We start from the raw sequence: 230,686 nt of genomic DNA on the forward strand, positions 1-230,686 counted from the left end.
CTCGATCATGTAGGCGATGCGCGAGGTCAGCACCCGGGTCTTCCCCGAGCCCGCACCCGCAATGATGAGCGACGGAGAGTCGTAATTCTCCACGGCCGCACGCTGCGCCGGGTTCAGGCCCTGCAATATCGGTGATTCGTTGGATTCCATGTCCGCAAAGGTAATAAGAAATCGACGAAAAATCCCGCACGCACCCCTATTTTCTCCCGGGTGATCCCGCACGCCGGAGGGGTCCCGCCCGACGATTCCCCACCCGTCCGAAAAGGGGGAATCCGGCGGCAAAAAAGGCCCTGTACCGGAATCCGACCCCGAAAAGCAGATATTTTTTCAAAGAAAATAATATCTTTGCATTCGAATCGTTAAAAATGTAGCGACAACACCCGCCATCCCGATCGAACCCCCGGCTCCCTGTCCGCCCGAGGCTTCGTGTCCGTGCTCCTTGTCCCGCCCCCGGGAAACCCGTCGGAAAGGGCACGAACGTTGCGGACCCAAAATGGAGAGACGGTTCACCGCCGGGATGCTGCAGATGATCCGAAACAAACTTAACATAGACAAATGAGCGAAGTCATCAACATCAAGGAACTCAATGAGCGAATCGAACGCGAATCGGTCTTCGTCGATACGCTCCGTACCGAAATGGGCAAGGTCATCGTGGGCCAGAGCCATCTGGTCGACACGCTGCTGATCGGCCTGCTCTCCAACGGGCACATCCTCCTCGAAGGAGTCCCCGGACTGGCCAAAACCCTGGCCATCACCACGCTGGCCAAGGCTGTCGACGCCGGATTCTCCCGCATCCAGTTCACCCCCGACCTGCTGCCCGCCGACCTCATCGGTACGCTCATCTACTCGCAGAAAAGCGAGGATTTCGTCGTCCGCAAAGGCCCCATCTTCGCCAATTTCGTCCTCGCCGACGAGATCAACCGTTCGCCGGCCAAGGTGCAGTCGGCCCTGCTCGAAGCCATGCAGGAGCGCCAGGTGACCATCGGAGACAACACCTATCCGCTGCCGCAGCCCTTCCTGGTGCTCGCCACCCAGAACCCCCTCGAACAGGAGGGTACCTATCCCCTGCCCGAAGCCCAGGTCGACCGTTTCATGCTCAAGGCCAAGATCTCCTACCCCAAGAAACAGGAGGAGCGCGACATCGTGCGCATGAACCTCTCGGGAGCCGGAATGCCCCAGGTCAACAAGGTCATCACCCCCGAGGACATCGTCAAGGCCCGCAAGGTCGTCGAGGACGTATACATGGACGAGAAGATCGAAAAGTACATCGTCGACATCATCTTCGCCACCCGCGAACCCGCCGAGTACAACCTCCAGAAACTCCAGAACCTGATCGCCTACGGAGGCTCGCCCCGTGCGTCAATCTCCCTGGCCAAGGCCGCCCGCGCCTACGCCTTCATCCGCCGCCGCGGATACGTCATCCCCGAGGATGTGCGCGCCGTCTGCCACGACGTCCTCCGCCACCGTATCGGGCTGACCTATGAGGCCGAAGCCGAGAACATCACCACCGAGGAGATCATCACCGATATTCTGAACAACGTAATCGTACCCTAACGATGCAGGAGACCGAGAACGATATTCTCAAGCGCGTCCGCAAGATCGAGATCAAGACCCGCGGTCTGTCGAACGAGATCTTCGCCGGAAAGTACCATACGGCTTTCCGCGGACGAGGCATGTCGTTTTCCGAGGTCCGCGAATACCGCGCCGGCGACGACGTGCGCGACATCGACTGGAATGTCACCGCCCGGTCGCGCAAACCACACATCAAGGTCTACGAGGAGGAGCGCGAACTCACGATGATGCTCCTCGTGGACGTCTCCGCCTCGCGCCTGTTCGGCTCGACGGACCGCCTGAAGAAGAACATCATCACCGAAATCGCCGCCGTGCTGGCCTTCTCCGCCGCACAGAACAACGACAAGGTGGGCTGCATCTTCTTCTCGGACCGTGTCGAGAAGTTCATACCCCCGAAGAAGGGCCGCAGCCATATCCTGATGATCATCCGCGAACTGATCGGATTCCGTCCCGAATCCGCGGGGACGAAGCTCTCCGAGCCGATCCGCTTCCTCACGAACGTCAACAAGAAGCACTGCACGACCTTCATCCTCTCGGACTTCATGGACTCCTCGGGCGACCGCGACGCCCTGGACGATGCCCTGAAGATCGCCGGAAGCAAGCACGACCTGGTCGGCATCCGCGTCTACGACCCCCGCGAAACGGAACTCCCCGACGTGGGCATCGTCGAACTGCGCGACGCCGAAAGCGGCCGCAAGGTCTGGGTCGACACCTCCTCGCGCGCCGTGCGCGACCACTATGCCGAAACCTGGCGACAACTCAGCGACGAGATCGACTCGACACTCAAACACAACCGTATCGACACGGCGACGATCTCCACCGACGGCGATTACGTGGCCGAACTGATGAAACTGTTCAAACAACGATGAAACGACGCTTTGCTACAACCCTGTCCGGGATGCTGCTCCTCGCGGCCTTCACGGCCCTCCCCGCCCGGGCGCAGGAGACCCCCGTGGTAACGGCCCGCATCGAGCCCGACAGCATCATGATCGGCGACCGATTCGACTACGTGATCGACGTCGAAAAGGATCTCGTGCAGGTGGTCGACTTCCCGGTCTTCGAGCCCCGCGACGGAAAGATCGAACTCGTCGAAAGCTGCCCCGTGGATACGCTCGAACGCGACGGAAGGCACCTCAAACTCCGCAAGCGCTACCGCCTGGCCGCCTTCGACGAGGGCAAGTACAACCTCGGGGTCGCACAGGTCCTCTACGCCGACAAGAACATCCTCGATACGCTCCATAGCCGCGACTCGCTCTACCTCGAAGTCGCCACCTTCCAGATCGACTCCACCTCACAGTCGATCTACGACCTCAAGGCCCAGAAGACGCTGCCCTTCCAGCTCCGCGAGATCCAGGGATACATCACCTGGGGGATTTTCGCACTGCTGCTCCTCGCCGCCGCAGCCTACGGACTCCACCGCTGGCTGGCCAAACGCGGAAAGGGTTTCGGAGACCTCTTCAAGTCCGCCCCGCCCCTGCCTCCGCACGTCGCAGCCATCCAGGCCCTCGAAACGCTCCACAACCAGAAACTCTGGCAGAACAACCGCCACAAGCAATACTATTCGGGGCTGACGGACATCCTGCGAACCTATATCGCCGCACGCTGGGGCATCGGCGCCATGGAGATGACCTCCGACGAGATCATCGAGGCGATGCGCGGCGAGGAGCTTCCGGACAAGGCTCGGATGGACCTCACGGCAATCCTGCGCGATGCCGACCTGGTGAAGTTCGCCAAGGCAATGCCCGAAGCCGAACAGAACGAATCGGACTACCTGAAGGCCTACTACTTCGTCGAGGAGACCAAACTCGTCGAGGAGACCGAAAGCCCCGCGGAGCCCGATCCGATGTCGAACCAAATGTAACTACGATGCACAGGATACTTTCAATCACGCTCCTGTTCCTGTTTGCCGCCGCCGGGGTTCAGGCCCAGCGGCTGCCCGAACGCTCGCTCGTCCGCAAGGGGAACCGGCAGTACAACAAGGGGGAGTACGAAGCGTCGATCGGCCGCTACGAGGAGGCCCTGAAGGCCGCCCCGGGACAGTTCGAGGCGACCTACAACCTCGGGAACGCGCTCTACAAGGCCGAACGCTTCGACCGCGCCGAACAGACCATGGTGCAGGCCGCGGCCGATTCGCTGCGCTCCGATGCCGAGCGTGCCGAAGCCTTCTACAACCTCGGGAACGCCCAGTTCAAGCAGCAGAAGTACAAGGAGGCCCTCGAAAGTTACAAGCAGTCGCTGCGCCTCAACCCCGCGGACATGGAGGCCAAGTACAACTACGCCTACACCAAGCGGCTGCTGGATCAGGATCAGAACGGTGGCGGCGGGAACGACCAGCAAAACCAGAACCAGGATCAGAACCAGCAGGACCAGCAGAACCAACAGCAGCAAAACCAGGGTCAGAACCAGAATCAGGACCAAAAACAGGATCAGCAGGACCAGGACCAGCAGAATCAGGGCCAGAACCCGCAGGATCAAAACGGGAAACCCGATCAACAGGAACAGGGCGAGGGTCAACCGACCCCTTCGGGCATCTCCCCGCAAGAGCAGGAGCAGATGCTCGACGCCATCCAGGCCCAGGAGGACAAGACCCAGGAGAAACTCAAGGAGAAGGCCAAGGGCGTCGTGGTCCGCGGCAAGAAAAACTGGTAAAAAGTCGTAAACCATGCATTTCGCTTCACCCTATTATCTGTGGCTGCTCGTACTCATCGCCCCGATGATCGGCTACTACGTGTGGCGGACCCTGCAGGGAGGTGCCGCCATCCAGATTTCGAGCATCCGCGGCGTGGCGAACGCCCCGCGCACGGTGCGCTACTACCTGCGCCATCTGCCCTTTGCTCTCCGCACGGCAGCCTTCGCCCTGCTCGTCGTCGCACTGGCGCGCCCGCAGGACGTCGAACAGAACACCTCGACCAACACCGAGGGCATCGACATCATGCTGGCCATCGACGTCTCGGCCTCGATGCTGGCCCGGGACTTCCAGCCCGACCGCATCACGGCCGCCAAGGAGGTCGCCGGATCTTTCATCGCAGACCGTTACGGCGACCGCATCGGACTGGTGGCCTTCGCCGCCGAGGCCTTCACGCAAAGCCCCCTGACGACCGACCAGAGCACGCTCCAGACCCTGCTGTCGCGGATCCGCAGCGGACTGATCGACGACAGCGGTACGGCCATCGGAAACGGGCTCGCCACGGCCATCAACCGCCTGCGCGAAAGCGACGCCAAGTCGAAGGTCGTGATCCTGCTCACCGACGGCGTGAACAACCGCGGCGAGATCACCCCCCTGACCGCCGCCGAGATCGCCAAGGCCCAGAACATCCGCGTCTATACGATCGGCGTGGGAACGAGGGGCATGGCCCCCTACCCGGCCGTGGACATGTTCGGAAACATCACCTACGTCAAGCAGAAGGTCGAAATCGACGAGAAAACCCTCACGGCCATGGCCGAAATGACCGGCGGAAAATACTTCCGAGCCACGGACAACGCCAAGCTCAAGGCCATCTACGACGAAATCAACCAACTCGAAAAGAGCAAGGTCGAGGTCTTCGAACACATCTCCTACCACGAGTTGTTCCTCCACTGGGTGCTCGCGGCCATAGGGCTTCTCGCCCTGGAGTTCCTCCTCTCGAACCTCGTTCTGAAACGCATCCCGTAAAAACCGCTCCGTCATGTTCCGATTCGCAAACCCGCAATATCTCTGGCTTCTCGTGGTGCTGCCGCTCTTCGCGGCGCTCTTCTGGCTCGCCGCGCACCGGCGCCGCAAAAGACTCGAACGGTTCGGGCATCCGGCCATCCTGAAGGAGTTGACGCCCGAAGTCTCGACCGGGCGCGTAACCCTCCGCTTCATTCTCTTCAGCCTCGCCCTCCTGTGCCTGATCCTCGCCGCGGCACGCCCCCAGTTCGGGTCGAAACTCCGCGAGGAGAAGACCCGGGGAATCGAAATGATGCTCACGGTGGACGTCTCGAACTCGATGCTCGCCGAGGATTTCGAACCCAACCGCCTCGAACGGACCAAATACGCCATCGGCAAACTCTTCGAGGGCTTGCAGCAGGATCGGGTCGGACTGGTCGTCTTCGCCGGAGAACCCAAGGTGCAACTGCCCATCACGTCGGACTACCGCATGGCAAGGGCCTTCGCCCGGAAGATCGACCCCTCGCTGGTCGCGGTGCAGGGCACGGCCATCGGAAAGGCCCTGGAACAGGCACTGCTGGCCTTCTCCAGCAACACGGAGCAGAGCCACGGAAGGGTCATCATCCTCATCACCGACGGTGAAAACCACGAGGACGACGCCATCGCCGTCGCCGAACGCGCCGCCCAACAGGGCGTGCGGATCTTCACGATCGGAATCGGAACCCCCGAGGGCGCCCCGATTCAGATCGGAGGAGAGTTCATCAAGGATGAAAACGGCGAGATGGTCGTCTCGAAACTCAACGAGGAGATGCTCGCCCAAATCGCCGACATCACCGGCGGAGCCTACGTGCGCGCCACGAAGCAGTCGATCGGGCTGGACGAGATCGTCAAGGCCATCAACGAGATGGAGCAGACCGAACTCTCGACGATCCGCTTCGAGGAGTTCAACGAACAATATCAGTATCTGCTGATCGCCGCGCTGGTGCTGCTGCTGGCGGAGTTCCTGATCCTCGACCGCCGGAACCCGGTGCTGGCGCACCTGAACATTTTTCGTGAAAAACAGGACTCTGGAAACCCGTTATGACCCGGATTAAGGATAAATGCGTGTTGATCACCGGTGCCGGTTCGGGCATCGGGCGCATCATGGGACGGCTGGCCCTCGAAAAAGGGGCGCGCAAGGTGGTCGTCTGGGACCTCAACGAACAGAACATCGCCGCCTCGCTCGCCGCATACGGCGCCCCGGAGCGTACGGCCGGATACCGCGTCGACGTCTCCGATCCGCAGCAGGTGGCCGACACCTTCACGCGGACCTGCCGCGAATGCGGCGAGGTCGGCATCCTGATCAACTGCGCCGGCATCATCACCGGCAACAAGACCTTCGAGCAGCAGAGCGTCGCGGAGATCGAACGCACGATGGCCGTCAACGCCTCGGCCCCGATGCTCCTCGCCCGGGAGGTGCTCCCGGGCATGATCGCCCGCAACGAGGGGCACGTCTGCAACATCGCCTCGGCCGCAGGCATGATCTCGAACCCCCGCATGTCGGTCTATGCCGCCAGCAAATGGGCCGTCATCGGATGGTCCGACTCCCTGCGCATCGAGCTGCAGGAGGCCCGCAGCGGCGTACACGTCACGACCGTCGCCCCCTACTACATCGACACGGGCTTGTTCCGCGGCGTGCGTTCGCGCCTCGTGCCGATCCTCGACCCCGAGAAGACCGCCCGGAAGATCATCCGCGCCATCGAACGCAACCGCGATTTCCGCGGAATCCCCTGGGGATTCCACCTGATCCGCCTGGCGCAGGGGGTACTGCCGACCTCGTGGTTCGACTGCATCATCGGCCACTGGGCGGGCATCTACCACACGATGGACCACTTTACCGGACGAAAATAACCGCTTACACACATGGCAACTCTCGAAAATACCCCCTCCGAACGCATTACGGCACTCGCAGCGGCCCAGAAAGCCTACTTCCGACAGGGAGCGACGCTTCCCGAAGCATTCCGCCGCACGATGCTCCGGCGGTTCGACGCCGCGATGGTCAACTGGGAGAAGCGTCTCTGTGATGCCTTGTGGCAGGACTTGCACAAATCACCCGAGGAGGCTTACCTTACGGAAATCAGCATCGTGCGCGGCGAAATCCGCAACCACCTGCGCCACCTCAAGGCGTGGATGCGACCCGAACGGAGGCCGACGCCGATGAAACTCCTGCCGTCGAAGAGCCGTATCCTCTCGGAACCCCTCGGGCAGGCGCTGATCGTCGCACCGTGGAACTATCCCGTGCAGCTGTTGCTCAATCCCCTGGTCGGTGCCATCTCGGCCGGGTGTACCGCCCTGCTGAAGCCCTCGCCCTACACGCCGACCGTCGCCCGGACGATCGAGGCGATGATCCGGGAGATTTTCGACGAGGAGTATGTCGTCGTCGTGCAGGGCAACCGCGTGGTGAACCGCCAGTTGTTCGACATGCGTTGGGATGTGATCTTCTTCACCGGAAGCCCTGACCTCGGACGGCAGGTCATGGAAGCCGCAGCGCGTACGTTGACGCCCGTCGTGCTGGAACTGGGCGGCAAGAGCCCCTGCATCGTCGACCGCGGAGCCGATATCACCGTCGCCGCCCGCCGCATCGCCTGGGGCAAGACCCTCAACGCCGGACAAACCTGCATCGCCCCCGACTACCTGCTGCTCCACCGTTCGCTGCAGGAGCCTTTCCGCAAAGCCTATGCCCAGGCGCTGCGCGAACTCCACGGCGACGATGCCCGGAAAAGCCCCTATTTCGTACGCATTGTCAACGCCCGGGCCTTCGAACGAGTCTCGGGATACCTCTCACAAGGTCGTATCACGATCGGAGGAGACACCGACGCTGCAGAACGCTATATCGAACCGACGCTCCTCGAAGAGGTCGACCCCGCATCGCCGGTCATGCAGGAGGAGATTTTCGGTCCCGTGCTGCCCGAGTTGCTCTTCGACGAGACACAGGAGGCCATTGACTTTATTACTGCGCGCGAGAAACCGCTGGCGCTCTATTACTTCGGACCCGAAAAGCAGGGGGAGCGCGTGTTGCTCCACACCTCGTCGGGCGGAGCATGCCTCAACGACACGATCATGCACATCGCCAACGACCAGCTGCCCTTCGGCGGCGTGGGAAACTCCGGGATGGGCCGCTACCACGGACGTGAGAGTTTCGACGCCTTTTCCCACCGCCGGGCCCTCGTCTGCGCCCCGCAAAAGTTCGACCTCCCGTTCCGTTACCCGCCTTATAAGGGATTCCGGTGGGTAAAGAAGATTTTATAGCGAACGCGGGCTGCGAAGGCGTACCCATCCGTCGCCGCAGCTCTCCAACGACAGATTCCCAGAACGGGAAGCACAAACTTTTCCGAAAATTCCCTATCTTTGCCCCGCAGGCCCGCTCTGTCGCTGCCGGCCGCTGGCCGGGAGAGGAAAGTCCGGGCAACACAGAGCGCCACGCAAGCTAACGGCTTGATGGCCGTAAGGTCATGGGAGCGTAACAGAAAACAACCGCCGGTAAAGGCGTCCGGGTGGGGCCGACAGGCCGAAAGGCGTGCGGCACCGAAACCTGGAATTTCCGATCGGCAAGGGTGAAAAGGCGGGGTAAGAGCCCACCGCGGAGGCAGTGATGTCATCCGGCCGTACGTCCCGTGGGTTGCAAGACCATGTATACCGGCAATGAAGGGTTGCTCGCCCGATGCCGGGGGGTAGGTTGCTGGAGGCGGCAGGTGACTGCCGTCGTAGATAAATGACAGGGGCCCGAAGTCCGCTTCGGGAACAGAACCCGGCTTACAGGGCCTGCACGTTACCAAGGGCGTCCTTCCGCATGGCAAGGGCGCCCTTTTTCAATCGAACGCACCGCCCCTCACGCAACCTCCCGCCGGGACAATCCCCGCTTCCCGAAAGTTCCTCCCAAAGAAATCCGCCGCTCCGGCCATCCTCCCGCCGCACAACCTCCGCCGGGACAATCGCCCGCCACCTAGAAGTCCTTTCCGAAACAATTTGCCTGCCGGTTCATCGGCCTGCTCCGCCATTCAGTTATCCCGAACTTCCCGCTTCGGAAGGTATCCCGATATACGCCCTTCATCAAAACGGCACATTTCAATATCGTTTCAACACGATTTCAATCATATTTCGATATGAAATATGAAAAGCCCCGTATAAACCCAATCCGTCGACAAAAAAAACTTTCAAAGAGGATTTTCCTGCCCAAACACAAGTCCATACGTCTATATAACGACCGGGAATATATAGACACAAGGCACTGATTATAAATGCATAATAAGATGAATTGATCTATATTATCAGGTATTGCACTTTCCCGCCTTTCATAAAATAGATAATTTTGCAAAGCAATGAGCCCGACTTACGATTTGTAATTTTTTTAACATTTCTCAATCCATATCACAAACCAAAACTTGCCAACCTATGAAGAAAACATTTTTACGCATGTTGCTTCCTGCGCTCCTCATCGGTCTGCTTGCATCCTCCTGCATCGAGGACAAGGCAAAAGATGCGGCTGCCAGGCTCATCGTGAGCAAGGTCAGCGTGGAGGTCATCCAGACCGGAACGCTGAGTACCGGATCAAAGGCCACGTTGGACATCCTGGCCAACCGCGGCTATACCATCACCTCCTCAGCCGACTGGCTATCGGTCGACAAACCCGTCGGGAAAGGCCGGGTGACGGTCGTACTCGATGTCGAATCCAACGATACCGGAAAACCCCGCACCGCCTACCTCTCGGTGACGAGCGAAGAGCTGACTGAAACCGTAACCGTAACCCAGACGCTCGACCCCGACACCGACGACGGGCTGGAGATCGGCCATGTCTACCTCGAGGACGACTTCGCATGGTGCGAACAGTTCGGAGGCGAAGACCAGGTACAGTTCCCCGACCAGGGCTCCACAAAACCTGTCCGCAACGAGGCCGAAGCCGTGGCCAAGTTTGAAGAGATGGGCTACAGCGAGTACAACTACGCCGGCAATGCCTTCTACATGGCCAAGCACTACTTCAAGATGGGCAAGAACAACCAGCAGAACGGACTGGCCATCGACATGGGCAAGTACATCGAGAAGGAGAAATCCTCGACCGTCACGCTGACCTTCGATGCTGCTCCGGTCGTCTCGATCGACGGCTCGGGATCCGACATCACGCTCCGCGGCATCGACGACACATCGGTGACCGTCGAGGTCTACGAAGGCCCGGGAACCGTCGACGGCCCCACCTCCAAGACCAGCGATGCGCTCACCATGTCGAGCGTCACCTCCTGGAACCAGTGGGTAAGCATGAAGGTTACGCTCTACGGCGTCTCCGACCGTTCGCAAATCGTCATACGCTCCACTCAATTCGGACAATCGGGATACCACCGCTGGTACCTCGACAACATCAAGATGGTCAAGGCGCCCCGCAACTAAACTGGGTCAACAATCATAAACCGAAACACCATGAATTTCAAACATATGTTATTCAGGGCAACGTCCGCCCTGCTGTTCATGTCGGGAATCGGGCTGGCAGGATGCAACGAAACCGAACCCGATGCATTTCTCACGGTCACCCAGCAGGAGATCGAGGTCGAATATACCGGACTTACCGTTGAGGGAGAGATGGTGAATTTCGAACTGGGGACCAACCGTTCGTGGCAGGCCACCTACGTCGAAGAGTGGATTCACCTCACCCATAGTGAGGGAGACCGCGGCCGTGTACGCATCTTCCTCGACATTGACGAGAACAATACCGGCAAGGACCGCACCGGATTCATTATCTTCGAAGGCGAAGGCGGAACACGCCGCACCATCGCCGTCACGCAGAAACTCAAGGTCGACGCGCTTTCCGTCTCCCCGACGGAGATCACTGTCGTGAAGTCGGGACTGCTCGAAACGGGCGAAAAGGCCGAAATATACCTCTCGACCAACAGCGACTGGACAATCACGGTTGCCGACGACAGCAAGTGGATCACTCCGGCCGCCACCTCCGGGGAGGCCGGCGACATGAGCATCGAACTGACCGTCGAGCAGAACAAAACCGGCGGCGAACGCACGGGATCGTTCGTCATCAACGCCGGGTCGAAGAGCGAGACCGTCACCGTCATCCAGAATCTCGAGGGATTAAAACTCTCCGCCGACAATTTCCGTGTGAACAAATTCGGATTCTCCGACGAGGCCCAGACCCCGCTGACCTTCACGATCACATCCGCCGAAGCGTGGACATCGACCTGCGACGACTGGCTGTCGATCGAACCCGCCTCGGGAGAGGCAGGGGAGACGGAGGTAACGCTTCTCGTCTACGAAAACACTTCGGGAGCACCCCGCGAGGGAGCGGTGAAGATCACCACCTCGCTCAACGGACTGGAAGCCGCCGTCCGGATCGATCAAAATGCGAAGAATTCGCTTTACGACGATGACGGCGAGGCAGTCGGATACGTCTACTACAACGAGCCGTTCGACTGGGCCATCCCGTTCGGCATGGACGACCAGGTCGGGCTCGACGGCGCCAAATGGACGCGGCTCGGCGTGCAGGCAAACGCCGAGATCAAAGCCGCCTGGGCGGCATGCGGGCTCGAGGACCTCAATCCGAGTGCAAACTGCCTCTACATCGCCTCCGACTACCTCCACATGGGCGGCAAGAACAAGCAGACGGGAGTCATCCTTCCGGCCATCGACGTTCCTGCAGGGCAGTGCACCGATGTGAAACTTGCGTTCGAGACCTGCGCCAATATTGGCGGATCGGGAAATCCCGATGCCATTACCGTCACGGTCGAGATTCTCGAAGGCCCCGGCACGGTAAACGGCGACTCGGAGAAGTTGAGCGCCCCCATGACCCCCGATCCGGTCTGGGGATGGACGTCCATGAGCGTGACGTGCTACGGCATCACCGCCGACACCCGGATCGTCATCCGCTCCACACAACAGGATGCAAGCGGCTATTTCCGCTGGTTCCTCGACGACATCAAGATGACGAAAACCGCAGTAGAATAATTTAACGGGACCCAAACATGAAAAACATACTGTCAGATATGAACAAGAGATTTGCAGCGACGGGGAGATCCCTTGGGGGCTATCTTCTGCGCATCGTATGCTGCCTGCTGCTGACGACAGCCGCGCTGTCCCTGCAGGCCCAGAACCGCAATCAGGTGAGCGGCCGGGTGACCGACGCGGCCGGCGAGCCGCTCGTCGGCGCCACCGTCGTGGTCGTCGGCACGACAACCGGAACGACGACCGACATCGACGGAAACTATGCGATCAATGCCCCGACCGCCGGGCAGCTGAAGTTCTCGTACATCGGATATGCCGAACAGACGGTGGAGATCGGCACGCAATCAGTCATCAATATCACCCTGCAGGACGACAGCCAGGTACTCAAGGATGTCGTGGTCATCGGATACGGCACGATGGAAAAGAAGTCGGTGACCTCATCCATCACCTCGATCAAGAGCGACGACCTGACCGCCGGCATGGGCGGGTCGACAATCGCCACGGTACTTCAGGGCAAGGTTCCCGGACTGACTATTTCGGGCAGCTCCAGCCCCAACAGCAGCAACGGATTCCAGTTGCGCGGCGTGGCATCGATCAATGCCAGCCAGAGCCCTCTCGTCGTGATCGATGGCATCCCCGGCGGCGACATGCGCGCCCTCATCCAGGAAGACATCGAGTCGATCGACGTACTGAAGGATGCCTCGGCAGGTGCCATCTACGGCACACGCGCGGCCGGCGGCGTGATCCTCATCACGACCAAACGGGCCAAACAGGGGCGCGTAAGCGTAAACTATACGGGAGAATTCTCGATCGAAAGCATCCGCAAATACCCCGACCTGCTCTCCTCGAGCGAGTATGTCGAATACGGGCTCGGCGAGGATTACGGATCGGATACCGACTGGTTCAAGGAGCTGACCAACGAGCTGCCATTCTCGCAGCGCCATACGGTGAGCCTCTCGGGAGGTACTGAGGCCGCCCAGGTCTATACCTCGTTCATGGCCCAGGACCAGAAAGGTATCGTTATCGGCGACAATCGCAAGGACTATTCGGGACGTATCAATGCACGTTTCAACCTCTTCGACGGACTGGTCGAGGTACGCGCCAACGCCCAGTTCCGCGAGGCGGAGCGCGACAACCGCAACTCGTCGGGAATCTTCAAGATGGCGTTCGGGCTCAACCCCACCATCCCGCTCTACGACCCCGAGAATCCCTCGGACTACAACGTCGTGGGGAACGGCATCTCCGGCACGAGCTTCAACCCTGTTGCCGACATCATGCTGCGCACGAAAAACGGCAAGGACCAATGGCTGCTGGCCGATGCCACGGTGAAAATCAACCTGATGAAGGGGCTTTCGCTGCAAGGGACCGTAGGCATCGACAAGCGCCAGTACCAGGAGTACACCTACGTCTCGCATGACCACAAGGAGTCGATCGACAACAGCCGCCGCGGAGGTGCCTCGCACAAGTTCAGCAAGGATAACCGCGTTTCGGTCGAGGCATACGCCAACTACCACCGCACCTTCGCCGAGGACCATACGCTCGACGTCGTGGCCGGATACAGCTTCTGGCAGGCCGGAGGCGAGAGCTTCAGCATGTCGAACTACGACTTCCCGGTCGACGGAGTCGGCCCGTGGGACATGGGCGTCGGTTCGTACCTCACGGACGGCCGCGCCTCGATGGATTCGAGCAAGGACCCGCGCGAACGGCTGCTGTCGCTCTTTGGGCGTGCCAACTACTCGTACAAGGACCGCTACATGGCAACGGTAAGCTTCCGCCGCGAAGGTTCCTCAAAATTCGGCCCGAACAACCGATGGGGTAATTTCTGGGCCGTCTCGGGAGGCTGGCGCCTCTCGAACGAGGCCTTCATGCGCGACATCCGCTGGATCGACGACCTCAAGATCCGCCTCGGATACGGCGTAACGGGTAACAACGGTTTCGGAAACGGCTACACGACCCGCATGTACACGGCCAACGACATGTGGCCCACCAACGGGATCTGGCAGCCCGGATACGGCTCGGTCCGCAACATCAACCCCGATCTGAAATGGGAGGAGAAGTCCGAGTTGAACGTCGGGTTCGATTTCGCGCTCTTCGACAACCGCCTCTGGGGAAAATTCGACCTCTATTACCGTCAGGTCAACGACATGCTCTACAACGTCAACGCCCCGATGCCCCCGATGGTGCACGACACGGTGATGAAGAACATCGGCAGCCTCGAGAACAGAGGCTGGGAGTTCGAGCTCGGCGGGGACATCGTACGCAGCAAGAACTTCCGCTATACGTCGTCGGTACGCCTGTCGCACAACAAGACTCGCATCAACCGGTTGGGAGACGACGGGTTCTTCCTCGACGAGGTGACGTTCCCCTCGCCGGGCAACCCGGGAACGGCCGTGCGCCTGCAGAACGGACTTGAGCTGGGACAGTTCTTCATCTACAAATACGCCGGGCTCGACGAGAATGGCAAGTGGCTGATCTACGACAAGAACAACGAAATCGTACCGGCCATCGACGGCAGCACCTCGAACCTCATCGCCGAGAACAAGCATTTCGTCGGCAACGCGATTCCGAAGGTCATTCTGTCGTGGGACCACACCTTCAAGTACAAGAACTGGGACCTGTCGGTCTACCTGCGCAGCTGGCTCGACTACGACGTCTTCAGCCAGGTGAACATGTACTACGGACTGGCCAACGACTCGCAGCTCAACGTCCTCAAGTCGGCCTACACGCGCAACCGCAATATCAAGGACGAAAAGATCCTCTGCGACTACTGGCTCGACGACGGATCGTTCCTCAAGATCGACGCCATCAACCTCGGATATACGCTCGACCTGAGAAAATGGACGCGCTACATTCAGTCCGCGAAACTCTACCTGACGATCCGCGACCTGGCCGTCTTCACCAACTACAACGGGCTCAACCCCGAAATCGACATCAACGGACTCTATCCCGGATTCGAGTACGTCAACGACACCGCATCGATGTATCCGCAGACGACCCGCTTTACGCTGGGTGTGCAGATAACCTTCTAATCCAAAATCGAAAATCGTTATGATCAAGAAACATATAATTGCCGTACTGGCCGGGGTCGCCGCCATCTCCGCACCCTCCTGCGACCTCGACGAGAAATTCTACTCGGAAGTCACCCCCGACACCTTCATCACCTCGCCCGAAAGCACCTACGCCGTGCTGTGCAGGCCCTTCACCCACTGGAAATGGTACATCGGGGCCGACAGGTGGTACCTCCAGGAACTGACCACCGACGAGATGGTATGTCCCAAACGTGGCAGCGACTGGTACAACGGCGGAGAATACTATCGCCTGCACTACCACACCTGGTCGCCCGACGACCGGTTCATCGTCAATACCTACGACGGCACCACCGGGGGCATCTCGCGCGCCCTGGAGGCCAAAGCCGACCTCCAGGCCGTAGACTACAACGCCATCGGGCTCGACGACAAGGTCAAGGCCGACCACATCAACCAGCTGAACGCCATCACGGCCTACTTCTACATGCGCGGGCTCGACTACTTCGGAGGCATGCCCATCTACTATTCGGTCAACGACGACCTCCGGGGCCGCAGTACGGCCCGCGAGACCTTCGAGCATGTCGAGACCCTGCTCAAGGAGGCGATCCCGACCCTCACGAAGAAGACGACGCTCGGGGCATCCGAAGACGGCTACATCAAGCAGGCGGCTGCCGCAGCGATGCTGGCCCAGCTCTACTTCAATGCCGTCGCCTACATCGGCGAGGAGCGTTTCGAGGAGTGTGCCAAGCTCTGCCGCGACATCATCGGAGGCGTCTATGGCACCTACGATCTCGATGACACCTGGTACGGCCCTCACAGTTTCGACAACAACACCTCGCCGGAGGTGATCTGGACGGTGCCCTCTGAAAATGCCAAACTCGAATGGAACTGGTATTTCAAATACTTCTACCACTATTCGGCCTATGAGTACTTCGGGAGCGAGACGGCCGGATACAACGGATTCATGCTGACCCCCTCGCTCGACCCCCAGGGCCGCTACTATACCCAATGGAAACTGGGCAACCCCTACCGGAAATTCCACGACAAGGACCTGCGCAAGAAGCCCTATCGCTACCTCGGCAACGGACAATACGAGGGTATGTTCCTCATCGGTGAGCAGACCAACCCCAACGACCCGTCGAAACAGTGCCTCGGGCAGAAGGAGTACAGCGGCAAGGTGATCAACCTGGTCGACCAGGTCGCCCGTTTCTCGGAGGTCGGCAGCAAGTACAATTCGGTCGCCGATCTGACCTCGACGATGGCCGACGGCGAGGAGAACTCAGGCGTCCGCCTGGTAAAGTCCCCGCAACCCGACCTTGACGACATCCAGTTGCGATGGAATCCCGATTGCCCGGTCATCCGGCTGACGGAGATCTACTACATGCTGGCCGAATGCGAGATGCGGGCAGGGCAGAAGGGAACGGCCGCCGAGCTGATCAACCGGGTACGTGCGCGCAACTTCGAGAACAGGGAGGACCCCGACCCCGTGACGGCCGACAACCTCGATGAATACCGCATGCTCGACGAATGGATGATCGAGTTCCTGGGCGAGGGGCGCCGCCGTACCGACCTGATCCGCTGGAACAAGTTCACGACCGACGCATGGTGGGACCACACGCCGCTCGGAGACGAAGAACAGGCCAGGAATCTGAACCTGTTCCCGATTCCCAACTCGGCCATCTCGGCCAACAACCTGATCAAACAGAATCCCGGGTATACGGGCTATAACCCGCAATAGCGCCCGCGGGCACCGGATTCAAGAGTGTTGAACATTAAAAACCGAAAAAATGATCAAATACATCAAATATTATCTGTTGGCCTTTCTGCTGGTCACCGGTTCGGTCGCCTGCAGCGAGGACGAAGGCGCCCAGATTCTCGGAGCACTTCACGAAAAGGTGGACATCGAGCCCGAACCCGGCATGAACCTCGTAGGGCGCGTTACCGACGGCAAGAATCCGATCGAAGGTGTCGTTGTCAGCGACGGCTTCACGGTGACCACCACCGATGCCCGGGGCATTTACCAGATGCGCGTCAAACGGACGACTCCGTTCGTCTTTGTCTCCGTGCCCGCGGAGTATGAGATCCCGATGGAAAACGGGCATCCGAAGATATACAAGAAGATCGCTTTGGGCGACAACGACGTCGTGCAGCGCAGCTTCAAGCTCGAACGGGCCGCCAAAAAGGAGCGTTTCACCCTTCTGGCACTGGCCGACGTGCAGATCGGCCGCGAAGACGAGGTGACGATGCTCGACGAAGAGGTGCTTCCGTTCCTGATCCCCTACGTACAGGAGGAGCTGCAGGCTCCCGTCTACGGCATCTCGCTGGGCGACCTGGTATGGGACAACATGCCCTACCACACGATCTACAAGGAGCGAATCCAAAAGATCGGCGTCCCCGTATTCCAGGTCATCGGAAACCACGACCACGACAAGGCTGTCTCCGACGATACGGAGGCCGACGCCAGCTTCGAGTCGGCATTCGGCCCCACGTATTACTCCTACAACATCGGGGACTGCCACTTCATCGTCCTCGACGATGTCCTCTACGCGGGCTCGTCCTCCTATACGGCCGACATCACCGACGAGCAGATGGCCTGGCTGGAGCAGGACCTGCAATACGTTCCCGAAGACAAGCTCATCATCCTGGGCGTGCACATCCCGACGTCGCGCCGCAACCGTCCCTCGACCCAAGTCGAGAACTGCGAGGAACTCTATGCTCGGCTCAAGGGCTACCAGGTGCGCATCCTCTCGGGACACTCGCACAACAACTACACGACCACCATCTCCGAATCGATCGAGGAGAACACGCTCGGGTCCGTCATGGGGGCCTACTGGAACGGGAAAGAGCTGTGCAACGACGGCAGTCCCCGCGGTTATGCGGTCTACGAAATCGAAGGGAACCGGATCAAGAACTGGTACTACAAGGGTACGGCCTATCCGCGCGAATACCAGATGTACCTCTACGGCCCGGGTGAGGCCGTCTCGGAGCAGTACCGCGACGGACTGATCTTCAACATCTTCAACTGGCACACCACCTGGACGGTCGAGGTGCAGGAGGACAATTCCGACTGGGTGACGCTCCGCTCGGACTCGAACCTCAAGTACGAAATGGACCGCCGTGCATACGACTTCATGTTCGGCGAAACCGTCCCCGAACACCGTCCGACGGCCGAACCCGAGGATAAGAACGACCACATGTTCTACTACAAGCCCGTTTCAGACTCCTGGGAGAAGGTCACGGTGAAGGCTACCGACCCCTACGGGAACGTATACACCGAAAGCATCCAGAACGAATAGTCCACGGTCTCAACAATCCTCCGTGCCCTCCTGCGGGAGGCACGGAGGGTCTCAACCATGTCTCTGCCCATGAAAAAAACAATTCTCGCACTCCTGATCGCCATGTGCTGCGGGCTCTCCGCCCGGGCGCAGGACTTCGAAAACCCCCTTGTCTTCGGTGAGAACCGCCTGACGCTCATCACCCCGACCCTGTTCCGGCTGGAGTTCGCCCATGACGGGAAATTCATCGACGCCCCGACCTACTTCGCCTACGACAGAAGCAACCTGCTCCCCGCCACCGAGTTCAAGGTCCGCGCGTTGGGCGACAACCGCTACGAGATCACGACCTCGGCCCTGCGCATCGTCTACGAACACGACGGATTTCCTTTCGGGCTCCACAACTTCGCAGCCTACTATACCCTCAACGGCAAAGAGAAGAAATTCACCAACCGCTGCATCTTCCGCAACAACCTCGGAGGCCCGATCGAGACCCTCGACCGCGTCACCGGGGAGATTCCCATGCACGACGGGCTGCTGAGCCGCGACGGCTGGTACGTGATCGACGACGAACGTTCCGACCTGCTGATCGACGGATGGCTCGCCCCGCGCGACACGAAAAGCCACGTACAGGACCAGTACTGCTTCGTCTACGGCAACGACTACCGGGCCGCCCTCGCCGACCTGGGGGCCATCAGCGGGCACGTGCCCATGACCCGCAAATACATCCACGGCGTCTGGTACTGCCGCTACTGGGACTATACCTCCGAAGAGTTCCTCTCGATCATCGACGGATACGAAGAGAACGACTTCCCGCTCGACAACCTCGTCTTCGACATGGGGTGGCACACCTACGACGCACAAATCGGGACCGGACACGCCGGCAGCCGCAGCTGGACGGGCTACACGTGGGACCGCACGCGTATCCCCGACCCCGGAGCACTGATCGCCGAGGTGCACCGCCGCGGCGTCACCGTATCGCTCAACGACCATCCGCACGACGGAATCCGTCCCCACGAGGAGATGTACGCAGACTTTATGGCCGACATGGGCGCCGACCCCTCCAAACCGCTGCTCTTCGACGTTGGGGACCGAAAATACATGGAGACCTTTTTCAAACATGCCCACCATTCGACCGAAGATCTGGGAATCGACTTCTGGTGGCTTGACTGGCAACAGAACTACCTCTATCCCGAGGTGCGCGGTTACCGCTCCACGACACTGCAATGGATCAACGAGCTCTACTACCGCGAAACCGAGCGGAAAGGGCTGCGCGGCGCCGGATACAGCCGCTGGGCCGGCTGGGGCGACCATCGCCACCCGATCCAGTTTTCGGGCGACGCCCAGGCCAACTGGGAGCTGCTCGCCTTCGAGGTGAAGCTCACCGCCGCCAGCGGCAACGCGGGCTGCTATTACTGGGCGCACGACATCGGCGGATTCCGCGGTGACCCGAATCCCGAACTGACGGTACGGTGGACACAATTCGGAGCGCTTTCAGCCGCCCTGCGGGTCCACTCCACGAAGGATGCGCGCCTCGACCGCCGCCCGTGGCTCAGCGGAGAACGCGAAACCGTCGCCATGCGCCGCATGTACCACATGCGTTCGGAGTTGATGCCCTACATCTACAGCAGCGTCTGGCAGACCCACTCGACGATGGTGCCCCTCAACCGCCCGATGTATATCGACTACGGGCATGAAAAACCCGCCTACGAAAATCCCCAGGAGTTCCTCTTCGGGGACAACCTGCTCGCCGCGCCGATCACCTCGCCGGGAGAGGGCGAAGAGAGAATCGCCTCACAACAGGTGTGGTTTCCCGCAGGGGACGTATGGTACGACTTCTTCACCCACGAACGTGTCGACGGAGGCCAGGTGCGCCGCATCGCCAAACCGCTCGACGAATTCCCGCTCTACGTCCGCGGCGGCTGGGTGCTGCCCATGCAACCCTACACGCCCCGTCCCGCATCGACACCGCTCACCACGCTCGTCATGCGCGTCTATCCCGCATCGGGCGATGCCAACAACACCTATACGCTCTACGAGGACGACGGATTGACCCGCGATTACGAACGCGGCCTGTACGCCACCACGGAACTCAACTACCGTCGCCAGGGAGAGGTGACGACCATCACCATCCGCCCCGCGTCGGGCAGCTACGAAGGGCAGGTCCCCCAACGGGCCTACAGACTCCAGCTCCCCGCCATGGGAGAAATCCGCCGCGTCAAGGTCAACGGCCGCACCGCAAGGATTTCGTACGATACGCAATTGGAGTGCCCGACCGTAGAGGTCCCGGCAACGGACATCCGCAAGGAAATAAGGATAGAGATCTTCGGATAACCTTTCCGGAAACGACCCGCACGAAAAGTGAATCCCGCGCCATGGAAATGATGCGGGATTCGCTTTTTTTTATAAATTTGTCCTCAAACGACCGCTGCCGATGAGAAAACCGTCCCTTTCCGCCATCCTCGGTGTCGCGACCTGTCTCGTTCTCTTCTGTGCCTGCCGCAAAGACGGCAACGAACAGGTATTCGACGAACTGGATCGGGTCATCAGTCAGAAATCCTGCTACGCAGAGCGTTTCAACCGACAGGCCGATTCGCTGCGCCGGAGACTCGGCGCTGCACCCGACGACACGTCAAGATGGCAAATGGCCCACCACCTGTTCAACGCCTACATCACCTACGACATCGACTCCGCCGCCCGTTACTCCGAACTGATGTACCGTTATGCCGCCGCAACCGGCGACCGGGAGATGCAGTTCCTCTCGACAACCTGCGATGCCGGGGTGCAGATCGCCCGCAACAATGTCGGAAGAGCCTACAAACTGATCCTCTCGCTCGATACGGTCGGCATCAACAAACGCATGCGGGCGAATTACTATACACAGCAGATGGCGATTTTCGGACGGCTCGCCGCCTCGGAAGGCCCCGAAGAGCAGCAGGCAAAATATACCGATTCTCTCGTCCGGCTGCGCCACACGCGCATCGGCTTCGACGGACACTCGTACGTCACCCGCCAACGACTCCGGGCCCTCGAACTCATGGACATGCACCGCTATGACGAGGCGCTGGAGATTCTGCTGCCGCTCTACGACCCCGAAAAGTACAACAACCGCACGCTCGCCCGCATCGCCTACAACATCGCCAACGCCTATGAGGCGCTCGGCGATCGGGAGCAGAACAAGTTATGGCTCGCCACAACGGCGATTTCGGACCTCCAGACCCCGGTCCGCGAGTACCTCTCGCTGTACAACCTGGCGCTGCTGATGTTCGAGGAGAAAGATATGGAGCGCGCGGCGCGTTATATCCAGTGCACGATGTCCGACATGCTGGAGTGCAACTACAACACCCGCATCCTCCATTCCAGCCAGGCCGAGATGATCATCAACCAGGCCGTCGTCTACAGCATCAACTCTCGCAGCCGCATCCTGACCGTCATGATATACATCTTCATGGCACTGTGCGCCATCATCCTGCTGTTGCTCATGTATACCCTGCAGCAGCACCGGAAGCTGCAGCAGACCAACAGGCAGCTCAACGAGTGGAACGAGCAGATCCGCCAGCTGAACGACAGCCTGCGCGACGCCAACAGGATCAAGAACAACTACGTGTTCCGCTACATGCACCTGGCCACACAGTACATCGGCCGGGTCGATCAATATCGGGACGAATTGCGGAAAACGGCAAAAAAAGAGGGGCCCGAGGCCCTGATGCGCAAGTTGCGGTCGCCGTCGGATGTCGACCGCGACTACCGGGACTTCTACCGGATTTTCGACGAGACGTTCCTCGGCATCTTCCCCGATTTCATCGAGCAGGTCAACGCCCTGCTCGAAGAGTCGGCCCGTTTCCCCGTACGTGCCGACAAGACGCTGCCCACCGAACTGCGGATCCTGGCCGTCATGCGGCTCGGAATTACCGACAGCGGACATATCGCCAGCTTCCTCAACTGCGCTTCGACGACCGTCTACACCTACCGCACCAGATTGCGCAACTCGGCGCTCGGGGCGCGCAACGAATTCGAAAAACAGGTGCGGCTCATCGGCTTCTGACCGGCAACCCGGAGGGGAGGGCGAAAGTACACGCCGTGCTCCGATACACCGTCGCAGCCGCTACATCAGCCCCATGCGCTTGCGGGCGAAGGGCATGACCCACGCCGGGGACTGCTGCTTCGACAGCAGGTCACGCATGTATTCCATATAGGGCTCCGTATGGCGGAAGTAGGCCTTCAGCCCCTCGCAGAGCGAATTCTTGCGGCAGCCGTCCGAACCCGTCTCGAAGCGATGCTTCGGGCATTCGCCCCGGCAGGCGAAGTAGTATTTGCAACGCAGGCATTCGGCCGGCAGGGCGTTACGCTTCGCCAGGCCGAAGTCGCGGCGCTTCTTCGAACGGTAGATCTCCGCCAACGGTGTCTCGCGGATGTTGCCCAGCAGGTATTCCGGATAGACGAAGTGGTCGCACGAGTAGACATCGCCGTTGTGCTCGACGACCAGCGCATCGCCGCACGTCTCACCCATCGAGCAGACGCCCGGCTGCACCCCGCACCACTGAGCCAGCGTAGCATCGAACATCTGCACGAAAGTGCGGCCCACATCGCTCACGACCCACTCGTCGAAAATGTCGCACAGAAAGCGGCCGTAACCCGCGGCCGTGACCGACCACTCGGCCAGCCGCGCCCCCTCGCGCTCCGGGGAGACGATCAGCGGGCGGTGGAAACCCGCCACGTCGACGACATGTTCGACGGCAGGCAGGAACTGCATGTATTTGCTGTGCACCGTGTCGCGGAAGAAGCGGTAGATCTCCGCGCCGCGTCCTTCGCAGAGGCGGTTCACGACGCTCAGCGTGTTGTACTCCACGCCGCCGTGCCGGAACATCGAGATCGTCTGCATCACCCGTTCGAAGGTCGGCCGACCGCCCTTCGTCACGCGGAACGAATCGTGGATGTCCTGCGGGCCGTCGAGCGAAATCCCCACCAGGAAATTATTTCCTGCGAAAAGATCGCACCACGCCTCATCGACAAGCGTGCCGTTGGTCTGCAGCGTGTTCTCGATCCGTTTGCCGTCGGCATATTTCTGCTGCAACTCCATCGCCTTGCGGTAAAACTCGATTCCCAGCAGCAGCGGCTCGCCGCCATGCCAGCAGAACTGAACCGTATCCACCTGGTTGGCCTCGATGTATTGCCGGATGTAGAGTTCCAGCAGCTCGTCGCTCATCACCGCCTGCCGGCCGCCGTACTGGACGGCCTTGTCCAGGTAGTAGCAGTAATGGCAGTCGAGGTTGCAGGTCGAGCCCGCGGGTTTGAGCATCGTCGAAAAGGCCACCGGACCTACCTGCTTCTCGGCGTCCCGGAAGGTGAAAATGTCCTTGTTTTTCATCGGAAAATCGCTTTTGGCTGGTTGCAAAGACAAAGATAGGAAAAGTCGGGCACAAAAAACCACCTCCGCACAGGGTTTTGTCAAGACGCACCGCCTGTTTTACAGGAAAAGAACATTTGTTCGCCAAAATAAAACAGAGAAAACCCTCTGACCCCATAAAAAGCACTATCTTTATCACCCGAAACCACTCTCCATACGATGAACCTGCGAAAAACGGCTATTTTAGGCGTCTGGGGGCTGCTCTTCGTCTCGGGAATCAAAGCCCAGACGGGCGGTGTGCGCTTCCGCGTGGCCGACCGCGCCACACGCGAGGCCGTCATCGGGGCCGTCGCCGAACTGCGCAGCCGCACCGATTCGCTTGCCGCACCGCTCTACACCGCCTCGGGAACAAACGGAAAGGGGGAGTTTCAACGGGTCCCGGCGGGCAGCTACCGGCTGACCCTCACATCATTGGGATACGACTCGCTGCGCCGCGACCTGAAGGTCGGAGAGAATCTCGTCACGCTCGATTCGCTGTGGCTGACGCCCCGCGCCGAGGCCATCGACGACGTGGTGATCGAAACTCCCGCACTGCGCTCCTCGGTCCACGGAGACACGCTCTCCTACCACGCCGCAGCCTACAAGGTCGCATTCGGGACCGATGCCGGGACGCTCCTCTCGAAGATGCCCGGACTGGAGGTCGACGACAGCGGAATCGCCGCCCAGGGGCGATCCATCCAGCGGGTCTATGTCGACGGACGCGAATTCTTCGGAAACGACGTCATGTCGGCCGTGCGCAACATCCCCGCCGACATGATCGAGAGCATCGAAATCTACAACTCCCAGGGCGACCAGGCGGAATTCACGGGGGTGGATACCGGCGAAGGATTCACCGCCCTGAACATCGTCACACGACCCGACAAGCGCCGCGGAACCTTCGGACGCATCTACGGCGCCTACGGAGTCCCCGACAAATACATCGGCGGCGGAAATGCCAACATCTTCGACAACGACCGCCGTGTTACCATTATCGGCCTGGCGAACAATGTCAGCCGCCAGAACTTCTCCTTCGAGGATATTCTCGGAACCACCGAAGAGAAGAACGGCGCCGCCGCAAACAAGAACTTCATGGTCAAACCCCTGGCCGGAATCTCCACGGTCCAGGCCGTGGGGGTCAACTACAGCGACGACTGGGGCGCAAAGGCAAAAATCACGGCCAGCTACTTCTTCAACCGCACCGACAACCACAACCTCAGCCAGACCGAAAAGCAGAGTTTCACCTCGACCGACAAACTGGTCCTCTACGACGATGAAAACACGTCGCAGGCCCTGAACCTCAACCACCGGTTCAATTCGCGCATCGACTACAAGATGAACCCGTCCCATTCGCTGATGATGCGCACGTCGTTCAGTTTCCAGGACAACGACAACCAGAGCGAACTCCTCAGCCGGACGGACAACCGGTTCTCCGAAGAGGACATCCGCTTCGTCTACCGCCGTCACAACTTCAACGACAACGACAGCCGGGGATTCAACCTCTCGAACCAGCTGACCTACCGCTACCGCCTGCCGGGCAGGATGTCGCAGAATCTCTCCTTCGGGGCCGGAGGCAGCTACCGCGGCTACGAACAGTTGAACCGGCCCCGGCAGTACACCTTCCGGGACCCGGACGACACGGCGTGCGATACGACCCGCTACTCCTCGCGCAACATCACACGCACGGACCGCGACCAGCCCAGTTACCAGGTCTACGGATCGGTCAACTACTCGCGGCTGGTGGCCAAACACGTGCGCGTGAATCTCGAATACCGCTGCACGTATGCCGCCAACAGCGTCGATCGCAACACCTACGTGCTGACCGCCGGGAACACCTTCCCCGCGGAGCGCAATCCCAAACAGTCGTCCGAATACGACTATTCGTACCTGACCCACCGCGTGGGGGCGACCGGCCAGTACCGGTTCCGGAGTACCAAGGTCGCCGCAACGCTCTACTACCAGCACGCCGGATTCTCGGGAGACTATGCCTTCCCCTATCCGGCCCGGACCGAAGCGGCATTCGACAACCTGACCTACAACACCGTGGCGGAAATTGCCGTCAATCGGAACAATACGCTGAAGTTCAATGCTTCGGGGCGCACGTCGAATCCCCGGGCCACCGATCTGCAGAACATCGTCAACACGACGAACCGACAGAACGTCGTCGCCGGAAACCCGGACCTCGTACCCGTCTACACCCACCGTTTTTCGGGGCAGTATATCCGCACCAACCCCGAACGGGGCCGGACCTTCACCCTCTCGGCGGAGTTCGCCGCCAGCCCCAACACCGTTGCCGATTCATTGGTGATCGACACGCCGGATTTCGTCATCGACGACGAGGGGACCCTGCTGGGCGAAGGCAACCAGTTCGTGCGTCCGGTCAACCTCGCGGGCTACCGCAGCCTCCGGGCGCAGATCAACTACGGATTTCCGGTGCGCTGGCTGCGCTCGAACCTCAACCTGCGGGCCGGGATCTCAACGGGACGCCTGCCCAGCATCATCAACGGCGTGCAGAACCAACTCACAAACAACGCCTACAACCTCGGCGCCGTACTCGGCAGCAACATCTCCGAGGCGGTCGATTTCCGACTCAGCTACACCGGAAGCTATCAGGAGAGCCGCAGCTCCTCGCAGGTGCGCTCGATCGACAACACCTATTTCAGCCAGCATGCCCGGGCCGAAACGACCTTCGTGATCCGCAACCGGTTCGTCATCCGCGCCAACGCCGACTACAACAACTACCGCGGGATTACCGACCCGTTTCTCGAAGAGCGGCTGATCTGCAACGTCCTGCTGGGCGTAAAGCTCTTCCGCAACCGGCTCGGGGAGATCAGCGTCGGGGTCAACGACCTGTTCGACCAGAACAGCTCCACGTTCCAGCGCTCCGTGACGGGCACGACGCTCCGCTACGTCACGAATCTCGCCGTGGGACGATACGTCGCCTTCCAATTCACCTACAACCTCCGGATCTACAAGCGGACCGGAATCCCGGAACGCTCCGCACCCTGACCGGAAACCGGCCCCGCATCGCCCACCTTGACCGACGATTTCACTGAGCAGCAGGTCGCGAAAACCATGAATACCGCGATCCGGGCACCTGTTGGCCGGATTAAATTCCCAGTATTCTTAATCTCTTGAATCCGAGGTATCCGAGGTATCAAGCAACCTCTTAGCGAAAACCAATCCCTGCGCTCAAGAAACTATGCTTGCTTTTTATAGGTTACGGCGGCGAGCGTGTTGAACAGAATGGCGAAAATACCCAATGCAAGATAGTTGCTCCATAATTCGGCGAGGGCCGCGCCTTTCAGATAGACCGACCGCAGGATCTCGACGAAGTAGCGGGGCGGCAGCACAACCGTGATTTTCCGTGCCCACGCAGGCATTGAATCAATCGGGGTCAGCAGACCGCTCATCAGCATGAAGATCATGACGAAGAAGAACATCACAAACATCGTCTGCTGCATGGTCTCGGAAAAATTGGCAATGGTCAGGCTGAACCCCGATATGGTGAGAATGAACAGAATGGCTCCCAGATAAATGGAGCCGACCGACCCCTCCGGCGTAAGACCGTAGACGGCCCATGCCAAACACATGGCCACAGTCAGGACAAACAGACCGATCAACCAATACGGCAGCAGCTTGGCAAGGGTGAAGGTAAGCCGGCTGACGGGAGTGACATTGATCTGCTCGATGGTTCCGCTCTCCTTTTCGCCCACGATACTAAGCGCCGGAAGGAATCCGCAGATGAGCATAAAAAGGATAATCATCAATGCGGGAATCATATAATGACGATAGTTCAACGTGGGGTTGAAGCGATTCTGCACCGTAATCAGTTCCGAGGCTCCGACAGGGCTATTTTCGGCCTTCAACTCCGAAAGGGTACGCGAGATCGTCTGCACGAGATACTGCATCCCCATCGAACCTTTGGTCGCATTGACGGCATTGGCGGTGATGCTGATGCGCTCGGGCCGGGCGACAGCCATGTCGCGTTCGAAATCGGATGGAATCTCTATGATGGCATCTACCGTCCCCTCTTCCAGATGTTTCATGGCAAGCTGGAAATCGGAGGTCGCCACCGTAAACGAGAGATACTCCGAAGCCCCTACATGCGAAGCGATGCGGCGTGAAGTGGCGGAACGGTCAAGATCCACGATGGCGACATTGACGTTGCGGACATCCATCGTCATAATCAGCGGCATAATCAGCATCACGAGAACCGGGAACGCGACAATCAGCCGCGGAAGGAATGAATTGCGGCGGATCTGCAGGAACTCTTTGCGTAATAAGACCTTGAATGTTCTCATGGACTATTCCAGTTTGTCGTTGAATTTTTTGAGCGAGACGCCGAGCAGCAGGAGGGTCATGCAGAACAGGATGGCACAATCCTGCCAGACCTCGACGACCGATGCCCCCTGGATCATCATCTTGCGTACGGCATCGATATACCAGCGTGCCGGGATGAGGAGCGAAACCGCCTGAAAGAATTTCGGCAGATTCTCGATTGGAAACAGCATTCCCGATAGCATCAAAATGGGGATCATCATCACCATGGCCGAGATGAGCAGCGCCGCAACCTGCGTGCGGGCAATGGTCGATACGAGCAGCCCGAGCGACAAAGAGAGAACCAGGTAAAGGAGCGACAACGAGAAAATGCCGGCCACACCGCCGCTCATAGGCACCCCCAACAGGTAGCGTGCGAGCAGGAGAATCAGGATCAATACGCTGCACGAGATGGCGAAATACGGAATCATCTTGGCGAAGATGATTTTGAACGGACGTACAGGCGAGACGAGCAACACCTCCATCGTGCCCGCCTCCTTTTCACGGACGATCGACACGGAGGTCATCATGGCGCATACGAGGATGAATATCAGCCCCATGATTCCCGGGACGAAGTTGAATGCACTCTTCATTTGCGGATTGAACAGCATGCGGGTTTCGAACAGCGACTGCTGCGTCTCCGCACCCAGCAACACGCCCTGCAGATAGGCCGTCGCAGCGCCTGCCGTATTGACGTTTGAGGCATCCAGAACCAACTGAATGGCCGGGGTCGACGGCAGGCCCGATGCCGCCAACTGCATACGACGGTCAAAGTCCGCCGCGAATACCACGACGGCATCGGCCTTGCCCGAGCGAAGCAGCCCATCGATGGATCTGTTGTCCGTACAGCCGCAGAAGGTGAAATAATCGTTCCGAGCCAGCCGTTCGACGGCATCCCGCACGCCATCCGTCCGGTCGGGGGCAACCGCCGCAACCTTGATATTGTTTACCTCCGTCGATATGGCGAAGCCGAACAGCACCATGAGCACGACGGGGATCAACACCACGATGAGCATCGTCCGCCTGTCGCGCAGGATGTGCAACGACTCCTTTTTTACGAATGAAAGAAAATTATTTTTCATAACAGGTTACTCTCCACGTTGGGCGCCCCGGGCCAGGATGCGGAAAACCTCATCCATCGAACCGGCGGCAAACTGTTGTTTCAGACGGGCGGGCGTATCCAGCGCACGCACCTCGCCGTCGACCATGATCGACACGCGCGAGCAGTACTCCGCCTCATCCATATAGTGGGTCGTAACGAATATCGTCGTACCCGCGTCTGCAGCCTCGTAGATCATCTCCCAGAACTGGCGGCGCGTCACGGGATCGACGCCACCGGTAGGTTCGTCCAGAAAAACCACCTCGGGGCGATGGATGGTGGCGATGGCGAACGACAGCTTCTGCTTCCAGCCCAGCGGCAAGGCCCCCACGAGGGTGTCGCGCTCCGAGGCGAAATCAAGTTTAGCAAGCAGTTCTGCGGCGCGTTCAGCCGTCTCCTTTTTCGACAGCCCGTAGATCCCGGCAAAAAGATCCATGTTTTCCCAAACACTCAGGTCGTTGTACAGCGAAAAGCGCTGGCTCATATACCCGATATGGCGTTTGATCCGCTCGCCTTCGCATCTCACGTCGCAACCGGCGACCGACCCGTCGCCCGACGTGGGGAAACTCAATCCGCAAAGCATCCGCATGGCGGTGGTCTTTCCCGCACCGTTTGCTCCGAGGAAGCCGAAGATCTCCCCCCGATACACATCGAACGAGATATGGTCGACGGCTACAAAGCCGCCGAAACACTTCGTCAGATTACGCACCGATATGACTATGTCGTTCATCGTTTCATCCATTTTATGAATATGTCCTCGATGGTCGGTGCGACCGGTTCGATGGAGAGGCCGTCCAGTTCACTCAGCTGCCCCAGGAACCGCCCGGTGTCGAAACCCCGCTCTGTCACCAGATGATGCACCTCTCCGAAGGGGTAGCACTCCACAACGCCTTCGATCCTCCGGGCCGCCGAGAGCAGTGCGTACATGTTCGAGGCCCGTACCGCATAGAGCGGCGCATCGAACCGGCGGACGATGCCGTTTGGCGTGTCGATCCCCAGAATACGTCCTTCGTTGCAGAGCGCAATGCGGTCGCAGCGCGATGCCTCATCCATGTATGGGGTCGAGACGAGGATGGTAATGCCCTTTTGCTGCAGAGAGGCGAGCATATCCCAGAACTCGCCGCGCGACACGGCATCGACACCCGTTGTAGGCTCGTCGAGAAAAAGCACGCTCGGGCGGTGGATCAATGCGCACGAAAGCGCAAGTTTCTGCTTCATTCCGCCCGAAAGTTTCCCGGCGCGGCGCGTGCGGAACGGTTCGATCTGCTTGTAAATCGGAGCGACGAGGTCGTATGACTCCCGGGCCTTAACACCGAACAGGGCGGCGAAAAATTCGAGATTCTCCTCGACCGTCAGGTCCGGATAAAGCGAAAACCGGCCGGGCATGTAGCCCACGCGCGAGCGGATCGAAAGATAGTCGTTCACGATGTCGAACCCATCGACCACGGCCGTACCGCTGTCGGGGGTGAGCAGCGTGGTGAGCAGGCGGAACAGCGTCGTTTTGCCCGCACCGTCGGGGCCGATCAGCCCGAACAGCTCGCCTTTCCCGACGGAAAACGACACCGCATCGAGTGCCTGTACCCGCCCGAAACGCTTTGAGAGGCTCCGTATGTCTATGGCTTTCATAACAGGACGTCTCCCGCAAGACCGATTTTCAGCCGCCCGTCGTTTTTAACCGCAATTTTCACGGCATAGACCAGATTGGCCCGGGAATCTTTCGTCTGGATGGTTTTCGGGGTAAATTCGCTTTCGGATGAAATCCACATGATACGCCCCTCGTAGTCGTAACGCTCGTCACCGCCGAAGTCTGCCACCACGCGCACCCGGTCTCCGAGGCCGAACCGCCCGAGCTGGTCGGAGGTGAAGTAGGCGCGCAGATAGATATGGTCCAGATCGGCGATTTTCATCAGAGGCTTGCCCACGGATGCGAGCTCGCCCGTTTCGGCATATTTCACCAGCACCGTGCCGGCAACGGGCGACTGGATGCGGCACTTGGCGATGCGGTCGTCGAGTGCGGCGATCTGCGCCTCCAGGGCCGCCGCATTGTCGTTGATGGAGGCCGTATTTTTGCCGAGGGTCGAAAGCGTCGCCGTGAGCTGGCTCTCCAATACACGGATCTGCGCTTCGATGTCATCGAGCTGTTTCTGCGTCGCAGCCCCGTCGCGCAGCAGGTTCTTGACCCGGTTGCATTCGGTCTGCTGCGTGGCGATCTGTTCGCGCAGCGACGCTGCCTGCGCCTCGATGTCGGGACGGCTGCCTGTGAGGGCCGAGAGCTGTGCCGAAAGTTGCTTGCGCTGTAGATGGAGCTGTATGCTGTCAATCTCGCCGACCACCGCACCGGCTGTTACGGGCATACCTTCCTCGACATTGAAATAGAGGATGCGCCCCGTCGCTTCGGAGGAAACGACCACTTCGGTAGCCTCGAAGGTGCCTTGTGCATCGTATGGGGTCCTGGAGCCGCACGATACGGCAAGCATCGCCAGGACGATAGATGAAATCCGTTTCATGGCATCTATTGATTTAATGTGTGTTTCAATCTGTATACGGCCTGCAGCAGCTCTATTTCGTGGATGCTGCGGCTCAGCATGGCGGAAGTCTCGTCGGTAATCTTTTGGAGCAGGTCCGTTGCGTCGATCACTCCGTTTTCGAGTTTTGACTCCGCGGCCATGCGCACCGAGCGCCGCAGTTCCACGATTCGGGTATCTTCCGTTACGGCCTTGCGCAAACGGGCAATCTCCCCGTCGTCCTGAGCCGTCTGCACCCGTGTATTAAAGAGGAATATGTCGCGTTGCACGTCAATCTGCCGCTGTGCCGCGTCAATCTTCCCAAGATGGTTCCGTTTGGTGTAGAATGCTCCGATATTCCATGACATTCTCACTCCGACAATGGCATTTAACTGCCAATCCGCCGATACCATGCTTTTGAACATGTCCAACCCCGGGTAGCCATAAAGCCCTTGTGCAAAAGCGCTGAACCGGGGCGTCAACGAGCTCCTGACCGCATCGCGCCGGGCCTCCAGTTTTTCATGTTGGGCATCGAACCATGCGATCCGGGGATGTGCGGAAAAATGGCTTTTCACTTCGCGCAGGGCAGGTCTTTCCAACACGCGGTCTTTCAACCGACATCCTATAAACAGTTCCAGCATGCGGCGATAACTCGCACGTGAAGCCGCTATCTGGCCGAGGGACTGCCGGGCTGCAAGCAACTCCGCCTCGACGGCATCCACGTCAGCCTGCATGGCGATTCCATTTTTGCGGTACACTCGCATCCGCGACAGGTTGCTCTCCAGCAGCCCGATCTTCGCCTCGATTTGTGCAACCTGCTCGTCCAAAAGCAGAATCCCGAAATAGAGCCCGTCCACCCTCGACTGCAAATCGTACAGGTTTACATCCAGACGGCTGCGTTGTTCGGCGGCATCCGCTTCAGCAATCGTCCGGTCGGCTTTGGATTGCCCTCCGTCCCAGATAGTTTGGGAGATGTCGAGTGCCACCTTGTATTGATCCTTGCGCATGCCCGGGATGTGCAACCCTTGCTGCGCCAGCATCCCGGAAAAGGCTTCGGGAAAATTTACGGCCGCATTCTGCCACATCGCTTGTCCCGAGAGGCCAATTTGCGGAATCCAGGCCCTTGCGGCATTCGAAAGATCATACTGCTCGGTTTGCGAAATCAGGTCGTACTGCCGAATCTCGGGATAGTGCTCCCGCGCCAAACGCCGGCACTCTTCAAGCGACTGGGCGGCAAGCCTCGTTGCCGGTATGGCGAGCAGCAGACATAAGACAAATCGTTTCATGGGCTATTGTTTTTTGATTCTTCGCATGATCATTTCGATGTTCTCCGCCTTGCGCATGGCAAGATATTTCTCCCGGTCGGCCATCATGCCACCCAGCAGTTCGTTCGATACGGGCTCTATGAATGCATAGGCGATGAACGGAAATACGTTGAGCGACAAGAGACTGATGAGGAGCATCCGTATATCCACCTGCTCAATCTCTCCGCGTCCGGAGGCTTCGTCCACATCTTTCTGCAGGGTCGCGAGTTTTCCGCTCACCTCTTTTATCCGTTCATACATAATGTGGTAATGTTCGGGACGCGACAGGACCTCGTTGAGAAAGAACCGCGGCAACTGCGGATTGGCGGCAATGAGATCAAAATGCGCGGCAATACCTGATTTCAGCCGCTCCACAATCGGCAAATCGGAATTACCCATAGCCGCCGTAATCGTCTGCGCCAAGAGCGAAATGTTTTTTGCGACGATGCGTTCGAACAGATATTCCTTTTTACGAAAATAGTAGTGCAGCATGGCATGTGTTACACCCGCTTTCTCGGCGATCACAGCCGTGCGCGCTCCACCGAATCCCTTGGCGAAAAACTCCTGTTCGGCAGCCTCCAGAATCAACTGTTCCGTGTTGTTTTTTTCTTGGTCATGCATTTCAGGCTTCGTGTTAACAATATTATCTAACAAAATTGTTAACACAAAGCTATAAAAAAGATCTGGCGAAACCAAACAAAACAGTAATTACCTCTATTCTTTCCCCCAACCTGCGCACAATAATATGATGTCTATAGAATCTGTTCTGTTACCCAAAACCCAAAGAACAAGCCTTACAGGATGAATCCAATGATAGAATTAAAGATTCAACTAATACCGTATGACAAAACGGGAACCGCGTTGCAGGCCATTCAGGAGAAGTACGACAACCGGCTGCCGAGAAGCTACGAGCAGAAGTGAACCACCTCATCAAGGAGATTGCGCGCGAGGCGGGCATCACGGAGAAGGTCGAGGTCTCCTACATCGAGAATGGTGAAAAGAAGAGCCGGCTGGTCGAGAAGTGCGACCTGGTGAAGACCCACACGGCACGCCGCAGCGGCGCGACGAACATGTATCTGGCGGGGATCCCGACCACGCCATCATGAAGGTTACGGGCCACAAGACCGAACGGGAGTTCATGAAATACATCAAGATCACCGAGGAGCAGACCGCCCTGGAGCTGATGAGCCACCCCTATTTTTCGGGGGCAAGCAACACAACACGATAATCTTAAAGAGTGTTGTCCGGGAATTTTCTTAACTTTGTTCAAACAGACTGATGCAATGAAAGACGATACGCAGGAATTAACACTGTTCGACAACTACGATTTTATAGAAAAAATCGAATCTCTGATGGCCGACTGTGAATCGGCCGAGGTGGAGTTCAAATCCGCCAGGGGAGGGTTTCCGGGCAGCTTGTGGGAAACCTACTCCGCTTTCGCCAATACGCAAGGTGGAGTCATCGTATTGGGCGTCAAAGAGAAGGACGGGAAATTCACACTTGACGGCATCACACTGGAGCAGGCGCGCAAATACAAAAAAGAGTTTTGGGACAACGTAAACAACAAGGCTCATTGCAGCGCAAACGTCCTGCAGGAGAAAGACGTGCAGGATGGCGAATACAACGGGAGCTATGTCCTGGTGTTCAATGTGCCACGGGCTCCCCGCAACAAGATACCCGTATATCTGCATAACAACCCCGAGAATACATTCAAGCGGAATTACGAAGGAGACTATCGGTGCGATGCAAGTGAAATCAAGCGTATGTTCGCCGATGCCGATAGCACGGAACATCCCCGCGATTACAAAATTCTGCCCGAATTTACCATCGAGCAGGATATTGACAAGGCAACTCTTGAGCAATACCGCCGGCTGGTCGCAACCAAAAGCCCCGATCATCCGTGGCTGCTACTGGACGACAAACATTTCCTGATGAGATTGAAAGGTTATCAGATCGATCGACGAAAGAAAATCGAGGGACTGACGCTTGCCGGTCTATTGATGTTCGGCAAAACGGACAGCATCACCGACGCCTACGGATGCCCGCAATACTTTCCCGATTACCGCGAATATTTCAGTTCCAACCCCGACGACCGCTGGACAGACCGCATCTGCCCGGACGGCACCTGGGAGGCGAATCTGTTCCAATTCTACTACCGGGTCTATCCCAAGCTGGCCGCAGCCCTGCCCAAGCCTTTCGCCCTGAAGGACGGCATCAGAGAGGACGAAACACCGACACATACGGCTCTACGCGAAGCGTTTATCAATGCACTGGTTCATTGCGACTATTCGGTCGACTCGAACATTACGATCGAACTACACAAGGATTGTTACATATTCTCCAATCCAGGTTCCCTGCTGCTCTCCATTGCCCAATATTATCAGGGAGGCAACAGCGTATGCCGCAACAAGGCCCTGCAAACGATGTTCATGCTGATCGGCTCAGCGGAAAAGGCCGGAAGCGGTGCCGACAAGATCATGCAAGGTTGGAAAAAGGCAAATTACCGCAATCCACGAATCGAGGAGATCACTCACCCCGACAAAGTCGTATTGACATTGCCCCTTGTCAGCTTGTTGTCCGATGAGGTCATCTCCTATCTGAAATCCCTGTTCGGTGAGGACATAACGTCCATAGAACACAACAAGTTGATGACCCTGGCGACCTGTTGCAGCGAGGGCGAGGTCACCAACTATCGGATGCAATTGGTATTGGACAAGCACAGTGCCGATATCACAAAGCTGCTCAAAGAGTTATGCAACGACCGATACCTTATTCCCGAGGGAATCGGCCGCGGCACGCACTACAGAATCAATAAAAAATTCCGGGAGGGGGGACTCCCCGGGAATGTTGCTAGTAATGTTGCTAGTAATGTTGCTAGTAATGTTGCTAGTAATGTTGCTAGCTCTCCAGATAAGGAAAGGCGCAGAAGATTATCTTCCAGCGAATTACACACAGCTATTCTGCACGCGTGTGTTGATTTTGAATCACTGGAAACCATAGCTAACAAAGTAGGGAAAAGTCTGCGATACCTGAAAAACAGAGCCATCCCTATCATGGTTGCCGAAGGGTTGTTGGAACGTGAATATCCCAATATGCCGAAACATCCTCACCAACGATACCGTGCAAAAAAGAGATAGCCAGCCATGCCGCGCCGCCGAAAAATAACGATCCGGGCCTCCGAGCTGGAGTGCTTCGAGACGCTCGTCCGGGAGCTGCAACAGCGGCCGGAGTTTGCCGGATTCGATCCGTCGAGCCTGCACGTCTGGGCTTACGAACGGTATGAGCCGAAGCTGAAGGATGCCGACGCGATTCTCCGTCGCTTCGACTATTGGCTGGGCGTGCACAAGAGCGAGCGCTATCTGATGGTAAACGGCAGCCGGCTCTTCAACAAAAAGGAGCTGGCCGAGGCGCTGGGCGTCGCACGTCCGACACTCGACCGGTGGATTACGAACGGATGGCTGGAGCCGTGCCGCGTACAGATCTCAAGTAGCGGCGACACCCTCTTTGCGGCCAATGCCGTTCGTGAGGTATTGGAACGGTTCCGATAGGCTCGAAAACCACATCACCAAAGAGGACGGCATCCGCCGCCCTCGTTTTTTTGTCCCGAGCAGAATCCGATTACACGGCAGTGCCAACCGAAGCAAACGAATGCCAAAGTCCGGAAACGGACGGCGGCATGTCTTCGGCATGGCACCGGTTGGCGTCGGTTGGCGCTGATCTGTAACGCTATTCGCCGTTTTCGGGAGGGGTTCGGAAAGCCTTTCTTTGCGTCATCAACCAAATTCGAATCGTTATGACCAAGGAAATCTTTCTGAGCGGCATGACCGCCAACCAGCTCTCGGAGATGATTCGCGAATCGCTGCGCGACGAGTTGCGGCAGCTCCACCCCGAACCCTCCGCCGAGACACCGAACTATCTGACCCGCCGCGAGACGGCCCGCCGCCTGCGCATCTCGCTCGTGACGCTCAACGACTGGGTGAACCGCGGGCGGATCCGTGCCCACAAGATTGGTGGGCGCGTCCTCTTCCGCGACAGCGATGTCGAGGCAGCACTGCACCGGATCGTCCCCATCAAAAGCCGATAGCCATGAAGACAACAACAGATTGCATCGGCATCCGGGAGTATCTCCTCCGCCGAGGGCTGCAGCCCCACCACGAAACCGCCACCCACGGCATGTTCCTCTCGCCGCTGCGCGAGGAGCGTACCCCCAGCTTCAGCGTCCGCTACGACAAGGGGCTTTGGTACGACTTCGGGCTGGGCGAAGGGGGCACGCTTCTTCAGTTGGTCATGCGCCTCGAAGGGTGCGGCATGGCAGAAGCCATCCGACACCTGCGCAAAGGGACCGCAGACGAAGTCTCCTTCCAGCCCCTCCCGACCGCCTCGCCGCGCGAAGACTCCCCGCTACGGATTCTCAGCGTCGGGGAGATTCGCCACCCGGCGCTGATCGGCTATCTGCGCGAACGCGGCATCGACCCCGCCGTGGCCGGAGCGCTGTGCCGCGAGATACACTACGCCGTCGGCGAGCGGCGCTTCTTCGCCATCGGCTTCCGCAACGATGCCGGAGGCTGGGAGCTGCGCAGCCCGCAGTTCAAGGGGAGCAGCGCTCCGAAATCCATCACGACCTTCGACCGGCACGGCGACACGGCGCTGCTCTTCGAAGGCTTCTTCGACCTACTCTCCTACCTGACACTGCAACACGAGCCGGAGCCAACCGTCGATACTGCCGTGCTCAACTCCGTGGTGAACCTACCCCGCGCCCTTCCGTTTCTCACACGCCATGCCACGATCCACGCCTTCCTCGATAACGACGAGGCGGGACGCCTCACCCTCGAACGGCTGCGCAGCGCCCTGCCCGGTGCGACCGTCATCGACCGCGCGGAGAGCTACCACGCCCACAAGGATCTGAACGAATCGCTCCAATCGTCCGCGAAGGTTTCCCGCACGCCGCGTCGTCGCGGCCGCAAGTTGTAACGTCGCCCGGAATGACGCCGGAACCGTCGCCCACCCATCGGCCGCTTCGCGACCGCGGCTTTTCCCCCGAGGAAAAAGCCATAGCCTATTAGGGCTTTTTCCGACGCATCGGCCCGCCGACGCTGAAAAAGCCCCAATAGGCCAAAGGGTCAAGCCCCTCTGGACACCCCCTGTCGTGCTGCGCACGCCGACCGCCGAGGCGGTCCCCTCTTCAACCACACAACCCTCCGAAAAATGACCGTACCATGGAATATGCCGTCCTGCATCTTGACAAAGCCCCGGGCAACGAGGCGGCCATGACCGCCCACATCGCCCGCACGAAGATACCTACCAACGCTTCACCCGAACGCACCTGCCTCAACGAGGAGCTCGTCGAGTTTCCCGAAGAGGTGGCCGACCGCACAGAGGCGATCAACTACCGCCTCGAACACGCCGGCCTCACACGCAAGATCGGGACGAACCAGGTGCGGGTGATCCGCGTCATGCTGACCGGTTCGCATGACGCGATGAAACGCATCGAGGAGGAGGGGCGGCTTCCGGAGTGGTGCGCCGACAACCTCGCCTGGCTGCGCGAGACCTTCGGAGCGGAGAACGTCGTCTCGGCCGTCGTGCACCGCGACGAATCGACCCCGCATATCCACGCCGCCGTGGTGCCGATCGTCACGGGCGAGCGCCGCAAGGCCCGCACCGTCCCATCCGAAACACCCGGCAAACGGCACTACCGCCCGAAATCCGCCGCCCGGCCCCGCCTCTGCGCCGACGACGTCATGTCGCGCGTCCGGCTCAAGCAGTATCAGGACAGCTATGCCACAGCGATGTCCAAATACGGGCTGGAGCGCGGCATCGACGGCTCGGAGGCGCGCCACGTCACCACGCAGGAGTTCTACCGCCAGGCCATCGCCCAGCAGCAGGATCTGCAGGAGAACATCGACGCGCTGCTCCGTCTCGAAGAGCAGAAGCGGAAGGCCGTCGAGCTGCTCAAACAACAGGAGCGGCAGGTGCGCACCGAATACGAACAGACCGCCACGCTCCAGGCGCAGAAGAGCGCCGAGCTGAACCGCTCCGAGGCCGAGTTGAAGAGCGTGAAGGGCGAACTGAAGGGTGCCCGATTGAAAAACGCCGCGGCGGAGGTCGGGTCGAATATCGTCGAGGGGATCGGGGCGATGATCGGCACCTCACGTGTCAAGCGGCAGCAGCAGGAGATCGACCGCCTCAACGCAGAGAACGCCACCCTGCACGAGCAGATCGGGACGCTGAACCGTGCCAACCGCGAGGAGAAGGCCCGACATGAGCAGGCCGAACAGCAGCTGCAGGCGAAACTCGACCGCATCGAACAGTGGCTGCCCGACACGCAGACGCTCATCAGCTGGGGCGAATACTGCCGCGACATGGGGATCTCGGAGTCGGGCGCCCGCGAGATTATCGCCATGAAGCCCCTTTACGTCTCGGGCGAACTCCGCGCTCCGGAGTATTCGCGCCGCTTCGACGTCTCGAATACCGAGATCCGTCTGCAACGCGACCCGAACGGTCCCGGAGGCTTCCAGCTGCTCATCGACCACCAACCCGCACACGCCTGGTTCCGCCAACGGTATGTGGAGCTCATGACCCGCCTGGGCTACCCCGTCCGTCCCGAACGTCCCGTCATCCGACGCCACACCATCAAGCGGTAGCACCCCGCCGCCGCACCGTTTTTGTATGAAAAATTGCACGGACTTTCCCGAAAAACCGCTATCTTTACTTGAAATATTCTTTTCCAATTACCTATGGCAACCATGAATACGGCCGATATCGGCTTCGAGAAGGAGATTTGGCGGGCAGCAGACAAGATGCGCGGCAATATCGACGCGTCGGAATACAAGTCCGTCGTGCTGGGGCTGATCTTCCTGAAATACATTTCCGACAAGTTCGAGACCAAATACCGCCAGCTCGTCGACGAGGGCGAGGGCTTCGAGGAGGACAAGGACGAATACACCGCCGAGAACATCTTCTACGTCCCGGCCGAGGCACGCTGGGAGACCATCGCCGCACAGGCCCACACCCCCGAGATCGGCACCGCCATCGACAACGCCATGCGGGCCATCGAGCGCGAAAACCGGCGTCTGAAGGACATCCTGCCGAAGAACTTCGCGCGGCCCGAGCTCGACAAACGACGCCTGGGCGAGGTCGTCGACCTCTTCACCAACATCCGCATGCACCAGCACGGCGACTCGAAGGACATCCTCGGCCGCACCTACGAATACTGCCTCTCGCGCTTCGCCGAGGCCGAGGGCAAACTGGCGGGCGAATTCTACACCCCGGCGTGCGTCGTCAAGACCCTCGTGCAGGTGCTGCAACCCTTCCGGGGGCGTGTCTACGACCCTTGCTGCGGTTCGGGCGGGATGTTCGTGCAGTCGGCACGCTTCATCGAGAGCCACGCGGGTAATATCAATAATATCTCGGTCTACGGTCAGGATTCGAACCCCACGACGTGGAAGATGGCGCAGATGAACCTCGCCATCCGGGGCATCGAGGCCGACCTGGGGCAGTACAACGCCGACACCTTCTTCCACGACTGCCACCCGACGCTCAAGGCCGACTTCGTGCTGGCCAATCCGCCCTTCAACCTCAGCGACTGGGGCGCCGACCGCCTCGCGGACGACGTGCGCTGGAAGTATGGAACCCCGCCGAACGGCAACGCCAACTTCGCGTGGATCCAGCACATCATCCACCACCTCGCCCCGACGGGGCGTGCGGGCGTCGTGCTGGCCAACGGCTCGCTGTCGAGCCAGAGCGGCGGCGAGGGCGACATCCGGCGGCGGCTGGTCGAGGCCGACCTGGTGGACTGCATCGTGGCCATGCCTCCGCAGCTCTTTTATACGACGCAGATTCCCGTCTCGATCTGGTTCTTCAACAAGGCCAAGACGCAGCCGGGCCATACGCTCTTCATCGACGCGCGCAACCTCGGGACGATGGTCACGCGCAAGCTGCGCGAGCTGACCGACTGCGAGTCGAAGGATCCGGCCCGCCGGGGCGACATCCAGCGCATCGCCGACACCTATTGGGCCTATGCCGAGGGGCGTCTGGAGGCGGAGCAGGGCTTCTGCGCCGTGGCGACGACCGGGGAGATTGCGGCGCAGGACTTTATTCTGACGCCGGGGCGGTATGTGGGCATCGCGGCGCAGGCGGAGGATTCGGAACCCTTCGCGGCGAAGATGGAGCGGCTGACGGGTGAGCTTTCGGCCCTTTTCGCGCAGTCGCACGATCTGGAGGCAGAGATCCGCCGGCAGTTGGAAAGTATCGGGTATAAAATGGAGTAGATATGTGTTTTATCGAATTTCTCAATGAATATACCGGAGCCTTTACGGTTCTATTGACACTTATTCTCGTCATCATCAATATCTATATGGGATGGCAGAATTATGTACTGCGGAAAGATTCAATAAGACCAAAGGTATTGGCTGAGGTATATAGAGATAAATTGGAATGTATTGTTCATTATAAATTCATCAACTATGGAGCCTCTTCTGCTGTCAATCTACGAATCAAAATCGACCCATATTTAATTGAGAAGGCTCATCAATCTGTCCCATTGAGTCGAAATATGAAACAGATAGAAAACGGTTTTTTCTCATTGTCGCCCGGAGAGGAATTTGGACTTTCCACAGAAACCAGATGGGCAGAAACGCGTAATCGTAAGATTTCTTTATCATATACTTATGAAGATCTTTCCGGAAATTCATATTCCGAAAAATATCTTTTCGATTTATCGACACTCTATCTTAAATTAACCCCAAACAAGGCTGAAAAATGGGCGAGTGGAAAACATACCGGCTGGGGGAGATCTGCGATGTTCGAGATGGGACACATGATTCTCCCAAACAAAGTTTAACAGGGAAACCATTAGTAACGTCTAAAAACATCAAAGGTGGGATAATTAATCTATCATCAACTTATTTAATTTCTAACGAAGACTATCAGTCTATAAATAAAAGAAGTTGCGTACATCAATGGGATATATTATTTTCTATGATAGGCACTGTTGGTGAATTGGCTATTGTCAAAAATGAACCACAGTTTGCTATCAAGAATATTGGTCTTTTCAAAATGAATGGAGACCAATTATTATCTTATTGGATATATTACTATCTACATTCTGATAATGCACAAGAAAACATACTCAAAAATATAAAAGGTTCTACTCAACAGTATATTGCATTAAAAGATTTACGACTGTTACCAATAGGACTACCTCCGATTGAAATTAGACAACGGATTGTTGAGATATTGAAATCCTTCGATGATAAAATCGAATTGAATCGGCGGATCAATGCGAATTTGGAGGCGCAGGCGCAGGCCCTCTTCCGGTCGTGGTTTGTGGATTTCGAACCCTTCCGCGACGGCCCCTTTGTCGATTCCGAATTAGGCAAAATCCCTCAAGGCTGGAAGGTCGCCGAATTAGGAGATGTTACCAAACAACAAACGGAAAAAGTTGGACCACAAAAAACGGTAAAGGTATTGTCTCCAATTACCACAGGGGAACTTGTCCTATCGGAAGAATATTTCACCAAGCAGGTTTTCAGCGAAAGCATTGCAAAATACATCATCGTAAAGCCCGACCAGTTCGCATACAATCCGGCGCGTATCAACATCGGTTCTATTGGTCGGAATACCTTCGAATTCGACGGTTGCGTAAGCCCCGTTTATGTCGTTTTTGAATGCGAAAAAGGATATCATTACTTTTTTGACTTCTTCAGAAAGACCGACGCATTCAAGCAAGAAGTGATATCCCGTGCAATCGGAGGAGTTCGTCAGACTTTGGGATATAAGGATTTTGCTTTGATTAAGGTCATATATCCTCCTCAAAATGTCGTATTGGAATTTAACAGAATATATACTAATTTATTAAATTTACAGAATCATAATATTTTGGAAATAAAGACCCTTTCCGCCTTGCGCGACACCCTGCTGCCCAAATTGATGGCCGGAGAAATAAATGTAGAATAAAAACCTAAAATACTATCATTATGAATCAACTACTTACTCCTTGCGTAATCCAAGCATTTTTTATTTGCATTACAGTAATAATATCACTCTATATCCTCCGTTCATTTTATAAGATATATTGCTCCAGGCCGCAGGCACATATAGGAAACGGAGAAAATTCCAGAAATAATCAAAGTTTACCTTATCTATTTTGGTCAAGTGTAATATTACTTATTGGTATTGCTATTTTTTCTTATGGATTCCACCAAAATAGAACAGTTCTTGATTTTATCTCTTTAGCCTCCGCTCTGATTTCAATTATTCTGGCAATCATCACGATAATATATTCATTCTATACCAACGGCCGCTCTGTTGGACAAGCCGAGAAATTACAGGAAGCGGCAGAAGAAGTACAAAAAGCGACCAAAGCGTATTCCGAATCAGCGGGAAGCTTGCAGCTCAATATTCAAAAGATTCTGAGCAAGATAGATCATGTCGAAGCGAATACCAATGCAATATACAACAATATTTACAATGTTTCAGACGAAAAGGGAAATCATTCCGGATCAAAAACAGAACAATTGGTTAGGCAATCTTCCGCATTAGGAACAATGGCTTTGTACGCAGCAAGTTTATCGAAAGAGCATAACAAAAATTTTCCTCTTGCAATTCTTGGAGAACTTCAAAACGCATCATATTGTTCTGGATTTCTAATTGCAGTTTCTTGTATAGATCTTATTGAGGTTCAATTAATTATTGAGAATAATTCTATTTTCATTTCTGTTGATAAATATGATACCAACCTTAAAGATAGTGTCATTAAGAAAATAAATTATTACATAGAAGATGCTGACGTCGACACAGATAATAAAGATTTTTTTACAAAAACAAAAGAGAAAATAGATCAATACTTCTGCAACAATCCAAGTAAATAAATCATAAAAGAATACGGTCCAACTTATGCCCTTCACCGAAGCCCATTTCGAAAACGCCATCCTCGAAATCTTCCGAGACCTGCTCGGTTACGAGTACCTCTACGGCCCCAATGTCGTGAGGGACTTCGCTGAGCCCCTCTGCATGGAGATTCTCGACGAGGCCCTCGTCCGCATAAACCCCTCGCTCCCCCGCGCCGCCATCGACGAGGCCATCGCCCGCATCCGAAACATCGAAAGCGGTTCGCTCGCCCGCAAAAACGCCCGGTTCACCGACATGCTCCAGAACGGCGTGGCGGTCAACTACTTCGACGGCAGCGAACAGCGTGCCGGGCTGGTGCGGCTGGTGGATTACGACCTCCCGATGCGCAACCGGTTCACGGTCGCGAACCAGTGGACGGTCGAGGAGCGTTCGGTGCGAAGGGCCGACATCGTGGTGTTTGTCAACGGGTTGCCGCTGGTGGTCGTCGAGCTGAAATCCCCCTCGCGCGAGGCAACCGACGTCTCGGAGGCCTACGCCCAGCTGCGAAACTACATGCAGGAGATTCCCTCGCTGTTCGTCTACAACGCCTTCTGCGTGATGAGCGACCTGGCTACGACCAAGGCCGGGACCATCACGGCGGGCGAGGACCGATTCATGGAGTGGAAGACCGTGGACGGCAAGCTGGAGGACGCGCGCTACGCCAATTTCGACGTCCTCTTCCGCGGGATGTTCGAGAAGAGCCGCTTCATCGAGCTGCTCGGCGGCTTCATCTGCTGCGCGGAGAAGGACGGGCAAGACATCAAGATATTGAGCGCCTACCATCAGTTCTACGCCGTGCGCAAGGCCGTCGATTCGACGCTCTGCGCCGCCGAGACGGACGGTCGCGGCGGGGTATTCTGGCACACGCAGGGAAGCGGCAAGTCGCTGTCGATGGTCTTCTTCGCCAAGCGGTTGCAGCGGGCGATGGCCTCACCGACGATTGTCGTGCTGACCGACCGCAACGACCTCGACGGGCAGCTGTACGGTCAGTTTGCGCAGTGCAGCGATTTTTTGCGGCAGGTGCCCGTGCAGGCCTCGAGCCGCGCCCATCTGCGCGAGCTGCTGGCCGGGCGCGAGGCAAACGGCATTTTCTTCTCGACGATGCAGAAGTTCGAGGAGGGAGACGGACCCCTCTCTGAGCGCCGCAACATCGTGGTGATGGTCGACGAGGCGCACCGCAGCCAGTACGGGCTGGAGGAGCACATCGACGCGCGCACGGGGCGCGTGCGCACAGGTGCGGCGCGGCTGGTACGCAACGCCCTGCCGAATGCCACCTACATCGGCTTCACGGGGACCCCGATTGCGCAGAAGGACCGCTCGACGCGCGAGGTCTTCGGCGACTACATCGACGTCTACGACATGACGCAGGCCGTCGAGGACGGCGCCACGCGCCCGGTCTTCTACGAGAGCCGCGTCGTTAATCTCCATCTCGATGAAGAGACGCTACGCCGCATCGATGCCGAGTACGACGCGATGGCCGAGGAGGCCGAGGAGTACGCCGTCGAGAAGAGCAAGCGCGAGTTGGGACGCATCGACTCGATTCTGGGGGCCGATGCAACGGTGGCGTCGCTGTGCGAGGACATCGTGAAGCACTACGAGGAGTTCCGCCAGTGGGAACAGACCGGAAAGGCGATGATTGTGGCCTACTCGCGGCCGATTGCGATGAAGATTTACCATCGGATTCTGGAGATGCGCCCCGAGTGGAGCGAGAAGCTGGCCGTGGTGATGACTTCGAGCAACAAGGACCCCGAGGAGTGGCGGGCCGTGATCGGCAACGACGCCCACAAGAAGGAGCTGGAGCGGCGGTTCAAGGACAATGCCGGGCCGCTGAAGATTGTCATCGTGGTGGACATGTGGCTGACGGGGTTCGATGTTCCCTCGCTGGCGACGATGTATGTCTACAAGCCGATGGCAGGACACAACCTCATGCAGGCCATTGCGCGCGTGAACCGCGTCTTCGGCGACAAGCAGGGCGGATTGGTGGTCGATTACGTCGGCATCGCCTCGGCCCTGAAGCAGGCGATGAACGACTACACGTTGCGCGACCGCCGCAACTACGGCGACCCCGACATCGCCAAGACGGCCTATCCGGAGTTTCGGAAGAAGCTGGAGGTGTGCCGCGACCTGCTGCACGGTTACGACTACGCGGGATTCCGGGGCAATTCGGACCTCGAACGTGCCCGGGCCATCAGCGGCGGCGCCGACTTCCTGCAGGCTCCGGAGCGGGCGAAGGTCAAGGAGGATTACATCCGCGAGGCGCTGCTGCTGCGGCAGGCGCTGTCGCTATGTCAGAGTATGCCCGACCGCGAAGAGCGGCTCGAAGCGGCCTATTTCGAGGCCGTGCGCACCTTGTTGACGCGCGTCGAGGGCAAGGGCAAAATCTCGTTCCGCGAAATCAACGAGCGCATCAACGAGCTGCTCCGGCAGAGCATTCAGAGCGAAGGGGTCATCAACCTCTTTTCGGACGTGCAGGAGGAGTTTTCGCTCTTCGACCCGAAGTTCCTCGAGGAGATCGGCCGCATGAAGGAGAAGAATCTGGCCGTGGAGCTGTTGCGCAAGTTGATTGCCGAGCAGGTGCAGCTCTACCGTCGGACCAACACGGTGCGGGCCGCGAAGTTCTCGGAGATTCTTGCCCAGGCGATGAGCAACTACCTGAAGGGGATGCTGACCAACGAGGAGGTAATCGAGGAGCTGTTGAAGACGGCCCGCGAGATCATCGACGGCGAAAAGGCGGGCCAGGCGCTGCACCTCACGACCGAGGAGCTGGCCTTCTACGATGCGCTGACCAAGCCCGAGGCCGTGCGGGACTTCTACACGAACGACCAGCTGCTGGCCATCACGCACGAACTGACCGATGCACTGCGCAAGAACAAGACGATCGACTGGAATCTGAAGGAGAGCGCCCGAGCCGGCATGCGTCGGCTGGTCAAACGACTGCTCAAGAAGTACAAATATCCGCCCGAGGGACAGGAGGACGCACTGAACACCATCATGGAGCAGTGCGAAATGTGGTCGGAAAACAGTTGAGCCAAACGGCAAACCGGCCCTCTGCCGTACAAATGCCGTACAAATTCAAACGAAAACCGCGTTGTAGACATCTACAACGCGGTTTCTGCGAGGTCTGAAGCGGACTCGAACCGCTGTACAAGGTTTTGCAGACCTTTGCCTAGCCACTCGGCCATCAGACCATTTCATATACACCGTCCCTAAACAATCCCTCCAACCCCTCTCTACAACAATCCGGGAAAAACCAGGGCCACTCCTCGTCACCCCCCCTCCGAATCGCAAAACTGGCTGGAATCCAATAACCATGCCGATGTATCGGAGTGCAAATATACAAACTTTTCCGTTTCTACCAAAACTTAACGACATCTTTCATCCATTTTTACCGCAAAACGCTCCGTATTCCCCCAAAAATAGCTACCTTTATTCCCGGATTTTCAAAGCGACCGTATGACCATCGAGGATATTGCCCTGCAGATGACCCCCGGAATCGGTGTGAAAGGGGCCGTGCACCTGCTCGAAACCTTCGGCGACGCACGGCGCATCTTCGCGGCATCCGAGGACGAACTCGTCGGAAAAGCCCGGCTCCGACCCGAAACCGCCCGACAACTCCTCCGACGTCAGGGATTCAACCCCGCTGCCCGCGAAATCGAGTACTGCCGCCGGAACAACATCCGGATCATCGCGTCCACGGATTCAGAATATCCACCCCTGTTGCGCGAAATGCCCGACTATCCCCATGTCATCTATCTCATGGGGAACCCTCAGGTGCTGAAAACCCGTTGCATCTCCATGGTCGGAACCCGGCAGGCTACACCCTACGGGCAATCCATGTGCAACCGGCTCGTCGAAGGCCTCGCCGAAAGGATCCCCGGACTCTGCATCGTCAGCGGACTGGCCTTCGGAATCGATGTCGCCGCACACCGTGCCGCCCTCGCCGCCGAAGTCCCCACCATCGCCGTGCTGGCCAACGCTCTCCCGGGGATCACTCCCGTCCAACACGCCGGAGTCGCACGCGACATCCTCGCGCACGGAGGCGCCCTCGTCTCGGAACTCCATTCGCAATCCAAGCAGAACGGAAACTTCTACCTCGCCCGAAACCGAATCATCGCCGGACTAAGCGCCGGATGCATCATCGTCGAATCCCCCGACAGCGGCGGTTCGCTCGTCACCGCCCATTGCGCCGATGCCTACAACCGAACGGTCATGGCCGTTCCGGGGCGCGTTACCGACCGTTCATCGGCAGGTACGAACCACTTGATCCGCAACCGAAAGGCGCAACTGGTCATGAGTGCCGACGACATCATCCGCGAACTGATGTGGGACCTGGACGAGGACCCCGCAGCATTCCAACCCCAGGCCCCGACTCCGGAACTGACACCCGATGAGCAACGGCTGCTCGAATGCTTCCCGTCCAGCGATCCGCTGCCGCTCGAAACCCTCGCCCAACAGTGCGGAATGAATCCCGGAGAACTCGCCGCCCTGCTCATCGGTCTCGAACTCTCGGGAGCCATCCGGCAACTCCCCGGAAATCGATACATGAAGCTATGAATCTGATCGATACACATTCCCATCTCTACGACGAAGCATTCGACCCGGACCGTGAGGAGGCTTTCGAAAGGGCCCGAAACGAGGGGGTCAGGCGGCTCCTGCTTCCGGCCATCGACTCCGAGAGTCACGAACGGCTCTTCGACCTTTGCCGTCGGCATCCCGACCGCTGTACGCCCATGATGGGGCTGCACCCCACCTCGGTCAACGAAAATCCCCGCTGGCGTGAGGAGCTGAATCTCGTGGAGCATTATCTGCAGAGCCCGCCCGAAGGAATTCCGCCCTTCTGCGCCGTGGGCGAAATCGGGCTTGACCTCTACTGGAGCCGGGAGTTCCGCGAGGAGCAGATCGAGGCGTTCCGCCGCCAAATCGAACTCGCCCTGCAATACCGCCTTCCGATCGCCGTCCACACGCGCGACGCCTGGCCCGAAACGGTCGAAATCATCCGCGAATACCGCGGGCGCGGCCTCCGGGGCGTCTTCCACGCCTTCTCGGACGGCATCGAAACCTATCGCGGACTGAGAACCTGCGGCGAATTCCTCTTCGGGATCGGAGGCGTCGTCACCTTTAAGAAAAGCCGCCTTGCGGAGGTCGTGCGCGAAATGGAGCTGCGGGACCTCGTGCTCGAAACCGACTGCCCCTATTTGACACCGGTTCCCCACCGCGGCGAACGCAACGAGTCCTCCTACGTCCGCTTCGTCTGCGAAAAGGTCGCCGAACTGAAGGGGCTTACCCCCGAAGAGGTGGCCGAAGCCACCACGGCCAACGCCGAGGCCATGTTCGGAGGAATGTCTCCCGCAAAGACCGCCTGAAAACAGCTGTTCCGAACCATGAAACGCATCCGCATCACCGTTATCCGCAAGGTCTGCCACCAGGACCTGATCGCACGCTACGAAAACCCGATCGAACACGCCTGCGACATGCAGGAGGGGCAGGTTTTCGTCTGCGAGGGCTGGCAGCGGCCCGAAGGGTTGTGCGAAAGCGCCTGGCAGACCCTCTCGCCCTTCGTCATGGCCCTGGCCCACGGTGCCACGGACTTCTACGACGGATGGATGAAGAACCCCGCCTCGGCGATGCTTTCGTGCAACGACGGGTTCCGGCCCGTCAGCTTTCTCGTCGAGGCGCTCGACGGAACGGCTGCGGACAAAGCGCGCCCCGAAATCCCCGAAGCACCTGAAGTCCCCGAAACATTCTGAAAAAGAATACCATGAACGACATGCGATCCTCCATTCTGATCATCTACACCGGCGGGACCATCGGCATGAAGACCGATGCCGTCACCGGCGCTCTCGTCCCGTTCGATTTCAGCGGCATCTACGAGGAGTTCCCTTCGCTGAAGCGCCTCAATGTCGACATCGACGTCCACACCGTCGACCCGGTAATCGACTCCTCGAATGTCGAGCCCTCGAACTGGATCGCCCTGGCCGAGTTGATCCGCGACAATTACGCCCGTTACGACGGATTCGTCGTCCTGCACGGCACCGACACCATGTCCTACACCGCCTCGGCCCTGAGTTTCCTGCTCGAAAACCTCGCCAAACCCGTGGTCTTCACCGGCAGCCAGATCCCCATCGGCGTGCTGCGCACCGACGGCCGCGAGAACCTTATCACGGCCATCGAGATCGCCGGAGCCCGTATCGACGGCCGACCCGTTGTCCCCGAAGTGTCGCTCTACTTCCAGAACCGCCTGTTCCGCGCCAACCGAACCACCAAACGCAGCGCCGAGGCGCTGAACGCATTCCAGTCCTACAACTACCCGCCGCTTGCCGAAGTCGGCGTCAACATCGCCTACAACCATCCCGCCATCCTGCAACCCGCGGAATACTCCGGCGAACTGCGCATCGCCACCCGCCTCTCCGGAGGAATCGAACTCGTCAAACTGTTCCCGGGGCTCGGCGAAGAGATCCTTCAGGCCATGTTCCGGGCCCCGGGACTGCGGGCCGTGGTGCTCGAAACCTACGGCGCGGGGAACGCTCCCACGTCGGAACGTTTCATCCATGTCGTCAAAGAGGCCGTCGACCGCGGGATCATCCTGCTCAACATCACACAGTGCGGCGGAGGCCGCGTCGCCATGGAACTTTACGAGACCGGGCTCATGCTCCAGAAAACCGGAGTGCTCTGCGGCTACGACATGACGGCCGAAGCTGCCGTCACCAAACTCATGTACGTCCTCGGGCTCGGACTCCCCGATGAGGAAACCCGAGCCCTGTTGCGCAGGCCCCTGCGCGGAGAATTTACCACCTAAGACGTTGCACGGAACGATTTTTTTTCCTATATTTCGCACTGCTAATATGCCCGTACTGCTGGGTACATTCCGCGGACGGGGGTGGCAGAGCCAAGTGAAACGACTGGCAAACAAACAATTAAGCGAATCCGAGAGAAGCTATTCGGGATTTGGAGATGCGTATGGGAATCACGTACAATTCCCTTGCGGATGTCTGAAACGGATTTAGAAACTCCCGGGGACCGAAAAAAAATAAATTTTTAGTAAAATTTTAAACCACAAAAATTCGGCCAAAGCAGGGGGGGGGGAAGAAGAAACCGAGGAGGTCCGAAAGGGACTAAAAAAAGAGAGACGGAAACTCCCCGAGAAACCGAGAAGGCCCGGAAAGAACTAAAAAAGAAGAGAGCCGGAAGGTACCCAAAAAACAAGGAGGCCCGGAAGGAACTAAAAAAGAGAGACGGAAATTCCCCGAAAACCGAGGAGGTCCGAAAGGGACTAAAAACCGAAAAAACTTGAAAAAGACCGAAAGCACCCAGGAAAACCTCAAAAAAAAATCAACTACAAATAAAATCAACTAATCAAATTCAATTTTATCCAACACAACTATGAAAAAACTCTTTTTGATTTCGTCGGTTGCCCTTTCCGTACTGGGTACCGTTAGTGCTTTTGCGCAGGATGCCGCAGCCGCAGCCGAAACGGTTGTCGCCGAAACCCAAATGGCTGGTGACAGCCTGCACCACGTCATGATGCAAAAGTTCCTCGAAGGCGGTTGGCAATGGATGCTTCCGATTTTGGTATTCCTCGTACTCGGTTTGGCTGTAGCCATCGAACGTATCCTTTACCTGTCGCTCTCGACGATCAACTCGAAGAAATTCATCGCCAAGGTCGAAGAGACCCTGCAAAATGGCGGCATCGAGGCTGCCAAAGAGATTTGCCGCAACACCCGTGGCCCGATCGCTTCGATCTACTATCAGGGCCTCGACCGCTACGACCAGGGTCTCGACTCGGTTGAAAAAGCCGTCGTTTCCTACGGATCCGTACAGACCGGCCAGATGGAGTCGGGACTGACATGGATCGGCCTGTTCATCGCCCTCAGCCCGATGCTCGGATTTATGGGTACCGTCGTCGGTATGGTCGACGCATTCGACGCCATCCAGGCTGCCGGCGATATCAGCCCGACGCTCGTTGCAGGCGGTATCAAGGTCGCCCTTCTGACGACCCTCATGGGTCTTATCGCTGCGGTTATTCTTCAGCTGTGCTACAACTACATCGTTTCGAAGATCGACTCCCTCGTCAACACAATGGAGGATTCCTCCATCACCCTGATGGATATCCTGACGGCTTACAACAAGAAATAATCGAACTCTGTAAAAGTCTTTAGCAATCATGAAAAAAATAATGAACATATTGCTGGGAGTTCTGATGGTAATCACCGTGGTCCTTCTGGTCTACGCGATCGCCACCGGGGGCTCGGAAGCCGCGATCAGCGTAAACCTCATATGGTGCTACGTCCTCATCGTAGCCGCCATCGCTGCCGCTCTCTTCTGCGCCGTCTTCGGAATGACCCAGAACCCGGCAGGCATCAAGGGAACCTTATTGTCCTTTGTGCTGATAGTCGCCATAGTCGGCATAGCATACTTTATTTCCGCCAGCCACTCGGTTCAAATTCCCGACCTCGCAAACAACAGTGTATTCGACCGTGGTGCAACCGTGCTGACTGAAACCAGCATCCTGGTGACGTACGTAGCCATAGTTGCTGCAATCGTAACGACCGTAGTTACCGAAATCTGGGGAGCACTTAAATAATAAAATGAGCGGTTATGGCAAGAAACGCAAGAAAAACACCGGAAGTAAGAGCTGACTCCCAAGCCGACATCGCCTTCCTGCTGCTCATTTTCTTCCTGGTCGCCACGACCATGAATACCGATGCGGGTATCGCGCGCGTGCTTCCCCCGATGCCTCCTGAGGACCAACAGCAGGAGGAGATCAAGGTGAAGGAGCGCAACCTCTTCCTCGTATTCATCAACGGGCGAGGCGACATCATGGCGGGAGCATCCGGCAAACAGGAGCCCATCGTCCTCAGCCAGCTCAAGGAGCGGGCCAAGGAGTTCATCGTGAACCCGATGGACGACCCCAATCTGCCCGAGCGGATCGACAAGGAGATCGAGCTTGCCAACGGCGGCAAATGGGTATTTCCCGTCAGCGAAGGCGTGATCTCGTTGCAAACAACCCGCGATACGAACTATCAGTCCTATATCATGGTGCAGAACGAACTCACCCGCGCCTTCAACGAGGTGCGCGATGAGGTCGCTATCCGCAAGTTCGGATCCAAATATAGCGAACTCACCGAGGACGAGCGCAATGCGGTAGCAAAAGCTGTGCCCTTGAAGATTTCGGAAGCAGAACCACGTAATATTAAAAGGTAAGTAAGCCATGGCAGTAATGAAAAAGACGGGAGACAAAAAAGAAGTCCCCGCTATCTCGACCGCTTCGCTTCCTGACGTGATCTTCATGATCCTCTTCTTCTTCATGGTCTCCACGACCATGCGTGATCAGGAACTGCTCGTAAGATACAAGCTCCCGGAGGCTACCGAAATCCAGAAGCTGGAGAAGAAATCTCTCGTCAGCTACATCCACATCGGTCCCCCCTCCCTGTCGATGCAGGCCAAGTTCGGTACCGCGCCCCGCATCCAGTTGAACGACTCCTACAAATCCACCCGGGACATCCTGGACTTCGTCGCTGCAGAACGCGACAAGCTCAGCGAAGCGGACCGTGCCTCGATGACCATCTGCCTCAAGGCCGACCAGGCTACGAAGATGGGTATCGTGACCGATGTCAAGCAGGAACTCCGGCGTGCTAACGCGCTGAAGATCTCCTATGCGGCTTCGAAATCGCTGGGATACCAGTTCCAGTAACAGCCCGAAGGATATTCTGAAAAGCAGACCTCTTTCGAGGTCTGCTTTTTTATTCAAGAGAGGGGGGGGCAAAAGCCCCGGAACGAAAAGGGATCAAAAAGGAAACTCCAACTGGTCGATCTCGTGATTGAACGTCAGCCGATGATGGGGAGTCAACCCGTACTTGCGAATCGCCAGCCGATGCTCCCGCGTGGGATAGCCCTTGTTCTTCAACCAACCGTATTGCGGATACGCCTCGGCCAGACGGCGCATATACTCATCCCGGTGCGTCTTGGCAAGCACCGACGCCGCAGCAATATCCGCATACTTCCCGTCCCCCTTGACAATGCACTTCCACGGAATCTCCAACCGCGTCCGGAACCGGTTGCCGTCGATCGCCAGAAATTCCGGAGCCGGATCGAGCCGCGCCGCCGCCAGCGACATCCCCTCGAACGACGCATTCAGAATGTTGATTTCGTCGATCCGGGCCGCCGAAACCGCCTCCACGGCCCAGGCAAGCGCCTCCCGTTCGATGATTGACCGGAGTTTGTCGCGGTTCCGCTCGGTCATCTGCTTCGAATCGTTCAGCAACGGATCGTGAAAATCCCGCGGGAGAATCACCGCAGCCGCAAAGACCGGACCGGCCAGACATCCCCGACCGGCCTCATCGCAACCGGCTTCCAACAGTTCGTATTGATACTGATTCTCCAACATGGCATTCCAATCGCAAAAACAAGAAGCCGACGCCATCGGCATTTCGCACCTCACCCGCGGAACCTCTCCGGAGAAAAGCTCCGCCAAGGCCGACAAACGATTATGACAAAGTTAGGCAATATTCCGCTTTTTCGTTAATTTTGCCTTCGAAAAAAAGATTCCGGCCATGAAGTTCAACATCGCACGGCAAACCCTTGTCCCGGCTTTCCTGACGCTTGTCGCACTTGCGGCCTTTGCGATGTGGAGCGCCGGATCGCCCGCCGGAGATCTCCCCGTCGGGAATCCGTCCCCGACTGGCGGAGAGCTGGCCCTATCAACCCCCGCGGAACTGCTTGCCCGATTCCAGGCAGCCTGCCCCGGATGGTCACGTTGGATCGGAGGGTTCCTGATCCTCTTCGTCGGCATGAGCCTCGGACGCCTGACAGTACGTTACAACCTCTACTCCGTCGGAACCTGCCTGGCCATTCCGCTCTACGGCGCAATCACCGCGGGCCTGCTCGACAAAGAGAGTTTCCTGACCACACTCACGGCCGCAACACTCCTGGCCCTCGCCTCCAGGAACTACGCCCGTTCGTTCTGCAACGGATACGGATTCGACGCCTTGTTCCGAGCCTCGCTCTACCTCGGAATCCTGATGCTCATTGTCCCGGCAGCCCTGCCGTTCGTGCTGATCCTGCCACTGGCCGTCGCTCTCTTCCGGCGGACCCTGCGCGAAACCGTCGTCGCAATCGCCGGACTCCTCCTCCCGATCCTCACGTTCTGCTATCTCAACTGGGGCGCCGGAGGTGATTTCATCGACCCGCTCCTCCGGGGATACGGGCTCATTACAACCGGCGCCCCCCTTGCGACAGTCCTCGCAATCCCCGGCCGGGAACTCTTCCTGCTCGGCGGGATCCTCCTGCTCGATCTGACAGCCCTCTTCTATTTCCTCTCGGACATCTACGCCGTGGGAACCAGATCACGAGCCATCTTCATCTTCTTCACCTGTCTGCTGCTCCTGAATATTCCGGCAGCCTGCAACCCCGCGGCGAATCCCGCCATCACTCAACTCACAGCCATCCCCTCCGCCGTTCTCCTGCCCTTCCTTTTCGTCCGGATTCACCGGACCCTGTCGTTGACCGTCTACATCCTGTTGCTCACCGCGACGGTCGCAATCGTTATATTACAATAACATATTTAGTCTAAATCATAACATAAATAGTCATATTTTACTATTTATGTCCAAATATGCTATTCAATATAGTAGATTGGAAAGTTTTAATTGTATATTTGAAAACGAACAAAAGTGACGCAACGCTTTGTTCCAAAAAACCTAATATACAATTAACATGAAGAATTCAATGAATTCGTCGTCGGTTCAACAACCGATGATCGTGAAGTACGTAGAGTCGCTTCACAACGGAATCCGAACCCAGGTCCTGTCCCGGTACGCCATCGGCTACATCCTCCGCGGAACCAAGTACATCTACGACGGAGACAAACGCCAGACCCTCACCCGCGGAGACGTCTTCTACCTCGGAATCGGTCACCACTACATCGAAAACTGCCCCGAAGGCGGCCAACCCTTCGAACAGGTGCTCTTCTACTATACGCCCGAAGACCTCCAGCGCATCCTCATGCACCTGAACATCACCTACGGACTGAACATTTCGAACGAACATTCGTGCGAAAACTGCCGGAACCGCAGCCAGGTCCACATGCCCGCCTGGAACGCCCTGCGCAACTTTTTCATCAATACGAACAACTACCTGCGCGACGAGGAGTTCCGACACGACGAAACGGCCGAGAATATCAAGATGACCGAATTGATCTATCTGATCGCCTCACACGAAGACTGCTGCATCAAAAGCAAACTGCTGAGCAATGTCGACAGCGCCAGGGAGAATTTCGAACAGACCGTCTACGACCATATCTTCAAGGACATTTCGATCGAGGAGCTCGCCAAACTCACCAACCGTTCGCTGACCTCTTTCAAGAAAGAGTTCCGCCGCCATTTCCAGATGCCGCCACACAAGTGGTACATCCGGCAGCGGCTGATGCATTCGCGCCTGCTGCTCATTTCGACGTCGAAATCCATCTCCGAAATCGGCAATGAATGCACCTTTCCCAACACGTCGCACTTCATCAAACTCTTCAAGAAGGAGTACCAGATGACCCCGGCAACCTACCGCCACCGACACCTTACAGCCCTTCCCTCCGAGGCGCAGGCCCCGCTGGGAGAGGCCGCGGAAGAAGAGGCATTGCAGCACATCCTTTAATCAAAAACTTACAAAATCGCAATAAATTAAAAATTTTTTAATTACAATCTGTCCAATTAAAGTTCCCGGATTAAGAAAAATATTAGAAAATATTTGGTTTTTCCTCAAATTCGGATTATTTTTGTATATTAAACGTGGGGTTCTCCCACTCTCATTGACCTAACTAACCTAACCAGAGCGACCCGATACCGTTGGTATCGGGTCGCTTCTTTTTGCCCGGAGAGGTGGCAAAAAAAGGGATGGGAGGAGACAAGGTTCAGGGCCGGAAAAGGGAAAGGCCTGAAGCCCCGCAGAGAAAGGAGACGGGGCTGGTTCAGGCTCGGAACGGGAGGCGGGAGCCGGTTCGGGCTGAGCGAAATTCCGGCCCCAACGGTAAGGCAAGCTCAAGACAGAGAGGATTCAGACCCGGGATTCAGAGGTATCGGCCCCCGAGTCGCCGGGCTTCGGAAACAAGCTCCGGATCGGCCGCAAATGCCCGAAGCCGCGGCTCCGCAGCCAGGCAACTCCCGAGGCGGTCGAGCAGACAATAAAACCGGATCCGGAGAAACCGCGCCGGAAGCGACTCCTCCCCGTGATCGTACTCCTCACCCGAAAGGGCCGCCAAAGCCGCAGCCCGAAAAGCCCGGAATGCGGCTGTCCCGAAACCGTTCCGGAGGTAAAACGCCCCGAGGCGTTCGAGAGACACACTCCAGGCAAAAGCCTGCCGGTCGGCTTCGACCCCGCATCGGGATTTTCCGAAGCCGAAACCGGATTCGGATTCCTCACCGCCGGAGCCCCGGGCAACATCACGCAGCAACTCCGCAACGAGTTCGCGTCGCAGATCGGGCGCAAAAAAGAGGCGTTCACCCCGTATGCGCGCAACAAGATGACAGGCGCACAAGCGCAATCGTGGATTTTTCACAGGCACAAAATTTCAAAAAACGACACTTCGAAAACTCCCGGCCGCAAGCCGTCGCGTCAGAGCATGGAAAGTCCCCGAACACGGTCGGCAAAGACCGGAATTTTCGAATGCACAACCTGCGGGTGCCTATGAAAGATGCTTGAAATAAATCACATAACGTGAAGCGTCGCAAAAAGGGCGAAACCCCGACAAAAAGGGTATACCGCTGCAAAGATAGATCAAAAAAAGGCTCCCTCCAAAAATTCGGAGGGCTTTTTCGAGGGGATATTCCCACCGGGAACGGCGCAATCATTGGGAAATCTCAATTATTTTTCCTATTTTTGCATCAATTGGAAAATAATGAACTTAAATGCCGAAGTTTCATGACAAGGTAGATGTTCTCAAAAAACCCGGATGGTTGAAGATCCGACTCCACCGCACAGGCGAATGGGCCGAAGTGCGGCAAATCGTCGAAAAACACAACCTGCACACGATTTGCAGCAGCGGCCGATGCCCCAACCAGGCCGAATGCTGGAGCCGAAGGACCGCAACCTTCATGATCCTGGGAGACATCTGCACCCGCGGCTGCCGCTTCTGCGCTACAAAAACGGGACATCCTCTGCCACCCGATCCCGAGGAACCCCGCCAGGTCGCCGAAAGCGTCTCGCTGATGAAACTCAGGTATGTCGTCGTCACTTCCGTGACCCGCGACGACCTCCCAGACGGAGGTGCCGCCCATTGGGCCGCAACCGTGGAGGCCATCCGGGCTCAGAACCCAGACGCCGTAATTGAGCTCCTTATTCCCGATCTCGACGCAAAACCCGACCTGCTGGATACGGTCATCGCGTCGAAGCCCGATATTATCGGGCACAACATCGAAACCGTCGAGCGACTGACCCCTCTGGTCCGGTCCCGGGCCAGGTACCGGACGAGTCTGGAGACCCTGCGCTACCTCAGCAGCCGGGGCGTCGTGACGAAAAGCGGACTGATGGTCGGACTCGGCGAAGAAGATGGTGAAGTTTTACAGACCCTGCACGACCTGCGCGAAGCGGGCGTCAGGATCGTAACGCTTGGTCAGTACCTTCGGCCGACTCTGGAGCACTACCCCGTTGCGGCGTATATCACTCCCGAAAAATTCGAATGGTACAGACTTCAAGCGCTGGAAATGGGTTTCAGCTACTGCGCGAGCGCCCCGCTGGTCCGCTCGTCGTACATGGCCGAAGAAGCCCTGCGTAGCGTAAAGAGTTTGTAGCGATGAAAGCCCTCTGCCGGGATCTCGGAACCATGGAGTACGAAACCTGCTGGAAACTCCAGCAGGAACTCTTCGATGCCCTCCTGGCCAGCAAGCGGAGGTGCGCACCGACCGATCCCCGCTCCGAGAGTGGCGGCCCGAACCCGGCCGGAGCCCCCGAAACCGAAACGGATCCTGCCGCAGACGTCGCAGGAACGGTGCTGCTGGTCGAGCATCCGCCGGTCTACACCCTCGGAAAGAGCGGGCACGCCGAAAACCTGCTCGTCAGCCGCGAAGCCCTCGAAGCTGCAGGCGCACGGTTCTTTCACATCGACCGCGGCGGAGACATCACCTTCCATGGTCCCGGACAGTTGGTCTGCTATCCGATCCTCGACCTCGAACGCATCGGAATCGGATTGCGCGACTACATCGACGCACTGGAGGAGGCCGTCATCCGAACCGTCGCCCAATACGGCATCACCGCAGGCCGCATCCCCGGCGCTTCGGGCGTCTGGATCGAACCCGAAAGCCGCCGTCCGCGCAAAATCTGCGCAATAGGCGTGCGTTCGTCGCGTTATGTTACCATGCACGGGTTCGCCCTGAACGTCACGACCGACCTCGGGTGGTTCTCGCGCATCAACCCCTGCGGATTCACCGACCGCGGCGTGGCATCGATCCTCTCCGAAACCGGACGCAAGGTCCCCATGGAGGAGGTCAAAAAACTGGTTGTAAAATTTTTAAGTGAGAAATTAAATGTTGAAATATATAAATAACAATTCGTATGCCCATAGAAAAACGCTGGGTAGTGAAGCCCCAGGGCGACCCCGCGACGGTAGCTTCGTTGGCTGCCGCTCTGCGGATCTCGCCCGTGCTGGCCAATCTGCTCGTACAAAGAGGCATAGACACCGTAGAAAAGGCTGACAAGTTCTTTAAACCGAGCCTCGCCGATCTGCACGACCCCTTCCTGATGAAGGATATGGACCGCGCGGTCGAACGGGTCGAACGGGCCGTCGCAAACCATGAGAAGATCATGGTCTACGGCGACTACGACGTCGACGGCTGTACGGCCGTGGCGCTGGTTTACAAGTTCCTCCGCCAGATCGGGCACAAAAACCTGATGTTCTACATCCCCGACCGCTACACCGAAGGGTACGGGATTTCGGTCAAGGGTATCGACCTCGCGGCCCGCAAGGGCGTGGGGCTGATCATCGCCCTCGACTGCGGTATCAAAGCCACCGAAAAGGTGCTCTATGCAAAGACGAAAGGCGTGGATTTCATCATCTGCGACCATCACCTCCCGGCCGAGGAGATCCCTCAGGCCGTAGCCGTTCTCGACCCCAAACGGGTCGACTGCTCCTATCCGTTCGACGAACTCTCGGGTTGCGGCGTGGGTTTCAAACTCGTGCAGGCCTATGCCCAGAAGAACCGGATCCCGTTCGAACAGATCCTCGATCTGCTCGACCTGCTCGTCGTATCGATCGCTTCGGACATCGTGCCCCTGACGGGCGAGAACCGCATCCTGGCCTATTTCGGGCTGAAGAACCTCAACCGAGAACCCTCGAAGGGGCTGCTGTCGATCATCAAGATCTGCGGGCTGGACAAACACAACATCACCATCGACGACATCGTCTTCAAGATCGGTCCGCGAATCAACGCCGCCGGGCGGATGCGGATGGATGAAAACGACGAAAATGCCTCGCCTTCGGGCGGTCACGCCGCCGTGGAGCTCCTGATTGAAGGCAACGAGAGCGTCGCCGCGGAGTTCGGAAACGTCATCGACTCCTACAACCAGGACCGCAAGTCGATCGACCGCCACGTCACGCAGGAGGCTCACGAATACATCGAACAGAACCCCGAACTGAAAGCCCTGAAAAGCACGGTGATCTACAACCCGCGCTGGATGAAGGGAATCGTCGGGATCGTGGCCTCGCGGCTGATCGAGACCTACTACCGGCCGACGGTGGTGCTGACGATGAGCAACGGCTTCGTCACGGGATCGGCACGTTCGGTGCCGGGATTCGACCTCTACCAGGCCGTCGAGTCGTGCTCGGACCTGTTGGAAAACTTCGGAGGGCACATGTATGCCGCCGGTCTGACGATGCGACCGGAGAATGTCGAGGAGTTCACGCGGCGTTTCAACGCCTTCGTGGAGGAGAACATCGACCCGCAGATGCTCATCCCGCAGGTCGACATCGACAGCGAACTGCTCTTCTCCGACATCACCCCGGCCTTCCGCAAGGACCTGAACCGCTTCCAGCCCTTCGGGCCCGGGAATACGGCCCCGGTCTTCGTGACCTACGGCGTGAGCAACCACGGGGAGGCCCGGCTCGTCGGCATGGAGAGCGAACACCTCCGCATGGACCTCATGCAGCGGCAGAAACCCAACACGAAACTCCAGGCCATCGCTTTCCAGCAGCCAACGCACTACGAATGGGTGCGGGCCGGAAAGCCGATCGACGTCTGCTACCAGATCGTCGAGAACCACTACCGCGGCACGGTCTCCACGCAGTTGCGCGTGAAGGATATCAAACCGGTGCACAACCGTTGAGAACCCGGATTTGGGGGCCGGATTTTGAGGGGCCGGGAGCCGATTCCGAAAAAAAGGATGCCGCTGCAAGGCGGCATCCTTTTTCCGATTTTCCGACAAGAGTGAACCGGCGGACAGGGCCGGCTACGGCAGCCGGACGATACGCGCCTCGTCGTCGCAGGGCGGCAGCGGGGCGGGGGTGAAGTCCGAATAACCGATCGCAATGGCGCAGAGCGGCTCGCATTCCGCGGGAATCGGCAGGAAACCACGCAGGTAATCGGCCGCCTTCTCACCCGCGGGATCCTCCTTGCGGCGCGGACGGCCGTGGATGTGCACCCAGCAGGAGGCGAGCCCCTCGTCGACGCAGGCCAGTTGGAGCACGGTGGCCGAAATCGCGGCATTCTCCCGCCACAGGTCACTCGCCGTCGTATCACCCAGGATGACGATTGCCAGCGGGGCATTCTTCAAAAATCCCGATCCGTAATCGCGCATGTCGGCCATGCGTGCCACGAGAGCCGGATCGTCGACCACCAGAAAACGGGTCGTGCGCGTATTGCGGGCCGAAGGGGCCGTCAGGGCCTCCGCGAGCAGACGGTCCACGACCTCGCGGGGCACCGTCCGATCCGTAAACTTGCGGATCGAACGTCGTTTGGCTATCAATTCCTTGAATTCCATAATCGTCACGTTTCTTGCATACAAAAATAGGGAAAAAACATTATCTTTGAAAATCCAAAATTTCCGAACACCATGGATTACCGTTTCACCATAGCCCTGATCTACGATTTCGACGGTACACTCGCACCGGGGAACATGCAGGAGTACGACTTCATCCCGGCCGTCGGAAAAAGCAACAAGGAGTTCTGGACCGAAGCCAACACGCTGGCCGAAGAGCAGGATGCAGACATGGTCCTCACCTACATGGCCCGGATGATCCAGGAGGCGAAATCCAAGGGGCTGTCGCTGCGCCGCGAAGCCTTCCAGGAGTCCGGCCGCCGCGTCACGCTCTTCAACGGCGTCCGGGAGTGGTTTTCGAGGATAAACCGTTACGGCGAGGAGCGCGAAATCCGCATCCTCCACTACATCAACTCCTCGGGCCTCAAGGAGATCATCGAAGGAACGGAGATCGCCCACGAATTCCGCAAGATCTACGCCTGCTCGTTCCTCTACGACGTCGACGGAATCGCCTACTGGCCCGCCGTGGCGGTCAACTACACCAACAAGACGCAGTTCATCTTCAAGATCAACAAGGGTGTCGAATCGGTCTTCGACTCGAAACTCGTAAACCGCTATATCCCCGAAAACGAGCGTCCCGTGCCTTTCCGCCGCATGATCTACGTCGGCGACGGAACCACCGACATCCCCTGCATGCGGCTGGTGAAGAGTTCCGGAGGCCACTCCATCGCCGTCTACAACCCCGCCCAGAAGGGCGCGCGGAAAGAGTTGGCGTCGCTTATCCACGACAACCGCGTGAGCCATGTCTGCCCGGCCGACTACTCCGAAGGCTCGGAGATGGACATCCTCGTGAAGACCATCATCGACAAGATCGACCTCGACGACCGGTTGGAAAAACTCGAAGTCGTCCGCTGAACACCATGACATCCACTCCCGGAAAAAGAATCTATGCCCGACGCTGGATCCGCCCCGAACGGCTCGGAGGATCCCCCGAGTGGACCGCCGGACTCAGGCGTCACCCCGCAGCCCTGTGGATCACCGTGGGGTTGCTGACCCTCTGCACCCTGCTGCCCGTCGCGGGATTCCCGGGTCTCTATGTCGCGGCCGTGGCCTGCGGCGCCTTTTACCTCGACGACGAACCCCTGGAACTGCTGCGGCTCCCGGGACTGAGTGCCGGCCGGCTCCTCGTCCGCAAGGTCCTTACCGCCTGGAGGAACTACTTCCTGCTGACGCTGCCCTTCACCCTGCTGGCCATCCTCGCACACCCCCGCACGGCCTGGATCGCCGCCGCCTGGGTCCCGCTGGCAGCCCTGGCCCTGCTCTACGCCGTTGTGGCGAAATACGCACACTACGCCCCCGAAAAACCCCGCCGGCAGCCCCTGGCCGCACGTTTCGGAAGCGCTGGATTCCTCTTCCCCGTATTGCTGCCCCTGAGCCTCATCCTCACGGTCAGCTACGCCCTGCGGGCCGAACGAAACCTCAACCGCTACCTCCATGATTACGATTGATTCACTCCGGGTCCGCGAAGGCAGGCGGATCCTGCTCGACGGCGTGACGATGCACCTGCCCGGAAATGCCGTCCACGGAATCACCGGCGAGGGGAGGAGTCTCCTGCTGCGGACCGTCTGCGGGCTCGTAACGCCCGAAACGGGTTCGGTATCCGAATCCGGACATCCACTGCAACGGCGCGAAATGGCGTTCTTAGAGGCCGACCCGCACTTCTGGCCCGGGCTCACGGCCCGCGACTGCATCGGACTGGTGCGGTACAACGACCGGACGGAGTATCCCGAAGCGCTGATCCGCCGCTTCCCCGTACCGCTCGACGCGGAGGCCCGGGCCCTGCCGTCCCGGGAACGCAAACACCTCGGCATCATCCTTACGCTGATGCGCGGCAAACGCATCCTGCTGCTCGACGAACCCTTCCGGGAGTTGGAGCCCGAACGGCTCTTCGTCATGCAACAGCTCCTCCTCCACCTCGGAACCGAAGGGCGGACCGTGCTGCTCGCCTCCGGGAAGATCACACCCCTCGAAGGGGTTTGCGACGACCTCTACCTGCTGGGCGGAGGCCGTGTCCTCGCCCGTTACGAACACTACGAACTGGGGCGTGTGGCCGGGATTCCGGATTCCGGCTCGGAAATCCCGAAAAATTGAGTATCTTCGCAGTAAAATCCGCGTACGGAAAACGATCATGAAAATTCTTTTCGCCACCAACAATGCCCACAAGCTCAGCGAGGTACAGGCCGTGCTGGGCGATGGTTACACGCTTGTGACGCCCCGCGAATGCGGCGTCACCGAAGAGATTCCCGAAGAGCAGGAGACCCTCGAAGGAAATGCCTCGCAGAAGGCTCACTACCTCCATGACCGTACCGGTCTGGACTGCTTCGCCGACGACACCGGGCTCGAAGTCGAGGCGCTGGGCGGGGCCCCCGGCGTGCACTCGGCCCGCTACGCCACCGACGGACACGACTTTGCGGCCAACAACCGCCTGCTGCTGAAGAATCTCCAGGGCGTCGGGAACCGCCGGGCCCGCTTCCGCACAGTCATTGCATTGATCCTCAACGGTGAGGAACACCTCTTCGAAGGGGTAGTCGAGGGACGCATCATAGACCATGAAACCGGACACGAAGGATTCGGGTTCGATCCGCTGTTCGTCCCCGACGGTTGCGAACGCACCTTTGCCGAAATGAGCGCCGCGGAGAAAAACGCTATCTCACACCGCGGACGCGCTGTACGCAAACTGGCCGAATACCTCCACGCACACGAAAAATAGAAGTGGCCGGAATGAAACCGAAAGAGATCATCCGATGGGGGATTCTGGGGTGCGGTGACGTCTGCGAACGCAAGAGCGGTCCGCCGATGTACCTCACGGAGCACTCGGCACTCGTGGCCGTCATGCGGCGCGACGCGGAGAAGGCCGCCGATTTCGCACGCCGCCACGGCGTCGCCCGCTTCTACACCGATGCCGGGGCGCTGATCGCCGATCCCGAGGTCGACATCGTCTACGTCGCCACGCCGCACGCCTCGCACAAGGAGCTGACGATCCGCGCCCTGGAGGCCGGGAAACCCGTCTATGTCGAGAAGCCCATGGCGATGAACCATGCCGAGTGCCGGGAGATGCTCGCCGCGGCGGAACGCTGCAGACAGAAACTCTTCGTGGCCTATTACCGGCGGTCGCTGCCCTATTTCCGGAAAGTCCGGGATCTGCTGGAGGAGGGGAGGATCGGGACCCCGCAGCAGGTCGAGGTCCGTTACCTGCGTCCGGCAGGCCCCGAAGACCGCGATCCGGCCCGGCTGCCGTGGCGCCTGCGCCGCGAGGTGGGCGGTGACGGCTACTTCTACGACATGGCTCCGCACACGCTCGACATCCTCGACTTCCTGCTCGGGGAGATCTCGGAGGCCCAAGGGGTGAAGAGCAACCTCGGAGGGCTGTACGAGGTGGCCGATACGGTCTCGGCCGCACTCCGGTTCCGCTCGGGCGTCGTCGGGAAAGGACTCTGGAGTTTCGTCGCACCGCCCGAAGAGACCGAAGATTCGGTCCTCATCGTCGGCAGCCGGGGCTCGATCCGCTTCAGCACCTTCGCCTTTACGCCCGTCGAACTGTCGGCTCCCGAAGGTACGGAGCGCTTCGCCATCGAACCTCCGAAACATATTCAGGGCCCGATGATCGCTTCGATCGTCGCCGAACTCCGCGGTGAGGGACGCTGCCCTTCGACCGGCATATCGGCCGCCCGGACTTCGCGGGTCATGGATGAAATCATGAAGGAATAAATCGCTATCTTTGCCCCCGCTATGGAGACGAAAAACTACGACAAGGAGGAGCGGTTCGACCCCGCAACGGTCGAAGCCCTCAAAGGACACTATACGGAGATTCTGCGCCTGCTGGGCGAAGACCCCTCGCGCGAAGGATTGCTGAGAACCCCCGAACGGGTCGCCAAGGCGATGTCGTTCCTCACGAAAGGGTACGACGAAAACCCGCTCGAAATCATCCGCTCGGCAACGTTCCGCGAGGAGTACAAGCAGATGGTGCTGGTCAAGGACATCGAGCTCTACTCGATGTGCGAGCACCACATGCTGCCCTTCTACGGCAAGGCGCACGTCGCCTACATCCCCAACGGATACATCACCGGGTTGTCGAAGATCGCCCGCGTGGTGGAGTGTTTCGCCCGGCGGCTGCAGGTTCAGGAGCGGCTGACGGTCCAGATCCGCAACTGCATCCAGGAGGCCCTCAGCCCCATGGGTGTCGCCGTGGTGATCGAGGCCAGCCACATGTGCATGCAGATGCGCGGCATCGAGAAACAGCAGTCCGCCACCACCACATCGGCCTTTACGGGCGTCTTCCTCTCGGATCACCGCACCCGCGAGGAGTTCATGACCCTCATCTCGCACAAGTATCGGTAAAGCCCGAATTCCAGGCCCTTTCCTGCAACCGGAAATCCCTTGTTGGGGATTTCCGGTTTTTTCATGTCCCGTTCGGACCCGGACGCCGCAAACCACCCGAACAGGGAACGAAATTTGAGACACGAGAGGAGACAGCAAACCAAAAATCAAAACATCATGAACGTCAAACAACTCCGTTACATTGCGTTCGCGCTCGTTGCAGCCGCGTTCTGCTCGTGCCAGAAAGACCCCTCGACGTCGGATCTCCACAGGGATTATCTGGTCTACACCGCCCACGATTCCGGGACCGACTTCTCGGCAATCGCAACCTACTACCTCCCGGACAGCATCCTGGTGATCGGAAACAGCGATCAGACCGAATACTGGAAGGATGAGGATGCCCTGACGATCATCGGCGCCATAGCGGGCGGCATGAACGATGCAGGCTACACGCGCTCCGACGACAAAACCGCGGCCAACGTAGGGCTCCAGCTCAGCTACGTGCGGCAGGAAACCTATTTCGTCGGCTATGACAACCCCTACTGGTGGTGGTACTATCCCTACTACTGGGCTCCCGGGTACTGGGGCAACTGGATCGGATGGCACTATCCCTACAGCGTCTATTACGCCTACACCGCAGGCTCGCTGCTCGTGGAGATGCTCGACCTCCAGGCCGACCAGGAGAGCGGCAAGAAACTCCCCGTCATCTGGGACACCTTCATCGGCGGCCTGCTGACCTCCGATGCCGAACTCAACCTCCAGCGCACCGTCGAGGGCGTGGAGCAGGCTTTCGCACAGTCGCCCTATCTGGAAAAATAGTTTAACGCAAAATCTGTCCGATCATGAAAACATCGAAATACTTCAAAACCCTTGCATTCTGCGTCGTCATGCTGGCCACCACGCTGCCGGGCAAAGCGCAGGTCTTCCCCAACACCTACATCAATATCGATTGGCAGATGGCTGTGCCCCTCGGAGACGACTTCGCCGACAAAACATCGGGTTGGGGCATGAACTTCGAAGGCGGATACTTCGTCTCACCGGCCATCACCGTGGGGCCCTTCATCTCCTACCAGACCAACCTGCAGGACATCGACCGCCAGACCCTCGACCTGGGGGACGGCGCCGCCATGACCACCAATCAGAAACACGCCCTGTTCCAACTGCCGTTCGGTGTCACGAGCCGATACAACTGGCTTACCGACAGCCTCTTCCAACCCTATGTCGGCATGAAGATAGGAGCCTGCTACGCCGAGATGTCCTCCTATTACTACGTCGTCAGACAATACTCCGAGACCTGGGGATTCTATATGTCGCCGGAAATCGGCGTGTCGATCTTCCCGCGCCCCGACTACCGGCTGGGATTCCATGTGGCTCTCTACTACAGCTACGCCACCAACAGCGGCGAAGTGCTGGTTTACAAAATCAACAACATCAACAACTTCGGCATCCGCGTCGGCATCTCGTTCTGACGCTCGCGCCGGGCCGCAACGAAAAGCCGGACCTTGCAACAAGGTCCGGCTTTTTCCGGAAACCGGTTTTCCGACATCCCTTCCCGAACAGAGACCGGACTTCCGCCTCTCCCGGAGCCCCTCCCCTTCAACGGCAGGGCGCCCCTCTCCGGCGGGCGTCCCCGGTTTCACTCAATGCGCTTCAAGCCAGTTGCGGCCCACCCCGGCATCGGCTATGAGCCGCACCTTCAGTTTCGCGGCCGACTCCATGCTCTCGGTGACGATCCGCACGACCTGCTCCTGCTCCTCTCGCAGCATGTCGACCACCAGTTCGTCGTGCACCTGCAGGATCACCCGCGAGCGGATCCCTTCGGCCGCAAAACGGCGGTGGACGTCGATCATGGCGATCTTCATGATGTCGGCCGCCGAACCCTGGATCGGAGCATTCACGGCGTTGCGCTCGGCCAAGCCGCGCGCCACGGCATTGTGCGAATTGATGTCGTTGAGGTAGCGCCGCCGCCCGAAAATCGTCGAGACAAAGCCCTCCTCCCTGGCCCGCTCCACCACGCGGTCCATGTACTCCTTGACCCTGGGATAGGAAGCGAAATAGCCGTCGATGATCTCCCGGGCCTCCTTGCGCGGGATCTCCAGCCGCTGGCTCAGCCCGAAGGCCGAAATGCCGTAGATAATGCCGAAATTGGCCGTCTTGGCCCGCCGCCGCTCCTCGGGTGTCACCTCCGAAATCGGTTTGTTGAAGAGCCGCGCCGCCGTCGAGGCGTGGACATCCTCCCCATGCTCGAAGGCCGCGATCAGCGACTCGTCGCCCGAAAGGTGGGCCATCAGCCGCAACTCCACCTGGCTGTAATCCGCCGACAAGAGCAGATGGTCGTCGTCCGACGGAATGAAGGCCTTGCGGATGCGGCGGCCCATCTCCTCGCGCACGGGAATGTTCTGCAGGTTGGGGTTCGTCGACGAAAGGCGCCCGGTGGCCGTCACCGCCTGGTTGAACGACGTATGGATCCGTCCCGTGCGGCGGTTGACCAGTTGCGGCAGCGCCTCGACATAGGTCGACAAGAGTTTCTTCACCCCGCGGTATTCGAGGATCAGGTCGACGATCCGGTGTTTGTGCGCAAACGACTGAAGGTACTCCTCGTCGGTACAGAACTGTTTGGTTTTCGTCATCTTGGGCTTCTCGGCAATGCGCATCTTCGCAAAAAGCACCTCGCCCAGCTGCCGTGTCGAGTTGATGTTCAGATTCGGCTCCCCGGCCTCGGCCCGCACCGCAGCCTCCAGTTCCGCCAGCTTGCGGTTCAGCTCCACGGCATAGGTGGCCAGCGCCTCCGTGTCGATCCGCACACCTGCCATCTCGATGTCGGCCAGCACGGTGATCATCGGCGCCTCGACCTCGAAATAGAGGTGCTGCAGTCCGATCTGCTCGACCAGCGGGAAGAGCACCCGCTTGAGCCGGAGCGTGACGTCGGCATCCTCCGCGGCGTACTCCTTCACGCGCTCGACGTTCACCAGGTCCATCGTCAGCTGCTTGGCACCCTTGCCGATCAGCGTCTCGATCTCGATCGGCCGGTAGTTCAGGTACTTTTCGGCCAGGATGTTCATGTTGTGGCGCGATTCGGGATCCAGCAGGTAGTGGAGGATCATCGTATCGTAGAAGCGGCCCCGGACCTCAACGCCCAACTGCCGCAGCACCATCAGGTCGAACTTGATGTTTTGGCCGATCTTGGCGATGCGTTCGTTCTCGAACAGCGGGCGGATGATCTCCGCATATTCACGTGCGGTCTCCTCCCTGAAGGGCACGTACCACGCCTTGAAGGGCTCCACGGCCAGCGAAAGGCCCACGATCCGGTCGTTGAAGACGTCGAGTCCCGTCGTCTCGGTATCGAAGCAGAACTCCTCGTAACGGCCCACCGCGGCAATCACCTCCCGCAGATGGTCGGCACTCTCCACGAGCGTATATTCGTGGGGCGTGGTCTGCGCCGTCTCGAACTGCATCGCCTCGGCTTCAGCCTGCAGGTCGGCCGCCGGAACCGGCGCCGCCGCCATCGGAACCACGGGCTCACCGAAGAGGTTTCCCTGTCCGGCCAACGCCGCCTTCTTTGCCGCGGCTGACTTGGCCCGCGCCATCTCCGCCAACTGGGTCTGCGCCTCCTGACGGGGGCCGTCCGAGACCGGTTCGGGAGGAGCCAGATTGGCCAAATCGTTCAGGAACGCCTTGAAATCGAGCTCCGCAAAGAGCGCCCGCAAATCATCGAGATGCGGTTCGCAGACCGTCAGATCCTCTTCGCGCAATTCGATCGGAACGTCGAGGCAGATGGTCGTCAGCCGTTTGGCCAGCCGCAGGTTGTCGGCCCAGGCAGCGATCTTCCCGCCCTGTTTTCCGGGGATACGGTCGACATTCGCCAGGATATTCTCCACCGTACCCCATTCGCGGACCAGTTTGCAGGCACTCTTCTCGCCGATCCCCGGGACGCCCGGAATGTTGTCCGAAGCATCCCCCCACAGGGCCAGAATATCCCGCACCAGCTGCGGATCGTCGATGCCGTACTTCTCACGGATCTCCTCGCGCCCCACGATCTCGATACTCCCGTCGGCTCCCCGCTGCTTGTAGATGCGGCAGCGGTCGCGAACCAACTGTCCGTAATCCTTGTCGGGCGTCACCATATAGACGTCGTAACCCGCCTCGGCGCCCTTTTGCGAAAGGGTGCCGATCACGTCGTCGGCCTCATAACCCTCGACTTCGAGGATCGGGATGCACATCGCCTCCAGCACCCGTTTCACGTAGGGAACCGACAGCAGAATATCTTCGGGCGTCTCCGTGCGATTGGCCTTGTACTCCGGAAAAATCTCCCGCCGGAAACTCCCGCCCGGGGGATCGAAGGCAACCCCCAGCAGATCGGGGCGTTCGCGCTTCTGGATGTCGCGCAGGAACTTCACGAAGCCGAACACCACCGAGGTGTTCATCCCCGTCCGGTTGCGCATGGGACGCCCCAGAAAGGCATAGTAATACTTGAATATCAACGCATAGGCGTCGACCAGAAAGAGTTTTTTCATAGCTGTGTATTGCGTCGTTTTGTCGAAAGGGGAGGGGTCAGGCATTGTCTTCGGCGAACCATTCGGCGAACGACGTAGCGGTCTCGTGGAGCCGCAGCGAATGGAGCGTCACACCCTCGGGCAACCGCGCAGCGATCCGTGCGGCAAAGTCCCCCAGCATGTTCTCGCACGTCGGCTGGTAATCCACCGTCACGACATTCCCGAAACGGGCCGACAAGACCCTGAAAAACTCCGACCCGGGCTCCGGGCGCTTCAGGACCAGGGCATGGTCGAAGCGCGAAACGATCTCCTCGTTTACGATGCGTTTCAAGACGCCGAAATCCATCACCATACCGTATTTGGGGTTCTCCGGGTCCTGGAGCGGGGAGCCCTTCACCGTCACGAAAAGCCGGTAGGAGTGCCCGTGAATCTCGCGGCACGGGCCGTCATAACCGTCGAGGGCATGCGCCGCCTCGAACGAAAATTCCTTGGTCAATCTGATTACTGCCATATTATCAAGATCATGGAGCGGACGTGCAAAACAGGAAAGCCAGCCTCACCCTTTGCCGAACCGCATCCTGCATTTCACAAAGATAATGGAAATCGAAAACAAAACCGCCCTCCCGACACGAATCATTCCAAAAAAAGCGTCCCCCACAGCGGAGGACGCCTTTCTGAAAATGGCCAAAGCCATCTATTTCCGTTCGGGAACTCCTCCCAGACGTTTTAGCAACTCCAGACACATCCGCCCGTTATGATAGGGGCATTTCCAGATCCCGGCCTTGTCGTCGTCGAGATTCACCCCTCCGTCGGCGCGAATACTCCAGAACCATTCGCCCGATTCACGGTCGATTAGGTGGTTTTTGATATAATTCCACGTATCGAGCAGCATGGCTGCAGCCCGCTCCTCGCCGTGGAAGGCCAATAGGTAGTATAACCCGACCATCGTTTCGGCCTGAACCCACCAGTGACGCTCCCGGTCGATGATCCCATCCGCATTGCCCTCGTAGGCCATACTTCCGTCCGACATATAGCCCTCCAGGGCCGCACGACCCAAAGCCGCAGTCCGCGACAATACCTCCTGCATCAATACCGGATCCCCAATCACCTCCGCCGCCTCGAACAAAAGCCACGAAGCCTCGATATCATGACCGTACGAATAGATTCCCTCACTGCGATCCTCCCAGCGCTCGCCGAAAAAGAGCCCCAGATGGTTCGTGAACGGAGAGAGCAACCGCCGTAGGAAGAGCCGGAGCAGGTTCGCAAGCTGCCGCCGCAAATCCGGATCCGGCCAAACCCGGTAGAGGTTCGTATAGGACTCCAGGATATGCAGATGGGTATTCATCGTCTTCTTTTCGTTAGCATCTTTGTCGCTCAGGCGCATGTCGTCCAACAGGTTCCAAGTCCGGTCCGACGCCTCGAAATAACCATCATACTGTGGGTCGAAGGCATGGTGTTCGATCTCCCCATATAGTCGGACGGCAGCATCCAAAGCCTCCCGGTCCCCCGTAGCCCGATAGTATTCACTCAAGCCGTAGATGGCGAAACTCAAGCCGTAAAACTGCTTCTTCGTCTCCAGCGGCCGGCCGTCGGCGGAAATCGTCCAGTAAACCCCGCCATACTCCTGGTCGCAGAAGTTCCCGAGCAGGCTTGCCTTGGCTGCCTCAGCTGCCGCCTGATAGGCCGGATCCCCGAAAAGACGGCAAGCTACCGAAAAGGTCCACAAAATCCGGGCGTGCATGACAACCCCCTTCGGGGCATCGGGATGCAACACGCCCGTCCCATCCACACGTCCAAAAAAACCGCCCCGGGCCCGGTCTTCCAACCCGATCCAGAAGGGAAGAATGTCGTTTCTCAGCGTATCAGTCAACTCCGGGATCAAACTTTTCAAGGATTCCATCATCTGTATCAATGCTGTAATTCGTTACGCTGTTGTTGCAATTTGCGTGAGATGATCTGAACCCGCCGTTCGCTCAGCGGGTAGAGCCAGATCAGCACCACGGAAAGGAAAGCCCCGACGGCCGGCAGATAGCTCAACATCATCCGAATGCCGCGGATCGCATCCTCGCTCTGCGCCGCATTGGCCTGGAAACCGTAATAACCGAGCAGCCAGCCCGTCACGGCTCCGCCGAGTGTCCAGCCCAGCTTCTGAGACATCGAGGAGGATGAGAAAATCAATCCCGTAGCACGCCGTCCGGTCTTCCACTCCGAGAAGTCCGCAATATCGGCGTACATCGACCACATAAGCGGGAAGATACATCCGGCACAGATACTGATCAGAGCCTGGAAGAGAAAAATCCCAAGCAGCTGATCGGGCGAAAAGACGTAGAATATCAGACTCAGGACACAAGCCACGACCATCGCTCCCATATAGGTGGTTCTCTTGCCAAAACGATTGGACAGAGGCGAGGCCAGGACCACTCCCACCATGTTGGACAACTGCCCCAACATCAGGTAGAGCGCCGAGAGCGAGAACAAGCCGTCGCCGAAGCCCGAAATACCGTCATCCAGCACATAATACTTGAAGTAGTAGATCGTGGCGCCGTCCCGAATCGAGTTGAAGATCAGCGCCGCAATTCCCGCCCCCAGCAGGATCCACCAGGGGCGGTTCACCAACAGATCCCGGAAGTCCTTTCCGACCGAGGTGTTCTTCGGCGCGCAAAGCGTAACCCGCTCCCGGGTCCACTTGAAGCAGAGCACGAAAAGTCCGGCACAGACCGCCCCGAAAACCATCATCGTATACTGCCACCCGTTGGCCTCCGAATCACCCCCTCCCAGATCGGAGAAGAGACCCACCAGCGGCTCGGCCAACCCCACCGCAATGAAACTGCCCAGATAGGCGAAAAACATCCGGTAGGAGGAGAGGATGTTGCGCTCCACGGGATCCGACGAGATCACACCCAGCAACGAGGCATACGGAACGTTGACCATGGTGTAGACCATCATGAGCAGCGTGTAGGTCGCATAGGCGTAGACTAGTTTCCACCCCGGCGTGAGGTCCGGCGTGGAGAAGGCCAGCACACCGATCACCGCAAAGGGAACCGCGCCCCACAACAGGTAAGGCCGAAAACGCCCCCAGCGCGTATGGGTCCGATCAGCAATCATTCCCATGATCGGGTCGTTGACCGCATCCCAGATCCGCGTCAGCAGGAACATCGTGCCGACGGCAGCCGGAGCCAGCCCAAAAACATCCGTATAGAAGAACAACATGTACATGCCTATGATCTTCCAGAACATGGAAGAAGACATGTCCCCGAACCCATAGGCAATCTTTTCCCGGAACTTGATCATCGCAGACTCTTTCATGCGGGTTTCACGGTTATCTCGGGTATCCCGAAACGATGTTCCGGTCGATCAGTTCGTTGATCGTCCGAACCGACAGCCCCGTTCTCAGGCCGTCGGCCGGCGTGTTCAGACAGTAGTCCAGCAGACGATCCACACTCGATACGGCCACGTGCATACGCGTGTCGCTCGACGCATAGTAGATGTAAACCGTACCATCCGGCGCGACAATCCATCCGTTCGAGAAGAGGACGTTGGAGACATCTCCGACCCGCTCCTCCCCCTCAGGGGCCATGAAATAACCCGCCGGTTCGGCAATCAGCCTCCACGGACGCTCCAAATCCGTCAGATAGAGATAGAGCACATAGCGCAACCCCGCGGCACAGCCCCGAACGCCATGGGCCAGATGCAGCCACCCTTTCGGTGTCTTGATCGGATGCGGACCCTCACCGTTCTTTAGCTCCTTGATCGTATGGTAATAGCGGAAATTGATGATCTTCTCGTCGCAGACCTCGGCTTGGGTGATGTCATCGACCAGCGACCAGCCGATTCCGCCCTGTCCGGTCTCAATGAAGCCGTTCTGAGGCCGCGTATAGAACGCATACTTCCCGTCGACGAACTCCGGATGAAGCACCACATTGCGCTGCTGGCTCTTGCAGCGCAGATCCGGGAGTCGCTCCCAGTTGACCAGATCGTGCGTACGGGCAATACCGGCCGAAGCAACCGCTGAAGAGAGATCTCCCGGCTGTGCGTTCGGATCTTTCCGCTCGACGCAGAAGACACCGTAGATCCATCCGTCCTCATGTACCGTGAGGCGCATGTCGTACACATTGACAGCCTCCTCATCCGATTCGTCGAGTTGAATCGGACGGTCCCAGAACCGGAAGTTGTCGATTCCGTTTTCGCTCTGCGCCACGGCGAAGTAGGACTTGCGGTCCGCACCCTCCACGCGGGCAACCAGCGTATAAAGACCGTTGAACAGAATAGCACCCGCGTTGAGGACGGCATTCACGCCGATCCGCTCCTGCAAAAACGGATTCCGCTCCTGCGAAAAATCATACCGCCAGGTCAACGGGACATGCGCTGCGGTCAAAACCGGATTCCTGTAACGCCGGAAAATACCGTTGCCGCCATCCTGCGGAGCATTGGGCTCTCTCAACAACGCCTCGTGTCTGCGATACAACGCGGCGATTCTCTCTTGGTAATTGTCCATGGGTATATAGCTATTGATTCTCGTACATAGACGGCAGATCACCGTTGAACAGGATCGACGGTTTCTCCTTGAACTTCACAAAATCGGCCGCCGAAGCATGGCCCGGATACGGTGCATAGAAATGGTTCTCGATACGGCTGGAATTCCGCCATACAAGGACGTAGGCCGGTTTGTACTTCGCGACCAGCGGATAGAGCACCTCGCTGAACCAGTTATCCATGGTGATCGACTCCAGTCCCGTCTCCGTAAAGGCAAACAGCTTCCCTTCTCGGCACGCCACACGCTGCAGTACGTTCAGCGAACGGTCGGCACACGTCCGGTATTCGTCAAGCCCCTCCTCTCCCTTGAAGTGGTAGAGGTCCAGCCCCAACAGGTCGACATACTCCCCGCCGGGATAACGCTCCAGATAATCGGCTTCGGTGCGGACCCGATCCGGAGAGTAACAGTATATCACGTTCTTCAAGCCCTTGACATCGCGCAGGTAGGTAACGATCTGGCGCCACAAGGCCACATATTCGTCGGCCGAGCAGAAGTCCCGGCCCCACCAGAACCAACTCCCCGTATGCTCGTGCAGCGGTCGGAAAATCACCGGTATCGGCTCGCCCTTCGGACCCTTGAGCGAAGCGAGGAATTCGGCAACCCGATCGAGCCAGCGGCAGAATTCGGCATGGTGGGCACCTCCGGGCAGGAGCGTCGCCACGACGTTGCCGCCGGTCAGATCCCACGTATTCCCACCCGTAACGAGGTTGTCGGCGTGCCAACTGATCGTATTGACTCCGCCCCGATCGTAGGCCTCGCGGATCAAACGCTTCATACGGTCGAAATTCACCTTGTCCAGATTCCCGTGCCGCACATGCTCGATCCCGCCGATCTCCCATCCGTAAACCGCCGGATAGTCTCCGCAGACTGCACGCACGTCGCTGCCGCCAGGCGTCTTCTCCCATTGGACCCCGTAGGCCGTATCGTCCTGATGCCCGAACATCGTACTGCTCCCGACCATCCGGTTCAGATTCTCATAAAGCGCCTCCGTCTGCGGGGTGCTGCCCGGGGTGGAGAGTTTCGAAACCGTGCCAGGCCCGGGAATCAGGTGTGGCGTAATGATCCGGGCCCACTCCCGGAAGGCCTTCGGCGTAACATGCAGGCTGTCCCCGTGGAACATGTCCGCCCGATAGCCGTGCCCGTCCTTCAGCGGCGCGGTGATGTCCAGATACTTCACATGCTCTTTTTCTGCGGCATAAGCTTCCATCAGTTCATTGGCTTTCAGGTATTTCTCCTCCACATGGCGGCGCGACGGCGACGGCTTGACCGACAGGAGGATGATTTCGGTCCCGGGGCTGTGCAACTCCACAAGCCGCACGAACGTCTTCACGTCGTCCAGAAAACGCTCGGGCGTGAACCCGTCCTTGAGGTCGTTGTCCCCTTCGTAGAGGACGATCTGACGCGGCCTGTAGGGGAACACGATCCGGTCGGAAAAATAGATGATGTCTTCGAGGTGGCTGCCGCCCACTCCCCGCCGGACAATATCGTATCCCGGGAAATACTGTTCGATATTTTTCCAGGTCCTGATCGAAGAGCTCCCCACGAAGAGGATCTTCCCGACTCCGGGAAAATCAATACTGTCCTGTTTGACAAAGCGCTCGATTTCCGGCAGCCACATCTTTTCCCGGGGATTCTTGCCCGGCAGCATGGCCGAAGTCGTCCATACGGTCAGAACCGCAAGGAGCGGAAACAAGACTTTCATAAGCCGAGTGGTTGTTCTCATGTGATTCGGTCTATTGTTCGCGTGAAACCTTCGATTTGATAAACGTCTGCTTCTTGACCCACTGCTCGGGGTAGTTCCAGTGTCCCGTATCAGGATATACGACCAGTTGCTTGGGCGCCGTCACCGCATTGTAGGCCGCATACATCGACGTGGGAGGGCATACCTCGTCCTTGTATCCCCAGGAGAAGAATCCCGGAACCGAGACCTTGCGGGCAAAGTTCACCACATCGAAATAGGCACTCACGGCAGCCTTCTGCGCAACCACGCTGGTCGTCTTGTCCGCCTCGTAACGGAACATTGCAGGCCATCCGGCCGCACGCCCGTTCAAATACCCGGTCAGATCGCACAACGCCGGGTAGAACGCCGAATAACAACGCACCCGCTTGTCGAGAGCCGCCGCCACGATCGAAAGGGCTCCTCCCTGGCTGCCGCCGCACACCGCCACGAAATCACCGTCGAACCGGGGCAGCGTATAGATGAAATCGATGGAACGGACCAGCCCGAGATAGACCCGCCGATAATAAAAATCCCTGCGGTTGTCCAGCCCCTGCAGCCAATAGCGGTCCAGAGCCCCTGCAGCCAGCGATGCGTAGACTTCGTCATCCAGCGTGACCGGAAGGCCATGGATACCGATCGTCAGCGAGATGAAACCGTCGTCGGCCAGGTAGGTATCCCCCTGATAGGCTCTCACTCCCGCCCCAGGGACATTCAGAATCGCAGGATAACGCCCCGGAGCCTTCGGAACCGAGAGGATGCCGTAGATCCGCGACCCCTGCCGCTCGTTCTGGAAACTGACGTGGTAGACATCCGAACGGGCCGTACAGCGTTCCGGCAACAGGGTCATCCGGGCATCGAGCGGAATCCGCTTCAACGCCGCAATCTCCCCTTCCCAGAAGCGGTCGAAATCCTCCGGCATCTCGGCCACCGCCTCGATGTGTTCGGGGTCCACGCCGACTTTGGCCAGGTCGGAGTACTCCTTCCCTTCTACCTCGACTTCCGCGCGGCACGTCACAAAACCCGGAATCTCCGAACGCCCGGCATCGACGGTCAATTCACCACCCTTGTAGAGCACCTCTTCACTCCGGGTTGCAGGCATCTTCTCCGGGCCGTATTCATACCGAAGGGTCAGGTTCTCCAGATAGTGCCCGTCCTTCACCACCGAGATCCGGAACCGGATCCGTTCTCCCCGATCGACACACCAGTCGGCATGTTCGGGAACGACACGCACCTCAACCGGCTGACGCGACGGCTGCCCCGTCACCGTCCCGACCCACAGCACAAGGAACAATATCAAACTCGAAAGTCTCATAACATCACTATTTATTATCGATCAACAAGGGTTCTATCTTCTCTGCCCACAACCGGTAGGCCTCCGGAGTCATGTGCAGTTTGTCGTCGCGGTAGAGTTCGGGGCGGAGGGCTCCCTGCGCATCGAACATCAATGACGCCACATCCACATAGGTGACCTGTTTTCTCTCCCGGCACAAGGCTTCCAGCATCCGGTTGGTCTCGCGCTGCTTCTCCAGGATACGGCTGCTGAAGGGCGACGGCTTGACCGACAGCACCACAACCGGAACCCCCGGCAAAAAGATCTCCGCAAGGCGGAGGAAACACCGGACATCCTCAACCACCGCAGCCGGCGATACTCCGTTGGCCAGGTCGTTTTCTCCGGCATACAGGACGATCTGAGCCGGATCATAGGCGATTACCAGGCGCTGCATGTGGTAGAGCACATCGCTGATCCACGCCCCGCCAAAACCGCGGGAGAGGGCCCGATGCTCCGGGAAATAACTCTCCAGATCCTTCCACATCCGGATCGACGAACTCCCCACGAAAAGAATCGAACCCGCTTCGGGGAAGTGCTGCCGGTCCTCTTCGTAATAAGCCTCGATCTGTCCGCGCCACTCATTCGCACGGAAGTAGGTGGAGTCTTGTGCCCGCAAGAGAAGCGGGCACAAGATACTCACCAGAACTGCAATACAAGTTATCCTCTTCATTTTTTCTATTCCCAGTTGATCGGCTGGAGCCGTACATTGTCGATGCAGAAATCGTAGGAATTGCCCGAAGGATGGCTTCCCACCCACATACGCATGTTTTTCGTACCACCCTTGTTCTTCCAGGTGTCCATCGGGATGGTAAAGGTCTGCCATTCGCCGTCGGTCGAGATCATCTGCGACGGATCCGTCGTGAGCGACGAAGGCCCGAAGGCATACCAGTTCGTACTCTGATTCAAGGCGATGGCCAAACGGTAAGCAATCGGCTTGATCGTACACAATTCGAATTTCAGCACGTAATTGTCCGCATCGGTCGTAAAATAGGACTCCGGAATCACAAGGTTGTAATTGCCGATCATGTTCACCAAACCGGTTTTTCCGACTTCGGTGACGATCCGCGTATACTGGCTGCCTTCGGTCGGAGCCGGATCAAGCGGAGCGGGGTAGTCGTCGTTCGGAACCACCCAGTCCGGATAGCGGGTCGTACTCTTATTTTCGAGATTCTCGATGATAAAGGTGTCGTCCCGATACCGGACCGGACACTTCACCCCTTCCGACGCATCGTCGGCCAGGAACGTGATCACCGTCTTGTTCCCGACACCTTCGGGAACGACCGCCTTCACGTAGGTCTCCGACGCCTCGGTCACCAGAGCCGCCTTGTCGCCGAACATCAGCTTCGAAACACCTACCTTGGCGTAGAGATCCATGCTTTCGCCGAGCAGTTTGAGTTCCTGTCCGGGCGGAGTCCACTCGTTGAAGATTCCCGTGATCTGGAACGGTGGGAATCCGATCGAAAGAGAGACCTCCGTCGACCCGAAATCGTTTTCGAGGGTCATGACATAGCTCTCGCTGCGCGTCAAACGCGGAATAGTCAGATAGAGGGAGTTGGTAAGCCGCGTCGTCGAACCGATGGCGACCTCCACGCCGTTGATCGATATCTTATGAACCGAACCGAGGTTGTCGCCGACAAACTGTACGGCCTGACCGACGGTTACAACATCCAGACGGGTCATCGCTACCGGATCAATCGCATAATCGATCTTCGGAGCTCCCTTGTCTCCGTAATCGTAATTCTCATCCGCACAACCCGTCGCTGCGAACAAGAGAATCGAAATCCACAAATAGATTGCTTTCATGAGTTTCGGATTTTTTTGAATTTAAGCTTAATAACCGCTGTTGTTGGGACCGAACAGTCTGTTGTTGTTGATCTCGTTGAGCGGAACGGCATACAAGATGCTGCGCGGCTGACGCACCTTCGAGATCGACAACCCCGTACCCTGGATGCGAACCGACTGCGTCTTGTTCATGACATCCAGATAGAGCCCCCAGCGCAGCAAATCGAACTTGCGGTTGAACTCCTGCATGAATTCCATGGCGCGTTCCTGCAGAATGAGGCTACGAATCTCCGTCTTGTCGCTCGTCGTTCCCGACAACAGGTCCGCCTTGGCACGTGCCCGCACCACATCCAGATCGTCCAGAGCCTTGGCCGGGAAATCGAGTTCGTTGTATGCCTCGGCGCGAAGCAGATATAGTTCGATGAAACGGATCAGAATAACGTCCTGCTCCTTCAGCGCATAACCCGGCTCGGTCGTATTCGGTATTGGGTTGTCCACCGTACCATCACCCGTATACCACTTGGTAATGAAGTAAGTGCGGAAATAATCAGCGTTGCTGCGGGCCGGTTTTCCATCGGGACCCGTGGGATATTTCTCCGGGTTGTCCGGCATCCTGACATAATTCGACGTATTGTTCCACGTCTGTTTGATGTAGTGGAAGATTCCATGCTCCCCACGCTCGTCGTTCCCCGTATACAAACTGTAGGCGTGTTCGGTAATTCCGGCCCAGCCCCGGCCATAGTAGGTCGGCGCCGTATAGTAATACCCGAGGTGCTCCGTCGTAAAGTCATTCAAGGCATTCCCGGCAACTCCCCACACGAACTCCTTGTTGCGGAAATTGGGCGCTCCCCAGATCTTGTTGAAGGCCGGCATGTAATCATAATCGATCCCTTTGCGGGCAATCACCTCGTCGCAAATCTCAACCACCTTCTCGTAGCACTCCTTCGCATCCACGCCCTCAAATCCGGCTACAGTCACCGTATTGAAATTCTGCAGCGAACCCTTGATGTCAACTTTCATCTCGACGCTGCCCGCCAAGGCCGCAGAGCCCATCGTGGCATAGACCCGCGCCAGAAGAATCTTGGCTGCCGTCTTGTTGGCATGTCCCCAGTTTCCGGACGACGTGCCCCATTCGGTCATCAGCGTGCAGGCATCGTCCAAGTCGTCGGTAATCCGCTGGTAAACCTCCTGCACCGAAGAGCGGGCTTTATCGCCCAGATCGTCGTACTTGAGTCGCAACGGCACCGGACCGTACATGCGCACCAGATGGAAGTAGGAGAAGGCTCGCAGGAAATAGGCCTCTCCGAGATACTGGTTCCGCAAAGTCTCGTCGATGGGCGATTCGGCAACCTTCTCGATCACGTAGTTGGCCCGGTTGATCAGGGCATAAAAGGCATAGAAGGGGTCCGACGAGGTGTTGTAAGACCAGTGGTTTGTCATGTTCCCCTCACCGGCTCCGGACATCACCCACGACGGGGCGGCGGAGTGGTCATGATCCATATCAATACACTCCATGTAGGATTTCTTCATCAGCGACGTGCTCCAGAAGGTGTTGTACATCGCCGTCACGGCCAGAGCCGCACCCTCCTCGGTCTGTGTCATCGAATCGTTGATGGTGTAGGGCCTCTCCTCCATGTCGCAGGCCGAAAGCATCAACGACAGGCCCAAAACAAAAGGCAATATGTTTTTCATCGTTCGTGTCGTTTACAGCGTTAAATTAATTCCGAACAGATACTCCTTGGACTGGGGATAACCACCGGCATCCACACCTCGGCGCGACGGATTCGTCCCGAAGGCGTTGACCTCTGGATCGTAACCGGTGTAGTCCGTAATCGTCCAAAGGTTGTTCAACGATACGTACAGCCGCAGGGAACCGATTCCCTTAACCGGATTCTTGAACGTATAGCCGAACGAGATATTCCGCAGTTTCAGGTACGAGCCATCCTCAACGTAACGGCGGGTGAAATAGAGATCTCGGCTGGTCGTGGTGTAAATCTTGGGACTCTTGCCGCTGCCGCCCGGAACCCATGCATCACCCAGAATGCTCTTGGGAATATTGCGGGTCTGGCCCAGGTTGTAATTGCGAAGGCTCGGCATGTTGATGATGTCGTTGCCATTGACTCCGTTGAACAGAATCGAAAAGTCGAAATTCTTGTACGAGAAGTCCACATTGAACGCATAGATGAATTTCGGATTCACATCCCCGATGTAATCTTGGTCGGCATCATTGATCTCCCCGTTGCCGTCCTTGTCATGGATTTTGACTTCTCCCAACCACTTCTGTTTGATAAGCAGCTCGGTCGCTTCATCATTGTCGCTGACCGTATAGCCGGGATACTGGGTCTGGAACTGTTTGCTGTTGATCACCTCCTCGCGTGTATTCCAGATACCCTCCTCCTTGTATCCATACAGTTGCCCGATCGAGTGCCCCTCTTCGAGAATATACGGACGCAGGTCATTCCACAGATTGTTCGGGAAAATCCGCAAGTCATTCAGATTCGTAATCTTATTCTTATTGAAAGAGATGTTTCCGCCGATGTTCAGGCTCAGATCCTTCTTGTTTAGAATCCGTGCATTCGCCGTGATCTCCATACCCTTGTTGTTCACCTCACCGACATTCATCAGCACGCTCTTCATACCGGTGCTCGGACTCAAATCCTTGTTCTGAATCAGATCCTTGGTCGTCTTGTCGTAAAAATCAACCTCCAGGTCCAAAACATTGAACAGGCTCAACTCGATACCCAAATCGTGCTGATAGGTCGTCTCCCACTTCAGATTCGGATTTCCGGGGTTGGTCCCTTCAATGGCGTAGCCCGGCGAAACACTAGCCCCGAAGGGGTAGTTCGCACTGCCGAACAGCAGCAATGATCCGTAAGGACCGATACCGGCATTACCCGAAAGACCGTAGCTGTAACGCAGCTTAAGGTTCGTAACGGCCTTGCTCTCCCGCAGGAATTTTTCCCGGCTTGCCGTCCAAGCCACTCCGATTGAGGGGAAATAGGCCGCCTTGTTGTTCTTGGCAAACTTGCTCGATTCGTCACGGCGGAACGTCGCCGTGACGTAATAACGGTTGTCATAGGTATAGGCCGCACGGGCGATGACGGAGAAGAGCGTGGCATCCTGCTTGACGGACTGGGGAGTCTGAGGCGCCGTACCGTCCTCCAGAATCCAGCCGTTGTTGCCGTCGTAGCCGAAGCCCTGAGTCGTCACCTGCTTACTGTAGTAGCTGTAATCCTCCCAGCTGACACCCAAGGTTGCGCTGACGTTGTGCCGGCTCTTGAACGTGCGGTTGAACATCAAGAAGTTGTCCCACAAATACCGCTGGCTCTGAATATCTCCGGCCAACGACTTGCCGCCAACCGAACGCCCTTCGTAGAGATTTTTGGGGAAATAACGGTTGTTGAAGTTCATGGAAGCCTTGTAAGAGAACACCGTGCGGAAAATCAAACCTTTCGTCAAAGTTGCATTGGCATAATTAGAGCTATAAATCGTATAATTCTTGTTCTTGTTCATGGCCGCCGTATAGTCCAGCGGGTTGGATACGAGCTGGTACTCCTCGTATCCCGGCTGCTCCTCGATTTTGTAGAGCGGCGGGTAATAGAGCGCCGAACGGATCACACCTTCATCACCGTTGTTCTGGTTGCTTGTTGCCGTCTTGATCATGTCGGAGTTCGCCATCGAAAAGTTGGTCGACGTACCGATCTTCAGCCACGGTTTGATGGTCTGGTTCAGCTTCAGGTTCACATTCAGACGGTCGTAACCCGAATTAACCACCGTACCCGTCTGGTCGAGGTAGGAAAGACCCACCGCGTAGTCGCCCTTGTCGGTGGCTCCCGAGTAGTTCAGCGAGTAGTTCTGGGAAATGGCCGTGCGGAAAATCGCATCCTGCCAGTAGTAGGGATCGTTGTCATAATCCTTGGGGCCCTTCACGTAGGTTCCCAGCGGTCCTATATCTCCCAAATGGGGCAACCCTTGCGGATTGAACGTTCCCGTATTGATATACTGGGTGTTGATATAGGCTTGGTTGCGGTACTCGGCATATTCAGCTCCGGTCAGCATCCGGAGTTTGTTCGAAACCTGGCTGATGCTCAGGGTAGCATTGAAGGTCAATCGGTTCGACCCTTTCCGCCCGCTCTTCGTAGTGATCATCACCACGCCGTTGGATCCGCGCGATCCGTACAACGCCACAGCCGATGCATCCTTCAGAATCTCGATCGATTCGATGTTTTCCGGGTCCAGGAACGACAGTACGTTGCGGCTGGCGACCTCATTTTCGTCGAAGGTCATCGACTCGTCGTCGTTGGAGGCCGTGAACGGAACTCCATCGATGACATACAGCGGTTCCGTACTGCCCATGAACGAGTTGGAACCGCGGATCTGCACGCTGATTCCGCCTCCGGGAGCACCGTCGTTGCGAACGACGTTGACACCGGCAATCCGGCCCTGCAGACCCTGTTCAAAACTTGCAGGGCGGCTCTTCATCAGCTCTTCGGAGCTTACGTTCTGGACACTGCCCGTCAGGTCACTCTTCTTCATCAGCGAATATCCGACTACCACCACTTCGTCGATACCTTCCGATACGGAACTCATCTCAACGTCAATCCTTGAAGCATTGCCGACAACCTTCATCACCGGTTTCATACCGATAAACCGAAAGTCCAGCGTATCCCCCTTCATCGCTCCGATCGAATAGCGTCCCTGATAATCGGTAGTCGTTCCTTTGTTCGTGTTTCGGATAATTACCGATACGCCGGGAAGGGGATTCCCGTCATCTGTCCATTTGACCGTACCCGAAACCGATGGCGTCTGGGCCGACAAATGCAGAACCGACATGACGCCTGAAAACAGCGTCACTGTCGCAATCCGTTTTAGGTTCATAATAATGATTTTAAGTTTAGGTCTTACGGCTTTCCGATTCCAAAGTCGGATTCACCACTAAATTCGACAGCAAATTTAGTGCACTATATTATCATATATTGATACTTTCTTAGCAAAGAATTACACTTAGCCCTCCCAGAAAAGGAAAAAGACCAATCCCGTACGACATTTTTCCGGACCGAAGCAGGATATCCCCACCGAAAAGTTGACAAAAAAACTCGGAGATAAGGCGTCAGCAGACCGAACCAACCCCTCACCTCCACCAAAAAGGATATACAAGCCCCCTCAGCGTTATATGATCTTCTTAACCCGCTGGTAATTACTGCGGAACTCTTTGGGCGAACACCCCTTTTTGCGCTTGAAAATACGGTTGAAGTTCGAGATGTTATTGAAGCCGCACTCGAAACAGATTTCGGAAACCGACTGGGTCGTATTGACCAGCATACGCACCGCATGGCCCAAACGGATCTCAATCAGGTAGTCGGAGAGGTTTTTCCCCGTTCGCTGACTGAAAAAACGGCTGAATGCCGTCGGGCTCATCCCCACGAGTTCGGCCAACTGCGCAAGGCGGATCTCCTTGTTATAATTGCGGTTGATATAGGCGTAAATCTTCTGCACGCGGCGGCTGTCCGCCGAATCGCTGATGCAGGCGAACGAACTGCTCGACAGGGGGCGCGACTCGCACAGCGACAATTCGTAGAGAATGGTCAGAAACTTGAGAACCGCATAAAAGCCCTGTTCCGATGCCAACCGGTCGAGCAGCGAGTAGACCTTCAGGATAGCGCTCATGGGAAAGGAGCACCCCACACGCGCCTTTTCAAGCATGTGGAGGATGGAATTGAACTGGTTTTTGGAGAGCAGACTTTCAAAAAACAGATCCGAAGAGAATTGGATCGTAATCTCCCGGATCTTTTTCGAGGTACACTTATGCTGTTTCCAGGCGTGTTTCAGTTCCTTGCCCGCAATCAGGGTCAGGTCGTAATCACCGATCTCCTCGATGGAATCTCCCACAATACGTTGGATTCCCCGTCCGTTCTCCACAAAATTGAACTCGTATTCAGCGTGGGAGTGGAGCGGGAACGTAAATTCCGACTTGTAGCGCTCGATGATATAGAAACAATCCTTTTCCGACAGCGGCGTAATCTCGTAGATCGCATCTTCGTACTGCTTTTCCATACGCGTGAAATGATATGCTGTTACAAGATACGATACTTTTTTAACATATCCTTCTTTTCTTTTGTATTTTATTCCAAAAAGACTGTGATTCGGGCCCGAATGCTGTGGAGGCCTTCCCTTCGGGAAGGCCTCCACAGCATATAAAAACCGCCTTAACGCAACTCCACGCGATAGGGCGAATACATTACGATTCCCTGCTGGCTCAGCGCTTCACGGACCGTCTCGTACTCCTTCATCATGTCGCCCAATTCCGAACGTGTGAAGGACGCACGCACACTCCGGCTCAACGAAGCCAGCACCGCCGCCAGACCCGTCGGCTGCTCCGTTACCTCGACAACCCGGTAGTTTTCACCCAGTTCGGCCTTGTCAACAGCCAGCGCAATGGCCGTCTTCAAACCGCCGCAGGCATCCACCAGTCCGATTCCCAAAGCCTCTTCTCCCGACCAGACCCGGCCGCCGGCAATCTCCAGAACCCGTTCAATCGGCAGGTTGCGACCCTCGGACACGTCGTTCGTAAAGGTCGTGTAGACCCGGTCCACCCCGCGCATGATCATCGCACGCTGCACGGGCGTCAGCGGTCCCTTGCCCAGAAAATCCGACGACCTGTTGCTCTGGACCCCGTCGATGGTGATCCCGAGCTTGTTCTTCAGCGCATCGCGCGGATCGAGGATCATCCCGAAGACGCCGATCGAACCGGTCAGCGTCAGCCGGTCGGCCACAATGACGTCGGCCGGGCAGGAGATGTAGTATCCACCGCTGGCCGCATAGGAGCCCATCGAGACAATCACGGGTTTCTCGGCCCGCAGAAGCTCCATTTCACGCCAGATCACATCCGAAGCCAACGCACTGCCGCCCGGCGAGTTGACCCGCACGACGACCGCCTTGACCTGGTCGTCACGACGCACATCGGCCAGTTTCGCGGCCAGCGTATTGCCGTAGATCTCCCTGCCGTAACCCTCGCCGTCGACAATCTGGCCGTCGGCATAGACGATGGCCACCCGGTCCGCCGAAATGTTCTTCAGATCGGCCCCCACCTGCGCGGCGTATTCCCCAAGGGTCACGAAACGGTAATCCCCGCCGTCGGACTCCACACCCAGACTGTCGAAAACATCGTTCATCTGGTCCTCATAAAGCAATTCGTCGACAAATCCGTACTTGAGCGCCTCGTCGGCAAGCGTCACTTCGAGGTTGTCCGTAATGCGGCGCATCTCCACGGAATCGATGCCGCGCGCGGCGCAGACGGCATCCGAAATGGTTCCCCACATCGAATTGACCAGCGCCTGCATCTGCTCGCGGTTGGACGGTGACATCTTCTCCAGGATAAACGGCTCCACGGCACTCTTGTACCTGCAGGCCGTCGGGCGGAAAATCTCCACGTTGAGGTCGAGTTTATCCAGCAACCCCTTGTAGAAGGTGACGTTCGAGGCCAGTCCCGACCAGTCCATTCCCCCTTCGGGCTGCAGGTAGATCCGGTCGGCCACCGAAGCGAGATAATACTGCCCCTGGGAGTAGGTCTCGTTATAGGCCACCACGAACTTGCCGCTCTGCTTGAACTCTTCGAGGGCCTCCCGCAACTCTTCGAGCAGGGCCGTACCGGCAATCCCGCCCGTACCGTTCATCCGCAGGTAAATACCCTTGATCCGATCGTCGGCAGCGGCCGCTTCGAGGGCCCGGAGCGCCTTGAACAGCGAGAGTTGCGGCATGGACTGAAGCGTCGTGACATCGATCCCCGCCAGCGGGTCGGACGACGGAGCATCGGTCAGCATCTCCGAAAAATCGATCTTCAGGATCGATTCGGGGTAGACCGCCACGCTCTTCTCCATCGAACCGGCAATCCCCAACAGCAGGAAAATCCACAGGAAAAATACGAGGAACATTCCTACGACAACCGCAAGAAGTCCCGCCAGAAAAGTTTTCACAAAATTCATAATTTCCGATTTGTTATAATAATTTATCTATTCCAATTCGAAGTGCGGAACTGAAACAAACCACACTGCAACACGTTCGATCGCCCCCCTCAGTTTCCTTTCTCCCCGTATCGGGAAAATATCTCCCGAGGTCATTTCAAAAACGGAAATGTCACCGATACACGGTTCCATTTCGTTTCAATGGAACCCCTGTTCTGAAAAATTCCCTGTTATTCCCATGCAAATATAGTGATATTTTACGAAAAACAAATAAAATTTATCGTTTCCCGATAAAATAAATTACCTTCCTGTATTTAATCCTGAAAATATGCGTTATCTTTGCAGAAAATGTCATATTCTGCTGTTATGGAAGACAAAATAAAGGAACTGCTCGCCTCGATCGTCCATCCCGAAACGGGAAAGGACATCGTCACGAGCGGATTCATCGAACACCTCGCTACGGCCGACGGCAAAGTGACCGTCGTGCTGCGTTTCGCCAAGGCCCGCGACCCCTTCGCCGTGAAGATCAAGAACCAGGCGGAGAGTCTGCTGCACGAGGCATTCCCGGGCTCCGAGGTCCTTGTCGTCATCAAGGAGGGAGGTGCGGCACCGCGTCCGGAACCGAAACTCTCGACCACGACGGGCGGAATCGCCAAGGTGATCTCCATCGCCTCGGGAAAGGGCGGGGTAGGCAAGTCCACCGTGACGGCCAACCTGGCCATCGCCCTGCGGAACATGGGATTCCGGGTCGGCATACTCGATGCCGACATCTACGGGCCCTCGCAGCCCAAGATGTTCGGCGTCGAAGGTTACCTGCCGGAAGCCGTCATCGAGGAGGGCAGGGAGCACATCATCCCCGCCGAGTCGATGGATATCCGGCTGATGTCTATCGGTTTCTTCATCAAACCCACCGATGCGCTGCTATGGCGCGGCGCCATGGCCGTGAGCGCCCTGAAACAGATGATCCACCAGACACGCTGGGGAACGCTGGACTTCCTGCTCGCAGACCTGCCCCCCGGCACGGGAGACGTACACCTGTCGATCATCGGGGAGCTGAAGATCGACGCCGCAGTGATCGTCTCGACGCCGCAGCAGGTGGCCGTGGCAGACGTGGTGCGCGGTGTGGAGATGTTCCGCAACGAAAATGTCCACATTCCGGTTGCGGGGATCATCGAGAACATGGCGTGGTTCACCCCCGCAGAGCTTCCCCAGAACCGTTACTACCTCTTCGGACGAGGCGGAGCCAGGACCTATGCCGAGCAGAACGGCGTGGATTTCCTGGGTGAAATTCCGATCGTTCAGTCGATTATGGAGGGTTCGGAAGAGGGTCGTCCGGCCACGTCGACCCATCCCGAGGTGGAGGAGCGCTACCGCGCCATCGCCGAAAAGATTGTCGGCAAAGTGATGAAAAACGGTTGACAAGTTGTCGATAACCCGTTCAACAACGGATGAAAAATAAGGATAACTTGACGGGGCGAAAACTTGGATTTCGGAAAGCGATGCGGATATATACGGAAATTCTCCGAAACCAAATTTTTTTATAAAAAGTTATGCCGCCCGGAACTGGTCGGAAAAGGAAATCCGATGTTGATAAAATAAGGCTGTCGAAATGTGGAAAACTGAGATGAACAATTGTTGATTATTTTTGATATCTCACTAAAAACCAATATTTTAAATAAAAAATAAATCAAAAAGAAAAAGGAAAAATGTTGATAGGAAAATAACAGTCGAAGTTGTCAACAGTATCAACAGCTATTTTACTTATTCTTCTTTTTTATTTATTTAAATTAAATTTAAAAGGAATAAAAACAAAAAGCGATGAACGTCGAAAACTCCGCCGAACTCCGCCGCCGCATCGAGGCGCTCAAACGCGAGAAAAACGCCATCATCCTGGCCCATTACTATACGAAGCCCGAAGTGCAGGCCGTGGCCGATTTCCTGGGCGATTCGCTCGCCCTCTCGGTCCGGGCCCAACAGGTCGAGGCTCGGATCATCCTCTTCGCCGGGGTGCACTTCATGGCCGAGACCGCCAAGGTCCTCTGCCCCGACAAGAAGGTGCTCATTCCGTGCCCCGAGGCGGGTTGCTCGCTGGCCGAGTCGTGCGACGCAAAGGAGTTCGCCGCCTTCAAGGCGAAATACCCCGGATACAAGGTCGTGTCGTATGTCAATACGACGGTCGGGGTCAAGGCCCTGACGGATGTCTGCTGCACGTCGTCCAATGCGCTGAAGGTCGTCGAGTCGCTGCCTGCCGACCAGCCGCTGATCTTCGCCCCGGACCGCAACCTGGGATCCTATATTCAGAAGTTGACCGGACGGAAGAACATGGTGCTGTGGGACGGTGCCTGCCATGTCCACGAGGAGTTTTCGCTGGAAAAGATCCTGCAGCTCAAACGCGAACACCCCGAAGCGAAAGTGGTCGTACACCCCGAGTGCCGGGCCTATATCGTTGAGGTGGCCGACTACGTGGGTTCGACGGCCGGGATCCTCGACTACTGCGACCGCAGCGAAGCCCGGGAGTTCATCGTCGTGACCGAGGCCGGCATCCTTGCGGAGATGCGGAAACGCTGTCCGGAGAAGGTCTTCATCCCGGCACCGCCCGATGACGAAACGTGTGCCTGCAACAACTGCAAGTACATGAAGATGGTGACGCTGGAGAATATCTGCTCGTGCCTGGAGAACGAGGCGCCGGAGATCGTGCTCGACGAGGAGACCCGCCGGGCTGCCGAACGCTCGATCCGAAACATGATTGCCATCCGTTAAAAGGCCGATGCGGGGACTCGATTCCGGCGAGCGGATGGATGCCCTGCGTCTGCTGCTGGAAAAGCGTGCGCCCGAGGATTGTGAGACGGGGATGCGTTATGCCGTGAAGTCGTTTCATCGGACCGAGATTCTCCGTCTGGAGATCCTGGCGGGGAGTGGGACGGCGAGGGTGATTCGGGAATGAGATCGCAGGATGGGTGTAGTTGCTGTATGGCGGATTGAAATAGATTCTTCTTTTTTTCTTCTTTTTTATTTTTATTTTTTATTAAAAGAAATTTTATCTAAAAAAATAAAAAAATAAAAAAATAAAAAAATAAAAAAAATACTAAAAACGACCCATGAAGAAAATCTTTTCTTTGCTGGCGGCAGTGTGCGTGACGCTCTCTGCGGCAGCCGATGAAGGCATGTGGCTCCTGCCCTACCTTCAGAAAATGAACATTAGGAACATGAAGGAGCGGGGCTGCAAACTCTCCGCCGAGGAGATCTACAGCGTGAACAAGTCGTCGCTCAAGGATGCCGTCGTCATTTTCGGCGGAGGATGTACCGGTGAGATCGTATCGCCCGAAGGCCTGCTCTTTACGAACCACCATTGCGGCTACGGTTCGATCCAGCAGCTTTCGAGCGTCGAGCACGATTATCTGAAGTATGGCTTCTGGGCCATGTCGCAGGCCGAAGAGCTGCCCGCTCCGGGACTCGAAGTGCGTTTCATCCGTCAGATCGCCGACGTCACGCCCGAGGTGATGGGCAACGTCCCCTCGATCGCCTCTCAGCAGGAGTACGAGCGCATCACGGAGGAAAACATCGCGGGAATCGAAAAACGCCTCCGGGAGGAGAATCCGGGCATGGAGATCTCGGTCAAGCCGTTCTTCGGCGGCAACCAGTTCTTCGCCTTCGTGATGGAGGTCTACAAGGACGTGCGCCTGGTGGGTGCGCCCCCCTCGTCGATCGGCAAGTTCGGCGGCGATACCGACAACTGGATGTGGCCGCGCCATACGGGCGATTTCTCGATCTTCCGCGTCTATGCCGGACCGGACAACCGCCCGGCCGAGTATTCGCCCGAAAACCGCCCCTACAAGGCTGAAAAGTTTTTGAAAATTTCCCTCCAGGGCGTCGACGAGAACGACTTTGCGATGATTATGGGATTTCCCGGCTCGACCGAGCGCTATGCCACGTCGTATGAGATCGACGATCTGCTGAAGGTCGATAATCCCCAGCGGATCTTTATCCGCGGCGAGCGTCAGGAGATCCTTTGGAAAGACATGATTGCCGACGATGCCATTCGGATCCAGTACGCCTCGAAATACGCCCGTTCGTCGAATTACTGGAAGAATTCGATCGGCATGTCGCGCGGCATCGAGAAACTCGACGTAAAGGCCCGCAAGGAGGCACAGGAGGCTTCGTTCCAGGCTTGGGCCGAGAAGAACACCCTGCCCGAGGAGGGCTATGTCGGTGCCCTGGCGAAGATCCGCGAGGCTGTCGGCGAGATGTCGCCGCTGGGCGCATCGCGTCAGTATCTGGCCGAAGCGTTCCTGTCGGCCGTTGAGCTGCTGGCGCCCGCGCGTTCGTTCATCGACATGCAGCAGATGGAGGTGAAGGCGGAGATCAAGGATCCCGCCGCGGCCCGGGAGCGGTTCGCCGCATGGTACAAGGATTACAGCCCTGCAACCGACCGCAAGGTGGCCAAACGGATGCTCACGATCGCACGGGAGAACATGAAGGAGTTGCCGTCGTTCTATGCCGAGGTGGTCGACAAGAGGTTCGGAGGCGATATCGACGCCTGTGTCGATGATCTCTACGACCATTCGATTTTCACCTCCGGGGAGAAGGTCATGTCCCTGCTGGATGACTATGCTCCGGAAAAGATCGCTTCGGATCCTGCCGTTGTGCTGGCCAAGTCGGTTATGGAGCAGTACAAACGGCTTTCCGAGGCCCTCAAAGAGCCTATGAAGCGTTACGACGAAGGGCATCGCAAGTACATTGCCGGACTGATGCTGCAGCAGCCCAAAAAGGCCTGGGCTTCGGATGCCAACTTTACGATCCGTCTGACCTACGGCCGTGTGCTCCCCTATTCACCGGCCGACGGCATCGAGTACAACTACTATACGACGCTGAAGGGGGTTATGGAGAAGGAGGATTCCGAGAATCCGCAGGAGTTCTTCGTACCCGAAAAGTTGAAGGAGCTCTACGCGGCGAAGGATTTCGGGCGTTATGCCAATGCGAAGGGCGAGCTGCCGACCTGCTTCCTGGCCGACTGCGACATCACGGGCGGCAACTCAGGATCGCCGGTGTTGAACGGCTCCGGAGCGCTGATCGGGCTGGCCTTCGACGGTAACTGGGAGGCCATGTCGGGGGATATAGCCTTCGAGCCCGACCTGCAGCGCACGATTGCCGTGGATATACGGTACGTGTTGTTTATCGTCGACAAGTTTGCCGGGGCCGGCTGGCTCTTGGACGAGTTGCAGTTCGAGTAGAGACTGTTTCCATACACATATGAAAAGGGATTTGCCTCCGTGGGGGCGAATCCTTTTTTTTAGGTTGTGGTCCGGGAACGGTTGGCGGAAAATCGCTTTTTCACGCCGCGGATGACAAAATTCCCCTTTTCGTTCCGGAATCCCTTAAAATTTCGTACTTTTGACGGAAAATCAGCAATTCCTATTCTGTTTATGGCAAAAGAGTTCAAACGCTATCTTGTGACATCTGCACTCCCCTATGCCAACGGTCCCGTGCATATCGGCCACCTGGCGGGAGTCTACATACCTTCGGATATTTATACCCGTTATCTGCGGCTCAAGGGCTGCGACGTGATTTCGGTCTGCGGATCCGACGAACACGGTGTGCCCATCACCATCAAGGCCCGCAAGGAGGGCGTTTCGCCCCAGCAGATCGTCGACCGCTACCATGAACTCATCAAGAAGTCGTTCGAGGGGCTCGGCATGTCGTTCGACATCTATTCGCGCACCTCGTCGAAAACTCATGCCGAGACTGCTTCGGCCTTCTTCCGGAAACTCTATGACGAGGGCAAGTTCATCGAAAAGACCTCCATGCAGTATTACGACGAGGAGGCGCAGACCTTCCTGGCCGACCGCTATATCGTCGGAACCTGCCCCAAGTGCGGCAATGACCGGGCTTATGGCGACCAGTGCGAAAAGTGCGGTTCGACCCTCTCGCCCGACGAGCTGATCGAACCCCACAGCGCCGTGTCCGGTTCGGTGCCCGTCAAGCGCGAAACAAAGCATTGGTACCTTCCGTTGGATCAGTACGAAGGATTCCTCCGCGAGTGGATTCTCGAAGGGCACAAGGAGTGGAAATCGAATGTCTACGGGCAGTGCAAGAGCTGGCTGGACGGCGGTCTGCAGCCGCGTGCCGTGAGCCGCGACCTCGACTGGGGCATTCCCGTGCCGGTCGAAGGAGCCGAGGGTAAGGTCCTCTATGTGTGGTTCGATGCTCCGATTGGATATATATCTGCTACAAAGGACCTTACGCCCGATTGGGAGAAGTATTGGAAGTCGGAGGACACCAAGATGGTCCACTTCATCGGCAAGGACAATATCGTCTTCCACTGCATCGTCTTCCCCTCGATGTTGAAGGCCCACGGCGGTTACATCCTGCCCGAAAACGTTCCGGCAAACGAGTTCCTGAACCTCGAAGGCGACAAGATCTCCACGTCGCGCAACTGGGCCGTCTGGCTCCACGAATACCTCGAAGAGTTCCCCGGCAAGGAGGATGTCCTGCGCTACGTACTTTGCGCCAATGCCCCCGAAACCAAGGACAACGACTTCACGTGGAAGGATTTCCAGGCCCGCAACAACAATGAACTCGTGGCGGTTCTCGGCAACTTCGTCAACCGTGCGCTGGTGCTGACCAAAAAGTATTTCGACGGCCGGGTTCCGGCCTGCGGCGAGCTGACCGATTATGACCGCGAGACGATTGCGGAGGTTGCTGCCGTGAAGGCATCGCTCGAAGCCAATATCGAACATTACCGCTTCCGCGAGGCGTTGAAAGATGCCATGAACATCTCGCGCATCGGCAACAAATATCTGGCCGATACCGAGCCCTGGAAGGTTGTCAAGACAGACCTCGAACGGGTAAAGACCATTCTGAACATCGCCTTGCAGATTACGGCCAATACGGCCATCGCCATCGAGCCCTTCATGCCCTTCTCGGCGGCCAAAATCCTGAAGATGCTGGCTGTCGGCAAGTTCGGTTGGGAGCGTTTGGGTGCCATGGACCTGATCACGGCCGGACACGAGATCGGCGAGCCTGTGCTGCTCTTCGAAAAGATCGAGGACGATGTGATCCAGCAGCAATTGGACAAGCTTGCCGCCACAAAAGTGGCCAATCAGGCTGCTGAAGTTGCTCAACATATTGAACCTCAGAAAGATACGATACAATTCGACGATTTCCAGAAGATGGATATCCGCGTTTCGACCATTTTGGCGGCCGAAAAGGTGGCAAAAACAAAAAAATTGTTGAAACTGACCGTCGATACGGGGATCGACAAGCGGGAAATCGTATCGGGAATCGCCGAATACTTCACACCCGAGGAGCTGGTCGGCAAACAGGTGCTTGTCCTGGTTAACCTCGCTCCGCGCGAATTGAAGGGTATTTTGTCGAAAGGCATGATTCTGATGGCCGAAGATGCTTCCGGAAAATTACGATTGCTGCAGCCCGGCGATACGACCAACAATGGAGCCGTGGTCGGATAAGCCCGGGATTTTTCGATTTATTTTTGGAGTAAAAAATTCTTAAAACAGAAAGATATGGAAAATACGGATTGGAGTGCGCTCGGTTTTGACTATCGTAAAACGGATTTCAACATCCGTTACTCCTATACGGATGGCAAATGGAGCGACATGGTGGTGACCGATGACGAGTACATTCACATGCACATGTCGGCTTCGTGCCTGCATTACGGTATTGAACTTTTCGAGGGTCTGAAGGCTTTCCGGGGTGCCGACGGGAAAGTGCGTCTGTTCCGTGTTGCGGACAATGCACGTCGGATGCAGTCCTCGGCCAAGCGGCTTTGTCTGCCGGTTCCTTCGGAAGAGATGATCGTAAATGCCTGCATCGAGGTGGTGAAACGCAACGAACGTTTCGTTCCTCCCTACGGGACTGGTGCTTCGCTGTATCTGCGTCCGGTGATGTTCGGCACGACGGTCGGTCTGGGGGTCAAGCCTTCGAAGGATGCCCTGTTGATTGTCTACTGTTCGCCTGTGGGTGCCTACTTCAAGTCGGGGATTGCGCCGATCCGTGTTGCCATTGACCGGGAGCAGGACCGCGCTGCTCCACGTGGAACAGGCGACGTGAAGGTCGGCGGTAACTATGCTGCAAGTCTTCTTTCGGGTGAAAAAGGTCATGATTTGGGCTATTCGAATATCATGTACCTCGATGCTGCCGAGCATAAGTATATCGAAGAGTGCGGTGCTGCAAACTTCTTCGGTATCAAGGAGGGTAAATATATCACGCCGAAATCGCCTTCGGTGCTGCCTTCGATCACCAATATGAGTCTCCGTCAATTGGCGGCCGATATGGGTCTTGAAGTGGAGCAGCGACATATTCCCGTCGAGGAGTTGTCGACCTTTGAGGAGTGTGGCGCCTGCGGAACCGCTGCCGTGATCTCCCCCATCGGTTACATCTACGACATGCAGACCGGCGAGTCCTACAATTACGGCGACCAGGTTGGCAAAAACTGTCTGGAACTCTACACCCGTTTGCAGGATATTCAATACGGTCGTGCCGAGGATAAATACGGCTGGTGTACGGTTGTCTTATAATCAATCCATTTCGGGTTGAAGAATAGGGCGATCTGAAAAGATCGCCCTATTTTGTTCCACGTGGAACATACTTAAAAAAACTATCGGCCGAACTTAACCAGCAGAACGTTGACATCCGCAGGCGAAACTCCCGGAATGCGTGAGGCTTGCCCGATCGTCTTCGGACGAATCCGGTTCAACTTCTGACGGGCCTCGATAGTCAGTGAATTCATTGAAAAAAAGTCAAAATCTTCCGGGATACGGATATTTTCCAGCCTCCGGAGTTTGTCAGCAATGAATTTTTCGCGCTCAATGTAGCCTTTGTACTTGATTTGAATCTCCGCCTCCTCGATGACCTCAGTGTCGATCTCCTGCTTTTCGATGAACCGCTGCAGCTTAGGAAGGATCTTTTGCAGCGATTCGAAAGTCACGTTGTTCCGCATCAGAATGTCGTACAGCTTCCGACCCTGGCTCAAAGGCTCCTGTCCGACCGATTTCAAATAGTCGTTGATTTCGGCTGCTTTGACACTCTGCTCACGCGCAAAGGCTACAAGCGATTCTACAAGCGAATTTTTTCGGACGAAATGGGCATATCTTTTTTCGGAAATCAACCCGATTTTATAGCCTAACGGGGTCAGTCGGAGATCGGCATTGTCCTGCCGGAGCAGGATCCGATACTCGGCCCGGGAGGTGAACATCCGGTAAGGTTCGTCGACGCCCTTGGTCACGAGGTCGTCGATCAGTACGCCGATGTAGGCTTCGTCGCGTTTCAAAACGATCGGCTCCTCCCCTTTCAGGGCCCGGTGGGCATTGATCCCCGCCATCAGACCCTGGGCTGCCGCCTCTTCGTAGCCGGTCGTCCCGTTGACCTGACCGGCGAAATAGAGCCCCGAGACGAGTTTGGTTTCGAGTGAATGGTAGAGCTGCGTGGGTGGAAAATAGTCGTATTCGATGGCGTATCCGGGTCGGAAAATGTGCAGGTCCTCCAATCCTTCGATCCTGTGCAGCGCCTGCCACTGTACCTCCCACGGCAGCGACGACGAGAAGCCGTTCAGGTAGTATTCGTTGGTCGAACGTCCTTCGGGTTCGAGGAACAACTGGTGTTGATCCTTGTCGGCAAAGGTCCGCAACTTGTCCTCGATCGAGGGGCAATAACGGGGTCCGATGCCGTGAATCGTGCCGTTGAAGAGCGGTGAACGGTCGAATCCCGTGCGCAAAATGGCGTGCACTTCGGGCGACGTGTAGACCAGGAAACAGGGCATTTGATCCTTGACCGGCTCGGTTTCGGGCGAAAAGGAGAATTTTCCCGGATTTTCGTCGCCGTATTGGGGTTCGAGGAGCTCGAAATTGATCGTCCGGGCATCGAGGCGGGCCGGGGTTCCGGTCTTCATGCGACCGGTCTCGAAACCCATGGCCCGGAGGCTTTCGGTGATCCCATGCGAAGCGGCATCTCCGGCCCGGCCCCCTTCGGCGTGTGCGGCGCCGCAGTGCATCATGCCGTCGAGGAAGGTCCCGGCCGTGAGGATGACGGCCCGGCATGAAAACTCCACCCCCATGCGGGTTCGGACGCCACGGATCGAGGGGCGTTTCCCGTTTCCCTTCTCCGGATTGTTTGCATGCGTGCCGTCGGGATTCGTTTCCCGGGCGGAGGAGGCTGTCGGGGCGTCGAAGAGCAGCTCCGTGGCGGCATCCTGCCAGATGTAGAGGTTCCAGATGTTCTCCAGCGTGTGCCGCCACTCCTCCGAGAAGCGCGTTTTGTCGCACTGGGCCCGCGGGCTCCACATCGCCGCACCTTTTGACTTGTTCAGCATCCGGAACTGCACTGCCGTGCGGTCCGTAATGCGTCCCATCTCTCCGCCCAAAGCGTCTATCTCTCTGACTATCTGTCCTTTGGCTACGCCGCCGACGGCCGGATTGCAGGACATCGAAGCCATTTTCGTCATGTCCATCGTCAGTAGCAGGGTCCGCGAACCCAGTCGGGCGGCGGCAGCGGCGGCTTCGCAACCGGCATGTCCGCCTCCGATGACGATGATATCGTAATCGAGAGTCATTGTTTCTCCCAGAATTTCAGGTATTTATCCTCTTTTCGGTGCATCTGTGCGTTGGTGCGGGGGGTCTTGTCTCCCTGTCCGCAGAGGTGCAGCACGCCGTGGACCACCACGCGGCGCATCTCCTGCAGCGCCGTGGCTCCGTATTGCCGGGCGTTGTCCGCCACGGTCTCCACGTCGATGAAGATGTCGCCCGAGACCACCCGTGCACCCTTTCGGTCGCTGTAGTCGAACGTAATGACGTCGGTGAAGTAGTCGTGTCCGAGATACTGCCGGTTCATCTCCAGCAGCCGCTGCGCCGAGCAGAAGATATAGCAGACATCCCCCAGCGTATAGCCTTCGGCGGCGGCCACCTCCTGCAGCCAGCGGGCCGTAAGCCGTTTCTGCGGGTAGCGGTACGTACAGTCGTCGGTATAGTATTTTACAGCCATTTTTTCCTGGATATTTTCGATCGGTTCGGTCCGGTATCCTTTTTCAGGCAGGGAGAGATCGGATGTTTCAGCCTCTTTTCCGGGACTTTTCGGGCTCCTTTGCAGCCGCGGTCCCCGCTCTTTCCTCCCGGGCCTATTTCTTGAAACAGTTTTCGGCCTGCATCTTCTGGTTCGGGTCCGGCGGGTAGATGCCGAAGACGAGTTTGTACTCCGTTTCCATGGTCATGACGTCCACGGCCGAACCGATGGTTCCCAACGGCTGGTTCCGGGCCACTTTCTGGCCCTTTTCCACGCTGATCGTCCCCAGGTTGGCATAGGAGGTCAGGTACTCGCCGTGGGCCACGTAAACGTCGTATTTGTTCGTAATGCGGTTGCGCTTGATGTCGATCACCTTGCCTTCGTAGATCGAGATCACCCGGGCTCCCCGCGGCCCCGTCACTTCGGCCATGTTTTCCCGGTAGCGCTTCACCCGCCCGCCGACCACCGGAAGCCGCAGCCCCGAGGTCTTCGACGAGAACGACGCTCCCTCCTTGTTGCCCTTGGTGAGTTTGCGCAGTTCGTTGATTGCCACGTCGAGTTTCTGCTCCTGGGCCAGCTTGCGCTGCAGGGCCGACTTCTCCTTCTGCGACATCGTGCGTATCGTCGCCCGGGCATTCCGCGAGTCGCGTTCGAGCTTCTCCCGCTGGGTCGCAAGCTGCAGCAGGACCGAATCGAGCGAACGGTTGCGGCGGTCGAGCTCCTCCTTCTCCGTGCGGACCTGTTCGGAGAGCTGTTCGATGTCGCGCATCTTGCGCTCGCGCAGCGAAGCCACCTCCCGCAATATCGTGATCTTGCGGGCCACGTCGGCGAAATCCCGCGACGAAAAGAGGAATGTCAGGTAGTTGTTGTGGCGGTAGTTGCGATAGGCTTCACGCACCATCTCGGCATACTCGCTCCGGTTGCGTTCGAGCGTCGAGGCCAGGTCCCCGGCCACGCTGTCCTTGCGGGCGATCTCCTCGCGCAGCAGCGAAGCCTGCTTTTCGGTCTCGTCAAGCAGCTGGTTCCGCGAGTCGATCTGCCGGGCCAGGCGCCGCACCCGCTCCTCGGTCGCCGCACGACCCTTCTGGAGCTTCGAAATCTCCCGCTCCTCGCTGGCAATGCGCTTTTCGAGGTCGGCAATGACCTTTTTCTGCTTCTCGATGCGGCTGTCGGTCTGGGCCGTGGCGCTGAGGGCGAAGAGCAGGAAAACAAGGAAAAGAGGCGAAAAACGGATCATTCTCATATCGGCGGACTATTCGGCGGATGGGGTTTTGGCCGGCTGTTTCAGCCGCTCTTCGATCTGGCGGGCGTCGTAACCCTTCTCCAGGGCCTGCCGCCAGTAGACTTCGGCCATGAACTGTTCGCCCAGTTCGTGGAGGATGTCCCCGTAGTGGACCATCAGTTCGGGGCTTTTCTGTCCGTCGAGCGCTACGGCCTTCTGCAGGATCTTCCGGGCCTCCTCCGTGCATCCCATCTTGTAGAGCACCCACGCCTGGGTATCCAGATAGGTGGGGTTGTTGTCTGTGAGCGCCACGACGCGGCTCGACATCACGAGCGCCCGGTCCAGATCCCGCTCCTCCAGCGAGAGGAAGTAGGCGTAGTTGTTCAGTACCAGCGCATTGTCCGGCCAGTAGTCCAGACTCTTCTCATAGGACTTGTAGCACTCCTTCATAGCGCGGCGGTCGATCCCCTTTTTGCCCTTTTTCGCCTGGGCGAAGAGCAGCTCTTCGGGAATGGAGTCGTTGCCGAGCGCCTTCTGGTGCCAGGTATCGCCGATCATCCCCCAGATGACACTGCGCAGCGAGTCCGTATCGGCGAAGCGGAGCGATTCGCGGTAGGCGCGGATTGCCTGGTCGTGCTGTTTCGAGTAGCTCATCACGTGGCCCTTCGAGATGTGGAAATCGACCTTTTCGGGGAAGAGCTCCAGGGCCCGGGTGACGTAGCGGTCGACGGAATCCGGACGCTGGAGGTAACTCTCGATGTCGATCACCATGCGGTAGTAATCCTCTACGGGAGGCTCGTCGCCGAGGTGGTTCTTGTAGAGGGCGAGGGCCTGCTTCAACTCTCCCGAAGCGATCAGGTGCCGGGCGTAGAGCTCCACGACGCGTGCATCGTCCGGATAACGGATGGCCAGCGTCGAGGCCAGGTCGTTGAGCTGGAAGTAATACTCCCGGTAGAAGCGCGTATCGGTAGTGAAATCTTCGAACCGTTTGATCTTCAGTTCAATCGGGAAATCGTCCGAGAGGAAGAGACGACGTGTCGTGGCCAGCAGCGAACGGTAGTCCTGACGCCCGGCATAGAAGTCGCTCAGCGACATGAGCGTCTGCACGTTCGTGGAGTCGATCGCCAGGGCGGTCCGGTATTCGGCCAGCGCCAGCGAATCCTTCCTGTCCGCCGCGTAGAGGTCGGCCAGCACGACATGGTGTTCGGCTTCGTAGGGGTACTCCTCGACCATCGCACGGGCTTCGTCGAGCGCCTTGTCGATCTGGTTTGTGGCAACGAGAAGGCGCCGCTTCATGCTGCTCAGCAGCGGAATGCGCCCGAAACGCAACTCTGCGGAATCAAGCGTCACCAGGGCCTGAAACGGACTCTTGCGCTGTTCGTAGAGTGCCGCCACGATGCGGTAGTTGTCCGGGTCCTTCGGGTTCTCCTCCATCAGGCGGCGGAAGACCTTCAATGCCTCGCCGTAACGGTCGGTCATCAGCAGCGCCTGTCCGTAGAACTGCTGGTACCACTGATTTGTCGAGTCCAGTTGCCAGGCGCGGTGGGCCGCATCGATGGCTTCGTCGGGTGCGCTGGGCAGGAGAATGCCGGCCAGTTCATACCACGCCGGGGCGTAGGCCGAGTCGCGGCGGATCGCTTCCTGAAGGAGTTGTCGGGCCCGGGCCGTATCGCCCGCAATGGTGCGCTGCTTGATCCCTTCGGTGTAGAACCAGACGCTCTGCAGCGAATCGGGACGGTCGGGCGCCGACGGGCTCCCCTTTCCGGAGACGAATGCCGTGGAAAAGAGAACGAGACTGAGGACCGTTGTCACTGTCAGGCGTTTCATGGGCAACCGGATTTAGAGCGCTTCGTCGAACTGGTGGAGGAAGCGCACGTCGTTTTCGAAATAGAGGCGCAGATCCTTCACGCCGTATTTGAGCATGGCGACGCGTTCAATACCCATGCCGAATGCGAATCCGGAATACTTTTCGGGGTCGATGTCGTTCGCCTTCAGGACATTGGGGTCGACCATGCCGCACCCCATGATTTCGAGCCAGCCCGTTCCCTTGCAGACCTGACATCCCTTGCCGCCGCAGAGGTTGCACGAGACGTCGACCTCGGCCGAAGGTTCCGTGAAGGGGAAGTACGACGGGCGCATCCGGATGGCGGCCTGCTCGCCGAAAATCTCCTTGGCGAAGTACAACAGCGACTGCTTCATGTCGGCGAACGAAACCCCCTCGTCGATGTAGAGACCCTCGATCTGGTGGAAGATGCAGTGGGCTCGGTAGGAGATGGCCTCGTTGCGGAAGACCCGCCCCGGACAGATGACGCGGATGGGCGGTTTCTGGCGCTCCATCGTGCGGACCTGGATCGACGAGGTGTGCGTGCGCAGCAGGATGTCGGGGTCCTTCTCGATGAAGAACGTGTCCTGCATGTCGCGTGCCGGGTGTTCGGGCGGGAAGTTCAGCGCCGAGAAGACATGCCAGTCGTCCTCGATCTCGGGGCCGTCGGCCACGGTATAGCCCAGCCGCGAAAAGACCTCGACGATCTGGTTGCGGACCAGCGAAATCGGGTGGCGCGAGCCGAGGTGTTCGGCCGAGCCGGGGCGCGTCAGGTCGCCCGACGAGGCCACCTGGTCGGCTGCGGCGTTCTGCAGCTCCTCGCGCAGTGCGGCGATCCGCTCCGTGGCGGCACTCTTCAGGCGGTTGAGCTGCTGGCCCAGTTCGCGCTTGAGCTCCGGAGCCACCGTCTTGAACTCTTCCATCAATGCGTTCAGTTCGCCTTTCTTGCCCAGAATCCGGATCCGGAACTCTTCGAGTTCGTTCGCTGCCTTGGGTTTGAACTCCTCGACCCGTCGCAGAAGTTCGTTGATTTTGTCGGTCATATTTTGTGCGTATTTCTTTTTTACCTACTTTTGGAGGTCGTCCTTTAACATGCAAAGGTATAAAAAAATTGAGATATGTTGCGTAAAATCGGCTCATTTGTGGGGATGTTGCTGCTTCTGTCGCTGCCGGCCGAGGCCGGGACGGTAGGGGTCGTACTGAGCGGAGGCGGGGCAAAGGGTCTCTATCACATCGGAGTGCTGGAGGCTCTGGAGCAGAACGGGATTCCGATCGACTGCGTGGCCGGAACCTCCATGGGGTCGATCATCGCTGCGATGTACGCCGCCGGATACTCCCCGGCCGAAATGCGGACTATCGTCAGCTCCGGCGTGGTCAAGGAGTGGGTCTCGGGGCGCATCGACCCCAACCGATACATGGACTACTATCGCCAGTTGGGCGGCACTCCCTCGTTCCTGAGCGTGCGCGTGAATCTTGGAAATCCGGCCGGCGAACGTGTCCAGTTCCCGACAAACCTGATCTCCTCGACGCAGGTCGACCTGGCACTGACCGAACTCTTCGCTCCGGCCACGGCGGCTTCGGACGGCGATTTCAACCGCCTGATGGTCCCGTTCCTCTGCGTGGCCAGCGACATGAACCACCGCCGTCCGGTGGTCATGCGCAGCGGGAATTTGAGCGAAGCGGTCCGCTCGTCAATGTCCATCCCTCTGGTTTTCAAACCGATGGCAATCGATTCGATGCTGCTGTACGACGGCGGGATTTTCGACAACTTCCCCTGGAAACCGCTCGATGCCGAATTCCGCCCCGACCTGATTGTCGGGTCGATCTGCACCGCCGGAAACACCCCGCCCAGCGAGAACAGCAACATCATGGATCAGGCCTTCATGCTCGCCATGCAGGATACCGACTACACGCTTCCTGCCGAGCGGAGCGTCACGATCCGCCGGGCCGTAGGGGTCGGTATGCTCGATTTCGACCAGGCCGGGGCCATTATGGATGCCGGTTACGAGGATGCCATGGCTGTGATGCCGCAACTGCTGGAGAAGATCGGCGGGGAACGACGTGATTCGACCTGGTTTGCCGAGCGCCGCCGGGCGTTCCGCGAGAAATGTCCGACGCTGATCTTCAACGACTACCGTATCGACGGCCTGAAACGGGACCAGCGGGAATTTATCCGCGATTTCCTCCACATGGACCGCCGCACTCCGGGGCGTCAGCGTCCGATGCGCTTCGCCGAACTGCGCGACAACCTCTTCAACGTGCTGGCGGGTGGCGATTTCACGATGGATTTCCCGAAGGTCCGTTACGATTCGCTCTCGAACGCCTACTCTTTCGAAGCCCGCTTCGGGAACCGTCCCAATTTCAAGATCACAGTCGGGGGCAACATCTCCTCCACGGCCTTCAACCAGGCCTATGTCGGCATCAGCTATCGGAGGGTCGGCCGCGTATCGCAGCAACTCGGCGCCGACCTCTATCTCGGACCGCTCTATACGTGGGGCGTGCTGGGTGGCAGGACCGATTTCTACGCCATCGAACCGCTCTTCATCGACTACTCCTACAACTTCTCGGTGAGCAATTTCCGCCACGGCTATTTCGGCAACGTCGCCCGCATCACCAATGCCGAACAGGTCAAGAGCAGCGAGAGTTTCGCCTCGCTGGGTATCGGAATGCCGCTCACGCACCGCAGCGTTTTCGTCCTGCGGGCCAACGGCGGGCATGTCAACTACCGTTACGACTCCGACGACCTCTTCGCCGACGACACCGACCATTCGCGCTTCTCGTTCTTCGGGCTCCGGGCCGGGCTCGCACGCAATACGCTCGACAAGTTCCTCTATCCGCGGCGCGGTTCGGAACTCTACCTCTCGGCCATCTACATCGACGGGCGGGACAAGTACGAACCCTACAACGCGGAGGATTTCATCTCCCGGGAGCGGAGGCAGTGGTTCGGAGGGCGCTTTACGTGGAACAAGTTCTTCGACATGCCGCAGTGCGACTGGTTTTCGTTCGGGCTCAATGTCGATGCGGTCTACACGAACCACCCTTCGTTCAGCACCCGGACCGCCACGCTGATGTCGATGCCCGAGTACGCCCCGATTCAGCACGCACGGATGGTCTTCATGCCCGATTACCGGGCCGACCGCTTCGTGGCGGGAGGCGTCATGCCGACCTTCGACCTGATGCCCGACTTCTTCTTCCGGACGGGTTTCTACACCCTGTTCCGCAACAAGCGGGACTTCAATCCCCTGGGGGTTCCCGACGAGCGCTGGCACTACATCGCCGAGGCCTCGCTCGTCTACCACACGCCGATCGGGCCGGTGAGCCTGTCGCTGACGAAGTACGATCTGAAGGATTGGAAAAACATGTATCTGACCTTCAACTTCGGATACGCCATCTTCGCCCCCAAAGGGACTTTTTATTGATTCCCGATTTTCAGGGGCGGGTGCTGCGGCGCACTCTCCGAAAGGATACCGGATCGTTCGGTATCCTTTTCTTTTTGTCGCGTGCGGATCACCCCCCCCTTCGGACAGCCTGCCCCGTGCGGAGTCCTCCCACCTTCCGGTTCCGAGTTGTGTTTTTTAGGACGCGAAAATCGTACAAAAAAGCACAAAAATCGTGCACGAATGTATCCTGTGTTGCTCTGTGGACGATTATCCGGACCGCAGGCCGTAAATTCGTTTAACGGCGGCCGGGGCTCCGGACCCCCCCCTCGCCGCCCCAACCCATCAACCTATTTTACTAACTTAAAACTTCGTCGTGTATGAGTTTTTCTACCAACCGTTTTCTCAAGAAGATCCTCTTGACGGTGGCGGCAGCAGTTTCCGTGTCATTGCTATGGGCACAGAGTTCCGACCTCTCCGGAGTCGTGCTTGACGAAAAAGGAGCACCCGTAATCGGAGCGACGGTCATGATCAAAGGTACCACAATCGCGACGGCGACCAATGTCGACGGCCGGTTCATACTCAAGAACGCCGGTCATAATGCCATACTGGTCGTGTCGTACGTGGGTTACGAGACTCAGCAGGTGCCCTCGAGGGGAGAATCTTCGGTGACCATCACGCTGAATCCTGAGGCGATCGGCGTGGAGAGTGTCGAGGTCGTGGCCGTAGGCTACGGCACCCAGAAGAAGGAGTCCGTCGTCGGAGCCATCTCAACGATCAAACCCACCGACCTGCAGGTTCCCGTGCGTTCGCTGAGCCAGATGCTGGCCGGAAACCTGGCCGGTATCGTTGCCCTCCAGACCTCCGGCGAGCCCGGTAAGGACGATGCGCAATTCTGGATCCGCGGTATCGCCACCTTTACTGGCGACCCCGACCCGCTGATCCTGGTCGACGGCGTGGAGCGTCCGCTCAATGACGTCGACCCGCTGGAAATCGAGTCGTTCAGCGTCCTGAAGGATGCCTCGGCAACGGCGGTCTATGGCGTACGCGGCGCCAACGGTGTCATCCTGGTCAACACCCGGCGCGGTTTCGACGGCCCGGCGCGCATCGACATGCGTTATGAGCAGGGCTTCTCGTTTGCCAGCAAGCGGCTGTCGTTCGTCGACGCCGCGACGCGTTCGCTGATGTTCAACGAGGCGATCGACGCCACCGACGGCGCTTCGCAGGCCATGAAATACCGCCCCGAGGAGATCGAGGCCATGCGCACGCAGTCCGACCCGGAACTCTATCCCGACGTCGACTGGCAGAAGCTGCTGATGAACAAGGTCTCCCTCTCGGAGAAGGTGAGCGCCAACATCTCGGGCGGCGGTAAGTTCGCCCGCTACTTTACGGCGCTGTCGTTCTACAACCAAGAGGGCCAGTACGCCGTGCACCCCGGGAAGTATTCGTGGGTGAGCGACAAGATCGGCCAGTTTGGTGAGAACGTCAACTACAAGCGTTACAACTTCCGTACGAACGTCGACATGGACATCACCAAAACGACGGTCGTGAACCTCGGTCTGCAGGGCAACGTTACCGAGAACACCGAGCCGGTCAACGGTTCGTCGGCCATTTACCGCGATATCATCAATGCCGCCCCGAACGCCTTCCCCGTGCGGTTCAAGGATGGGGAACTGGCCGGCCGCGACGGTCTGAACAACCCCTACAACATGCTGACCCAGATGGGTTGGAGCAAGAACACCGGCAATACCCTCCGGGCCAACCTGTCGATCAACCAGGATTTCTCGTTCATAACCCCCGGCCTGTCGGCGAAGATTACCTACGCCTACGATGCCGAGAACTTCACCAACGAGGTGCGGCAGCGCGGCATCAACTTCTTCGAGGCGACGGGCCGCGACGTGAGCGGCAACCTGATCCGTACCGAATGGCAGGCCGACCAGAAGCAGGACTACCTGGGTTATTCGCAGTCGAGCAACGGTACGCGCACGCAGTATGTCGAGGCGTCGGTGACCTACAACCGCATATTCGCCGAAAAGCATGAGGTCGGCGGTCTGGTGATGGGATTCGCCAAGGACTACCGCACGCAGAACAACGGTCTTTCCTACATCGATGCCCTGCCCCGCCGTACGATCGGTTTGGCAGGACGTGTGACCTATTCATACGACAAGCGCTACCTGTTTGAGGCGAACATCGGTTTCAACGGCTCCGAGAACTTCGCCAAGGGCAAGCGCATGGGTATCTTCCCGGCCGTGGCCGTGGGATGGGTGGCTTCCGAGGAGGCTTTCCTGCGCAACAACGACGTGCTGACGTGGCTCAAGATCCGCGGGTCGGTCGGTCAGGTGGGTAACGACCAGATTCCCTATACGCGCTTCATCTATATGGCCACGATCAACGACAGCGCAAGCGGCGCGAACAACATGGGTCTCAATTTCAACCAGGGCCTGAGCGGTATTGGCGAGGGCCGTATGGCCAATGCGGACGTGACGTGGGAGGTCTCGACCAAGTACAACCTCGGTATCGAGACGGGATTCTTCAACTCCCTGCGCCTGAATGCCGACATCTTCTACGAGAAGCGCGAGAACATCTTCCTCTCGCCGCAGACCTCCGAGATCGCCGGTATCCCTACTGGACAGACCCTCTATGCCAACATGGGTGTGATGGAGAACAAGGGCTTCGAGATCACCGGGGAGTATGTCAAGCAGATCAACAAGGACCTTTACATCTCCGTACGCGGCAACTTCACCTATGCCCGCAACAAGGTGCTCGACGACGGCAAGTATTACGCCTATCCGTGGCAGGACCTGCGCGGCGTGCGCTACGGTTTGACGTTGGGTTACAAGGCCATGCACCTCTTCTCGCAGGAGGAGCTGGACAACATGCCCGACTACTACACGCAGTTCGGTCTGGACAAGACACAGCTGCGTGCCGGCGACATCCGCTATGAGGATCTCAACGACGACGGCAAGATCACCGAGGCCGACATGACATGGATCGGCAACCCTTCGATGCCGGAGATTGTCTACGGATTCGGCGCCTCGTTGAACTACAAGGGACTCGATTTTTCGGTGCTCTTCCAGGGCGGTGCCAACCGCTCGTCGTACCTCAGCGGCGGCTGGTACTTCTACCCGTTCCAGGCCGAGCGCGGCCCGAAGTTCATGGGCAACGTGATGACGATGTTTCAGGACCGCTGGACGGAGGACAACCCCAACCCGCACGCCTTCTCGCCCCGCCTGACCTACGGTACCGACTCGAACAACTACAAGACGTCGACCTGGTGGCAGCGCGACAGCGACTACCTGCGTCTGAAGAATGTCGAGATCGGTTACACGCTTCCCGGTGCCTGGGCCAACAAACTGCGCTGCAGCTCCCTGCGTATCTATGCCATGGGTGTCAATCTCGTGACGTTCAGCAAGTTTATCTCCGATTACTGGGATCCCGAGACCGGCGCCGATTCCTATCCCATGCAGCGTCAGGTCTACGTAGGTGTGAATTTAACCTTCTAACCAAGTCCAAGATACACTATGAAAAAGAATATCATCTATTTTCTGCTTACGTCGTTGCTGCTGTTGCCCGGGTGTGCCGATTATCTGGACCAGGACCCCGAACAGCTCAACTCGATGGACAAGATCTTCTCGTCGGACATCGAAACCCGCAAGTGGTACAATCGTATCTACAGCAGCGATTTCATGGTTACCGAGATGCATTACAGCGGCCAGATCCCCTATTTCTGGTGTACCGACGAATCGGCCTACACCATGGAGTCGAACGTGCGCAACATCTCTGAGGGCAAGATGAGCCCCGACAACTACTACGGTTACACCGGCTACAACCTCTACTTCTTCGTGCGCTACTATCAGGCCATCCGCCACTGCAACCTCTTCCTTGAGAATGTCGATCGCTGTCTCAGTCTGGGTGAAGTGGAGCGTCGCTCGATGAAGGCCGAAGCGCGTTTCATGCGAGCCTTCTACCATTTCCAGTTGCTGCGTCTCTACGGCCCGATTCCCATTGTCGACCACAGCCGTTCGGCTTCGGAAATCAGCATGAACCAGGCTCGCAATACGCTTGAGGAGTGTGTAGCGTGGATCAACAACGAGATCGACGAAGCTTGCGAGAACGGTATGCCCACCGAGCGCAACGAATCGCTCGAACTGGGCCTCCCGACCGTGGGTGCCGCCCGCGCCATCCAGTCGCGTATGGCGCTGATGGTCGCCAGCCCGCTGTTCAACGGCAATACCGTCTACAAGAGCTGGACGAACAAGGACGGCACGGTGCTCATGCCGCAGACCTACGACAAGGAGCTGTGGAAGAAGGCTGCCGATGCTGCCAAGGTGGTCATCGACATGCCGGAGTACGAGTTGCACCGCGCTCCCGAAGGTGCTTCGTTCGACGAGATCGTCGACAACTTCCGCGAGATCACCACGACCTGGGGCGCCGACAAGAACAAAGAGATGATCTGGGGCTATCCCAACTCCCTGCAGTGGTATGCGATGTGCGCGCTTCCGGCACGGTGGTATGGCTGGAACGGCCGTTATTCGCTGGCCATCGGCATGGTCAACGACTTCTTCATGGCTGACGGCAGTGTGAGTCGTCCGCTTGAGGAGTGGTTCGCTGACAAGCAGTTCTCCACCGAGGACGGGAACGGCACCATCGCCAATACGTTCTGGATGTTCGTGGGCCGCGAGCCGCGTTTCTACGCGTCGATCCACTTCCCCAACCAGCGTCTGTCGTACGCCTATCCCAATGAGTCGGACAGCTACCAGGACGAGGACGGTTACGGTATCGTGGACTTCTGGTACACGGGCCTGAGCGGCAACGGCAACACCCCGGGCGACAAGAACACCTCGGGATTCTCCGTGCGCAAGAATATTTCGTTGGACTATTGCAGCAACAAGCAGCAGAGCACGGCCACCCGCATGCTGAACGTACCCTTCCCGGTGATCCGTTTGGGCGAGGTCTACCTGAACTATGCCGAGGCGATGAACGAATACTACGGCGAGGCGGAGCAGAAGGAGGTTCTCTACTATCTCAATCAGATCCGTACGCGCGCCGGCATCCCGCCCTACGAGGGCAAGTACACGCAGGACGAGATGCGTGAGATGATCCGCCACGAGCGCAAGGTCGAGCTGGCCTGGGAGTGCAACCGTTACTTCGACGTGAAGCGCTGGTTCATTGCCCATGGTCCTGACGGGGCGTTCAACCACGACGAATACGGGCTGGACATGTCGCGCGGCGAAAGCGCCACCGACCCGGCCTTCTTCACCCTGACGAAGGTGGCCAACAAGCGTTTCGACATCCAGCACTACTTCCTGCCGATCAAGTCGTCGGAGGTGATGCTCAACACGCAGCTGGTCCAGGCGCCGTTCTATTGATGCGTCCGGCCTGCACCCATGACGAATGTAGTATAATCCACAAATTTGAGAATATAGCATGAAACGACTGTATAAAATATTGATGATGATGGCGTTGCCGCTTGCCGTTGGCAGCTGCGACGTGGAATACGATCCGATTGTCATCTATCCGGACGTCACGCTGGAGAACTCGGGTCTTACGAATGTCCAGACGATCTCCATCTACCAGAACGACGCCTATGCCGTGACGCTGACCCGTACCGAGGGGCTGAGCCGTGCGGCCGAATTCGACATCGTGCTTGACCAGGGTATTCTTGACGAGTACAATGAACTCAACGGGGCTTCCTATACCATGATGCCCACCTCCGGATACACGATCGGGGTCTCGGAGATCGTCTTCCCGGAGAAGAGCAAGACGGCAAGCTTCACCGTGCAGTTCAAGCCCGAGGAGCTGATCCGTACGGCCGGGTCGATCGAAGCCGCTCAGAACTATGCGATTCCGATCGTTTGCATTCCCCGTACGACGGTGAACTCCAGCGAGCAGTATCTCAATACCATTGTTCGGATTACGTTCGACACCCCTAAGGTCACTGTCGAGGCTCCGATGGCACCGCAGGCTCTGACCTTCATTTCGGGTGTTCCCGTGTCCCGGAAGCTGGAACTGACCGGCACGTCGAATTTCACGACGCTGGACATCTCCGGACTCACGTTTGCCGCGACGCAGGAGATGGTCGACGAGTACAATGCCGCACAGCAGACCGATTACGAGCTGCTGCCCGCTTCGGCCTACTCCATCGACCAGGGAACCTTCGACAGCGAGGCGCTCTCCTTCCTGTTCAACATTACGGTCGACGCCTCGACGCTGGATCCGGACTTTGTCTACCTGCTGCCGCTCAAGGTGCTGAGCAACGAGTACACCGTGGTGCAGGATGCCATCTACTATGTGAAGGTTTCCGTTCAGGAGATTCAGGTCACGCTTGAGAATACCGACCGCTATGAAGCGGCCACGACGCTCACCCACACGATCGAACTCGACCTGGGCCTCAACGGTGCGCTCGATGCGGACTTCCCCGTTGAATTCATCTACGATCCGTCGCTGATCGCAACCTACAACCAGGAAAAGGGCAAGGAGTACAAGACGTTCGACGCCTCGCGGATCAGCGTGGAGAATACCACGATGGAGGCCGGTCGGATGAAGGCCACGGCGACGGTGAGCGTCGACATGACCGACATCGGCTTCGACACCGGAGACGAATATGTCCTGCCGTTTGCCCTCGATAAGAGCAAATTGCCGCAGGGATACATCATGCAGACCGATGATGTGGTCTACGTGCGCCTCAAGCGGACGTTCTACGGCACCTGGAGCAACCGTACCAATGACAACTACGTGACGGGTACCTCGGGTTGGACGAAGAACAACTACATGAGGGCCACGACGCTGGTCAGCGATACGAAGGTCAACGGACAGGCCTACCCCTACAAGAACTGCTATTACAGCTGGTCGACCGGTTACCACTGGTACGTCGGGGAGGAGCTCTACAACGGGGATGCGAAGAAGCGCGTGGTGCATGTCTTCTCGAAGGTGACCTCCGGCTATACCGAGTCGCAGCAGGTTTCGCAGACCATGAACAACAACAGCTACTTCGACATGGAGACGGGTACCGTCTATTTCGACTTCCAGTATTACTGGAACGACGATGACAAGGCGAAGGACAACAAGCAGACGATCCATTGCTATCTGCAGAGTCCGCTGACGCCCGATGAATTCTGATCGGAAGTGAAAAACTCGTTTGCCGGGCCCGTCGGGTGCTTTTCTGCCCGCCCGACGGGCCCCGGCAGGCGTATGCCGGGAAAGAGTCCCGGTATCGAACGAACAATATGTGACAGCATATGAAGAGAAAGAAAAGTATCCTTGTCAGAGCGATGCTCTGTTTCGGCGCGGTGCTGCTGTGTGCCTGCGGCAATGACGACAATGGCGACAACGGCGGAGGCGGCGGGAATCCCGAGCCTCCGGTGGAGAATCCCAATGCCGTCGAGGTGATCAACGCCTCGTTCGAGGAGGGTCTCGAGGGGTGGACGCGCGTCGACTTCTACAACGGTGGCAAGGTGACCGTCGAGGTGGTCGAGGGCGCCGGGGTCGACGGCAGCCGCTGCATCAAGATCCAGCAGTTCCCCGAGAACGGGAAGTGCGGCGTAGGCATCAAGCAGAAACTTACCGGCCTGGAGCCCGACCAGATGTACCGCATCTACGCCCGGGTGAAATACTCCGACATCCCGACGGATCAGGGCCGCGGGGCAGTGGTCTTCGACATGTCGACCAAGCAGTATTGGAACGCTTCGAAGTTCCTCTACGGCACCGAACTCCGGAACTGGACCTCGGTCTATGCCGATTTCATGTCTCAGGACGACGGTACGGCGGAGATTGTCTGCTCGCTGGGCTTCCGTCTCGGAGGCACGACCAACGGCGGCTATTCGACCGGTACGGCCTATTTCGACAACATCTCGGTGGTCAAGGTCACCGACGAGCTCTACATGCAGGAGGGTGAGCACATCCGCCTGTTCCTCGAGCCGTCGCAGGTCTCGGTGTCTCCCGCGCTGCTGACGGAGTGGGTGGAGAACCTCGACCGCATGTATGAGTCCTATGAGGATCTGGTAGGCCAGACGCCGCACCAAGGGCGCAAGCTGGCGATCCTGACCACGCGGGGCATCGAGAGCGGTTACTGGGCGCTGGCCGGCTATCCCATCCTGTGGAGCTCGAACTATTCGGCCGTGACCGATACGATGGACGAGCTTTACGAACACGGGACGTGGTGCTTCGGACTGATGCACGAGCTGGGCCACGTCTTCAACATCGGGAATTCGAGCTGGAACTGGAACGACGAGATGTTCGCCAACTTCCGCATGCAGTACGGCCTGGAGCAGAACGACGGCAAGGTGTGGATGGACAACCGGGTCTATACCGGGCGTGAGATCCTCGACATGTACAAGAAGGATTACAACAATACGGTCATTGCCCAGGTCAACGACAACGGCATCCACTACATGCTCGGGCGGCTGACCGACCCCTCCTGCATCGGTTGGGAGCCCTTCAAGATGGCGTTCCGCGAGCTGACGACCCAGGGCGGCGGCGGATCGGGCAAATACGAGAAGTTCGAATACCTGCTGTCGCTGCTGTCGAAGTATGCGAGCGACCTGCAGGGGCGCGATGTCGATGTCGAGGCCGAGTTCTTCACCCCGGAGGAGCTGGCGTCGATCCGCAAGCAGTTGCAGTGACCGGGGAGATTCCCCGACGGTTCAACCTTTAATCTGTCGTATCATCATGAAAAGAATAATCATAGTGATTGTTGTTGTCGTTGCGGTTTGCGGAGTCGGCCTGGGGGCATTCAACCGGAAGGAGGTACTCTTTGCCTCCGATTTCAACACCCCCGAGGCGTTCGCCCGCGACTGGCAGTTCGACAAGGAGGTGCCCGGTGCCGTCGAATACCTTCCTTCGGGAGGTTTCGACGATACGGGGTGCGTGAAGATCTCCAGTACGGAGAAAACCGCTCAGGCGGTGAAACACAAACTGACGGGCCTCGACCGCGGACGGCTGTACCGCTTCAGCGCCCGGATGAAGCGTGAAGGCGTCGAGGATGGGCGTGGGGCGGTACTTTATCTTGGTCCCGAGGGGATGGACCAGCCCTGGAATGCTTCGGAGTTCGCTTACGGCTCCGAGGGGTGGACTGAAGTCTACGTGGATTTCGTTCCCGACGATGCCGGCGAAGCGGTGGCCTGCTGCGGCCTGGGATTCCCCTGGGGAACCTACAACGGCGGGAAGGCCTCCGGGACGGTCTGGTTCGATGACGTTCGGGTAGATCCTGTTCCCGACGATGCGATTTATTACGCCGAAAGTAAATACATCGTCCTGAATCTCGACCGGGACAAAGTGACTATTTCCGATGCGGAGGTTAGAAGATGGATGGCCAGTCTCGATCGGGTGTACGAGGCCTACCGGGATTTGGTCGGAGGCGAACCTTTCGACGGCAACAAGATAATGATTCTCAATACTCCCGGTATCGAACCCGGATATTGGGCCCTGGCCGGCAATCCGATTCTGTGGAATAGCCACGTCGCCGTGTCGAAGCTCCTGGAGCGCACCGTGGAGTTCGACGACTGGGGCTTCGGCATCATCCACGAGATCGGCCACGTCTTCAATGTCGGCAACTCGGCGTGGAACTGGAACGACGAGATCTTCGCCAACTTCCGCATGTCGTATGCCCTGGAGGTGTGCGACGGGACCATGTCGCAGCGCGACATCTGCTACCGGGGCGCCGACGTGATCAACTACTACAAGATCTTCTACGACGAGACGCTCGGCGCCGGGATTCCGAAGATGAACGGCGACGCGCTGCACTATACGTTCCTGCGCATCAAGGACCGCTACGGATGGGGCGTTTTCAAGCGTGTGTTCCGGGAGCTGAACACCATGGACCCCGCCGCGATGCCCGAGTTGCGCACGCCGTACGACAAGTTCCTGTTTTTCCTGTCCCGGGTTTCCGAAGCCGCAGGAGCCGATGTCCTGGAAGAAACCTACACCCCGGAGGAACTGAAGGTGATTGAACAGGCGTTTGCCGACGCTTGAGTTTCCGGTCCGGCGGGCGGCCGTTAAGCCGCCCGCCGGGGCTCCTCCCCACCCGACGACGCGGGAACGCGGCAGACGGATCGTCCGACAGGGGGGCCGCCCGAATCGAACTCCCGTTTGGAAAATAATCGCTAATTTAGGCTGAAATTTTCAAAAAACTAACCCATGATCAAACAACTCCTTTTGCCGGTCGTTCTGTCGCTTGCCTGTGGCACTGCCACCGCCCAGCGCTGGGCGATTGCTCCCGGTGAACATCGAATTGTCTGGACTCCCGATGCCGCGTCGATCCCTCACAGCGACCATATTGAAATGAGCGGTGAGCAGATGGCCTTCGTCCTCCGCTGGGGAATCCGTGACGACGGCTCGTTCCGCGAGGAGCGTTCGCTCGTTTTCCCCATGCTGCGCACGGTGCCCAACAATACCCACGCAAGCCTGATGTACCGCATGGCCACCGATATCCCGTCGATGCTGGGCGTCAACGGAATGGTGTTGCAGGAGGAGTGCGTTGACTCGCTCTCGATCGACGGGGCGCTGACGGTCCGCAGCCGCTGGGCTGTCGGGCTGATGAATATCGGTGCAGCGCGTGACCGCCGTCCGACGCCCTGCATCGAGATGACGCGCCGGATCTTCCCCTCGCAGAGCCTCCCGCTGATGTGCGAGCGCTACACGTTGCGCAACATCGGCTCGTCGACGCTCTGTGTTTCGGTGCCGGAGTTTTCGCAGGTGGTGACGACCGACCCCGCGAAGGGTGTCGACGGCGCCTATATTATCCGTTGTGACCTCGCGGGTGCCGGGACCCGTAACCTTGTCCCGGCCGATTCGCTCTGCTTCGATGTCGTTTTTCAGGCCTACCGTTCCGGGGAGGAGCCGCAGCACCCCGATGTGGCTGCGGAGTACGCCGACCGTATGGACTTCGTGCGGAACATCATCGACGCGAACCTGATCCTTGAGACGCCCGATGAGGTGCTCGATACGGAGTTCCGCTACGCCAAACTGCGTGCCTCGGAGAGCATCTTCAAGACCCGCGGCGGCTACATGCACGCTCCGGGTGGCGAATCCTACTACGCGGCGATCTGGTGCAACGACCAGGCCGAATATGTTAATCCATTCTTCCCGTTCCTCGGGTATGACATCGGCAATGCGTCGGCGATCAACACCTACCGGCACTTCGCCCGCTTCATGAACGACGAGTACAAGCCCATCCCCAGCTCGATCATCGCCGAAGGGCTCGACTCCTTCGGTGTAGCCGGGGACCGCGGCGATGCGGCGATGGTGGCCTACGGCGCGGCCCGCTACGCCCTGGCGCGTGGCGATGCGTCCGAAGCCCGGGAGCTGTGGCCGCTGATCGAGTGGTGCCTGGAGTACTGCCGGCGCCAGCTGACGCCCGAGGGTGTCGTGGCTTCGGACTCCGACGAGCTCGAAGGTCGCTTCCCGTCGGGCAATGCCAACCTCTGCACCTCGACGCTCTACTACGACGCGCTGCGTTCGGCCGCGCTGCTGGGCCGCGATCTCGGCATCGCTCCCTCGCGCACGCGCCGCTATACGCGTCAGGCCGACGCCCTGGCGCGGGCCATCGACCGCTACTTCGCCGCCAATGTCAGCGGCTACAAGACCTATCGCTACTACGATGGCAATACGGTGCTCCGCTCGTGGATCTGCATGCCGCTGATCGTGGGCCTTTACGACCGTGCCGAGGGGACCGTTGCCGCGCTGCTCGGCCCCGAGCTGCGCACCGAGGACGGGCTGCTGACCGAGCAGGGCAGCACGACCTTCTGGGACCGTGCGACGCTCTACGCCCTGCGCGGCGTCTTCCAGGCGGGCTACACCGAGGAGGCGCTCGACTGGTTGCAGCACTATTCGGCGCGCCGTTTGCTGGGCGACCACGTGCCCTATCCGATCGAGGCGTGGCCTGAGGGCTCGCAGCGTCACCTCTCGGCCGAGAGCGGTCTCTATTGCCGCATCATGACCGAGGGCATGTTCGGCATCCGTCCCACGGGACTGCGGTCGTTCGACATGACGCCCCGCCTGCCGGCCGAATGGCCGCGGATGGCGCTGCGCCGCGTTCAGGCCTTCGGCACGACGTTTGATCTTGAGGTCGAACGCCTTGATGACGGACGCCTTTCGGTGACGGTTGGCTATGACGGACGCAACGTCAAGCGGGTCATTGCCCCGGGCAAGACCCTTTCCGTGCAACTCTCCTGAGTTTTCCGGGAATCTCCCCGCATGTCTTCCCTTCCCGTGGAAAATTTCCGGAACCCCGAACCCTTTTATTGAAAACCCTCTTCCTGAAAACCCTTTGAACCCAAACATCCCATGAAAAGATTCCGGACAACGGTCAGCGCGCTTATTGCAGCCTGTATGATGATGGCCTGTGCGTCAAGCGAAACCGACAAAATTGTCTACCTGCAGGATTTCCTCACTCCCGAGGCCGCCCAGACCGACGCTGTACCCGCGCTGCGTGCGGCGTTGGAGCGCTGTGCCGAGGTGGGTGCCACATCGCTCGTGCTTCCGGGCAGCACGCTGCATATGCGTCCCGACCTGGCGGTCGAAAAGTACCAGTTCATCAGCAACAACGACGAGAGCCTCAAGCGCATCGCCTTCGACCTTTGCGGCCTGCACGACCTCACGATCGAGGGCAACGGCACGGAGCTGCTCTTCACGGGCTTCATCTCGCCGTTCAACCTTGAGGGATGCCGTAACGTGACGATCCGCGACCTGTCGATCGACTTCACCCGCACGTTCAACTCCGAGGGCGTGGTCGTCGGCAAGGGCAAGGGGTGGCTCGACATCCGCTTCCCCGAGGAGTACCGCTTCCGGACGGTCAACGGCTGCCTGCAGTTCTACGACGAGCAAGGCACGGTTTACCCCTTCTCCAACCTGCTGGAGTTCGACGCCGTGAAGCGCGAGCCGGCGTTCCAGGTCCACGACTACTGGCTCTCGGGCTCGACGATTCCCGCCGAGCTCAGGTCCGACGGTACGGTGCGCATCCTGCGCGAGGACCTCACCGCCACGGTCGGCAACGTGATGGTCTTCGGCGCCGCCGCGCGCTACAACCCGGCCTTCACCCTTTCCGACTGCTCGGGCGTGACGCTCCGCGACGTCAACATCTACCACTGCGGCGGCATGGGCGTCATCGCACAGCGTAGCCGCGACATCGAACTCAACCGCGTGTCGGTCGTTCCGGCCCCGGGCAAGGGCCGCATGATCAGCATCACGGCCGATGCCACGCACTATGTCAACTGTGCGGGCTACATACGCATGCTCGACTGCGTGTTCGAGAACCAGAAGGACGATGCGACGAACATCCACGGACTCTACATGGTCGTCGACAGCGTGATGGCCCCCGACCGGCTGCTGCTGCGTTGGCGCAACTCGGGGCAGTACGGCGTGGACTTCATCGTCCCGGGCATGACGCTGGAGTTCGTCGACAACGAGAACATCGAGACCTACGCCCGGCGTACGGTGCGCGCCGTGAAGCGCCTGAACAAGGTCTATTCCGAGGTGACCTTCACCGAACCCCTGCCCGCGGAGGTCCGGCCGCCGCATGTGGTGGCGGCCGACGACGAGTATCCCGACGTGCTCATCAAGGGGTGCCGGATGCGCGGCAACCGTGCTCGGGGCCTGCTGCTGGGCTCCCGGGGCCGGACGGTCATTGAAGATAACTACTTCCACATCGCGGGGGCGGCGATCCTTTTCGAGGGCGACGCGAACTACTGGTACGAGCAATCGGGCGTGCGCGACGTGCTGATCCGCAACAACGTCTTCGAGAACGGCAACTACGGATGCAGATCCTGGGGCTCGGCCTGCATCGCCGGTGGCAGCGGCATTCCCCAGCGAGGCGAGAGCCGCTACCACCGCAACGTCCGCGTCGAGGGCAACACCTTCCGCGTCTTCGACCCGCGCATCATCAACGTCTATTGTGTGGACGGATTCTCCTTCACGGCCGACAACCGGGTCGAGTTCACCCGCGACTACCCCTATACGAGAGGGGAGACGCGTTGCATCATCACCGATGACTGCGACCATGTGAACGTCGAAAAAGAGGTCGTCTACGAACCCTGAAACAATATGGAACAGCTATGAAACGTCTGATTCTGGCGGTCCTGGCGCTGATGGCCGCCGCACGGCTTTCGGCCGAAATCCGCCTTCCGGCGGTACTGGGGAGCAACATGGTGCTGCAGCGCAACACCGAAGTGAACTTCTGGGGCGAGGCGTCGCCGCACAGCAAGGTGCGCGTCACCACCTCGTGGAACGGCCGTAGCTACGAGGCCCGCTCCGACGCTGCGGGCAAATGGTCGCTGAAGATTGCCACGGGCGAGGCCGGCGGCCCCTACACGATCCGCGTGAGCGACGGAGAGGTGCTTCTCCTTGAGAATGTCCTGCTGGGCGAGGTGTGGATCTGCTCCGGGCAGTCGAACATGGAGATGCCCGTCTGCGGCTTCATGTACCAGCCCGTGGAGGGGAGTGTCGAGGCGATCCTCGGGGCGTGCGACTACCCCGAGATCCGGATGTTCACCGTCCCGAAGGTCTCGTCGGAGACTCCCCGCGAGGACTGCGAGGCCGCCTGGGAGTGCTCGACCCCGGCGGCGGTCAGTGCCTTCAGTGCCGTGGGCTACTTCTTCGGGCAGACGCTCAACCGGATTCTCGGCATCCCCATCGGCCTGATTACCCCGAACTGGGGCGGCTCGACGATCGAGGCCTGGATGACCGAGGAGTCGATCGACGCCACGCCCGGCATCGACTACGAGGTGGCGAAATCGGGCATCTACGACAACAGCATTCCCCAGCGTCTCTACAACGGCATGATTCTCCCCGTGTGCCGTTATACGGCCAAAGGATTTATCTGGTACCAGGGCGAGTCGAATCGCAGGAACTGGTACGACTACTGTGCGTTGCAGGTCTCGCTCGTCAAGCTGTGGCGCGAGACGTGGGGCAATGACGACATGCCGTTCTATTTTACGCAGCTGGCCCCCTACCGTTACGAGGGCGACAATTTGCGCTCGCTGCCGCTGGTGATTGAGGCGCAGTACCGTGCCATGTCTCAGATTCCCCGTTCGGGCATCGCCGCAACGACCGACCTTGGCAACCCGGTCTGCATCCATCCCAAACGGAAACGCGAGGTCGGCATGCGCCTGGCTTTCCTCGCTCTGGCCAACGATTATAGCATCGAGGGGCTGCCGGCCCCGGCGCCGACCTACAAGTCGATGGAACGCAGTGAAGACAAACTGGTTTTGAGTTTTAATAATCTGTCGGCCCGTAATACATGGAACCAGCCTGACAGCTTTGTGGGATACTCGGAGACCGGGGCGTTTCGACCCGAAGGGTTCGAGATCGCCGGTGAGGACCGGGTTTTTTATCCGGCGCAGGCCAGTCTCGTCTGGTGGGAGAACAAGATCGAGGTACGTTCCGACAAGGTGCCTGAACCGGTTGCCGTTCGGTATGCCTTCCGGAACTACTGTCTCGAGGCCAATGTGGTGACGACGATGGGGCAGCCGCTGGTCCCGTTCCGGACGGACTCCTGGCCGGTGGACGACATCGGGGAGATCCGCTGACGGACCGCCGCATGCTCCGGCGACAGGCGCCGCACGGGAAGCTCCCGTGCGGCGCTTCGTTTCCCGGCCTTCCGGACCTTTTCCCCGCAGCGTCGTAGCGCCGCAACGTCGTGCGATCCGGGGTCCGGGGTCCGAAATTTGCATTTTTGAACGAAAGGATTTATCTTTGATACTTGTCCCCGGAAGCGGTGGCCCGTTGCCGCCGTCTTTCATCCTCCCGGGGCCGAAAGAGACGCTATGAAACTCGGAATTTTGCGGGCGGTGTGGTTGTGCGGTTTATGCCTGGCATGCCGCACGGGAGTGGGTATGGAGTGCAAATTCCGCTATTATACCGACAACGACGGCCTCTCTTCGAATACGATCCATTGCTTCTATCAGGACGACAAGGGCTACGTCTGGGTTGGGACCTCCGACGGACTTGACCGCTTCAACTCCTGCGACTTCACCAACTACCGTTCCGACTACCGGATTCCCGACTGCCTGGGAACCAACTGCATCTATAGCCTCTGCGGGGAGAACTTCATGAACAGCGACCGGATTTGGGTCGGAACCTCCGATGGCGTCTACATCTACGATCCGAAGGACGAGTCCTTCGTCCCGGTGCCGATCGAGCGCAACGGGGTCGTGCTGCGCAACCTGCAGGTCTACACGCTCGTCTCGGACCGCGTGGGCAACATCTGGATCGGGACCATCGGCGACGGGCTGTTCCGCTACAGCCTGCGCACGGGGAGTGTCGAGCGCTACGATAGCGAGACGTGCCCCGAGACCTTTACGTCGGATGTGATCGTGAAGATCCTGCTCACCGCCGGAAATCAGCTGTGGGTCGCCTCGGGCGGCGGTCCCATGCTGAGCCGATACAATCCCGAGACCAACAAGTTCACCACCTACCGGGTCGAGGACACGCTGACGCACAAGCCCATCGGCCGGATCTGCTCCCTGTGCCAGGACTCCTTCGGGGATATCTGGATCGGCGGCGGCGAGGGCGAGCTTTACAAGTTCGAACTATCGAGGCAGACCTTCACGGGTAACTATCCGCCTTCCGGGACGTCGTACGGGCGTGTGCGCGAACTGATCGAGTATGTCCCGGGCGAACTGATGATGGGCACGGAGTGCGGACTGGTCTCGTTCGACGCCAAGGACCGCAGCTTTGTGCAGCTCGACGCCGGGACGAGCAACCGCAACGGACGGCTGAACGACAAGTTCATCCATTCGATGCTCAAGGACCGTGAGGGCGGCATCTGGATCGGGACCTGGTTCGGCGGCATCAACTACATCTCGCCCCTCGGGCCGCTCTTCGAGACGATCGAGCCCGGGCCCGGCTGCGGCCGCGTCATCAGTAAGCTCTGCGAGGATCCCCGGGGCAACATTTGGATCGGGAGCGACGACGGCGGGTTGAGCCTCTACGACCCCCGCGAGGAGAGCTACGTGCCGGTGGTCGTCGATCCGGCGAATCCGTCGCTGAACATCCATGCCGTGGCCGTCGACGGGCCGTGGCTGTGGATCGGGACCTTCGGGAACGGCCTCTACCGGATGGACCGGGAAAGCCGCGACGTGAAACATTTCGCATGGACCGAGGACGGGACCGACGATCTCGATGTCTACTCCGTGATGCGCGACTCGCGCGGCACGCTCTGGATAGGGACCAAGGAGGGCATCTGCCGCTATGAGGACGACACGCAGCGGATCGAGTCCCTGCTGCCCCTCGGCCACAACAGCGATGTGGTGGACATTTGCGAGGACCGCTACGGGCAGGTGTGGTTCGCTTCGCAGAGCCGCGGGCTGATCCGTTACTCGGTCGACGGCGGGGAGTTCGCCTTCTTCTCGGGGGACGCCCGTTACGGATTGGCGGATTTCGTGAGTTGCCTGGCTGTGGAGAACGATCACCTCTGGATCGGAACCCACGGTCACGGCCTCTGCCGGTATGACATCGCCGAAGACCGCCTGGCAAGGGTCTTCGACGACACGACCTACGGTAACTGCGCGGTCTTCCAGATCATCCAGGACGGCGGCGACCTGTGGCTGTCGACCAACCGGGGACTGCTGAAGTTCAGCTGCCGCGACGCGCAGAAAAAGATCTACAAATATACCTCCGAGGACGGACTGCTGGCCAACATCTTCAACACCAACTCCGGCATCAAGTCCTCCACGGGCCACATCTACGTCGGCTGCAACACCGGCATCAACCGCTTCTATCCCTACGATTTCACGCGTCGCGAAAACTCCGCGCGCCTGACCGTCGTCTTCCCCGACTTCAAACTCTTCAACCAGCGGGTGCCGCTCGACGGGAAGGTCCTCTCCTCGACGATCGACTGCCAGCGCAGCGTGCGTTTCCGTAGCCGCAAGGGGTCGTTCAGCCTCGATTTCATCGCCCTGAATTTCTCGTCGCCGCTGCGGACCGTATACCGCTACCGGCTGGAGAATTTCGACCGGGAGTGGCTCGTTTCCGATCCCGAGGAGACGTCGGGCGTGCAGCACGTCTCTTATACGAATCTTCCCTCGGGCTCCTACCGCTTTGTCGTCAGCGCGTCGAACAACGGTGAGCAGTTCGGCGAGGAGGCCGAGGTGCTTGTCGGGATTCTGCCTCCGTGGTGGCTGGGAAAGGGCATGGTGGGACTCTACGTGCTCTTGGGACTCTCGGCCCTCGGCTTCGGAGGCTACCTTCTGCGCCGGAAGATTGTCCGTGCCCACCGCGAGCAGATCGCCTCCATCGCCCGCAAGAACAAACTCGACCTGCTGGAGGCCAAGGTCGCCTTCTTCGACGAGGTCGCCCGGAATATCCAGACGCCCGTGGCCATGATCTCCGCCCCCGTCGAGGCCATCGCCCAGCAGGTTTCCGACCCCGAACGCATCCGTGAGGATCTGGGTATTGTCCGCAAGAACTGCGACCGTCTGCTGCAAATTGTCAAGCAAATTTCGAACCTGAAGTATTCCGAGATCGAGGGCGCGCGGGCCGCGCTGTCGCGCAGAGCTGCGGAGCCGGCTTCCGCGAACGTTGCGGCCGATTCCAACGCTTCCGGGACGCACGGGTCCCCCCCCCTTCATCCGAGGATTCTTTTTGTTGTGAATGAGCGCGATAGCGCCGACTTCCTGTTGCGCCACCTTTCGGACGACTATTCGATCCGATGCGTGACCCGGGCGCGCGAAGCCCTCGACGAGTTGCGCACGCACAGCTTCTCGGCCGTCGTCGCTGAGGTGCGGCTCGCCGGCGAGCCCGACGGCATCGGGCTCTGCGAGGCGATACGTGCCGACAATGGACTGAACCACCTCCCGGTCATTTTGCTGGAGGTGGGCGGGTCGGACGCCGAAAAGATTCGCGGCATCCGGGCCGGTGCCGATGTCTTCTTTGAGAACCCCGAGTCGGCGAACTGCCTGGGAGAGCAGATCCGCGCGCTCATCGAACTGCGCCGACAGCTGCGGCTGAAGTATTCGAAGATGCCCTACATGCCCTTCGAGGAGCAGTCGCTGCCCGGCGGTTCGCGCTTCATGGAGCAGGTAAACCGTTACATCACCGACAACATCTCGAATGCCGGCATGACCGTCGAGGATATCGCCGATGCGGTGAACGTGAGCCGCACGCTGCTCTTCTCGCGGATCAAGGCCCTGGCCGGGACCACGCCCAACGAACTGCTACGTACGATCCGCTTGAAGATGGCCGCCGAGCTGCTCGCAGCGCCGAACAACCTCCGCGTGACGGAGATCTGCTACATGGTGGGTTTCACCTCGACCTCCTATTTCGCCAAGTGCTTCAAGACGCAGTACGGCATCCTCCCGACCGAATGGATGGAGCGCTACCGCAAGGAGTAGCGGTGTGGTGTCGGACCGTAAAACGGAAGTAGCGAAACCCGTGTGGGTTCCGCTGCTTCGTGTTTGAAGGAAGGCTGTGTCCTACCAGATGATCACGCGCTCCTCCTCGGGCAGGAACATCTCACCGTCGGTGATCCCGAAGGCGTCGTAGAAGTCCTGCAGGTTGCGCAGCGTGGCATTCACACGCCATTTGCCCAGCGAGTGTACGTCGAGCTTCGTCAGACGCGCGATCTCCTCGTCGCGGATGTTCTGGGCCCAGAGCGTGGCGTAGGCCAGGTAGAAGCGCTGGGCATCGGTGAAGCCGTCGATCGGGGCCGGGGCCTCCTTGCCTGCGAGCGAATTCCGGTAGGCCGTATAGGCCACCCGCAAACCGCCCTGATCGGCAATGTTCTCACCCAGACACAGCGCTCCGTTGGCGTGCAGCGCCGGCTGGTCGCCCTTGGCCGGGAGCACCTCGATGGCATCGAACTGCTTGACCAGGATCTCCGTCTTGGCCTGGAAGGCGGCGGCATCCTCCTCGGTCCACCAGTTGTTCATGTTGCCGTCCTTGTCGAACTGGCGCCCCTGATCGTCGAATCCGTGGGTCATCTCGTGGCCGATCACCACGCCGATGGCGCCATAGTTCACCGCATCGTCGGCATCCGGGTTGTAGAATGGAGGCTGCAGAATCGCGGCCGGGAAGCAGATCTCGTTCGTCGTCGGGTTGTAGTAGGCGTTTACCGTCTGCGGAGTCATCCCCCACTCGGCCCGGTCGACCGGTTTGCCGTACTTTTCGAGGTTATCCTTCGTGGCCCAGATCCCGGCGTTTCGCAGGTTTTCGTAATAGCTCTTCGTCGGATCGATCTCAAGTGTCGAATAATCCTTCCACTTGTCCGGGTAGCCGATCTTCACGGTAAACGAGTTCAGTTTCTCCTGCGCCTTGGCCTTCGTGGCATCCGACATCCAGTCGAGGTCGGCGATATGCTGCGAGAGCGACGTCTGCAGGTTCTTCACCAGCTCCGTCATGCGCTGCTTGTCCTTCTCGGGGAAGTATTTCGCCACGTACATCTCACCCACGGCCTCGCCCAGCAGTCCGTTGGGCACCGACATGGCACGTTTCCAGCGGGGTTTCTGCTCCTGCTGGCCCGACATCGTGCGGCCGTAGAACTCGAACGACGCGGTTTGGAAATCGTCGCTCAGCGACGAAGCCCCGCCGTCGATGATCTGGGCGGCCAGGTAGTGGCGGATCTTCTCCAGCGGGAGGGTCTTGAAGAGCGTATTGACGCGCTCCATGACGCGCTTCTGCTGTACGATCATGCGGTCGGCGTCGGCCAGACCCATCCCTTCGAAGTAGACATCCCAGTCGATGGCGTCGTAGGCTTTGGCGAATTCCGCGCGCGTCATCGGGTTGTACTGCGCGGGGATGTCGCGCTGCTCGACGTTCGAGAAGAAGACCTCGGCCAGCGAGTCCTCTACTTCGAGGGCGTCGGCGGCGGCCTGTGCGGCGGCTTCGGCATCATACCCGCAGAGGGTGAAGAGCTGCACGAGGTAGTTTTTGTAGGCCTCCTTGATCGAGGCGTTCTCCGGGTCGACATAGTAGTCGCGGTCGCCCATCGAGAGGCCCGACTGGGCCACGTAGAGCGTGTTGACGTTGCTGTCCATCAAGTCGGCCATCACGCCGATGCCGAAGAAGGGATTGGCCAGCGCCATGTGGATCCGGGCAAGCACCTCCGGGAGCTGCTTGCGGTCGGTCAGCCCCTCGACGAGCTGCAGGTCGGCAGCCAGCGGTGCGGCGCCCTCGGCATTCAGGCGTGTGGAGTCGAGCCCCATCTTGTAGAGGTCCGCGATCTTCTGCTCGACGCTTCCCGGGGCGGTTTCGAGTTTGGCCATCTCCTGGAAGAGCCGGTTGATGCGCTTTTCGTTGTTTTCGCGCAGGACGTCGAAGGAGCCGTAGCGCGAGAATTCGGGCTTCAGCGGGTTGTTCTTTTGCCAGCCGCCCGTGGCATACTGGTAGAAGTCGGCGTTCGGGGCTACCGACAGGTCGAAATTCGTGAGGTCGATGGCCGGGGTTTTCGTATTGTTGTTCTGACAGGCTGCCATACAGACTGCGGTTGCTGCTAAAAGGATGATACGTTTCATGCGTTGTTCGGGTTTTTGATGAGAAGCGGAGATTTCCGGAGCTCCGGAAATCTCCGCTTCGGGATAATTGCTTGTTCCGATTCCGGGCCTCCTATTCGCGGATGGCCTCTACGCCGGGCAGCGTGCCGAACTCGATATATTCGAGCAGGGCGCCGCCGCCGGTCGAGATGTAGGATACCTGGTCGGCCAGTCCGAACTTGTTGATGCAGGCCACCGAGTCGCCGCCGCCGATGAGCGAGTAGGCGCCCTTCTTCGTGGCCTCGGCGATGGCCAGCGCCACCTCCTTCGAGCCGGTTGCGAACTTGTCGATCTCGAAGACGCCTACCGGGCCGTTCCACAGGATCGTCTTGCAGCCGAGGATGTGCTCGCGGAAGATCTTCTTGCCCTCATCGGCGATGTCGACACCCTCCCAGTTGTCGGGGATGTTGTCGGCCGGAGCCGTCGAGGTGTTGGCGTCGGCCGAGAAGGCGTCGGCGATCAGCGCGTCGGGCGACATCACCAGCTGAACACCCTTCTGCTTGGCCAGTTCGAGGATCTCCAGGGCTACGGGGAACATGTCGGGCTCGCAGATCGAGTTGCCGACCTTGCCGCCCTGGGCTGCGGCAAAGGTGTAGGTCATGCCGCCGCCGATGACGATCGAATCGACCTTCTCGATCAGGGCCTTGATCACGCCGATCTTCGTCGAGACCTTCGAGCCGCCGATGATGGCGCAGAACGGGTGCTGCGGGGCCTCCATGAGCGACGAGATCGCCTTGACCTCCTTCTCCATCAGGTAGCCGAACATCTTGTCGTTGGGGAAGTGCTTGGCGATCAGATAGGTTGAAGCGTGCTTGCGGTGAGCCGTGCCGAAGGCGTCGTTGATGTAGCAGTCGGCATACGAAGCGAGTTTCTTGACGAACTCCTTCTGCGGACCCTCCTTCAGGGCCTTTTTGGCGGCATCCTTCTCCTCCTTGGTGGCGTCCTCGGCCAGACCGCGGGGTTTGCCCTCCTCCTCGGCGTAGAAACGCAGGTTTTCGAGCAGCAGCACTTCGCCCGGCTTGAGGGCCTTGGCCATTTCGGCAGCCTTCTCGCCCATGCAGTCACCGGCGAAGAGGACCTTCGTGCCGAGGTTCTTCTCGATGGCCGGGATGATCTGCTCAAGCGAGTATTTCGGATCGGGGTTCTTCTTCGGACGGCCCATGTGCGACATGAGGATCACCGAACCGCCCTCGGAGAGCACCTTCTTGACGGTGGGCATGGCGGCGCGGATGCGCGTGTCGTCGGTTACTTCGCCCTTCTCGTTCAGGGGCACGTTGAAATCCACGCGGATGATCGCGCGTTTGCCTTTGAAATCGTAGTTGTCGATCGAAATCATAGCTCTTTGAGATTTAAGTATTTTGTAGAAATTTTTTCCGTGAATCCCGTATCGGCGACAAAGTTACGAAAAATTTTCAGTAAATCTGTTATTCCGATAACAGAAAAAACAAACGCCCGGTAAAAACAAATCTTCCGGAGCGGCAAATCCGCCCCGGAAGACCGGTGTCAATATTTGTACCGCACCCACTTGAAGAGCTCCTTCAGGGTGGGTTTCTTGCCGTACATGAAGATGCCCACGCGGTAGATCTTGGCCGCGAACCAGACCATCGCCACGAACGAGCCGTAGAGCACCGCGAGCGAGAGGAGGATCTCCCACAGCGGGATGTCGTAGGGGATGCGGGCCATCATCACCACGGGCGACGTGAAGGGGATGATCGAGAACCAGAAGGCCATCGGGGAGTTGGGGTCCTTGATGACGGCCAGCATCATCAGCAGGGCGAGGATGATCGGCAGCGTGATGGGCATCTGCAGCTGCGAGGCGTCCTGAATGTTGTCGACTGCCGAACCCACGGCGGCGAACATCGCCGAATAGAGCAGGTAGCCCCCGAAGACGAACAGCAGCAGACAGCCGAAGATCTTGAGGATGTAACCCAGGTCGGTCATGGCGGCCAGGGCCTGCATCGCCTCGGGGTCCATGCCGCTCATCGCGGCGGCGTCGGGAACGCCCTGCTGCATGGCCTGGACACCGGCCATCGCCTCGGCGGGCATCAGGTGGGGCAGCACGAAGCCCCCTGCGGCGACGATCAGCACGCCCCAGATGAGGATCTGCACCACGGCGACGGCCGCCACGCCGAGGATCTTCCCGAGCATCAGGTCGAAGGGCCTCACGGACGAGACCATCACCTCCAGGACGCGGTTGTTCTTCTCCTCGATCACGGACTGCATGACCATCGAACCGTAGATCAGCAGGAACATGTAGAGGACGAACCCGAGGATGTAGCCGAGTACCGTGGCCACGGTCGACGACTGCGCCTGGGTGTCCTCCTCCTGCGACTTGTCGTTACGGAAGGTCTGCAACGTGACCGTGGTCTTCACCTCGTCGAGGATCTGCTGCAGGTTTTCGATGTCGTAGGCCTTGAGCTTCTCGGCTTCGAGCACCTTCTCGATCTGGTCCGTGATGCTGCTCTCGACGGAGAGCGACGACGACGAATTGGCGTAGAGCCGCACGTTCGAGGGGTTTTCGAGGATGTCCTGCCCGATGTAGAGTATGCCGAAGCGGTCGGTCAACTCCCTGCGGGCCTCGTCGGTCGAGAGGTCGGTGGACTCGAAACGGATCTCTTCGTCGCTTTCGAGCCGTGGGGCCACCAGCCCGCTCTCGTCGATCACGGCGATCGTCTTCTGTTCGCCGCGCGAATACTCCATGATGAGTGCCGGGGCGGCCATCAGGGCGATCATCAGGACGGGCATCAGGATCGTGCTGATGATAAAGGATTTTTTGCGCACGCGCTCGTTGAACTCGCGCTGGATAATGATGGGTATGTTGGACATGGCGTCTGTTTTTTTCAATTCTCTTTCTCTTCTGTTTTCCGGTCTCCCCGGGTGCGGAGCAGCAGCAGGATGCCGCAGCACAGCGTGATGGACGAGAGGATGAGCCGGAATGTGCTCTCCTCCGTTCTCAGGCCGTGGACCACTCCGTACATGCCGAATCCCAGACACAGGCCTGCGAGCGTCCCTGCGGCGGCTTTCGTAAGGCGTTTCGGGTTCCGTTGTCCGGTCTCTCCGTTCTGCTTTTCCATGGTGCTCCGGTCTATAACTGTCCGTTTACGGCTCTTATGAAGATGTCGTTCATCGAGGGGATGATCTCGCGGAACGAACGCAGCTCGACCGCCTCGTTCACGGCCGCGATGACGGCACGGACCTCGTCGTCGCTGGCCACGTGGAGCTTAAGGGTCCGGTAGACCGACTCTTCGGCCGCCCCTTCGAGGATCTCGCAGCGACCCGCGACGGCACGCCGCAGGGCGGCTTCGTCGCCGCGGTAGGCCACCTCGAAGATGTTGGCGCCGTGGCGGCGGCGGATGTCGTCGACACGCCCCGAAAGGATGTTCCGCGACTTGTTGATCAGCGTGATATGGTCGCAGATCTCCTCCACCGACGACATGTTGTGCGTCGAGAAGATCACCGTGGCACCCTTGTCGCGCAGGGCCAGAATCTCCTCCTTCAGGAGGTTGGCATTGATGGGATCGAATCCCGAAAAGGGTTCGTCGAAGATCAGCAGGCGCGGTTCGTGCAGCACCGTGACGATGAACTGCACCTTCTGGGCCATGCCCTTCGAGAGTTCCTCGACCTTCTTGTCCCACCAGCTCTGGATGCCGAACTTCTCGAACCACTTCTTCAGCCGCTGGGTGGCGTCGCGCCGCGAAAGCCCCTTCAGCCGGGCGAAGAAGAGGGCCTGCTCGCCGACCTTCATCTTCTTGTAGAGGCCGCGCTCTTCGGGCAGGTAGCCGATGCGGTAGACATCCTCGGGGGCGATTTCGTGGCCGTCGAAGAGCACGCGGCCGCTGTCGGGGGCCGTGATGCGGTTGATGATGCGGATCAGAGTGGTTTTCCCGGCTCCGTTGGGTCCGAGCAGCCCGTAGACCGACCCTTCGGGAATGGCGAGCGAAACGTCGTTGAGCGCCGTGTGGGCGGCATATTGTTTGGTGACGTGCTCCACCGTGAGTAAATCCTTCATGTCGAATGTTTGTTTTCGGATCGTTGCGACCGCAAATATAGAAACAAATTTTGAATATCAAAAAATATTTATCGTTTATCGATGGTAATTTGTCCCTTTCGCCCCTCTCCTCCTGGCGCTCGGGGCGACGGGGGCGGCCGGGATGACGCAGGAGGGGGGGTTGCCCGTCTGCGTAACTTTCCGTATCTTTGACGCCGTGAAGGAGTCCAAATTTGTCAAAACGAAGATCGTGGCGGGATATGTGCTGCTCGCTGTCGTGAGTATCCTGGCCATCGCCTATGTCTACCGGGCTTTGGTGCGCCTCTCGGCGCCCGACAGCGACTCCATCCTGCTCCACACCAAGCGGACGGCCGTCAACCGCACGCTTTACCACCTGTACCAGGCCGAGAGCTACGGACAGTTGATGATTGCCGGATACCTCTCCTATGAAAACCGTTATCGGAGCGAGTTGCGGACCGTGCGGGGGTGTATCGATTCGCTGCGGGCGCTCACCGTCGGTGACGACTCTTTGCAGACCATGCGCCTGGACAGCATTACGCGCCTGCTCAACGACAAGGAGCGGCGCACGATGAGCCTGCGGCAGACGATCCGCGCCGGATCGACGGCCGGACTCCTCGACAAGAGCATCCGCGAACTGATCGGTCCCCAGACAAGCATTGCGGGCGATACGGTTCCGTTCCGCCGGATCGTGCGGCAGGATACAATCGTCGAACCCCGGGGCAAACGGCGTTTTCTGCAGCGTGTGGCTGATCTGTTTGCTCCTCAGGAGGATTCCAGCATGGTGATTTCGCGCCGCGAGGTGGTCGGGCCCATGTTGCCTGTCGGAATGGTGAAGGATACCATCGAACTGGTGCTCCGGGCGCTGCAGGACAGTGTGGCGAGCAGTCGGCAGACGATTTACGACCGGGTCTGGCAGGAGGGCCTGCGGCTCAGCTACAGCAACGACCTGGTGAACATGAAGATCTACAGCCTGATTCTCGACTTCGAGGCCGAGGATACGGCGTTGCTGCTGCGGCGGATCCGCCGCAACGAGGCGATTCGCCGCAGCACGTCGCACATCCTCGGCGGCGTGACCCTCGGATCGGTGGTGCTGATGCTCTTCTTCGTGGGGATCCTCTGGCGCGACATCAACCGCGGGAACCGCTACCGCCGCGAACTGGAGCGCACCAACCGCGAGAAGGAGTCGCTGTTGGCCGCCCGCGAGCAGCTGATGCTGGCCATTACGCACGACATCAAGGCTCCGCTGGGGTCGGTGATGGGGTATATCGACCTGCTCTCGCGCCTGACCGACGACCGGCGGCAGGAACTCTACCTGCGCAACATGAAGGATTCGTCGGATCACCTGCTGGCGCTGGTCAACAGCCTGCTGGACTTCTACCGCCTGGACATCAACAAGATCGAGGTGAACTGCGTGGCATTCAATCCGGCACAGCTCTTCGAGACCATCCGGGCGGGATTCGCCGCAGCGGCGGCGGCCAAGGGGCTTGACCTGCGGTTGGAGACCGGCGGCGGGGCAACCCGGATCGTCGAGGGGGATGCCTTCCACATCCGGCAGATTGCCGACAATCTGCTCTCCAATGCGCTGAAATTCACCGATTCCGGATGGGTGAAACTCCGGGTCGACGTCGTGGGGGGCGACCTGGTCTTCTCCGTGCGCGATACGGGACGCGGAATCGGCCGTGGGGAGCGGGAGCGGATCTTCGCCGAATTTGTCCGGTTGAGTTCGGCCCGCGGGGTCGACGGCTTCGGCCTGGGGCTCTCGATCGTCGACCGGCTGGTGAAACTCCTCGACGGGAAGATCTCGCTCGAAAGCCGTCTCGGGGAGGGCAGCCGTTTCATCGTGACGCTTCCGGTCCGTGAAACCGGGGAGGTGGGAACCTTTTCCGGGAGCGCATCCGGTCCCGAATCCGCTGCGGAGGCTCCGGCAGCTCCGGCGGAGCCTGCGGCCGGGCAGCGGGAATGGCGGGTCCTGCTGGTCGATGACGATCCGCTGCAGCTGGAGATGACTGCCGCGATGTGCCGCCGGGCCGATATTGCCGCCGAGAGCTGCCCCTATCCGGAATATGTGGGAAAACTCGTCGGTGAGGGGCGTTTCGACCTGGTGCTGACTGATATACAAATGCCGACGGCCGACGGGTTCACCGTTCTGAAGACCGTGCACGAGGTCGATCCGACGCTGCCCGTGGTGGCGGTTTCGGCCCGCGGGGAACTCGATGCGGCGGATTTTCGGGGAAAAGGGTTTGCGGGATGTCTGCGCAAACCCTTCACGTCGGGCGAACTGTTGGGGGCGATCCGTGCGGCCTGCGGTGAAGGGCCGGATTCCGGAGAGCCCGGTCGTCCCGAAGGCCTCGGAGCGGCCGATGCTCCGCAGACGGACCGGGCCGATTTTTCGGCCCTGACGGCCTATGCGGGCGACGATGCCGAGGCGGCCCGAAGTATCCTGCACTCCTTTGCCGAACAGACCGCGGCCAATTGCAATGACCTTGAAAAGGCCCTCGATGCGGGAGATGAAGCCGCGGTGAAGGCACTGGCCCACAAGATGATACCGATCTTCACGATGCTCGGGGTACGGGAGGTGGCCGAAGTCCTGCGGCGGGCCGAAAACCGCGATGAAGCGGCCGTCGGAGTGCAGACCGCTGCCTTGCGGACGGTGATCGGAAAAATCCGTGCGATCGTTGCGGAAGCGGGAAAAAAGCTAACTTTGTAGTGTTATGGAACGGATTCTGATTGTAGACGATGATATTACGTTTGCGCTGATGCTGCGCACGTGGCTCTCGAAACGCGGCTTCGACGTGGAGACCGCGTCGACGGTCGCAGCTGCACGCACGGCCCTCGGCGGCGGCGGTTTTTCGTTGGTGTTGAGTGATATGCGCCTGCCCGACCAGGACGGGATCGCCCTGCTGCAGTGGATGTCGGGTGCGGGGATCGAAACCCCGGTGATCGTTATGACGAGCTATGCCGAGATTCAGAACGCGGTGCGCTGCATGAAACTCGGGGCCCGTGACTACGTGGCCAAGCCGGTGAATCCCGACGAACTGCTCAAAAAGATCCGCGAAGCGCTGGAGAAGCCCGTTGAGGCCCCTGTGGAGGCGAAAAACGCCCGGCGGGGCGCGGCGAAGGCGGCCCCGGCCCCCGCGCCGCTCGACTATATCGAAGGGCGGAGCGATGCCTCGCGCCGACTCTACGAATACATTCGACTGGTGGCTCCGACCAACATGTCGGTCCTGGTAAACGGGGCCAGCGGAACGGGCAAGGAGCATGTGGCGCAACTCATCCACCGGAACAGCAAACGGGCCGGAAAACCCTTTGTGGCGGTCGATTGCGGGGCCATTCCGCGCGAGCTGGCGGCTTCGGAGTTCTTCGGCCACGTCAAGGGTTCGTTCACCGGGGCGGTGGGCGACAAGAAGGGGGCTTTCGAGGCCGCCGACGGTGGAACGCTCTTTCTGGACGAGGTGGGCAACCTCACCTATGAAACCCAGGTCCAGTTGCTGCGGGCCCTGCAGGAGCGGCGGATCCGTCCCGTGGGCGGGAACCGCGAAATCCCGGTCGATATTCGCCTGGTGGCCGCCACGAACGAGGACCTCGAAGCCGCCATTGCCCGGGGGACCTTCCGGGCCGACCTCTACCATCGGATCAACTCCTTCTCGCTGCGGGTCCCCAGCCTGCGGGAACGGCGTGAGGACATTCCGCTCTTCGCCGACTTCTTCCTCGACCAGGCCAATCGGGAACTCGACAAACGGATCGTCGGGTTCGAGGCGAAGGCCGTCAAGGCGCTTGCGGGATACGAGTGGCCGGGGAATCTGCGGCAATTGAAGAATACGGTGATGTCGGCGACCCTGCTCGCCGCGGGGGAGTACATTACGCTCGGGGACCTTCCGCACGAAATCACCGAACCCTCGGCGTCCGGAACGTCGTTCTCGCTGCACGACCCCGTGTCGGAGGAGGAGCAGATCCGCCGGGCCCTGGCCGCTGCCGGGGGCAACAAGTCGCAGGCCGCCAAACTCCTCGGCATCGACCGCAAGACGCTCTACAACAAAATGCACCTCTACGGCATCGAGTAATCGTTCGATGCCAAAGAGGGGGGGGGCATTCGGGCCCGGAGTGTGGAATTATTCTACATTCCGGGTCTTTTTTCCACACGCTGTTTCCCGAATCCTGTTTTTGCGTTTTTTATTTATTGCACTGATATTCAGTGTATGGATGTTTTGTTTCCCGGTTTGGCACCGTACTTGAACTGCTGAGAGGCAGAACGCGGATGATACCTCGTTCCTGGAAGTTTAATGTTAAACAAGGAAGCGATGAAAAAGGCAACGGTGATGTTGGCAGCGATGATGCTGGTGTGTGGAGGTTGGGCCGTAGCTCAGGAGCCCGAAAAGCAGGAGCCTCCGAAGAAAGAGAGTCCGGTTCCTGACGAACTGCCCGCTCCGGAGGAGAAACCGGTCCCGGAGGGGCAGCCCGAACCGGCAAATCCGGATCAGACTTCCGAAGACTCCGAATTGCAACTGATTGTAAGATAACCGAAACGGGTGGGAGCAGCAGGGGTTTTCGGTGTGGAGAGTGAAATTATAAATCCTTGCTGACTTTCATCCTCAAAAGTTCATTTTTAATCTTTTAATTCTTTTATTTTATTAATCTTTTTAGTTAAACGATTGTTTGCCTGGTTCCCTGCCTTCGGGCAGGGATTTTTTGTGTCCGGACCGTTCCATGGTCCGGCTCCATCTTTGCGATACTTGCCTGCGTATCAGGAAAATAACAGCAGGACCCATATCCCGAACCGATCCTTGAGTTTCTGGATCGCAATCTTTTTCTGTTTTTTGACCGTTTCGACCGAAAGTCCGAGTTCTTCGGCAATCTGCGAGGGCTTTTTCCCGGCCAGCGTCATGCGGCAGATCTCCCGGCAGCGTTCCGGGAGTTCGTCTACCGCCTCGACCACCCGGCACCAGAGCTCATGCTCCTGGATGGCATCCTGTAACAGGTTGTCATCCTGCGCCTGGTGCTGCGAGAGCACCGCCATGCCGCTTTCGCAGACCCGGCGGTGGCGTTTGACGTTGTAGACGCCGTGGATCGTGGCGCGGTAGAGGTAGTTGCGCATTTTCAACTCGTTCTCGAAATGCACCCGGCCGTTCCACATCGCCACGAAGATGTTCTGTACAATATCCTCGGCCTCTTCCGGATCGTGCGCGTAGCGGCATGCGAAATTGACCAACGAACCGTAATAGGTTTCGAAGAGGCGGCGGTAATAGTGTTCGTATGCGAGGTGTTCGATCACGATTCCGGAGTTCCCGATGTGTCGGGTGGGGACAAAATTAGAAAAAATAATAAAGACGTTTCCTGTTTTGCCCCTGAAAAATCTGCCCAATCGCCTTTCTTCCTATTTAAATCGCTGTTTTAATGATTCTTATGTTTTTTGATCCGTTGCTTACGAATAGGCACATTTTTTATTTTTAGGGCGTTTCGAGGCCCCTTGGCCGGTCGTTTTGGCGGCGATTCCCGCCTCGGAGTGTAAAAAAAATGACGAATCGTTACCCCTTTTTCCGGACAGCGGTGTAATAATAATAAAAAGTCGGATATTTGCCATGAAAGATTACGACGACATTTCCGATCTCATCGTCCGCTTCCTGAACGGCGATGCGGATCGCCGGCAGATCGAACGCCTGGAGCAGTGGCTCGATGCCTCGGAACGAAACAGGAATATTTTCCATCGGTTGTGCCGTGACCTGGAATCCGGACACCGCTACGTGCGGGTGGATACGCAGCGCGCCCTGCGGATCGTCGAACGGCGGAATGCCCGCAACCGGCTGTCGCGGCGGATCCGCTATGCGGCGGCCGCGGCCGTCCTGCTCTTCGTGGCGGGGGCCGGTTTTCTGCTGCTGCGGGAGAATTCCGCACCGGAACCCCTTCGGGACTGGTCCGAAGTGGCTGCCGAGGTGGTACTGACCCTTCCCGACGGTTCGAGCCGTGCCATCGAGGGTGTCTTTGCCGCCGATACGCTCGGCGTGAGCCGCGACAGTTCCGGACTGCTGCGGGTCGGGACTTCGGAACCCATCCGGGAGGCGGAACCCGAATACTGCGAAATCACCGTCGGAACCGGACCCGAACAGACCCTCGAATTCAGCGACGGAACCCGCGTCTGGCTCGGCAACTACTCGCGGTTGCGCTTCCCGCTCTGTTTCGAGAGCGACCATCGTCGGGTCGAAGCCTCGGGAGAGATCTATTTCGATGTGGCTCCCGATCCCGACAGACCCTTTGTCGTCGCTTTCGAAAACGCATCGATCCGGGTGCTCGGCACCGAATTCCTCATCCAGCAGCAGCAGGGACGCTCCGTGGCGACGCTCGTCGAGGGTGAGGTCTCCTTCACGACCGCTGCCGGGCAGTCGGTCGTCATGCACCCCGGCAACCAGGCCGAGACCGCCGGAGCGGAAATCGAACTCCGTGAGGTCGACACCCGACTCTATACGGCACTGCGCGACGGATTCCTGCTCTTCGACCGCATGACGCTGGGCGAAATCGCCCGGCGCCTCGAAACCCGTTACGAATGCCGGATCCGGTTCGGCAACGAGACGGCGGCGCAGGAGATCATCTCGGCCCGCATCCAACGCTATCCGACCTTGCGGCCCATTCTCGACCTGCTGGCCAAGGTCGGCCATTTCCGATATAAAGAGGAAGGAGGTGAGATCGTCATTGAATAGGCATCGTACCACCCCCTTTCAGCCTCTGCCCGCCCCGGCGGGCCTCCGATAAGCCAAGCCTTCGGGCTCTGTACCTCAAAAAACCTCGTTGACATGAAAAAAATCTACTACAACCCATTCCGGAAGCTGCGCCTGCTCCTGACGGCCGGCTGTCTGCTGTTGACGACGCTCGTCGTGGCGCAGGATCAGCCCATCACGCTCAGTATGCCGGCCTCGCCTCTTTCGAAAATCTTCGCCGAACTGCAACAGCAGAGCGGTCTGTCGTTCGTCTACAATGCGGGCGAAATCGCCCGGGTCCCGAATCGTTCGGTGCAGGTCGTGAATGCTCCGTTGAGCAAGGTCCTCGACGAAGTGCTCCGCGGGACATCGCTGACCTACGAATTCAATGACCGTCATGTGGTCATTGTGCGGGCCCAGACCCGTTCTTCGGCGCCATCCGCTACCCCCCCCCTTCGCCCCGAGGAGCGCGAACTCACCGGTACGGTATGCGATGAAAAGGGCCTTCCGATGGCCGGTGTCACCATCGCCATCGTCGGGACCGATCGCGGTACGACCACCGATGCGCAGGGTGCCTACCGCCTTGGGGGCGTGGCCGACGGATTGACCATTGTCTACTCCTTCGTGGGTTACACCCCGCAGCGCTTCCTGCTCCATATGGAGACCACGCACGATGTCCGCCTTCAGCCTGCCGCCGTCGATGTCGAGAACATTGTCGTGACGGGTATCTTCACCCGCAAGGCCGAGAGCTTCACCGGTTCGTCGGTCACCGTTAACCGCCAGGAGCTGATGAGCCGCGGCAACCAGAACCTGATTCAGAGTCTGAAGAACATCGATCCGTCGTTCAACATGATCGACAACCTGTCGATGGGTTCCGACCCCAACAACCTCCCGACGATCGAGATGCGCGGTTCGTCGTCGTTCCCCGACCTGAAGGGGCAGTACACGCAGGATCCCAACCAGCCGCTGTTCATCCTCGACGGTTTCGAAACCACGCTCCAGAAGGTCCTCGACCTCGACATGAACCGTATCGAGAGCGTCACGCTGCTGAAGGACGCCTCGGCCAAGGCCATCTACGGTTCGAAGGCCGCCAACGGCGTGGTGGTCATCGAGACCGTGAAGCTGACGGCCGGGGAGGTCCGTGTGAACTACACCGGAAGCCTTTCGCTCGAAATCCCCGACCTGTCGAGCTACAACATGTGCAGTGCCGAGGAGAAACTCGAACTGGAGCGTCTGCTGGGCTTCTATGACGCGGATCAACCGCAGAATGACATCGACAAGAAGGACCTCTATTATAAGAACCTGGAGGCCGTGCGCAGCGGCGTGAATACCGACTGGCTCGCACAGCCCACGCGCGTCGGGGTCGGCCACAAGCACTCCGTGCGGCTGGAGGTGGGTGCCGAGGACCTGCGCGCCGGATTCGATTTCGGATACAACGACGTGCAGGGTGTAATGAAGGGCTCGTTCCGCAACACGCTCTCCGGAGGCGCCGATGTCAGCTACCGCTGGAAGAAGTTCCTCTTCCGCAACCTGATCACCCTCACGGGCACCAAGTCGGAGGATTCGCCCTACGGCTCCTTCTCGGACTACGTGGCGCTGAACCCCTACTGGCGCATCCGCGACGACAACGGCAACCTGCTCGAAGAGCTGGGCTACGGACCGGTTACCTCGTCGATGGTCTACAACCCGATGACCGACGCCTCGAACGGAACATGTTACGGCTCGAACTACTTCGACGTGACGAACAACACCTATCTCGAATACCAGTTCAATGACCGCCTGAAGGTCGTCGGGCGCTTCTCCTTCACGCAGCAGACTACCGGAACGGAGGAGTTCCTGCCCGCCTCGCACTCGTCGTTCCGGAATATCCTCGCCTCGTCGACCGACGAATACCTCAAACGCGGCTCCTACACCTCGGGGCACGGGAAGTACGCCTCGGTGAGCGGCGACCTGAACCTGCAGTACAACCAGACCTGGGGACGCCATGCGCTCTTTGCCAATGCCGGAGTGAACATCGAGCAGAACAAGAGTGAAAACTACATCTATTCGGCCGTGGGATTCCCCAATGCGCAGATGGACAACATCATATTCGCCAAGCAGTATGCCGAGAACAGCACGCCTACGGGCAGCGAGTCGCTCAACAGGGCCGTCGGTGCGCTCTTCTCGGGCAACTACTCCTACGACAACCGCTACCTGGCCGACATGACCCTGCGCGGGAATGCCTCCTCGCAGTTCGGGGCGAACAGCCGCTGGGGTCTCTTCTGGTCGGCGGGCCTGGGATGGAATATCCACAACGAACCCTTCCTGCGCGACGTGCGGTGGCTCCGGCAGCTCAAGATCCGCGGGTCGGTCGGTACGACGGGTTCGCAGTCCTTCAACTCCTACCAGGCACAGCTGCTCTACAACTACTACACCGACCGCAACTACCAGGGCATGTCGGGCGTCTACCTCGAAGCCCTGGCCAACGAGGACCTGAAGTGGCAGCAGAAGTTCGATGCCAACATCGGCTTCGACATGGACCTCTGGGGGCGTCTGAAACTGCGCTTCGACTACTACCGGGCCGTGACCAAGGACTTCCTGACCGATATCAACATCCCGCCCTCGCTCGGCTTTACGACCTACAAGGCCAATCTGGGCGAGATCCTCAACCAGGGTATCGAGTTCAACCTCAGCGCCAATGTCTTCTCGCGCCCCGAGGACCGCACCTCGCTCATTTTCTTCGTCAACGGTACGCACAATACCAACAGGATCCGCCGGATCTCCAACTCGCTGCGTTCGGTGAACGCCGAGCAGGACGAATTGTCGAAAACCGACAACCGCCCGCTGGTCCGCTTCGAGGAGGGTGAGTCGCTGAGTGCCATCTGGGCGGTCCGTTCGCTGGGGATCGATCCGGCGTCGGGCCAGGAGATCTTCCTGACGCGCGACGGGCAGATGACCGACACGTGGGACGTGGCCGACAAGGTCATCTGCGGCGATACCGAGGACAAGATGCGCGGTTTGTTCGGATTCAACCTCGAATACAAGGGTCTCTCCGTGGCGGTGTCGTGCAGCTACCGCTGGGGCGCCCAGATCTACAACACGACGCTCATCGACAAGGTCGAGAACGCCCAGATGAACGGCAATGTCGACCGACGGGCCTACTACGCCACCTGGAAGCAGCCGGGCGACCACGTGCTGTTCCGCAACGTCGGCGACTGGCAGCAGCCTACGCTGGCCACCTCGCGTTTCGTACAGGACTACAACCGGCTGGACATCTCCTCGATCTCGATCGGCTATGACTTCTACCGTTGGAAATTCCTCAAGAAACTCCGTATCGAGCGGCTGCAGCTCTTCGTGAACATGAACGACGTGGCTTCGTTTTCGAGCGTGAAGATTGAGCGCGGAACTACCTATCCGTTCGCCCGCACGGGCTCCTGCACCCTGATCGTTAATTTCTAAACCCTCCGCACCATGAAAAAAGCATTTTCATACGCAATATTGCTGCTGGCAACCCTCCTGTTTGCGGGTTGCGAAGAGTGGCTCGACGTCCGCCTCAAGAGCAAGGTGAAATCCGATGATCTGCTCTCCTCGGAGCAGGGCTTCGAAGATGCGCTGGTGGGTGTCTACTCGAAACTCATCGGCGAAGAGCTCTACGGGCGCCAGTTGACCTACGGATTTTTCGAAACACTCGTGGGAAACTACGATTTGAACGCTTCGAACAGTACGGTCTATGCCGATGTGGCCAAGGGAAGCCTTTCCGCAACCAATGTCCGCAGCGTGACGGACGGATTCTGGAACGGCCTCTACAATGCGATCGCCAATCTGAATAACATCCTCGATCAGATCGACGGGCACCGGAACCTCTTTTCCGGAAACCGCTATGCCCTCATCAAGGGGGAAGCGCTCGGCCTGCGGGCCTTCCTGCACCTGGAGCTCTTCAAGATCTTCGGTGATTTTTCCGATCTCGACGCTGCGGCCATCCCCTATGTGGCGACGCTGACGAAGAATCCCGTTCCCGATTCGTCGGGCCGCGAGGTGATCGCCCGTGCCATCGAGGATCTGGAGCAGGCCGAGGCGTTGCTTCGTGATGCCGATCCGGTTTGCGAGGGGACCTTCTCGGTGGAGGGTGACGTCTTTCTCGGCGACCGCCATCTGCGCATGAACTATTATGCCGTGCGGGCTCTCCAGGCTCGGGCGCTGCTCTGGAGCGGCGACAAGCAGACGGCCTACACCGCCGCAACGCAGCTTATCGCCGACTGCTCGGAGACCTTCCCGTGGATCGCGTCGGAGAACCTCTCCGGCACCGACGAACGGCAGTGCGACTACTCCTTCTCGACCGAACATCTCTTTGCACTCAATGTTTTCAATCTGGAAAACCTCTATGAAAATTGGCTCTCGGAGAATGCCGTAGCCGTTCAGGTCCTGAGCAAGGGCAGCTACTTCTTTGAACAGTGGTACGAGGCCGGCAATGTCGGGGCTACGGACTACCGCAAACTGTACATTACCGAGAAGGTGACGATCGGGTATTCGCAGAACTACATCGTCAAGCGCTTCTACCAGCCCGAAGGATACAACAGCGACTATGCGGCCCGTATTCCGCTGTTCCGGCTTTCGGAGCTCTACTACATCGCCGCCGAATGCATGGTCGGAACCGATAACGGCGAAGCCTGCTCGCTGCTGAATACTGTCCGTCAGCACCGTGGCATTACGGTGGATCTCGATGCCGGGAGTCTCGACGATGCGGGGGTGATGAGCGCCCTGCGCAACGAATACCTCAAGGAGTTCTGGGGTGAGGGGCACTTCTACTTCCTCTGCAAACGCCACACCTGGATCCCAGACGGGACGATGTACCGTTATCTGTCATATTCGTTGTCCAGTGTCTTTGCCATCGAGCGGCCCGATCTGGAGACCGAGTATAACCAATAATCCCATATGACTATGAAAAAGAGCGCTTTATATCTTTTGGGAACAGGCCTGCTGGCTGTAGCCGTTGCCGGATGCTCCGAGAAAGACATCATGATCTACGAGGACGAGACGCCGGCCGTCTATTTCGAGATGCTGGCCGCCGACGGAACGAGTTTGCGCGATTCGCTGGTCTTCTCGTTCCCCATCACCGAAGAGCCCACGCACCAACTCGATCTGCGGGTCCGGATCATCGGATTTGCCGCCGATCGGGAGCGTACGATCAATGTGGGGGTCAATGCCGCCGAGAGTACGGCCGAGGCGGGAACCCATTATGACCTGCCCGGATCGGTGACGATCCCGGCCGGAGCCTATGAGACGACGATCCCCGTCACGCTCCGCCGTGAAGGTCTCAAGGACAAGGAGGTCCGCCTGGTTGTGGCCCTGCAGCCCAATGCGGATTTTTCGCTGGGATTTACCCGCGGGCACGAGGCCATTCTGCGCTGGGGCGACAAGTACATCAAGCCCGACAACTGGGACTCGACCGTCTACAGGACCTGTTGGGGTGAATTTACCGAGAAGAAGTACAGCATCATCCTCTCTGTTTGCGGGATCGAGGAGCTGCCGCTTCCGTCGGACATCTCCACGTTGGGTTATTACAACCGCAAGGTCCGGGAGTATCTCTCCGAAAATCCGCAATACGAGCCCGACGGAACGCCGATCTCGATTCCGGTATACAACGGTGGCTCGGGCGGTCTGGGTTGATTCTTGCGTCGAAAATCACGAAAACGTAACATGAAAAAAGAGCTGACAATGATACGCAAATATATCTGGTATATCTGGCTGGCAGCCGCAGCCGTTATGTTGTCCCTGTCGGGCTGTGTGAAGGACAACGGAAATTACGATTATCGCACACTCACGCCGATCGAAATCGACATGGGGTTGAACTCCTCGACGGTGGTGGCCCGCCAGTTGGAGCGACTGAAGATCGAACCGAAGGTCAGTCAGGGCGGAAGCGACGAGAATCTGACCTACCGCTGGCAGCTTAAGGACAACTTGTGGGTTCCGGATCCCGCATTGGGCTATTTCATCGATTCGCTGCTCTCCACCGACCGGGTGCTCGACATCACGGTGGACCTTCCGGCCCGGGACTACCATCTGATCCTCTACGTCACGGACCGTACGAACGGAGTGACGGTGAACGAAAAACTCAGCCTGCGGGTCGAGACCATCGCGCCTCAGGGGCTGATGGTGCTGCACGAGGATCGTGAGGGCAAGGGCGATGTGAGCATGGTGATGAATCCCGAGGTCAATGCCGGCATCGAGGGTTATTCCGATGACTACGTGACGCACGCCATCTTTTCGGGGAACAACGAAGGGCTGCATCCCGAGGAGGGTGCCATGATCGTGGCTCCGCGGAACGGAGGCAATCACATCTATCTCTTCCAGACGGGGGAAAAGGGCGGTTATCGCCTTTCGGTTGCCGATATGAAAATCGTTGGGACCTACCAGGATTGCTTCCGCGAGGGGATCGAGGATCCCGGCTTCGAGGGTTTCGCCCTGTGGAATGGCAGCAAGGAGTATCTGGTCAACAAGGGCTCGATCTACTTCAGCGACAGTAACACGTCTGGGATCTACTCGCAATACGATGTGCGCTGTTTCGGCGAACCCTATGATGCGGCACCCTATATCGGCGGCAATGTGACGGCAGGGGCCTCTTCGGGAGTGCGGTGCTGCTTCTTCGACAAGCTGAGCAATCGCTTCCTCTACATCGACTATCAGCCGACGGTAAAGGCCTTCACCAATTCGGGAACGGCCTTCGATCCGAAAGAACCGCTGGAAAACGAAACCGAGATGGTCTATGCCCAGATGGGTTATCCGAGCAACTTTTACCTTGCTCTCATGCAGCAGCCCGGGGATCCGTCCGTACGGAAGCTCTATGCCATCGACATGAATGCCAACTGGTATGATACGGGGGCCAATGCGGGGGCCGGCCTTTACGACCTGTCGGCCGCTCCGGAGATGGCTCAGGCTTCGCGGTTCGCCTTCGGGACGCGCGGCCCGGTGATCTTCTACGAAACCTCGCAGAAGATCTACCGTTGTCTCTATGAAAATGCCTCGGCGGCCGAACTCCTTCTCGACGTGTCGCAGGAGTATCCGGGTTACGAGGTCTCGCTGCTGTGGATGTTCAACGACAACCTGTCGAATGCGACGCTTTACGGCAAACTCCTCTATGTGGGGATTTGGAACCCGACGACGGGCGACGGAAAACTCCTGCAGTATGTGGTCAGCGAGACCAGCGGTGTGATCGAATCGGGCCCGAAGGTTTACGACGGGTTCGGACGGATCGTCTCGTTGGGTTACAAATGGAAATAGACACTTTTTATTGATTTTGCAGATATGGAATGGAGATTTGGAAAGCGGTCGGTTGTGGCCGCAGCGGTCGGAATGTTGTTTGCCGCGTCGTGTGCCGACACGGGTTGCCGGGTTGAGGGGCATATCGGGAGCCTGGACAAGGAGGTCCCGGTATATGTGCTTGCCAAGGTAGGTGAATACGACCGCGATACGGTCGCTTCGGCGATGGTTACGAACGGGGATTTCACCCTGCAGTTGCCCGACAGCCTGGTCGACCGGGTTTACGTATTGGTGGTGGACGGTAATCGGAGCGGAACCCAGTTCGTTTCGGAACGGGGCACGGTGCGCATCGAGGGCGATCTCGACAACTTCTATCTTGCCCGGGTTTCGGGCGGCAAGGAGAATGCCCGGATCAACCTCATGCACGACTTCAACCGCGATCTCAACAAGCGGCGTCATCAGGCCTTTGCCGCAAAGAGCGACCGAAGCGTCATGGCGGCCCTCAACGCTGAGTACGACCGTTTCCTCGATTCGATGACCTATGCCGATCCGACCTCCGTCCATGCGCTCTATACGGTGCTCGGGCCCGTCACGATGTACAAGATCGGGAAACTCGATTCGCTGCTGGCATTTTTCGCGCCCCTGGCCGGTCACCCCTATTACAACGAACTGAAGGCCCGGGCCGACATCGTGCGTTCGGTGTCGCCCGGCGCCATTGCTCCCGATTTCACGGCCCGGACGCCCGATGGCAAGACCATTCGCCTGTCGGACCTGCGGGGCAAGTATGTCCTGCTCGACTTCTGGGCTTCGTGGTGCGTGCCGTGCCGCGCCGAGACCGTGCATACCCGGAAACTCTACGAGGCGTTCCACAAGTCGGGTCTTGAGGTGCTCTCCTTCTCGCTGGACAGCAAGGCCGAAGATTGGAAACGCGCCATCGAGGAGGACGGTATGGTGTGGCTCAACGCCAGCGACCTGGTCGGCGGAAAACGCTCGCCCGTGGCTCAGGCCTACGGTATCGACGGAATTCCGGCCATCTGGCTGATCGATCCCGACGGCCGGATCATTGCCGAGGGACTGCGCGGCGAAAAACTCTATGAGCGATGCAGCGAACTGTTCGGAAAATGAGCCGGTCCCTGCTGATCCTTTCGCTGTGCCTGGCGGTGCAGAGCCTTCGGGCTGACGAAGGGATGTGGCTCCCGACGCAGTACGAGAGCCGCGAGGCCGTCATGCGGGAACTCGGGATGCAGGCCGATGCTGCGGCTTTCGAGTGTGCGACGCGCGCCGTGGTGCGCTTCGGACAGGGGTGTACGGCGTCGTTCGTCTCCGGAAAGGGATTGCTGCTGACCAACTATCACTGTGCCTATCAGGCCGTGGCGCAGCACTCCTCGCCCGAACGGAATATCGTCGAGGAGGGCTATTGGGCCGTCGGCGGGGTCCCCGAATTGCCGGTCAAGGGGCTGAGCGTGACGATCGACCGGGTCGTGCGCGACGTGACCGACGAGGTGCGGCGGATCGCCGCGGGCGGAGCATCGCTGTACGAGGCGATGCGGAAGGTCACGGCGAATTACGCCGCACGGACGCCACGTTACCGCTGGACGGTGCGCGATTACCAGGCCGCCACGCGCTTCGTGCTCTACGGCAGCGAGGTCTTCGACGACGTGCGGCTCGTGGGGGTGTTGCCCCAGAGCGTGGCGAAGTTCGGCGGAGAGACCGACAACTACATGTGGCCGCGTCACAACCCCGATTTCGCACTCTTCCGGGTCTATGCCGCGCCGGACGGAACCCCGGCACCCTATGCCGCGGAGAATGTGCCCTATGCCACCGCGGATTTCCTTCACGTCTCCCGGGAGGGGTACGATGAGGGGGATTTCGCCCTGAGCCTCGGCTATCCGATGCGGACGGCGCGGAGTGCTACCTCTTCCGAGATCTGGCGGACGAGGCATGTGATCAATGAACCGATCGTCTCCATCCGCGGGCGGATGCTCGAAGCCCTCCAGCAACGGATGCGGGCCGACCGCGCGGTGAACCTGGCCTACTACGAGGAGTTCAATGCCCAGGCCAACGAGTACAAGAACCTCCTGGGGATGAACGAGTGGATCGACCGGCAGGGCCTTGTCGCCCGCAAACGGGACTTTGAACGGCAACTGGTCGAATGGACCCGTCGGGAGGGTCGCTACCCCGGTGTGGCGCGTTACCTGACGGAACAGGTGCTTGCACAGGCCGATTCGGTGGAATCCCGGGCCGTCGGCTGCCTGCTCGAAGGCTTTCACCGCGGCAGCCGGATGCTCAACTTCGTGATGGCCTTCGGCCCCGGACTGGAGACGCTGCGGAAGGGCGGTGTGAATACCGGCATGTCGCGGAAGGATTACCTGAACAATGTCGCCTATTACTACGGGCGGATGGTCCCCGAGGTGGACCGCGAAATGACCGCTCTGGGCATGGAGCTCGTCCGGCAGCAGGTCCCGGTGGCGTTCCTGCCGTCGTTCTATGCCGACGAGGTCGATCGGTTGTACGGGGGCGATCTCCGGCGTTTTGTCGATACGCTCTATGCGCGGTCGATCTTTGCCGATTCGGCACGCATCCGCCGCTGGCTGGATGCTCCGTGGTGCTCCTACGATGAGGATCCGGCCGTGAAGGTCGAGCATTCGGTCGACGAGATGCTCCACCGCCTCCGGACTGCGGCGAAGAGCCGCAAGCCCGACCGGCAGGCGCTGCAGGATTATCAGGCGGCGCGGATCGCCTGTCTCGGCGGGGCCTATTACCCGGATGCCGACCGGACGCTGCGCTTCTCCTACGGACGGGTCCGCGGGCTGGATACGCGTGGATTCCAGACCCGCTTCTCGGAGATCGCCGCCAAGGATGACGGCGTGAATCCCGACTACCGCCGCACGGACCGCCTCCGGGAACTCGATGCGGAGTGCCGCGAAGGAGCGCTGGCCGATACGCCGCTCTGCTTCATCACCGACGGCGATGTGACGGGCGGGAATTCCGGGAGCCCGATGCTCGATGCCCGGCTGCGGCTGATCGGACTGGTCTGCGACTGCAACTGGGAGTCGATGACGCGCGACTACGGCTATGATCCCGACCTGCACCGGGTCATTACCGTCGATGTGCGGAGCATCCTGATGCTCATCGACCGTTACGGCGGGGCCGGGGAGCTCGTGGCGGAGATGACCGCGGCGCAGTGAACCTCCGGGCATTGGGATGTGATCGGGATGCGGGGGTAAGCCGCAACGAAAAAACGGAACGTTCAAGCGTTCCGTTTTTTCGTGTTTTTGGTGATGCGGCCGAGGTGTTGGAGGAGCTGTTCGCTGAACTCCTCGCGCCGGTGTTTGAGGTTGGCCCGCCACCCCTGCCAGCGCGTGTAGCGCAGCCGCTTTTCGGGGTAGATGTCCCGGATCGTCACCAGGATCCCCGTCTCCTCGACCCCTCCGAAATCGGGGTTCGAAACCGTGTCGAAAACCCGCATCGTCGGCGAAAGATTCATGTAGGCGTTGATCAGCGGCGGGATGTTCTCGTTGAACTCACGCACCTTCTGGATCAGGATCCGGTAATTCTCCATGTAGGTTTCGCCCGAGAAGAGCTCCTCGTAGTAGGGGTCGTCCAGGTCGAGCTGGATCGGATGGATCCCCTCGACCAGCCCTTCGCGGTCGGGGAAGTAGCGGCGCAGGAACCAGATCAGCGCATTGCGCGCCACGGCCTTGTAGGTGGTGTACATGGTGACCTTGCCGAAGAGGTATTTCGCCTTGGGATTCAGTACGATCAGCGCCCCAAGCCCGTCCCAGAGATTGTCCAGGGCATAGATGCTCTTCGAGTTGCCGCGGGCCTGGTAGGCGGGCTGGATGAACGAACGCCCGAGTTCGATGGTCCGGGGCAGGTATTTTTTGCGGAACCGCTCGCTGAAACGGAAGTAGTGCTCCGTGGAGAGGTGGCGCGGATAGGGCGTGGTGCAGATGATGAAGCGGTAGCCTCCGATGATCTCCCGGGCGGCGGGGTCCCAGACGATCAGCTGGTAGTATCCGTCGGGCGCGAGGTCCTCTTCATCGATGTCGACCTCGTGGCCCGTACCGCCTCCGGCGCCGCGGAAAGCCACTTCGCGCAGACGTCCGATTTCGCGCATCAGCGACGGGCACTCCAAAGCCGGGAAGATATAGATTTCGTTGCCGGCCTTGTGGGTATCGCGGACCTTGCGGGCAGGGGTGAGTTCCGCAAGCAGCAACTCCCGGTCGACGGGTTCGATGATGGGTTCCATGTCTTTCTGTTGCATGACACCGCAAAAGTACCAATAATTAGTGGTATTTTGTCGGTTCGTCGAGCGTTTTTTCCAATGAATAGACCTTTTTGCGAACCTCTTCGACCTGCTCGCGAAGGGATCCGCACGGCTGGAGCTCCGCAACGGAGATCGGATCGCCCACAACGATCCGGAAGTGGCGGCCCTTCTGGGAGAACATCTCGTCGGGGAGCCACAGCATCTCGATGTTGAACTTCACGCCCAGGGCCTTGCGCAGGTGGTAGACCCGGTAGAAGAAGTTCGACAGGCGCCCCTCGACGAAGACCGGTACGATTTTCCGTTGCGAGGCGTAGGCTTTTTTCAGAAAGCTGATTTTCCATTCGGGGTCGGTGACCCGACCATTGAAGGTGCGCGAGCAGAGCCCCGCGGGGAAGGTCAGGATCGGACGGTCGCCGAAGAACTCCTCGTCGAATTTCCGGGCATAGGCCGAGCTTTGCGAGCCGTGTTTGTTGACGGGAATCCAGAGCGGACGCAGCGGTTCGAGGTGCATCAGCAGGTCGTTGACCACCACGCGGGCGTCGCCGAAGTGTTCGATCAGCTTGTCGGCGAGCATCATGCCGTCCATGCCGCCGAAGGGGTGGTTCGAGACGAAGAGGTAACGCTCCTTCGGATCGAGGCGGTCGAGCCCCTCTGCCGAGTAGGAGACCTGCCATTCGCGGAAAGCCGCGCGGATGAACTCCTGGGGCGGCAGTGACCAGTAGTTGGCGAGGATGTGGTTGATCTCCCGTTCGTGGATCGTGCGCCGCAGCCACGTGACCACCGGACGGGGAATCCAGCGGGCCGCGCGCGGGGCTTTCTCCCTGATTACGGCACCGATATCTATTTGAGGCATGGGGTCTTCGAAAATTTAATACCACAAATATACGGATTCTTTTTCGGAAAAACACTAACTTTACACCCAAATAGACCTTTGTCGACCGCAACCATGCCGCTCTATCATACACCCGTGCTTCTGGAAGAGTCTGTGGGCCTGCTCGGTATCGTGCCGGAGGGAACCTACGCCGACCTCACGTTCGGCGGAGGCGGACATTCGCGCCGCATCCTTGCCGATCTGGGGCCCGAAGGGCGCCTCTACGCCTTCGACCAGGACCGCGATACCCGGGCGAACTGCCCCGACGATCCGCGTTTCCACTACGTCGAAAGCAACTTCCGCTTCCTGCGCGGGGCGCTGCGTTTGCGCGGGGTTACCGAGGCCGACGGCATTCTGGCCGATCTGGGGGTCTCGTCCCACCATTTCGACGCTCTCGAACGGGGCTTTTCGTTCCGCGGCGCCGCGCCGCTCGACATGCGCATGAACCAGCGCGGACGCCTCACGGCGGCCGATGTCGTGAACGGCTTTCCGGCCGAGGAGCTGACCCGCATTCTGGGCGACTGGGGCGAACTGGAGACCCCGTGGAAGGTGGCCAACTGTCTGGTGAAGGCCCGTGCGGCGGCGCCCGTGACCACGACGGCGCAGCTGGTCGAGGCGGTGAAACCCTGCACCCCGGCCAAGGATGCCGCAAAGTTCCTCACGAAACTCTTCCAGGCGCTGCGCATCGAGGTCAACGGCGAGATGGAGGCGCTGAAAATGGCCCTGGAACAGAGCTTGAAGGTGCTGAAACCCGGCGGACGGCTGGTGGTGATCTCCTACCATTCGCTCGAAGACCGCCTGGTGAAGAATTTCCTGCGCAGCGGGAACTTCTCGGGTGAGGCCGAAAAGGACTTTTTCGGGCGTTCGCTGGCCCCCTTTGAGTTGTTGACCCGCAAGGCGGTGGTGCCCTCCGCCGAGGAGCTGGCCCGCAATCCCCGCTCGCGTTCGGCGAAACTCCGGGCGGCCGTAAAACGCTGATGACATGTACCGCGATCACGAATTCGATCCCATCACCCCCGAAGAGGAGGCTCGCCGCCGTGAGGAGGCGGAGTTTGCCCGGCGTGTGCGCCGCGAGGTGCGCCGCATGGAGCGCGGGGAGGCCGATGAGGAGATTCGCGCCGACGAGGAGCGCGAAGCCGCGGAGCAGGCCGAAGCCCGGGCCCGCGAGGCCCGCGAACGGCGCCGTCGGTCGAGTACCTTCTGGCAGATCTTTTCGGGTTCGATCCTCGTGCGGAAGGGCGTCTCGCAGTATTATCCCTACCTGTTGACCATTGCCGGGACCTTCTTCCTGAGCATCGTGGTGATGTTCTGGTCCCTGCACCTCGACATGCGTTATACGCGCCTTTCGCGCGACGTGCAGAAACTCCGCGAACGTTCGATCCGCCTGCAGGAGCAGCGCTTCCAGCGGACGACACATTCGGCCATCATCGAGGAGCTCCACGCGCGCGGCATCGACCTCTACGACCCGCTCGCCCCGGGCGAAATCATCGAAAACTGACCGGCGATGAAGCAGGAACGATCGAAAGTCAAGAGCGATATTCTGTTGCGGGTGAGGTTGTTGTACGTGTTGTTCATCCTCGCGGGGGTTGTTGTGCTCGCACGTCTCGTCTGGGTGCAACTCTTCAGTTCGGAGGTGGCCTACAACGCCGACCGGCTGGCCAGCCGCATCTTCACCCGGGAGGAGATCCCGGCCCAGCGCGGCAGCATCCTGTCGCGCGACGGAGAACCCCTCGCCACATCGATTTTCCGCTATCAGGCCGCCTTCGACTTCGCATCCCCGGGGCTCGACTCGCTCGATACCTTCCGCGAACAGGCCGATTCGCTGGCCAAACTCCTGGCGGCCTTCTTCAAGGACAAGTCCGCCTCGGCCTATGCCCGGATGTTCCGTGAAGAGCACGCCCGGCGTTACCGGCTGGTGCGGCCCCGGGATACGACCTACCTGCGCTCGAAGGGGGCTATCGCCCGCTTTTTCGACCGGCTCCGGGGCGAGGAGTACATTACGCACCGCATCTACGACACGCTACGCGACCATACGCCCGTGAACATCTTTCCCCGTGAGGTGGATTATGCCGAGTGGGAGGTGCTGCGGCGCTATCCGCTGCTGAACTGGAACATGGGCATGGTCTACAACCTTGTCGAGCGTGACGAACGCATCTACCCGCAGGGCGAGCTGGCCCGGCGGACGATCGGCCTGACGGGCGACCGCGGCAACTACGGCATCGAGGAGGCCTACCGCGAAGAGCTGGCCGGGAAGCCCGGCAAGGCGCTGCGGCAAAGGATCGCCCGGGGTTTCTACGGCCGGGTGGCGGGCGGCGACCACGAGGATCCGGTCGACGGGTACGACGTGGTGACGACGCTCGACGTCGATCTGCAGGATGTCGCCGACAAGGCCCTGCGGCAGCAGCTGGAGCGCCAGAACGCCCTGTGGGGCACGACGATCGTCATGGAGGTCCGCACGGGCGAGATCCTGGCTCTGGCCAACCTCGGGCGTGATCCCGGCGGCGGTTACTCCGAACGCGAGAACTATGCCCTGAGCCGTTCGATGGAGCCGGGATCGACCTTCAAGCTGGCCACGATGCTCACGCTGCTGGACGATGCCCGGATGTCGCCCGCGACGGTCTACGATGCCCACAACGGCGATCCGGTGACGGTGGGTCCGGCGCGGAACATCCGCGACTCGCACCGCGGCGACCATGAGATCGACTTCCGGCGTGCCGTGGCCTCGTCGTCGAACGTCTACTTCGCCGAGGCGGTATGGGACCACTATGGCATTACGGGCAAAAAGTTCGATTACAGCAAGTATCTCCACGAGACGCTGCACCTGGGCGAGACCGTCGGGCTGGAGCGCCTCGGCGAGCGGAAGCCCTCGATCACGACCGACTGGAAGGTCCCTGATCCGGGGGTGATGCTCGTCAAGATGGCCTACGGATACCGCGTGCGGCTGGCGCCGATCCAGATGATCACCTTCTACAACGCCATTGCCAACGGCGGAAAGATGATCTCTCCGGTGCTGGTCCGCGAACTGCGGCGCGGCGACCGGGTGGAGGAGCGCTTCGAAAGCCGCACGATCGCCTCGTCGATCGCCTCGCGTTCGACCCTGCACGAGGTGCAGCAATGCCTGCAGGCCGTCTGTACGGAGGGTACGGCCAGCAACTTCTTCCGTGATACGACGCGCGTCAGGGTGGCGGCCAAGACCGGTACGGCGCAGATCACCTCCCCGACCGAGGGCGGACGTCCCTACCTGGGTTCGATGATCGCCTACTTCCCGGCCGATGCCCCGCGCTATACGGTGCTGACGACGATCGAGACCCGGGCCCAGCCCGGCAAGGCCTACTACGGAGGCCCGCTGGCGGGTCCCGTGGTGAAGCGCATGGTCGACTACATCTACAACCGCGGCCACGACTGGTACGGAAGGGTCGGGTCCGACGGCCCGCGCCGCTATCCGGAGCGGATCAAGGGGGGCGACATCGCCCAGATCCGCCGTGTGGCGGGGAGGTTCTCGCCCCGCACGGAGTTCGAAGACCGTACGGGCTGGGGAAGGACCCGGGTGGACAGCCTTGCCCGGGTGGTCGTTACGACCCTTCCCGACACCCCGGGCGTCATGCCCGACGTGCGCGGCATGGGGCTGAAGGATGCGCTGTTCCTGCTCGAAAGCCGCGGGCTGAAGGTCCGCTTCTCGGGGCAGGGGAGCGTTGTGCAGCAAACGATTCCCGCCGGGGCCCGCATTACGCCGGGTGCGGCGGTAACCATAACGTTGAAATGAAATGAAAAAAATTGGGGAAATACTGCGTTACACGCCTGTCGGGGCGGTGCACGGCGATCCTGAAACCGAAATCGGGGGACTGACCTACGATTCGCGGAACGTCCGGCCCGGCGACTGCTTCTTCGCCATTCGCGGGACGCAGAGCGACGGGCACGACTATATTCCGATGGCGGTCGGAAAGGGTGCCGCGGCGGTGGTTTGCGAGCAGCTGCCCGCCGAGCCCGCCGAAGGGGTGGTCTACGTCGTGGTCCCGGATTCGGCCGGGGCGATGGCCGACCTGGCCGCGGCCTTCTACGGCTTCCCGAGCCGGGAGCTGAAGCTTGTGGGCATTACGGGTACGAACGGCAAGACGACGACCGTGACGCTGCTGTACGACCTGGTGCGGGGCCTGGGCTATCGCGCCGGATTGATCTCCACGGTGGTCTACAAGGTTGACGGCTGCGAGATCGAGGCCACGCACACCACGCCCGACCCGATCCGGCTGAACGCCATGATGCGCGAAATGGCCGATGCGGGGTGCGAATTCTGCTTCATGGAGTGCTCGTCGCACGCCATCGTGCAGGAGCGGACCCGCGGGCTCGATTTCGCCGGGGGGATCTTCTCGAACATCACCCACGACCACCTCGACTACCACAAGACCTTCGCCGAGTATATCCGGGCCAAGAAGCGCTTCTTCGACGGACTGCCCAAGGGGGCCTTTGCGCTGACGAACGCCGACGACCGCAACGGGATGGTGATGGTGCAGAACACTGCCGCGGCGGTGAGCACCTATTCGTTGCGGGGAATGGCCGATTTCCGCTGCAGGATCATCGAGATGCACCTCGACGGGATGCTGCTGCGCATCGACGGACAGGAGCTCTGGACGGGGCTCCTGGGACGCTTCAACGCCTACAATCTTGTGGCCGTCTACGGTGCCGCGGTGCTGCTGGGACTCGACCGCGGGGAGGTGCTGCGCGTGCTGTCGACACTGCACCCCGTGAGCGGGCGTTTCGAGATCATCCGAGCCGAGAACGGGACCGTGGCCGTGGTCGACTACGCCCATACGCCCGATGCGCTGGAGAACGTGCTGCGCACGATCGAGGAGATCCGTACGCCCGCGCAGCAGCTGATCGTGGTGTGCGGCTGCGGCGGCGACCGCGACCGCACGAAGCGCCCCGAAATGGCTGCCATAGCGGTGAAGTACGCCTCGACGGCGATCTTCACGTCGGACAACCCGCGGCATGAGTCTCCCGAGGCGATCCTCGACGAAATGGTCGCCGGACTCCAGCCCGGGACGCGTTACGTGCGCATCACGGACCGCGTGGAGGCGATCCGCACGGCGGTGCTGCTCTCGCATCCCGGGGACATCCTGCTCGTGGCCGGAAAGGGGCACGAAACCTACCAGATCCTGGGCGACGTGAAACACCATTTCGATGACCGCGAGGAGGTCCGCAAGGCCTTCGGGCTCCTCGCCGCGACGCAAAAAAACTGACAATCGATTCCTAATATCCATACGCAGACATGCTTTACCATCTTTTCAAGTATCTGGACGAAGCCTACGACCTGCCCGGTTCGGGCATGTTCCAGTACATTTCGTTCCGCGCGGCGGCGGCGATCATCCTCTCGCTGCTGATCGTCATCATCTTCGGGCGGCGGATCATCGATTTCCTGCGCCGCAAGCAGATCGGCGAGGAGATCCGCGACCTCGGACTCCAGGGCCAGCTCCAGAAAAAGGGCACCCCGACGATGGGCGGAGTGATCATCCTCGTGGCCATTCTGGTCCCGATGCTGCTCGTCGGGAAACTCGACAACATCTACGTTCAGCTGATGCTGGTTTCGACCATCTGGCTGGGATTCATCGGCGGGCTCGACGACTACATCAAGGTCTTCCGTCACCGCAAGGAGGGGCTCAAGGGCCGTTTCAAGGTCGTGGGACAGGTCGGGCTGGGCATCATCGTCGGGACGACCATGTGGCTCTCGCCCGACATCGTGGTCCGCGAGAAGACGACGCAGCCCGTGCAGACGGTCTATACGGATGCGGACGGCACGGTGATCGGAAGCGTGCAGCGCAACGTGGTGCTCAGCTCCGAGAGCCGCAAGACCACCCAGACGACCATCCCCTTCGTCAAGAACAACGAATTCGACTACGGCTGGCTTACGGGTGGCAGCGAAACGGCTACCTGGCTGCTCTACGTGCTGGTGGCGATCTTCGTCGTCACGGCCGTCTCGAACAGCGCGAATCTTACGGACGGGCTCGACGGCCTGGCTACGGGCGTCTCGGTGCCGATTGTGGCGGTACTGGGCGTGCTGGCCTACCTCTCCGGGCACATCGTCTACGCCGACTATCTCAACATCATGTACATCCCCGACAGCGGCGAACTGGTGGTCTTCGCCGCGGCACTCGTGGGTGCGCTGGTCGGATTCCTCTGGTACAACTCCTTCCCGGCGCAGATCTTCATGGGCGATACCGGTTCGCTCTCGATCGGCGGCGTGATTGCCGTCTTCGCCCTCTGCATCCGCAAGGAGCTGCTGCTGCCGATTCTCTGCGGGGTCTTTCTCGTCGAGAGCTTCTCGGTGATGATGCAGGTCGGCTGGTTCAAGTACACCAAACGCAAGTACGGCGAGGGACGCCGCATCCTGCTCATGTCGCCGATCCACCACCACTACCAGAAAAAGGGGATTTTCGAAACGAAGATCGTCATCCGTTTCTGGATCATTTCGCTGCTGCTGGCTGCCATTACGTTGGTTACGTTGAAGATTCGATAACATGAAGAAAAACATCGTCGTACTCGGCGGCGGCATCAGCGGCTACGGCTCCGCGATCCTCGCCAAAAAGAAGGGTTTCGGGGTCTTTCTCTCCGATGCCGGTAAGATAGCCGAACGGTTCAAGGCCAAACTCGACGAGTGGCAGGTCCCCTACGAGGAAGGCGGCCATACCGAGGAGCGGATCCTTGCCGCCACGGAGGTCGTCAAGTCGCCGGGGATTCCCGACACGGCGCCCATCGTGCGGAAGGTCCGCGAGGAGGGTATTCCGGTGATCTCCGAGATCGAGTTCGCGGGCCGCTACATGGGCCGTGCGAAGTGCATCTGCATCACGGGCTCGAACGGCAAGACCACCACGACGTCGCTCATCTACAAGATCCTGCGCGATGCGGGTTACAACGTGGCCCTCGGCGGCAACATCGGCGAGAGCTTCGCCTACTCCGTGGCTACGGGCGACTACGACTGGTATGTCCTGGAACTGAGCTCGTTCCAGCTGGACGGCATGTACCGGTTCCGCGCCCATATCGGCGTTCTGACGAACATTACGCCCGACCACCTCGACCGCTATGACCACTGCTTCCAGAACTATGTCGACGCCAAGATGCGCATCACGCAGAACATGACTTCGCGCGACTGGTTCGTCTATTCGGGCGACGATGGGGTGATCCGCGGGCAACTGCCGAAATACGACCTGCGGATGCGCCAGCTCCCGTTCATGGCCCACAGTGCCGTGGCGAGCGGGGCCGGGGATGCGTTCCTCTGCGACGGGAAGTTCACCGCCACGGCTGGGAAGGCCTCCGTGGAGATCGATACCGCGAAGCTGCAGATCAAGGGGCTGCACAACGCCTACAATGCGATGGCTGCCGCGTTGGCCGCACTGGCGGCCGGGGTTGCTCCGGCGAAAGTCCGCCGCTCGCTCTACGACTTCTCGCCCGTGGAGCACCGCCTCGAGCCCGTGCTGGAGAAGGACGGCGTGCTGTGGATCAACGACTCGAAGGCCACGAACGTCGATTCGGTCTACTATGCGCTGGAGAGCATGACGCGACCCGTGGTGTGGATCGCCGGAGGAACCGACAAGGGCAACGATTACGGACCGCTGAAGGAGTTCGCACGGGCGAAGGTCCATACGCTGGTCTGCATGGGGCTGGACAACGAAAAACTCCTCCGGGAGTTCACGGGCGTGGTCCCGCAGATCGTCTCGACGGCGTCGCTCGACGCCGCAATGACGGCCTGCAAAGCTGCGGCACGCCCGGGTGACGTCGTGCTTCTGTCGCCGGCCTGCGCCAGCTTCGACCTCTTCAAGAATTACGAAAACCGCGGCGAACTCTTCAAGGAGTGGGTCCGGGAACACGCATAGAAAACAGAACCGGTTATGGAGCGCGAAGGGTACGGATACGATGAACGGGCCGCGGCCGAATGGGCCCGCGATGCCGCGCCGCGCCGCGGTCGCCATACGGAGTGCGGTGAGGCCTCCGAACCTGCGGACGGTGCCTCCGGAGGTCCGGATCCGACGCCTCGGGCCGCGCGTGCCGGAGCGGCTGCCGCGGAGCCCGGGAAACCGCGGTTCAGGATCTTTACCGGTGATCGGGTCCTTTGGATCATCATCGCAGCCCTGGCCGTGATTTCGGTGCTGGTGGTCTACTCCTCGACGGCCAAGATGGCCTATGACGCCCACACGGCCCGTTCGACGGCCCATTTTCTACGTCAGCAGCTGATGATTTTGGGCTTCAGCCTCGTCATCATGATCGCCGTGCAGAAGATCAACTGCCGCATCTACAACCTCTTTTCCCGGCCGGTCTACTTCCTTTCGGTGGCCCTGACCCTGGTCGTCTACTTTATCGGTGCGACAACCAACGGGGCCGCACGCTGGATTCCGCTGGGACCCTTCCAGTTCCAGCCTTCCGAGGCCTTGAAGGTCGCTACGGTGCTTTTCCTGGCCCGGCAGCTGGCCGGCCGCCAGTCGAAAATCGACCGGATTCGGATCGTCCCGACCTGGAAATTCTGGACCTGGCACTCCTCGGCCCTCCAGCGGAAGATCTGGCGCGAAGGAACCTGGCCCATCCTGATGCCCGTTCTGGTATCGTGTCTGGTGATCTTCCCCGCGCACACCTCGTCGGCTGTGCTGGTCTTCCTGGCCTCCTGGGTGATGATGCTTATCGGACGGGTGCGCTTCAGCGAACTGATGAAACTCGTGGGGTGGGCCGTTGTCGGGGTCGTGCTCATTATGACGCTCAACCTCGGGCGCAGTGAAACGGCCGAAGGCCGTGTCTCGACCTGGATCCACCTCTGGACGCAGCCCCAGACCGAAAAACCCATCGAACACCTCACCGATACCGAACGTTCGATGATCGCCATCCACAACGGCGGGATCTTCGGCGAAGGGGCCGGTCAGAGCGCCATGCGCGTGGAGATGATCCACCCCGAGAGCGACTACGCCTACGCCTTTTTCGTCGAGGAGTACGGCATCATTCTGGCCGTGTTGCTGCTAATGCTCTACCTGTGGATCTTCTTCCGGGCGATCGAGATTTTCCGCCGTTGCGGAACGGCTTTTCCGGGGCTGCTGGTCCTGGGATTGGCCCTGTTGATCACGTGTCAGGCCCTGCTGCACATCATGGTGACGGTGAATCTCATTCCCGAGACGGGCCAGACCCTGCCGCTTATCTCGCGCGGCGGCTCGTCGGTGCTCTTTACGACCATCGCGCTGGGGATGATCCTGAGCGTGAGCCGCCAGAACGACGAGCAGTCGCACGACCGCCCCAAGAGCGAGGAGCTGCGGATCAACGAATAGAATGGAGAATTGAAAATTGAAAATTAAGGAATAACGGCGGTCAGAAGGCTTTGGCTGTCCATTTTCCGGGAAAGGCTTCCACATAAAGCCCCTGCCTGAGGCGGGGGTTTGGGGGTGGGTCAGATTTGGATACGCGGCCACAAGCCGCGAACAACGGCCTCCGGAAACACTCCGGCGGTCGGTAGATGATCAGTAAAAGGAATAATCCTATATATACCATGGAAGATATTCGTTTGGACAAATACCTGTGGGCCGTGCGGGTCTTCAAGACCCGCAGCGATGCCGCCGATGCCATCCGTACGAACAAGGTGACGGTGAACGGCTCCTATGCCAAACCGTCGCGCGAGGTGAAACTCGGCGACGTGATCGCCGTGCGGAAACAGCAGGTGACCTATTCCTACAAGGTCCTCGATCTGGTGTCGAGCCGCCAGCCGGCCAAGAATGTCCCCGCCTACTGCCTCAACATTACGCCGCAGGAGGAGTTGGACAAACTCAACGTCCCGCGCGAGACGATCTTCGTTTTCCGCGACCGCGGGACGGGACGCCCCACCAAGAAGGAGCGGCGCGAACTCGACACGCTCATGGACGACCTCTATTACGACGACGGGGAGTGACCTGCCCCCCCCCTCCCGTTTCTCTTCCTCTCAGCCTTTCACGAAAATACGAAGGCCGCCTCCATTCGTGAAGGCGGCCTTCGCGTTTGCATGTGCGGGCTATTTCTTGTTGAAAAAGTTCATCGTCATGGCGCAGCCCTGGGTGACAAACGATCGGATGGCGTCGACAAAGACTTTCAACCGTTCGGGCATCGCCTGCCGCTCCTCGTCGGTCCACTCGCCCAGCACGTAGTCGACCTGGTGCCCTTTCGGGAAATCGCCGCCCACGCCGAAACGCATTCGGGCATACTCTTCGGTACCCAGCAGTTCGGCGATGTTTTTCAGACCGTTGTGGCCTCCGGCACTCCCTTTGGGGCGCAGGCGCAGGGCCCCGAACGGCAGTGCGATGTCGTCCGAAATGACCAGCAGGTTTTCCCGGTCGATCTTTTCGGCATCCAGCCAGTAGCGCACGGCCTTTCCCGAGAGATTCATGTAGGTCGAGGGCTTCAACAGGAGGAGCGTGCGGCCCTTGTAGCGGACTTCGGCCACATCGCCGTAGCGTGCCGTGGTAAAAACAGCGTTGGACGCCTCTGCGAGGGCGTCCAACACTTTGAAACCGATGTTGTGGCGGGTTCCGGCATACTCGGCGCCGATGTTCCCGAGCCCAACAATGAGGTATTTCATGCCGGTTCAGCGACTATTTGCCGGCTGCCTCGGCACCGCGCGATGCACGGGTTACGCGAACGGCGCAGACGGCTGTCGTAGCCGGGGTCACGAACTTCAGGTTCTCGAACTGCAGGTCGCCGACGAAGATCGTCTTGCCTACGCCGAGCGTCGTCACGTCGACGACGATCTCGTCGGGGAGGTTCTCGACCAGGGCGCTCACGGTCAGCTTGCGGGCCGACAGCACGAGCTTGCCGCCGACCTTCACACCCTCGGCGTTGCCGGTTAGGCGTACCGGAATGGCGATCGAAACGGGTTTCCCGGCAGCGATACGGTAGAAATCCATGTGGAGGATCTCCTCACGAACGGGGTGGAACTGAGCTTCGCGCAGTACGGCAAGCTCCTTCTTGCCCTCGACGTCGAACTCGACGATGTAGGAGTTGGGGGTGTAGATCAGGGGTTTGATCTCGCGCGGGTCTACGGAGAACATCTCCGTTTCACCGTTTCCGCACAGTACGCAGGGTATCAGGCCCTCGCGGCGTACGGCTTTGGCGGCCTTCTTGCCGAATTCGGCACGTTTGGTGGCCTTTACCGAAATGGTTTTCATAATGTTTTGGTTTTAAAAGTGTTACCTGCGGCGGTTCTCAATGCGGCCTCGGCGGGTCGCATCCCATTTCCGCCTGTTCGGGGTGCAAAGATAAGCATTTGGATTGAAAAAAGAAACTTCGCGATCCGAAAAACGCCCGGAATCACCCTTTTACACGAAAAAACGGGGAAGCGGCGACGCCTCTCCCCCGTTTTTCGCTTCGGAAACGCTATTTGATACCCCGGAGGTGCTTCTCCCAGGCCCAGGCGGCAGCCAGCGTCTCGTCGAGCGTGCGCTCGGCCTTCCAGCCCAGTTCGGTGTTGGCCAGCGTCGGGTCGGCCCAGATGGCGATGATGTCGCCCTCGCGGCGCGGAGCGATCTTGTAGTTGAGCTTCAGGTGGTTGACCTCCTCGAATTTGCGGACCAGCTCCAGCACTGAAACGCCGCGGCCCGTTCCGACGTTGAAGATCTCATAGGGAGTCTTGTTCTTGTCCTCGATCATGCGGCGGATGGCGGCCACGTGGGCGCGGGCCAGGTCCACGACGTCGATGTAGTCGCGGATGCACGAACCGTCGGGCGTCGGGTAGTCGTCTCCGAACACCGAGAGGCATTCACGGATGCCGGCGGCCGTCTGCGTGATGTAGGGCACGAGGTTCTGCGGCACGCCGCGCGGCAGTTCGCCGATCAAGGCCGACGGGTGGGCGCCGATGGGGTTGAAGTAGCGCAGGGCGATACCCTTCAGCCCGGGATAGGCGGCCAGCGAGTCGCGCAGGATGTCTTCGCACATCTGCTTCGTGTTGCCGTAGGGCGAGGTAGCCGGTTTGCGGGGCGTCTGCTCCGTGACGGGCTGCTTCTCGGGTTCGCCGTAGACGGTGCACGACGACGAGAAGACGATGTTCTGGCGTCCGAACTCGCGCATCAGCGAGATGACGTTCATGAACGACGTGAGGTTGTTGCCGTAGTACTCGAGGGGTTTCTGAACCGACTCGCCGACGGCCTTCGAGGCGGCGAAGTGGATCACCGAATCGAATTCATACTGTTCGAAGACCTTGCGGAAGGCCTCGCGGTCGCAGCAGTCGACCTGGACGAAGGGAATATCCACGCCGGTGATCTTGCGCACGCCCTCGACAGCTCCCATGTCGCTGTTGGAGAAGTTGTCGACGATGACGACGTCGTAACCGGCAGTGATAAGTTCCACGGTGGTGTGCGAACCGATGTAACCGGCTCCGCCGCTCACCAAGACACACGATTTTTTCATAAGTCGCAAAGATTGATTGAGTAACAAAGATACTCATTTTTTCGAAACAAGCGTGTAGGAGAGGAGAAAATTTGCCACCCCGGTTCCTAACCGGGCCCTTTCTTAAGGGAGGGCTGACAAATCGTAACTCCGGGTGCGAAAAATAAATGCCGCCGGGTGTCTGTTTTCGGAAAATTGTCGTATATTTGTAACAGATTGATAGCCCGATAACTGGAATTTCATCAAAACATTAACGCGATATGTACGGAAAAATCAAGGAACATCTGCAACATGAACTCGCCGAAATCGAGGCTGCAGGGCTCTACAAGCACGAACGGATCATCTCGTCGCCTCAGCGTGCCGAGATCGAGGTTGCAGGTCGGAAGGTTCTGAACTTCTGCGCCAACAACTACCTCGGACTTTCGGACAATCCCCGCCTCATCGAAGCCGCCAAACGCGCCATGGATGCCCGCGGCTACGGCATGTCCTCCGTGCGCTTCATCTGCGGCTGCCAGGACATCCACAAGGAGCTCGAAAAGGCCATCTCCGACTACTTCGGAACCGAGGATACGATCCTCTATGCCGCCTGCTTCGATGCCAACGGAGGCGTCTTCGAACCCCTCTTCACCGAGGAGGACGCCATCATCTCCGACGCCCTGAACCACGCCTCGATCATCGACGGCGTGCGCCTTTGCAAGGCCGTGCGCTATCGCTATGCCAATGCCGACATGGCCGACCTGGAGGAGTGCCTCAAAAAGGCCCGGGCGCAGCGTTTCCGCATCATCTGCACCGACGGCGTCTTCTCGATGGACGGCAATGCCGCGCCGCTGGACAGGATCTGTGCCCTGGCCGAGAAGTACGACGCCCTGGTGATGGTCGACGAGTGCCACTCGGCCGGCGTGCTCGGTGCAACGGGACGCGGCATCACCGAACTCTACAACCTCCGCGGGCAGGTCGATATTCTGACCGGCACCCTCGGCAAGGCCTTCGGCGGCGCCGTGGGCGGATTCACCACCGGCCGCAAGGAGATCATCGACATGTTGCGCCAGCGTTCGCGGCCCTACCTCTTCTCGAATTCGCTGCCGCCCGCCGTCGTGGGGGCCGGGATCGAGATGTTCAGGATGCTGGCCGAAAGCAACGAACTGCACGACCGTCTGGTGGCCAATGTCGAGCACTTCCGGGCCGGGATGATGGTCGCCGGGTTCGACATCAAACCCACGCAGTCGGCGATCTGTGCCGTGATGCTCTACGACGCCAAATTGTCGCAGGACTTCGCCGCGAAACTGCAGGACGAGGGTATTTTCGTCACGGGATTCTACTATCCGGTCGTCCCGAAGGGCCAGGCCCGCATCCGGGTTCAGGTCTCCGCAGGCCACACCTTCGAACAGCTCGACCGCTGCATTGCCGCCTTCACGAAGATCGGCAAGGAGTTGAACGTTCTCAAATAAAATAACTTGGAAACATGGCTAAAACCGCATTGGATGCGATCGACCGCAAGATCCTCAAGTACCTCATCAAGAATGCACGTATGCCGTTCCTGGAGATCGCACGGGAGTGCGGCATTTCGGGTGCGGCCATCCACCAGCGCATCCGCAAGCTCGACGAAGCGGGCATCATCCTGGGCAGCCGCCTGATCGTGGACCCCAAGGTGATGGGTTTCGACGTCTGTGCCTACATCAGCATCATGCTCAAGGACCCGCAGCTGCAGGCCCGGACGGTCGAGGAGTTGAAGAAGGTCGACGAAATCGTCGAGTGCCACTATATCACGGGCAAGGGCAATATCCTCGTGAAACTCTATTGCGTGGACAACGAGCACCTGATGCACACGATCTTCGACGGGATCCTGCGCATTCAGGGCATCTCCACCACCGAGACGAACATCTCGCTGCAGGAGGTTTTCCAGCGCGAGGTCAACATCGATTTCATCGAGGAGTAGCGCCTCGCACGGCGGGATTCCCGGACGGATCGGAGCGGCGGTTTTCCACCGCTCCTTTTTTCGTGGGTGCCTTTCGGGGGCGCGTTTGTTGGCGTCTTTCGGGGGACGCGACGGGCGCGGCGGGTGCGGCGGCAGGGGTGGCGGTCAGTGTTTCGGGCTGAAGATCTCGCGGCGATACTCCGAGGGGGTGATGCCGCGCAACTGCTTGAAGGTCCGCGAGAGGTTCTTGATGTCGGAGAAGCCCAGTTCGATGGCCGCTTCGGAGACGCTCTTGCCGTCGCACAGCAACTGCGCGACCTTCTCGATGCGGATCTGGAGGATGTAGTCGTAGATCGACGTCCCCATGCTCTTTTTGAACCGGGTCTCAAGCAGCCGCCGCGAGAGGGGCACCAGCTGGACCAGTTCGTCGACGGAGAGCTTCCGGCTGATATGCTCGTGGATGTATTTCAGGACCTTGGCGATATGCTGGTCGTTGTTGGCGTAGATGTCTGTTGACTGGCGGGTGATGATGTGCGTCGGCAGCACCTCAACATCCTCGCGGGGAGTGGCCGGGTCGTGGAGGATGCGGTCGATGAGCTGGGCGACGTCGTAGCCGCCCTGTTCGATGTTCTGGTTGAGCGACGAGAGGTTGGGGGTCGAGAGCCGGCAGATGGTCTCGTCGTTGTCCACGCCGAGGACCGCGATGCGGTCCGGGATGCGGAGGTCGCCGCCGCTGCCACCCCCCCCCTCGCTCTGCTGGCAGGCTTCGGTGATGTGGTAGGCGTGGTTGTCGTCGCAGGCCATGATGGCGACGGGTTTCGGAAGCGACTGGAGCCATGTCACCAGCTGGTGCGAGTCGTAGTCCCAGAGGGCGTTCTCGGCGGTCTTGCAGAGTGCCGAGAAGGTGTAGTCCGCGTCGGCCTGGCGGATGGTGTCGCGGAAGCCCTGCAGGCGTTCGTCGGACCAGACGACGTCGCGCGTGCCGTAGAAGGCGAAGTGGCGGAATCCCTTCTTGATGAAGTACTCCGCGCCCATCTTCCCGGCCAGGGTGTGCGGGCCGGTGATGTTGAGGATGGTCGTGAAGCGGGTCTTGAAGTCCTGGGCGATGGTGATGATGCCCTCGCGGGCGAAGAGCTCGACGTTGTCCGTGTTGTAAAACTGGCCGATGACGGCGTCGGCGCGCGTCTTCCGGGCGAGGTCGAGGACGGCCTTGATGCCGAACTTGTCGCGGATCGACAGCGGCAGCCGGCAAAGGCTCCAGGCCTGCCCGACGGTGTGTGCGTAGCGGGCGATGCCGAGCAGCAGGTTGCGGGCATAGGCTTCCGAAAAGTCGGTCAGAAAGAGGATGCGTGCCATTTCGGGAGGGCTTTGTCGAGATAAAGGTAACTCTTTTTTCGGTAAAAACGGCTCGTTCCGGACAATTTTCCCCGCTCTTTTTGTCGCATGGTCCGGTCCCGGGCTGCGATGCAGGGGTGTGATCTGCGTGATTTGAGGAGCTAAAGACGCAAATCGCCACGGCTCTCCGGAGCATCTTTATTATTTTTGTAAAACTTGAAACCAACCGATCTTGTCCATAATGAAGCGAACCTTGGCTTTTGTCCTGCTGGCCGCTGCCGGCGTAGCCTGTGCGGAGAGTCCCGATCCGCTTGCGTATGTCGATCCTTTTGTCGGAACGGGATTCCACGGGCACACCTATCCCGGGGCTACAACCCCCTACGGCATGGTGCAGCTCAGCCCCGACACCCGGTCGGGCGACTGGGACGCCTGTGCCGGCTATTACTACGAGGATACGACCCTCGACGGCTTCTCGCATACCCACCTCAGCGGGACGGGGTGCGCCGACCTGGCTGATGTGCTTTTCCGCCCGACGATGCGCCGGGCGGTGACCGGCGAGGGGGTGTATGCTCCCGAGCCGTATCGTTTTTCCCACGACCGGGAGCATGCGTCGTGTGGCTACTATGCGGTGACGCTGCCCGACGAGGGGATCGACGTCGAATTGACGGCTACACCCCGCACGGGAGTCCACCGCTACCGCTTCCACGGCGAAGGGGAGCGCCGCGTGGAGATCGACCTGACCCATATGGTGGGCGAGGAGCGGATCGACCGCAGCGAACTGACTCCCTGCAGCCCGACGGAGCTCTGCGGCATGCGTCTGACGCAGGGCTGGACGCCGGATCATCATGTCTTCTTCTCGGCGGAGTTCTCCGCCCCGTATGCCGACGCCGAGGTGCTCGACGGCCGGGTGGCCGTGCTGACCTTCTCGCCGGAGGTCGATACGCTGACCGTGGCCGTGGGCCTTTCGTCGGTGAGTTGTGAGAATGCCCGCGAGAATCGCCTCGCGGAGGTGCCGGAGCTCGATTTCGATGCCGTCCGGGCCCGGGCCGAGGCGCTGTGGCGCGAGGCGCTGGGCGGAGTGACGGTCACGGGCGGCAGCCGCGACGAACGCACGAACTTCTATACGGCACTCTACCATACGAAACTGACCCCCAACCTGATGAGCGACGTCAACGGGGAGTATCGGCGTCAGGACCAGACGATCGGACGCCTCCAGGCCGGCCGGCGCTACTATTCGACCCTTTCGCTGTGGGACACCTTCCGGGCCTGGCATCCGCTGCAGACGCTCGTCGACACCTGTCTGGTCAACGACCTGGTACGCAGCATGCTCGACATGTACGACTGCACGGGCGAGCTGCCGATCTGGCCCCTGGCCTCGGGCGAGACGCGGACGATGATCGGCTACCATGCCGTTTCGGTCATTGCCGATGCCTGGCTGAAGGGGATCCGCGGTTACGACGGCAGGAAGGCGCTTGAGGCGATGGTCCGCTCGTCGGAGGTCAACGCCAAGGGGGCGGACCTCTATGCGGCGCGGGGCTATATCCCCTCGGAACTGCGCAACGAGTCGGTCTCCTGCACGCTGGAGTACGCCTATGATGATTGGACCATCGCCCGCATGGCCGAGGCGCTGGGCAACGACGACGTGGCCCGCACCTACCGGGAACGGGCCATGAACTACGTGAACCTCTTCGACGGCTCGACGGGCTTCTTCCGCGGGCGCCGCAACGACGGCGGCTGGACCGTGCCGTTCGAGCCCTTCGCCACGGGGCGCGACTATACCGAGGCGACGCCGTGGCACTACCGCTTCTTCGTGCCGCATGATGTGAACGGGCTCATCCAGCTGCTGGGCGGCCGCGAGGAGTTCCTCCGGCAACTCGACCGACTCTTCACGCTCGAATCGGAGGAGATGCGCCTCGATGTCTCCGACGTGACGGGGCTCATGGGGCAGTATGCCCACGGCAATGAGCCGAGCCACCATATGGCCTATCTCTATAGCTATGCCGGCCAGCCGTGGAAGACCCAGGAGCTGACCCGCCGCCTGCTTGACGAGATGTATGCCCCGACGCCCGGCGGCATCATCGGCAACGAGGACTGCGGGCAGATGTCGGCCTGGTACCTGCTCTCGTCGCTGGGTCTCTATGCCGTCTGCCCGGGCTCGAACGAGTTCGTGCTGACCACGCCGCTCTTCGAGCGGGCCGAGGTCCGGCTGGCCAACGGTCGTGTGCTGACCGTGACGGCCAACGACCCGGCGCGCAACCGCTACATCCGCTCGGTGACGCTCAACGGCGAGCCCGTTGCGGAGAACTTCATCCCCTACGACCGCCTGATGGAGGGCGGGGTGCTCTCGTTCGAACTGACGCGGAGACCCGATCCGGCACGGGGTACGGAACCCGGCACGGAGCCCTACTCGCTCACCCGCGGAGAACGGGTCTCGATCCCCTATACGATGTGCGACGTCTATCTCTTCCCCGAGACGGTCGATGTGGACCTGGCCACGACGACCCCCGGGGCCCGGATCCACTATACGCTCGACGGTTCGGACCCGACCGAATCCTCGCCGCTCTATACGGAGCCGGTGCGGGTGGACCGTTCGCTGACGCTGCGCGCCCGGGGGTTCCGTGACGGCACCGAGCCGAGCCGCGAACTGGTGCTCCGTGCCGTGAAGGCCGCCTTCCGGCCGGGGCTGCAGGTGGCCGGGACCCGCCCCGGCGTCGCATACCGCTACTACGAGGGGACCTTCTCGCGGGTAGCCGACCTTGGGGGGCAGCCGGCGGTCGAACGGGGAATCCTCCCGGAGGTGACGATCGGCGGGGCCCGGCAGCGCGACCACTTCGGATACTGCTTCGAGGGGTTGATCCGCGTCCCGGAACGGGGCGTCTGGGAGTTCCGCCTGCAGAGCGACGACGGCAGCGTGCTGGAGATCGGCGGCGAGCGGGTTGTCGACAACGACGGTTCGCATGCGGCCGTGGCGGCCACCGGGCGGGTGGCGCTGGATGCCGGCCTGCACCCCTTCCGGCTGCTCTATTTCGAGGATTACGAGGGAGAGGAGCTCTCGTGGAGCTGGCGCCCCTCCGCAGAGGCGGAGTTCGTGCCCGTCCCGGGCGGGAACCTCCTCGTGGCTGATCCCGACTGAATACGAATCATGAACCGAAAACACTGAAGACCATGAGAATGAATCGGATCTGGTGTGCCGTCTCGGCCGCGCTGCTCTTCCTGTCGGCGTGCGCCCCCGAACCGGCCCCCGAGTTGAACGTGATGACGTTCAACATGCGTTATGACAATCCTGAAGACGGGGAGAACAACTGGCGTTTCCGCCGCGAACGGGTGGCCCGGGCCATCGAGATGAACCGCGCCGATGTGTTCGGCGCCCAGGAACTGCTCCTCAACCAGCTCAACGACCTGAAGGGGCTCCTGCCCGGCTATGCCGAGGTGGGGGTTGGCCGCGAGGACGGTGCCGGAGCGGGCGAGTTCAACCCGGTCTTCTACCGCACGGACCGTTTCGAACTGCTCGACTGGGGGACCTTCTGGCTGAGCGAGACCCCCGAGAAGGCCGGCTCGAAGGGGTGGGACGGCGCCTGCGAGCGGCTGGCCACCTGGACCGTGCTGCGTGACCGCGCCGGGCGCGAGATCTTCTTCATCAACACGCACCTCGACCATGTGGGCGAGGTGGCCCGCCGCGAAGGGGTTACGCTGCTGCTCCGGCGCATCGACTCGCTTTGCGGGGGGCGTCCCGTGGTGCTGACCGGCGATTTCAACGCCGAGCCCGAGTCGGAGGTCATCTCCCGTGTCGTCGGGAGCGGCCGTCTGCGCCACACCCGCGAGGCGGCTGCCGAGCGCTCCGGGGCGGCGTGGAGCTTCTCCGGCTTCGGGCAGATCCCCGAGGGCGAACGGCAGCTGATCGACTATGTTTTCGTGGACGGCGGGTTCGACGTCCGTTCGTACCGGGTGCTGCCCGATACGCTCGACGGTGGATTCCTCTCGGACCACGCCCCCGTCCTTGTCAAACTGCAATATAACGATACGAAACGATGAGACTCCGAATGTGGAAATACGCCCTGCTGCTCCTGCTGGCGGCGGGCGCGGCGACTGCCCGGGCCGAACGGCCGATCCTGATCCATTCGCACAACGACTACGCGCGCTGTGTCCCCTTCTATCAGGCTTATGCCCAGCATGCGGCCTCGATCGAGGTCGACCTCTTCCTCCGCGACGGGCAGCTGCTCGTCGGCCACGACGAGGAGGAGCTCTCGGCCGGCCTGTCGTTCGAGAAGCTCTATGTCGAGCCGCTGGTCGGGCTCTTCGCCCGCAACGGCGGCCGCGCCTGGCGTGACAGCGACGAGACGCTGCAGCTGATGATCGAACTCAAGTCGGAGACCGACCCGACGCTGCGGGCTGTGACGGCGCTGCTCGACCGCTGGCCCGAGGTCTTCGATGTGGCCCGCAACCCGCAGGCCGTGCGCATCGCCGTGACGGGGCGTGTCCCGGCCCCGGAGCATTTCTGCGACTACGCCCCCTACGTGCGTTTCGACGGCGCCTGGGATGCCGACTATACGCCCGACCAGCTGGAGCGCGTGGCGCTGGTGAGCGCCAACTTCCGGGACTTCTCGCAGTGGAACGGCAAGGGCTCGATCATCCCGTCGGAGCTGGCCCGCCTCTGCGAGGTGATCGACCGGGCCCACGCCTGGGGAAAACCCGTCCGCTTCTGGAACGCCCCCGAGGGGACGACAACCTACTATACGTTCTACAACCTGGGGATCGACTACATCAATACTGACCGTCCGGAGAGCTGCGCAGCCTTCTTTTCCGATTTCGGCAACAAGAACTTCCGCATCGGCGACCGTCGCGCCGCCGAGGGAGGTGTCACCGGGACGAAGCGGCTCGACAAGACTACGCGCGACTTCGGCGGTTTCCAGAACGACAAGCTCCAGCTGTCGGAGGGAATCGATGTCTACGTGCCGACCTACCGCAACGACGGCGGCCGCGGGCGGGTCCGCAACGTGATCTTCCTGATCGGTGACGGCATGGGCCTCTCGCAGATCCTCGCCGCGGCCTATGCCAACCGGGGGCTGACGACCCTGCAGATGAAGCACATCGGGCTGCAGTTCAACAATGCGCTGGATGCCTTCACGACCGATTCGGCGGCCGGCGGCAGCGCCCTGGCCACGGGCGAACGCCACGCCAACCGCCACATTGCGATGAGCGTCGACGGGATCCCCTGCCCCTCGCTGAGCGACTATTTCCACGAGCAGGGGTGTGCGGTAGGGGTGCTCACCCTCGGCAACGTGGCAGATGCCACCCCGACGGCCTTTTACGGCCATTCGGTCGAGCGGGACAACTCCGACGAGCTGACCCGGGCCCTGCTCGACGGCCGGATCGACCTGCTGTGCGGCAGCGGGATCCGCCAGTTCGAGGAGCGCCAGGACGGGATCGACCTGGTGGGCGAGTTGTCGAAGCGCTACGCCTTCGTCCGTTCGGTCGACGCGATCGGCGGTGACGGCCGCCCGGTCATCTGCATCGACGAGCGTATGGACGAGGCTGCCGAGGAGACCAACCTCTCGCTGCTGGCCGACGCCACGCGCGCCTCGATTGAGAAGCTGCAGCAGCGCAGCCGGAAGGGCTTCTTCCTGATGGTCGAGGGGGCCAAGATCGACTATGCCGGCCATTCGTGCTGCCTGCCCGGCTCGGTGATCGAGATGCTGAGCTTCGACCTGGCCGTGGCCGAGGCGCTGAAGTTCGCCGATGCGAACGGCGAGACGCTGGTCGTCGTGACGGCCGACCACGAAACCGGCGGACTCGTGCTGCTCGACGGAGACGAGCAGTCGGGCCGCATCCTGGGCATCTACACGAGCGACGACCATACGCCCGCCATGCTTCCCGTCTTCGCCTACGGGCCCGGTGCCGACCGCTTCTGCGGCACCTATCTCAATACGGAGATCGCCCGCCGGATCCGTGAACTGACCCGCTGAACCATGAAAAGAACCGAGATGAAACGAAGGACAATTGCGGCGGCGCTGGCCTGTCTGGCCCTGCCGGCCGCAGCCCAGGGGCTGAAATCGGGCCCCTACGAGCTTCCCTACAAGAATACCTATGTCAAGGAGGTCTTCGTCGCCGAGAACGAGTTCCGCACGGCCGAGCCCGTGACGCGCACGCCGGGGTCATTCGACGAGGCCCGACAGGTACTCCCCGAACCCTACTGGGAGGGGCACGATGCGGAGATCGAGATGTACTGGCACGCCTGGCGCATCGCCGTGGGGAACATCCGCCAGCCGCAGGAGGGCTCGGGGTTCGTGGCCCCGTACCTCGACATCGCCTACAACGGCAACATCTTCATGTGGGACATGTCGTTCATGATGATGTTCGCGCGCTATGGCTACCGGTTCTTCCCGTTCCAGTCGTCGCTCGACAACTTCTACGCCAAACAGCACCCCGACGGCTTCATCTGCCGCGAGATCCGGGCCGACGGGTCGGACTGCTTCGAGCGTTACGACCCCACGTCGACGGGCCCCAACCTGCTGCCTTGGGTCGAACTGGCCTACTACCGGCAGTTCGGGGACCTCGACCGCCTGCACCGGGTCTTTCCGGTGCTGTGCGCCTATGCGAAGTGGTGGCGGCTGAACCGCACGTGGCCCGACGGCTCCTACTGGTCGAGCGGCTGGGGCACGGGTATGGACAACATGCCGCGCGTGAAGGAGGAGTACAACCCGATCTACTCGCACGGCCACATGTCGTGGCTCGACACGAACCTGCAGCAATACCTGGTCGACGCCTCGCTGCTGCAGATCGGTTTCTACATCGAGCGGTGGCAGGAGATCGAGGAACTGGAGGACGAGATGAAGTTCCTGAAGGGCTACCTCAACGAACGGATGTGGGATGACAGGCGGGGCTTCCTCTGTGACCGATATGCCGACGGGACTCTGTGTTCGACGCTCGGGATCGGAGCCTACTGGGCGCTGCAGACCGATGTGCTCGACAGCGTGCGCCTCGCGCGCCTGGTTTCGCACCTGCGCGATACGGCGGAGTTCAACCGCCCGCACCGGGTTCCGTCGCTGGCTGCCGACCACCCGAAATACAACCCCAACGGGCGCTACTGGCAGGGCGGCGTGTGGCCCGGGACGAACTACATGCTCATCGACGGGCTCCGGCAGCAGGGTTATGGAGAGCTGGCGCACGAGATTGCAGAAAACCACTACCGTGCGGTCTTCGAGGTGTGGAAGAAGACCGGGACCTTCTGGGAGTACTACGCCCCGGAGCGGATCGAACCGGGCTTCATGGCGCGCAAGGATTTCGTCGGATGGACGGGGCTTCCGCCCATCGCGGTCTTCATCGAATACATCCTGGGCATCCGCTCGGACTATTCGGAACGTTCCATCGAATGGGACCTCACGAAGACCGAGGCGCACGGTATCTCGCGCTATCCCTTCGGGCCCGAGGGGGTTGTCAGCCTGCGCGTCGGGCGCCGGAAGAGCGTCACGGAGCGCCCCGTGATCCGGGTCGAGTGCGAGGAGCCCTTCGACCTGACGGTCCGCTGGGGCGGGAGCGAGTGCCGCACGGTCCACGTGGCCCAGAGCGGAGAAGTCAAACTGAATTGAAAAAACAGGACCAATCATGAAGAGAGTGATCGCATGGAGCTTTCTGCTGCTCCTGAGTCTGAATACGTCGGCGGCGCGGCCGCAAGGGCTTCGTTTCGCGGCCGACGGCACGTTCCGCATCGTACAGTTCACCGACCTGCACCTCGACCCGCAGACTCCGGAGCGGCAGGCCGAAGCGGAGAAGACCTTCGCGCGCATCGACCGGATCATCCGCACGGAGCGTCCCGACCTGCTGGTCTTCACGGGTGACGTGGTAACGGGCAGCCCGGCTGCGGGGATGTGGCAGCGGCTGCTCGATACGCTCTCCCGCCGGGGAGTCCCCTACTGCATCGTTCTGGGCAACCACGATGCCGAACAGGATCTCCCGCGTCGGGAGATTGCACGGCTGGTGACCTCCGCCCCGGGGAGCCTCAACACGCTCGACGCGACGGGCGAGTTGGCCGACGTGGAGCTGCCGGTCGTGGATTCTGCGGCCCGCAAACCGGCGGCCGTACTCTACTGCCTCGATTCGCACGACTATTCGACCCTCCCTGGGATCGAAGGATACGGCTGGTTCGAACAGGAGCAGATCGCGTGGCTGCGCGGCCGCTGCGCGGCCCGCACGTCGGAGAACGGCGGCACGCCGCTTCCGGCGCTGGCGTTCTTCCATATCGCGCTGCCGGAGTACGTGGCGGCGTGGCGGAACCCCGACAACTCCCGCATCGGGCGGGCTGCCGAAGAGGAGTGCCCCGGAGTGCTGAATCCGGGGATGTTCGCCGCGATGGCCGAGAGCCGGAGCGTCATGGGGACCTTCGTGGGGCACGACCACGACATCGACTATCTCGTTGCGGAACAGGGTATCGTCCTCGGTTATGGGCGTTTTTCGGGGGACAATACGACCTACAACAACCTGCGTCCCGGAGCCCGGGTCATCGTCCTGAGCGAGGGGGTGCGCGGCTTCGAGACCTGGATCCGCGAGGACGACGGCCGCATCGTGGACCACGTCCGGTTCGAAGGGGGCAAAATCGTCAAGTACAAACAATAATCCAGTCATGAGAATCGGCGTAGATTTGGGCGGCACGAACGTTCGTGTCGGATTGGTCGACGAAGGCCGCATCGTGCGGCTGATCTCGGAGCCCTGCAAGTCGGACCGTCCGGAGGGGGAGGTCGTGGCGCATATCGTTTCGCTCATCGAGCGAGTGATCGTCCCACGTGTGACGCACATCGGCATCGGAGTCCCTTCGGTCGTGGATGCGGCCCGGGGGATCGTCTACAACGTCACGGGGATTCCCTCGTGGCAGGAAGTGCACCTCAAGGAGATGCTCGAAGCGCATTTCGGGATTCCGGTACACGTGAACAACGACTGCAACTGCTTTGCCATGGGGGTTTGCCGCTACGGCGAGGCCCAGGGGTTCCGCGACGTGGTGTGCGTGGCCCTCGGTACGGGAGTCGGGGCCGGAGTGGTGATCGGCGGCAAGCTCTACTGCGGCTGCAACACGGGGGCGGGTGAGATCGGCGGCATCCCCTACCTGGACCGCGACTACGAATACTACTGCAGCAGCCGTTTCTTCGTGGGGCGCGGTACGACCGGCAAGGAGGCTTTCGAACGGGCCGTGGCGGGCGATCCGGAGGCGCTGAAACTCTGGGAGGAGTTCGGCCGGCACGTCGGGCGTCTGGTCATGCTGATCCTCTACGCCTATGACCCCGAGGCGATCGTCTTCGGCGGGAGCATTTCGCACGCCTTCGACTTCTTCAGCGAGGCGATGCACGCCGAGCTGGCGGAATTCCCCTATGCCAGGACCGTCGAACGGGTGCGGATCCGCTGTTCGAAAATCGAAAACATCGGGCTTCTGGGAGCCTCGGCCTGTCATGAATAGCGGGGTGCACAGATCGCCGGGAATGGCGTGGGGACGGAGTGCCGGCGGGCGGGATTTCAGTGCGCGGGGTGCTCTGTTGGGCGGAGTGCTCCTTGTGGCTGCGGCCCTCCTGGCTTCGGGATGCGGCCGCGTGATCCGCGCGGAACGCCCCGTGGAGGTGACGCCGCGCCCCGTGGAGGTGGTCGAAGGCGAGGGTGTTTTCCGGCTTACGGCCCGGGTGCCCTACTGGATGCCCGGAGAGGAGCCCGGTGGAGAGACCGGTGAAGGGACTGTTGCGGGGATGGAAGCTGTAGGCGAGGCGTTCGTCGAACTCTTGACGCCTTGCTTCGGGCAGCCGCCGGTCCGGGCCGAACGCCTCCCGGAACGGGGCGGTATCCGGTTCGAGATCTGCGATACGCTGGGTGCCGGGGCCTATTGCCTTGAGGTGACGCGCGAGGGGATCGGAATTCGCTCGGGTGATGCCGCCGGGGCGTTCTATGCCGTGCAGACGCTGCGTCAGCTGCTGCCGCCCGGGGCGCTCAGCCCCGGCGGACCGGTGCGGGCCGTCGAGATCCCCGAGGTGCGCATTGTCGACCGACCCTGCATGGCCTATCGGGGGCTCATGCTCGATGTGGCCCGCCACTTCTTCACGGTCGACGAGGTGAAGCGCACGATCGACCTGATGGCCCTCCACAAGATGAACGTCTTCCACTGGCATCTGACCGACGACCAGGGCTGGCGCATCGAGATCCGCCGCTATCCCGAACTGACACGGGTCGGGTCGGTGCGACGCCGGACGCTGATCGGCAAGGATCCCGGCGGCGAATACGACGAGTCGTGCCGCTACGACGAGACCCCCTATGGCGGCTATTATACACAGGAGCAGATCCGCGAGGTGGTGGACTATGCCGCCCGGCGCTTCATTACGGTGATCCCCGAGATCGAGTTCCCGGGGCATGCCGTGGCGGCCCTGGCCTCGTATCCCTGGCTGAGCTGTACGGGCGAGCGTTACGAGGTGCGCCAGACGTGGGACATTGACGACCGGGTCTTCTGCCCGGGGCGCGAGTCGACCTTCGAATTCATCGAGGGGGTCCTCTCCGAGGTGCTGGAACTCTTCCCGTCGGAATATATCCACATCGGCGGGGACGAGTGCCCGACGAAGATGTGGGCCCGCTGTGGACACTGTCAGGCACGGATGCGGGCGGAGGGTATTGACGACCTGCGGGGGCTCCAGGGCTATGCCACGGCCCGGGTCGAACGCTTCCTGCAGGCGCACGGCCGGCAGCTGATCGGCTGGGACGAGATTCTCGAAAGCGGGGTGACCCCGACCGCCGTCGTGATGTCCTGGCGCGGTACCGAAGGGGGCGTCCGTGCCGCCCGGCAGGGTAACCGGGTGGTCATGTCGCCCTCGACCTATTGTTACTTCGACTATTACCAGACGGAGGATACCGCCTCCGAACCCCTGGCCTGGGGCGGCTGCCTCCCGCTCGAAAAGGTCTATGCGTTCGATCCGTATGAAGGGCTCGACGAACGGGAACGGGCCTGCGTCCTGGGGGTTCAGGCCAATCTCTGGACCGAATACATCCCCGATTTCGGGCAGGCGCAGTACATGCTGCTGCCGCGGTTGAGCGCCCTGGCCGAGGTCGGGTGGAGCCTCGACCGCAAGGATCCGGCCGATTACCGGAGGCGTCTCGCCCGGCTGGCCCGCTGCTACGATGCCGCCGGTTTCCGCTATGCACGGCACGGTTTCGGGGAGTGATTCCCGCCGTTCCGACCCGGCTGGTGTGCAGATCTGCGTAATATGAGGACTATATTACGCGAAATGCGTCCATTTCCATTGTAAGAGTTTATAAATTTGAATATCGGAAAGTGTAAACTGATCCCGACAGGGCATATTATGCGCTTTTGTTTGGAATATTATTAAAAAAATAATTAAAAAATATTAAAAAATTTTTGAAAAACGATCTCTTCTCAAGACTTCTCTAATTAACTATTAACCTTAACTCTATGGAAATGAATTCGACACTTTCAGAGAAGAAGTGGAGATTCCTCCGCGTTCTTCTGATGAGTCTGCTGTTGGGCATGCTCATGCTTCCTGTTGAGGCCCAGAACCGGGTGACGGTTTCGGGACGCTTGACCGATACGGGCCAGAACCCGTTGATTGGCGCCTCGGTCATCGAACAGGGGACGACCAACGGCGTCACGACCGATGTCGACGGCCGTTATACGATTTCGGTGAATGCCGACGCCGTGCTGGAATTCTCGTTCATCGGCTACAAGACGCAGGCCGTCCAGGTGATGAACCGCACGCAGATTGATGTGGTCATGGAGGATGACGCCATGATGATCGGCGAGGTCGTGGCCATCGGCTACGGCTCGCAGCGCAAGGAGGACCTCTCGATGGCCGTGACCACCGTCAAGGTCGACGATGCCGCCCGCAGCCGCGCCTCCGACCTCGGTACCCTCCTCCAGGGCCGCATGCCGGGTGTCACGATCATGCAGTCCGGCGACCCGATGCAGAAGGCTTCGTTCTCCATCCGCGGCCGCGGCTCGAAGGGCAACGACCAGGGCACCGAGCGCGGTAACGACGGTCCCACCTCGGGTGACGGCGTGCTGGTGGTTGTCGACGGCGTGCCCAACGCCCCCTACATGGTTGAGGACATCGAGACCATCACCGTCCTGAAGGATGCCGCCTCGGCCGCCATCTACGGTGCATCAGTCGGATCGAGCGGCGTCGTGCTCATTACGACCCGCCAGGCCGAGGCCGGCAAGACGCGCGTCAATGTCAACGTCTCGCTCGGTTTCGAACGCTCGATGAACCTCCCCACGATGCTCAATGCCCAGCAGTTCTGCGACGTATGGGCCAAGGCCGTGTCGAATTCGGCCAACGGCTCGCTGCCGAACCTGGCCAACCCCGAAGTCTATGCCGGTGCCAACGTGACGCGCACCGACTGGCTCGACGAGATCTTCCGGACCGGCCTCACCCAGCACTACGGGGTCTCGATCAGCGGCGGCACCGAGAAACTGCAGTCGATCCTCTCGGTCACCTACGACGACAAGGAGGGTACGCTGCTCAATACCTGGAGCCAGACCCTCGGCGCCAAACTCCATACGACGTTCAAGCCCGTCAAGTGGCTGAAGCTCTCCGAGCGCGTCTCGTTCGAGTACTCCAACGGCCAGGGCAATGTCAACACGTCGCACACCGGCCCGATCCTCGGTGCCATGTGGTTCCCTGCCTCGGCCTCGGTCTATGACCGCGATGCCGACGGCAACATCGTCTACGACAGCTACGGCAAACCCAAGTACGGCGGCATCGCCTCGTCGGCCGACATGGCCGCCGGCGTCACCGGCCCGAACATCGTCAACCCGGTAGCCCAGCTTGAGACCATGCGCCGCCGCTATCCCCGCACGAAGGTCTTCTCGACCACCTCGCTGGAGATCAAGCCCATCACCGAGCTGACCATCAAGTCGGAGTTCACGGCCGACCTCGATACGCGCGAGGAGGACGAATTCTCGCCCGCCATCGACGTGCCGGGCGGCTCGACCACCGGTACGCGCGACCAGTACTACTTCAACAACTTCCACACGCTGTGGGAGACCACCGCCACCTATGCCCAGGTCTTCGGACGCCACCACATCAGCGCCATGGCCGGCTTCACGACCGACTACCAGAAGAACCACTACCGCGAATACCGCACCAAGGGGTATATCGACGCCACGGACAACAACATGGTCTGGGACTCGGCCGACGAATGGGCCAGCAACCCCTCGGAGACGCTGCGTGACTACGCGATGGTTTCGGTTCTGGGCCGTATCGGCTATTCGTTCGACGACCGCTACTTCCTGGTCGGCAGCATCCGCCGCGACGCCTCGTCGAAACTCCCCTCCGCGAAGAACTACGACTGGTTCCCCTCGGTGTCGGGCTCGTGGAAAATCTCCTCGGAGAAGTTCTTCCAGAACTCCTCGCTCACGAAGGTCTTCGACCTGGTCAAGCTGCGCGCCGGTTGGGGTAAGGTCGGCAACGTGACCCTCTACTCGCTGCCCAACCCCACGCAGATCCCGCTGCTGACCTACACGGACGGCTCACTCATCGGCGGAAATACCGTCTACGGTACCTATCTGGAGACGATCGCCAACACCAACGCCACGTGGGAGACCACCGTACAGACCAGCGTCGGTCTCGACCTGACGATGTTCCAGAACAAACTCGAGTTCAGCGCCGACTACTATTATAAGGAGACGCGCGACCTGATCGACTACATCCCGACGCCTTCGCAGATCGGTGTGGAGAACCCGCCCCTGGGCAATATGGGCAAGGTTATCAACCGCGGTTGGGAGTTCTCGGCCTCGTACAAGAACAGCGCTGCCGACGGCAGGTTCAACTACAACGTCTGGGGTACCTTCTCGGTCAACAAGGGCTGGGTCGATGACTACGGAGCCCAGAAGATCGTGCAGCACAACAACCCGAACATCAACAGTACGCCGATCCTCTACTCGGCCGCCGGCTACCCGTGGTACTCCTACTACATCTACCGCACCGACGGCATCTTCCGCTCGCAGGAGGAGATCGACCGCTACGTGAGCAAGAACGCCGAGACGGGTGAGGTGACCCAGGTGCAGCCCAACGCCAAGGTCGGTGACCTGAAGTTTGTCGATACGAACGGCGACGGCGTGATTACGGACGACGACAAGGTGCTGACGGGCTGCTACACCCCCAAACAGACCTATTCGTTCGGCGGTTCGTTCGACTGGAAGGGATTCGACTTCAGCATCATGTTCCAGGGCGTGGCCGGCAACTACATCTACAACGGTACGAAGCAGATGGCCATGAACGGCCGTCAGGACATGGGCAACCTGATCTCCGATGTCTTCAACACGTGGGATTTCAACCCCTCGGGCAGCGAGTACCCGCGTCTGGGCATCGTCGAGGATGACAACGGCAACTACGTGAAGTTCTCGGACATCTTCCTTGAGAAGGGCGACTACCTGCGACTGAAGAACATTACGCTGGGTTATACGCTCCCGAAACACATCACCCGCCACATCGGCCTCGAAAAGGGCTCGCTGCGTGTCTACATGAGCATCGACAATGTGGCTACGATCACCGGTTATTCGGGCATCGACCCCGAAGTCGGGAACTACGGTGTCGACGCCGGTGTCTATCCCGTATCGCGTTTCTTTAACTTTGGTGTAAACGTCAACTTCTAAACTACAAATCGACCATGAAAAAGATATTGTTAAGTATTTGTCTGGCCGTCAGCGTATTCGCTCTTTCGGGCTGCGCCGACTTCCTCGACCGTGAGCCCTATGGCCGCGACACGTCGTGGAAAACCGACGAGGATGTCATGAAGGCCGTCTATGCGCTCTACTATTTCGTGTCGCCGCACTGGAGCGAGGAGATCTGCGGCCGCGGGCACATGTGGTTCGAGTGTGCGAGCGACAACGTGCTGATCGGTCGTGACCGCCCGGCCGTGGACGAGATCCGCGAATTCCGCATGTCGCCCTCCAACGACCAGGATGTCAAGAATGTCTGGGGCGTCATGTACCAGAACGTCGCCAAGGCCAACAACATCATCAAGCTGGTGCCGGATCTGAGCGTCTCCGAGTCGGTCAAGCACCTGGCGGTCGGTACGGCCTACTTCTTCCGCGGCTTCTCGATGCTGTGGATGGTCCCCTACTACGGTGACGACACGAACGGCGGTATCCCCATCATCCTCGACACGACGCCGATGGACGAGATGGACTCCCCGCGTCCGGACCATGTGCTGAAGAACTACGACCAGATCATCGCCGACTTCCGCCGTGCCGCCGAGGAGCTGCCTTACTTCTCCGAGCTTTCGGCCTCGCAGTACGGCCTGCCGCACAAGGCGGCCGCCTGGGCCTTTGCCGCCCGTGCCGCCCTCTATGCCGCACAGTATGACGCCTCGTACTACAACACGGTCATCGAGATGTGCAACCAGGTCATGGGAATGACCGGCGCCGACAAGCGCTCGCTCTACATCGACCCGAACGACAAGTCGAAATCCTTCGCCAACCTCTGGCGCAAGGAGCAGAACCACAGCTCGGAGTATATTTTCTCGCTGGAGGGCGATGCCACCAACGGCGCCCGCTACCACGGTGCGACGTTCGTGAATGCCGGCTGGGGCCTCTACAACACGTGGGGATACTACACGCCGAGCCTGGAGCTTTGGAATGCCTTCGAGGAGGGTGACCAGCGCCGCGAGGCCACGATCCTCTACCCGGGCAACCACGTGAAGTTCATGGGCCGCGACATCACCTTCGGCGGCTATTGCACGGACGGTTCGATCTCCTCCTACACCACCAGCCACGTGTCGGCCGGACTCATCAACCAGAAGTTTATCTCGCCCTGGGAGACGGGCAGCTACACGGAGGTGTCAAGCCAGCGCGACAAACTCTGGAATACGCTCAACGTCTGCCTGATGCGTTATGCAGACGTGCTGCTGATGAAGGCCGAGGCGCTGATCTGGACCCAGGGTGAGGGCAACGGCGAGGCCAAGGAGCTGCTTGGCGACATCCGCGAGCGTGCCGGGCTGCCCCGTGAGAATGCGGCCACGAAGGCCGAGCTGCAGAACCAGCGCCGTTGCGAGCTGGCCTTCGAGTTCCAGCCCAGCCGCCATATCGACGTGATCCGCTGGGGCCTGGCCCAGGAGTACTATGCGAAACCGCTGCACAGCGTGGTTTCGAAGATGGTCGACGGCCAGATCAAGACCGAAGAGGTGGAGGTCTATCCGGGCCGTACCTTCAATCCGACCTACAACAAGGTGTTCCCCATTCCGGAAACGGCTTTCAACGGAACGGTGAACCTCAAGCAGAACAAGGGCTATTAACCGATTGATAAATAGAGACAGTCATGAAAATCAACAAGATATTGGGGGCGATGCTCCTCCTGGGGGCGATGCTCCCGCTGGCAGGGGCCCAGGCCCAGACCTTGCGGCTGAAATGTATGTCGTGGAACGTCAAGGCCCTGGAGCTGGCGGACAATACCAATGTGACGCGCGACATCACGCGCTTCGTGGATGCCATCCGGCAGGAGAATCCCGACATCGTATGTTTCAACGAGTTCGAGACCGCCAGCGGTCTGATGAGCTCGAAGGAGAAGCTGACCGAATTTGCCCAAGAGCTCGGCATGTTCCCCTTCTTCATCTGGTCCTATGACAAGGACAACGGCTACTACGGGAACGGCATCCTGTCGAAGTACCCGATCGTCAACTCGAAATCGGTCCTGCTCGGCAAGTACACGGGTGCCGACCAGCGTTCGGTGGGTTGGGCCGACATCCTGGTGCCGACGGATGCCAACCCCGACGGGGTAAAGGTCCGGGTCATCTGTACCCACCTCGACGCCTTCGGCGGCGACGAGACCTGCTTCGAGCAGGCCAAGGAGGTGATTGCCGATGCAGTGGTCCCCGCTACGCAGGCCGGCATCCCGTCGGTGCTCATGGGTGACATGAACTGCGGCCCGTCGACGGAAGCCATCAAGGAGTATCAGAAATACGGTACGAAGCTCTGCAACAACGCCGCCACCTTCGGCGGGTACAGCAAACTCGACTATTTCCTCTCCTTCCCGGCCGGTGAATGGAACTGCACGGATTTCAAGGTGCTCAATACCGGCGATTATCCCAACCTCTCGGACCACTTCCCCATTATCGGTACGGCCGTATTGAAATAACTAACCGAAACAGACTGAAACGATGAAAAACGTTAAGAAATACCTCTCGACCATGCTGGCCCTGGCCTTGGCTCTGCCGATGTTCACGGGCTGCAACAACGGGTTGGACGAGTACCCCTCGGATGCGCAGATCCCGGCTCCGTCGGACAAGTTCACCACCGACATCCAGTTCGTATCGCGCCTGAGCGACGCGGCGCTCTGCGCCAGCGAGGAGGACTGCCGGGCCGTGCACGACTACATCGTCACGACGCTCAACGGAAAGAACGGCTCCTGGCTGACGATCCTCGACCGGGCCGACAATGGCAAACTGTCGGAGATGCTCGGTACGGCGTTCGATTCCTACCGCTGGACGACCTTCGCCTTCAACCGGATCGTCGACAAGACCTCCTATCAGGGCAGCATGCTCTATGTGAACCAGTGCCTGACCGAGTCGAAGGGGGTTCCCTGCGGCGCAGGGTGCTACGTGACGGGGCTGACCACCGGGATGACCGGTGTGCGCACCGACAAGAACGACCTGGGTGAGGTGACCGGTACGACGGCCGTTTCGTTCGACGTGAACGTCGTGACGGCCCGTTTCGACACGGCGGACCAGATTGCGGCCTTCGGCGGCAGCGAAGGGGTGCTCCGTTCGTTCTACAACGACAACATGCCCTTCCTGATGATCGGAACGGTGAAGAACGACCTGTTCGGGTCGCTGCAGGGAATAGGCCAGAGCGTGGGGACAAGCTACGGCTTCAATGTCTTCGAGGTGGCAAAGGGGGCGCAATATACGATCTTCCTGCTGACCGAGGAGCGTTTCTGGGGGCTGAACGGCGTCCAGAAGGAGACCCTGGCCGACGGCATCGAGAGCTATGCCATCAAGGTGATGTGGTAGCTTCCCGGGCCGGAACGGCAAGAGGCGGAACCTTTGCGGTTCCGCCTCTTTTCTTGTCTGGCATCATGACCAACTTGTTAGGGACTTTTTCCGTATTGCGTGCTGCCGCCGGGCGGTTGCCCTCCCCTGGCGGGGAGGCCGCGGGGTCAGCGCGAGGCGACGAGCGACGACGGTGTGACGCCCATCGAGTCGCGCGCCCAGTCGCCGTGGGCCCGGAGCACCTGTTCGATGATGTCGCGCACGGCCCCTTCGCCCCCTTTGAACTCCGAGACGTAGCGCGAAGCCTCGATCACCTCGGCGACGGCATCCGACGGACAGACCGGGATCCCCACTTCGCGCATACACTCCAGGTCGGGGATGTCGTCGCCCATGTAGATCACGTCGGAGGGCGCCACACCCTCGTTCCGGAGGTATTCGTGCAGCGCCGCGATCTTGTCCATGCAGTCGACGTAGTAGTGGCGGATCCCGAGCATCCGGAGCCGGTGTTCGAGCGTCTTGCCGCGTCCTCCGGTGATGATGCAGACACGGTAGCCCAGCTTGATGGCGTAGGCCAGCGCATAGCCGTCCTTGGCGTTGTAGCGGCGGATGAAGTCGCCGTCGGGCGTGGGGATGATCCCCCCGTCGGTCATCACGCCGTCGACATCGAAGATGAAGGTCCGGCAGCGTGCTATCTGTTCCTTGAAGTTTTCCATATGTTTTCGCTGATTTGGGTATAGATCTTCTGAAGGGTCGGGTTGCCGTTGAGCAGGGCGAGGTGCCGCTCCTGCGTGGCGGTGTCGTTGCGTACGGCGGGGCCGGTCTGCACGTCGCGCGGCGAGGAGCTGTCGCACGCCTTGGCCGCGGTTTCGGCGATCAGCGGCTTGAGTACCGCAAAGTCGAGCCCGGCACTGCGGACCACCGCCTCGCCCAGGGCGTACATGTGGTTGGCGAAGTTGCAGGCGAAGACCGCGGCGAGGTGCACTTTGCCCCGCTGTGCGGAGTCGGCCCAGAGCACCGTCCGGGAGAGCGTGCGGGCAAAGGCTTCGAGCTCGGCCCGGAATCCGGTGTCCGATGTTTCGAGGAAGACCGGGATTTCCGAGAAATCGACCCGGCGGCCCTTGGTGAAGGTCTGCATCGGGTAGAAGACCGCACGGCGCGCAAATCGCTCCGGAATGGCTTCCAGAGGTACGCTTCCGGCGGTATGGGCGACGGCGGCCGATGCGGGGACCGGCAGCGTGGAGGCCACTTCGGCCACGGCGCGGTCGCTCACGGCGATCAGATAGATGTCGGCGTCGCGGCGGAGCGCTTCGGGGTCGGAACTCCAGTTGCATCCGGCCAGGGCGGCGACGGTACGGCCCCGTTCCGGATTGCGGGCGAAGAGCTGGAGGAGTTCCAGGCCGCTTCCGGCGATGGCCAGGGCCAGGGCCTCTGCCAGGTTTCCGCTTCCGATAATGACGACTCGTTTCATCTCTTTTATTCCTGATTTACAGCAGGTCTGTCAATCGCACGTTGTTCGGCGAGTGGAGGACCTCCTCCTTGAGTGTCTCCACTTCGCGGTTCATGCGGGCCAGTTCGGGGGTTTGTTCCAGGTCGAGGGTGGTCTGTCCGGTGCGTTCGACGGCTTCGAGGATGCCGTAGACGGTGGTCGACGAGAGGTCGTGGGCCGGGGCGAAGGCCACTTCGCGTTCGCCGTCGCCGCTGCGCACGGCGATCAGTTGTCCGGCCTGCACGAGCTGGAAGAGAATGTCGTTGACGATTCGGGTCGGGAGCCCGAGGCGTTTGCGGATCTCGTCGGTCGGGAGCGTTCCGCCGTGGTCGCGGAAGTTGCGTGCTACGAGAATCATCACCGCGAGGAGCACCTTGCGGCGCTGGTCGTAGCTGATGCGCAGCGATTCGCGCTCCTCGGCGAAGCGGCTGATGTTCTGGTAGGCGAACGAGAGCTCGCCGCCGAAGAGAAGGATCTCCCAGGAGGTCTGCATCCAGATGAGGAAGAGCGGCAGGGCGGCGAAACTGCCGTAGACGGCGTTGTAGGAGGTCATCCAGCGCTGGACGTAGACGTAGCCCCACTGGAAGAGCAGGAAGATGGTCCCGGCGACGATTCCGGCCATCAGGGCGCTCTGGAACCGCACCCGGGCGTTGGGGATGATCAGGTAGAGCAGGGTGAACATCGTCCAGATGACGACCATCGAGGCCAGGCGGGAGAGGGTCGTGAAGTACCACTTGTCGTAGAGGCCCAGGACCTGCTCGATGTAGTTGCCGACGGCATTGGCGAGGATCCAGAGCACGGGGACGATCATCACCACGGCGATGTAGTCGGTCCACTGACGGGCGATGCTTCGTTCGACCTTGACCTCCCAGATGTTGTTGAAGGCGTTTTCGATCGACCCGAAGACGCGGATCACGGCCCAGAAGAGCATCACCAGACCCACGGCGGCCACGACGCCGCCCTGGGTTCGGGCCAGGGCGTTTTCGGCGAATCCGACGATGTAGTCGACGGTTTCGGGGTGTTGGGGGAAGAGCTCGTAGAGGTTTTCGACGAGTCCGTCGGCGAGGCCGAATCCCTTGACCACGGCGAAGACCAGGGCCAGGAGCGGCACGAGCGACATGAGCGTGTAGAAGGTGAGCGCTGCGGAGCGGACCAGCGTTCCGTGCTCGACCAGCCCGCGGGCCGTGTAGAAGAGCAGCCGGTATTGCTGTACGAGCCACCGCACGACGGGATTGCGCCATTCGTTGATGTCCTCCCGGAAGATCGTATCGGTAAAGTAGGTGAAGAGTTTTCGGAGTTTCATGGGCTCGGTCCGCCATCGCGGTGCTATTTGACAAAGATAGCTATTTTAGACGGATCGCCCAAAAATCGTTCCCGATTTTCGTGAAGGCCATCCGCAGGTCGGCGCCGGGACGGGTGCCGAGGCGCCGCATGAGCTCCTCGGCCGGGAGCGGGAAGTCGCGTTTGAGGAGTTCGAGGCCGCGGCCTTTCAGTTCTCGCTTCAGCCGCTTCGGGTCGTAGGGCTCGATCCGCTCGACGGGCAGTACGCGCCCGATGATGCCGTGCGGCTCCTCTTCGGCGAATCCGAATCCGAGGTCGCTCCAGCAGTCGGCCTTCCCGGCCAGATGGAGGCGCGCGAGGCGGGCTTTCTGGAGGGCGACGTCCGGGACCACCAACCAGTGGTAACGCACCGGATCGAATGCCGGGGCTTCGGGCGCGGCGGCTCCGGGCCGGGCCGAGAAGCTCCCTGTACCGAGCGCCGTGGCCGTAACGAGCGGTCCCGAGCCGTCGGCATAGACCTCGACCTCCTTGCACTCGTCGCCCGACGAGACGACCTCCACGCGGCTTCCGGGAAAGAGCCGCAGGGCCTCGTCCACATCGAACAGCGGGGAGTTTTTCAGGCAGAGCCGCGGCGCGATCCGGTCGATCGCCGGTCTCAGGGCCACGATGTCGGGCGAGCAGGCTTCGAGCCGCACCTGCTTGCGCCCTTCGGCCGAACGGCGGTCGGGATCGGCGTAGACCCAGTCGAAATGCAACCCTTCGCGGCCGAGAAACTCCTCGGCCGAACTGTTTACGACCTCGATATTCGCAACTCCCATTCTCGAAAGGTTGTCGGCGGTGATGCGGGCCAGCAGCGGGTCGCGTTCGAGGGCCACGACGCGGCGGAAATGCCGGGCGAGATAGAGCGCATCGACCCCCAGCCCGCAGGTGAGGTCCAGCACCGTGTCGCCCGCGATCCGTTTGTGGGCGGCTGTCGCTTCGCTCGATGCCTGCTCGAAGGCCCGCGGAGGCAGGATGCACTGCGCGGCGGCATACGTCGGGAGTTTGCGTTCGGCGCGTGCGAGGTACTTGACCTGCGTGGCGACAAGCCGGGCATGGGGAACCGTCCGGTCGAGCGCCACCTCCAGCGGGTCGCGGCCCCGGGCGGCGGCAATCGCTTGCCGGAGCTCGTCGCTACGGAGCAGGTCGTATTCCTCGGCGGTGATCATGGGGCGAAAGCGTTTGTTTTACGGACGCAAAGGTAGGCTTTTTTTCGGTTCCCGGCATCCTGCGGCGAGCGTTGCAAGGAGGAAAACCGCATAGAGGAGGATGGTGGGAGCCTTTTCGAGCGTATAGTCGGTTGTGCCTCCGGGCAGTGCGGCGGTCGCCCGGGCCAGGAAGTTGACCGCTTCGGCGGCCTTGCCCGTCACCAGCCCGAAGAGCGGCGCAAGCCATCCGACGGGCAGGAGCATCCAGAGCGCACCGCCGAATACCACGACCCCGGCCAGCAGGATGGCCACCGGATTGACGACCAGCCCGGCCAAGGGCACTATGCCGAAGGTGTGCGAGACGAGCGGGGCCGTAGCCAGTGTGGCCGTCAACCCGATCACGTAGGCGTCGCTCACGGCATTCAGCCATCGGTGGCGGGTCCGGCACCTGCGGCAGAGGGGTACACCCCAGAGGAGAATCCCTGCGACGGCGAGGAACGAGAGCAGGAAACTCAGGTCGCCGATCCAGTTGGGATTCCAGAGCAGCATCCCGAAGGCCGCCAGGGCCAGGGCATTCATCCCGACATACTCCGACGCGGAGGCGAGTGCGGCCTGGAGGAAGGTGCACATCACGGCGGCCCGTATGGCGCTGGGCGGGAATCCGGCCGCGGCGACAAAGAGCCAGATGGCCGCCGCTGCGAGAAGGTTCTTCCAGAGGTGCCCGCGCCGCAGCAGGGGCAGCCACCAGAGCAGGGCGTTCACCACGACGAAGACAATCCCCGTATGGAGCCCCGATACGGCCAGCAGGTGCGAAAAACCGCTCCGGGAGTAGACTGTGCGGAGTTCGGCGGGGATTCCGCGCCGTTCGCCCGCAGCCATCGCCTCGACGACGGCCCGGGCTTCGGGAGCCATCGGCAGACGGTCGAGACGTTCGACAGCCCGGCGGTGCAGGGAGGCACCCCGGGGCTCCTCCCGGTCGAGGATCGCCCGTTCTCCGATCCACAGCGTTCCGGCATAGCCCCGCCGTTCCATCAGCCGCCGGTAGCTCTCGGCTCCGCCCTGGAACGGCCTCACACGACCCCGGCAGCGGATCCGCTCTCCGTCCCGAAGCCGGGTCAACGAATCGGCATAGAGCCGGATCCGGGTCTCCGAAGCGTGCCAATGGCCATTCGTCGGGTCGCGCCAGGCCGTGACTGCGGCATCGGCGACCGAATAGCGCTCCCGTTCGACGGGAAATCCCTCCACGACGACTTCGTAGAGGGTGTACACCTCCCGGGGGACCGAAATTTCGGGAGCCCGGAGTTGTGCCGCGGCGAATCCCGACGTGAGGAGCATCGCCACGGCGGCCGCTCCCGAACGGAAGAGGAGGGCCACGATGCCCGTACAGACGAAAGCCCCTGCGAGAAACCACAGGGGCAGTTCGTACACTCCGGCCAAGGCAATCCCCGCGGCGAAGGGTGCGAGGAGCTTGACCATCGGCATCCGATTGAGCCGATCCAGCAGGCAGGCGATTTTCATACCTGCAAGATAATCAAAACAGACGAAAAAAAGTCACTCGGGTGACAGAAAAAGCTCCCACCCGTCGGCCACCTGCCGCATGTCGGCCGGAGTCCCGTTCTCCACGCGCGAGATGGCCGCGGCGAGGGGGATCATCGTTCCGGCGTCGCGCGTGTCGAGCGGCTCATCGGGGTCGATGCCCGTATCGGCGGCCACGGCGCGGATGTAGAGGCCGGTATGGTTCTCCGAGGGCGGGGCCCAGCGGGAGATCATTCCCCGGATGGTGTCGAGCCCGTAGCGGACGCGGTAGGTGTCGAGCAGGACGAAGATGGCGCGGTATCCCCAGGCCAGCGTCTCGAACTCCTTGAAGTCCGGGTCGTGCGAGGGGCGGATCTCGCCCCGGTAGCGGACCCTCGACTGGCGGATGTTTCCCGGATTGCGGTTATCGAGTCCCCGTGCCATAGTCGTCGTCCTTGATGTGAAGGTGGGATTCCACGCGGCGTTTGGCGTAGCGCCGCAGCCAGCGGAAGAGCGGGGCCTCGGAGAGCTGCGCGGCATTTTCGAGGAACGACCAGAACTCCACGCCGCAGGTGAATCCGGTGAAGAGCTTGGCGAGGTTCAACTGCATGAAGTCCAGTACGCAGCAGTCCAGGAGCCAGGCCATTGCGATGGCCGTGACGGAGAGTCCCATCTTGACGACCGTGCGCCAGGCCTTGCAGCTTTCGAAGTACCACTCCCGCCCTTCGCGGCGGGCGACGGCCCGGTCGGCGAAGATCCCCGAGACGAAGTCCACCCCGATGAAGAGCAGTGTGGTGATGACGAGCGGATGAATGGGGGCGAAGAGGGCGGCAACACCGGCCACGACGCCGCTAACGAACCTGAACAAAGCCTCCATCGGTCATACAGCGGTTGAAGATGTTCTTTTCGGGGCGGTACTCGGGGAATTCGTCCCGGTTGTTTTCGAGGTAGTCGGAGGCCCGGCGCAGGAGCGTGCGGGCTTCGCAGCGCAGGGCGTGCCGATGCCGCAGGCGGGCTTCGTCGTCGGCGGGCTGGCTCCAGGAGGATTTCGGGGCTGTTGTTCCGCACTGTCCGGTGCGGATGTCGAGCCGCGGCTGCAGGGCAAGCCGGGTGAAGAGCGCCAGAGGGGTTGCAAGGTATGTGTTGCGGAAGTCGGCATGGTCTCCGGCGAGGAGTTTTTCGTGGAGTTCCGGGCCGATCACCGGAACGATGTAGCGTTGTTCTGCGGCGGCGATGTCGGCCTCGCCGAAGGTCTCGGGCGGGAGGTACTCGCCCTCCCGGAAGGCGAGTTTCAGGAGTTGGAGAGGTGAGATGAGCGTATTCATGGGAAGGGTTCGTTTTCGGCGCGCCGCCGCCGTGCGAAGCCCTCCGGTTGGGCCCGGAGGCTCCGCACGGGCGGCGATCATCCGATGCTTGTGACGTTGTATTTGGTGATTTCGGAGAGGAAGGCCTGCTGTTTGGGGTCTTCGGGGTCGTAGTCGAGCCCGTCGGCCTTGCGGGCCTCCCAGACCTTCATGTAGATGGGTTTCGAGCGGGTCGGCGGGCGGTTGACGATCTGCAGCGAGGAGGTGTCGAGGCCGAGGACGGCGGTGATGATCTCGCGGATGGGCTCGGTGAGCTCGGCCTGTTCGGCGAGGATCACCGTGTTGAGGGCCACCTCGTACTCGTGGAGGATGCGCTCGGCGTTGAATCCCGAGGCGTAGTCCAGACCGCTCAGGGTCCGGAACCAGGAGTGTGCCACGACGATGTCGCTGACGGCCTGTTCGTGCAGGGCCTGCCAGTCGCCTTCGTTCTGGGCCGTGATGGGGATGAAGCGCGAGTTGTCGTCGTCGCCGCCGTCGCGGATGACGAACATCACCTGCCCGGGGTTTCCGGCGAACTTGCGTTCGGCCATGCGTACGATGCGCTCGGCTTCGGCCTCGCTGTCGACCGTCGAGTCGAGCATCATCACGCCGGAGAGCTGGAAGGAGTTGTCCAGTCGGGAGATGTTCCAGCGGTCGGTTTTGTAGGCAATGGCCGAGACGCCGAATCCGGCGATGTAGGTCGGGACGCCGTAGTGCTCGAACATGGGTTCGTAATCCTTGTAGTGGACGATCGCGCGGAGAGTCCCGTCCTCCTGGGGCTCGAAATTCGGGTAGAGGGGGAGCGTCCGGGCCTCGGTGGGCTTGAAGGCCGACCAGTCGTGGTGGAGGAGGATGTGCTCCGCGTCGCGTGCCACGCGGCAGCGGGATGCGTCCTGGTGGTAGATCGAGAGGAATGAATGGTCGGCGTCGGTGACGATTTCGAGGAAGGCGTTTCCGAAGAGCGACTTGTCGAATGCCAGTTTGTTGAGCACCTGTCTCAGGCTCTCCCCGCTACCGTTTACGCGGCGGACGAATGCGGCCAGGGCGGGCTGCCGGGTCTCGTCGCAGATGAACCCCTTTCCCGAGATGTAGTCGGCCTTGTCGTTGATGATGCGTCGGTGTGTGGTCGACCGGCGGGCCATCAGGGCGAGGGCTGCGGGGAAGAGGTTGTCGTCGCCCCAGCGCCAGAAGCGGTCGTTTTCGACCCGTGTCGTACCCAGCGTGACATAGGGATCCGTGCGGTTGGCGACGGCGACGGCGGTTTTGAAGTTTTTCGCTTTGCTCATGGGAAATTTCGGATTTCGGGGGAGTACCGCCACACCCTGTGGCGGGTTGCGGCGGTACCTGGTGAGAATTACTGTTTGTAGGCGTAGGTGATCAGGGCCTCATCGAGGAGCGTGCAGCCGGCCATGAAGACGGCGCGCTGGCGGTTCTCCATCTCGTCGGGGTTGTACCACATGCGGACTTCGTTTCCGGGCATGTCGGCGGTGTTGACGGCCAGGACGAGGTTGCGGCGGTCGGTGAGCATACAGAACGACTGGTGGAGCGTCGTGTCGGAGAGGTAGCTCCCCATGCGCACGTCGATGACCGGGATACCGTGGTATGCGAGTGTCTTGCGGCCATTTACGGCGTCGATGTATGCGGAGTCGGCGCCCTTTTCGTCGAGGTACTTCTCGTAGAGGTAACAGATGTCCGAAGAGGCGAAATAGGCGAGCTGGCCTTCGGCCTTGAGGTCCTGGGCCCGGGGATCGGCCTGGGTCCAGAGTTTGTCGAAGAGCTCGGGAGCGTAGCTTGTGTCTTCGAGGTCTGTGGCCTGGTAGGTGGCGTTGTAGATGGCCTGGTCGGTGACGAGTTCCTTGATGAGTTTGAGGAACCCGTCGAAGGTGTTGTATCCGGATTCCGCCGAGGTGTCTCCGGCCCACATCGTTGCGCGGATGTTTTCGGCGAGGGCCTTGCGGAAGAGTTCGGTTTCGGCCTGTTCGAGGATCGTCCCGGAGAGGTCCTCCATGTTGACGTCGACGATTGAGGCGACCTTCTCGTAGACCATCGAGAAGTAATCCGCAGCGGAGAATCCGAGTTCGGCCTTGACGCGCTGGAGGTCGATCGTCTTTTCGAATCGTTTGGCGTCGGCGCTTCCGGTCCAGCCTGCGGAGGTGAACTTCTGGAGGATATTGCGCTGTCCGTCCCAAAGTTGGATGCGGGCGGCCTGGGGCATGTTGTAGAGGACGCGCACGCCGAGGTCCTGAGCCGACTGCCCGGTCAGGATCGGGCGGAAGAAGATGTTTTCGAGGTCGGAACCGGTGTACTGTTTCGCATTTTCAAGGTAAGTCATGGTTTTTGTGGTTTTTTGAGGGTTTATGATATGAATGGAGATTCGGCGTCGGGAAAAACCTTCGGCCGCTTTTTCGGATGCGGGGCGGGGTCAGTTGCGGAAACACTTGGCATCTTCGGCATAGGCCCGTTCGTTGGCCGAGCGGGTGGTCTCTCCGTAGGAGGGGTCTTCGCAGGGCAGTACGCGGGTCGGGGCGATCCGCCGTCGGGCCTCCTCGGCGGCGATTGCCGAGCGGCGGTGCAGCTCCCGCAGCTCCGCCTCGGTGTGGAGGATGTTCCGGTCGGCTACAGGCTGCAGGTCGGGTTTCATGCCGAGTTCCGCGAGGAGGCGTTTCCAGCCGCGTGCGATGTTCTTCGCCAGTGAGGAGCCGTCCGTCCGGGCGGGTTCGATCACACGGTCGGCCAGTCCTGCGGCGATGGCCTCTTCGGGGGAGAGCCAGCGTCCGTTCCCGTTGTTTTCGGACATCAGGGCCTCGAACTCCCCGGCGGGGCGTCCCGAACGGGCGGCATAGACGGCGGCGATGCGGGCGTCGGTCTGGTGGAGAAGCTCGATTTCGGAAGCGATTTCCGCGGCGTTTCCTTCGGTGGAGCAGATTGAGTTGTGGATCAGGTAGAGGGCGTTTTCGGAGATCTCCCGGGCCCCTTCGGAGGCAGCCTGGGCGATGATCGTGGCGGCCGAGGCGGTGTAGCCGTAGCAGCGGGTGACGATGCGTGCGGGGAGTTGGCGGAGGGCGTCGAGGATCAGCAGGGCGTCGTTGACGTCGCCGCCCGTCGAGCGGATGTTGACCACCACCTCCGGGGCTTCGATTTCGGCGATGCGGCGGAGGGCGTCGCGGAACCGCTCATAGGTCGCCACACGGGCGTCGGGGTCGTCGAACTGCCACTCTTCGGGGATTCCGATGGTCCCTTCGATGTCGATCTGGCAGCAGTCGGCGGAGTTGTTGATTTGGATTTCAGATTTCATGATTCAGCTTTTGGAATGGTTGTAGAATGCGTTTCGGGCTTTTTCGTAGGAGCAGCAGAAGGTGTCGGCAGCGATTTCAAGCGCCTCGCAGCGGGGGATTTCCTGGCGCTGAAGCCGTTGCACCTCGTCGCGGATGGCCTGGCGCTCGCAGGCCCGTCGGTCGATGAATCCGCGTTCGAGGAGTTTGAGGAGCGCCTGCCGGAGCGTGAGACCGCGGACTTCGCGGATCAGGAGTTCCGAAAATTTTTCGTCGAGTCGGGTCATGTTTCGTCAATGCGTTCGAAGAGACATTTTACGGAGGCTTCCCGGGGGTCGTAGTCGTCGATTTCGCGGAGTGCGGCGGTGACGATTCCCTCCCCGGTGTCGATCCGGAATGCGGAGCGGATGTCGGGGGCTCCGGTCCCGGGCGCGAAGAGCGCCTCGAATTCGTGGGGAGCGATCCGCAGACGGAGGGATATCCGTTCGCGGGCGGCTTCGCGGCGGACCTGCCGGTCGTAGTAGCGGTGGAGGCCCTGGGCGCCGTCGCGGTCCTCGAACCCCAGGGTGAAGGGCTCCGTGGTGTCGTCGCCGGGGAAGAGGAAGGCGATGAGCGGATATTCGTTCTGTCCCGAGGGGTATCCCCAGCGTTCGTTTTCGGGCAGGGGCTTGATGCCGACGTAGCGGACGATGCGGGGCGTGAAGTTCGTGCCGTCGTCTTCGGCGTCGTCGCGGTCCCCGACCTGCAGGAGCCGGGCCGACGGGGCGTTGAGGTAGTGCCCCGTGGAGTTGAGCGAAGGGGCGAAGAGGGGATTGCGGAGAACCTTTTCGCCCTGGAGTGCGGCGTAGGAGGCGGCTTCGAAGCTCCAGCTTCCGAGCGTGGTCTCTTTGTCGGCGTCGAAGCGGGTTACGGCCCCGTCTCCGTCCTGGAACCGCCAGGTGCGCACTTCGTGGATTTCGGGTGCGATCTGCTCCCGGACGACGGGTTGCGAGAAGTCGGTACGGCGGCTCCAGTCGACCGCCTCGCCGCTGCCGAAGAAATCGGCTTCGGGTTCGATCCATACGGTCCGGGTCGGCTCCTCGGTGTAGAACCTCAGGTTGAAGAGGTGCGCGAGGGCTTCGAGCAGTTCGGACTGCCGTATGTCGTGGCGGGCGACGTCTGCGAAGCCGACCGTCGATCCGAATCCGGGCCCTGGCAGGAAGAGGGGCCGGAGCGAACACGCCTTGTGCAGCGTGAGCCGCATCCCCTCCTCGGCTCCGGCGAAGTAGATCTGGTTGAAGTATTTGGGCGAGGTCGGGGAGACACGCTCCGAGGGGGTCCGGAGTTTCACCTCTACGGTTGTCTCCCCCGTTTCGTCGATATACCCGTTGTAGAGGGCCCAGTCTCCGGTGTAGTCGACCCATTGGGAGCCGCTGTAGATTTGCAGGACGGGGTTGGCGACGCTCCCCGAAGCGGGGGTCGAGACGGCGGCCGATCGTGCGGAGAACGAGGCCCAGAGCGTATTGGCTGCCCCGTTCAGGGTGTAGGTCAGCCGGTACTGGGCTCCGGCCGTGTGGTCGAAGACGATCACGCGGTAGGAGAAGTTGGCCGTGAGTCGGTTGCGGAGGTCTTCGTAGCGGTTGGCCAGTTGGAACTTGAATTCGGCGCCGGGCCCGAGATAGAGGGTGTCGAAGCCGGTGAGGCGGCTTCTGGAGCGGATCCGGTGGGCGGTGGTGTATTTCAGGTAGAATTCGAATCCGACGTTGATCTCCGTCGGCGGGGTGTAGACGATCTTGCCGTTGTCCGTCGAGAAGCAGTTGCCGTTGTTGTAGAGGCCGCTGATGGCCTCCCCGTCGGCATCGACGGTTTGGGGCGTGGCCGTGTCGACGATGTTTCCCACGGTATTGGCCAGGGCCTTGGGGTCTGCCGTGACCCGTCCGAATTCGTTCCCGGCTGCGGAGGCGGGTCCGAGCCTCCGGGCCGAGAATCCCATCCTGTTGACGGCCGCGGCGGTGTCGCGCGAGGTATACGCACCGCTCATGTAGAGCGACTGGAAGAGTTCCGAGTCGAAGAATCGGCTTTCGACGCGGTATCCGGCCTGCGAGAAGATCCGGCTGACGAGCGTGGCGACGTGCAGGAAGGGGTGGTAGTCCTCCACGGCGAGGAACCGTTCCGCGGGGAGCAGGTCCGACGAACTGTTCTGCTGCTCGTAATCGTCGTGGTGGACGGGGAAGAACCGGATGGGCGTGTCGTCGGTCCAGCTTTGGCAGATGAACGTGGGGTTCAGTTCCCCGGACCAGTCGATTCCGAGGTTGTCGAATTTGCTTCGGGCGGCCTGTTCGGCCCATCCGGCCCCGCCGCTGCGGATTTCAATTTCGTACCGGGCGCCCTTCACGGCGAGCAGGCGGACGCTTCCTTCGATCAGCACGGCCCCTTCGTGGGAGAGTTCGGCCCGGTGCGCTGTTCCGTTGAACAGCAGGGCGGTATCGGTATCTTCGGCGAATTGCAGGATCGGGCGGTTGCGTGACGTGATCGGAAGCCCGATCTTCAGCGAACGTCCTTCGCGTGCGGCGTCGATCGTTTCGGTCCGTGCGGCATCGTACCCGGGTACGGCGATGGGATCGGTTCCCAAGTCGCAGCTCATTCCGTCGATTTTCAGTTCCATGATACGCTTTCCAGTTACAATCCAAATAAATTTGGATCAAAGTTTTTGGTTAGATTTGTTTTTATTTCATTAACAACATATTGCGTTTCTTGAAGATCTTCCCGGCCAAAGGTCAAGGCACAAGTGACTCCGCCGGCCTCTGATCGAGCCGGTGCGGAGACACTTCGTGCTTAACACCTTTGGCCCTTTCGAAAGCCGAGATTTCAGAACCCGTAAAAAACCTTCGGTAAACAGACTTTCCACAGCGGTCAGCACGCTGCCGCATGTTCCTGTATTAGTTTACAAAGGCCAGAGGAGCAAACTATTTTAAGCGGACGTTAACGCCGCAAACATCATGTAGTATTCTCTCTGGGAAAATCCGTTTACCGGAAGGGTTTCTCTATGACATGACACTATTGACATAATCAGTCTGGTGCTTGAGTACGAAGTATAATCTGTTGACCAGTTTGCGAGCGACCTTTACGATGGCCTTGCTCTTTGGCATTCGCTTGCACTGTTCAGTAAAAAACAGGTTCATCGCAGGGTCTTGACGTACCGCCACCCATGCGGCCTCTATCAGGTTACAGCGCATGACGGCGTTTCTTCGCACGGTAATGTCTCCTGTCCCATCTTTCTCTCCACTGGAATGGCACATCGGGATCATCCCGATATAGGCGGCCAGTTGTTCGGCATTGCGGAAACGGGCAATGTCGCATATCTCCGAAAGAAATGCCATTCCCGTAGCCTGTCCGAACCCCGGAACGGTCATAATCAACCGCAGCGGTTCGCGAAACCGGTCCGTCTTGGCCAATGTCCGCAAAGCCCGTGTCATCTCCAACTTCTGGCGGCGTAGCTCCTCCAGATGCCGGATTTGAATGTCGAGGGCCTGACGCCCGCTCGGTGTGAGGGTTTCAACCTCCTTCAACCAGGCAATAAAACGTTTTGACCAGTTGGAGAACGGTTCGAGGAACTCTTGTGGAATCCCAATGCCCAGATACCGCAATTGGGACTTGATCCGGTTCTTCTGACGCGTCGTGTCTTTTGTTATCGAGTTCTTCAATCTTATCAAGGAACGCATCTCCAACGATGCGCTGTCCGGCGTGTAAATGCCTTTCAGTTCGTTGGCTCGTAAACTCCGCGCCAGCTTGCTGCTATCCACGGCGTCACTCTTACGAAGCTTTTCACTGCTCTTGGTCGGAACATCCCCCGGATTGACCACGATGTTGTCAATCCCTAATGCCGTCAGCCGTTCGTGTATCCAGAACCCGCAGAAGCCGGCTTCGTATACCGAATGATATTCGGCTCCCGGATAACTCCGCGCCAGAAATCCGTGCAATGCTTCCGGACTCGGATGCTGACTAAACTTCTTCAGCACGGAGGTCTCCGACAAGACCGTAACCGACCAACTCTTCAAATGGACATCGATCCCTATATAAATCTTTTGTCCTCTGAAACTAATTTCGTTTCTTTGTCCTCTCATGGCTATCGCTATTTTAGTTAGTTAAGGTTTGGCTGCTTTAATCTAACCAAAATCTCGATAGCTTTTTTCTTCTATCCGCTATCGGTGCGGTCTACTCGGATCGTAAACATAGGAACTGTTTTGGGGTCGGACAACCAGTTCCAGGGCGCGGAGTACCCCGCGCTGCTGCACGACGGCCTCCTCGGTGACGACATCGACCGGGGTGTAGGCCTCGCCGTCGACGCGCCACACCTGGGGCGCCGTCACGATCCCGGCAAGGGTCTTCAGCACCTCGGGTATCTCGTAGGCCGAGACGAGTTCGGTTTCGCGGTCGGCTTCGACGGCGGTGACGAGGTGCCCGTCGGCCGTTTCGGCCCGCTGCCTGGAGACGCGGAGCGTGGTGGAGCGCACCACGGGGAAGGAGTAGTGTTCGATCGAGCCGCAGCGACTCCTCCAGGCCATTCTTACGGCCTCCTGCGTGGCGGGGATTACCGTGTAGCGGACCACGCCGCACTCCCCGGCATCGACCGTCAAGGTTTCGCACGCGGGGAAATCCCTGGTGTCGAGGCGGAAGATCTGGAGCCCGGCGCTTTCGGACCGGTAGCTTTCGGCCGTTACGGAGTCGGCGGAGTGGCCGGAGACGGTGACGACGCAGGCTTCGTCGCTCCACAGGGTGAGTTCGTCGGCGGCGCCTTCGGGGATGAGGCGTTCGAGCGGCATGGTCGTGCGGATGCAGGGGGCTGCGGGGATTTCGTCCCCGGGGAGGAAGGTGCGGGCGGGGGCCGTTGCCGCGATGGCTTCGCTGCCGGTCTCCAGGGCTTCGACCCGGACCGTGATGCAACGTTCGACGGCCGTCTGAAATCCGGTGGCGCCCGTTGAGGGGGTAAACCGCAGGGTCCGACGCAGCATGGGGGCGATGTCGAATGCCGCGGCGGTCGTCTCGGCGAAGCGCTTGGCTCCCAGCAGGACTTCGGAGTTCACCTCGACGATCCGGGCGTCGAGATTCCCGGCGGCATCCTGTTCGACGGCGTAGCGGATCGCCTGTCCGAGCGGGGCGTACTGTTGCGGAATTTGGATGAATTGCATGGTAAGAAGGGTTTTTGGGGAAATGTTTCGAGAGCGTTCGGATCCGACTTGAAAGGGGCTGGATGCACTCCGGAACCGGAGTTGGCCCGAGGGGGCGGTTGGGATGGAATCCGGAGGTTTCGGACGGGTGCGGCGGACGCGGCGGGCGGATGATGGGTGGACAGGGAGAGGACGGTGAGCGGACAGAGGAGGAACGGAGGCAGGGCGGCGGGGTCAGCGGGAGCCGGAGCGGGTCTGGAAAATGCCCGGGAAAGGGTCCGGAGCGGGCCTGGAGGAGATCTGGCGAGGGGCTGTCGCAATCCCGGCGCCCCATTCTGTCGATAATGTGTCGAAAAGATGTTTATAACTGGTAATATCTCCCGGCAAACGGTTCGCGGACATCGATTTTCGAATGTTGATAACTTGCCGGTCTCAGGCCGCAGCCTGTGAATTGCAGGACAAATATACGACAGCGGATACCCCCTTGTCAAGAGGCGGGCGCACTTTTTCCACAAATTATGGAAAACTTTTCGTAAAAAAGTCTTACCTTTGTTCTCTGAACCAACGTTTATATACCGTATGGATGATGGTCATAGTTCCCCGTATAGCCGTCGTGTCGTGCCTCAGCACGACGCCCTTCATCTATGGTATCCGGCACGAAGATAATCTGCGTGCCGAACTCTCGTTGTCATCCCCATCCGAATCCACCCGCCTCTTTGTCGAGGGCCTTGCCGACCTGGCACTGATCCCGGCCGCCGCATATCCGACGCTGAAGGAGGCCCGCCTGGTCACGGAGTATTGCGTGGGCGGGATCCCGAAGTCGCTCTCCGCGCTGCTTGCGAGCGACGATCCGCTGGTCGAGGCGTGGAAGCCCTATGGCAAACTGCCTTGCGCCTTTGCGCTGTGGGTGGCCCGCCCCGAGGTGGAGCCGGAGACGGTCGAGGCGCTGCAGTATGCGCTGACCTACGGGTTGGAACGGGGTTACGAGGCGATTCTGGAGTCTCCGTTCGCCGACGATCCGGGCCGCGCCTACGAGGGTCTGGCCCATTTCGACTACATTTTCGACAACCAGAAAGACAAGGCACTCAAGAAGTTCTGGGACTCGGGCCTGAAGGTTGGTCCGAGGACCAATCCGGGCTGAAGGGCATAGCGGACCGCAAGGCCCGCCTCTCTGTCCACGGATTCACGAACTTTATAGAGAGCCTTTCATGATTACCATCTACCTCAAACAATACAACAAGATCATCCGGAATGCGGATACGAAGCTCTTCGACGAGCTGGGCTATGACGACATTCTGTGGATCGACATGTTGTCCCCCACGATCAAGGAGCAGAAGGCCGTCGAGAACTTCATGGAGATCAGCCTTCAGACGAAGCAGCAGGTCGAGGAGATCGAGTCGACGTCGAAGTACTCGGAGAACGAGAATTCGATCGTCTCGAACGCGAACTTCTTCATACCGACGGGGGATTCGTTCATCGTGGAGCCGGTTTCGTTCATCATCTCGAACGAGGGTGTGCTGGTTTCGGTGCGGAACGCCGAATTCCGGACCTTCCGCGAGACGGAGAAACGGCTTCAGATGAACTACCGGAGCTACTCGACGGGCTACCACCTGTTCATCTCGCTGCTGGAGGTGCGCATCGACTTCGATGCCGACCTCGTGGAGTTGATCGCCAAGCAGGTTGCGGCCTTGTCGAAGGACATCAATTCGGAGGATTCGATCGACAAGGAGGTTCTGCACCGCATCAGCGCCCTGCAGGAGAGTACGATGTCGTTGCGCGAGAACATCTTCGACCGGCAGCGGGTGCTGTCGGGCATCCTGCGTTCGGAGCGATTCCCGAACGATATCTACCCGCGGCTGCAACTGATGATCAAGGACGTGAATTCGCTGATCAACCATGCGGATTTCAGTTTCCAGCGTTTGGACTACATCCAGGACGCGGCGCTGGGTCTGATCAATATCGAGCAGAACGGCATCGTGAAGATCTTCTCGGTGGCGGCGGTGATCTTCATGCCTGCGACGCTCATTGCGTCGATCTACGGCATGAACTTCAAGACGATGCCCGAGTTGGAGTGGACCTGGACCCTCTCGAACGGTTGGGTCGTACCGGTAGGTTACTTGTTCGCCATTGCGCTGATGATCATCGCCTCGATCCTGACGATCTGGTTTTTCCGTTACAAGAAGTGGCTTTGAGCCGGTTGCCTGGGAGCCGGCTTCCTTCGATTTCCGCACGTCCGGGGGATGTGGGGTCTGTTTTTATGCTCTTCTTTCTACGAAAGAAGGCGGAATGATGTGGGCAATCCGGTTAAAATTTGTATCTTTGCTGCCTATATTGCCACAGTATGCTCGAAAAGTTGGCCAAACAGACTGCCATTTACGGTATCAGCACCATTGTGGTGCGGTTCCTGAGCTACCTGCTCACACCCTACTATACGCGGGTGTTCGGCCAGGAGACCTACGGAGTCGTCACCGATGTCTACGCGCTGATACCGCTGGCGCTCACGCTGCTGACCATGGGCATGGAGTCGAGCTATTTCCGTTTTTCGGCCAAGGCCGAGGAGGCGGGCGGCGACGTCGAGGGCGCCAAACGGCGGCTGTTCGCCACGACATGGGGCATCACGTCGCTGGCCGCGGCGGTTTTCTTTGCCGGGATGGCGTTTTTCCGCAACGGCGTGGCCTCGCTCATGGGCGAGGCTTATGTCGCCCATCCGGAGTATGTCGTGTGGGTGGCGCTGATCATCCTCTTCGACGTGTGGGCGTGCATTCCCTTCTCGCGGCTGCGGGAACAGGGCCGGGCGATGACCTTCGTGGGGCTGAAGGCGCTGAACGTGGTGCTGAACGTGGTGCTGGCCTTCGCCTTCGGGGCGGCGGGTCTCTTCCGGACGGAATTCGGCGTAGGATGGGTCTTCGTGGCGAACCTGGCGGCGAGCGTGGTGACGTGGCTGGCGATCCTGACGACCACGGACCGCACCGTTCCGCGGATCAATTGGACGCTGCTGGCGGCGGTTTTCGCCTATTCGCTGCCGCTGCTGGTGGGCGGCCTGGCCGGTACGGCCAACGAGTTCATCGACCGTCAGTTGATCAAGTACCTTGTTCCCGAAGGGTCGATGGCGCAGCTGGGCGTCTACGGGGCCATTACGAAGATTGCCGTGGTGATGATGCTCTTCTACCAGATGTACCGGCTGGCCGCGGAGCCGTTCTTCCTGTCGAACTTCAAGAAGTCGGACTTCGTGGCGATGAACGCCGCGGCGCTGAAATACTACATGATGGCCTCGATGGTGATCTTTCTGGGGATTGCGCTGTTCCGCGACCTCTTTGCGCTGATCGTGGGCCGGGACTTCCGCGAGGGGATCTTCATCCTGCCGGTGGTGCTGGGTGCGAATGTCCTGACGGGCGTCTGGCTGAACCTCTCGTTCTGGTACAAGCGTGAGGAGCGGACGTCGCTGGCCATCGTGGTGACGGGTTCGGGACTGGTGGCCATGACGGCCTTCGGGTTCTGGCTGATTCCGCTGTGGGGCTACTACGGGGCTGCCTGGGCGCGGCTGGCGAGCGAATCGGTGATGGTCGGCGTAAGCTGGTGGCTCAACCGCCGCTTCTTCCCGACGCCCTACCCGTGGGGCCGGATCTGGGAGTATGTCCTGACGGCTCTTGCGGTCTTCGGGCTGTGCGAGGGCGTGACACGCCTTGCGGACAATATGTTTGTCGGCTATGCGTTTAATATAGTGATGTTTGTCGGATATGCGCTCTACCTGATCCGGCGCGAACGGATCGATGTGGGAGCGATGCTCCGCGCAGTTGTGAAAAGAGGTTGAACGGGATGCGATTTGCGGATATTATCGGACAGGAGGAGCTGAAGCGGCATCTGACCCGGTCGGTGGATACCGGACGGGTGAGCCATGCGCAGCTCTTTACGGGCCTGTCGGGCTACGGATCGCTGGCTCTGGCCGTGGCCTACGTGCAGTACCTCTGCTGCCGCCACCGCCACGACGGGGATTCGTGCGGCGAATGCCCGGACTGCAAGCAGATCGAGGCGCTGGCGCATCCGGACCTGCACCTGGTCTTCCCGGTCAACAAACAGGGCAAGAAGTCGGGCGAGGCAATGCTGAGCGACGAGTTCCTGCCACAGTTCCGGGCGCTGTTCGCCGAACGCGGGGGTTATTTCTCCCCGCAGGAGTGGTATGACCGGCTGGATCTGGGGAAGACGCTCAAGGGGATGATCTCGGCGCGCGAGGCGGACGAAATCATCCGCAAACTCTCGTTCAAGAGCTTCGAGGCGGATTACAAGGCGATGCTGGTGTGGCTGCCGGAGACGATGAACGAGGAGGCTTCGAACAAGATCCTGAAGATCCTGGAGGAGCCTTGGGAACGGACTGTTTTCGTACTGGTAAGCGAACAGCCGGACCGGCTGCTGCCGACGATTCTGTCGCGCACGCAGGAGGTTGTGGTGCCGCGGATTGCTCCGGAGGTGCTGGAGCGTGAGGCGCGGAACCGGGGTGTGAGCGATCCGGTACAGGCCCGGAACATGGCGCGGCTGGCGGGCGGCGACCTGCTGGAGCTGGGTCACCTGGTGGCCGAGGAGGGCGACGGACTTCGGAAGGAGTATTTCGAACTGTTCTGCAGCCTGATGCGCCTGAGTTACAGCGACAAGCACCTCGAACTGATCGGCTGGGCCGAGGAGGTGGCGCAGTTGTCGCGCGAGCAGCAGCGGGCCTTTCTGCGCAATGCGGCTCGTCTGTTGCGGGAGAGTTTCATGCTCCATGCGGGTCTCCGGGAGATCGGTTACCTGTGGGGCGAGGAGCTTGCCTTCTGCACGAAGTTCGCGCCGTTCGTCGGGACGCAGAACATCGAGCCGCTGATTGCGGAGATCGAGCGGGCCGGGGCGCAGATTGCGCAGAACGGCAATCCGACGATCGTCTTCACGCATTTTGCGCTCACGGTGAGCAAGATGATAAAACATTTGTAGTTTTGTGACGCTATGGCACGAGTGGTATTGTTATTGGGAGGGAATCAGGGCGATGTGAAACGGACGCTCCAGACGGCACAACAGTTGATCAATTCGCGGGTTGGTGCGGTTTTGCGGTGCTCGCACCGTTACGAGAGCGAACCGTGGGGTTTCCGGAGCCCGGACCGTTTTTCGAACCAGGCGCTGGAGGTCTCGACGGACCTGACGCCGCACGAGGTGCTGGACGCCTGCCAGGCGATCGAGCGGGATCTGGGGCGCAACCGGGCCGCGGAGGCGATCGAGAAGGCGTCGTCGGGAGCGCCCTACGGCTCCCGGCCGATCGACATCGACGTGATTTTCTACGACGATCTGGTTCTTTCAGACGAGCGTCTGACGCTTCCGCACCCGCATCTTGGCGAGCGGGAGTTCGCGCTGGTGCCGTTGAACGAGATCGTGCGCCGTTACCGTCATCCGGCGACGGGCCTGACGGTCGGGGAGATGCTGGAGGCGTTGCGCAAGGAGTAAACAGGATAATGAAGGGAATACGGACCATATTGCTGGCGGGGATCGCGGTTTGGACCGCGGGGTGCTTCAAGGAGACCTCCGTGAAGACGAACTATGTCCTCAAGCCGCTGACGCAGACGCTTTCGACGGATCCTTACGTGGCGCTCGAAGGGGTGAAGGCCTACGCCTTCGATGCGGATACGACGCTCTATACGGTAGCGAGCTATGAGGATGCGCTGAACGGCGTGATCAGCCGGAAGGGACAGCCTTCGGAGCAGATCGCGAATGCGGTTGCGACGTCGGAGCCCTACGAGCAGGAGGGCGCGACGGGCTGGGTGCACATGGCGCTGTCAGCCCCGACACAGATGGTCGTTGCGGTGGACACGCAGCATCGGCTGTATGCCTATACGCAGCAGGAGCTGGAGGTGAACCTTCCGAATCTCTACGTGGTTCTGCCGTTCAAGACGTGGAAGGAGGGCTACTCCTACAAGGACGGGAACTGGAGTTTTTATAACGAATACTATACGCCGCCGGTCTATCGGGACTGCTACGTGGATGCGAAGATCCAGCTGACGGAAAACGGAGAGACGACGGCGATCTCGAAGATGGAGGTCTACGCCTATGCGGCTGACACGACGGAATGGTTCATTGCGTCGTACGACGATGCGGTCAGCGGGAAGATCACCTTGAAGGCCGATACGACGGAGACGCGGACGATTCCGAGCTTCCAGGCCTATGCCGACGGAGATACGGGGCTGTACAAGATGTCGGTGAGCGCGGAGAGCCTGATGGTGGTGGTTGCGGACCGCAGCGACCAGCTGTACGCCTATACGCAGCAGACGGTGGATCTTGCGGAGACGGATCCGCTGAGCTTCCCGTCGCTGGTTTTCCGGCCGTGGAGGGGGATCTGGATCGACAAGACGGACACGAACGGCTGGACGGTGGTGAACCCGAGCTACGACCCCGGGACGCCGGAAACGTAAAAACAACGACGATGAATCGAGAAATCACCCGTTCCAATATGAATTGGCTGCGTCTGTTCGTGGCGCTGTTGTTCGTGTCGGCCTTTCTGAGCCGTTGCGCGAGCATGATGACGCCGACGGGCGGACCTCGGGACTCGCTGCCTCCGGTGATCGTGACAATGATCCCGGACAACTTCATGACGAACCGTCCGACGACAAACCACGGGAAGATCTACATCGAATTCGACGAGTTCGTACAGATCAAGGACCAGCAGAAGGAGTTCTTCACCTCGCCGCAGATGAAGAAGAAGCCGACGATCACGATGCGGGGCCGGGGGATCGTGATCCAGATGCGCGACACGCTGCGTCCGAATACGACCTATGCGTTGAATTTCGGGAGTGCGATCCGCGACAACAACGAGGGCAACCCGCTCTATTCGATGCGTTATGTCTTCTCGACGGGTCCGGAGATCGACTCGATGGTGATGTCGGGCTATACGGCGGACAGTTACAAGGCGGATTCGGTATCGAAGTCGTTCATCTGGTTCTTCCCGGCGGATTCGGTGAAGGAGACGGCGGAGTACGATTCCACGATCTTCAACTACCAGCCTGCGGTAATTGCGCGGGCGGAGACTAACGGGATTTTCATTGCGCAGAATCTCAAGCCGATACCGTACCGTATCTACGCCGTGGAGGACACGAACGACAACCAGATGTACGATCCGGGAACGGACCAGGTTGGGTTCATCGAGGGGACGTGGAATCCTGCGGAGATGCCAGATTTTGCGATGTGGTACGATTCGGTGCGGCGTTACGTTTCCGCGGAGCCTCAGCTCTACTTCCGGATGTTCATGGACAAGGCGTTCAAGCGTCAGGTTCTCTCGGAGAGCCAGCGTCCGAAGCAGCACCAGGCGATGCTCTACTTTTCGGCGGCGCATCCGGAGATCCGGTCGCTGCGTTTCGACAGCATTCCGGCGGATCGGGTGATCGTGGACCCGCAGACTGTGGGCAAGGATACGATTGCGCTGTGGTTCAACGTTCCGTCGGCATCGCTTCCCGACACGATCAAGGGGGAGGTCGTCTACCTGAAACACGATACGCTGAACCGGCTGCAGCCGGATACGGCGCAACTGAAACTCTTCTGGCGCCTGATCGAGACGAAGGAGCAGGAGCGTGCGCGCGAGAAACTCGAACGGGACCGGAAAAAGGCGGAGGCTGCGGGCGAGAAGTTCGAGGAGCCGAAGGCGGAGAACCCGTTCAAGTTCAACATGCCGACGTCGGGGGACCTGAACCCGGAGAACCACCTGACGATCGATTTCGACTATCCGCTGGTTGAGGCGGACTCTTCGCGGCTGCTGCTGACGCGGCAACTGGAAGACAACACGATCGAGGATGTCCCGATTCACATGGTCCGCGATACGGCGATGCTTCGGCGCTGGTATCTGCGAGCTGCGTGGGTTCCGGGCGGGCAGTATACGCTGACGATTCCGGACAGCGTGTTCCGGGACGTGGCGGGCTATGCCAACGACTCGATCGTGGGGAAATATACGGTCTACGATCCGGAGAAGTTCGCCACGGTGAAGGTTCACGTCGCGAGCCGGGACCCGCAGATGAGGTATATCGTTCAACTGCTCGACGGCAACGGTTCGCTGAAGCAGGAGCGTCGCGACGTCACGGTGGGGGACATCCAGTTCAACTATGTGCCGGCCGGGGAGATCAAGTTCCGGATCATCGAGGACCGGAACGGCAACGGGAAGTGGGATTCGGGGGATCTGGTTGCCCGCCTTCAGCCGGAACGTGCGGAGATGTACGTCAACGACGAGGGAGAGGATACGTTCGCCACGAAGACCAACTGGGAGATCGAATTCACGATGGACATGAACCGGATCTTCGCGCCGGTGACGATGCAGTCCCTGTCTCGGCTGCTGGACGAGCGGGAGGCGCAGCGTCTGCGGCGGGAGGCGGAGAAGCGTGCCAAGGAGGGTCCGAAGCAGCAGGAGAACCGTCAGGACATGAACAACAGCAGTTTCGGTTCGGCGGGCAGTATGTTCAGTAATTTCAGATAGCATGACGGAACAGAGGCATATCCGGAGACTGATTCTGGCTGTCGCGGGCTTTTTTGCGGTGCAGGGTGCTTTGGCGCAGCATACGCTGGGAGTCATCGGGGGCTACGGCATGGGCAGCGGCCGTTTCGATCCGAAGCAGGAGACCCGTGCAATCTGGGGCCTTTACAGCGGGGGCCTTACGTGGCGTTATTACGGGACACAGCGTTTTGTCGGCGCTTTCGGAGTGGATCTGGAGTTCCAGCAGCAGGCCTTTTCGTTTGCGACGAACGCCTCGCAGGTGGACGAGAGGGAGACGGCGAACTACCTGTACTATACGCGGCGGATCAATTCCATGGTGCTTCCGGTGGTGTGGCAGCCTCACTTCTACCTGTTGAAAAACCATGTCCGGGTCTATTTCGAGGCAGCAGCGACCTTCTTCTACAACTTTTCGTCGACCTGGGAACAGGAGTATTTCGTCGATGCGGAGACCAAGCAGAAGGACACCTACGGCGGGACCTACTCTTTCAAGGTTCCCCGCGACAACCGCTGGGGCTACGGTCTGGCGGGCGGCGGCGGCATTTCGTTCCTGATCCGGCGTTTCGAGTTGAACTTCCGGGCCCGCTACTATTTCGGTTATTCGGACATCGTGCGGAACCGGAACCGCTACTACGACAACAGCGACGACGGACCGGAGAATCCGTTCTATACGACACCGATGCGTTCACCGCTGGACAACCTGACGATTTCGGTCGGAGTGAGCTACCGCTTCAACAAGGAGGGCTTCGAGACGTGGAAGCCGCGGCCGAAACGGGAGAAAAACCGGGAGGAATTCAAGTTCGGACAGTAAAAAGAGTTCCTATGTTTACGATCCGAGTAGACCGCACCGATAGCGGATAGAAGAAAAAAGCTATCGAGATTTTGGTTAGATTAAAGCAGCCAAACCTTAACTAACTAAAATAGCGATAGCCATGAGAGGACAAAGAAACGAAATTAGTTTCAGAGGACAAAAGATTTATATAGGGATCGATGTCCATTTGAAGAGTTGGTCGGTTACGGTCTTGTCGGAGACCTCCGTGCTGAAGAAGTTTAGTCAGCATCCGAGTCCGGAAGCATTGCACGGATTTCTGGCGCGGAGTTATCCGGGAGCCGAATATCATTCGGTATACGAAGCCGGCTTCTGCGGGTTCTGGATACACGAACGGCTGACGGCATTAGGGATTGACAACATCGTGGTCAATCCGGGGGATGTTCCGACCAAGAGCAGTGAAAAGCTTCGTAAGAGTGACGCCGTGGATAGCAGCAAGCTGGCGCGGAGTTTACGAGCCAACGAACTGAAAGGCATTTACACGCCGGACAGCGCATCGTTGGAGATGCGTTCCTTGATAAGATTGAAGAACTCGATAACAAAAGACACGACGCGTCAGAAGAACCGGATCAAGTCCCAATTGCGGTATCTGGGCATTGGGATTCCACAAGAGTTCCTCGAACCGTTCTCCAACTGGTCAAAACGTTTTATTGCCTGGTTGAAGGAGGTTGAAACCCTCACACCGAGCGGGCGTCAGGCCCTCGACATTCAAATCCGGCATCTGGAGGAGCTACGCCGCCAGAAGTTGGAGATGACACGGGCTTTGCGGACATTGGCCAAGACGGACCGGTTTCGCGAACCGCTGCGGTTGATTATGACCGTTCCGGGGTTCGGACAGGCTACGGGAATGGCATTTCTTTCGGAGATATGCGACATTGCCCGTTTCCGCAATGCCGAACAACTGGCCGCCTATATCGGGATGATCCCGATGTGCCATTCCAGTGGAGAGAAAGATGGGACAGGAGACATTACCGTGCGAAGAAACGCCGTCATGCGCTGTAACCTGATAGAGGCCGCATGGGTGGCGGTACGTCAAGACCCTGCGATGAACCTGTTTTTTACTGAACAGTGCAAGCGAATGCCAAAGAGCAAGGCCATCGTAAAGGTCGCTCGCAAACTGGTCAACAGATTATACTTCGTACTCAAGCACCAGACTGATTATGTCAATAGTGTCATGTCATAGAGAAACCCTTCCGGTAAACGGATTTTCCCAGAGAGAATACTACATGATGTTTGCGGCGTTAACGTCCGCTTAAAATAGTTTGCTCCTCTGGCCTTTGTAAACTAATACAGGAACATGCGGCAGCGTGCTGACCGCTGTGGAAAGTCTGTTTACCGAAGGTTTTTTACGGGTTCTGAAATCTCGGCTTTCGAAAGGGCCAAAGGTGTTAAGCACGAAGTGTCTCCGCACCGGCTCGATCAGAGGCCGGCGGAGTCACTTGTGCCTTGACCTTTGGCCGGGAAGATCTTCAAGAAACGCAATATGTTGTTAATGAAATAAAAACAAATCTAACCAAAAACTTTGATCCAAATTTATTTGGATTGTAACTGGAAAGAGCATTATGGAAACAACGCGACAACAGAAAATCGCCAGACAGATCCAGAAGGACATGGCGGATATTTTCCAGAAGGAGGGCGCGTCGCTGGTCCGCGGGGCCTTGGTGACGGTAACGGGAGTGCGTGTCTCGCCGGACTTCAGTTATGCGAAGATCTACGTGAGCATCTTCCCGTTCGAGCAGAGTAAGGAGTTGATGGCGCGCTTCGAGCATCAAAACTGGTTTATCCGTCGGGCCCTGGGGCAGCGGATCCGGAACCAGTTGAAGAATGTCCCGGAGATCCAGTTCTTCCTGGACGACTCGCTCGAATACATCGAACATATCGAGAAGGCGTTGAAGGAGGATTGATCGGTTCCGAGCCATGCTGTCCCGCTTTATTGCCAGGCGCTATCTCTTTTCGCCCCACTCCCGGTCGGTTGTGAACCTGATTTCGGGACTGAGCGTTGCGGCCGTGGCGGTTCCAGTTGCGGCGATGGTGATCCTGCTGTCGGTCTTCAACGGGTTCGAGACGCTGGTGAAATCGATGTATTCGGCCTTCGATGCGGACCTGACGCTCACGCCGCGCCGGGGTCAGACCTTTGCGCAGTCGGAGATTGACACGGCGGCTCTGCGGCGGATTCCTGGGGTTGCATCGTTCTCCTGGACCCTGGAACAGAGCGCCCTGCTGGAACACGGGGGGCGTCAGGCCACGGCGACGGTGCGGGGTGTGGACGACTCCTACGGGGAGGTCTTCGACCTGGGGGATGCCGTCACGACGGGTGAATGGCGGGTGCGGCTGGGTGACCTGGAACGGCTGGTCATCGGGCAGTCGATGGCGTGGATGCTGGGGATCCGCACGCTGGCGGATGCCGACGTCACGCTCTACGCGGTGCGGCGGGGGAGTTTCTCGACGCTGCTGCCGATGGACAACTACACGCGGCGCACGGAGCCCGTGGGCGGGGTCTACGTGCTGGACCTCGATACGGAACGGACCTACGTGCTGACCTCGCTGCGGCTGGCGCAGTCGCTTTTCGAGTCGGAGGGGCGGGCGTCGGGCCTGGTTTTCCGGCTGACGCCGGATGCGGATGTCGAGCGGACGCGAGAGGCCGTGTCCGAAGCGGCCGGGGATTCGTTCCGGGTACGGACGCGCGACGAACTGCGGGCGTCGTTCTACCGGATCATGACCTACGAGAAGTGGGGCATCTTCTTCATCGCGCTGCTGGTGCTGGTGATCGCCGCGTTCTCGGTGGTGGGGGCGCTGTCGATGCTGATCGTGGAGAAGCGCCGGGACATTGCGACGCTCCGGGCGCTGGGTGCGGACACCCTGCTGCTTCGCCGCATTTTCCGCACCGAAGGGCTGCTGATCTGCGGCCTGGGGGCGGTGATCGGGCTGCTGCTGGGGGTTACGCTGAGCCTCGTGCAGCAATATTTCGGGGTGATCGAGATTCCTGCGGAGACGTTCCTGACGAAGAGTTACCCGGTTGAGTTGCGTCTTTCGGACCTGTTTGCCGTGGCGGTCACCTTTTCGCTGGTTTCGCTGCTTCTTGCGGATGTTACGGTCCGCAGCATGATTAAAAATACCACACGTTCATGAAACGACTCATACCCTATGTGCTTTGCGGCCTGCTGCTGGGGGGCTGTGCCCGCCACAGGATCATTCCGGACGATGAACTGGCGCTGATTTTCCACGATGCGTTTCTCACGAACGCCTACCTCAATACGGAGAATGTCCGTCCGGATTCGCTGCGCCTCTACGAGCCGATCTTTGCACATTACGGCTACACGACCGAGGATGTGCACTATACGATCGGCAACTTTTCGAAACGGAAGAGTGCGCGTCTGGGGGATGTCGTCGAGGAGGCGATCGACCTTCTGGAGGCCGAGGGCAAGATCTACAACCGGGAGGTCGCCATTCTGGATACGATCGACAACGTGGCTCTGCGGACTTTCACGCGCCCGGTTGTTTCGGATACGCTGATCCGGGTTTCGGCGCTGCGGGACACGTCGCGTCTGAGTTTCGTGATCGACGTGGAGCCGGGCAGTTACGAGGTTTCGCTGAAGTATCGGATCGACTCGCTGGACCGGAATCCGCGGGGATTGCGGAGTTCGATGTGGCTGGAGCGTCGGGACAGCACGCGGTCGAACGCCTATACGACGACGCTTCGCCGCAACCGGGAGGAGTCGTTTTCGCGTCGTTTCACGGCCGATTCGACACACCGGCGGCTGCACATCCACCTGCTGACCTTCGGGGAGGCACCGCAACGGCCGTCGATTACGGTTCGGGACCTGAAGGTGGAGTTCACGCCGCCGACGCGGGATGCCGTGGAGCTTCTTTATGAGAAACAGCTCAATATCCGGATTTTTGCCGATGAATTCTTCCGGGGTGCACTTTCGCCGCAGGATAGCCTCTAACCTGCTTTGGACGCCGCAGGGGCTTGTCCGCCATCCGTTGGTGACCTTCTACGAAGGGGGACGCTTTCTGGTGGAGAGTTGTCCTGCCCCGGACCGGCTTCCTGCCACGGAGTTCTATGCGGGATTGCTGGTCGGGGATTTCCCGGAGGATTACCAGTCGGCATTCGAACGCCTGCGGAGCGGGTCTGACGACCTGCTGACGGCTTTGCCGCACGCGGTTGTTCCGGGCGGGATCTGGGTGGTGCTTTCGGGCCTGGACTATGCCCGGATGCGTCTGACGCCGCACGCGCGGATCCGGAGGCTGTAACCGCCGCCTGCGCCCCTCCCTCCTGCTTCAGATCGGGAGGTGCTCTTCGACTGTGCGGCGGAGATGACTGCTGTCGAGATGGGTGTATATTTCGGTTGTCAGGATGCTTTCGTGCCCGAGCATCTCCTGCACCTGGCGGATCGAGGCCCCGCCTTCGAGCAGATGGGTCGCAAACGAATGCCGGAAGGTGTGGGGACTGATCCGCTTGTCGATTCCGGCCCGTTCTGCGGCCTGTTTGAGGATTGTGAAGACCATTACGCGGGTAAGTTTTCCGCCGCGGTTGTTCAGGAAGAGGATCTCCTCTCCGGAATGGCTTCCGGCCCGTTTCTCAAGGTATCGTTGGATGCGTTCCCGGGCCGTGGCGCTGACGGGCACGAGACGTTGCTTGTCCCCTTTTCCGATGACCCGGATATACCCCTCCCCGAGGACGAGGTCCTGGATCCGGATTCCGGTCAGTTCCGAAACGCGGAGTCCGCAGGAGTAGAGGAGTTCGAGCATGGCCTGATCGCGGATTCCCTTGACGGTTGAGGTGTCTATGGCGGCGATGATTCGGTCGATCTCATCGGTCGAGAGGATGTCGGGGAGTTGCCGTCCGCATTTGGGCGTCTGGATGAACTCTGCGGGGGATGCTTCGATCCGGTCGTTGATCATCAGGAAGTTGTAGAAGCTTTTGATGCTGCTCAGGGCCCGGGCCTGGGAAGTTTTTTCGCGTCCGCGGTCGTATAGCCAGGCCATGTACCGTTCGATCATCTGCGGTTCGACCTTGCGTGGCGGGAGGTCCCACATCCGGAGGATGAAGTGTGCGAACTGCCTGAGGTCTCTCAGATAGGATTCCACGGAGTTTTCGGCGAGTCTTTTTTCGAGTTTGATATAGGTTCGGTAGCGTCGTGCGGCCTCCTCCCACTTTTTGGTATTTTCTGCCATCCGTTGCGTCGTATAACGGGGAATTTACGTAACTTTGTCGAAGCGAAGGTACGGAAAATTTTACATAATATTGTCCCTATGGATTACATATCGCTTCAAATTCCGGTTTCGGATGCCGAACAGGGCGAGATCCTGACGGCGGAACTGGCCGACTATCCGTTCGAGAGTTTCGAGACCGAGGGCTCGGTGCTCAAGGCCTATATTCCGAGCGAACGGCTTGTGGACTGCAAGGGGGATGTCGACGCCCTGCTTGAGCGCTACGGAGTTGCGGGGCGCTATATCGCCATCGAGACGCAGAACTGGAATGCGCTGTGGGAGCGGAACTTCCCGCCGGTGGACGTCGAGGGGCGGCTTCGGATCCGGGCCCCGTTCCACGATCCAGCCCCGGACGGGGAACTGGAGGTGGTCGTGATGCCGAAGATGTCGTTCGGCACGGGTCACCATGCGACGACCTGGCTTGTTTCTCGGGCGGTTCTGGACCTCGGTGTGGCAAGCCGCGCGGGGCTGGACATGGGAAGCGGCACGGGAGTGCTGTCGATCGTGGCGGTGAAGTGCGGGGCCTCGCACGTCGACGCGGTGGACATCGACGACTGGGCGGATGCGAACTGCCGGGAGAATATCGCCGCAAACGGCGTTGCGGATCGGATCACCCCTTTGCTGGGCGACGTGCGCCGCATTGCGGGCCGCCGCTACGGCTTCATCCTGGCCAATATCAACCGCAACATCCTGCTGGCGGACCTGCCCTCCTACGCCGCGGCGCTGGAGCGGGGCGGGGACCTGGTGATGAGCGGTTTTCTGGAAGCGGACGTTCCGGCGATCGTCTCCCGGGCGAAGGAGTTGGGGATGGAGCTCGTGGAGACTGCCTCGCGCGAGGGTTGGCAGATGGTCCATGTGCGTAAAGCGGAGTAGCCGGGGGTGAAGAGTTACAAGGGGCGCGGCATCGTTCTGCACACGCTCAAATACGGCGACACGTCGCTGGTTGCCTACCTGCTGACCGATGTGGGCGGTCGTCGGAGCTATATGGTGCAGGGAGTCCGGAGCCGGAAGGGTCACGGTTCGAAACTGGCGCTGTTCCAGCCGTTGTTTCCGGTGGAGTTCGAGGGGCTGGAGTCTCCGCGGCAGCAGATGGACCGCTTCAGGGAGGTTCGTTCGGGTTTTCTGCTGCAGAGCCTGCCTTTCGACGTGCGGAAGTCGACGATTGCGCTCTTTATGGCCGAAGTTTTGTATCGTCTGATCCGGGAGAGTGAGCCGAACGAGGCGTTGTTCGAATTCGTCTGGAGTTCGACCGCGGCATTGGACGCGCTGGAGCGGGGTGTTCCGAATTTCCACCTGTGGTTCCTGGCGAATCTGAGCCGTCTGCTGGGTTTCCGTCCGGGGAACGACTACCGGGACGGCTGGTGGTTCGACATCCGGGAGGGCCTTTACACGCCGACGTGCCCGGTCCATCCGGGATCGATGACACAGCCCTGCGCGGCGCTGCTGGACCGGATGCTGGGCATGGACGTGCGGCTTCTGGGCGAGATCGAACTCAACCGGACGCAGCGGTCGGACTTTTTGAGTGCAATGATCTCCTATTTCGGTTATCATCTCGAAGGGATCAACTCCGTGCATTCGATCCGCATACTACGGGAGGTTTTTTGACGTTTTATTAACAGGAAAAACAGAGATGTAAACCATGAAAAGGCACACATTTTTGGCGGCAATTGCTCTTTTCGCAGTTTTGGCCGCCACGGCCCAACTTCCGGAACGGCCTATCGAGTTCAAACCGGATACGGTACGGCATATGACCCCGGGTTTTACATTGCCGGATTCTTTGGCGCACATGTCACCCTGGAAGCCGGATTACCGGACGATGACACCGCTGAAGACCAAACCTGCGGTTTCGATGACCTCTGTCGTGGTGATCCAGCGGGAGAATCTGCCTTCGCGGGTTACGGTGATCGACAACAACACGTTGCGTCTGGGTCCGCATTTCAATCTTTCGAACGGTCAGGCTTGGAACTGGGGTCCTTTCCCGGATGCCTACCTCGATGCCCGGACGCTTTCGTTCCCGATGCCGCGCTGAGGGTCCGGGAGGATCCGGCTTTTCCCTGCCAACGCCCGGAAAGGGTCTCAGACTTCACCCCTGTCGGCTGCCGACGGGGGCTTGTTGTTGAAATCGGCGGCCCGGCGGGCAAATATAGGTATTTTCGCGTATTGACGGGCAGTGTTGAAATTCCGAATTTTGCATCGGGGAAAACGGCTTTTTCCGACGCTGGCGGCGGGCTTTGGCCTTCGATCCGTTCGTGATTCCCGCTTTTTGGAATCCAGCCCGGCGCCGGTGTTTCCCGCCACCTCTTTGATCGTCCGCCCGATGTTCCGGGATCTTTGGTTCCGCGGCGCCGGGGACTTCGCAAGGGGTTCCTTGTTTGATGCAACCGATGAACGACGAATGAAAAACTGGCTTGAAAAACTCCGAACCGAAGATTGGGTTGTGGTGTGGGTTTCGATCCCGCTGCTGGCGCTTGCTGCGCTGATTCCCTCCGACCTGCCCTCCGTGCCGTCGACCCTGATCGGCGAAGTGGCGTGGTACAACATCGCCTACCTGTTTCTGATTGTCCTGGTGGTGCTCTATGTCGGGAGCCTGCTGCTGCGCCGTCCCTTGCGGGGGATGCTGCCGTCGCTGGTGGTGGTCTTCGCGCTGTCGCTGCTGGCGCAGATGGTGGCCAAACTCCCGGCCGTCTCGTATTACGGTTTCGAATCGGTCTTTTTCTCGGTGCTCTTCGGCCTGCTGGTCCGGAACGTATGGCGGGTCCCGGCGTGGATGAAACCGGCGATCCAGGGCGAATTCTTCATCAAGATCGGCGTGGTGTGCCTCGGGGCAACGATCCTCTTCAGCGACGTGATGAAATCCGGCATCTTCGGATTGCTGCAGGCCTGCCTGGTGGTTGCCGTGGTCTGGTTCTTCGCCTTCCGGGTTTCGCGGCGCCTGGGCGTCGACGAACGCTCGGCGATGGTCCTTTCGAGCGGGGTTTCGATCTGCGGGGTCTCGGCCTGTATCACGGCGGCGCGTGTTGCCGGGGGTGACGACCGCAAGCTCTCCTACATCGTCTCGCTGGTGCTGATCGTGGTGGTTCCGATGATCTACCTGATGCCGTGGCTGGCCCATTGGATCCTTCCGCACCTGTTTGCCCCGGAAGTGGCCGAGGAGGTCGCGGGGGCGTGGATCGGCGGTACGATCGACACGACGTCGGGCGTTGCGGCATCGAGTATGATCGTCGGGGAGGTTGCCAACCGGCACGCCGTGATCATCAAGGCGGCCCAGAACGTGCTGATCGGTGTGGTAGCCTTCTTTATCGCGCTGTATCTCTCGGCCCGGGGCGGCGCGGGCGGTCAGAAGCCGTCACTGGGCATCGTCTGGGAGAAGTTCCCGAAATTTATCCTGGGCTTCGTGGCGGCTTCACTGGTCTTCAGCCTGCTGCAGTCAAGCGGGGCCTTCGTGCCGGGTGCGAAGGGCAAACTGCTCGAACCGGGCGTGGCGAAGATGTTCTCGTCGGTCTTCTTCTCGCTGGCCTTCGTCTGCATCGGGCTCGATACGCGGTTGAAGGAGATCATCTCGAAGGAGAACCGCAACATCCTGCGGGCCTTCCTGACGGCCCAGACCTTCAATATCGTGGCGACGTTCCTGATTGCGTGCCTGCTCTTCGGGGTGCTGAAACCGCTGTGGTCATAACTCTCTCCGACCGGATATGAAAAAGGCTGATTCGATGTCGAATCAGCCTTTTTTCGTCCCTTTCCGAAACAGGGGACTCGTCCCCTTTCCGGGCTCTTTCCGGAAAGAACCCTTGTGCCCGCCCTTGCTGCCGCTGAGCTCTTTTCTTCCGTTTCCGGCTCCTTTTCCGCCTTTGGGAGCCGCCTTTCCGCCGGCTCCGAAGAAATAACTCTTCTGACGGCGCTTCTCCTCCTGCGAGCGGGCGACGTACACCGGTTCGTGCGTGTAGGGATTTTCTCCGGTATAGAACATCACCGACGAGAGGGTCATGGGTGTGGGTGTCAGGTCCTGGACCTGCTCCAGATTGAAATGGAGCCTGCCCAGCACCTTTTCCGCGAGGGCCTTCATGTCGTGTTCCGTGCATCCGGGGTGCGACGAGATGAAGTAGGGAATCAACTGATAGGGCAGCTGCTCTTCGCGGCAAATGCGGTGGAAATCCGCGTTGAGCTTTTCGAAGAGGGCGAAGGGGGGCTTGCGCATCAGTCGCAATACGCCCTCCTCGGTGTGCTCCGGGGCGACCTTCAGCCGCCCGGAGGTGTGGTGGACGAGCAAGGTGCGCAGATAGGGCGAGTCGTCGAAGAGGTCGTAACGGATTCCGCTGCCGATAAAGGCTTTCTTGATTCCCTTCACGGCGCGGATCTTCGCGTAGAGATCGAGCAGGGGCCGGTGGTCGTTGTCGAGATTGGGGCACTTTGCGGGGTGGAGACACGACGCACGCCGACACCGGGCACAGAGCGCCCGGTCCCGGCCGCCCATGCGGTACATGTTGGCCGAGGGAGCCCCGACGTCGGAGAGATATCCCTTGAATCCGGGCATTTTCGTGATGCGTTCGACTTCGGCGAGGATCGATCGTTCGCTGCGGGAGTGGATGAACTTGCCCTGATGGGCGGAGATGGTGCAGAACGAGCATCCGCCGAAACAGCCGCGGTGGATGTTCACTGAGAACTTGATCATCTCCCAGGCCGGAATCTCCCCGCGGCCCGCGTAGCGGGGATGTGGCGCCCGCTCGTAGGGGAGGTCGAACGAATGGTCCAGCTCCTCGGTCGTGAGGGCGGCATTGGGGGGTGTCACGACGACATACTGGCTGCCGACGGTCTCGACCAGCGTGGCTTCGGGGGCCATCAGGTTGCTCTGGGTCTCGATGACGGTGAAGTTTTCGCCGAAGGCGCGTTTGTCGTGCAGACACTCCTCGAACGAATGGAGGCGGATCGTGCGCTCGGGATCGAGCCGCGCGACATAGCCTTCGTCGGCGAGGAAGGCTACCTGGCGGATCTTGCGCAGCAGTTTGGCATTGTATCCGTTGCGCATGGCGCGTGCGACCTGCTGGACGACGCCCTCTCCCATGCCGTAGATCAGGAGGTCGGCGCCGCTTTCGGCCAGCAGCGAGGGTTTCAGCCGATCGCTCCAGTAGTCGTAGTGGGTGAGCCTCCGCAGCGAGGCTTCGATGCCTCCGACGACGACTGGGACATGGGGATAGAGCCGTTTGAGGATCTGCGTGTAGACCGTCACGGCGTAATCGGGGCGGAATCCGGCCTTTCCGCCGGGGGTGTAGGCGTCGTCGTGGCGCAGCCGGAGATTGGCCGTGTAGTGGTTGACCATCGAGTCCATGGCGCCTCCGGATACCCCGAAGAAGAGCCTCGGGGCGCCCAGTTTGGTGAAGTCGCGCAGGTCATCGCGCCAGTTGGGCTGGGGGACGATCGCTACGCGGTAGCCTTCGGCTTCGAGCAGTCGCCCCACGACAGCGGCTCCGAAGGCCGGGTGGTCGATGTAGGCATCGCCCGAGAAGAGGATCACGTCCAACTGATCCCATCCGCGTTCGCGGACCTCCTTGACGGTTGTCGGCAGAAACATGTTTCGTTGTTGATAGAGTCGTTGCAATCAGGCGGCTGCGGCCCCTCTATTCGGGATCTTCCGCGCCCCGTCCCCCGGCGATGTAGGTGTCCCACTTGGCGAGCAGGGCCTTGAAGTCTTCGGGCAGCTCGCTGTCGAACAGGACGTCGCGGTGCGTGGCGGGGTGCTCGAATCCCAGCAGGCGGGCATGTAGTGCGTGGCGGGGCATCAGGGCGAAGCAGTTCTCGATGAATTGTTTGTATTTGGCAAAGGTCGTGCCCTTGAGGATGCGGTCTCCGCCGTAGCGCTCGTCGTTGAAGAGCGGGTGTCCGATCCAGGCCATGTGGACGCGGATCTGATGCGTGCGGCCCGTTTCGAGGCGGCACTCCACGAGCGTTACGTAACCGTATCGGCGCAATACCTTCCAGTGGGTTACGGCGTGCTTGCCGTCCGAACCGTCGGCGAAGACGTACATCTTCTGCCGGTCTTTCGGGCTGCGGCCGATGTTCCCGGTGATGGTCCCCTCGTCCTCGTCGAAATTGCCCCAGACGAGGGCGACGTAGCGGCGCTGGATCGTGTGGTCGAAGAACTGTTTGGCCAACCGGGCATGGGTCTGTTCGTCCTTGGCGATCACGAGGAGCCCCGAAGTGTTCTTGTCGATGCGGTGAACCAGCCCGGCGCGGTTCTGCTCCTCGGCCGAGATTCCCTGGGCGTTGAGGTGGTACACCAGGGCGTTGACCAGCGTTCCGGTATAGTTCCCCACCCCGGGGTGGACGACCATTCCGGCGGGTTTGTTGACGATCAGCAGATGGTCGTCCTCGTAGGGGATGTCGAGCGGGATGTTTTCGGCCACGAGTTCCGTTTCGCGTCGCGGGTAGGGCAGCACGATCTGGATACGGTCCAGGGGTTTGACCTTGTAGCTCGACTTGGCGGCCTTTCCGTTGACGAGGATGTTCCCGCTGTCGGCCGCGGCCTGGATGCGGTTTCGTGAGCAGTGCTCCATCCTTACGGTCAGGAACTTGTCCAGCCGCATCGGGGTCTGTCCCTTGTCGGCCGTCACGGCGAAGTGCTCGTAAAGCCCGGCCTCCTCCTCGTCCTCCGATTCGGCAGCCAACGTTTCGGGATCCTCGGGAAGCCTGTCCAGAGCGGGGTCGTCGGTATGGCGTTCGGCACTCATCAGTCGAAAAATCCTTCGTTGTTGTCGTTCGTGTGGTGGGCTTCGGGGCTTTCCGGTTCCCGGGCGGGCTCGGCCAGGGCCTCTTCGAGCGAGAGGTGGACCAGCGAATCGCGTTCGGCCTGTTCTTCGGCCCTCCGTGCCTCGGCGGCTTCGGCAGCCTGTTTTTCGGCTTCGGCCCGGTGTTTGGCGAGTTTTTCGTCATCGAGCGTGAGGCGCAGGTCGACACGCGAGCCCAACGCCGCCGCGTGCTCGGCCCCGGGGATCTGGATGTAGACGCGGGCATCCTTCTGGTTGAGTAGATTGATTCCCTCGTCGAAATCGATACGCCCGATGTTCAGCCCGAGCTCCCAGAGCCGGCCTTTGGCCTGAGCGAGCGGCTGTCCGACCACCTGGGGGACGATCGTCGAGGCGTATCCCTCCTCGACGCCGACGTAGAGCGTGATGCCCGATCCCATTTCGGCCTCGATTCGGGAGTTTTGCTGGACGGGTTTCCCGCCGCAATACTCTTCGAGGACGTAGTTGGTGGCGATGTCGGGCCGGTAGATGAGCTCATCGATTCCGAGCCCTGCGATTTCGAGCATGTTCTTGGCCTGGCGGAGCGACCGTCCGGCGACGTAGGGCACGGGCACCATCTTCTGTCGGAAGGAGTTGATTGTGATATAGACCGTCCGTCCGGGTTTTACCTCGACACCTCCTTCGGGGAGCTGGTCGAGGACGATTCCGCCCTCGTATGCGGGGACGAACAGCGAGTCGTTGATGTGGAGTTTGAGGTCGTTCTTCCGGGCGATTTGCTGGGCCTCGGGGAGGGGGATTCCCGAGAAGTCGGGGACGGTGCGGCGGGCCCCGTGGCGTGTGCCGATCTGCATGAGCAGGTGTGCGGCGACGGCCATCACGAGGATGATCGCGGCGATGACGAGAAGGTTCCAGAGGAGCTTGTGCTCCCGGATCCGCGCGAGGAAGCTGGCTGGTTTCTGCATGGTCATGGATTTATTTCGGCGCCTTCTGATAGAGGTAGACGGCGATGCCGAGGTAGATGATGTTGGGGAGCCAGACGGCAATTCCCGTGGGGAGCGTGCCGCTCTTGGCGAACTCCTCGAAAAAACGGTTGAAGAGGATGTAGGAGAAACAGAGCCCGGTCCCGATACCGATGTGGAGACCGGTTCCGCCGCGGACCTTGCGTGAGGAGAGCGAGACGCCGATCAGCGTGAGGATGAAAGTCGAGAGGGGGTATGCGTATCGGGCGTGCTTCTCGACCTCGATGATGTTGATCGAATCGGAACCTTTGGCGCGCTGCTGTTCGAGGAACTGGTTCAGTTCGGTGATGTTCATGGTCTGAATCAGGTCGTTGATGGCCCCGAGTTCGGCGACTTCGAGGTTGATGAGGGTATCGAGGTTGCGGAACTGTTCGAAGGTTTCGCTGCCGTCGGCCGCGAATTCGCGTTTGGTGTACCGGGGGGCTGTCCAGCGTTTGGTTTCGGGGTCGAACTTGGCATCGGAGGCTTCGAGCGAACGGATCATGGATCCCTTTTCATAGCGTTCCAGGACGAAGAACGAGGCCTGGCGCGAGTTTCCGTTGTATCCGCGGATGTAGGCGAAGGTGCCGGGTTCGATCTGCCGGTAGATGTGGCGGTCGTAGCGTGTATTCTGCTTTTTGGGGATGTACTCCTGCTGGAAGGCGATGACGCGGCGCTGGGAGCGGGGTATGACCCAGAGGTTGAGGGTGAGCGAGAGCGACGCGATGATGAGCGCCCCGAGGAAATAGGGCCACATGAGACGTCGGAAGGACATTCCACCGGACAGCATGGCGACGATTTCGGTCTGATAGGCCATCTTCGAGGTGAAGAAGATGCAGGCGATGAAGGTGAACAGCCCGCTGAACTGATTGATGAAGAAGGGGATGAAGTTGAGGTAGTTCTGCAGCAGGATGGCCTTCATCGGGGCGTGCGTGGCGGTGAAGTCGTCGATTTTCTCGGCGTAGTCGAAGATCACGACGATGACGATGATCATCGCGATGGCGAAGAAGTAGGTTGCGAGGAACTTGCCGAGTATGTACCGGTCCAGAATCTTGAATCCGGGGAAACGAATTTTCATCGATCAGAGCCTTCTTGTGAGTTTTTGGACCATCGACTCTTTCCAGGGTTTGAAATCCCCGGCGAGGATGTGGCTGCGGGCCTCGCCGACAAGCCGGAGGTAGAATGCGATGTTGTGGAGCGAAGCGATCTGTGCGGCGAGCATTTCGCCGCAGGTTGCCAGGTGGTGCAGATAGGCCTTCGAGTAGAGCGTGTCGACAAAGGCCGTACCGTCGGGGTCGATCGGGGAGAAGTCGTCCTCCCACTTCCTGTTTCGGATGTTGATGACGCCTTCGGCGGTGAAGAGCTGGCCGTTCCGGCCGTTTCGCGTGGGCATCACGCAGTCGAACATGTCGACACCGCGTTCGATTCCTTCGAGGATGTTGACGGGCGTGCCGACCCCCATCAGGTAGCGGGGCCGGTCCTCGGGGAGAATGGCGTTTACCACCTCGATCATTCGGTACATCACCTCGGTGGGTTCCCCGACGGCCAGACCTCCGATGGCATATCCGTCGGCATCGTACTGTTTGACGTTCTCGGCGGCGCGGACGCGCAGGTCGGGATAGGTGCATCCCTGGACGATGGGGAACAGCGCCTGATAGTGTCCGTATTTGGGCGAGGTTTGCCGGTAGCGGTTGAAGCATCGGTCGAGCCACCGTTCGGTGAGGTCGAGCGACTTGGCGGCGTATTCGCGGGGTGCGTCGCCCGGGGGGCACTCGTCGAAGGCCATCATGATGTCGGCCCCGATGGTGCGTTCGGTATCGATGACGTTTTCGGGGGTGAAGAGGTGCTTCGAGCCGTCGATGTGGGAACGGAAATAACACCCCTCCTCCTTGAGCTTGCGGCACGCGGCGAGGGAGAAGACCTGAAAGCCTCCGCTGTCGGTGAGCATGGGTCCGTCCCAGGTGGAGAAGCGATGGACGCCTCCGGCGCGTTCGAGGATCTCCATGCCGGGCCGCAGGTAGAGGTGGTATGTATTGGCCAGTATGATCTGAGCATGAGCTTCGTCGCGGACGTCCCGGTGGAAGATTCCCTTGACGGTAGCGGCGGTGCCTACGGGCATGAAGATCGGGGTCCGGACCGTTCCGTGATCGGTCTGGAGTTCACCGGCGCGGGCCTGCGAGGCGGGGTCTTTCTGTTGGAGGGTAAATTTCATACGCATCTATTCGGCAAAAATACGGAAAATCTCTGGAATAACCTCGAAAAACGGGTGAAATGACGCTAAACGACTTAATATCAGAGTTGTTACGGTGTCAAATGATGACAAGCCGAAAAAGCGGAAAACGCAAAGAAAAGCGGATTTAAGAAGAAGAATGGTTTGCAAATCATTACCCGTGAAAGAGTAAGATTTAACATATGGGAGATGCTATTGCACCGTTTGTCACCGATTTGCATATCAAGGTCTAACTCGTTGATATTTAACTTTGCAAACAAAAAAACGAGTATGGCAAGAAGTACATTCAAAGTGCTGTTCTACGTGAACGGCAGCAAGGAGAAAGACGGTATTGTCCCCATCATGGGACGAGTGACAATCAACGGTACTGTGGCGCAGTTCAGCTGCAAGCAGACCATCCCGAAAACCCTTTGGGATGCGAAAGGCAACCGAGCCAAAGGCAAGAGTGCCGAAGCACGGAACGTCAATCTGGCATTGGACAACATCAAGGCGCAAATCATCAAGCACTATCAGCGCATATCCGACCGAGAGGCATACGTAACGGCTGAAATGGTGCGCAATGCCTACCAAGGGGTAGGAAGCGAGTATGAGACACTGATAAAGGCTTTTGACAAGGATTGCGCCAACTTCCTGAAACGTGTCGGTAAAGACCGCAGCATCGGCACGTACAAGGTCATGGTAAGGGCAAGGAACTATGTCGCAGCCTTTATCAAGTCATTCTACAGACGGACGGACATGTCCATGCTGGAACTTACACCCGACTTCATCAAGGAGTTTGCGGCTTATCTTACGGCTGAACGGGGACTGAAAAACGCCACCATCTGGCTGAACTGCATGTGGCTGAAAGGGGTGGTCATGCGTGCGCACTATAACGGACTGATACCGAGAAATCCGTTTGCGCAGTTCCATATCAGCCCGAATGTTAAAGAACGGGAGTATCTGACAGAGGACGAAATCAAAAGAATCATGGCGCACGAGTTTGACAACCCCACCCTCGCATTGGTGCGGGATCTGTTTATTTTCGCCTGTTTCACCGCCTTGTCTTTCGTGGATATGAAAGAACTCACAACGGATGAAATAGTGGAGGTGAATGGTGAGAAATGGATATTGTCGAAACGGCACAAGACAAATGTCCCGTTCCAAGTGAAGCTGCTGGATATTCCCTTGCAGATAATCGAACGGTACAAGTATCTGTCGGAAGACAAGCTGGTTTTCGGGAAAATCAACTATTGGACGATGTGCAAACAGCTGAAAAAGGTAATGGCGGAATGCGGAATAGAGAAGCAAATCTCCTACCATTGCGCTCGTCATACGTTTGGAACACTGGCTCTTAGCAAGGGGATGCCCATTGAAAGCGTGAGCCGTGTTCTGGGACACACGAACATTGTCACGACTCAAATCTATGCGAAGATAACCACGCAGAAACTTGACAATGACCTGACGATGTTCGGCAACAAGCTGAACGCATCGTTCGGAAGTGTAACCCCATAACCAAGCATAGCCATGAAACGAAGCATCATAACAACAGACGGTAACGGCAACATCATCATGCCGACCGACATTAGCGCAACCGCCATGAGCGAATGGGAACTTTGCGACCTGTTCGGAGTAACCGCCCCGACATTCCGTGCAGGGCTGAAGGCTCTTTGCAAGAGCGGAGTTTTAAGGGAATACGGGATAAGGCGAAGCATACGGGTATCCGATAATTGCTGTATGGAGGTTTACAACCTTGAAGCGATAGTTACCCTCGCTTTCCATATCGGCACATTCGGAGCGGAACGGGTACGCAATGCCGTTCTTGAAATACTGTACCTGCGAAAAGAGAAAACAAGCATCTTCTTCTCGCTGAATACCAACGGTATATCCAAATCCGAATACTTCTCGTAGCTGAATGCCTGACATAATTCACTCGGTAAGTCAGTAATTCATTAAGTCAGTACGACAGACGCTCTGATTTTTTCTCCCGAAAAGCGTAATCCGACATTCGCTTTTCGGGAGTTTTCCGTTTGCACAACCCGTTTCCTGTCCCAAACCATTGAAAGTTTTTGTTTCGGGGGCTATTTGTCACCATTCTGCCGTGTTTTGCATAACAACCTATCCGATAATTGATTATATTTTTGCAGCTGGTAATTTTCAAACTTAAAACCATTTGATTATGTCAGCTATCGAACAACAGGACAGCCACAGACCGCCATCGGATGGCGGCATGGCAAAGGAAGAGTTTATCCGAGTGGGGACAACGCTCTATAAGATTGTGGAGCAGCCCAAACTGAACGGAGGGTATATAAGGAAACGCATCGCATGGAACAACGAGACCCTGCGACAGGATTACGGCAAGGATTACATCGGCAGAGTTCCCAAGTATGACGGCTTCTGCACAGTACCCGAACACATCGGCTACCGTTCCGTGGTCGGCAAGTTCCTTAACCTCTACGAACCGATAGACCACCGACCGCAGGAGGGCGATTTATCGCATATCCAATCTTTGGTACGGCACATCTTCGGGGAACAGTACGAGTTGGGGATGGACTATCTGCAACTGCTCTACCTGCAACCAATTCAGAAGTTGCCTATCCTGCTGTTGGTGTCGGAAGAACGCAACACGGGCAAAAGCACCTTCCTGAACTTTCTGAAAGCCCTTTTTCAGAACAATGTGACTTTCAACACCAACGAGGATTTCCGCAGCCAGTTCAATTCCGACTGGGCTGGCAAGCTCCTTATCGTGGTGGATGAGGTGCTGCTCAACCGCAGGGAGGATAGCGAGCGGTTGAAGAACCTCAGCACCACACTTTCCTATAAGGTGGAAGCCAAAGGCAAAGACCGTGATGAGATTGCGTTCTTCGCCAAATTCGTGCTGTGTTCCAACAACGAGCATCTGCCCGTAATCATAGCCTCAGGGGAAACACGCTATTGGGTGCGCAAGATAGACCGCTTGCAGTCCGATGATACCGACTTCCTGCAAAAGCTGAAAGCGGAGATACCCGCCTTTCTCCATTTCCTGCAACACAGAAAACTGTCCACCGAAAAGGAAAGCCGGATGTGGTTCAACCCCACATTGCTGCATACAGAAGCCTTGCAGAAGATTATCCGTAGCAACCGCAATCGGCTGGAGATAGAGATGTCGGAACTGCTGCTTGACATTATGGTTGCAATGGATGTGGATAGCGTTTCATTCTGCCTTAACGACCTTGTCGTACTGCTGGTGCACTCGCAGGTAAAGGCGGAAAAGCACCAAGTGCGTAAGGTGGTGCAGGAGTGCTGGAAACTGACACCTGCACCAAACGGGCTTACCTACACCACCTATCAGGGCAATTACAACAGAAGTTGTCACTATGAGCCGATAAAGAGGGTGGGACGCTTCTACACCGTCACAAGGAAGCAACTCGAATCCCTGTAATACTATCATTTTTCTGTTGAATTGTTGAATATGGGTATAAATACACTGACAATAAACGATATACATTCTCAACAAAATCTCAACAAGCCAAAAGAGAAGTTGAGAGACCACCGACACCCGTTTGTGGATTTCTCTTTTGGCGAGCGGTTTGTTGAGAAGATGTTGAGAGGTTACGAGGCTGTATATAAACATATTACATTGACAATTCACCAAATCAACAAATTTTCATCAACTTCAAAACCGTATGTAATATGACAATCCAAGATGTAAAGCAAATCAAACTGGCAGACTATCTGCAAAGTCTGGGCTATACGCCTGTAAAGCAACAAGGCAGGAATCTGTGGTACAAATCACCGTTACGGGAAGAAACGGACGCATCGTTCAAGGTAAACACCGAGCTTGAAAGATGGTATGACTTCGGCATCGGCAAAGGCGGAAACATCCTCGCATTGGCAGCGGAACTCTACCGTTCGGAAGATGTAGCCTATCTGTTGAGACGCATAGAGGAGCGGACAGCATACATCCGCCCTGCATCGTTCTCTTTTGGCAGACAGCATTCCGACAATCGTACTTATCAGGGATTAAAGGTTGGAGAATTGTCCTCCCCTGCTCTTATAGCCTATCTGCAAGAAAGGGGAATAAACATCGGACTTGCCAAAAGAGAATGCAGGGAGCTTCGGTTTATGAATGCCGACAAACCCTATTTTGCCATCGGCTTTCCGAACATGGCAGGAGGATATGAAGTGCGCAACAGATACTTCAAGGGATGTGTCGCCCCGAAAGATATCACCCATATCCGACAGCAGGGCGGACAACGATGTATGTGTTACCTGTTCGAGGGGTTCATGGATTACCTTTCATTCCTTACCATCCGAGTAGAAAACAATCCGCAACACCCGCGATTGGACACACAGGACTATATCATATTGAACTCCGTTTCCAATCTTGCAAAAGCGGAAAGCATATTGGAGACCTACACCCAAGTCGGCTGTTTCCTTGACAACGACACGGCAGGACGGAACACTTGCAAGAAGCTGAAAGAGAAGTTTGGGGAACGGCTGCTTGACAAGTCAATGTACTATCGTGAGTATAAGGACTTGAACGACTACCTGTGCGGTAAGCCCTTGTCCCAATCGGCAGAGCCGATAAAGGAGAAGAAGCAAGTCCAATCCGCAAGGCGGATGATGCAGCCACCGAAAAAGAAAGGGGGATTTCATCTGTAATGTGCTCGTCTGCTTTCCGAAAGGTATTTAGACAGAAATACCATAGCTCAATAGGGCGTTTTCTTCACGCATTACTCCGTAACGCTAAAAACACCCTATCGAGCCAAAGGGAAATCCCTTTGGAAACCCTGTGCAAACGAGAGCAGAAGCCAAACTCGTTTGGATTATGCCGAGTGCAGCAAGGGTTCATTTGCATAATAAACCCTGTGAGCCGATGCCACAGGCAGAGAGAAGAAACATAACGATAACCGCAAAATAGAAATAAAATGGGATATTTTTCATTGGACATTAAGAAAGCAAAGGGTACATCGGACACCACGCAGTCCGACCATATAGAGAGAAAGATAATACCTAAAAACGCAGACCCGACAAGGACACATCTGAACAGGGTGCTTGTCGAATACCCCGATGGCGTTCACGGCAGGGATGAAGCGATTGCCCACAGACTGAACACGGCAGGCATCAGACGGAAAATCACACACGACCAAGTCCGTGTCGTTCGGGTGGTTTTGTCGGGTACGCACGAGGACATGATGAACATACAGGAAAAAGGAGAACTCGATGAATGGTGCAACGACAGCATCCAATGGCTGCAAGCCACATTCGGCAAAGACAATGTGGTTGCCGCACATCTGCACATGGACGAGAAGACTCCGCACATCCACGCAGCCGTTGTTCCCATCGTGACGGGTGAAAGGCGCAAAGCCAAGAAAGAGCAAACGGACGGTAAGCGCAAGTACCGCAAGAAAACAAATTCCGTCCGCTTGTGTGCCGATGACCTGTTCAACCGCCAGACCTTGGTCGCCTACCACGACAATTACGCAAGGGTGATGGCGAAATACGGATTGCAGCGTGGGGTACGGGGTTCGGAAGCACGGCACACCACCACCATGCAGTATTATAGGGACTTGAAAAAGAAGAATGAAGTCCTCGAAACTGAAACCAGACTGTTGCAGGAGAAGAAAGCCGAGGCGCAGGAGGAACTGAAGCAGGTGAAAGCGGAAATCCGTACCGACAAGCTCAAAAACGCAGCCACCGATACGGCAACCGCCCTTGCAAGCAGTGTGGGCTCTCTTTTCGGAAGTGGAAAGATGAAATCGTTGGAGCGCAGGAACGAGGATTTGCAAGACCGCATCCTTGAACTTGAAAACGAAGCCCGACAACGGGAACGGCAACAAGCCAAGCAGATACAGGAGATAAGAAACGCTTACGAGCAACAGCACCGCAAGCTGTCGGAGTTTGCGGATTTTGTCAGACGCTACTTTCCATATGTGGAGAAGCTGATGCCTATAATAAACTTCCTGCGTGACCGATTGAAGTTCAATGACGGAATAATCAGAAGACTGTGCGAGTTCAAGGAGGTCGGGATAAAAGGCGAACTCTATTCTTCCGAATTTAACCGAAGTTTTGATACCCGACACTCCGTCTGCTCTATCAAACAGGATGAAAACGGTAAATTCGATTTCAAGATAGACGGGGTTTCTCACGTGAACTGGTTCAGAAAGAAGATGAATGAGTTTAGAGAAGCCATCGGAATACCGAAGCCAAGACAGAATAGAAGTATGAAACTGTAAATCAAAAAAATCCGTGATAGTAGAATGGTATATCACGGATTTTTCATACTTTTGTATTGGATTGAGGCTACTCTTTCCAAAACATATTAGAATTAAGAAGAAGCGTTATGCTTATCTTGTACTTGAAAACGTAGGAAATTTTCAATTAGATGCAAGGATAGCATAGTGGTTCTCACGCATATAGCGTGGGCTACTATTGTTACATCTGCATCTATGGTTTCCTACGACCTTCAAGTAAGAGTGTGGCTTTGTAGTTCACGCTTTTTCGTAGGTTGGACTAAAATGTTTATTAAATATAATACAACAAATTATGAAGAAGTTGATTGTATCATTCGCATTTGTTTTAATTGCTTTGACATCGTATGCTCAAAGTAGTTCCGAACACCTTACCTTTAAGGGAATTCCCATTGAGGGAAGTATGACTGAATTTTGTCAGAAGTTAAAAGCTAAAGGATTCACTTCTATTGGCAGTGAAAACAATCTTGCATTGTTTATGGGAGACTTTACAGGTCGTAATGCAACTATAGGTGTAACAGCTACAGATGATGGGAAAAGTGTATTTGCCGTAGCTGTGTTGTTTGACCCAAGTGGTGAATGGAATACGCTTGTTAATACTTATAACTATTATAAAGATTTATACACCCGAAAATATGGCAATCCGACTATTTCAAAAGAGAAGAACCCTGCCCATTCGGATTCCAATACAGCTTTAATGGCAGAAGTTCATCAAGGAACTGTTGTTTGGGGTAGTGCTTGGGAGGTAACAGGAGGAAACATTGAATTATCGATAGAAAAAACTTCTGGTATTTATGAGGGTATGGTAATGATTCGTTATCGTGATTCTCAAAATGTAGAAACTAAAATTCAAAAAGATTTAGAGGATATTTAGTATCCAATGTATGCGACTTATTCAAAATGTATCTGGTACATGAATAAGAAATACAATCCGTTAATTGTCAAATAATAACATAACAGAATTATGAAAAAGCTTTTCGTATTATTCGCTTTAATGGTTATAGCTTTTACATCATATGCTCAAGTCTATAAAATGTATAAGACTCGGAACTATCATAATCAACTTCGCTTAAATACAATGACA

Annotated in this window: 183 protein-coding genes, 1 tRNA gene and 1 other RNA gene (2 of these 185 cut by a window edge); 121 read left to right on the forward strand and 64 right to left on the reverse strand. The window is 59.2% G+C overall.

Annotation, left to right across the window (positions count from 1 at the left end; translation table 11 throughout):
- On the reverse strand, positions 1-150 hold the 5' end (the start) of the coding sequence (locus tag ABGT65_RS04675) for a UvrD-helicase domain-containing protein (RefSeq protein WP_346700121.1). It extends 2,487 nt beyond the left edge of the window; only the first 150 of its 2,637 coding nucleotides appear in the window; it begins with the start codon at positions 148-150; its stop codon lies off the left edge, out of view.
- 405 nt (positions 151-555) lie between these two features.
- On the opposite strand from ABGT65_RS04675, the gene ABGT65_RS04680 reads away from it, so the two are divergent.
- The 16 genes from ABGT65_RS04680 to ABGT65_RS04755 all read left to right on the forward strand — a co-directional run bounded on the left by ABGT65_RS04680 (position 556) and on the right by ABGT65_RS04755 (position 22,518).
- On the forward strand, positions 556-1,554 hold the full coding sequence (locus tag ABGT65_RS04680) for a MoxR family ATPase (RefSeq protein ID WP_346700123.1): 999 nt from the start codon (positions 556-558) through the stop codon (positions 1,552-1,554).
- Positions 1,555-1,556: 2 nt separating this feature from the next.
- Complete coding sequence (locus tag ABGT65_RS04685) at positions 1,557-2,441, forward strand: DUF58 domain-containing protein (protein WP_346700125.1); 885 nt, start codon at positions 1,557-1,559, stop codon at positions 2,439-2,441.
- A gap of 29 nt (positions 2,442-2,470) precedes the next feature.
- Entirely contained in the window at positions 2,471-3,433 is a 963-nt protein-coding gene (locus tag ABGT65_RS04690) for a hypothetical protein (RefSeq protein WP_346703054.1), read from the forward strand.
- A gap of 5 nt (positions 3,434-3,438) precedes the next feature.
- Entirely contained in the window at positions 3,439-4,221 is a 783-nt protein-coding gene (locus ABGT65_RS04695; protein WP_346700126.1) for a tetratricopeptide repeat protein, read from the forward strand.
- A 13-nt stretch (positions 4,222-4,234) separates the two neighbouring features.
- Positions 4,235-5,224 (forward strand): VWA domain-containing protein, encoded by a 990-nt coding sequence (locus ABGT65_RS04700; RefSeq protein WP_346700127.1) that lies wholly within the window; start codon positions 4,235-4,237, stop codon positions 5,222-5,224.
- Between the two features lie 13 nt (positions 5,225-5,237).
- On the forward strand, positions 5,238-6,284 hold the full coding sequence (locus ABGT65_RS04705; RefSeq protein WP_346700129.1) for a VWA domain-containing protein: 1,047 nt from the start codon (positions 5,238-5,240) through the stop codon (positions 6,282-6,284).
- Entirely contained in the window at positions 6,281-7,090 is an 810-nt protein-coding gene (locus ABGT65_RS04710) for an SDR family oxidoreductase (RefSeq protein WP_346700130.1), read from the forward strand. Before ABGT65_RS04705 ends, ABGT65_RS04710 begins: the two co-directional genes overlap by 4 nt.
- Positions 7,091-7,102: 12 nt before the next feature.
- Positions 7,103-8,488: an aldehyde dehydrogenase family protein gene (locus ABGT65_RS04715; protein ID WP_346700131.1), complete on the forward strand. Its 1,386-nt coding sequence runs from the start codon at positions 7,103-7,105 to the stop codon at positions 8,486-8,488.
- Between the two features lie 104 nt (positions 8,489-8,592).
- Positions 8,593-9,011, forward strand: an RNA gene (rnpB, locus tag ABGT65_RS04720) — RNase P RNA component class A.
- Positions 9,012-9,631: 620 nt separating this feature from the next.
- Positions 9,632-10,618 carry a BACON domain-containing protein gene (locus tag ABGT65_RS04725; protein WP_346700133.1) on the forward strand — a complete coding sequence of 329 codons (987 nt, stop codon included), beginning with the start codon at positions 9,632-9,634 and terminating at the stop codon, positions 10,616-10,618.
- 30 nt (positions 10,619-10,648) lie between these two features.
- Positions 10,649-12,178 carry a BACON domain-containing protein gene (locus ABGT65_RS04730; RefSeq protein WP_346700135.1) on the forward strand — a complete coding sequence of 510 codons (1,530 nt, stop codon included), beginning with the start codon at positions 10,649-10,651 and terminating at the stop codon, positions 12,176-12,178.
- A gap of 38 nt (positions 12,179-12,216) precedes the next feature.
- The gene (locus tag ABGT65_RS04735) at positions 12,217-15,204 is read left to right on the forward strand and encodes a SusC/RagA family TonB-linked outer membrane protein (RefSeq protein ID WP_346700136.1); all 2,988 of its coding nucleotides are present in this window, start codon (positions 12,217-12,219) and stop codon (positions 15,202-15,204) included.
- Between the two features lie 19 nt (positions 15,205-15,223).
- Positions 15,224-16,939: a RagB/SusD family nutrient uptake outer membrane protein gene (locus ABGT65_RS04740; RefSeq protein WP_346700137.1), complete on the forward strand. Its 1,716-nt coding sequence runs from the start codon at positions 15,224-15,226 to the stop codon at positions 16,937-16,939.
- A 49-nt stretch (positions 16,940-16,988) separates the two neighbouring features.
- Positions 16,989-18,497, forward strand: coding sequence for a calcineurin-like phosphoesterase family protein (locus ABGT65_RS04745; protein WP_346700139.1), 1,509 nt, complete (start codon positions 16,989-16,991; stop codon positions 18,495-18,497).
- 69 nt (positions 18,498-18,566) lie between these two features.
- Entirely contained in the window at positions 18,567-20,807 is a 2,241-nt protein-coding gene (locus ABGT65_RS04750; RefSeq protein WP_346700140.1) for a TIM-barrel domain-containing protein, read from the forward strand.
- Between the two features lie 100 nt (positions 20,808-20,907).
- A complete protein-coding gene (locus tag ABGT65_RS04755; protein ID WP_346700142.1) occupies positions 20,908-22,518 on the forward strand; it encodes a DUF6377 domain-containing protein in 1,611 nt (536 codons plus the stop codon).
- A 60-nt stretch (positions 22,519-22,578) separates the two neighbouring features.
- Here ABGT65_RS04755 and ABGT65_RS04760 read toward each other — a convergent pair whose 3' ends face one another.
- Positions 22,579-23,841 carry an anaerobic sulfatase-maturation protein gene (locus ABGT65_RS04760; protein ID WP_346700144.1) on the reverse strand — a complete coding sequence of 421 codons (1,263 nt, stop codon included), beginning with the start codon at positions 23,839-23,841 and terminating at the stop codon, positions 22,579-22,581.
- Between the two features lie 198 nt (positions 23,842-24,039).
- Between ABGT65_RS04760 and ABGT65_RS04765 the strand changes: the two genes are divergently transcribed.
- Entirely contained in the window at positions 24,040-26,865 is a 2,826-nt protein-coding gene (locus tag ABGT65_RS04765) for an outer membrane beta-barrel protein (protein WP_346700146.1), read from the forward strand.
- A gap of 191 nt (positions 26,866-27,056) precedes the next feature.
- On the opposite strand, the gene ABGT65_RS04770 is transcribed toward ABGT65_RS04765, so the two are convergent.
- Genes ABGT65_RS04770 through ABGT65_RS04800 form a run of 7 tightly spaced genes read right to left on the reverse strand, consistent with a single transcriptional unit; the run spans position 27,057 to position 33,749 of the window.
- The gene (locus tag ABGT65_RS04770) at positions 27,057-28,160 is read right to left on the reverse strand and encodes an ABC transporter permease (protein WP_346700148.1); all 1,104 of its coding nucleotides are present in this window, start codon (positions 28,158-28,160) and stop codon (positions 27,057-27,059) included.
- A gap of 3 nt (positions 28,161-28,163) precedes the next feature.
- On the reverse strand, positions 28,164-29,258 hold the full coding sequence (locus ABGT65_RS04775; protein ID WP_346700150.1) for an ABC transporter permease: 1,095 nt from the start codon (positions 29,256-29,258) through the stop codon (positions 28,164-28,166).
- A gap of 6 nt (positions 29,259-29,264) precedes the next feature.
- On the reverse strand, positions 29,265-30,005 hold the full coding sequence (locus tag ABGT65_RS04780) for an ABC transporter ATP-binding protein (RefSeq protein WP_346700151.1): 741 nt from the start codon (positions 30,003-30,005) through the stop codon (positions 29,265-29,267).
- Positions 30,002-30,901, reverse strand: coding sequence for an ABC transporter ATP-binding protein (locus ABGT65_RS04785; protein ID WP_346700153.1), 900 nt, complete (start codon positions 30,899-30,901; stop codon positions 30,002-30,004). The genes ABGT65_RS04780 and ABGT65_RS04785 overlap by 4 nt, the downstream gene beginning before the upstream one ends.
- Positions 30,898-31,782, reverse strand: a complete 885-nt coding sequence (locus tag ABGT65_RS04790) for an HlyD family efflux transporter periplasmic adaptor subunit (RefSeq protein ID WP_346700155.1) — start codon at positions 31,780-31,782, stop codon at positions 30,898-30,900. The genes ABGT65_RS04785 and ABGT65_RS04790 overlap by 4 nt, the downstream gene beginning before the upstream one ends.
- Positions 31,783-31,787: 5 nt before the next feature.
- Complete coding sequence (locus tag ABGT65_RS04795; protein WP_346700157.1) at positions 31,788-33,065, reverse strand: TolC family protein; 1,278 nt, start codon at positions 33,063-33,065, stop codon at positions 31,788-31,790.
- 3 nt (positions 33,066-33,068) lie between these two features.
- The gene (locus ABGT65_RS04800) at positions 33,069-33,749 is read right to left on the reverse strand and encodes a TetR/AcrR family transcriptional regulator (protein WP_346700159.1); all 681 of its coding nucleotides are present in this window, start codon (positions 33,747-33,749) and stop codon (positions 33,069-33,071) included.
- 251 nt (positions 33,750-34,000) lie between these two features.
- On the opposite strand from ABGT65_RS04800, the gene ABGT65_RS04805 reads away from it, so the two are divergent.
- The 12 genes from ABGT65_RS04805 (at position 34,001) to ABGT65_RS04860 (ending at position 46,997) form a co-directional block, all read left to right on the forward strand.
- Positions 34,001-34,189: a hypothetical protein gene (locus tag ABGT65_RS04805; RefSeq protein ID WP_346700160.1), complete on the forward strand. Its 189-nt coding sequence runs from the start codon at positions 34,001-34,003 to the stop codon at positions 34,187-34,189.
- Positions 34,186-34,311, forward strand: a complete 126-nt coding sequence (locus tag ABGT65_RS04810; protein WP_346700162.1) for a hypothetical protein — start codon at positions 34,186-34,188, stop codon at positions 34,309-34,311. Before ABGT65_RS04805 ends, ABGT65_RS04810 begins: the two co-directional genes overlap by 4 nt.
- Positions 34,312-34,366: 55 nt before the next feature.
- Entirely contained in the window at positions 34,367-36,220 is a 1,854-nt protein-coding gene (locus ABGT65_RS04815) for an RNA-binding domain-containing protein (protein ID WP_346700164.1), read from the forward strand.
- A gap of 6 nt (positions 36,221-36,226) precedes the next feature.
- Complete coding sequence (locus ABGT65_RS04820) at positions 36,227-36,631, forward strand: hypothetical protein (RefSeq protein WP_346700166.1); 405 nt, start codon at positions 36,227-36,229, stop codon at positions 36,629-36,631.
- 245 nt (positions 36,632-36,876) lie between these two features.
- Positions 36,877-37,167 carry a helix-turn-helix domain-containing protein gene (locus ABGT65_RS04825; RefSeq protein WP_270482025.1) on the forward strand — a complete coding sequence of 97 codons (291 nt, stop codon included), beginning with the start codon at positions 36,877-36,879 and terminating at the stop codon, positions 37,165-37,167.
- 2 nt (positions 37,168-37,169) lie between these two features.
- Positions 37,170-38,054, forward strand: coding sequence for a toprim domain-containing protein (locus tag ABGT65_RS04830; protein WP_346700168.1), 885 nt, complete (start codon positions 37,170-37,172; stop codon positions 38,052-38,054).
- A 245-nt stretch (positions 38,055-38,299) separates the two neighbouring features.
- Positions 38,300-39,724 (forward strand): MobV family relaxase, encoded by a 1,425-nt coding sequence (gene mobV, locus ABGT65_RS04835; RefSeq protein WP_346700170.1) that lies wholly within the window; start codon positions 38,300-38,302, stop codon positions 39,722-39,724.
- Between the two features lie 93 nt (positions 39,725-39,817).
- The gene (locus ABGT65_RS04840; protein ID WP_346700172.1) at positions 39,818-41,350 is read left to right on the forward strand and encodes a class I SAM-dependent DNA methyltransferase; all 1,533 of its coding nucleotides are present in this window, start codon (positions 39,818-39,820) and stop codon (positions 41,348-41,350) included.
- Between the two features lie 2 nt (positions 41,351-41,352).
- A complete protein-coding gene (locus tag ABGT65_RS04845; RefSeq protein ID WP_346700174.1) occupies positions 41,353-41,922 on the forward strand; it encodes a hypothetical protein in 570 nt (189 codons plus the stop codon).
- Complete coding sequence (locus tag ABGT65_RS04850; RefSeq protein WP_346700176.1) at positions 41,841-43,037, forward strand: restriction endonuclease subunit S; 1,197 nt, start codon at positions 41,841-41,843, stop codon at positions 43,035-43,037. Before ABGT65_RS04845 ends, ABGT65_RS04850 begins: the two co-directional genes overlap by 82 nt.
- Before the next feature lie 20 nt (positions 43,038-43,057).
- Complete coding sequence (locus ABGT65_RS04855) at positions 43,058-43,951, forward strand: hypothetical protein (protein ID WP_346700178.1); 894 nt, start codon at positions 43,058-43,060, stop codon at positions 43,949-43,951.
- 25 nt (positions 43,952-43,976) lie between these two features.
- Positions 43,977-46,997, forward strand: coding sequence for a type I restriction endonuclease subunit R (locus tag ABGT65_RS04860; RefSeq protein ID WP_346700180.1), 3,021 nt, complete (start codon positions 43,977-43,979; stop codon positions 46,995-46,997).
- A 90-nt stretch (positions 46,998-47,087) separates the two neighbouring features.
- Here the strand turns inward: ABGT65_RS04860 and ABGT65_RS04865 are convergent.
- Positions 47,088-47,158, reverse strand: a tRNA-Cys gene (locus tag ABGT65_RS04865).
- Positions 47,159-47,423: 265 nt separating this feature from the next.
- Between ABGT65_RS04865 and dprA the strand changes: the two genes are divergently transcribed.
- The 8 genes from dprA to ABGT65_RS04905 all read left to right on the forward strand — a co-directional run bounded on the left by dprA (position 47,424) and on the right by ABGT65_RS04905 (position 53,661).
- Positions 47,424-48,524, forward strand: coding sequence for a DNA-processing protein DprA (gene dprA / locus ABGT65_RS04870; RefSeq protein ID WP_346700182.1), 1,101 nt, complete (start codon positions 47,424-47,426; stop codon positions 48,522-48,524).
- A complete protein-coding gene (locus tag ABGT65_RS04875) occupies positions 48,521-49,333 on the forward strand; it encodes a TatD family hydrolase (protein WP_346700184.1) in 813 nt (270 codons plus the stop codon). The genes dprA and ABGT65_RS04875 overlap by 4 nt, the downstream gene beginning before the upstream one ends.
- A gap of 18 nt (positions 49,334-49,351) precedes the next feature.
- The gene (locus ABGT65_RS04880) at positions 49,352-49,717 is read left to right on the forward strand and encodes a TIGR04076 family protein (RefSeq protein WP_346700186.1); all 366 of its coding nucleotides are present in this window, start codon (positions 49,352-49,354) and stop codon (positions 49,715-49,717) included.
- Positions 49,718-49,737: 20 nt separating this feature from the next.
- Positions 49,738-50,766 (forward strand): type I asparaginase, encoded by a 1,029-nt coding sequence (locus ABGT65_RS04885; protein WP_346703055.1) that lies wholly within the window; start codon positions 49,738-49,740, stop codon positions 50,764-50,766.
- 584 nt (positions 50,767-51,350) lie between these two features.
- A complete protein-coding gene (locus tag ABGT65_RS04890) occupies positions 51,351-52,103 on the forward strand; it encodes a MotA/TolQ/ExbB proton channel family protein (RefSeq protein WP_346700188.1) in 753 nt (250 codons plus the stop codon).
- 28 nt (positions 52,104-52,131) lie between these two features.
- Positions 52,132-52,551, forward strand: a complete 420-nt coding sequence (locus tag ABGT65_RS04895) for a hypothetical protein (protein WP_346700189.1) — start codon at positions 52,132-52,134, stop codon at positions 52,549-52,551.
- Between the two features lie 14 nt (positions 52,552-52,565).
- Positions 52,566-53,171, forward strand: coding sequence for a biopolymer transporter ExbD (locus tag ABGT65_RS04900; protein WP_346700191.1), 606 nt, complete (start codon positions 52,566-52,568; stop codon positions 53,169-53,171).
- A 16-nt stretch (positions 53,172-53,187) separates the two neighbouring features.
- Complete coding sequence (locus ABGT65_RS04905) at positions 53,188-53,661, forward strand: biopolymer transporter ExbD (protein ID WP_346703056.1); 474 nt, start codon at positions 53,188-53,190, stop codon at positions 53,659-53,661.
- A gap of 93 nt (positions 53,662-53,754) precedes the next feature.
- On the opposite strand, the gene ABGT65_RS04910 is transcribed toward ABGT65_RS04905, so the two are convergent.
- The gene (locus ABGT65_RS04910; protein WP_346700193.1) at positions 53,755-54,354 is read right to left on the reverse strand and encodes a ribonuclease HII; all 600 of its coding nucleotides are present in this window, start codon (positions 54,352-54,354) and stop codon (positions 53,755-53,757) included.
- Positions 54,355-54,520: 166 nt separating this feature from the next.
- Between ABGT65_RS04910 and ABGT65_RS04915 the strand changes: the two genes are divergently transcribed.
- Positions 54,521-55,525, forward strand: coding sequence for a hypothetical protein (locus ABGT65_RS04915; protein ID WP_346700195.1), 1,005 nt, complete (start codon positions 54,521-54,523; stop codon positions 55,523-55,525).
- A gap of 157 nt (positions 55,526-55,682) precedes the next feature.
- Positions 55,683-56,612, forward strand: a complete 930-nt coding sequence (locus tag ABGT65_RS04920) for an AraC family transcriptional regulator (RefSeq protein WP_346700197.1) — start codon at positions 55,683-55,685, stop codon at positions 56,610-56,612.
- Positions 56,613-57,024: 412 nt separating this feature from the next.
- Here ABGT65_RS04920 and ABGT65_RS04925 read toward each other — a convergent pair whose 3' ends face one another.
- Positions 57,025-57,513, reverse strand: coding sequence for a hypothetical protein (locus ABGT65_RS04925; RefSeq protein WP_346700198.1), 489 nt, complete (start codon positions 57,511-57,513; stop codon positions 57,025-57,027).
- Between the two features lie 349 nt (positions 57,514-57,862).
- Between ABGT65_RS04925 and lipA the strand changes: the two genes are divergently transcribed.
- The 3 genes from lipA to recJ are packed head-to-tail and all read left to right on the forward strand — an operon-like array spanning position 57,863 to position 61,271.
- A complete protein-coding gene (gene lipA / locus ABGT65_RS04930) occupies positions 57,863-58,744 on the forward strand; it encodes a lipoyl synthase (RefSeq protein WP_346700200.1) in 882 nt (293 codons plus the stop codon).
- Positions 58,745-58,746: 2 nt separating this feature from the next.
- Entirely contained in the window at positions 58,747-59,496 is a 750-nt protein-coding gene (gene lipB / locus ABGT65_RS04935; protein ID WP_346700202.1) for a lipoyl(octanoyl) transferase LipB, read from the forward strand.
- Positions 59,497-59,504: 8 nt separating this feature from the next.
- Entirely contained in the window at positions 59,505-61,271 is a 1,767-nt protein-coding gene (recJ, locus tag ABGT65_RS04940; RefSeq protein ID WP_346700204.1) for a single-stranded-DNA-specific exonuclease RecJ, read from the forward strand.
- Between the two features lie 123 nt (positions 61,272-61,394).
- Here the strand turns inward: recJ and ABGT65_RS04945 are convergent, their stop codons facing one another.
- Positions 61,395-61,925, reverse strand: coding sequence for a nitroreductase family protein (locus ABGT65_RS04945; protein ID WP_346700205.1), 531 nt, complete (start codon positions 61,923-61,925; stop codon positions 61,395-61,397).
- Positions 61,926-61,997: 72 nt separating this feature from the next.
- On the opposite strand from ABGT65_RS04945, the gene ABGT65_RS04950 reads away from it, so the two are divergent.
- The 8 genes from ABGT65_RS04950 to ABGT65_RS04985 all read left to right on the forward strand — a co-directional run bounded on the left by ABGT65_RS04950 (position 61,998) and on the right by ABGT65_RS04985 (position 67,768).
- Positions 61,998-62,837 (forward strand): HAD family hydrolase, encoded by an 840-nt coding sequence (locus ABGT65_RS04950; protein WP_346700207.1) that lies wholly within the window; start codon positions 61,998-62,000, stop codon positions 62,835-62,837.
- Between the two features lie 5 nt (positions 62,838-62,842).
- Positions 62,843-63,430 carry a hypothetical protein gene (locus ABGT65_RS04955; RefSeq protein WP_346700208.1) on the forward strand — a complete coding sequence of 196 codons (588 nt, stop codon included), beginning with the start codon at positions 62,843-62,845 and terminating at the stop codon, positions 63,428-63,430.
- A complete protein-coding gene (locus ABGT65_RS04960) occupies positions 63,417-64,073 on the forward strand; it encodes an ATP-binding cassette domain-containing protein (protein WP_346700210.1) in 657 nt (218 codons plus the stop codon). Before ABGT65_RS04955 ends, ABGT65_RS04960 begins: the two co-directional genes overlap by 14 nt.
- A 37-nt stretch (positions 64,074-64,110) precedes the next feature.
- A complete protein-coding gene (rdgB, locus tag ABGT65_RS04965; protein ID WP_346700212.1) occupies positions 64,111-64,692 on the forward strand; it encodes an RdgB/HAM1 family non-canonical purine NTP pyrophosphatase in 582 nt (193 codons plus the stop codon).
- A gap of 11 nt (positions 64,693-64,703) precedes the next feature.
- Entirely contained in the window at positions 64,704-65,690 is a 987-nt protein-coding gene (locus ABGT65_RS04970) for a Gfo/Idh/MocA family oxidoreductase (protein ID WP_346700214.1), read from the forward strand.
- A gap of 21 nt (positions 65,691-65,711) precedes the next feature.
- The gene (gene folE / locus ABGT65_RS04975; protein WP_346700215.1) at positions 65,712-66,320 is read left to right on the forward strand and encodes a GTP cyclohydrolase I FolE; all 609 of its coding nucleotides are present in this window, start codon (positions 65,712-65,714) and stop codon (positions 66,318-66,320) included.
- 156 nt (positions 66,321-66,476) lie between these two features.
- Positions 66,477-67,118 carry a DUF4136 domain-containing protein gene (locus ABGT65_RS04980; RefSeq protein WP_346700217.1) on the forward strand — a complete coding sequence of 214 codons (642 nt, stop codon included), beginning with the start codon at positions 66,477-66,479 and terminating at the stop codon, positions 67,116-67,118.
- A 23-nt stretch (positions 67,119-67,141) separates the two neighbouring features.
- Complete coding sequence (locus tag ABGT65_RS04985) at positions 67,142-67,768, forward strand: outer membrane beta-barrel protein (RefSeq protein ID WP_346700219.1); 627 nt, start codon at positions 67,142-67,144, stop codon at positions 67,766-67,768.
- A 171-nt stretch (positions 67,769-67,939) separates the two neighbouring features.
- Here ABGT65_RS04985 and polA read toward each other — a convergent pair whose 3' ends face one another.
- The 13 genes from polA to sppA form a co-directional block, all read right to left on the reverse strand.
- Entirely contained in the window at positions 67,940-70,813 is a 2,874-nt protein-coding gene (gene polA, locus ABGT65_RS04990; RefSeq protein WP_346700220.1) for a DNA polymerase I, read from the reverse strand.
- Positions 70,814-70,850: 37 nt separating this feature from the next.
- Positions 70,851-71,303: a 6-carboxytetrahydropterin synthase gene (locus tag ABGT65_RS04995; RefSeq protein WP_346700222.1), complete on the reverse strand. Its 453-nt coding sequence runs from the start codon at positions 71,301-71,303 to the stop codon at positions 70,851-70,853.
- A 183-nt stretch (positions 71,304-71,486) separates the two neighbouring features.
- Complete coding sequence (locus tag ABGT65_RS05000) at positions 71,487-72,692, reverse strand: AGE family epimerase/isomerase (protein ID WP_346700224.1); 1,206 nt, start codon at positions 72,690-72,692, stop codon at positions 71,487-71,489.
- 8 nt (positions 72,693-72,700) lie between these two features.
- Positions 72,701-74,083, reverse strand: a complete 1,383-nt coding sequence (locus ABGT65_RS05005; RefSeq protein WP_346703057.1) for an MFS transporter — start codon at positions 74,081-74,083, stop codon at positions 72,701-72,703.
- 28 nt (positions 74,084-74,111) lie between these two features.
- On the reverse strand, positions 74,112-75,287 hold the full coding sequence (locus ABGT65_RS05010) for a glycosidase (protein WP_346700226.1): 1,176 nt from the start codon (positions 75,285-75,287) through the stop codon (positions 74,112-74,114).
- Positions 75,288-75,297: 10 nt separating this feature from the next.
- A complete protein-coding gene (locus tag ABGT65_RS05015; protein ID WP_346700228.1) occupies positions 75,298-77,028 on the reverse strand; it encodes a glycosyl hydrolase in 1,731 nt (576 codons plus the stop codon).
- Between the two features lie 31 nt (positions 77,029-77,059).
- Entirely contained in the window at positions 77,060-78,358 is a 1,299-nt protein-coding gene (locus ABGT65_RS05020; RefSeq protein ID WP_346700230.1) for an acetylxylan esterase, read from the reverse strand.
- A 7-nt stretch (positions 78,359-78,365) separates the two neighbouring features.
- Positions 78,366-79,046 carry a GDSL-type esterase/lipase family protein gene (locus ABGT65_RS05025; RefSeq protein ID WP_346700232.1) on the reverse strand — a complete coding sequence of 227 codons (681 nt, stop codon included), beginning with the start codon at positions 79,044-79,046 and terminating at the stop codon, positions 78,366-78,368.
- Positions 79,047-79,051: 5 nt separating this feature from the next.
- On the reverse strand, positions 79,052-80,179 hold the full coding sequence (locus ABGT65_RS05030; protein WP_346700234.1) for a glycan-binding surface protein: 1,128 nt from the start codon (positions 80,177-80,179) through the stop codon (positions 79,052-79,054).
- A gap of 27 nt (positions 80,180-80,206) precedes the next feature.
- Positions 80,207-81,850, reverse strand: a complete 1,644-nt coding sequence (locus ABGT65_RS05035) for a RagB/SusD family nutrient uptake outer membrane protein (protein ID WP_346700236.1) — start codon at positions 81,848-81,850, stop codon at positions 80,207-80,209.
- Between the two features lie 12 nt (positions 81,851-81,862).
- Positions 81,863-85,036, reverse strand: coding sequence for a TonB-dependent receptor (locus tag ABGT65_RS05040; protein ID WP_346700238.1), 3,174 nt, complete (start codon positions 85,034-85,036; stop codon positions 81,863-81,865).
- A gap of 291 nt (positions 85,037-85,327) precedes the next feature.
- Complete coding sequence (locus ABGT65_RS05045) at positions 85,328-86,212, reverse strand: AraC family transcriptional regulator (RefSeq protein ID WP_346700240.1); 885 nt, start codon at positions 86,210-86,212, stop codon at positions 85,328-85,330.
- Positions 86,213-86,364: 152 nt separating this feature from the next.
- A complete protein-coding gene (sppA, locus tag ABGT65_RS05050; protein WP_346700241.1) occupies positions 86,365-88,140 on the reverse strand; it encodes a signal peptide peptidase SppA in 1,776 nt (591 codons plus the stop codon).
- Between the two features lie 345 nt (positions 88,141-88,485).
- Here sppA and ABGT65_RS05055 point away from each other — a divergent pair, with 345 nt between their 5' ends.
- The 6 genes from ABGT65_RS05055 (at position 88,486) to ABGT65_RS05080 (ending at position 96,653) form a co-directional block, all read left to right on the forward strand.
- Entirely contained in the window at positions 88,486-89,538 is a 1,053-nt protein-coding gene (locus ABGT65_RS05055) for an Mrp/NBP35 family ATP-binding protein (protein WP_346700243.1), read from the forward strand.
- A 399-nt stretch (positions 89,539-89,937) separates the two neighbouring features.
- Positions 89,938-90,879, forward strand: coding sequence for a quinolinate synthase NadA (gene nadA, locus ABGT65_RS05060; protein ID WP_346700245.1), 942 nt, complete (start codon positions 89,938-89,940; stop codon positions 90,877-90,879).
- A 7-nt stretch (positions 90,880-90,886) separates the two neighbouring features.
- A complete protein-coding gene (locus ABGT65_RS05065; RefSeq protein ID WP_346700247.1) occupies positions 90,887-91,063 on the forward strand; it encodes a hypothetical protein in 177 nt (58 codons plus the stop codon).
- A 154-nt stretch (positions 91,064-91,217) separates the two neighbouring features.
- The gene (locus ABGT65_RS05070; RefSeq protein WP_346700249.1) at positions 91,218-93,350 is read left to right on the forward strand and encodes a S46 family peptidase; all 2,133 of its coding nucleotides are present in this window, start codon (positions 91,218-91,220) and stop codon (positions 93,348-93,350) included.
- Positions 93,351-93,542: 192 nt separating this feature from the next.
- Complete coding sequence (gene metG, locus ABGT65_RS05075) at positions 93,543-95,585, forward strand: methionine--tRNA ligase (protein WP_346700251.1); 2,043 nt, start codon at positions 93,543-93,545, stop codon at positions 95,583-95,585.
- A gap of 54 nt (positions 95,586-95,639) precedes the next feature.
- Complete coding sequence (locus tag ABGT65_RS05080; protein ID WP_346700252.1) at positions 95,640-96,653, forward strand: branched-chain amino acid aminotransferase; 1,014 nt, start codon at positions 95,640-95,642, stop codon at positions 96,651-96,653.
- 80 nt (positions 96,654-96,733) lie between these two features.
- Here the strand turns inward: ABGT65_RS05080 and mnmG are convergent, their stop codons facing one another.
- The 5 genes from mnmG to pheS form a co-directional block, all read right to left on the reverse strand.
- Positions 96,734-98,683 (reverse strand): tRNA uridine-5-carboxymethylaminomethyl(34) synthesis enzyme MnmG, encoded by a 1,950-nt coding sequence (mnmG, locus tag ABGT65_RS05085; protein WP_346700253.1) that lies wholly within the window; start codon positions 98,681-98,683, stop codon positions 96,734-96,736.
- Entirely contained in the window at positions 98,680-99,111 is a 432-nt protein-coding gene (ybeY, locus tag ABGT65_RS05090; RefSeq protein WP_346700254.1) for an rRNA maturation RNase YbeY, read from the reverse strand. Before ybeY ends, mnmG begins: the two co-directional genes overlap by 4 nt.
- Positions 99,112-99,244: 133 nt before the next feature.
- A complete protein-coding gene (locus ABGT65_RS05095; protein WP_346700255.1) occupies positions 99,245-100,372 on the reverse strand; it encodes a peptidoglycan DD-metalloendopeptidase family protein in 1,128 nt (375 codons plus the stop codon).
- Positions 100,373-100,381: 9 nt separating this feature from the next.
- A complete protein-coding gene (locus ABGT65_RS05100) occupies positions 100,382-102,178 on the reverse strand; it encodes a tetratricopeptide repeat protein (RefSeq protein WP_346700257.1) in 1,797 nt (598 codons plus the stop codon).
- A 12-nt stretch (positions 102,179-102,190) separates the two neighbouring features.
- Positions 102,191-103,216, reverse strand: a complete 1,026-nt coding sequence (pheS, locus tag ABGT65_RS05105) for a phenylalanine--tRNA ligase subunit alpha (protein ID WP_346700258.1) — start codon at positions 103,214-103,216, stop codon at positions 102,191-102,193.
- A 75-nt stretch (positions 103,217-103,291) separates the two neighbouring features.
- Between pheS and ABGT65_RS05110 the strand changes: the two genes are divergently transcribed.
- The 10 genes from ABGT65_RS05110 (at position 103,292) to ABGT65_RS05155 (ending at position 124,875) form a co-directional block, all read left to right on the forward strand.
- Positions 103,292-105,592, forward strand: coding sequence for a patatin-like phospholipase family protein (locus ABGT65_RS05110; protein ID WP_346700260.1), 2,301 nt, complete (start codon positions 103,292-103,294; stop codon positions 105,590-105,592).
- 338 nt (positions 105,593-105,930) lie between these two features.
- Positions 105,931-109,053, forward strand: a complete 3,123-nt coding sequence (locus ABGT65_RS05115; protein WP_346700262.1) for a TonB-dependent receptor — start codon at positions 105,931-105,933, stop codon at positions 109,051-109,053.
- An 18-nt stretch (positions 109,054-109,071) separates the two neighbouring features.
- On the forward strand, positions 109,072-110,919 hold the full coding sequence (locus ABGT65_RS05120; protein WP_346700264.1) for a RagB/SusD family nutrient uptake outer membrane protein: 1,848 nt from the start codon (positions 109,072-109,074) through the stop codon (positions 110,917-110,919).
- 58 nt (positions 110,920-110,977) lie between these two features.
- Positions 110,978-112,669 (forward strand): DUF1735 domain-containing protein, encoded by a 1,692-nt coding sequence (locus ABGT65_RS05125; protein WP_300739930.1) that lies wholly within the window; start codon positions 110,978-110,980, stop codon positions 112,667-112,669.
- 119 nt (positions 112,670-112,788) lie between these two features.
- Positions 112,789-114,171 carry a hypothetical protein gene (locus ABGT65_RS05130; RefSeq protein ID WP_346700267.1) on the forward strand — a complete coding sequence of 461 codons (1,383 nt, stop codon included), beginning with the start codon at positions 112,789-112,791 and terminating at the stop codon, positions 114,169-114,171.
- A 46-nt stretch (positions 114,172-114,217) separates the two neighbouring features.
- A complete protein-coding gene (locus tag ABGT65_RS05135; RefSeq protein ID WP_346700269.1) occupies positions 114,218-115,519 on the forward strand; it encodes a M60 family metallopeptidase in 1,302 nt (433 codons plus the stop codon).
- 165 nt (positions 115,520-115,684) lie between these two features.
- Positions 115,685-117,721: a hypothetical protein gene (locus ABGT65_RS05140; protein WP_346700270.1), complete on the forward strand. Its 2,037-nt coding sequence runs from the start codon at positions 115,685-115,687 to the stop codon at positions 117,719-117,721.
- A 111-nt stretch (positions 117,722-117,832) separates the two neighbouring features.
- Entirely contained in the window at positions 117,833-119,581 is a 1,749-nt protein-coding gene (locus ABGT65_RS05145) for a right-handed parallel beta-helix repeat-containing protein (protein WP_346700272.1), read from the forward strand.
- A gap of 17 nt (positions 119,582-119,598) precedes the next feature.
- Positions 119,599-121,071 (forward strand): sialate O-acetylesterase, encoded by a 1,473-nt coding sequence (locus ABGT65_RS05150; RefSeq protein WP_346700274.1) that lies wholly within the window; start codon positions 119,599-119,601, stop codon positions 121,069-121,071.
- A 237-nt stretch (positions 121,072-121,308) separates the two neighbouring features.
- Entirely contained in the window at positions 121,309-124,875 is a 3,567-nt protein-coding gene (locus ABGT65_RS05155) for a two-component regulator propeller domain-containing protein (protein WP_346700275.1), read from the forward strand.
- A gap of 81 nt (positions 124,876-124,956) precedes the next feature.
- Here ABGT65_RS05155 and ABGT65_RS05160 read toward each other — a convergent pair whose 3' ends face one another.
- From ABGT65_RS05160 to ABGT65_RS05180, 5 genes are all read right to left on the reverse strand, one after another.
- Positions 124,957-126,993: a M13 family metallopeptidase gene (locus ABGT65_RS05160; RefSeq protein WP_346700277.1), complete on the reverse strand. Its 2,037-nt coding sequence runs from the start codon at positions 126,991-126,993 to the stop codon at positions 124,957-124,959.
- 91 nt (positions 126,994-127,084) lie between these two features.
- On the reverse strand, positions 127,085-128,347 hold the full coding sequence (locus ABGT65_RS05165) for a phosphoglycerate kinase (RefSeq protein WP_346700279.1): 1,263 nt from the start codon (positions 128,345-128,347) through the stop codon (positions 127,085-127,087).
- 167 nt (positions 128,348-128,514) lie between these two features.
- Positions 128,515-129,837: an ABC transporter permease gene (locus ABGT65_RS05170; protein WP_346700281.1), complete on the reverse strand. Its 1,323-nt coding sequence runs from the start codon at positions 129,835-129,837 to the stop codon at positions 128,515-128,517.
- A 14-nt stretch (positions 129,838-129,851) separates the two neighbouring features.
- A complete protein-coding gene (locus ABGT65_RS05175) occupies positions 129,852-130,085 on the reverse strand; it encodes a hypothetical protein (RefSeq protein ID WP_346700283.1) in 234 nt (77 codons plus the stop codon).
- 11 nt (positions 130,086-130,096) lie between these two features.
- Complete coding sequence (locus ABGT65_RS05180) at positions 130,097-131,020, reverse strand: ABC transporter ATP-binding protein (RefSeq protein ID WP_346700285.1); 924 nt, start codon at positions 131,018-131,020, stop codon at positions 130,097-130,099.
- Between the two features lie 196 nt (positions 131,021-131,216).
- On the opposite strand from ABGT65_RS05180, the gene ABGT65_RS05185 reads away from it, so the two are divergent.
- From ABGT65_RS05185 to ABGT65_RS05195, 3 genes are all read left to right on the forward strand, one after another.
- The gene (locus tag ABGT65_RS05185) at positions 131,217-133,727 is read left to right on the forward strand and encodes an ATP-binding protein (protein WP_346700287.1); all 2,511 of its coding nucleotides are present in this window, start codon (positions 131,217-131,219) and stop codon (positions 133,725-133,727) included.
- A 4-nt stretch (positions 133,728-133,731) separates the two neighbouring features.
- Entirely contained in the window at positions 133,732-135,081 is a 1,350-nt protein-coding gene (locus ABGT65_RS05190) for a sigma-54 dependent transcriptional regulator (RefSeq protein ID WP_346700288.1), read from the forward strand.
- Positions 135,082-135,318: 237 nt separating this feature from the next.
- Entirely contained in the window at positions 135,319-135,537 is a 219-nt protein-coding gene (locus ABGT65_RS05195; protein ID WP_346700290.1) for a hypothetical protein, read from the forward strand.
- 224 nt (positions 135,538-135,761) lie between these two features.
- Here the strand turns inward: ABGT65_RS05195 and ABGT65_RS05200 are convergent, their stop codons facing one another.
- On the reverse strand, positions 135,762-136,289 hold the full coding sequence (locus tag ABGT65_RS05200; protein WP_346700291.1) for an RNA polymerase sigma-70 factor: 528 nt from the start codon (positions 136,287-136,289) through the stop codon (positions 135,762-135,764).
- A 307-nt stretch (positions 136,290-136,596) separates the two neighbouring features.
- Here ABGT65_RS05200 and ABGT65_RS05205 point away from each other — a divergent pair, with 307 nt between their 5' ends.
- The 7 genes from ABGT65_RS05205 (at position 136,597) to ABGT65_RS05235 (ending at position 148,130) form a co-directional block, all read left to right on the forward strand.
- Positions 136,597-137,709: a FecR domain-containing protein gene (locus tag ABGT65_RS05205; protein ID WP_346700293.1), complete on the forward strand. Its 1,113-nt coding sequence runs from the start codon at positions 136,597-136,599 to the stop codon at positions 137,707-137,709.
- A 93-nt stretch (positions 137,710-137,802) separates the two neighbouring features.
- The gene (locus ABGT65_RS05210; RefSeq protein WP_346700295.1) at positions 137,803-141,144 is read left to right on the forward strand and encodes a SusC/RagA family TonB-linked outer membrane protein; all 3,342 of its coding nucleotides are present in this window, start codon (positions 137,803-137,805) and stop codon (positions 141,142-141,144) included.
- A gap of 12 nt (positions 141,145-141,156) precedes the next feature.
- Positions 141,157-142,611, forward strand: a complete 1,455-nt coding sequence (locus ABGT65_RS05215) for a RagB/SusD family nutrient uptake outer membrane protein (RefSeq protein ID WP_346700297.1) — start codon at positions 141,157-141,159, stop codon at positions 142,609-142,611.
- 12 nt (positions 142,612-142,623) lie between these two features.
- Positions 142,624-143,352: a DUF4843 domain-containing protein gene (locus ABGT65_RS05220; protein ID WP_346700299.1), complete on the forward strand. Its 729-nt coding sequence runs from the start codon at positions 142,624-142,626 to the stop codon at positions 143,350-143,352.
- 48 nt (positions 143,353-143,400) lie between these two features.
- Complete coding sequence (locus ABGT65_RS05225) at positions 143,401-144,963, forward strand: PKD-like family lipoprotein (RefSeq protein WP_346700300.1); 1,563 nt, start codon at positions 143,401-143,403, stop codon at positions 144,961-144,963.
- 24 nt (positions 144,964-144,987) lie between these two features.
- Positions 144,988-146,067, forward strand: coding sequence for a TlpA disulfide reductase family protein (locus tag ABGT65_RS05230; protein WP_346700302.1), 1,080 nt, complete (start codon positions 144,988-144,990; stop codon positions 146,065-146,067).
- Positions 146,043-148,130: a S46 family peptidase gene (locus tag ABGT65_RS05235; RefSeq protein ID WP_346700304.1), complete on the forward strand. Its 2,088-nt coding sequence runs from the start codon at positions 146,043-146,045 to the stop codon at positions 148,128-148,130. The genes ABGT65_RS05230 and ABGT65_RS05235 overlap by 25 nt, the downstream gene beginning before the upstream one ends.
- A gap of 62 nt (positions 148,131-148,192) precedes the next feature.
- Here the strand turns inward: ABGT65_RS05235 and ABGT65_RS05240 are convergent, their stop codons facing one another.
- Both ABGT65_RS05240 and ABGT65_RS05245 read right to left on the reverse strand, forming a co-directional pair.
- A complete protein-coding gene (locus ABGT65_RS05240) occupies positions 148,193-149,209 on the reverse strand; it encodes a GNAT family N-acetyltransferase (RefSeq protein WP_346700305.1) in 1,017 nt (338 codons plus the stop codon).
- A 22-nt stretch (positions 149,210-149,231) separates the two neighbouring features.
- A complete protein-coding gene (locus ABGT65_RS05245; RefSeq protein WP_346700307.1) occupies positions 149,232-150,065 on the reverse strand; it encodes an acyltransferase in 834 nt (277 codons plus the stop codon).
- Positions 150,066-150,158: 93 nt separating this feature from the next.
- Here ABGT65_RS05245 and rsmH point away from each other — a divergent pair, with 93 nt between their 5' ends.
- The 8 genes from rsmH (at position 150,159) to ABGT65_RS05285 (ending at position 159,990) form a co-directional block, all read left to right on the forward strand.
- Positions 150,159-151,061 (forward strand): 16S rRNA (cytosine(1402)-N(4))-methyltransferase RsmH, encoded by a 903-nt coding sequence (gene rsmH / locus ABGT65_RS05250; protein ID WP_346703058.1) that lies wholly within the window; start codon positions 150,159-150,161, stop codon positions 151,059-151,061.
- A 4-nt stretch (positions 151,062-151,065) separates the two neighbouring features.
- The gene (locus ABGT65_RS05255) at positions 151,066-151,581 is read left to right on the forward strand and encodes a hypothetical protein (RefSeq protein ID WP_346700309.1); all 516 of its coding nucleotides are present in this window, start codon (positions 151,066-151,068) and stop codon (positions 151,579-151,581) included.
- A gap of 6 nt (positions 151,582-151,587) precedes the next feature.
- Complete coding sequence (locus ABGT65_RS05260; protein WP_346700311.1) at positions 151,588-153,846, forward strand: penicillin-binding transpeptidase domain-containing protein; 2,259 nt, start codon at positions 151,588-151,590, stop codon at positions 153,844-153,846.
- Between the two features lies 1 nt (position 153,847).
- Positions 153,848-155,317, forward strand: coding sequence for a UDP-N-acetylmuramoyl-L-alanyl-D-glutamate--2,6-diaminopimelate ligase (locus ABGT65_RS05265; protein WP_346700313.1), 1,470 nt, complete (start codon positions 153,848-153,850; stop codon positions 155,315-155,317).
- Between the two features lie 29 nt (positions 155,318-155,346).
- Positions 155,347-156,591: a phospho-N-acetylmuramoyl-pentapeptide-transferase gene (gene mraY / locus ABGT65_RS05270; protein WP_346700315.1), complete on the forward strand. Its 1,245-nt coding sequence runs from the start codon at positions 155,347-155,349 to the stop codon at positions 156,589-156,591.
- 1 nt (position 156,592) lies between these two features.
- Entirely contained in the window at positions 156,593-157,945 is a 1,353-nt protein-coding gene (gene murD, locus ABGT65_RS05275) for a UDP-N-acetylmuramoyl-L-alanine--D-glutamate ligase (RefSeq protein WP_346700317.1), read from the forward strand.
- 15 nt (positions 157,946-157,960) lie between these two features.
- Positions 157,961-159,376 (forward strand): FtsW/RodA/SpoVE family cell cycle protein, encoded by a 1,416-nt coding sequence (locus ABGT65_RS05280; protein ID WP_346700318.1) that lies wholly within the window; start codon positions 157,961-157,963, stop codon positions 159,374-159,376.
- 218 nt (positions 159,377-159,594) lie between these two features.
- The gene (locus tag ABGT65_RS05285) at positions 159,595-159,990 is read left to right on the forward strand and encodes an RNA-binding S4 domain-containing protein (protein ID WP_346700320.1); all 396 of its coding nucleotides are present in this window, start codon (positions 159,595-159,597) and stop codon (positions 159,988-159,990) included.
- Positions 159,991-160,089: 99 nt separating this feature from the next.
- On the opposite strand, the gene pth is transcribed toward ABGT65_RS05285, so the two are convergent.
- From pth to galE, 3 genes are all read right to left on the reverse strand, one after another.
- Complete coding sequence (pth, locus tag ABGT65_RS05290) at positions 160,090-160,653, reverse strand: aminoacyl-tRNA hydrolase (protein ID WP_346700322.1); 564 nt, start codon at positions 160,651-160,653, stop codon at positions 160,090-160,092.
- A gap of 13 nt (positions 160,654-160,666) precedes the next feature.
- A complete protein-coding gene (locus ABGT65_RS05295) occupies positions 160,667-161,239 on the reverse strand; it encodes a 50S ribosomal protein L25/general stress protein Ctc (protein ID WP_346700324.1) in 573 nt (190 codons plus the stop codon).
- A 208-nt stretch (positions 161,240-161,447) separates the two neighbouring features.
- Positions 161,448-162,476 (reverse strand): UDP-glucose 4-epimerase GalE, encoded by a 1,029-nt coding sequence (gene galE, locus ABGT65_RS05300; RefSeq protein WP_346700326.1) that lies wholly within the window; start codon positions 162,474-162,476, stop codon positions 161,448-161,450.
- Positions 162,477-162,715: 239 nt separating this feature from the next.
- On the opposite strand from galE, the gene kbl reads away from it, so the two are divergent.
- Positions 162,716-163,903 (forward strand): glycine C-acetyltransferase, encoded by a 1,188-nt coding sequence (kbl, locus tag ABGT65_RS05305; RefSeq protein WP_346700328.1) that lies wholly within the window; start codon positions 162,716-162,718, stop codon positions 163,901-163,903.
- Positions 163,904-163,917: 14 nt separating this feature from the next.
- Positions 163,918-164,391, forward strand: coding sequence for a winged helix-turn-helix transcriptional regulator (locus ABGT65_RS05310; protein WP_346700329.1), 474 nt, complete (start codon positions 163,918-163,920; stop codon positions 164,389-164,391).
- Positions 164,392-164,535: 144 nt separating this feature from the next.
- Here ABGT65_RS05310 and ABGT65_RS05315 read toward each other — a convergent pair whose 3' ends face one another.
- Positions 164,536-165,726, reverse strand: a complete 1,191-nt coding sequence (locus tag ABGT65_RS05315; RefSeq protein ID WP_346700331.1) for a DNA-binding transcriptional regulator — start codon at positions 165,724-165,726, stop codon at positions 164,536-164,538.
- Between the two features lie 220 nt (positions 165,727-165,946).
- On the opposite strand from ABGT65_RS05315, the gene ABGT65_RS05320 reads away from it, so the two are divergent.
- The 11 genes from ABGT65_RS05320 to ABGT65_RS05370 all read left to right on the forward strand — a co-directional run bounded on the left by ABGT65_RS05320 (position 165,947) and on the right by ABGT65_RS05370 (position 183,687).
- A complete protein-coding gene (locus ABGT65_RS05320; RefSeq protein WP_346700332.1) occupies positions 165,947-168,838 on the forward strand; it encodes a GH92 family glycosyl hydrolase in 2,892 nt (963 codons plus the stop codon).
- A gap of 38 nt (positions 168,839-168,876) precedes the next feature.
- Positions 168,877-169,737, forward strand: a complete 861-nt coding sequence (locus ABGT65_RS05325) for an endonuclease/exonuclease/phosphatase family protein (RefSeq protein WP_346703059.1) — start codon at positions 168,877-168,879, stop codon at positions 169,735-169,737.
- Positions 169,734-171,668, forward strand: a complete 1,935-nt coding sequence (locus ABGT65_RS05330; RefSeq protein ID WP_346700334.1) for an alkaline phosphatase — start codon at positions 169,734-169,736, stop codon at positions 171,666-171,668. The genes ABGT65_RS05325 and ABGT65_RS05330 overlap by 4 nt, the downstream gene beginning before the upstream one ends.
- Positions 171,669-171,686: 18 nt before the next feature.
- Entirely contained in the window at positions 171,687-173,291 is a 1,605-nt protein-coding gene (locus ABGT65_RS05335; protein ID WP_346700336.1) for an MGH1-like glycoside hydrolase domain-containing protein, read from the forward strand.
- Positions 173,292-173,307: 16 nt separating this feature from the next.
- Complete coding sequence (locus ABGT65_RS05340; protein ID WP_346700338.1) at positions 173,308-174,315, forward strand: metallophosphoesterase family protein; 1,008 nt, start codon at positions 173,308-173,310, stop codon at positions 174,313-174,315.
- Positions 174,316-174,322: 7 nt separating this feature from the next.
- Positions 174,323-175,147 carry an ROK family protein gene (locus tag ABGT65_RS05345; RefSeq protein ID WP_346700340.1) on the forward strand — a complete coding sequence of 275 codons (825 nt, stop codon included), beginning with the start codon at positions 174,323-174,325 and terminating at the stop codon, positions 175,145-175,147.
- A 22-nt stretch (positions 175,148-175,169) separates the two neighbouring features.
- Positions 175,170-176,885 carry a beta-N-acetylhexosaminidase gene (locus ABGT65_RS05350; protein WP_346700342.1) on the forward strand — a complete coding sequence of 572 codons (1,716 nt, stop codon included), beginning with the start codon at positions 175,170-175,172 and terminating at the stop codon, positions 176,883-176,885.
- A 248-nt stretch (positions 176,886-177,133) separates the two neighbouring features.
- The gene (locus ABGT65_RS05355) at positions 177,134-180,334 is read left to right on the forward strand and encodes a TonB-dependent receptor (protein WP_346700344.1); all 3,201 of its coding nucleotides are present in this window, start codon (positions 177,134-177,136) and stop codon (positions 180,332-180,334) included.
- Between the two features lie 14 nt (positions 180,335-180,348).
- The gene (locus tag ABGT65_RS05360; RefSeq protein ID WP_346700346.1) at positions 180,349-181,974 is read left to right on the forward strand and encodes a RagB/SusD family nutrient uptake outer membrane protein; all 1,626 of its coding nucleotides are present in this window, start codon (positions 180,349-180,351) and stop codon (positions 181,972-181,974) included.
- A 23-nt stretch (positions 181,975-181,997) separates the two neighbouring features.
- On the forward strand, positions 181,998-182,813 hold the full coding sequence (locus ABGT65_RS05365; RefSeq protein WP_346700348.1) for an endonuclease/exonuclease/phosphatase family protein: 816 nt from the start codon (positions 181,998-182,000) through the stop codon (positions 182,811-182,813).
- 22 nt (positions 182,814-182,835) lie between these two features.
- A complete protein-coding gene (locus ABGT65_RS05370) occupies positions 182,836-183,687 on the forward strand; it encodes a hypothetical protein (RefSeq protein ID WP_346700349.1) in 852 nt (283 codons plus the stop codon).
- Positions 183,688-183,833: 146 nt separating this feature from the next.
- Here the strand turns inward: ABGT65_RS05370 and ABGT65_RS05375 are convergent, their stop codons facing one another.
- The 15 genes from ABGT65_RS05375 to ABGT65_RS05445 all read right to left on the reverse strand — a co-directional run bounded on the left by ABGT65_RS05375 (position 183,834) and on the right by ABGT65_RS05445 (position 198,918).
- Positions 183,834-184,379 (reverse strand): HAD hydrolase family protein, encoded by a 546-nt coding sequence (locus tag ABGT65_RS05375; protein WP_346700351.1) that lies wholly within the window; start codon positions 184,377-184,379, stop codon positions 183,834-183,836.
- Entirely contained in the window at positions 184,355-185,134 is a 780-nt protein-coding gene (locus ABGT65_RS05380) for a DUF2520 domain-containing protein (protein ID WP_346700353.1), read from the reverse strand. Before ABGT65_RS05380 ends, ABGT65_RS05375 begins: the two co-directional genes overlap by 25 nt.
- Positions 185,135-185,150: 16 nt before the next feature.
- Positions 185,151-186,455 (reverse strand): YihY/virulence factor BrkB family protein, encoded by a 1,305-nt coding sequence (locus tag ABGT65_RS05385; RefSeq protein WP_346700354.1) that lies wholly within the window; start codon positions 186,453-186,455, stop codon positions 185,151-185,153.
- A gap of 40 nt (positions 186,456-186,495) precedes the next feature.
- Positions 186,496-187,641 carry a THUMP-like domain-containing protein gene (locus ABGT65_RS05390; RefSeq protein WP_346700355.1) on the reverse strand — a complete coding sequence of 382 codons (1,146 nt, stop codon included), beginning with the start codon at positions 187,639-187,641 and terminating at the stop codon, positions 186,496-186,498.
- 18 nt (positions 187,642-187,659) lie between these two features.
- Positions 187,660-189,138, reverse strand: a complete 1,479-nt coding sequence (locus ABGT65_RS05395) for a ComEC/Rec2 family competence protein (RefSeq protein WP_346700357.1) — start codon at positions 189,136-189,138, stop codon at positions 187,660-187,662.
- A gap of 33 nt (positions 189,139-189,171) precedes the next feature.
- The gene (locus ABGT65_RS05400) at positions 189,172-189,579 is read right to left on the reverse strand and encodes a structural protein P5 (protein WP_346700359.1); all 408 of its coding nucleotides are present in this window, start codon (positions 189,577-189,579) and stop codon (positions 189,172-189,174) included.
- A complete protein-coding gene (locus ABGT65_RS05405; protein ID WP_346700361.1) occupies positions 189,560-190,012 on the reverse strand; it encodes a phage holin family protein in 453 nt (150 codons plus the stop codon). The genes ABGT65_RS05400 and ABGT65_RS05405 overlap by 20 nt, the downstream gene beginning before the upstream one ends.
- On the reverse strand, positions 189,987-190,460 hold the full coding sequence (locus ABGT65_RS05410) for a hypothetical protein (protein ID WP_346700363.1): 474 nt from the start codon (positions 190,458-190,460) through the stop codon (positions 189,987-189,989). Before ABGT65_RS05410 ends, ABGT65_RS05405 begins: the two co-directional genes overlap by 26 nt.
- A gap of 77 nt (positions 190,461-190,537) precedes the next feature.
- Positions 190,538-191,764 carry a phage portal protein gene (locus ABGT65_RS05415; protein WP_346700364.1) on the reverse strand — a complete coding sequence of 409 codons (1,227 nt, stop codon included), beginning with the start codon at positions 191,762-191,764 and terminating at the stop codon, positions 190,538-190,540.
- 68 nt (positions 191,765-191,832) lie between these two features.
- The gene (locus ABGT65_RS05420; protein ID WP_346700366.1) at positions 191,833-192,810 is read right to left on the reverse strand and encodes a hypothetical protein; all 978 of its coding nucleotides are present in this window, start codon (positions 192,808-192,810) and stop codon (positions 191,833-191,835) included.
- A 90-nt stretch (positions 192,811-192,900) separates the two neighbouring features.
- Positions 192,901-193,773, reverse strand: coding sequence for a Clp protease ClpP (locus tag ABGT65_RS05425; protein WP_346700368.1), 873 nt, complete (start codon positions 193,771-193,773; stop codon positions 192,901-192,903).
- A gap of 3 nt (positions 193,774-193,776) precedes the next feature.
- Positions 193,777-194,037 carry a hypothetical protein gene (locus tag ABGT65_RS05430; RefSeq protein ID WP_346700370.1) on the reverse strand — a complete coding sequence of 87 codons (261 nt, stop codon included), beginning with the start codon at positions 194,035-194,037 and terminating at the stop codon, positions 193,777-193,779.
- Positions 194,034-196,394, reverse strand: coding sequence for a hypothetical protein (locus tag ABGT65_RS05435; protein WP_346700372.1), 2,361 nt, complete (start codon positions 196,392-196,394; stop codon positions 194,034-194,036). Before ABGT65_RS05435 ends, ABGT65_RS05430 begins: the two co-directional genes overlap by 4 nt.
- Before the next feature lie 379 nt (positions 196,395-196,773).
- Positions 196,774-197,853, reverse strand: a complete 1,080-nt coding sequence (locus tag ABGT65_RS05440) for an IS110 family transposase (RefSeq protein ID WP_087309029.1) — start codon at positions 197,851-197,853, stop codon at positions 196,774-196,776.
- A gap of 78 nt (positions 197,854-197,931) precedes the next feature.
- On the reverse strand, positions 197,932-198,918 hold the full coding sequence (locus ABGT65_RS05445) for a hypothetical protein (protein WP_346700374.1): 987 nt from the start codon (positions 198,916-198,918) through the stop codon (positions 197,932-197,934).
- Positions 198,919-199,480: 562 nt separating this feature from the next.
- Between ABGT65_RS05445 and ABGT65_RS05450 the strand changes: the two genes are divergently transcribed.
- From ABGT65_RS05450 to ABGT65_RS05510, 13 genes are all read left to right on the forward strand, one after another.
- Positions 199,481-200,038 carry an MqnA/MqnD/SBP family protein gene (locus tag ABGT65_RS05450; RefSeq protein ID WP_346700376.1) on the forward strand — a complete coding sequence of 186 codons (558 nt, stop codon included), beginning with the start codon at positions 199,481-199,483 and terminating at the stop codon, positions 200,036-200,038.
- A gap of 67 nt (positions 200,039-200,105) precedes the next feature.
- Positions 200,106-201,089 carry a CorA family divalent cation transporter gene (locus ABGT65_RS05455; protein ID WP_346700378.1) on the forward strand — a complete coding sequence of 328 codons (984 nt, stop codon included), beginning with the start codon at positions 200,106-200,108 and terminating at the stop codon, positions 201,087-201,089.
- Positions 201,090-201,238: 149 nt separating this feature from the next.
- Entirely contained in the window at positions 201,239-202,708 is a 1,470-nt protein-coding gene (locus tag ABGT65_RS05460) for an oligosaccharide flippase family protein (protein WP_346700380.1), read from the forward strand.
- Positions 202,709-202,713: 5 nt separating this feature from the next.
- Positions 202,714-203,859, forward strand: coding sequence for a DNA polymerase III subunit delta (locus tag ABGT65_RS05465; protein ID WP_346700381.1), 1,146 nt, complete (start codon positions 202,714-202,716; stop codon positions 203,857-203,859).
- A 12-nt stretch (positions 203,860-203,871) separates the two neighbouring features.
- On the forward strand, positions 203,872-204,363 hold the full coding sequence (gene folK / locus ABGT65_RS05470) for a 2-amino-4-hydroxy-6-hydroxymethyldihydropteridine diphosphokinase (RefSeq protein ID WP_346700383.1): 492 nt from the start codon (positions 203,872-203,874) through the stop codon (positions 204,361-204,363).
- Positions 204,364-204,371: 8 nt separating this feature from the next.
- Positions 204,372-205,325 (forward strand): hypothetical protein, encoded by a 954-nt coding sequence (locus ABGT65_RS05475; RefSeq protein WP_346700385.1) that lies wholly within the window; start codon positions 204,372-204,374, stop codon positions 205,323-205,325.
- 11 nt (positions 205,326-205,336) lie between these two features.
- Complete coding sequence (locus ABGT65_RS05480; RefSeq protein ID WP_346700387.1) at positions 205,337-207,370, forward strand: Ig-like domain-containing protein; 2,034 nt, start codon at positions 205,337-205,339, stop codon at positions 207,368-207,370.
- A 1-nt stretch (position 207,371) separates the two neighbouring features.
- Complete coding sequence (locus ABGT65_RS05485; protein ID WP_346700389.1) at positions 207,372-208,196, forward strand: outer membrane beta-barrel protein; 825 nt, start codon at positions 207,372-207,374, stop codon at positions 208,194-208,196.
- A gap of 121 nt (positions 208,197-208,317) precedes the next feature.
- On the forward strand, positions 208,318-209,397 hold the full coding sequence (locus ABGT65_RS05490; protein ID WP_087309029.1) for an IS110 family transposase: 1,080 nt from the start codon (positions 208,318-208,320) through the stop codon (positions 209,395-209,397).
- A 379-nt stretch (positions 209,398-209,776) separates the two neighbouring features.
- Positions 209,777-210,118 carry a 30S ribosome-binding factor RbfA gene (rbfA, locus tag ABGT65_RS05495; RefSeq protein ID WP_346700391.1) on the forward strand — a complete coding sequence of 114 codons (342 nt, stop codon included), beginning with the start codon at positions 209,777-209,779 and terminating at the stop codon, positions 210,116-210,118.
- Between the two features lie 13 nt (positions 210,119-210,131).
- Positions 210,132-211,343 (forward strand): FtsX-like permease family protein, encoded by a 1,212-nt coding sequence (locus ABGT65_RS05500; protein WP_346700393.1) that lies wholly within the window; start codon positions 210,132-210,134, stop codon positions 211,341-211,343.
- Positions 211,340-212,161 carry a DUF4296 domain-containing protein gene (locus ABGT65_RS05505; RefSeq protein ID WP_346700395.1) on the forward strand — a complete coding sequence of 274 codons (822 nt, stop codon included), beginning with the start codon at positions 211,340-211,342 and terminating at the stop codon, positions 212,159-212,161. The genes ABGT65_RS05500 and ABGT65_RS05505 overlap by 4 nt, the downstream gene beginning before the upstream one ends.
- Positions 212,118-212,468 (forward strand): cytosine deaminase, encoded by a 351-nt coding sequence (locus tag ABGT65_RS05510; RefSeq protein WP_346700397.1) that lies wholly within the window; start codon positions 212,118-212,120, stop codon positions 212,466-212,468. Before ABGT65_RS05505 ends, ABGT65_RS05510 begins: the two co-directional genes overlap by 44 nt.
- A 27-nt stretch (positions 212,469-212,495) precedes the next feature.
- On the opposite strand, the gene xerD is transcribed toward ABGT65_RS05510, so the two are convergent.
- On the reverse strand, positions 212,496-213,392 hold the full coding sequence (gene xerD / locus ABGT65_RS05515) for a site-specific tyrosine recombinase XerD (RefSeq protein WP_346700398.1): 897 nt from the start codon (positions 213,390-213,392) through the stop codon (positions 212,496-212,498).
- A 78-nt stretch (positions 213,393-213,470) separates the two neighbouring features.
- On the opposite strand from xerD, the gene prmA reads away from it, so the two are divergent.
- From prmA to ABGT65_RS05535, 4 genes are all read left to right on the forward strand, one after another.
- Positions 213,471-214,301 carry a 50S ribosomal protein L11 methyltransferase gene (prmA, locus tag ABGT65_RS05520; RefSeq protein WP_346700400.1) on the forward strand — a complete coding sequence of 277 codons (831 nt, stop codon included), beginning with the start codon at positions 213,471-213,473 and terminating at the stop codon, positions 214,299-214,301.
- Positions 214,302-214,307: 6 nt separating this feature from the next.
- Positions 214,308-215,033, forward strand: a complete 726-nt coding sequence (locus ABGT65_RS05525) for a DNA repair protein RecO (protein WP_346700402.1) — start codon at positions 214,308-214,310, stop codon at positions 215,031-215,033.
- Positions 215,034-215,214: 181 nt separating this feature from the next.
- Positions 215,215-215,457, forward strand: coding sequence for a hypothetical protein (locus ABGT65_RS05530; protein ID WP_346700404.1), 243 nt, complete (start codon positions 215,215-215,217; stop codon positions 215,455-215,457).
- A 366-nt stretch (positions 215,458-215,823) separates the two neighbouring features.
- Entirely contained in the window at positions 215,824-217,104 is a 1,281-nt protein-coding gene (locus tag ABGT65_RS05535) for a putative sulfate exporter family transporter (protein WP_346700406.1), read from the forward strand.
- Between the two features lie 42 nt (positions 217,105-217,146).
- On the opposite strand, the gene ABGT65_RS05540 is transcribed toward ABGT65_RS05535, so the two are convergent.
- Genes ABGT65_RS05540 through tgt form a run of 5 tightly spaced genes read right to left on the reverse strand, consistent with a single transcriptional unit; the run spans position 217,147 to position 223,375 of the window.
- Positions 217,147-218,994: a YgiQ family radical SAM protein gene (locus ABGT65_RS05540; RefSeq protein ID WP_346700408.1), complete on the reverse strand. Its 1,848-nt coding sequence runs from the start codon at positions 218,992-218,994 to the stop codon at positions 217,147-217,149.
- Positions 218,995-219,040: 46 nt separating this feature from the next.
- A complete protein-coding gene (locus tag ABGT65_RS05545; protein ID WP_346700409.1) occupies positions 219,041-220,150 on the reverse strand; it encodes an RluA family pseudouridine synthase in 1,110 nt (369 codons plus the stop codon).
- Positions 220,150-221,127: a PASTA domain-containing protein gene (locus ABGT65_RS05550; protein WP_346700411.1), complete on the reverse strand. Its 978-nt coding sequence runs from the start codon at positions 221,125-221,127 to the stop codon at positions 220,150-220,152. Before ABGT65_RS05550 ends, ABGT65_RS05545 begins: the two co-directional genes overlap by 1 nt.
- A 10-nt stretch (positions 221,128-221,137) precedes the next feature.
- On the reverse strand, positions 221,138-222,241 hold the full coding sequence (locus ABGT65_RS05555; RefSeq protein ID WP_346700413.1) for an LptF/LptG family permease: 1,104 nt from the start codon (positions 222,239-222,241) through the stop codon (positions 221,138-221,140).
- 3 nt (positions 222,242-222,244) lie between these two features.
- Positions 222,245-223,375, reverse strand: a complete 1,131-nt coding sequence (gene tgt, locus ABGT65_RS05560) for a tRNA guanosine(34) transglycosylase Tgt (protein WP_346700415.1) — start codon at positions 223,373-223,375, stop codon at positions 222,245-222,247.
- 288 nt (positions 223,376-223,663) lie between these two features.
- On the opposite strand from tgt, the gene ABGT65_RS05565 reads away from it, so the two are divergent.
- From ABGT65_RS05565 to ABGT65_RS05595, 7 genes are all read left to right on the forward strand, one after another.
- A complete protein-coding gene (locus tag ABGT65_RS05565; protein WP_007855984.1) occupies positions 223,664-224,884 on the forward strand; it encodes a site-specific integrase in 1,221 nt (406 codons plus the stop codon).
- Positions 224,885-224,896: 12 nt separating this feature from the next.
- Complete coding sequence (locus ABGT65_RS05570) at positions 224,897-225,280, forward strand: hypothetical protein (protein ID WP_013617184.1); 384 nt, start codon at positions 224,897-224,899, stop codon at positions 225,278-225,280.
- Positions 225,281-225,548: 268 nt separating this feature from the next.
- Positions 225,549-226,790, forward strand: coding sequence for a primase-helicase family protein (locus tag ABGT65_RS05575; protein ID WP_214445789.1), 1,242 nt, complete (start codon positions 225,549-225,551; stop codon positions 226,788-226,790).
- A 251-nt stretch (positions 226,791-227,041) separates the two neighbouring features.
- Positions 227,042-228,013 (forward strand): toprim domain-containing protein, encoded by a 972-nt coding sequence (locus tag ABGT65_RS05580; RefSeq protein ID WP_214445788.1) that lies wholly within the window; start codon positions 227,042-227,044, stop codon positions 228,011-228,013.
- 266 nt (positions 228,014-228,279) lie between these two features.
- The gene (gene mobV / locus ABGT65_RS05585) at positions 228,280-229,587 is read left to right on the forward strand and encodes a MobV family relaxase (RefSeq protein WP_007855989.1); all 1,308 of its coding nucleotides are present in this window, start codon (positions 228,280-228,282) and stop codon (positions 229,585-229,587) included.
- A 310-nt stretch (positions 229,588-229,897) separates the two neighbouring features.
- Positions 229,898-230,476: a hypothetical protein gene (locus ABGT65_RS05590; RefSeq protein ID WP_007855990.1), complete on the forward strand. Its 579-nt coding sequence runs from the start codon at positions 229,898-229,900 to the stop codon at positions 230,474-230,476.
- 90 nt (positions 230,477-230,566) lie between these two features.
- A protein-coding gene (locus tag ABGT65_RS05595; RefSeq protein WP_214445787.1) for a hypothetical protein crosses the window boundary here: on the forward strand, positions 230,567-230,686 show its 5' portion. The gene runs 540 nt beyond the window's last position; only the first 120 of its 660 coding nucleotides appear in the window; its start codon is at positions 230,567-230,569; its stop codon lies beyond the right edge, outside the window.

It is taken from the genome of uncultured Alistipes sp. (assembly GCF_963931675.1).
GTDB lineage: Bacteria > Bacteroidota > Bacteroidia > Bacteroidales > Rikenellaceae > Alistipes.

Bases quoted from the DNA above. Each gene is read 5' to 3' on its own strand.
- ABGT65_RS04680 (WP_346700123.1), top strand. From the start codon at position 556: ATGAGCGAAGTCATCAACATCAAGGAACTCAATGAGCGAATCGAACGC.
- ABGT65_RS04685 (WP_346700125.1), top strand. From the start codon at position 1,557: ATGCAGGAGACCGAGAACGATATTCTCAAGCGCGTCCGCAAGATCGAG.
- ABGT65_RS04690 (WP_346703054.1), top strand. From the start codon at position 2,471: ATGCTGCTCCTCGCGGCCTTCACGGCCCTCCCCGCCCGGGCGCAGGAG.
- ABGT65_RS04695 (WP_346700126.1), top strand. From the start codon at position 3,439: ATGCACAGGATACTTTCAATCACGCTCCTGTTCCTGTTTGCCGCCGCC.
- ABGT65_RS04700 (WP_346700127.1), top strand. From the start codon at position 4,235: ATGCATTTCGCTTCACCCTATTATCTGTGGCTGCTCGTACTCATCGCC.
- ABGT65_RS04705 (WP_346700129.1), top strand. From the start codon at position 5,238: ATGTTCCGATTCGCAAACCCGCAATATCTCTGGCTTCTCGTGGTGCTG.
- ABGT65_RS04710 (WP_346700130.1), top strand. From the start codon at position 6,281: ATGACCCGGATTAAGGATAAATGCGTGTTGATCACCGGTGCCGGTTCG.
- ABGT65_RS04715 (WP_346700131.1), top strand. From the start codon at position 7,103: ATGGCAACTCTCGAAAATACCCCCTCCGAACGCATTACGGCACTCGCA.
- ABGT65_RS04725 (WP_346700133.1), top strand. From the start codon at position 9,632: ATGAAGAAAACATTTTTACGCATGTTGCTTCCTGCGCTCCTCATCGGT.
- ABGT65_RS04730 (WP_346700135.1), top strand. From the start codon at position 10,649: ATGAATTTCAAACATATGTTATTCAGGGCAACGTCCGCCCTGCTGTTC.
- ABGT65_RS04735 (WP_346700136.1), top strand. From the start codon at position 12,217: ATGAACAAGAGATTTGCAGCGACGGGGAGATCCCTTGGGGGCTATCTT.
- ABGT65_RS04740 (WP_346700137.1), top strand. From the start codon at position 15,224: ATGATCAAGAAACATATAATTGCCGTACTGGCCGGGGTCGCCGCCATC.
- ABGT65_RS04745 (WP_346700139.1), top strand. From the start codon at position 16,989: ATGATCAAATACATCAAATATTATCTGTTGGCCTTTCTGCTGGTCACC.
- ABGT65_RS04750 (WP_346700140.1), top strand. From the start codon at position 18,567: ATGAAAAAAACAATTCTCGCACTCCTGATCGCCATGTGCTGCGGGCTC.
- ABGT65_RS04755 (WP_346700142.1), top strand. From the start codon at position 20,908: ATGAGAAAACCGTCCCTTTCCGCCATCCTCGGTGTCGCGACCTGTCTC.
- ABGT65_RS04760 (WP_346700144.1), bottom strand. From the start codon at position 23,841: ATGAAAAACAAGGACATTTTCACCTTCCGGGACGCCGAGAAGCAGGTA.
- ABGT65_RS04765 (WP_346700146.1), top strand. From the start codon at position 24,040: ATGAACCTGCGAAAAACGGCTATTTTAGGCGTCTGGGGGCTGCTCTTC.
- ABGT65_RS04770 (WP_346700148.1), bottom strand. From the start codon at position 28,160: ATGAGAACATTCAAGGTCTTATTACGCAAAGAGTTCCTGCAGATCCGC.
- ABGT65_RS04775 (WP_346700150.1), bottom strand. From the start codon at position 29,258: ATGAAAAATAATTTTCTTTCATTCGTAAAAAAGGAGTCGTTGCACATC.
- ABGT65_RS04780 (WP_346700151.1), bottom strand. From the start codon at position 30,005: ATGAACGACATAGTCATATCGGTGCGTAATCTGACGAAGTGTTTCGGC.
- ABGT65_RS04785 (WP_346700153.1), bottom strand. From the start codon at position 30,901: ATGAAAGCCATAGACATACGGAGCCTCTCAAAGCGTTTCGGGCGGGTA.
- ABGT65_RS04790 (WP_346700155.1), bottom strand. From the start codon at position 31,782: ATGAAACGGATTTCATCTATCGTCCTGGCGATGCTTGCCGTATCGTGC.
- ABGT65_RS04795 (WP_346700157.1), bottom strand. From the start codon at position 33,065: ATGAAACGATTTGTCTTATGTCTGCTGCTCGCCATACCGGCAACGAGG.
- ABGT65_RS04810 (WP_346700162.1), top strand. From the start codon at position 34,186: ATGAAGGTTACGGGCCACAAGACCGAACGGGAGTTCATGAAATACATC.
- ABGT65_RS04815 (WP_346700164.1), top strand. From the start codon at position 34,367: ATGAAAGACGATACGCAGGAATTAACACTGTTCGACAACTACGATTTT.
- ABGT65_RS04820 (WP_346700166.1), top strand. From the start codon at position 36,227: ATGCCGCGCCGCCGAAAAATAACGATCCGGGCCTCCGAGCTGGAGTGC.
- ABGT65_RS04825 (WP_270482025.1), top strand. From the start codon at position 36,877: ATGACCAAGGAAATCTTTCTGAGCGGCATGACCGCCAACCAGCTCTCG.
- ABGT65_RS04830 (WP_346700168.1), top strand. From the start codon at position 37,170: ATGAAGACAACAACAGATTGCATCGGCATCCGGGAGTATCTCCTCCGC.
- mobV (WP_346700170.1), top strand. From the start codon at position 38,300: ATGGAATATGCCGTCCTGCATCTTGACAAAGCCCCGGGCAACGAGGCG.
- ABGT65_RS04840 (WP_346700172.1), top strand. From the start codon at position 39,818: ATGGCAACCATGAATACGGCCGATATCGGCTTCGAGAAGGAGATTTGG.
- ABGT65_RS04845 (WP_346700174.1), top strand. From the start codon at position 41,353: ATGTGTTTTATCGAATTTCTCAATGAATATACCGGAGCCTTTACGGTT.
- ABGT65_RS04850 (WP_346700176.1), top strand. From the start codon at position 41,841: ATGGGCGAGTGGAAAACATACCGGCTGGGGGAGATCTGCGATGTTCGA.
- ABGT65_RS04855 (WP_346700178.1), top strand. From the start codon at position 43,058: ATGAATCAACTACTTACTCCTTGCGTAATCCAAGCATTTTTTATTTGC.
- ABGT65_RS04860 (WP_346700180.1), top strand. From the start codon at position 43,977: ATGCCCTTCACCGAAGCCCATTTCGAAAACGCCATCCTCGAAATCTTC.
- dprA (WP_346700182.1), top strand. From the start codon at position 47,424: ATGACCATCGAGGATATTGCCCTGCAGATGACCCCCGGAATCGGTGTG.
- ABGT65_RS04875 (WP_346700184.1), top strand. From the start codon at position 48,521: ATGAATCTGATCGATACACATTCCCATCTCTACGACGAAGCATTCGAC.
- ABGT65_RS04880 (WP_346700186.1), top strand. From the start codon at position 49,352: ATGAAACGCATCCGCATCACCGTTATCCGCAAGGTCTGCCACCAGGAC.
- ABGT65_RS04885 (WP_346703055.1), top strand. From the start codon at position 49,738: ATGCGATCCTCCATTCTGATCATCTACACCGGCGGGACCATCGGCATG.
- ABGT65_RS04890 (WP_346700188.1), top strand. From the start codon at position 51,351: ATGAAAAAACTCTTTTTGATTTCGTCGGTTGCCCTTTCCGTACTGGGT.
- ABGT65_RS04895 (WP_346700189.1), top strand. From the start codon at position 52,132: ATGAAAAAAATAATGAACATATTGCTGGGAGTTCTGATGGTAATCACC.
- ABGT65_RS04900 (WP_346700191.1), top strand. From the start codon at position 52,566: ATGGCAAGAAACGCAAGAAAAACACCGGAAGTAAGAGCTGACTCCCAA.
- ABGT65_RS04905 (WP_346703056.1), top strand. From the start codon at position 53,188: ATGAAAAAGACGGGAGACAAAAAAGAAGTCCCCGCTATCTCGACCGCT.
- ABGT65_RS04910 (WP_346700193.1), bottom strand. From the start codon at position 54,354: ATGTTGGAGAATCAGTATCAATACGAACTGTTGGAAGCCGGTTGCGAT.
- ABGT65_RS04915 (WP_346700195.1), top strand. From the start codon at position 54,521: ATGAAGTTCAACATCGCACGGCAAACCCTTGTCCCGGCTTTCCTGACG.
- ABGT65_RS04920 (WP_346700197.1), top strand. From the start codon at position 55,683: ATGAAGAATTCAATGAATTCGTCGTCGGTTCAACAACCGATGATCGTG.
- lipA (WP_346700200.1), top strand. From the start codon at position 57,863: ATGCCGAAGTTTCATGACAAGGTAGATGTTCTCAAAAAACCCGGATGG.
- lipB (WP_346700202.1), top strand. From the start codon at position 58,747: ATGAAAGCCCTCTGCCGGGATCTCGGAACCATGGAGTACGAAACCTGC.
- recJ (WP_346700204.1), top strand. From the start codon at position 59,505: ATGCCCATAGAAAAACGCTGGGTAGTGAAGCCCCAGGGCGACCCCGCG.
- ABGT65_RS04945 (WP_346700205.1), bottom strand. From the start codon at position 61,925: ATGGAATTCAAGGAATTGATAGCCAAACGACGTTCGATCCGCAAGTTT.
- ABGT65_RS04950 (WP_346700207.1), top strand. From the start codon at position 61,998: ATGGATTACCGTTTCACCATAGCCCTGATCTACGATTTCGACGGTACA.
- ABGT65_RS04955 (WP_346700208.1), top strand. From the start codon at position 62,843: ATGACATCCACTCCCGGAAAAAGAATCTATGCCCGACGCTGGATCCGC.
- ABGT65_RS04960 (WP_346700210.1), top strand. From the start codon at position 63,417: ATGATTACGATTGATTCACTCCGGGTCCGCGAAGGCAGGCGGATCCTG.
- rdgB (WP_346700212.1), top strand. From the start codon at position 64,111: ATGAAAATTCTTTTCGCCACCAACAATGCCCACAAGCTCAGCGAGGTA.
- ABGT65_RS04970 (WP_346700214.1), top strand. From the start codon at position 64,704: ATGAAACCGAAAGAGATCATCCGATGGGGGATTCTGGGGTGCGGTGAC.
- folE (WP_346700215.1), top strand. From the start codon at position 65,712: ATGGAGACGAAAAACTACGACAAGGAGGAGCGGTTCGACCCCGCAACG.
- ABGT65_RS04980 (WP_346700217.1), top strand. From the start codon at position 66,477: ATGAACGTCAAACAACTCCGTTACATTGCGTTCGCGCTCGTTGCAGCC.
- ABGT65_RS04985 (WP_346700219.1), top strand. From the start codon at position 67,142: ATGAAAACATCGAAATACTTCAAAACCCTTGCATTCTGCGTCGTCATG.
- polA (WP_346700220.1), bottom strand. From the start codon at position 70,813: ATGAAAAAACTCTTTCTGGTCGACGCCTATGCGTTGATATTCAAGTAT.
- ABGT65_RS04995 (WP_346700222.1), bottom strand. From the start codon at position 71,303: ATGGCAGTAATCAGATTGACCAAGGAATTTTCGTTCGAGGCGGCGCAT.
- ABGT65_RS05000 (WP_346700224.1), bottom strand. From the start codon at position 72,692: ATGGAATCCTTGAAAAGTTTGATCCCGGAGTTGACTGATACGCTGAGA.
- ABGT65_RS05005 (WP_346703057.1), bottom strand. From the start codon at position 74,083: ATGATCAAGTTCCGGGAAAAGATTGCCTATGGGTTCGGGGACATGTCT.
- ABGT65_RS05010 (WP_346700226.1), bottom strand. From the start codon at position 75,287: ATGGACAATTACCAAGAGAGAATCGCCGCGTTGTATCGCAGACACGAG.
- ABGT65_RS05015 (WP_346700228.1), bottom strand. From the start codon at position 77,028: ATGAAAGTCTTGTTTCCGCTCCTTGCGGTTCTGACCGTATGGACGACT.
- ABGT65_RS05020 (WP_346700230.1), bottom strand. From the start codon at position 78,358: ATGAGACTTTCGAGTTTGATATTGTTCCTTGTGCTGTGGGTCGGGACG.
- ABGT65_RS05025 (WP_346700232.1), bottom strand. From the start codon at position 79,046: ATGAAGAGGATAACTTGTATTGCAGTTCTGGTGAGTATCTTGTGCCCG.
- ABGT65_RS05030 (WP_346700234.1), bottom strand. From the start codon at position 80,179: ATGAAAGCAATCTATTTGTGGATTTCGATTCTCTTGTTCGCAGCGACG.
- ABGT65_RS05035 (WP_346700236.1), bottom strand. From the start codon at position 81,850: ATGAAAAACATATTGCCTTTTGTTTTGGGCCTGTCGTTGATGCTTTCG.
- ABGT65_RS05040 (WP_346700238.1), bottom strand. From the start codon at position 85,036: ATGAACCTAAAACGGATTGCGACAGTGACGCTGTTTTCAGGCGTCATG.
- ABGT65_RS05045 (WP_346700240.1), bottom strand. From the start codon at position 86,212: ATGGAAAAGCAGTACGAAGATGCGATCTACGAGATTACGCCGCTGTCG.
- sppA (WP_346700241.1), bottom strand. From the start codon at position 88,140: ATGAATTTTGTGAAAACTTTTCTGGCGGGACTTCTTGCGGTTGTCGTA.
- ABGT65_RS05055 (WP_346700243.1), top strand. From the start codon at position 88,486: ATGGAAGACAAAATAAAGGAACTGCTCGCCTCGATCGTCCATCCCGAA.
- nadA (WP_346700245.1), top strand. From the start codon at position 89,938: ATGAACGTCGAAAACTCCGCCGAACTCCGCCGCCGCATCGAGGCGCTC.
- ABGT65_RS05065 (WP_346700247.1), top strand. From the start codon at position 90,887: ATGCGGGGACTCGATTCCGGCGAGCGGATGGATGCCCTGCGTCTGCTG.
- ABGT65_RS05070 (WP_346700249.1), top strand. From the start codon at position 91,218: ATGAAGAAAATCTTTTCTTTGCTGGCGGCAGTGTGCGTGACGCTCTCT.
- metG (WP_346700251.1), top strand. From the start codon at position 93,543: ATGGCAAAAGAGTTCAAACGCTATCTTGTGACATCTGCACTCCCCTAT.
- ABGT65_RS05080 (WP_346700252.1), top strand. From the start codon at position 95,640: ATGGAAAATACGGATTGGAGTGCGCTCGGTTTTGACTATCGTAAAACG.
- mnmG (WP_346700253.1), bottom strand. From the start codon at position 98,683: ATGACTCTCGATTACGATATCATCGTCATCGGAGGCGGACATGCCGGT.
- ybeY (WP_346700254.1), bottom strand. From the start codon at position 99,111: ATGGCTGTAAAATACTATACCGACGACTGTACGTACCGCTACCCGCAG.
- ABGT65_RS05095 (WP_346700255.1), bottom strand. From the start codon at position 100,372: ATGAGAATGATCCGTTTTTCGCCTCTTTTCCTTGTTTTCCTGCTCTTC.
- ABGT65_RS05100 (WP_346700257.1), bottom strand. From the start codon at position 102,178: ATGAAACGCCTGACAGTGACAACGGTCCTCAGTCTCGTTCTCTTTTCC.
- pheS (WP_346700258.1), bottom strand. From the start codon at position 103,216: ATGACCGACAAAATCAACGAACTTCTGCGACGGGTCGAGGAGTTCAAA.
- ABGT65_RS05110 (WP_346700260.1), top strand. From the start codon at position 103,292: ATGTTGCGTAAAATCGGCTCATTTGTGGGGATGTTGCTGCTTCTGTCG.
- ABGT65_RS05115 (WP_346700262.1), top strand. From the start codon at position 105,931: ATGAGTTTTTCTACCAACCGTTTTCTCAAGAAGATCCTCTTGACGGTG.
- ABGT65_RS05120 (WP_346700264.1), top strand. From the start codon at position 109,072: ATGAAAAAGAATATCATCTATTTTCTGCTTACGTCGTTGCTGCTGTTG.
- ABGT65_RS05125 (WP_300739930.1), top strand. From the start codon at position 110,978: ATGAAACGACTGTATAAAATATTGATGATGATGGCGTTGCCGCTTGCC.
- ABGT65_RS05130 (WP_346700267.1), top strand. From the start codon at position 112,789: ATGAAGAGAAAGAAAAGTATCCTTGTCAGAGCGATGCTCTGTTTCGGC.
- ABGT65_RS05135 (WP_346700269.1), top strand. From the start codon at position 114,218: ATGAAAAGAATAATCATAGTGATTGTTGTTGTCGTTGCGGTTTGCGGA.
- ABGT65_RS05140 (WP_346700270.1), top strand. From the start codon at position 115,685: ATGATCAAACAACTCCTTTTGCCGGTCGTTCTGTCGCTTGCCTGTGGC.
- ABGT65_RS05145 (WP_346700272.1), top strand. From the start codon at position 117,833: ATGAAAAGATTCCGGACAACGGTCAGCGCGCTTATTGCAGCCTGTATG.
- ABGT65_RS05150 (WP_346700274.1), top strand. From the start codon at position 119,599: ATGAAACGTCTGATTCTGGCGGTCCTGGCGCTGATGGCCGCCGCACGG.
- ABGT65_RS05155 (WP_346700275.1), top strand. From the start codon at position 121,309: ATGAAACTCGGAATTTTGCGGGCGGTGTGGTTGTGCGGTTTATGCCTG.
- ABGT65_RS05160 (WP_346700277.1), bottom strand. From the start codon at position 126,993: ATGAAACGTATCATCCTTTTAGCAGCAACCGCAGTCTGTATGGCAGCC.
- ABGT65_RS05165 (WP_346700279.1), bottom strand. From the start codon at position 128,347: ATGATTTCGATCGACAACTACGATTTCAAAGGCAAACGCGCGATCATC.
- ABGT65_RS05170 (WP_346700281.1), bottom strand. From the start codon at position 129,837: ATGTCCAACATACCCATCATTATCCAGCGCGAGTTCAACGAGCGCGTG.
- ABGT65_RS05175 (WP_346700283.1), bottom strand. From the start codon at position 130,085: ATGGAAAAGCAGAACGGAGAGACCGGACAACGGAACCCGAAACGCCTT.
- ABGT65_RS05180 (WP_346700285.1), bottom strand. From the start codon at position 131,020: ATGAAGGATTTACTCACGGTGGAGCACGTCACCAAACAATATGCCGCC.
- ABGT65_RS05190 (WP_346700288.1), top strand. From the start codon at position 133,732: ATGGAACGGATTCTGATTGTAGACGATGATATTACGTTTGCGCTGATG.
- ABGT65_RS05195 (WP_346700290.1), top strand. From the start codon at position 135,319: ATGAAAAAGGCAACGGTGATGTTGGCAGCGATGATGCTGGTGTGTGGA.
- ABGT65_RS05205 (WP_346700293.1), top strand. From the start codon at position 136,597: ATGAAAGATTACGACGACATTTCCGATCTCATCGTCCGCTTCCTGAAC.
- ABGT65_RS05210 (WP_346700295.1), top strand. From the start codon at position 137,803: ATGAAAAAAATCTACTACAACCCATTCCGGAAGCTGCGCCTGCTCCTG.
- ABGT65_RS05215 (WP_346700297.1), top strand. From the start codon at position 141,157: ATGAAAAAAGCATTTTCATACGCAATATTGCTGCTGGCAACCCTCCTG.
- ABGT65_RS05220 (WP_346700299.1), top strand. From the start codon at position 142,624: ATGAAAAAGAGCGCTTTATATCTTTTGGGAACAGGCCTGCTGGCTGTA.
- ABGT65_RS05225 (WP_346700300.1), top strand. From the start codon at position 143,401: ATGATACGCAAATATATCTGGTATATCTGGCTGGCAGCCGCAGCCGTT.
- ABGT65_RS05230 (WP_346700302.1), top strand. From the start codon at position 144,988: ATGGAATGGAGATTTGGAAAGCGGTCGGTTGTGGCCGCAGCGGTCGGA.
- ABGT65_RS05235 (WP_346700304.1), top strand. From the start codon at position 146,043: ATGCAGCGAACTGTTCGGAAAATGAGCCGGTCCCTGCTGATCCTTTCG.
- ABGT65_RS05240 (WP_346700305.1), bottom strand. From the start codon at position 149,209: ATGCAACAGAAAGACATGGAACCCATCATCGAACCCGTCGACCGGGAG.
- ABGT65_RS05245 (WP_346700307.1), bottom strand. From the start codon at position 150,065: ATGCCTCAAATAGATATCGGTGCCGTAATCAGGGAGAAAGCCCCGCGC.
- rsmH (WP_346703058.1), top strand. From the start codon at position 150,159: ATGCCGCTCTATCATACACCCGTGCTTCTGGAAGAGTCTGTGGGCCTG.
- ABGT65_RS05255 (WP_346700309.1), top strand. From the start codon at position 151,066: ATGTACCGCGATCACGAATTCGATCCCATCACCCCCGAAGAGGAGGCT.
- ABGT65_RS05260 (WP_346700311.1), top strand. From the start codon at position 151,588: ATGAAGCAGGAACGATCGAAAGTCAAGAGCGATATTCTGTTGCGGGTG.
- ABGT65_RS05265 (WP_346700313.1), top strand. From the start codon at position 153,848: ATGAAAAAAATTGGGGAAATACTGCGTTACACGCCTGTCGGGGCGGTG.
- mraY (WP_346700315.1), top strand. From the start codon at position 155,347: ATGCTTTACCATCTTTTCAAGTATCTGGACGAAGCCTACGACCTGCCC.
- murD (WP_346700317.1), top strand. From the start codon at position 156,593: ATGAAGAAAAACATCGTCGTACTCGGCGGCGGCATCAGCGGCTACGGC.
- ABGT65_RS05280 (WP_346700318.1), top strand. From the start codon at position 157,961: ATGGAGCGCGAAGGGTACGGATACGATGAACGGGCCGCGGCCGAATGG.
- ABGT65_RS05285 (WP_346700320.1), top strand. From the start codon at position 159,595: ATGGAAGATATTCGTTTGGACAAATACCTGTGGGCCGTGCGGGTCTTC.
- pth (WP_346700322.1), bottom strand. From the start codon at position 160,653: ATGAAATACCTCATTGTTGGGCTCGGGAACATCGGCGCCGAGTATGCC.
- ABGT65_RS05295 (WP_346700324.1), bottom strand. From the start codon at position 161,239: ATGAAAACCATTTCGGTAAAGGCCACCAAACGTGCCGAATTCGGCAAG.
- galE (WP_346700326.1), bottom strand. From the start codon at position 162,476: ATGAAAAAATCGTGTGTCTTGGTGAGCGGCGGAGCCGGTTACATCGGT.
- kbl (WP_346700328.1), top strand. From the start codon at position 162,716: ATGTACGGAAAAATCAAGGAACATCTGCAACATGAACTCGCCGAAATC.
- ABGT65_RS05310 (WP_346700329.1), top strand. From the start codon at position 163,918: ATGGCTAAAACCGCATTGGATGCGATCGACCGCAAGATCCTCAAGTAC.
- ABGT65_RS05315 (WP_346700331.1), bottom strand. From the start codon at position 165,726: ATGGCACGCATCCTCTTTCTGACCGACTTTTCGGAAGCCTATGCCCGC.
- ABGT65_RS05320 (WP_346700332.1), top strand. From the start codon at position 165,947: ATGAAGCGAACCTTGGCTTTTGTCCTGCTGGCCGCTGCCGGCGTAGCC.
- ABGT65_RS05325 (WP_346703059.1), top strand. From the start codon at position 168,877: ATGAATCGGATCTGGTGTGCCGTCTCGGCCGCGCTGCTCTTCCTGTCG.
- ABGT65_RS05330 (WP_346700334.1), top strand. From the start codon at position 169,734: ATGAGACTCCGAATGTGGAAATACGCCCTGCTGCTCCTGCTGGCGGCG.
- ABGT65_RS05335 (WP_346700336.1), top strand. From the start codon at position 171,687: ATGAAACGAAGGACAATTGCGGCGGCGCTGGCCTGTCTGGCCCTGCCG.
- ABGT65_RS05340 (WP_346700338.1), top strand. From the start codon at position 173,308: ATGAAGAGAGTGATCGCATGGAGCTTTCTGCTGCTCCTGAGTCTGAAT.
- ABGT65_RS05345 (WP_346700340.1), top strand. From the start codon at position 174,323: ATGAGAATCGGCGTAGATTTGGGCGGCACGAACGTTCGTGTCGGATTG.
- ABGT65_RS05350 (WP_346700342.1), top strand. From the start codon at position 175,170: ATGGCGTGGGGACGGAGTGCCGGCGGGCGGGATTTCAGTGCGCGGGGT.
- ABGT65_RS05355 (WP_346700344.1), top strand. From the start codon at position 177,134: ATGGAAATGAATTCGACACTTTCAGAGAAGAAGTGGAGATTCCTCCGC.
- ABGT65_RS05360 (WP_346700346.1), top strand. From the start codon at position 180,349: ATGAAAAAGATATTGTTAAGTATTTGTCTGGCCGTCAGCGTATTCGCT.
- ABGT65_RS05365 (WP_346700348.1), top strand. From the start codon at position 181,998: ATGAAAATCAACAAGATATTGGGGGCGATGCTCCTCCTGGGGGCGATG.
- ABGT65_RS05370 (WP_346700349.1), top strand. From the start codon at position 182,836: ATGAAAAACGTTAAGAAATACCTCTCGACCATGCTGGCCCTGGCCTTG.
- ABGT65_RS05375 (WP_346700351.1), bottom strand. From the start codon at position 184,379: ATGGAAAACTTCAAGGAACAGATAGCACGCTGCCGGACCTTCATCTTC.
- ABGT65_RS05380 (WP_346700353.1), bottom strand. From the start codon at position 185,134: ATGAAACGAGTCGTCATTATCGGAAGCGGAAACCTGGCAGAGGCCCTG.
- ABGT65_RS05385 (WP_346700354.1), bottom strand. From the start codon at position 186,455: ATGAAACTCCGAAAACTCTTCACCTACTTTACCGATACGATCTTCCGG.
- ABGT65_RS05390 (WP_346700355.1), bottom strand. From the start codon at position 187,641: ATGATCACCGCCGAGGAATACGACCTGCTCCGTAGCGACGAGCTCCGG.
- ABGT65_RS05395 (WP_346700357.1), bottom strand. From the start codon at position 189,138: ATGAAAATCGCCTGCCTGCTGGATCGGCTCAATCGGATGCCGATGGTC.
- ABGT65_RS05400 (WP_346700359.1), bottom strand. From the start codon at position 189,579: ATGGCACGGGGACTCGATAACCGCAATCCGGGAAACATCCGCCAGTCG.
- ABGT65_RS05405 (WP_346700361.1), bottom strand. From the start codon at position 190,012: ATGGAGGCTTTGTTCAGGTTCGTTAGCGGCGTCGTGGCCGGTGTTGCC.
- ABGT65_RS05410 (WP_346700363.1), bottom strand. From the start codon at position 190,460: ATGAATACGCTCATCTCACCTCTCCAACTCCTGAAACTCGCCTTCCGG.
- ABGT65_RS05415 (WP_346700364.1), bottom strand. From the start codon at position 191,764: ATGAGCAAAGCGAAAAACTTCAAAACCGCCGTCGCCGTCGCCAACCGC.
- ABGT65_RS05420 (WP_346700366.1), bottom strand. From the start codon at position 192,810: ATGACTTACCTTGAAAATGCGAAACAGTACACCGGTTCCGACCTCGAA.
- ABGT65_RS05425 (WP_346700368.1), bottom strand. From the start codon at position 193,773: ATGAAATCTGAAATCCAAATCAACAACTCCGCCGACTGCTGCCAGATC.
- ABGT65_RS05430 (WP_346700370.1), bottom strand. From the start codon at position 194,037: ATGACCCGACTCGACGAAAAATTTTCGGAACTCCTGATCCGCGAAGTC.
- ABGT65_RS05435 (WP_346700372.1), bottom strand. From the start codon at position 196,394: ATGGAACTGAAAATCGACGGAATGAGCTGCGACTTGGGAACCGATCCC.
- ABGT65_RS05440 (WP_087309029.1), bottom strand. From the start codon at position 197,853: ATGAGAGGACAAAGAAACGAAATTAGTTTCAGAGGACAAAAGATTTAT.
- ABGT65_RS05445 (WP_346700374.1), bottom strand. From the start codon at position 198,918: ATGCAATTCATCCAAATTCCGCAACAGTACGCCCCGCTCGGACAGGCG.
- ABGT65_RS05450 (WP_346700376.1), top strand. From the start codon at position 199,481: ATGATGGTCATAGTTCCCCGTATAGCCGTCGTGTCGTGCCTCAGCACG.
- ABGT65_RS05455 (WP_346700378.1), top strand. From the start codon at position 200,106: ATGATTACCATCTACCTCAAACAATACAACAAGATCATCCGGAATGCG.
- ABGT65_RS05460 (WP_346700380.1), top strand. From the start codon at position 201,239: ATGCTCGAAAAGTTGGCCAAACAGACTGCCATTTACGGTATCAGCACC.
- ABGT65_RS05465 (WP_346700381.1), top strand. From the start codon at position 202,714: ATGCGATTTGCGGATATTATCGGACAGGAGGAGCTGAAGCGGCATCTG.
- folK (WP_346700383.1), top strand. From the start codon at position 203,872: ATGGCACGAGTGGTATTGTTATTGGGAGGGAATCAGGGCGATGTGAAA.
- ABGT65_RS05475 (WP_346700385.1), top strand. From the start codon at position 204,372: ATGAAGGGAATACGGACCATATTGCTGGCGGGGATCGCGGTTTGGACC.
- ABGT65_RS05480 (WP_346700387.1), top strand. From the start codon at position 205,337: ATGAATCGAGAAATCACCCGTTCCAATATGAATTGGCTGCGTCTGTTC.
- ABGT65_RS05485 (WP_346700389.1), top strand. From the start codon at position 207,372: ATGACGGAACAGAGGCATATCCGGAGACTGATTCTGGCTGTCGCGGGC.
- ABGT65_RS05490 (WP_087309029.1), top strand. From the start codon at position 208,318: ATGAGAGGACAAAGAAACGAAATTAGTTTCAGAGGACAAAAGATTTAT.
- rbfA (WP_346700391.1), top strand. From the start codon at position 209,777: ATGGAAACAACGCGACAACAGAAAATCGCCAGACAGATCCAGAAGGAC.
- ABGT65_RS05500 (WP_346700393.1), top strand. From the start codon at position 210,132: ATGCTGTCCCGCTTTATTGCCAGGCGCTATCTCTTTTCGCCCCACTCC.
- ABGT65_RS05505 (WP_346700395.1), top strand. From the start codon at position 211,340: ATGAAACGACTCATACCCTATGTGCTTTGCGGCCTGCTGCTGGGGGGC.
- ABGT65_RS05510 (WP_346700397.1), top strand. From the start codon at position 212,118: ATGAATTCTTCCGGGGTGCACTTTCGCCGCAGGATAGCCTCTAACCTG.
- xerD (WP_346700398.1), bottom strand. From the start codon at position 213,392: ATGGCAGAAAATACCAAAAAGTGGGAGGAGGCCGCACGACGCTACCGA.
- prmA (WP_346700400.1), top strand. From the start codon at position 213,471: ATGGATTACATATCGCTTCAAATTCCGGTTTCGGATGCCGAACAGGGC.
- ABGT65_RS05530 (WP_346700404.1), top strand. From the start codon at position 215,215: ATGTCACCCTGGAAGCCGGATTACCGGACGATGACACCGCTGAAGACC.
- ABGT65_RS05535 (WP_346700406.1), top strand. From the start codon at position 215,824: ATGAAAAACTGGCTTGAAAAACTCCGAACCGAAGATTGGGTTGTGGTG.
- ABGT65_RS05540 (WP_346700408.1), bottom strand. From the start codon at position 218,994: ATGTTTCTGCCGACAACCGTCAAGGAGGTCCGCGAACGCGGATGGGAT.
- ABGT65_RS05545 (WP_346700409.1), bottom strand. From the start codon at position 220,150: ATGAGTGCCGAACGCCATACCGACGACCCCGCTCTGGACAGGCTTCCC.
- ABGT65_RS05550 (WP_346700411.1), bottom strand. From the start codon at position 221,127: ATGCAGAAACCAGCCAGCTTCCTCGCGCGGATCCGGGAGCACAAGCTC.
- ABGT65_RS05555 (WP_346700413.1), bottom strand. From the start codon at position 222,241: ATGAAAATTCGTTTCCCCGGATTCAAGATTCTGGACCGGTACATACTC.
- tgt (WP_346700415.1), bottom strand. From the start codon at position 223,375: ATGAAATTTACCCTCCAACAGAAAGACCCCGCCTCGCAGGCCCGCGCC.
- ABGT65_RS05565 (WP_007855984.1), top strand. From the start codon at position 223,664: ATGGCAAGAAGTACATTCAAAGTGCTGTTCTACGTGAACGGCAGCAAG.
- ABGT65_RS05570 (WP_013617184.1), top strand. From the start codon at position 224,897: ATGAAACGAAGCATCATAACAACAGACGGTAACGGCAACATCATCATG.
- ABGT65_RS05575 (WP_214445789.1), top strand. From the start codon at position 225,549: ATGTCAGCTATCGAACAACAGGACAGCCACAGACCGCCATCGGATGGC.
- ABGT65_RS05580 (WP_214445788.1), top strand. From the start codon at position 227,042: ATGACAATCCAAGATGTAAAGCAAATCAAACTGGCAGACTATCTGCAA.
- mobV (WP_007855989.1), top strand. From the start codon at position 228,280: ATGGGATATTTTTCATTGGACATTAAGAAAGCAAAGGGTACATCGGAC.
- ABGT65_RS05590 (WP_007855990.1), top strand. From the start codon at position 229,898: ATGAAGAAGTTGATTGTATCATTCGCATTTGTTTTAATTGCTTTGACA.